Origin of the sequence: Rhodococcus sp. Leaf233, from assembly GCF_001426165.1 — a bacterium.
Classification (GTDB): domain Bacteria; phylum Actinomycetota; class Actinomycetes; order Mycobacteriales; family Mycobacteriaceae; genus Rhodococcoides; species Rhodococcoides fascians.
The window spans coordinates 1-230,686 of sequence record NZ_LMRO01000011.1; the positions used below are offsets into that span (position 1 = coordinate 1).

The following is a 230,686-nucleotide window of genomic DNA, read 5'->3' on the forward strand; positions in this document are numbered from 1 at the left end:
CGCCGTCGACGAAGGCCAGAGCGTCGAGGTCGGGGACCTCGTCGCTGTCCTGGAAGCGATGAAAATGGAAAACCCCGTCACCGCCCACAAAGCAGGCACCATCACCGGCCTGAGCGTCACCGCAGGCGACGCCATCACCCAAGGCACCGTCCTCGCAGAAATCAAGTAGGGGAGTACCTTTCGATGACTGCCCTCGCTGAATCGTTCGACGGCGACACCTCTCCGGCGCATTCCACCGAGTTCGAGATCGTGTCCACGGTATTGCGGATGGCCTCGGCCGCCCGGGTGCGGTTGGCGGAGGCGCTCGATGCCCAGGGACTGAGCTGGGCACGGTACGAGGTACTCGAATTGGTTTGTCGGAGAGGGCCGTTGTCGTACAGCGCGCTCTCACGTGAATTGGTGCGACACCGAACCAGCATCACTGCGACAACTGCCAGTCTCGTCGACGCGGGCCTGTTGGTGCGCAGTGTCAATCCGCGAAATCGACAGCAGTACTTGGTCGACGCCACCGACTCGGGGTATCGCGCGGTGACACGTGCCGAACGTGCGCTCGAACGGGCTCGGTCGCGGATGGCGGTCGATGCAGATTCCGAACAGACACTCGAAGTGCTGCGCGGCATCGAGAAGCAGTGGAACAGGCGGCGCTGACCGACACGTCCTGGTTGTGATCCGCCGGCGGTGATGCAGGTACCCCTGGGGTGGTACCCCCAGGGGTACTTGCATACCCCCTTGGGTATGTGCAATGGTGGGCACGTTCGATCGCTTGGGGTTTCGTCCGCCTCGACCGATACCCCCACCCGTATAGGAGAACCATGTCGCTGCGCGATGGCGAAATTCTTCGCCCACCTGACGACCTGCCCGCGAGAGGGCCGGGACTACTCGGCCGTGCGGGTGCGTCGATGGTGACCCACCGTCGTTGGGTGTTCGGCGTATGGCTCATCGCGCTGATCGGCCTCGGTTCGTTCGCGCCCTCGGTCTTCACCTCTCTGGCGGGAGCCGGGTGGCAGGCGAACGGATCCGAATCCGTACAGGTTCGAGAACTGGCCCAGCAGCATTTCGGTGGCAATTCGTCCGCAGCGGTGCAGGTGGTCGTTCACTCCGACGCAGCATCCATCACGGACCCCGCTGTTCGGGCAGTGATCGACGACGTGACCGAGGTGTTCTCCGGTGACTCCCGATTCGGAGACGTCGTTGCGCCGCAACCGAATATGACGATCAGCCCGGACGGCCGCACCGGCATCGTCATCGCCGGCGCGAACGGCACGACCGACGAGATGGTCAAAGCCGTCGACGATGTGAAGGAACGGTTGACTGCGCTCTCGACCGACGGAATCGAGGTGTATCCCACCGGTTCGTCGGCCCTGTGGTCGGACTTCAACAAGGCGAACCACGACGCCATGATCCAAGCCGAACTGTTCTCGTGGCCGGTCACGTTGGCGATCATGGTGCTTGCCTTCGGTTCCCTCGTCGCGGCCGGTTTGCCGCTGCTGCTCACCGTCGCGGGGCTCGTTGCCTCCGCTGGTGGTCTGGTTCTGCTCAACGGTGTCACACCGATCTCGGTGTGGGCCATGAACTTTGCAATGATGTTCGCCCTCGCTCTGGGAATCGACTACGCCCTGTTCATCGTCGCTCGATTCCGCGACGCGCTGCGGAACACCGACCCTCGGGCTGCCGTCGCCGCCACCATGGACACCGCAGGTAAGGCCGTCGTGCTGTCCGGGCTGACGGTGCTGGTGAGTCTGTCCGCAGTGCTGCTGGTCCCCGCGCCGGCGGTGCGCACGATGGCCGTCGGGATCATGCTGGCTGTCGCCTTCGTGTTGCTGGCAACGATGACTCTGCTGCCTGCGGCATTGGGTGCGCTCGGACCCAAGGTCAACGCCGCTTCGTTGCCGTACGCCAAGCGTCAAGTGCATCGATCCCCGAGGTTCGCGGCATGGGGGGAGTTGCTGCACAAGCACCCGTGGCCGTTCGCGGTCGTGTCGGTGGGGATTCTGATTGCGCTCGCCCTCCCGGTGCTCGGGCTGAAGGTGGCAATGCCGTCGATAGCAGTGGTGCCCGAGGATGCCCCCGTGCGGCAGGGTTACGAGCTCGTTCAAGACCGGTTCGGACCGGGCGCACCGGGTTCGCTGCAGATCGTGGTTCCCGAAGTGGATGCTGCCGAGACCGCAACCGTCGCTGCGCGGGTCGACGGGATCTCGATGGTGACGCCGCCGCAGCGTGCGGCTGACGATTCGGGATATGGACTGCTGCGGGCAATTCCGTCGGTGGATCCGTCCGACGAAGTGATGGGCTCCATTCTCGCCGAGCTGCGATCGACATTGCCCGATTCGGCACTCGTCGGCGGAGCACCGGCAGAGAACCTGGACCTGCAGCAGGCTTTGAACGACTATCTGCCGATAGTCGTCGGGATCATCCTGGTTCTCGGATTCGTGCTGCTGCTGGTGGCGCTTCAGGCTCCGCTCATCGCGTTGCTCGGTACCGCGGTGAGCCTGCTGTCCACCGCGGCGGCGTTCGGCGTCGCCAAGCTGATCTTCCAGGACGGACACGGATCCTCGCTGCTGGGCTTCACGCCGCAGGGATTTCTCGACGGTTGGGGCCCGGTGTTCTTCTTCGCGATGATCTTCGCCATCGCCATGGACTACACGGTGTTCCTCCTGGCTACCGCCAAGGAACATTACGAGCGCTCCGGTGATTCCAAGGTTGCCCAGGTCGACGGGTTGGCCCACTCGGGACGAGTCATCTTTGCCGCAGCAGCGGTGATGGTGGCAGTGTTCTTCACATTCGCACTGTCGGATCCGTTGCCCCCGAAAGAGATGGGCATCATCCTGGGTGTTGCGGTACTGCTCGACGCGTTCCTGGTTCGACTCGTCCTGCTTCCGGTTCTGCTACGGCTGACCGGATACGGCGCGTGGTGGTCGCCGGCATGGCTACGTGCCGTCCTGCCCTCCATCCGCTTTTCACACTGAATCGACAGCTCTCACTGACACCACAATTTTCGAGGAGACATCATGAACATCGCTCTGTCCACCACACTGACCGACACCGATTTCGCCGACGCGATCGAGAGCACGAGAAAGGCGTTGTCGGAGCAGGGATTCGGAGTTCTCACCGAAATCGACATGCAGGCCACGTTGAAGGCCAAGCTCGACGAGGACATGGAGCGCTACGTGATCCTGGGCGCGTGCAACCCGGGACTGGCTCACCGCGCAGTGGGGGTGATGAGGCAGATCGGTCTGCTGTTGCCGTGCAATGTGGTCGTGCGTGAGAACCCGGCGGCGGCGCGGTCCGTCGTCGTCGAGGCCATGAACCCGGCCATCATGGTCGAGGTCACCGGTGAGCCGCGGTTGGGTGCGGTCGCCGCCGAGGCCACGGCGAAACTGCAGGCGGCAATCGCGGCCCTCGGCGGTACCGGTACCACGCCGCAATGATGCCCCCGGGGGTACCCTCGAGTTCACTGCTACCACCATCGAAGGAATCGACATGATCGGCGACGAAGACAGCATTGCACTGGTACTCAACCGGCTCAAGCGTGCGCACGGCCAACTTGCGGGTGTCATCGGGATGATCGAGAACGGTCGTGATTGCAAGGACGTCGTCACCCAGCTCGCTGCCGTGTCGCGGGCGCTCGACCGTGCCGGGTTCAAGATCGTGGCAACCGGCCTTCGGGAGTGCATGACGGGGGATGCTGCTGACGGTAGGGAACCGATGACCGAGGCCGAGCTCGAAAAGTTGTTCCTGGCTCTGGCCTGAGCCGCCGGCCGAACTCCGGACGAACGGCATGTGTCGGGTTGCGGTCGATACCGAGTTGCAGTCGACAAGCAGCGGATTCGACTGCATACTTGACTTGGTCCAGAAAACCGGAGGATACTGACGCTGTGATGCCGATCTCACCCTATGCGGAGCAATTACGCACCGCCGATTTGCGCGTGACCCGTCCGCGGGTCACCGTGCTCGAGGTCGTCGAAACCAATCCGCATGCGGACACCGACACGATTCTCGGACTCGTCCGATCGGTGCTCCCCGAGGTATCACGCCAGACGGTGTACGACGTTCTCAATGCCCTGACCGCTGCGCGCCTGGTGCGTCGCATCGAGCCCGCGGGATCTCCCGCACGATACGAATCTCGGGTCGGGGACAACCATCACCACGCTGTGTGCCGCAACTGCGGCGTGATCGCAGACGTGGATTGCGCGGTGGGCGAGACGCCGTGTCTCACCGCATCGGACTCCGTCGGTTTCACGATCGACGAGGCAGAGGTCATCTACTGGGGCTTCTGCGCACAGTGTTCGGCTGCTCGCGAGCAGCCGGCAGTTCCCGTTCAGTTCCCTCCCCGGTCTCGAACACAGCAGAGTTCGTGACCACCGATCACAGCCCGATCGTCACACCTTGGAAGGAAGCACGTGTCTGAAGATCACGTAACACGCGAAAAAGAGATGAACGAGGATCAGCCGCAGGAGAGCGGTGGCAAGTGTCCGGTCATGCACGACGCGATGCCCACGCCTGTCGAAGGCGGCGGCAACCGCGAGTGGTGGCCTAAGGCGCTCAATCTCAAGATCCTCAAGAAGAACCCGGCCGTGGGCGATCCGATGGGTGCGGATTACGACTACGCCGCCGAGTTCAATTCTCTCGATCTCGCCGAGGTCAAGCGTGACATCGAAGCCGTGATGACGAACTCGCAGCCGTGGTGGCCCGCGGACTTCGGGCACTACGGTCCGTTCTTCATCCGCATGGCGTGGCACGCGGCCGGAACTTACCGCAAGCAGGACGGTCGCGGCGGTGCCGGAGCCGGCATGCAGCGATTCGCTCCCCTCAACAGCTGGCCCGACAACGCAAGCCTGGACAAGGCCCGCCGTCTGATCTGGCCGGTCAAGCAGAAGTACGGCCGCAAACTGTCCTGGGCCGACCTCATCGTGCTCACCGGCAACGTCGCCATCGAGTCCATGGGCCTGCCGACCTACGGCTACGCCGGCGGACGCGTCGACGCCTGGGAGCCGGACGAGGACGTCTACTGGGGCCCCGAGCAGACCTGGTTGGGCGACGAGCGCTACCACGGTGACCGCACGAGCCTCGAGAACCCGCTGGCCGCAGTGCAGATGGGCTTGATCTACGTCAATCCCGAAGGCCCCAACGGCAATCCGGATCCCGTGCAGTCCGCACTGGACATCCGCGAGACCTTCGGCCGCATGGCCATGAACGACATCGAGACCGCGGCACTCGCGGTCGGTGGACACACCTTCGGCAAGACCCACGGCGCAGCCGACCCCGATGCCCACATCGGACCGGAGCCCGAGGGCGCGCCCATCGAGCAGATGGGCCTGGGCTGGAAGAACAGCTTCGGCACCGGCTCGGGCGCCGACGCGATCACCAGCGGACTCGAGGTCATCTGGACCCCGACGCCGACCCAGTGGGACAACTCGTTCCTCGAAACCCTCTACGGCTTCGAGTGGGAGCTCTACAAGAGCCCGGGCGGCGCACACCAGTGGCGTCCGAAGAACGGAGAAGGCGCGGATCTCGTTCCCGACCCGGCGGATCCGTCCAAGCGTCGGCACCCGTCGATGCTGACCTCCGACATCGCGATGCGCGTCGATCCGATCTACGAGCAGATCACCCGTCGTTGGCTCGATCATCCCGAGGAGCTCGCAGAAGAGTTCCAGAAGGCGTGGTTCAAGCTCACCCACCGCGACATGGGACCGGTCTCGCGTTACCTCGGCCCCGAGGTTCCGGCGGAGCCCCTGCTCTGGCAGGACCCGATCCCGGCCGTCGATCACGAGCTGATCGGTGACGCGCAGATCGCCGAGCTCAAGCAGACCATCCTCGGTTCCGAACTCAGCCAGGATCAGCTGATCTCGGCTGCGTGGGCGGCGGCATCGTCGTTCCGCGTCAGCGACAAGCGCGGCGGTGCCAACGGTGGCCGTCTGCGCCTGCAGCCGCAGGCCGGCTGGGAGGTCAACGAGCCCGACGAGATCGCACAGGTCATCCGCGTTCTCGAAGGCATTCAGCAGTCGTTCTCCGGAACGGTGTCGTTCGCGGACCTCGTCGTCCTCGGCGGTGTCGCAGCCGTCGAGCAGGCCGCCAAGAACGCAGGCGTCGACATCACCGTCCCGTTCACCCCGGGCCGGATGGATGCGACGCAGGAGAAGACGGACGTCGACTCGTTCTCCGATCTCGAGCCCAAGGTGGACGGCTTCCGCAACTTCCTGGGCAAGGGCCAGAAGCTGCCCGCCGAGTTCAACCTGGTCGATCGGGCCAACCTGCTCTCGCTCAGTGCACCGGAGATGACCGTGCTGGTCGGCGGTCTGCGTGTACTCGGCGCGAACTACAAGGGGTCGACGCACGGCGTCCTCACCGACAAGGTCGGCACGCTCACCAACGACTTCTTCGTCAACCTCCTCGACATGGGCACCGAATGGGTTCCCACCGCGGAGGACGGCATCTACGAGGCCAAGGACGCCGCTACCGGCGAGAAGAAGTGGACCGGAACACGTAACGATCTGGTCTTCGGCTCGAACTCCGAATTGCGCGCTCTCGCAGAGGTTTACGCTTGCGATGACGCCAAGGAGAAGTTCGTGCGAGACTTCGTCGCGGCCTGGGACAAGGTCATGATGCTCGATCGCTTCGAGCTCGCCTAGTACTCACCGGCGCTGATGCGCCACCCGAACTCGAAGTTGTGGATGGAATACGAGCTGGATCCATCCACAGCTTCGAGTTCGTCGTTACCGGGCTGTTATCTTTCGATGCCGATTCGTGACTTTGCACCTGGATTTGTCGCAATGTCCGATTGTCATGCTGGTTGCATGACACAACAGGACGTATCCGCAGGCTCTGCGGACAACAACAGAGACGAAACACGTCAGAGTGCATCCGGTTTCGGGTCGTTCCTTGAGATGTTCCAGGACGCGTCGACCGACAAGTCGGACACCGAGCGCGGAATCCGATAGGACTCAGCGAGCACCGATGGTGTTGGTGACGGAGCCGATTCGTTCGATATCGAGTTCGACGCGGTCGCCCGGAGCGATCCACCGGTCGAGTTCGAGCCCACAACCGCGAGGCAGAGTGCCCGACGTCAGGAGCTCGCCGGGGTAAATGCTCTCGCCGCGACTCGCAAACGCCAGAGATTCACCCATGGAATAGCGCATCCCGGCAGTGCTGGTGGTCGACCAGAGTTCGCCGTTGACCCGGACGGTCGCGGCCAGCGAATCTATTTGCGCCGCAACCTCATCGGGGGTGACGATGTCTGCGCCCATCGAACTGGCGAAGGTCTTGGTCTTGACCACCGGTCCGAACGGAGTCCGGCGCTGCTCCTCCCACTGCGTGTCCCGCGCGCTGATGTCGTCGAAGACGACGTAACCGCCTATCGAAGCCTCGGCCTCCCGCTCGGATGCATCTCGGATCGGTCGGGTGACGACGGCACCGAATTCGAGCTCGAAATCGAGAACTCGGCTGTACGACGGCCACTCGACATCGGCCCCGTCGGCGACGACGGTCAGGTGGTTACCGGTGTAGTAGATCGGATGGTCGTCGAACCCCGGACCGGGACGCAGGGCCGGGAATGTTCGACGCGTCAGCATCTCGAATCCACGGATGAACGGGACGGCACGCGGTAGATTTCGCCGAACGAGGTTGTGTGCGGCCAGGTCCCAGTGCTCGTCCCAGCCCAGGAAGCAGCGCAGTGACGCGGGAACGACCGGAAGGGTCGGTGCCGGTCGGTCCATCGTCGCGACGCCCTCGTCGGCCGCCCGCCGCGCCACCGTCGTTGCGGCTTCACGTGCGGGTTCACCTGCATCGAGGAACCGAAGCATGGACCCGGTGAGCGGGTGCAGGATCTCGGGGGCACCCAGAGTCGAGACCGCAGCCTCGAGATCGATCCACGTGGTCGTGTCGGGCACGTGGACGGCAAGGCGGTCGGCGGAATCGGTGGAGGTCAAGCGTCGCAATCGCACGGGCGCGTCCGATCTGTGCGGAGCGATGCTCCACAACGGTTGAGGAACCCGGAGTGTAAACGGTGCCACGGTCGGCGTGTCAAGACCCGACGGTTAGCGTGGGGTGATGAGATCACCGGTGCCCGAGTATCTTCAGTCCGTCCTGACGGAGTGCCGACACCTCGACGATGGGGAAATGTCGAGCGGCAACCCGGAATTGGCGGCGGCCGATCCCGACACGTTCGCGGTTGCGCTCGCCACCGTCGGTGGGTCGCACTACGGGGCGGGCGATACCGACACCGAATTCTCCATCCAGTCGATCGCCAAAGCGGTGGCCTATGCGCTGGCCATCGAGGACAACGGGCTCGCAGCGGTGCTCGAGGCCGTCGACGTCGAACCGTCGGGTGATTCGTTCAACGAGATCTCGTTGGAGGCGCGGACCGGTCGACCTCGCAACCCTCTGATCAATGCCGGTGCGCTGGCGGTACATTCGATGATCGCGGGCAGTGACGGCGAAGAACGAGCGGGGCGGCTCATCGAGCTACTCGGAGCCATGGCCGGCCGTGAACTCCACATCGATCGGTCGGTGTACGAGGCCGAACTGGAATCCGACGATCGAAATACCGCGATCGCGCACCTGCTGAAGTCGGTCGGCCACCTCGGTGCGGAACCCGCGGTCGTCGTCGACGGGTATGCGCGCCAGTGCGCGGTGACGGTGACGTGCAACGATCTGGCCGTGATCGCCTCGGTGATGGCGAACGGCGGAACCGATCCGGCCACCGGCCGACAGGTCGTCGACCCCGCGGTCAACCGTCACGTTCTCGCTGTCATGGCAACCTGTGGGATGTACGACGGCAGCGGCAGTTGGATTGCGACAGTGGGCATTCCGGCCAAGAGTGGAGTCGCGGGAGCCATCATGGGCGTGCTCCCCGGTCAGGTGGGTGTTGCCGTGATCTCGCCCCGGTTGAACGAGCACGGAAACAGCGTCCGCGGGGTTGCGGTGTTCGAGAGGCTGTCACGCGACCTCGGTCTGCACATGATGCACGTCCCTCCCAGCGGCGAATCCGCCATTCGCACGCTGAGCGAATCCGACGGCGTCACCACCGTCGAACTGCAGGGCGAGCTGAGGTTCGCCGGTGCGGAATCCGTTGTCGCCCGTCTTGCGGCCGGCGTCCCGGACTGCGAGGAGATAGTCGTCGATTTCACCGAAGTGCGCGCCGTCGACGGCGCTGCACAGCGCCTCCTTCGAGAGGCTGTGAGCGGACTGGAAGACGACGGCTACCGCGTCGTCGTCGAGGATCCCGACGGGCTGATGAACGCCTCCCGCGACAGCTGACACACCTCGAACCAGACGGTCGGTGTCACAGTCTCCCGGCGAGAATCATGTGCCAGTAGGACTGCGGTAGGCCGTATCGGTCGAACGCCCACGCGGACCGTCTGGGTTTCAGGGGATCGAGAAACGAGGGTAGCGACGAGGCCAGTGCACCGGTGCGGTCGAACTCGGCAGCAATCAGAGTGTGTGCTTCGACAGCGATGGGTGCGACGGTGTACCCGTCGTAACTCGACATCGCTCCGCCGCTCCTGGATGCGACGAGATTGTCGACGAGAACCGAAATCTGTTTGCGTAGAGCGCCACCCGACGAGTCGGTGTCGATCGCTGCACCGTCGCCTGCAGCCCACACCTCGGGGTGGCGTCGGTGCCGCATCGTGCGGGAGTCGATGTCGACGACACCGTGCGGCTGCTCTCCTGCCAGACCGGACTCCTGTACCCACAATGGTCCGCGGTACGGCGGGACCAGGTGCAGCATGTCGTAGTCGATACGCTCGTCGACCCCGGCGTGATCGGTGACGGTGATGCGCTTGCTCTCCGGCTCGAGCGCCGTGACCGCCGTATCCATCACGACGCGCACACCCAGGTCTCGGAGGTGGCCGGCGAGCCGGGGGTCCAGGTCAGGGACACCGATCAGACTCTCACGATCGACGACCAACGTGATGTCGACGGTCGGTAGTCGTCCTGTGCGCTTCCAGTGGGCGGCCGCGAGAAACAGCGGCTTGACGGTGGTCCCGGTACACCCGACGGGCGGGCGCGGCACGGTGAACACGGCATGACTGTGTGCAGGCAGGTCACGGACCAGCCGCCATGTGCGCTCGGCCCGGTCGAGGTAGTTGCTGGCGACATCGGGAAAACGAAGTGCCGCATGCACACCCGGCAGAGCGGCTTCGTCGGCGATCAGGCCTTGCCCCAGCACGAGATCGCGGTAGCCGTACTCCATTCCCGACGCGCAGCGAACCGATCGTTCTGCCGGATCCACCGACACGACCGAATCTTCGAGCCACACACAGCCCTCGGGGGTCACCGAGCGTTGGGTCCGTTCGGCCTCGGTCAGCGGTGCCTGACCGGCACCGACGTACGACAACAGGGGCTTGTACGTGTGCACCTGCTTGGGCTCGATCACGGCGACGTCGGATACGCCCTTCTTCAGCAGTCGTGCGGCCGCGCTGATACCGGCATTGCCTCCACCGATGATCAGCACGTCGTACATGGTGCGGCTCACCGTGAATCGGCCGCCTGCGCTGTGACTTCGGTGCGGGCATCGGTTTCGGTGCGGGCTTCGGCGAGCGTGCGGTAGACGAACACGCGGTCCGAGACGCCGCTCGGGTCTGCGCCGTCGGGAAGCACGACGGAGAGTTTCTGCTGCCAGCGACCCTGGCGAATAGCGGTGGCGTCGAGCACGGAGCGAACTCCCGCCGCGACGAACGTGACGCGAGACAGATCGAGAATCAGAGCCCGGCCGCGCTCGGCGGCTTCCCCCAACGTCTCGGCCAGCACCGGAACGTCCACGTCGGTGATGGTGCCGGCAATGCGCACCTCGATGTCGTCGCCTGCGCTCTCGTCGACCGACACCGTCATCTCGGCCTCCGGGAGCGAGGAACGGGTACTCGAGGCACGGTCGTCGGCGGTGGAGAGCGATGGAACCACACCGGCGAGCGGAGTTCGAATGGACGGAACGACGATCATGGACAACTCCTCTGGAGCCGAACTCCTGAACCCGTGCAGGGGGAGTGCGGCAGTCGACTGCCGAGACTGCGGGCTGCTCCTCAACCACACACGTCCTAGCACTACCCCGAAGTGCGTGTCGGTAAGCCTGTTCCGAACAACCGGTTTGCGGGGCTTGGACGCGGGAATACGAATCCGACAATCCACGCTGGGAGGAATGTCCATGACGACAGCCGAATTCGATTCCGTCCGTTCGCTGGCACGAGTGCACGCCGATCCCGGAGTGTACGAGCCTCAGGAGGATTCACTTCTGCTGTGCGACGTCGCCGTAGATTCGGGGCTCGTGCCCGGAGCCCGTGTACTCGACATGTGTACCGGTAGCGGCGCAGTGGCCATCACCGCAGCACTGCTCGGTGCCCGCGAGGTGGTGGCCTTCGACATCTCTCCGCGTGCGGTTGCCTGTGCGCAGCGCAATGCCCGGTCGGTCGGAGTCGATGTGGATGTGCGGCTGGGGTCGTTCTCGGAGGCGACCGAGCTGGAGCCGTTCGACATTCTGCTGTGCAACCCTCCGTACGTTCCGTCGGAGACCGCGCCCACCGGCATGGGTTTGCACCGCGCCTGGGATGCGGGTGAGGACGGGCGAGTGGTGCTCGACCCTCTGTGCACGCGAGGCGCGGAACTGCTGGCACCCGGCGGTGTGCTGCTGGTGGTCCACTCGGAATTCTCGGGTCCGCAGCGAACACGGGAGATGCTGAATACTCACGGTTTCGGTGCATCGGAGGCGGCGTGCCGCACAATCGACTTCGGGCCCGTCATGACGGCTCGTGCCGAGTGGCTCGAGGCCAAGGGCGTGCTCGAATCAGGCCGCAGAACGGAAGAATTGGTGGTGTTGCGTGGCGACAAGCGATGAGTCGACGGGTGGTGACGCTGCACCTGCGCGCACTCGGGTGAGACTGGTCCGGGGCGGACCGATGCTGATCGACGGGCCGGTCGAGATCGAACTCGACGACGGCTCCGTCGTCACATCGGATCGTTTCGTCGTCGCGCTGTGCACATGCAAGCGAAGCAAGACGTACCCACTGTGCGACACGAGCCATCGCGCGAAGCGACGAGCGAGTCAGTCCAGCGACGACTGACCGGCGGACCACCGCTGCATCACGTGGTCCGCGAGCGCGTTCTCGACGAAATCCAGTGCGCGCATGCCGAAGACGATGTCGGCTTCGATGTGCGGTTCCTGTCCGATCAGGTTCTCCACCACGTCGTGGCGCAGGACCTGCTCGTGGACGGCGTCGGCCTCGACGTGCTCCGCGTAGAACGCGATGCATGCAGCCGGCGCTGACAGCCTGCGAAGGCCCTGCACGAACCGCTGTGAACCCGGCGAGGACGTGATCTCCGTGGCGGCGAAATGGCCCACGGTGGCACCTCGGCGGCTACGGTGCAATCCGAACAACGACATGAGGTTGACCCACGCGAGTGTCTGGGCGGGGACGCGATCCACGTACCCGAGGTAGGACGCATCGAGGTCTGCTGCCGTCATGGATTCGGCCCACAGATGCTGGTGGACACGCTCACCCCTACCACCGCCGTACTCGTCGAATTCGACGGCGACATACGAGGCCTTGACCTGGCCGACCAGCCTCGGGATCGCCCACGCATGAGGATCCGCTTCCTTGAGGTGGTAGATGGACCGATGTACGAAGTACTCGCGCATCTGCTCCCACGATCCTTCGTCCCGCAGGAACCACGACGGGCCGGTACCGGACGACGCCTCGACCGACAGTCGCTTCATTTCGGCGACGACGTCGTCGCCGGGTTCGACATTCGAGCGTACGTAGTTCAGAAACGCGGATTCGAGTGCTGCTCTGAACTGCAGCAGTGCCGGATCCCACTCCAGTTCGTCGTCCACGCCCTCGAACCCGCGGTAGTGCAGTTCGTAGCTGATGAGCAACGCCAGTTGCATGTCACGCGACGTCGGATCGGCATCCGACGCGCTGGGCAGTGCGGCACCGCCGCCGGTGGAGAGATACCGGATCACGGCGTCCGAGAGTGGACCACACGGCACCGGCAACCGAGGCGACACGAGGGTGGGGGCGATGGAAGGGGTCACAACACTCATTGTTCACGCCTACCCGCTGCCGGTCACGGTCAATCGTGTGGGTCCGATGCGTTTGCACGCATACGAAGCAGGTAATCCGCTTCGTGCGATTCCGAGTTTCGGGGTCGAGTAACAGAGAGGAGCCTCCATGCGCGCAGTGACATGGCAGGGCAAGAGGAACGTCAGCGTCGATTCGGTGCCCGATCCCCGCATCGAAGCGCCGACGGACGCAATTGTGAAGATCACGACCACCAATATCTGCGGATCGGACCTACACCTGTACGAGACGCTCGGTGCCTTCATGGACCAGGGCGATATTCTGGGTCACGAGCCCATGGGCATCGTGGAGGAAGTCGGTTCGGAGACAGGCGATCTCGCCGTCGGAGACCGTGTGGTCATCCCGTTCCAGATTTCGTGTGGACATTGCTACATGTGCAATTCGAGTCTGTACACCCAGTGCGAGACCACCCAGGTTCGTGAGCAGGGCATGGGTGCCGCGTTGTTCGGCTTCTCCAAGCTGTACGGCCAAGTGCCCGGTGGGCAAGCGGAGTACCTCCGTGTTCCGCAGGCGCAGTTCACGCACATCAAGGTCCCCGAGGCCGGACCCGATTCGCGATTCGTCTACCTCTCCGACGTATTGCCTACCGCGTGGCAATCGGTGGAGTACGCGTCGATACCTGCAGGCGGGTCGGTGACGGTGCTCGGACTCGGTCCCATCGGAGACATGGCCGCCCGCATCGCCCAGCACAAGGGTGCTCGGGTCATTGCTGTCGACCTCGTACCCGAGCGCCTGGCGCGAGCTGCGGCACGGGGAATCGAAACGGTGAATCTGGCCGAACACAGCGGGGGCGTCGGCGACGTCATTCGTGACATGACCGACGGCCGAGGAACGGACGCGGTGATCGATGCCGTCGGAATGGAGGCGCACGGCTCACCGGTCGGCAAGCTGGCCCAGCAGATCGTCGGAATGCTGCCCGACGCCGTGGCCGCGCCGATGATGCAGAAGGCCGGCGTGGACCGGCTGGGTGCGCTGTACTCGGCAATCGACATCGTTCGACGCGGCGGAACCATCTCGATCATCGGTGTGTACGGAGGTATGGCCGATCCGCTACCGTTGATGACCTTGTTCGACAAGCAGATTCAGCTGCGGATGGGCCAGGCGAACGTCAAGCGATGGGTCGACGACATCATGCCGCTCCTCGGCGACGACGATCCGTTGGGCGTCGATTCGTTCGCCACTCACGAGCTTTCGCTCGAAGAAGCGCCGCATGCGTACGACATCTTCCAGAAGAAGCAGGACGGTGCGATCAAGGTTCTGTTGAAGCCCTGAACCTTTCGAATACAGCGATGCGGCCCGGAACTTCACGGGCCGCATCGGTATTCGCAGAAGGAACGGTCGATCGTCGTCAGTCGACGGAGATGACGTCCTTGGCGATTGCTGCCAGGCGAGTCTGTCCTGCAGACACGACTCCGTGGCGGTTCTTGTGTGCCTCTTCGTACGCCACGACAGTGCGTACATCGGCGGGTGTGGTCAGTTCCTTGATGGCGGCCACCGCGTCCGAGACGTTGAGGTCGTCGTAGTCGGCTACGGGAAGCTCGTCGGCACCGAGAGTTCCACCGGCGGACCGAGCGGTGTGAATGGCGTCGGCGACAGTGTCGACACCTTCGCTACGGGTGACATCCTCGGCGGCTTCGAGTGCTGCATCGCGGCTGGCGGTCAACGTTCTGACGGCGACGTCGCCTGCGTGTGCACCGCGGCCCAGCAGAGCGCTCAGTCGGTCCGGGGTGGCGCGAGCGGCGTCCAGTGCGCGGTCGAGACCGCGGGCCGACCAGTTGGCCGGTGCGTTGACGATCTTGACTGCGGTGCCGGCAGCTGCCTGGAGAGGCGTCCGGCGCAGTGCGGCGGGTCCACCCAGGGCGTCTTCGGCGAGGACGGTCTCGAGCCATTCGACCGTGGCGGCGTGCGCGGTTGCCAAGCGGCCGGCCAGTGCCACGACGGACGGTTCCTCGGCTGCTGTCGCCAAAGCCTTGATGTACTTCGCTCGACCCAGCAGTTGCTGCTCGAGGGCGAGATCGCCCAGCAGTGCCTCGTCGAACGGCTGCGCCTGCTCGGCGACTGCCTTCACCGCTGCGAACGTGCGCCCGATGAACGGTGCCACTACCTCGGGCAGGCCACCGAGGTTGCGCAGTGCTTCCTCGATAGCGGCGGCGCGGTCACGTCCGTTGGCGGCGTTCTGCGTCAGTTCCCGACGAACCGCTTCGGTGCGCGCCTGCACGACGCGGGTTTCCGCGACCTGAATTTCGGTGTGTGTCAGCTGCAGTGCAATCCGCAACTGAGCGATCAAAGTCGATGTGCTCATGGTGCTCCCCTTTCGGTGGGTGGGTACATGGATCCGGCCGATGCCTGTGGGTCACAGCGTGATGCTCGGCCCTGTTCGGGTGTTACCCGCCGGTAAGTTCTGTCAAACGGCTGTACCGCAGGTGTGAACAGCGACACGTCCGAACCGCTACTCGTGTCGGCGGGATTCGACGGTTTCGATCGGCAGCGGAATGGACATCCGACACCGATGACTACCGAGCTGTACACAGCAACCGTCTCTGCAACTGCGACCGGCGTGACCTCCGACGACGGAGTGCTGTCGTTGAGTGTGCGAGAACCGGCCGAACTCGGTGGCCCGGGCGAGGCCACCAACCCCGAGCAGTTGATGGCCGCAGCGCTGTCGAGTTGCTTGGTGGAGTCACTGCGAATCGCACTGGGGACCGTCGGCGGCAGTGTCGACGAACTCGCGGTCAAGGGCACCGTCGTGCTGACCGATTCCGACGCATCCGGTTACGACGCGAAATTCGCACTGTCGGTGTCGCTACCGGGCACCGACAACCCGGAGGCCGTACTCGCGCAGGCCACGTCGATCTGCCCGTTCCTCAAAGTGATCGACGCCGTGGACGTCACCCTTGAATAACCGCTCGATCGATCGGCGGACCTGCTCCGAACGCGCGCGATGACATCCATTCGCGTTCGGGCGGTTCGCGGAGTGCAGGCGATCAAAGCCGGCTTCGCGCGTGAGGACACCACGCTGATCGCGGGCGGACTGACGTTCTACGCGGTGATCGCCGTCGTCCCTCTGCTGCTTCTGACGATCCGGGCGACCGTGTTGTTGGTGTCGGCGCAGTGGGTACAGGGCGGATTCGACGCCATGTCTGCGTTACTGCCCGATGCGTTGGGTGCCCGCGCGGCGCTCGACGGCCTGGCCGATGCCGGAATACACCTGGGACCACTGGGGGTCGTGATCTCGATCTTTCCCGCGACGTTCTACGGAGAGGGTCTGCGGAGGGCGATCGTGCGCTTCGCCCCGACCCGTGAAACGTTCACCGGGTGGCGAGGCAGAGCTGCGATGGTGCCCTTTTTCGTTGCCGCCCCGGTGTTGCTCCTCGGGGTGCTGACCGTCGCACGCGTCCTGCAGGCGACCACGGGCGGCGGGGGTGCCGGTGCGCTGGCACTACGAATATTTCTGGGGTTCAACTGCCTATGGCTGATCCTGGCCGTTCCGCTTGCCTGGACCTACCGGGTCATCGCGCCGCGGGCGGTGGGGTGGCGGGCACTCGTGGCCGGCTCCTTGGTCACGTCGTCGATCGTCACCGGGTTCGTGCACGGCTTCATCTTGTTCCTGGCCATTCCGGTCGACCTCGGTGCACCGTTCGGTGGTCTCACCGACATCGGCGGCGGTGTGGCAATCATGCTGTGGATGTTCGTCTTTCACGTGCTGGCGCTCGCCGGCTGGCTGATCACCGCCGAGTTCGATCGGCCCGTCGGTACAGCCCGAACATCAGCTGGGTGAACCCGAGAACGGCCAGCCCACACGTCACCGATATTCCGATCGTCGCGGACGTCTGAGCGCTACCGGGGCCCGCGCCCGCAACGGTCGCGGTGACGACGGCGGCAACGACCCGAGACGGCCGCTCCCACACCGTCAGGAAGCCGACGTCGGAGATCCCGGCTCCGACGGCACGCGCGCGGGCCGTCTCGTGCAGCAATGTCGTCACACCGACGGCAACGACGATGGGCATCGGAGCGCCCAGCGCGAGGCTGCCCGCCAGGAACAGCAGATCGCTGCACCGATCCGACACCGTGTCCAGCAGATAGCCCCACTGCGATGGGGAACGGCCGATCATGGCCACGCCGCCGTCGATACCGTCGAGCAGCCCGGAGAACACGATGAGCACCGCCGCCAGGAGGGGCAGCGAGGTGCCCGGCCGGGACAACGCCACCGAGCCTGCAGCCGCAACCACCGCGGCGACGGTGACGACGTGGGCAGAGACGGACGCGCGCACGAGCGGGGCGCTCACGAAGTACACCAGACGAAGCCACGTCGACACGAGCACCGACGACGATGGATCGATGTTGCTGTGCAGACCCGACCATGTCGACAGATATTCCTGGCGGGTCGCCGGAAGTTCGGACGAAGTGCGCCGGCTCGGTGTGCTGCGCTGGTTGACCATCGACGATCCTTGCTCGGCAAATCGAAAGACCGACTCTACGAAAGATTCGTCGGTGTATACCCGCCTATTCGAAACCCACACCCGAGCGGCTCCAACAGTTACTGCTCGTCGGAGTTGCTCTGTCTCCTGCGGGCTTTGAGCCGCGATATTTTGATCCCGACGGCCGCGAACAGAATCAGCCATCCCGCGATCAACACTCCGCCTCCGACGAATGCCGCTCGCTGCAGAGGATGGGTGTCTGCGTACACGTAACCGACTGTGCCCCACAGCAAAGCGACGAAAAAGATAATCGCCATCATCCACATCATCGAATACAGCGTTCTGTTCATCATTCGCCCGATCTCGCCGTTGCTTTCGTCTGCCGCCGACTTACATTCTCCCACTGGCCGTACCCGATTCGGTCGAGTCGACACCGGAACCACCCCACATTCACCACGCAAGTTTCGGTTGAACCTCGCCCGCGGAGAGCCCGAACTCCGCACCTGTCCGATGCATGTGCCCGAACAGGGCCTCCGCGAGGTCCTCGGAAGCCGTTCCCATCGTCGACGACCACCGTCGAGCGCGACAGCTCGACCGAGAGGTGCGCAGCTCGACCGTGCCCGAGTTGCCCACGTCGACCGTCAGACGATCCGCTCCTGTCTCCACGAGACGACGTAGTGCGTCGGCACCGAACAGGACGAGGCCGCGCACCTCGAGCACCGCGTGAGAACGTGCAGTGTCTCCCGGAAGACCTACCTGGATGCGGCAGTCGGCGTCGCCCCACTGCCGCCGTAATTCGTCGGCACCGGGTCCGTGAATCCACACTCGACAATCAGGATGCCTCAGGACCGAGCCGACGGTCTCGAGGAGGGACGCAGCGCTGTGCCCGGTGGTATCGACAACCGCGACGATCTCCGGCAGCGCGTAGGTCAGACCCTGGGTACGCGCCGCAGGGTCGGTGATGCGGGAGGCCAGCATCAGCGCTTCGGCGTTCTTCCGCTCTCGGTCTCCGCCCGTGCGTTCGGCCCAGTCGGGCCCGTCGTGCCAGGCGACTGCTCGCGGCCGATGGGCCAGGACGGCACCTGCGGCGTAGGCCCGATGCGCGAATTCCCAGTCTTCTCCGCCGTACCCGACGAACGTCGGGTCGAACCCGCCGAGTTCCTCGAACAACGTTCGGCTGCAGGACATCACGGCACTGATGACGTATCGGTACGAACGACGGTCCGCGTCCAGAAGATCTCGCGAGCCGGCGTAACCGTCACGAAGCCATGGAGGCTCGGTGAATTCCGTCGGGCCCGCAGATCGCCCCTCGAACCAGGTCCCGACGTCCGCGGGCGACCACCCGCCGAAATCGGCATGTCGACGCCTACCCACCGTCACCGCATCGGGAAGGGCCACGATCAGGCGTACCGATTCCTCGATGTAGTCGGGTTCGGGCACGGTGTCGGCGTCGAGGAAGCAGAGGATGTCTCCGCGCGCTGCGGACGCACCGAGGTTACGTACGGCGGCGGCCCGGAATCCGAGATCCGGTTGGCGCACGACGGTGATGTCGAGAGCCGAGCCGAATTCCTCCACGGTCGGTTCCTCGGGAGATCCGTCGTCGGCGACGATCACCTGGATGCGGGACGCGGGCCAGGTCTGCGCGGTCAACGCTGTCAGAACCAGGTCGAGCTGGTGCTGCTGCCGGAAGTAGGGAATCACGACCGACACTCGGGGCGTGTCGGATGCGGTCGGTGCCAGATCCCACCGATTGTGCGGAACCACCGAGCGGCCATCGGGCAGCGCGATGGACGGTAGAGCCATGCTTTCTCGGAACAGGGAGCTGTACAGGTCGGCCGCCTGCGCCGGCGATGGATACGGTGCCGAGTCGGCGGACTGCCATGTTTTCTCGGGTCGGAGTAACGCTTCTGCCATGGCCTCGGCCAGGCCCTCCACTGTGTCCTCGTGAATCCACAGCGCATCGGGCGAATTGACGGCCATCTCGTCGACGTATCGACCACGAGGGACCAGAGGGCGACGGCCCGCCGCGATCCAGGTGTTGATCGAACCGGATGCCGATACATGCCGGTGGAAAGCAACCGGGACAGCAATGGACCGCAACCGGCCGCCCAGTTCGGCATCGGGCACGAAGCCGGTCGTCGAAAACGGCCTGCCCAGATGCCGGGCAGTGCCGCGTAGTTCGTCGAGCACGTCCTCGTGTCCGGCCGACGCGGCCCCGACGATCTCGAACCCGACGTCGGTGTCCAGTGCAGACATGGCACCGAGTACTTCGCTGTGTCCCTTCCCCGGATAGACGAACCCGAGAATCCCGACGACTCGCCGGGGGACGACGTCGTCGGATCGTAGTGCCGGGCGGTCTATCGGTAGGGGAATGACCCGGATGTCGGGTCGGCTGTCGAGTATGTCCTCGAGAAGCAGTCGCTCGTGCACACTCGACACCACGACCGTTGCAGCGCAGTCGATCACTCGGCGGTAGCAGTCGGTGCGTGCCGCAAACGCGGAGCCGTCCGAGATCTGGGGTACGTCGTGCAGCGTAACGGTGATGCGGGCTCGATGCTGCTGTGCCAGTGCGACAATGGCATCGGCTGCCTCGTGCGCGGTACGTCCGAACAGCCGGTCGGTGAAGTGAATGTGGACGGGAGTGTCGGGCGGTAGTCGGTCGGGAGCGGTCACCACGGGACTCGCTGTGGCCGTAGCCATGTCGCGGGCACACCGGACGACTCCGTGGTCCGGTGGGCCGACCACGAGATGATGCACGGGTGCGATCACGGCGTCGTCTGCAGGATTCGCAGGAGCTCGGAGTGGCGGGCCAGTGCGGCGTCGACGAACTGGGGATGTGCCGCATACCAATCGAGGTGAGCGCGGTGCACGACGTCGCTGGACACGTCGGAACCGTCGACCGTCCAGTCTGGGCGAGCATCACCGGGGAGGCCGAGGGCGCGCAGTACCCGACGTTCGACGGGCGCTCGCACACCGCCGAGCAGTTCTCTCCCTGGATCACCCACAGTGCAGGCGGTGTCGAGGTGGTCCAGGATCCGCTGCGCGAGTGCAGTCAACACCACGTTGGTCGGATGGTTGATCGTATGAGTGGCACGGCTTCCCGCACTCTGGAACAGGTCGGACGCAGAGATATCGGTGTCGCGGCTCTCGCGTCGTCGTAGCTCGTCCAGGCTCGCCTGCGCGGCATCACGAAAGCCGGCGTCGGATACCGGGAGGTCCCAGTTCTCGCCGGACCGCACGCCACGCTCGAAGGCCACAATCGTCCGCAGATCGTGGTACGGAACGAGATCCGGAACGGCCGCTGGGTCGCTCGGATGTCGAACGATGATCTGAAAAGGATGCAGCGCAGCGCATCTCAGCACGGGCCAACGAAGTACCACGGCGTGCGGCGGGAGTGATCGTGTCAGATCGGGGACCCCGAGCGGCAAATGCCGATAGCCCTCCCGCACAGGTTGAGTCAGCAGTACCGAGGTCTGCCGGACCAATCGATCGACGTGCGGCAGATCGGCGGATTCGAGTTCGTGTACCGGCGGGATTCGTACCGTCCGAAACGGCATCGCCGCATCCGAGCTCAGCAGAATGCGCATCGCCTCGGCCTGGCAGTTACCCCAGATGAGCAACAGGGGGCGATCGTCGACGGGTGTACGTGGCGCGGCCTCGAGCCCCGATATTCCGTAGAAATCGCCGTAGTGGCGAGTACGCCCGTCCATGTCTGCCCCGACGTCGTGTGAGTGCGTGTGTTCGACCATTCTTCTGGTCAACGTAGCCCCGCCGAACCTGCGACGCCAACCGCGATTGAACTCGGTACGAAGTGGGTACAGACCCCATGCGCGTGTCGGGAACAGGCACGATTCGTCTGACCTGTACCCGAAGGAATTCATGATTCGTATTGCGTCCGTACCCTCCTCTCACGTGTACGTACAGCACGTGCAGCCGGTGCCCGACGGCTCCGGTAACTCGGTGGTGCTGTTGCCCGATCCGACGCCGGTTCGCGTCGATGTGCCGGGCCAGTGGTGGCCGCCTCGTCTCCTCGACGCCGGGTGGTTGGCCGAGCAACCCGATTCGAGCTTCGACGTTCTGCACGTGCACTTCGGCTTCGAGTCCTTCTCACCGGAAGACTTGACCCGCACGGTCGAGTACTTGAGGGCCCATCGCAAGCCCCTGGTGCTCACGGTCCACGACGCGCACAATCCCCACTTCGCGGACAACACCGGTCATCTGGAGCAGTTGGACGTGTTGATACGTGGTGCCGATGCCGTGATCACCCTCACCGAGGGAGCAGCTGCGTGGATAGCCGATCGGTGGAACGTGCATGCGACGGTGATCGAGCACCCACACGTGGTGCCTCTCGAGAGAATGAACGTCCCACGCCCGGTGTCGGACTCGTTCGTCATCGGAGTCCACGCCAAGAACCTGCGAGCGAACATCGACCCGCTTGCGGTGATGGACGCCGTCGTCGAGGCGGCTCGATCGCTACCGGCTGCGACGGTGCGGTTGGACATCGACGAGGACGTGTTCGACACGGCCGGCCACTGGTACGACCCGACCGTCGGCGCGAAGTTGCTGGACTACAACAGTTTCCCCGACGCCGATGTGCGGGTGCACGCCCGATTCGACGACGAGCAACTGTGGGACTACCTGTCTTCGATCGACGTCTCGGTGTTGCCGTATCGGTTCGGAACACATTCGGGTTGGCTCGAAGCATGTCGGGATCTGGGAACGGCCGTCGTCGCGTCCGATTGCGGCTTCTATGCCGACCAAGCGCCGATTCACAGTTTCGTCATGAACACCGACTCGTTCGATCCCGCCACGGTGGTGGCAGCCGTGCAGGCGGCCCACGCCGATCGGACCACAGCGCTCGACGCCGCAACCCGGGCCGAGCAGAGACAACGAATCGCAGCGACCCACGCTGGGATCTACGCAGCAGTGACAAAGGAGATGCGTTGAACGAGAAGCCACTTCGCATCGCGGTGCTGGCGTCATCGAGTTTTCCGGTGGCACAGCCTTTCGCGGGCGGTCTGGAGGCACACGTCTACAATCTGGTGCGGGCGCTGACCGAGCGTGGGCACCACGTCAGTCTGTTCGCCGCAGACGGATCGAGCGTCGATCTGGATGCCACGATGTTGCCGGTCCGAACGCTGGATCTGACACCGATTGCCCTCGCCGATCTCGCGGTCACCCCCACTGCGGTTCGCGAGCACCACGCATACCTCGCCGTGATGATGGAACTGGCCGGTGCGCTGTCGAACTCGTTCGACATCGTGCACAACCACAGCCTGCACTACCTGCCGTTGGCGATGTCCGCCACACTGCCGGTGCCGATGGTGACCACTCTGCACACGCCGCCGTTCGCGTGGCTGGAGTCGGCTGTTGCCCTGGCTCCGTTCGGTGCCAACACTTTTGCTGCTGTCAGTGCGTTCGCAGCCGAACAATGGGCCGACGTCGCGTCCGGGACGATCGTCATCCGGAACGGGATCTCGCTGCAGGACTGGCCGTTCGGTGCGGGCGGCGACTACGTGGTGTGGTCCGGACGGTTGGTTCCCGAGAAGGGATTGCACCTGGCCATCGCCGCCGCGAAGCTCGCCGGCCGGTCGCTACGCATCGCCGGACCCATCAGCAACCTCGAATACTTCCACGGTGTCGTCGAACCCCTGCTCGACGATCGAGTCCGATACGTCGGGCACCTCGATCAGCCGGCCCTCGCCGCGCTGGTGGCCGGTGCCGAGGTCGCGCTGGTGTCGCCGGTGTGGTCCGAGCCGTACGGTCTGGTGGTCGCCGAAGCCCTGGCCTGCGGTACCCCGGTGGCAGCATTCGCCCGCGGAGGGATACCCGAGATCATCGACGCCTCGTCCGGAGTGTTGGTACCCGCCGACGACGTGGCCGGGCTCGCCGCTGCCATTCCCGCCGCGGCAGCGTTGAACAGGCACGACGCGCGGGCGCGCGCCGAGCAGGTGTGTTCGGTGGACCGGATGGTCGACGAGTACGAGGAGCTGTACCGATCGACCCTCGAGTCCGCATCGGCACCGGAGTCCGCCCACGGTCTCGCGATTGCATGATCGGCTACTACGCACACCACCACGGGGTAGGCCACGTCACTCGGTCCGACGCGATTGCGCGCCGCCTGGGTGAGCCGATCACGGTGCTGTCCTCGCGGGCGCGGCCTCCGGAACATGCTGCAGCGGAATGGATCGCACTCCCGCTGGATGTGAACGACACCGTGGGCGAGGCAGCCGCCGACGACATCTCGGCGGGGGGAGTGGTGCACTGGGCACCCCACGACGTCGACGGACTGACCGCACGGATGGCGATCATTGCCGACTGGGTTGCGCGTGAGCGACCGCGGGCAGTGGTCGTCGATGTGTCCGTGGAAGTGGCGATGTTTCTGCGGCTGATGGGTGTCCGGGTGATCGTCATGGCGATTCCGGGACACCGGGCCGATCCCGTCCACGCGATGGCCTACCGCGCGGCGACGCACATTCTCGCACCGTGGTCACGCAGTGTGTACGACCCGGCATGGTTGCATCCGTACGCCGCAAAGACGACGTACTCGGGCTCGATCAGCCGGTTCGCCGGACGAGCCCGAACGGAGGGCTCGAACACTGCGGCCACCGAAGGCCCGGTTGTCGTACTGGGCGCGGCGGGTGGCACCTCGTTGACCCGTGAACTGGTGGACTCGTGGTCCGCCGCGGACGACCGGTTCGACTTCCGCACACTCGGAGTGGCGGGCGGCGACTGGGTGGACGACGTGTGGCCGGTGCTGTGCTCAGCGGCCCTCGTGGTGACCAACGCCGGGCAGAACGCCGTGGCCGACGTCGCCGCGTCGGGCACACCGGCCATCGTGGTTCCGCAAGCCCGGCCGTTCGACGAGCAGGCTGCCACCGCGCACGCACTGGCGGCCGGATCCATCGCCGCGGTGCTCGACGAGTGGCCCTCGGTCGATCGGTGGCGACGCGCTGCCGACTGCGCCCTGGGCATCGGCGGACGGACATGGTCGCTGCTCGGGACCGACGGTGCACCCGATCGGGCGGCTCGCGCGATCGAGCAGGCTGCGTCCGGGACGGCTCGACGATGAAAGTGGTTGTCGTGACCGTGGTCTCGGGTCGTCACGATCATCTCGCCGCGCAGATTCGCGGGTTGGCCGAGTCCACCGACCGGCCCGTCGAGCAGATCGTGGTCGCCATGGGCGATGACGACATTGCAGGCGTGGTCGCCCGATCCGGCTCTGCAGCAAAGGTTCTCGACATGGATGCACAGACCCCGCTGCCGGTGGCGCGAGCGCGTAACCTCGGGGCAGCCGCTGCCCTCGGTCGGGGTGCCGAGCTGGTGGTGTTCCTCGACGTGGATTGCATACCCGCCCCGGAGATGCTCGACAGGTATCGCCGCGCCGCACTGCGCCCCGACAGTCGGCGAACTCTGTTGTGCGGGCCGGTGACCTACCTCAAACCCGACAGCATCGGGATCGAAGGTGACGCACTGATCGCGCTCACCGCACCACATGCGGCGCGACCGAATCCGCCCGCGGGCGCGGTGGAACCCGGACACGATTTCGACCTGTTCTGGTCGTTGTCCTTCGCCGTGCACGCCGACACGTGGAGCGAGATCGGCGGCTTCTGCGAGGACTACACCGGGTACGGGGGCGAGGACACGGATTTCGCGGCCACGGCCCGCGCGTCGGGCATCGGGTTGCGGTGGGTGGGCGGCGCTCACGCGTACCACCAGTTCCATCCCGTGTCCGATCCTCCGGTGGAACATCTCGACGACATCGTCGTCAACGCTCGGATCTTCTTCCGTCGGTGGGGCCGGTGGCCGATGGTCGGATGGCTCGAAGCGTTCGCGTCCCTCGGCCTGCTAGAGTACGGCGGCACCGAGATTCGCCGTCTCACCCCCGCTGTTCACGACACCGACGACGGTGTGAATTAGGCTGGCCGGACTTTCACGAAACGAGGTCCAGACGTGCCCGAACCATCCAGGCCCCTGCGTTCGCTCGGATTTCTGACCATCGGGCTCTTCGACGAGAACGCACCCGGGGTCGGCCACGAATCGACGCTGCGCATCATCGAACTCGGGGAGCGGCTGGGATTCGACAGTGCGTGGCTTCGTCATCGTCACCTTCAGTTCGGTATCTCGTCTCCCATCGCGGTCATGGCCGCCGCGTCGCAACGTACCGACCGCATCATGCTCGGTACTGCGGTGACGCCGTTGGGTTGGGAGAACCCGTTGCGTCTCGCCGAGGACCTGGCCACGGTGGATGTGCTGTCGGGTGGGCGCGTCAACGCGGGAATCAGTGTGGGACAACCGATGCACTTCGATCGCGTCGCACACTCGTTGTATCCCGACACCGCCGAGGACGAGGACTTCGGCTACGACCGAGTCTCGCGGCTGCTTCGGTTCGTAGCCGGTGAACCTGCGTCCACGTGGTCGGGGACCGAGGGAATCGAAGCGTATTCCGAACGGGTACAACCGCATTCGCGTGGTCTACGGGACCGAATGTGGTACGGCGGGGCCAGTCTCCGTTCTGCGCAGTGGGCAGGGGAGAACGCGATGAATCTTCTGGTGAGCAGTGTGGTGCGCGCCGAGGAGTCGACGGATTTCGATGCGATCCAGCGCGCGCACATCGCGCGGTTCCGCGAGGCTCACCCGGCCGGGGCCGACGCGCGGGTCTCCCAGGGGCTGGTGGTCATCCCCACCGACAGTGCTTCCGCCGCGCAGAAGCGCAAGTACGAGGACTACGTTCACGCGCGTACTGCACGGACCGGAGCACCGCAGGGGCCGGCTCGGATGATGTTCGCACCGGACCTCGTGGGTACCTCGGACGAGATCGCGGAGCAGTTGTACGCCAATCGATCTTTTCGCGAGGTCGACGAGGTGGCGTTCGCGCTGCCGTTCAGCTTCGACCACGAGGACTACGTGCAGATCCTGACCGACACGGCGCAGAAGCTCGGCCCGGCGCTGGGGTGGACCCCAGCACAGAACTGACCCGGACTTCCGCCGAGGGCGATCGGCCCGATCGGCCGATCGCCCTCGGCGGAACAGAGGTACCGGTGTACTACTGGCCCGTGATGGGCGAGTTGTAGGCACACGGGATCGACTTCGAGGGGAAGCCCTTCGGATCCAGTGCGTTCTTGACGATGCCGATCGCGCGCGGTGAGACGGAGATCGACAGGTGGTCCGACAGGTCGATGCCGCAGCCGTCCTGCAGGGTGACGTTGTTGACGGTGGCACCGGGGCCTGCGGTGAGGAACGTCGTCTTGTACGGGGTGACGACCTCGTCGTACTTGGTGCCGATCACGGTGTACTTGACGCCGGGGTCGGTGTCACCGCCGACGGCCAGTCCCTTGACGAGTGGCGAGTCGATCACCTGGTCCGAAGCTGCCGGCCCGGCGATGGCACCGACGACTCCCAGGACGTTGAGTCCCAGGTTGTTGATGGTGCGCCCCAGAGTTCCGATGCCGACGAGGGTGGTGCCGTGATTCGATCCGGCGACGCTGACGACCGTGTTCACTTTGTTCTTGGTCGGGTCGGTCGGATTGGCACCGCCCTCGAAACGGAGGTACTGACGGGTGACGAGCCCACCCTGGGAGTGGCCGACGATGTCGACCTGCGCAGAGCCCGTGGCCGTCCGCACAGCGTCGACGTAGGTGGCGATCTCCTTCGCGTTGGACGCGACCGATGCGGTACCGCGAAGCGACGGGAGATTGCCGACGACACTGGAGTCCCCGTCTCCGTAGTTCAGCGCGAAGATGCAGTAGCCCTCCTTCTTCAGGGCAGGCGACATGCGCGCGAAGTTGTTGTACGCGTTCTCCCAGGTGCCGTGCAGGAGGACGACCGGGCGGGGGTGCGCGGCGGTGGGCTTGCAGTTCCAATCGTTGGCACCTTGGGGTGCGACGTTGGGGTTGACGATGCTGTAGAGGAATCCGGCCAGGAAGTTCTTCTGATCGGGCCCGTATCCGGTGGTCTCGGTCCGTGGGTCGTACGTCGCGGTGGCGGGGGCAGCCGAATCGATGCTCGGTGCCGTGATGCCCTGATCCGAGGCCTTCGGGTATGCGCCGGTCGGCCCCGGCGGAACAACGGTGTTGCCCTGCACGGTTGCGGGCGGTGCCGGTACCGGGACGGGTGCCGGCTGAGCCTGTGCTGCGAAACCGGAACCGAGGGCAACGGAGCATGCCATTGCAGCAATCATCGCAGCGCGGACTGTGGTGGCCTTCCTCGTTGCACGGAAGGTGGACCGAGAAGTGGTCATGGAGCCTGACTTTCGACGAGGGTCAAGTGGACAAGTCGGAACTGTAGGCCCGGATTTCGGCCCGGAACGTGCGCCGCATCACGTTTGGAAACCGCCCGCACGTGACCGTTCATTCGTGATGGGGCGTCACAAATGACGACGAACCGGACGCTAATGCGGATTTGTTGCCGGGTTCACGGTCCAAAACAATCCCCAGGTTTTATTTGTGCACTATGGTTCGAGTGTCTTCACCCCGGCCGACGGTTCGGCCGGGGAAGGACGGTTCGATACCGAGGCAGGGGCGTTGTGGGCAGACATCGGCCGCCTGAAGGACATGACCTGACGCGGGTTTCGAGTACGAGGGGTGGGGTTCGGTGACTGCAACAGACAGTGTGGACACGGCGCAGGAGGAGTACGCAGGTGGTCGACGTGCATCGGACCGCTTGCGGACGCCCCGGGAGACTGCCGCGCGAATGCTGAACCGGTATTTCGTCGATCCGGAGGACGTACCGCCGCCGCGCGACTGTGCACGGGGCGAGCTCGACGACATGGCGACCACCTGCAGCGAACTGGCTGCAGGGGTCCTCGACTCCGGTCGACTACCGATCGCGGGGGCCATGGACACCTTCCGGGACGCCGCAACGCGGTGGGCCCGCGACGGAGTGCCGCTCGGCCGAATTCAGCACGCGATCAACGAGGGCTGTGCGCTGGGTCTACGGGCCGCCGAGTCAGCGGTGAACCGGGAGGCAGGCGCGGCGGGCGATGACCGGACGATCCTGATCATGGAGCTTCTGAACGTGGTCACCGAGGCGGTGTCCGACGCTTATCTCACCGAGTTCCGCACGTTGGCGCAGAACGGTCCACGGCACGACGTCGAACTGCTCGACGCTCTGTTGACCGGCGACGGCACTGCCCGCAGAATCGCCGATCGGATGGGTGCGCTGCTCGCCGAGGAGTATCACGTCGTGGCCCTGCACTTTCCGGCGCACGCCGACGAAGGGGGTAGGCGCGGCGATGCGGCGATGATGGCCGCACGGAAGCTGCGGAGAATTCACGCGGCCCTGGCAGCGCACAACGGAGACATCGCCCCCATCGCATCCATCAGTGCGACGGGCGGAACGGTACTGCTGCCCGACGTTCCGGGTGCCGACGTCGACGAACTGGTCGAGCGGCTTGCCGACGCCGGCCAGGTCGCAGTGACGGCGACGACCGGGTCGGCAGCGATCGATGACATCTCGGTGACGGCGCCGCACCTGTACGAGCTCTTGAGTCTGGTCCGCAGGCTGCACTACACGCCGGGCACCTACCGCATCTCGGACCTGGTGTTCGAGTACCAGGTGAGCCGGCCCGGACTCGGTCGAAAGCACCTCGTGACCTTGATCGATCCGCTACGTGACTCGGTCGACCTTCTTCCGACGCTGCAAGCCTTCGTGGACTCCGATTCCAACAGGAAGAAGACAGCCACGTGGCTGACGGTGCATCCCAACACCGTCGACTACCGCCTCAAGCGGGTGGATCAACTCACCGGTCTCGATCCGATGAAACCGTCGGGGTTGCGGCGACTGCACGCAGCACTGATCGCCGATCGCCTCGAGGCACGCCGAACCCCGGTGGACGAGCGATCACTGTGACCGTCTCGGACGGCGCGGTGCTGGCAGCGTCCGCGGCGCTCGAGTCGGTGGATTCGGTGGCGGCGCTGTTTCAGCCGGTCGTCGAACTGTCGACGGGACATGTCGTCGGCTACGAAGCCCTCGCTCGGTGGCCGTCGCCGAGCAGCGCACTTCCCGAGGATGTCTTTGCTCTGGCCCGTGAACGGGGACTCGTCGGCCGAGTGGATGTGGCCTGCCGCGCGGCAGCTCTGCGCGCGGCGAGGGAACGTGCCTACTCCCGCAGGGTGCGGTTCTTCCTCAACATCGAACCGGGTTGCTTCCGTGACGAGCAGGACGTCGACATGCACCTCGACGCCATCGGCGACGATCTCGACGTGGTCCTCGAGATCACCGAGCGTGATCTGGATCGGAACGTTCCGTTGCTGATGGCCCTCGTCCGCGGCGCGCGCGCACGCGGGATGGGGGTGGCCATGGACGACGTCGGAGCGACACCGGCAACCCTGGATCTACTGGCGCTGGTGGCACCGGACATCGTCAAGCTCGACGCGTCGATCGTGCGAGCTCCGCTGCGATCCCGACCGGCAATGCGACAGATTCGCGCCTACGTTCGGTCGAGCAACGCGATCGTGCTGGCGGAAGGCATCGAGACGCGTCGGCATCTGCGACGTGCGAAAGCGCTCGGTGCCAGCTTGGGGCAGGGATGGATGTTCGGGCGGCCGTTGCCGCTGCCGAATCCGACAGGAGGCCTGTGACAGAGAAGAACCCCGCACCCGAGCCGTGAAGGCTGGGTGCGGGGTTCTGCTGCATCGATGGATCAGTTCGTGAACTTGTCCTTGATGTTGCCGGCTGCGTCCGAGACGTCGTCGCCGACCTGCTTGGTCTTGCCCGACGCCTGGTCCTTTGCGCCTTCGGCAGCAAGGTCGTCGTTGTCGGTCTTGTGGCCGATCTTTTCCTTGGCTTCGCCCACGAGCTCTTCTGCCTTGTGCTTTGCCTTGTCGATGAAATCAGCCATGTGAACTCCTCGAGATCGATTGTGCTGCTCGTTCATGGGAGCTATACCCGAGATCGCGGTCGGTAATCATCGGACTGCCGGCCGTGTTGCCGGCACGGGATGCGGGTACGTGCCGTTCATGACTGCACAGACGAACGACCCACATTCGCATGAGACGCCGGCACCGGAGCACCGCCGCCCCGACGGAGTGGACGACGATACCGTGGCAGCCACGGGCAAACTGTCCGAGGCACTCGAATACGTCGAGCGCGCTCGCGGCCACCTGTACTCGTTCCATCAGCTGATGGGACACGCGGATCTGCTGCTCGGGGAGGCCTCCGACGCGTTGTCGGACGCCGGGCACGACGCGTTGGCACAGCGACTCGAGACCGACATGATCGGCCGCAACATCGCTCAGGGGCGGTGGACGTTCCAGCTCGTCGAGGAGTTCGACGACGGGTATTGGACGGTACTTCGTGATCACGAGCGGGCGGTCCGGAACGAGCTGCTCGACGGACGTCGGCACGTCTTCGAGGCCGAGATGAAAGAACAGCGACGAACGCACGGTCGCAGCGGCCACGAGGCGCGTCCGACGGAGTGATCTGGCTCTGTCACAACGAAAAGCACCGGCCTCGCCGTGATCGGCGAGACCGGTGCTTCGGGTAGAAATGTTTGTCAGCCGGCTTGCTTCGCAGCGTCGACTTCGCTGGTCGCGCTTGCGGTGGAGAGCTGACCACCGGAGTTCTCCAGGTGCGCGCGGACGAACCAGTGGAACAGTTCGAGCTGGGCGCTCTGGCCGATGAGCATGTCCTCGGTGATCGGATCGATCTCGCCGACCTCTTCGATGTTCTTACGGGTGGTCTCGATGACCCCGGTGTACACCAGATCGAGAGCGCCGAGGTGCTCGATCGCCGTCGCCCGGCCGATCGAGTAATCGTCCCAGGAACGTTCCTTGACGATGGTGCCCGGCGTTCCCTTCGCAGAGGAGCCGAGGGTCGCGATGCGCTCGGCGACCTCGTCGGCGAAGCCGCGCACGGCCTCGACCTGAGGATCGAGCATTTCGTGGACAGAGATGAAGTTCGGTCCGACCACATTCCAGTGAATGTGCTTGAGCGTGAGATGGAGGTCGTTGTAGGCGTTCAGGCGATCCTGCAGGATCGCTGCGACGCGCGCGCCCACGTCCGACGAGAGTCCGGGAACGGTGTACGAGTTCTTGTCAGCCATGACGACGGTTTGCCCCATCACGGCGAAGTACAAACATGCCCCGCCGGATCGATTCCGGCGGGGCATGTGTCGTGCGGAACTACTTGTCGAGTCGAGGCGAATCGGTACCCGACGTACCCGTCGACGAGGTGCCGGCGGTGGAGGTTCCGTCCGTCGGATCGACGATCGGACTGTCGGCTGCGGCCCTGTCGACCGCGTCGGCGCTGTCTTCCTCCGGGGGATTCTTCAGGCTCAGGATGATCGAGCCTGCCAGGACCACGACGATGACCACCAGGCTGACGAAGGACGGGATCTCGGGGATCGACGTGCTGATCACCTTGTGCCCGGCCTGCAGGATCAGCTTGACGCCGATGAAGGCGAGGATGATCGCCAGTCCCTTGGACAGGTAGTGGAACTTCTCGAGCAACCCTGCGAGCAGGAAGTACAGGGCACGCAGGCCGAGGATCGCGAACGCGTTCGAGGAATACACGATGAACGGGTCGTCGGTCACTGCCAGAACGGCAGGAACACTGTCGACCGCGAAGACCAGGTCGGCGGCCTCGATCGCCACCACGACGGCGAGCAGTGGCGTGGCCACCCGCTTGCCTGCTTCCTTGACGAAGAACTTGGTACCGGAGTACTCGTCCTGAACGGGGACGATCTTCTTGAGCAAGCGCACTGCAATGGAGGTGCCGGGGTCGTACGAGTCGTCCTCGTCCTTCATCAGCTTGTACGCGCTGTAGAGCAGGATGGCGGCGAAGACGAACAGAACCGCGGCGAACTTGCTGACGATGGCCACACCGGCGGCCAGGAAGATGGCACGGAAGACCAGGGCGCCGATGACACCGAAGAACAACACGCGGTGCTGGTACTCACGGGGGACCTTGAAGTAGCCGAAGATCAGCGCGAAGACGAAGAGGTTGTCGACCGACAGACTCTTCTCCAGCAACCATGCCGTCGTGTACTCGACTCCGGCCGTTGTTCCCAGCGTGAAGAACACCACGATGCCGAAGATGATGGCGACGCCTACCCACAGCGCGCTCCACCACGCGGCCTCCTTGAAGCCGATGATGTGCGCGCCGCGGTGCGCCAGCAGGTCGATGGCCAGCAGGATCAGGACGACGGCACCGAATGCGGCCCACGCCCACCATGGGACGACGTTCATGAACGTCCACCCTTACCGGTGAACTTCGTGCCCAATTGCTTCAACTTCGCCTGATTCTCGGGCTTGGTTGCATATCGGCGCGCTCGGTCGATCATCTGTTTGCCCTGAGGGCTGCGAGCGAACGCGGTCAACTTCTGTGTCAACGACGACATCTGTCCTGCTCCTTACGTTCTCGTTCGATCGGTATGTGGGGCGGTTCGACCGCAACTACTCCAGTCTGACTGTTTGCTTTACTGCAGGCAGGGTTGTTTTGCGGACATGTTTCAGCAGACTTTCTTGCCGACTTCCGGCAATCTCGGCCTCAGGTGCGATTCAGGAGTGCAGGCCGGATCGCGGCCAGTCGAGCAACATCGCGCCGATTACTGCCGTGTGCAGCGCAAATGCCTCGACGGGATTGCCCACATCTTGCCCGGTCAAATCTCTTATTCGCGACAATCTGTACGTGACCGCGCGCACTGACAGATGCATCCGGCGTGCGGTGGACGCCGAGTTCGCGCCGGTCTCGAAGTACACCTGCAATGTTTCCAGCAGTGGGCCTGCTCCGCCCCGAGCGCTCGTCAACGGGGTCAGCAACGTCTCGACCAGATCGGCGATCGCGGCGCGATCACTGATCAGAACGCGATAGACGAGCAGATCACGGGCGTCGACGACGGGTGTGTCGAGCCCCAGCGACGACGCGAGGTCGAGCGCGTCCAGAGCGTCTCGGTACGACGCCGCCACGCCGACTGCGCCGCTGCGTGGGCGACCGACTCCGAGCTGTATCCGTCCGTATTCGCCGCGACGGCGCAGGTCGACCGTATCGCTCGGGCCGGCTGCAGACGCACCGAGGACTCGTCCCACACGGGTGAGCACGTGGTCGACGGCCTCGCGATCGGGTGCCGGAAACACCACGATCAGCCGACCCTGCTTGGTGGCGACGAGGAGATCGGCGTCCCCTTTGCTGCCCTGCACGCTGCGTTCGACCAGCCCGATGGCCGACGTCGCGTCGGTGAACGGAGTCGTGGACGTGACCACGGCGACTGCGTGCGGACTCGACAGATCCAGCCCGAACGTCTGCGCACGTCCCAGGACACCGGCGACATCGGCCGTTCCGGAGAGCAGATCGTCCACGAACTCGCGGCGTGCCAATACCTCCACGCGAACCAGGGTCCGCCGGGCGAGCTGAAAGCCTTCGGCGAGTTCGGCCGCGGCGTCGTCGACGGCTCGAAGCATGACCTCGCCCGCGGTGACGACCCCGGCCGGGTCTGCTGCGGCGGCCTGCACGGCGGGCAACTCGCGCCACAATCGCCACGCCGCCGACAGGTAGAGGTCGAGCAACGCGCGCAGAGCCACACCCGCTCGGGCTGCTTCGTCGCCGTGTACGCGGCACTCCCGAAGTTGCTTGCGGGTGAGCGGAACACCTGCGTCCACCGCATCGGTCACGACGTCGAGAAAGTTCCCCAGGAACGCGACGTTCAGGCCGCCTGCGTCCGAGGCCGCTTGCGCGGCCACCGCGTCGAGCGGTGTCGCGTCCGGCTGTGTGGCCATGTGTTCGAGGGTCTCCCATCCGAGTCGAGGTCAATGGTAGGCGGCGCTCACACCGACACCGGCTCGACGACGAGCTCGTGGACCGCGCGGCGTGTTCGGTGTGCGACCGGGTGGCTCGGGGAGCAGAATCACCGAAATCGCCTCGCGTCGGCTGCTGTACCGCCCGCGGCACGGTTCGGTCCGCACCGTTCGTCTTCACGTTGGGAGTCTCGACCATGACATCGTCGAACGGACCCGCATCGGGTCTGCGCTCGCAGTTGTTCCGCAAGAAACCGATCGCAGAGCCGGACCAGCAGCCCGGTGGTCTGGAACGCACCATCGGGACGTTCCAACTGACGATGTTCGGAGTGGGAGCGACCATCGGCACCGGCATCTTCTTCGTGCTCTCGCTCGCCGTTCCCGAAGCCGGTCCAGCCGTGGTCCTGTCGTTCCTGGCCGCAGGAATTGCCGCCGGGCTCGCCGCTATCTGTTACGCCGAAATGGCCTCGGCGGTGCCGGTCTCGGGATCGACGTACTCATACGCATACGTGACGATGGGGGAGGTGGTCGCGATGGGTGTTGCGGCCTGCCTGCTGCTGGAGTACGGGGTGTCGAGTGCCGCGGTCGCGGTCGGCTGGAGCGGATACCTCAACGAACTTCTCGGTAACCTCTTCGGCTTCACCATCCCGCACGCGTTGTCCGCGGCACCGGGTGACGCCGATCCGGGAATCCTGAACTTGCCCGCCGTCGTGCTGATCGTTCTGTGCGCCGTCTTGCTCATTCGCGGTGCGAGCGAGTCCGCAGCGGTGAACGCAGTCATGGTCGTCATCAAGCTGGGCGTGCTCGCGCTGTTCGCCGTCGTCGGATTCACCGCCTTCGATTCCGGCAACTTCTCGGACTTCATGCCGCTCGGAGCGGCAGGTGTCACCGCGGCGGCCGGCACCATCTTCTTCTCGTTCATCGGTCTCGACGCCGTCTCGACAGCCGGGGACGAGGTGAAGAATCCACAGAAAACCATGCCGCGAGCCATCATTGCCGCACTCGTCGTGGTGATCGTCTTCTACCTCGTCGTTGCGGTCGCGGCGTTGGGCACACAGCCGTGGACAGCATTCGCCGGGCAGGAAGAAGCCGGGTTGGCCGAGATTCTCCGAAATGTGACCGGACGGGCATGGCCGGCCACGATTCTGGCGGCGGGCGCGGTGATCTCGATCTTCTCGGTGACTCTGGTGACGATGTACGGGCAGACGCGCATTCTGTTCGCCATGGGCCGAGACGGGATGCTGCCCAAGGCGTTCGCGAAGGTCAGTCCCCGGACTCACACCCCCGTCAACAACACGATCGTCGTCGCGGTGATCATCTCGATCCTCGCCGCGTTCGTTCCGCTGGACAAGTTGGCCGATCTGGTGTCGATCGGAACGCTCGTCGCGTTCATCGTCGTGGCGATCGGCGTGATCGTCCTGCGCCGGACGATGCCCGACCTCGAGCGTCCGTTCAAGGTGCCGGGCTACCCGGTGACACCGATCCTGTCCATCGCCGCGTGCATCTACATCCTGTCCGGCTTGCGGTGGACCACGTGGTTCTGGTTCGGGCTCTGGCTCGCCGTGGTTCTCGCGTTCTACTTCCTGTGGGGTCGGCATCATTCGGCGCTTCGATCGGTCGGAAAGGTCGCGGAATGAGCGTGCTGATCGCCTTCGCGCCCGGCAAGGGGAGTGTCGGTGCCCTCGATCTCGGTGCGCAACTGGCCCGATCCCTGACCACGAACATCGACGTGGCAACCGTGGTTCCCAAGCCGTGGTCTACGCCGTCGATGGCCCGGGTCGACGCCGAGTTCGCCGACTGGGCCGCGTCGACGGCCACCGAGTCGGAGGCGAAAGCCCGTCACTACTTGGAGGAACGCGCACCCGATGTCGCGGCGTCGTTCCACCGGATGTCGCACCGCTCGGTGTCCACTGCATTGACCGAGGCCGCGGAGACCACCGGGGCGTCGATCCTGGTTCTGGGTTCCTCGGGTGACGGTGCTCTCGGGCAAGTCGTCGTCGGTTCCACCGCGGACAAGTTGCTGCATTCCTCGCCGGTCACCGTCGCGTTGGCCCCGCGCGGCTACCGCATTCGAGATCGGGCCGTCCTGACGCGGATCACGTGTGCGTTCTCGGGCGACAGTGAGGCCACCCGCGTCGTCGGGCCCACAGCGGAGTTGGCCCGCGACACCGGTGTGCCACTTCGCTTGGCCTCGTTCGTCGTTCGCGGGGCAACGATGTATCCGCCCGAGATCGGGCTGCGAGCCGAGGACGACGTAGCGGCCGAGCTCGCCCGAGGACTGAGCGAGGCGCTGACCGCGGCGGTGGACGACGCTGTCGCGGTGGGGTTACCGGCCGACCGCGTCGACACCGAGTTGGCCACCGCGGGCAGTTGGCGAGAAGCACTCGACGAACTGCACTGGCAGGACGGCGAAGTGCTGACCATCGGGTCGTCCGGGCCGTTGGGTCCGATCGCCCGAGTGTTTCTCGGTTCACGGGCAACGAAGATCATCCGCCACTCGCCCGTACCGATTCTGGTGTTGCCGCGCCGGTAAGTGCCCGCTACCGGTTCAGCGCCAGCACCGACAGCAACTCGTACGCGACATGGGCCGCCGCGATGCCGGTGATCTCGGCGTGGTCGTATGCGGGCGCGACTTCCACGATGTCGGCACCGACCACGTTCAGCCCGACTAGACCGCGCAGCGTGTTGAGCAACTCGCGCGAGGTCATCCCGCCGGCCTCGGGTGTGCCGGTGCCCGGAGCGTGCGCGGGATCGAGAACGTCGATGTCGACCGAGACGTAGACCGGGCCACCGTCGAGGCGACGACGCATCCGCTCGACGATGCTGGCCACGCCGTCGACCTCGTAGTCGTCGGAACGAATCACCTGGAAGCCGAGCACCCGGTCGTCCTCGAGGTCCTGCTCACTGTAGAGAGGGCCGCGGATACCGATGTGCTGGGAGCGTTCGAGGTCGATGAGCCCTTCCTCGCTCGCCCGCCGAAACGGCGTCCCGTGTGTGTACGGCGCACCGAAATACGTATCCCAGGTATCGAGGTGGGCGTCGAAGTGCAACACCGCAATCGGCCCGTGATCACGCGCGAGCGAACGCAGGATCGGGAGCGCGATGGTGTGGTCGCCGCCGAGAGTCAGCACCGAAGAGCCGTCGGCACGCAGGTCCGTCACGGCATCGTGCACGGTCTGCAGCGCTTCGGTGATGTCGAACGGATTGACCCCGATGTCGCCGAAGTCGGCTACCTGTTGGCGTGCGAACGGCGAGACCTGCAGGGCAGGGTTGTACGGCCGCAACAGTTTCGACGCCGCACGGATGTGGCCGGGTCCGAAGCGCGCACCCGGCCGGTAGCTCACCCCCGAATCGAACGGCACGCCGAGAATCGTCACGTCTGCCCGCGACACCTCGTCGAGCCGGGGGAGTCGCGCGAATGTCGTCGGTTCGGCGTAACGGGGGACCTTGGTGGCGTCGAGCGGGCCGACCGGGGTGTGTTCCGGGTTGTTCGCATTCATCGAGATGTCCCTCCGCAGTCGAGCGCCCGGCCGTCGAAAGGTCGACCATGTCGCTCGGCAAGCGTTACTCTGATGCTCGGTCTTGTCAACACAAGTTTCCTGAAAGGCGAAAAGGGTGTCTTCAGCCGCGCAGGTCGACGTCGATGCGCCACGAATCGGTGCGCGCCTGAAGGAGGCGCGCCTGAAGAAGCGGCTGACGCTCGACGCGCTCGCCTACACCTGCGGGGTCACCAAGGGGTATCTGTCCAAGCTCGAGCGCGATCAGGTGAACGCATCGGTCGCATCCCTGGTTAGAGTCTGCGCCGCGCTCGACGTACCGGTCGGCTCGCTGTTCGACGACGCACCCGTCGGCGAAGTGGTACGCGCACAGTCGTTGCCGCGCATCATGTTCGGTGGAGAACAGATGACCGAGTATCTGCTGACGCCGGTAGGGGAGCGTCGCGTGCAGGTGTTGTTGGGGCATATCGAACACGGCGGCGGAAGTGGGTCCGAGGCGTACACGCTGCCGCTCGACGTGAGCTTCGTGTACGTGATCGACGGCGAGCTACGGGTGATCTTCGAAGCCGATCCCGGCGCGGACTTCGGCGGGGACGACATCTCTCTCGGGGCGGGGGACGCCTTCACGTTCTCGCCGCGCCGTCGGCACAGTTTCCGCAGCGACAGCAGCGGTGGGGCGCGAGTGTTGTGGGTACTGGCACCGGCACTGCCCGAAGAATTACCGATCGGAAAGCCGGGGTTGCATCGGTGACGAACACCGTCTCGCTCTATCAGGGGCCGGAGGACTCCGGCGATGTCGAGGCCAACCTGACGGCACTCGATGCTGCGGCTGCGGCAGCCGCGGCGGCAGGTGCATCGATCCTGGTCACTCCGGAGATGTCGGTCAGCGGTTACGACATCGGTGAACTCGTCGTCGATCGTGCCGAACCGTTCGACGGGCCGATCTTCGGGAGGGTCGCACAGATCGCCCGTGCTCACGGCGTCGCGATCGTGTACGGATATCCCGAACGCAGCGGCGAGTCGGTGTACAACGCCGTTCAGGTCGTCGATGCGACCGGTAAATCGCTGGCGCGGTACCGCAAGACGCACCTGTTCGGTGAGCTCGATCGTGCCCACTTCACCCCAGGCCAGAAGTTGGTGGTGCAGTTCGACTTCGGAGATCTGCGCTGCGGTCTGCTCACCTGCTACGACGTCGAATTTCCGGAGACCGTCCGCGCGCACGCCGACGCGGGTACGCAATGGTTGATCGTCCCGACCGGTCTGATGTCGCCGTTCGAGATCATCGCAACCCACGTGGTTCCCACGCGGGCCTACGAGAGTCAGGTGTTCGTCACCTACGTCAACCGCTGCGGCACCGAGTCGACTCTGACCTATTGCGGCCTGACGTGCGCCGTTTCTCCCGATGGCACCGACATCGCCAGAGCCGGTGTGCACGAGCAACTGTTGACGGTGCACTTGGACCCCGCCGACCTCGACAGGTCCCGAGCGATCAACACCCACCTTTCCGACCGACGTCCGGATCTGTATCGGACGGCTCCTCGTCCCGCAGGGACCGCAGGCCCGGTACGAGCCGAGCAGGAGAACGACAGATGACCACACCCGTCACCCCGGACAGCGCGATCGAGCCCGAGGACGAACAACCGCTCACCATGTTCGGGCCGGACTTTCCGTTCGCTTACGACGATTACCTCGCCCACCCGGCCGGCCTGGGTAGCGTTCCCGACGCTGCACTCGGTACCCGAGTCGCGGTGGTCGGCGGCGGACTCGCAGGAATGGTCGTGGCTCGCGAGTTGCTTCGGCTCGGCCTGGAACCGGTTGTCTACGAATCGGATCGGATCGGCGGCCGCATGCGATCGGTGCCGTTCGAGGGACATCCGGGTGTGGTGGCCGAGATGGGCGCGATGCGGTTTCCGCCGTCCTCGACCGCGTTGTTCCACTACCTCGACTCCGTCGGGCTCGAGACGACGCCGTTCCCGAACCCGTTGGCCGAGGCGACCCCCAGTACGGTGATCGATCTCAAGGGCACCAGCCACTACGCCCGCAAGCTCGAGGATCTCCCGCCGATCTTCGCCGAGGTCGCCGACGCATGGAACAGAACGCTCGAGGAGCACGCCGAACTGATTCCGTTGCAGCGCGCCATCCGCCGGCGGGACGCGGCCGAGATCAAACGCATCTGGAACGAACTGATCGTGAAATTCGACGATCAGACCTTCTACGGATTTCTCGCTGCGTCCGAGCATTTCTCGTCGTTTCGCATGCGAGAGTTGTTCGGCCAGGTCGGTTTCGGAACAGGAGGTTGGGACACCGACTATCCCAACTCCATTCTCGAGATCCTTCGTGTCGTCATCACCGCAGCCGACGATCACCACCGCGGCATAGTCGGCGGGTCACAGCAGCTGCCGATGCGGTTGTGGACCGACACACCCGCGGACCTGGCGCACTGGCCGGCGGGTACGTCGGTCTCCTCGGTGAACGGCGGCACCACGATGCCGCGCGTCACCGAGATCAGGCGCACCGGGGGCGGCACGACGATCCACGACGACCGAGGAAACATTCGGACGTACGCGGCCGCGGTCGTGACCGCGCAGAGTTGGATGTTGCTCAGCAACATCAGGTGCGACGACGATCTGTTCCCGATCGACCACTGGACCGCCATCGAACGTACCCACTACATGGGGTCGACGAAGGTCTTCGCACTCGTCGATCGGCCGTTCTGGAAAGACAAGGACCCGGTGACCGGGCGTGATCTGGTCAGCATGACGCTGACCGACCGGATGAGCCGCGGCACATACCTTCTCGATCAGGGCGAAGGAAAGCCGGGGCTGATCTGCCTGTCCTACACCTGGTCCGACGACTCGCTCAAACTGCTGGCTCTCGATCCCACCGAACGCATGAACATCATGTTGCGATCGCTCGAGGAGATCTACCCGGGCGTCGACTTCCGCAGCCACATCATCTCGACTCCGGTGACGCTGTCCTGGGAGACCGAGCGCGACTTCATGGGTGCGTTCAAGGCCAACCTGCCGGGGCACTACCGCTATCAGGAAAGACTGTTCACCCACTTCGTGCAGGACGAACTCGAACCCCGACACCGCGGCATCTTCCTTGCCGGCGACGACATCTCGTGGACCGCCGGTTGGGCGGAGGGCGCGATTCACACAGCACTGAACGCGGTGTGGGGCGTCGTACATCATCTGGGTGGCACCTCGGCACCGGACAACCCGGGCCCGGGGGACGTCTTCGACTCCATCGCGCCGCTTCGACTGGGCGACTAACGCTTCGCTGCAGCCGATCGAGGTGGGCGCTCGTCGAACACGAACAGTGCCAGCGCGACGATCAGCATGACGGCCACCGCCCAGATCGCGCGCAGAGCGAACAGCTCCACCGACACTGCGCCGAGTACAGCGCCGCCGAGAAATCCGGCGATGACCGTGCCGAACCGCCGAGCCCGAATCCCCGCCTCCCGATCATGCTCGACCACACGATGAAACGCCGCCATGGCCATGGTGCGGAGGTTGCCGGTCGTCATCGTCGTGTTGAACGGCGAATCCACCAACACCCGAAAGGTCGTCACCTGCACGCCCGCGACATGCGCGAGGATGACCGACACCACCGCATCGGGAACCGTTGCCGGCAGAAACCCGACGATCACCAGAACCAGGATCTCGTAGCAGAGCACAGCCCGCACCGGCCTGCGCACGATCCTCTCGATCGCAGGCAACGCGATGAACTCCGCCGTCATGACACCCAGAACGAACGCCGTCAACGGCGGCAGGAACACCAGCGCCTCCACCCAACGCCCGCCCGCCACGTCCACGCCGAGCAGTACCACGTTGCCGGTCTGGGCGCCGGCGAACACACCGCCGCGAGTGACGTAGGTGTACGCATCCAGAAATCCGCCGACTGCCGCCAGCAGCACTCCGAGCCGAACCGACTTCGCGGTGGCGACGGATATCTGGGGTTCAGGACGAGGGGTGGTCATCGCGAAATCCTGACACAGAGGGGCGCTCTCATGCCGCGAGTAGGGAGAGCAACAATTCCGCTCGCACCCGCGCCGACGTGAGATCCACCCCCAGCAATTCCTCGCATCGTGTGATGCGGTTGCGCAAGGTGTGACGATGCACCGACAGGTGGGCAGCTGCGGTTTCCCAGTGCCCGTTGGCCTCCAGGAACGCCCGAAGCGAACCCACCAGATCCGCGGTGTGAGTGCGGTCGTACTCGGCCAGGACGGCGATGGTGACGGCAGCCATGGCACGCAACGATTCCCGAACCGGTTCCGACGCCAGCAGCATCGACCCGGTGAAGTGGACGACCCGATCACCGGGACCGGCCGCCGCGCACGCGAGCCGCGCTTGTCTCAGCGCGGTGGGGGCCTCGGTGATGTGCATGTCGGTGCCGACCCCCGCACACACCGAACGGGGAAGAGAATTCATCAGCTGCGCAACGAAATTCGCGTCGCCGCCGGGTAGCAGCATCTCGGCGCCGTCGTCGGTGGACCTGACGAACGTCGGCCGTGCGTGGGCGCGGAACTGAGCATCGACGGCATCGGCGATGGAACCCGTCCGCCCCGTCGCGCCGCGGAGAACCACCACGGTGATGCGTGAGTCGTCGTCGGCCGCATCGGCGAGATAGCTCGGTACCTGCGTGTCACCGGGGGACAGGAGATGCCCGTCGAGGAGAAGTCCGAGCGCACGCGAGTTGAGGGCCGTCTGCTCCGCGCGCAGGCGCGCGGGCTTTTCCAGTTCGAGGGTTATCAGCGACACCGCATGCCCGAGCAATATCTGCTCGACTCCCGTCACGGGCCCCTTCGTGCGAATCGCGAGAAAGCTCGGCGCACTGGCGGTGATCGGTACCGAGTGCAGGCTCACGGTGCGGCCCGGCTCGCTCACCGACACCGTCGCGGGCGACGACGACGGACGGATACTGGCGGCAATCTCGCGGGCCTGCGCGATCAGATCCGCCGCGTCGACCGGATGGAACGACTCGGTGCGATGTCCGATGAGCGCGACGGAGGTGGACGTGGCGACTGCCAATTCGCGCACGATCGCGTCGACGCCGCCGTGCAGTGCGGCGCGGGTGATGCGGCTCTGTACCGACGCCGCCCGCAGGACTTCCTCGTACTCCTGCTCGGCGATGCGTGTGGTGACCGCCCGAATGACCGCGGCGAAAGGAGTGTCGTAGGGAACCTCGACGACGGGTAGCCCGACCTCGTCTGCCGCGTCGAGAAGTTCTCGTGGAATCACGCTGTGCGAGAGACCGGTTCCGAATCCGAGGCAGGCAACCCCTGCCGTTCGGAGGGTGCGGACGTACTGCGCGAGTGCGGGGCCGCCGGAGTCGAAGCCGAGACCTGTCGTGAGGATCAGCTCGCCGCCGGACAACCACGGACTCGGATCGGTGAGCTCGGTCGCCTGCGCGAAGGTGATGGCGGCACCGCTGCGTTCGGGCCCGCCGCGATGACTCAGCCGGAGGTCGCGTTGTCTCAACAACCAGGAAATCTGCACACTCACCTGTCGCACTGTAATCGTGCCTGACGAAATGGCGTGTGCTTCTGCACCTGAATGTACGTATCGGCAGTCTCCGGTCGACCCTCACGGTCGCATACTTGCTGCACAGAGACCAACCCGAAAGGTGCGACCATGGCTTCGATCGAATACCGACTTCCGCAGGAGCGCAGGATCGTCACCGCGTTCCCCGGCCCGAAATCGTCGGCTCTGGCCGAGCGCCGCAAGGCCGTCGTCGGTGCAGGCGTTGCATCGACGTTGCCGGTGTACGTGGCCGACGCGGACGGCGGCGTCGTGGTCGACGTCGACGGCAATTCGTTGATCGACCTCGGTGCCGGTATCGCCGTGACGACCGTGGGTGCGTCGAATCCGGCTGTCGTTGCCGCCGTGCAGGATCAGGTCGCTCACTTCACGCACACCTGTTTCATGATCGCGCCCTACGAGGGATACATCGCGGTCGCCGAGAAGTTGGCCGAACTCACCCCGGGAGATCACGACAAGCGCACCGTCCTGTTCAACAGTGGTGCCGAGGCCGTCGAGAACGCAGTCAAGATCGCCCGGCACGCCACCGGCCGCTCGGCCGTGGTCGTGTTCGACCACGCGTATCACGGCCGCACGAACCTGACGATGGCTCTGACCTCGAAGTCGATGCCGTACAAGAGTGGATTCGGGCCGTTCGCTCCCGAGGTCTATCGAGTTCCGATGTCGTACCCGTTCCGTGAAGGACTCGGTGCCGACGGATCGGCCGTCACCGGTGCACAAGCCGCCGCCCGTGCGATCTCCATGATCGAAAAGCAGGTCGGCGCAGACAATCTCGCGGCCATCCTGATCGAACCGATCCAGGGTGAGGGCGGCTTCGTGGTGCCGGCGGACGGCTTCCTGCCTGCGCTGACCGAGTGGGCGCGCAAGCACGACGTCGTGTTCATCGCCGACGAGGTGCAGTCCGGATTCACCCGCACCGGTGCCTGGTTCGCCAGCGAGCACGAGGGCATCGTGCCGGACCTGATCACCATGGCCAAGGGCATCGCGGGCGGTATGCCACTGGCCGCGGTGACGGGCCGGGCAGATCTGATCGACGCCGTGCATCCCGGTGGGCTCGGCGGCACCTACGGAGGCAATCCCGTCGCATGCGCCGCTGCGCTGGCGTCGATCGAGCAGATGGAGACCCTCGACCTCAACGCCCGCGCTCGCGACATCGAACGCATCGTCGTCGATCGGCTCACGGCGTTGATGCCGGAGGTGGGGATCATGGGTGAGGTTCGAGGCCGTGGGGCCATGCTTGCCGTCGAGCTCGTCGTACCGGGTGGACGTGAGCCGAACCCCGAGGCCACCAAAGCCGTTGCCGCTGCGGCACTCGCGGCAGGCGTGATCGTGTTGACGTGCGGAACCTACGGCAACGTCATCCGCCTGCTTCCGCCGCTGGTGATCTCCGACGAGTTGCTCGACGACGCACTCACGGTCCTCGAGAACGCACTGCGCGACGCTTCGAAGGGACTCTGACATGGCCGTCGAGCAGCTGTTGTCCTCGCTGCCCACCGACCTGTGGCTCGGGGGAAAGCAGACCCCCGCGCAGTCGGGCGCGCGATTCGCCGTCCTGAATCCCGCCACCGGTGAGGAACTGACCACCGTCGCCGACGCAGGCGCAGCCGACGGCATCGCGGCCCTCGATCTCGCTGCCGCGGCGCAACGTGAGTGGGCGGCAACGCCTGCACGGGAGCGAGCCGAGATTCTGCGGCGCGCCTTCGTCCTGTTGCAGGAACGTGCAGCCGATTTCGCTCTGCTGATGACCCTGGAAATGGGAAAGTCGTTGGCGGAGAGTCGCGGTGAAGTCAACTACGGCGGTGAATTCCTGCGCTGGTTCAGCGAGGAAGCGGTCCGAATCGGCGGCCGGTACACCCCTGCACCCGCCGGTAACGGCCGCATCCTGGTCACCAAGATGCCGGTCGGCCCGGTACTCGCGATCACTCCGTGGAATTTCCCGCTGGCCATGGGAACTCGCAAGATCGGTCCCGCGCTCGCAGCGGGTTGCACCGTCATCGTCAAGCCGGCTGAGGACACCCCACTGACGATGCTCCTGCTCGGCCAGGTGTTCGCCGACGCCGGATTGCCCAGCGGTGTGCTGTCGGTGCTCCCGGCCTCGGACGCTGCATCCGTCACCGGTCCGCTGATGGACGACCCCAGACTGAGAAAGGTCACCTTCACCGGATCGACCGGAGTGGGAAAGCTGCTGGTGCGCAATGCAGCCGACCGACTGCTCCGGACATCGATGGAGCTCGGTGGCAATGCGCCGTTCATCGTCTTCGAGGACGCGAACATCGATGCCGCCGTCGACGGAGCGATGCTGGCGAAGATGCGCAACGGCGGCGAGGCGTGCACTGCAGCAAACCGTCTGTACGTGGCCGAGCCCGTTCGCGAGGAATTCACCGAGAAGCTGACCGCGAGAATCGCAGCACTGACGGTCGGCCCCGGTGATCGCGACGGTACCGACATCGGACCACTCATCAACGACAAGCAGCGACGGACGGTGTCGGCACTCGTCGACGATGCCGTTGCCAAGGGCGCCCGCATCCGCACCGGCGGATCGGCACCCGACGGTCCCGGGTTCTTCTTCACACCCACTGTGCTCGACCGCATCCCGGCCGACGCAAACCTGTTGCGCGACGAGATCTTCGGGCCGGTTGCCGCCATCGTCGGATTCGAGACCGAGGACGAGGCCGTCGCCGCGGCCAACGACACCCGGTACGGATTGGTGGCCTATTTCTACACCGAGAGCCTCGATCGGGCTCTGCGGGTCTCGGCTGCTCTCGACACCGGCATGGTGGGGGTCAACCGGGGTGCCATCTCCGACGCCGCGGCCCCCTTCGGCGGTGTGAAGGAGTCGGGCTTCGGACGAGAGGGCGGCTCGGAAGGGATCGAGGAATACCTCGAGACCAAGTACATTGCGCTGCAGTAGACGGGCGCTGCAGTAGATCGCAGCGGTGCGCTCCACTCCTGAGCCTAGCGCGGTGCATGCGCTGCCGGGTGGAGCGCACCGGGCGTGCGGTCCCTATTCTCGGGCGGCCGCAATTCGCTTCTCGGCCAGCCGGTCCGCGGCTGCTCCGAGCAGGATCCCTTCACTGCGTGCCATGGCGAATATGCCGGCGACGGTAGTACGGATCTGTCCGATCGTTGCCATCACCTCGGCCGAATTTCGTCCGCGCAGTTCACCTTCCACCTGAATCAAGCCGCCGGCGTTGGCCACGTAGTCCGGTACCCAGACGATGCCCCGGGCGGCCAGCAGCGATTCGACGTCGGGCGTGAGCAGTTGATTGTTCGCGGCACCGCACACGATGGACGCCGACAGCCGGTCCACCGAGGACGCGTCGAGCGTTGCTCCCAAGGCGCACGGGGCGTACACATCGATGTCGGCCCCGATGATGTCGGTTCCGATCGTGACGCCGGGGAAGTCCTGGGCGATCCGTTCGAGGGCGGGTTCGTAGGAGTCGCTCACGAGCACGTCGGCACCCGCTCCGCGCAGGAGCGCCACCAGGTTGTAACCCACCTTGCCTGCGCCTTCGACACCTACTCGTCTGCCGGTCAGATCGTCGGAGCCCCAGGTCGATTCGGCTGCTGCCAGCAGGGAGAGATAGACCCCCAGGGCCGTCTGTGGACCGCTGTCGCCGGTGCCGCCCGCAGTGGTGTTCTTACCGACGACGTAGGCCGTTTCTTCGGCGACGATATCGAGGTCGTCGCTGTTGGTGCCGACGTCGCCTGCCGTGACGTACGTGCCGCCGAGCGATTCGACGAACCGGCCGTAGGCCTCGAGCAATGTCGGGGTCTTGATGACGGTCGGGTCGCCGATGATGACTGCCTTCCCGCCGCCCAAATCCACCCCTGCGACAGCCGCCTTGTAGGTCATCCCGCGGGAGAGTCTCAATACGTCGGTAACGGCGTCCTGCTCGGTTGCGTATGGGTAGAAGCGAGTTCCGCCGAGTGCCGGTCCCAGCACGGTCGAGTGAATCGCGACGATCGCGCGCAGACCGGTGTCTCGATCGTGGCAGAACACCACGCGCTCGTGCGCGGAGTCGGATGGCATGTCGGGCCGGTCGAAGACACCGGGTGCGGCCGGTGCCGAAGCCGAATTCGCGGTCTGGGCAACAGAAGAGCGATGTCGAGTGGGTGTGACGGCAGAGTGGTCGGCAACGACGGACACAGTCGGTCTCTTTCGGTCAGGGGATGGGAGCAGATGCAGCGGCTACCCGGATGTCTTGTCCGTCACAGGGTGTCGTGCACGACGCAGACCGGTCAACCGGCATCTCTCGGACCGTGCAGATTGCGTGATGCGGTCGGTATGGGCCCGACGGGGATGGTCGGGGTGCTCAGCGGCGGCCGTCGTCGGCGAGCTGTTCGAGCAACGGCTTGGTTCGGTACTGAATCAGCTCGGACATGGCAATCGACATGTTGGTCCGCTCGACGCCAGGAATGTCGAGGATCAGGCCTGCTATGCGGTACAGGTCGTCGGCGTCGACCGCCGCAATGCGGATGTGCATGTCCGCGGCGCCGGACAGACCGAACACCTCGAGTACTTCGGGGATCGTGCGGAGGTGTTCGGTGACCGCTGCCAACGTGTGCTGATTGACCTGAGCGGTCACGAAGGCCTGCAACGGACGTCCCAGCGACTTCGGCGGAATACGGTGATCGATGGGGGTGAGAGACCCCTTGTCGTCCCACCGCCCGAGGCGTGCCTGGACGGTGTTGCGGGACAGGCCCAACGTGGTGGCGAGTTCGACGCCGGTGGCTCGAGGCTTGGCGCAGAGGGCGAGGAGGAGTCGGGCGTCGGTCTTGTCGAGATCGGTCATTGCGCACTTCCTGTAGCTCGGTCGTTACCCGATATTGTGCACACTGCGTAATTCTGAAGTCATCACTTGTGCACGCTGGGCGTCGGTGGTGTGCTTGTGAAGGACATCACATCACGACGGAGAGTGCCACGGACATGAACACCACCTCGCTGATACAGCTGATCAAGGAATCCGGAACGGTGGTCCGCAACGAGGCGTATTCACCTCTGGTCGCGGACATCGACACGGCTGCGATGAAGGAGATCTATCGCGATCTCGTGGTCGTCCGGCGCATCGACGCCGAGGCCACCGCGCTGCAGCGGCAAGGCGAGTTGGGGCTGTGGGCTCCGTTGCTCGGACAGGAAGCGGCGCAGGTCGGCTCGGCCCGCGCACTAGACTCCGAGGACTTCGTGTTCGCCAGCTACCGCGAGCACGGGGTGGCTTACTGCCGCGGAGTCGATTCCACTCGGATGCTCCGTTTCTGGCGGGGATCGACCCTGTCGGGATGGGACCCGTACGAATATCGAATGACGACGCCGGCGATCATCGTCGGTTCGCAGGGTCTGCACGCGACCGGATACGCGATCGGCATGCAGCTCGAGGGTGCCGACGGCGCGGCCATCACCTACTTCGGAGACGGAGCGACCAGCCAGGGCGATATCTCGGAGGCTCTCGGGTTCGCGGCCAGTTTCCATGCACCGGTGGTGTTCTTCTGCCAGAACAACCAGTGGGCGATCTCCGAACCGGTCACCGTGCAGACCAAGTCCACGATCGCGGCACGCGGTGAGGGATTCGGCATCCCATCGGTACGGGTCGACGGAAACGACGTCCTCGCGGTGCTGGCCGTGACCAGAGCAGCGCTCGCCCGCGCCCGTGAGGGCAGCGGCCCGACGCTCATCGAAGCCGTCACCTACCGCATGGGGCCGCACACCACGTCCGACGATCCGACGAGGTATCGATCCGGGGCCATGGACGACGAGTGGCGTGCCAAGGATCCGATCGACCGAATCGAGAAGCTGCTCAGACGAATCGGCGTGTTCGACGACGAGTTCGTGGCATCGGTCCAGCGGACGGCGGACGACGTCGCCGCCGATCTGCGACGTGGATGCCTCGAGACCGTCGAACCCGCGGCGATGACGGTGTTCGACAACGTCTACGCCGACCCACACTCTCTGCTCGACGACGAGCGTGCCCAATTCGCCTCCTACCAAGCTGGATTCGAAGGAGTCACGTCATGACCACCCTGGAACGGCCCACCAGCCTGCCGCTCGGCAAAGCCATCAATGCCGGCCTGCGTCGCGCTATGGAGAACGACCCCAAGGTGTTGCTGATGGGCGAGGACATCGGCAAGCTCGGTGGCGTCTTCCGCATCACCGACGGCCTGCAGAAGGACTTCGGGCCCGGACGAGTACTGGACATGCCGCTGGCCGAATCGGGCATCATTGGTACCGCTGTGGGCCTGGCGATGCGCGGATTCCGTCCCGTGTGCGAGATCCAGTTCGACGGCTTCATCTACCCGGCGTTCGATCAGATCGTGTCGCAGGTGGCCAAGCTGCACTATCGCACGAGCGGAAATGTCAAGATCCCCATGACCATCCGGGTGCCCTACGGCGGCGGAATCGGTGCAGTGGAACATCATTCGGAATCGCCGGAGGGCTACTTCGCCCAGACCGCCGGACTGCGCGTGGTGACCTGCAGCAACGCCGCCGACGGCTACTCGATGATCCAGCAGGCCATTGCCAGCGACGATCCCGTGCTGTTCTTCGAACCCAAACGTCGATACTGGGAGAAGAGTCCGATCGACCTCGGCTTAGACGATCTCGACACCGCCTTCCCGCTGCACCGGGCGCGGGTGGTCACCGAGGGCACCGACATCACACTGGTGGCCTACGGACCGTTGGTGTCCACTGCCCGTAGGGCGGCCGAAGTTGCTGCACACGAGGGTATCTCGATCGAGGTCATCGATCTGCGGTCGCTGTCGCCGATCGACTTCGAGACCGTCGAAGCGTCGGTGCGCAAGACCGGACGGCTCGTCGTCACACACGAGGCACCGGTCTTCATGGGCCTCGGCTCGGAGATAGCCGCTCGCATCTCCGAGCGGTGTTTCTACAACCTCGAAGCTCCGGTGCTACGGGTCGGTGGATTCGGAACGCCGTACCCGGCGTCGAAGCTCGAGAAGTTCTATCTTCCCGACGTCGACCGGATCCTCGACGCAGTGGACCGCTGCCGTTCCCACTGAGCTGCCGTTTCGCCCCGATCACATCCTCCGCCGATACCGACCGAACAGGATTCGACGATGTCCACCATCAAGAGTTTTCCGCTGCCCGACCTGGGGGAGGGCCTCACCGAGGCCGACCTGTTGACCTGGCTCGTCGCGGTCGGTGACACCATCGAACTCAACCAGAACATCGCCGAAGTCGAGACGGCCAAGGCGGCGGTCGAGTTGCCTTCCCCGTTCGCCGGTGTGGTTGCTGCTCTGCATGTTTCCGAGGGCGACACGGTGGAGGTGGGAGTGCCGATCATCGACATCAGAGTCGGCGGTGAGGACGAACCGGTCGCTACCGATCCAGAGCAGTCCGTTTCCCCGATTCAGAACACGTCGTCCGGGGAGGACGAGGACGAGCGCGTCCCGGTGCTCGTGGGTTACGGCGTCGCGAAGGAAGGCTCGAGCCGACGCGGTGGCCGCGTCGACCCACCCGCGGCGTCCGCGCCGAACGAGCAGAATGGAAAGCCGCTTGCGGCCCCACCGGTACGAAAGATGGCCAAGGACAACGGCATCGATCTGAACGAGCTGCCCGCGAGTGGACGCCACGGCGACGTCACCCGTCAGGACGTGGAGTCGTACCTGCAGAGTGACACCGATGTGCAGCAGTCGGGATCCGGGCGGACCGGTCGAGAGGAGCGCACTCCGATCAAGGGTGTACGCAAGCACACCGCCGAGGCCATGGTGCGAAGTGCGTTCACTGCACCTCACGTCACCGAATTCGTGACCGTCGACGTGACCGAGACGCTCGAACTCCTCGAGTCGCTGCGGTCCTCCACACACTTCCGGGACGTGCGTCTGACACCGTTGGCTCTGGTGTCCAAAGCCGTTCTCGTCGCGCTGAAATCGAATCCGTCGCTGAACTCGAGCTGGGACGAGGTTGCGCTGGAGATCGTGACCAAGTACTACGTCAACCTCGGCATCGCGGCGGCGACACCCCGCGGATTGATGGTGCCCAACATCAAGAACGCACACGAGCTCTCTCTGGTGGACATCGCGCGTGCCCTGGCCGACCTGACGCGTATCGCGAAGGAGGGCAAGAGCAGTCCGGCCGATCTGGCCGACGGCACCATCACCATCACCAACGTGGGGGTGTTCGGAGTCGACGCAGGCACGCCGATCCTCAACCCGGGCGAGGCGGCCATCCTGTGCTTCGGGTCCATCCGTCGCACGCCATGGGAACACAACGGCGATATCGCGTTACGGTCGGTGACGACACTGTCGCTCTCGTTCGATCATCGACTGGTCGACGGCCAACAAGGGTCGGAATTCCTCGCCCTCGTCGGTCGTCTGCTGACTCACCCGATCGATCTGATCGCGCTCGGCTGACCGCGGCGGCGCGGTGTGAATGCCGCCGGGGTTCAGTGCACCGGTTGCGCCGACACGGCCTCGTCCCGATCGCTGCTTGCCTGTGCTCGAATGAAGAACGACGCAGCCACCGCGACCAGTGACACCGCCCCACCGCACAGGAATGCGGTGTGGATGCCTGCCTCGGAACCACCCACCTGCGTTGCCCCGTCGGAGATTCGGGCCGCTGCGGTGTTCGACATGACGGTGACGAACAACGCGGTTCCTGCGGCTCCGGCCAGCTGCTGCACGGTGTTGAAGATTGCGCTGCCGTGCGAGTACAGGCGGGTGGGAAGGGATCCGAGCGAGGAGGTCATCAGCGGAGTCATGATGAGCGCGAGCCCCGCCGAGAGCAGCATGTGGATACCGACGACCAGCGGTAGTGCCGACTGTGCATCCAGCACCGTCATCGACCACAACGCGGCGCTCACCACCATGGCTCCGGGAATGACCAACGGGCGCGGCCCGATTCGGTCGAAGATGCGGCCGACGAAGGGTGCGAGCAGACCCATCAGCAATCCGCCGGGCAGGAGCATCAGGCCGGTTGCGAGGGTGTCGAGTCCGTGCACGTTCTGCAGATACATCGGCAGGAGGATCAGGGCGCCGAACAGGGCCATCATCGAGATCGCGATCATGCCGAGTCCGATGCTGAAGGTGGGGGTGCGGAACGGACGCATGTCCAGCAGCGCGCCGCCGCGTTCCTGGCGGGCGATCTGCCGCAGCACGAAGACGACGAGTGCGATCACTCCCACCACCAACGGCAACCAGACCGGTACGACCGACTCCTCGGCAGAATGACCGAGGCTGCTCAGGCCGTAGACGATGCCGCCGAACGCCAAGGCGGACAACACGACCGACGTGGGATCGAACGAGGGCCGTCCCGTCTCGGTCACGTTCTTCACCAGTGTGGTTCCGATGCCGAACGCGACGAGCGCGATGGGAAGCACCAGCCAGAACATCCAACGCCAATTCAGCGAGTCGAGAATGACTCCGGAGATGGTGGGGCCGACGGCAGGTGCGACGGCGATGACGATGGAGATCACACCCATCATCGCGCCGCGCTTGTGGGCCGGGACGACGGTGAGCACTGTGGTCATGAGCAGCGGCAGCATGATCGCCGTCCCGCTGGCCTGCGTGATGCGGCCGAGCAGAAGCAGCTCGAAACCGGGTGCCGAGGCCGCGAGCAGGGTGCCGACGGTGAACAGGGTCATCGCTGTCACGAACACCTGACGCAGCGTGAAGCGTTGGAACAGGTAGCCGGTGACGGGAATGACCACCGCCATGGTCAGTAGGAATCCGGTGGTGAGCCACTGGGCCGTCGTTGCCGTGATCTCGAGGTCGACCATCAGGGTCGGGAGCGCCACGCTCATGATCGTCTCGTTGAGGATCATGACGAAGGCCGCGATGACCAATATGCCAATCAGTAGCTTGCTGCCCGGCGCGAGTTGCTCGTCGGGGGTGCGGTCGGTCTCGGGTGAACTCATGTGTCGACAAACTTTCGCGTATGGGATCGAAGCGTGCAATCGTATGTAGATAGGTTCAATCATTATGACAGTGACTGTCAACTTGACGATTGCTGGTAAGTTGACAGCGAATGACGACCGCAGTCGACGGATGGACGAGGATGAGCGAACGAGTGCCGGACCTGCGAGAGCGACGTCGCCGAGAGACTCGGCTCGAGATCACTCGCGCCGCACTCGAGCTGTTCGAGAAGCAGGGCTGCGCCGCGACCACGGTGGACGAGATCGCGCGCCGAGCGGGGGTGTCGTCCAGTACGTTCTTTCGCAGCTTCGCCTCGAAGGAGGAGTCCGTTCTCGGCATCGACCCTGATTTCGAGGTCGACTTCGACCAGTGGCTCGCCGCTACCGCGCCCGAGCACATCACGCTGCCTGGAATCGAAGCGTTGTACGAGCAGTCCGTCGAGCGACTGTCGACAGCGCCCGAGGAGGAACGCGACCGACTCCTACGCACTCGGCGACTGATCGGTATCGACGCGCATCTGCGGGCCGCAGCCTTCGCGGCCGACGCGATGACACTGTGCCGCGTCACCGATGCGGTGACCGAGCGCCTCGGCGACCACGAATCACGTTCGTATGCACGACTGTTGGTCGAAGGTGCCGGTATGGCCCTGCGCATCGCCTTCGACGACTGGGCGGTACGGGTCGACGGCGGGCAGGATGCAGACCTGCTGGACATCTATCGGACGACAGTGCGCGATCTGCGACGCGTCGTCGCCGGCTGACATCTCACGTCGTGAGTAGAACTTCGTAGCCCAGGTCGAGTTTCCGCGCACGTGGCGCGCAGCGCCTCTAGCCGAGGCGGCGGGGCGACAGATCCGCTTCGAGAAGGCCGCGCTCGGCCACGTCGGCCGGAACCGGTTCTCCGCGAACGACAGCCGCGCCCACCCGGGCCAGCGCCGCGCACGTCTGAATTCCGTAGCCGCCCTGCCCGGCGCACCAGAAGAAGCCCTCGAGCTCGGGGTCGAACCCGACCACCGGGGTGCGATCGGGAACGAAGCTGCGCAGTCCGGCCCAGGACGAACGAACGTGTCGCGCGGTCAGGGTGGTCACCTCGGCGATGTCGTCGAACGCCCGCGCGATCTCCAGCTCGTCCGGACGGGCATCGCTCGGTTCGACCGCCGTCTCGTCGGCCGGCGAACACAACAGTTGTGCGCCTTCGGGTTTGATGTAGAACTTCTCGTCGATGTCGCTCAGTGTCGCCAGATTCTCTGTGTCGAGATCGTCGGGTGCGGAAACCATGAAGACCGACCTGCGCTTGGGAACCAAGCCGATGTGGCGGGCCCCCGCCATCGCACCGACGACATCCGCCCAGGCCCCTGCCGCGTCCACGACCAGTGGAGCCCGATGAGTCGTCCCGTCCGAGGTGTGTACGTGCCACAGACCGTTCACGCGCTCGAGCTCGGTCACCGAGGCCTTGGTGTGGATCCGTCCGCCCCGCTGTCGCAGACCTCCGACGAAGCCCTGATGCAGAGCATGGACGTCGACCTCCATCGAATGCGGTTCGTACAGAGCACAATCGATCAGCTCGGGCCGTAGCGGTGGGAAGAATGTGCATGCGTCGGTGGGGGAGATCAGCTGCGCGTCGGGAGTGAGGCGACTGACGTCGGTGTACATCGCTTCGAGGGCATTGCCGCGTCCCGTGGCCGCGAATTGCAACAGTGGACGCGGAGTGAGCAAATCCGACCGGAAGCAGTCGGGTGGGTTCACCAGAAAGTCTCGGCTGGCGGTCGTCAAGGCGCGAATCGTGCTGTTGCCGTATGTCTCCAGAAACAGAGCCGCGGATCGACCGGTGGTGTGGAACGCCAGCGTGGACTCACGCTCGAGCAGCGTGACACGGCGGTCGCCGGCGAGTTCGTATGCGAGTGAGACACCGCCGATGCCGCCGCCGATGACAACGACGTCCGAGAGGGCGGGCTGTTCGGTGGCGCTCATGGATGTCTCCTGTTCGGCTTCGGCGTGAACCACTGCGCTCCGGGGCCGACTGCTTCGTCGAAGATCAGCCACGTCCGCGTCGAGAGTATCCCGTCCAGCCCTTGCAACTTGTCGAGTACCAGGTGTCGCAATGCCGAGTTGTCCGGAGCGCGCACGAGGACCAAGGCGTCGAAGTCGCCGCCCATCAGGCTGACGTGTTCGACGAAGGGGAACGTGCTGAGGTCGTCGGCGACAGCCCGCCAGGAATCTTGCCGAATCGACAGTGCGACATATGCGGATGCGCCGAATCCGGCCTTCTCGTACGCGATACGGGCGGTGAAACCCTCGATCACACCTTCGTCGACGAGGCGGTCGACGCGAACGTAGGCATGTGCGCGGGAAATGTGGGTGGCCTCGGCGAGGGCCCTCATCGACATGCGCCCGTCTCGGCTCAGTTCGGTGACGATCCGTCGGTCGACGTCGTCGACTTCGTACTCGGTCTCGCTCGGTGCCATACGTCCACTCCAGACCGATCGCGATGGAAGCTCGTGGACGAATAGTCACACAGCTAGCGTCAGTATGCCATCGGTCTGCAATCTGGTTCCTGATTTGATACTCGGTCCATTTCGACACAGTCTGTGTAGAACGCACCGACGACGAACCAGCGCAGGAGGGGACCCCATGGCCATGACCGACACGCTCGAGCATGTCACGACCTCGGTCGCACGACGCGTTCGCGAGGGACACGAGGCGGACTTCGTCGAATGGACCGACCGGGGCATCGACCTGGTGCGAACCTTCCCGGGCTTTCTTGGCGGAGGCTGGCTGCGCAGCTCGGCCGAATCCAGTGACTATCACGTGGTGTATCGATTCGAGACGCACGACCATCTCGAGGCGTGGTTGCGTTCGGAGGCGAGGCGCGATTGGCTCGGCCGTGGCCGAGCGATAGCGGACGACGTTGTGACACATCGGCTTTCCGGCGTGGAGGGATGGTTCGAGCCACAGTCGAACTTGACCGACGCCGTGCGCGTCGTGGGCGGTCCGCCGCCGCGGTGGAAGCAGGCCGTGTCCATCGGTGTTGCGTTCTATGCCGTCAGCCTGTTGGTGAACCTCGTGATCACTCCACATCTGACCCACCTGAACGTGGCCCTGCGGACTGCGGTCGTAGTGATGATGTGCACTCCGCTGATGGTGTACGTGGTGATGCCGTTCGTCACCGCACGACTGCGAAAGTGGCTCGTACCGCGCGGTTGACGGCCACGGCCCTGCTCGTTGCGAGCCGAGCGGTACCCTCTGCGTCATGCGAATCGGACAGACCGCCCCGGATTTCGAGCTGCCCGATCATTCCGGTGAACGTCGTGCGCTCACCGAGCTCACGGCGTCGGGGTCGGTGGTCCTGTTCTTCTATCCGGCTGCGAACAGTCCGATCTGCACGGCCGAGGCGTGCCATTTTCGGGATCTGGGAGCGGAGTTCGGCAGGTTCGGTGCGCAGCGAGTGGGGATCAGCACCGATACCCGAGACAAGAACCAACATTTCGCGCTGCAGAGGGCGTTCGACTTCCCGTTGCTCTCGGATTCCGACGGTGCGGTGGCCGAACAGTTCGGAGTGCGGCGCGGCGGGTGGTTCGCCCGCAGGCGTCGACTTCGGGATTTCGAGCGCGGCCACTCGAACGTGGCTCGTCGCAGTTATCTACGGCAGTTGTTGTCCGTGAAGCGGACGACGTTCGTGATCGATCGGCACCGAACGGTGCGGATGGTGGTGCAGAGCGAGCGCGGTCACGTACACGCGACCAAGGCGCTGGAGTACCTGCGGTATCTGTCGTGAGCGTCAGTCGTTGGCACCGCTGAAGAGGGCCGTGTAGACGGCGGGCTTGGTCGCTTCGGCCGAGGCATCGGTCGATGCGTCGTCGGGGTGGCTGAAGAGCGCCTCGTTCTTGTCTTTGTGTTCCATTCCCCGAGCATGCACCTCATCGGTCGCAATAGCCACTTGCCGCGCGGAACGACCGCGCTCGGCCGGTCGCGTTCGGTGGAATACTGCCCGGGTGTCCGATGAAACGTTGTTCGAAGCTCTGCGGCGTGAGCCCGATGCCGAGGCACCCAATCTGCATGCGGTCGACGCGGCAGATCGTCTGCTGCTCGATACCGTCGACGAACTGGGGGTCGACCGCACGGCACCGATTGCTGTGATCGGTGATCGCTACGGCGCTCTGACTCTGGGTGCGGCGGCCCTGGGGTTCACCGACGTGCGAGTGCACCAGGACGCTGTTACCGGCGTACGCGCTCTGGAGCTGAACGCGGCGCGTGTGTCGATGGTCGGCACGTACACCCACCACGGGCTGGGTGCGGAACTGCTCGACGGCGTCGGCACCGTGTTGATGCAGTTGCCGCGAGGTCTGGCCGAGCTCACCGAGATCGCCGAGCACATCGCGGCGCATGCGCTCCGGAACGTCGTCGTCCTGGCCGGCGGCCGGGACAAACACATGACGCCTGCGATGAACGACATCCTCGGGCGGTCGTTCGAGACCGTCACGGCGGGTCGGGGACGGCAGAAGGCGCGGGTACTGACCGCGACCGGGGCAGTGGCGTCGGAGATGACGTATCCGGTCGACAAACGAATCGACGACCTCGGCCTGACGGTCGTGGCTCACGGCGCGGTCTTCGCCGGGGCCGGCCTCGATATCGGGACGAGATTTCTACTGGGGTTCGTGCCGAAGATGGCACCTCGCGCAACCAACGCCGTCGATCTGGGGTGCGGCAGTGGAATTCTCGCGACCGAATTGGCTCGAACCAGGCCCGGTCTCGAGGTGATCGCGACGGACCGATCCGCCGCGGCCATCGCGTCGGCCGCTGCCACCGCCGAAGCGAACGGGACCACGATCTCGATGGTGGCCGACGACGCGATGTCGACGTTCGAGTCCCGGTCGGTCGACCTGATCGTCTGCAACCCGCCGTTCCACGAGGGCGCTGCGGTACACACAGGCGGGGCAGGCAAGTTGTTCGAGGCCGCCGGACGCGTGCTGCGGCCGGGCGGACAGCTGTGGACGGTGTTCAACACGCACCTGAACTATCGTCGGGCTCTCGCCGACGCCGTCGGGCCCACCGATCCGATGGGACGCAACACCAAGTTCACCGTCACTCGCTCGGTGCGCCCGAGCGAGTGACGGTGAAGACCAGATGCGAGAGCGTCAGGTGACGGGGCCGCCGTCTTCCGGGGTGCCGTCGATCTGGCCCCTGTCGCGCCCACGATCCTCGACGAGAGTCCCTTCGACGATCTCGGCCTGACGCTGGCCTTCCGCGTAATCGATGTCGGGATCCTCGTCGGACTCCTCGATGACGTGGTCGACCAGTTCTTCGGTCAGTTCGTCGTCCGGGGTCTCGGTGATCGGGCGGTCGAGATCCTCCTCGACGGCGATGTCGGGTTCTTCTTCGCTGAGCTTGAGGTCGAGGCTCTCGCCCTCGGCTGCTTCACGGGCGGTGGTGCCGAAACTGTTGGCTTCGCTCCAGTGGTCCGGGGGATCGACCACGGTGTCGCCGTCGTCGTTGCGCACCTCGTCGGAGTCGAGGCTTTCGCTTTGGTCCAAGGTCTGGTCGGGTCCGTCTTCGATTGCCATTTCCTCATAGTGCCCGTTTCGATTCGGTGTCACACACGCGGTCGTGGCTGCCTGTCGAGGGGCGACCCGGTAGAGTCCGTTTTGTCCGACGTAGAGGTTCTCGTCACGGGAACTTTTGTCCGGATGTCGAACGTTCTACTGATGACCGACGGGGAGATCCCCGGTGGGGATCAGAACTTACGAAGGGAAGAGACACGGTGCGCACCTCCAGCAACCCGGTGTTCCGCAACCTGCCCAAGCAGCAGGGCGGCGGATACGCCACATTCGGATCTGCGACGGCTGGAGCCTCGCAGGCCGCAACGTTCGGCCAACATCCCGGAACGCAGGCCGACCCGTACACCACGCAGCCCGCTCAGCGGGCCATGACGATCGACGACGTGGTCACCAAGACCGGCATCACCCTCGGTGTGCTCAGCGTCACGGCGATCATCTCGTACTTCCTGGTCTCGGGTAATCCGGGCTTGGCCATCCCCTTCGTGATCGGCGGCGGCCTCATCGGCTTCGGCTTGGTCATGTTCGCGACTTTCGGGCGCAAGATGGACAACAAGTTCATCGTCTTGGCCTACGCGGCAGCCGAAGGCGTTTTCCTCGGTGCGCTGTCGCTGATGTTCACCGACGTCTCGTTCGGCGGAGTCGGCGGATCGGCACTGATCGGCCAGGCCATCCTCGGCACGTTCGGCGTGTTCTTCGGCATGCTGATCGTCTACAAGACCGGCGCTATTCGCGTCACGCCGCGTCTGACTCGCATGATCGTCGGTGCCCTCATCGGTGTCGTCGTGCTCATGCTCGGCAACCTCGTCGCCAGCTTCTTCATGGACGGTGGATTCGGGCTGCGTGACGGCGGACCCATCGCCATCATCTTCAGCCTCGTCTGCATCGGCATTGCGGCGTTCAGCTTCCTGCTGGACTTCGACCAGGCCGATCAGCTGATCCGCGCACAGGCTCCGGAGAAGGCAGCCTGGGGCGTCGCCCTCGGTTTGACCATCACGTTGGTCTGGCTGTACGTCGAAATCCTGCGTCTGCTGAGCTACTTCCAGAACGACTAGTACTCACGCGAAAAGCCCCGCCCTCCGATTCGGAGGGCGGGGCTTTTTCGTTGTGCGTCTCGGATCAGCTGAGACGTTCGAGCACCATGGCCATGCCCATGCCGCCGCCGACGCACATGGTCTCGACGCCGAACGTCTTGTCGTGTGTCGTCAGGTTGTTCAGCAGAGTCGTGGTGATGCGGGCACCGGTCATGCCGAACGGGTGGCCGATCGCGATGGCACCGCCGGAGACGTTGAGCTTGTCCTCTTCGATGCCGAGGTCGCGTGCCGAGCCGAGGACCTGCACGGCGAAGGCCTCGTTGATCTCGAACAGGTCGATGTCGGAGATGGACATGCCCGCGATCTTCAGCGCCTTACGGGTGGCCTCGATCGGCCCCAGGCCCATGATCTCGGGAGACGTGCCGGTGACGCCGGTGGACACGATGCGAGCCAACGGGGTCAGGCCCAGCTCCTTGGCCTTGGTGTCGCTCATGATGACGAGCGCTGCTGCGCCGTCGTTGAGCGGGCATGCGTTACCGGCGGTGATGGTGCCGTTCGGACGGAAGACCGGCTTGAGCTGGCTGATCTTCTCGTACGTGGTGCCAGCGCGAGGGCCGTCGTCGGTGCTGACGACGGTGCCGTCGGGCAGGGTCACCGGGGTGATCTCCCGCTCGAAGAAGCCGGCGTTGATGGCCTCTTCGGCGCGGTTCTGGCTGCGGACGCCCCAGCGGTCCTGATCCTCACGGCTGATGCCGGTGAGCAGGGCGACGTTCTCGGCCGTCTGGCCCATCGCGATGTACGCGTCGGGCAGCTCACCGTTCTCGCGGGGATCGGTCCAGCTGTCCGCGCCCTCTTCCTGCGCCTTCTTGGTGCGGGCCTCGGCGTCGGCGAAGATCGGGTTGTGGCTCTCCGGCAGCGAATCCGAGCTGCCGTGGATGAAGCTGGACACGCTCTCGACACCAGCGGAGATGAACACGTCACCCTCGCCTGCCTTGATCGCGTGCAGCGCCATCCGGGTGGTCTGCAGCGAGGACGAACAGTAGCGCGTGATCGTCGTTCCGGGCAGTGAGTCGTAGCCGAGCTGAACCGCGACGATGCGGGCGAGGTTGTTGCCCTGCATCCCGCCGGGCAGGCCGCAGCCCAGGAGCAGGTCGTCGATGTCCTTCGGGTCGAGCGAGGGCACCTTGGCCAGCGCAGCGGCGACCATCTGAGCGGTGAGGTCGTCGGGACGAATGTCCTTGAGCGACCCCTTCATTGCCCTGCCGATGGGTGAGCGCGCGGTGGCGACGATGACTGCCTCTGGCATGAGATCTCCTTCGATATCGATACTGCTTATCTGCTCTGTTACCGCCGAGTAGGCGATGTCTCCTGATCGAACTTACAACCCCGCCGAACGGCCATCGCCACGACGTAGGAGATCCTCCGCCGCGCTGTCGATCTCGGCGTCGAGCTCGGCAGTTCTACGCCGGAGAAAGCGGTCCACTGCGGCGGTGGCGCGGGGGATGGCTCTGCGTGATTCGGCGGCGGCGGACACCGTCGGCAGTTCGGGCAGTGGACCGCCGTGCCAGACGCCGAGGGCCGAGGCGAGCACCGGCAGAATCTGTTGCGCGGCCAGCTCGTACCCCGCAGCGGACGGGTGGAAGCGGTCCGCCGAGAACATCGTGTCGGGGGCGGCCAGAAACTCGGGTGCCAGCAGATCCGCCAGGGCTACCGGATGCCCGCCGGCACCGAGAGTCCTGGCCGTCTGGGCATGGGCCAGCCGCCGACCCCAATTGCGGACGACGGTACGCAGAGGTTGCGGAATGGCCGTCACGACACCGAGATCGGGGCACGTTCCCACCGCGACGACGCAGCCCTTGGCCGTCAGTCGTTCGACTGCATCGCCCAGCCTGGCCGCTGATGCCGGAATGGAGAATTTCTTGGTGACGTCGTTCGCGCCGATGAAGATCACCGCGGCATCGGGCGGCGGGCCCGCGACGAACATGGCGTCGACCTGACCTTCGAGTCCTTTGGACGTGGCACCGGCAATTGCTTTGGTGCTCAAGCGGATTCGTTGACCAGTTTCCTCGGCCAACCCGCGGGCGAGCAGGACACCCGGGACCTCGTCGGCCACAGTGCAACCCACGCCTGCTGCGGTGGAGTCGCCGAAGATCATCAGATGAATATCTGCTGAACTTCCCATGCGCCACCGCTCGGGTGCCGCGCAGCCGGCGGTGTAAACCCCGTCGGCCTCGGGTGGCTTGGCAATGTTGCGTCCGATGACGCCGCGGGCCGCAGCGGCCTGCCCCATCAGATGTCGGTACGCGGCCCAGGACGCAGTCCCTGCTCCAGAGCCTGCAAGTACCGTCGCGGCGCTCGCTTTCGCGGCGGTACGCCATCCGCTCGCCGTCACAGATCGATCCCTCTCGTCGTGCCCCCGCACCATCGTATGCGGGTGTCGACAGCCGTGGCCGAGAGTCCGATACCTGCATCTGGGAAGATGGAGCAATGCGCATCGCACAGCACATCACCGAACTCATCGGCAACACCCCGTTGGTGAAGTTGTCCTCCGTCATCGGCGACGGCGCCGGCACGGTCGCAGCCAAGATCGAGTACCTCAACCCGGGTGGTTCGTCGAAGGACCGCATCGCCGTCAAGATGATCGACGCTGCCGAGGCCTCGGGCGAGTTGAAGCCCGGCGGCACCATCGTCGAGCCCACGTCCGGTAACACCGGCGTCGGCCTCGCGCTCGTTGCTCAGCAGCGTGGCTACAAGTGTGTGTTCGTGTGCCCCGACAAGGTCGGTGAGGACAAGCGCAACGTGCTGCGTGCCTACGGTGCCGAGGTCGTCGTCTGCCCCACGGCCGTCGCGCCCGAAGACCCCAACAGCTACTACAGCGTCTCCGACCGACTCGTCCGCGAGATCGAGGGAGCGTGGAAGCCGAACCAGTACGCCAACCCGGCCGGCCCGGCCAGCCACTACGAGACCACCGGGCCCGAGATCTGGGCCGACACCGACGGCAAGATCACGCACTTCGTCGCAGGCGTCGGCACCGGCGGCACCATCTCCGGCACCGGCAAGTACCTCAAGGAGGTCTCCGGCGGCAAGGTCAAGGTCATCGGCGTCGACCCCGAGGGATCGGTGTACTCCGGTGGCACGGGACGTCCGTACCTGGTCGAGGGTGTCGGTGAGGACTTCTGGCCGACCGCCTACGACCCGTCCATCCCGGACGAGATCATCGCCGTGTCCGACAACGACTCGTTCGACATGACTCGTCGCCTCGCCCGCGAGGAAGGCCTGCTGGTCGGCGGCTCGTGCGGCATGGCTGCTGTCGCGGCCATTCAGGTTGCCGAACGCGAAGGCCCCGACGCGTTGGTCGTCGTATTGCTGCCCGACGGTGGCCGCGGCTACCTGGCGAAGATCTTCAACGACTCGTGGATGTCCTCGTACGGATTCCTGCGTTCGCGGTTGGACGGCACCACCGAGGAGACCTCGGTCGGCGCAGTGCTGCGTGGCAAGTCCGGTGCCCTGCCCGATCTGGTGCACACCCACCCGTCCGAGACCGTGCGCGACGCCATCGAGATCCTGCGCGAGTACGGCGTCTCGCAGATGCCCGTCGTCGGAGCCGAGCCGCCCGTCATGGCAGGCGAGGTTGCCGGCAGTGTCACCGAGCGCGATCTGCTCAGTGCGGTGTTCGAGGGGCGCGCAGCGTTGGCCGACCCCGTTGCCAAGCACATGAGCGCGCCGTTCCCGCTGATCGGTGCAGGCGAAACCGTCTCCGACGCCACCAAAGCGCTCGGCGAGTCCGATGCGCTGATGGTCGTCGAAGAGGGCAAGCCCGTCGGCGTCATCACCCGCCACGATCTGCTCGGATTCCTCAGTAAGGGTGCCTAGGCATGTGAGTGGAACTTCGTAGCAGGCTACGAGGTTCCGCTCACAAGCGGCGCAGCCGCCTTATCGGAAAGCGCTGGAGCCCGTCAGCGCCTGCCCGATCACGAGTTGATGGACCTCGGATGTGCCCTCGTAGGTGAGGACGGATTCGAGGTTGTTGGCATGCCGGAGTACGGGGTATTCCAACGTGATTCCGTTGGCGGCCAAAATGGTTCGGCATTCGCGTGCGATCTTGATGGCCTCGCGCACGTTGTTGAGCTTGCCGAGCGACACTCGCTCGCCCGGTAGCTCTCCCTTGTCCTTCAGCCGGCCCAGATGCAGCGCGAGCAGTTGACCCTTGCCGAGTTCGAGCGCCATGTTCGCGAGCTTGGCCTGGGTGAGCTGGTATCCGGCCAGCGGCTTGTCGAACACCGCGCGGGTCTTGGAGTACTCGACGGCCGACTCGATGCAGTCCCGAGCCGCCCCCATCGCGCCGAACACGATGCCGAAACGGGCCTCGTTGAGGCAGCTCAACGGTCCGCTCAGGCCGCGGGCCTCGGGCAGCATCGCGTCGGCAGGAAGCCGGACGTCGTCGAACACCAACTCGCCCGTGATCGACGCGCGCAGAGACAGCTTCTTCTTCACCGTGTTCGCGGTGAATCCGGGGGTGTCCGTGGGGACGACGAAACCCCTGACCTTGTCGTCGGTTTGAGCCCACACGACGGCGACGTCGGCGACCGGACCGTTGGTGATCCACATCTTGCTGCCGTTGAGAATCCAGTCGTCACCGTCGCGCTTGGCGCGGGTGAGCATGCCGCCGGGGTTGGACCCGAAGTCGGCCTCGGTGAGACCGAAGCAGCCGATGAGCGAACCCTCGGCCATCCCCGGAAGCCACTGCTGCTTCTGTTCCTCGGACCCGTACTTCCAGATCGCGAACATCGCCAGCGAGCCCTGCACCGAGACCAGTGAGCGGATGCCGGAATCGATGGCTTCGAGTTCGAGGCAGGCCAGCCCGTACGCCGTCGCCGATGTTCCGGCGCAGCCGTAGCCCTCGAGGTGCATGCCGAGCAGGCCGAGCGAGCCCAGCTCCCTGGCGAGTTCACGCGCGGGAACGGTGCCCTCGTCGAACCAGTCGGCGATGTGTGGTCGGATGCGTTCGTTGCCGAACTTGCGGACGGTGTCCCGGATCTGACGTTCTTCGTCGTCGAGGAGGGAATCGATCGCGAACAGTTCGTCGACGCTCTGGGAGTTGGCCACGGTGCCTCTTTCCGCTGGGGGTTGTCTTCGCAGGTTACCCACGCCCCTGCCGGGCGACGCAGGCCGATTAGTGTGGAGGCCATGAGTGAGCAGCGCAGCAAGGCAGACAACACCTCCTGGCAGGGCTTTTCCACGAAGGCGGTCCACGCGGGTTACGAGCCCGATCCACTGACCGGCGCGGTCAACGTGCCGATCTACGCCAGCTCCACCTTCGCGCAAGACGGGGTCGGCGGAATGCGTAGCGGATTCGAGTACGCGCGCACCGGCAACCCGACGCGTCGGCCGCTCGAGGCCAACCTCGCAGCCATCGAATCCGGTACCTACGGTCGCGCTTTCTCGTCGGGCATGGCCGCTACCGACTGCATGCTGCGGTCGGCGCTGCGTCCCGGTGACCACCTCGTCATTCCCAACGACGCCTACGGCGGCACGTACCGATTGATCGACAAGGTCTTCACCCAGTGGGGCATCGAGTACTCCGTGGCCGCGGTCTCGAACGTCGACGAGGTCCGCGCCGCGATGCGTCCGAACACCAAGCTGGTGTGGGTCGAGACGCCCACCAACCCGTTGCTCAACGTCGGTGACATCGAGGCGCTCGCGGGCGTCGCGCACGAGGGCGGGGCCAAGCTGGTCGTCGACAACACGTTCGCGTCTCCCTACCTGCAGCAGCCGTTGTCCCTCGGTGCCGACGTGGTGCTGCACTCGACGACCAAGTACATCGGTGGTCACTCCGACGTCGTCGGCGGCGCTCTGGTGACCGACAGCGAAGAACTCGATACCGCGTTCGCATTCCTGCAGAACGGTGCCGGGGGCGTTCCCGGACCGTTCGACGCATTCCTGACCTTGCGCGGCATCAAGACCCTCGCGTTGCGGATGGAACGGCACAGCGACAACGCGGAGAAGATCGTCGAATTCCTCGACGGGCATCCGGCCATCTCGCAGGTCATCTACCCCGGCCTCGAGTCGCACCCGTCTCACGCGGTGGCCGCGAAGCAGATGCGACGGTTCGGCGGCATGGTCTCCGTGCGGCTGGCCGGCGGCAAGCAGGCCGCTCTCGATTTCTGCGCGAAAACCGAGATCTTTACTCTCGCAGAGTCTTTGGGCGGCGTCGAGTCGCTCATCGAGCACCCCGGCGCGATGACGCACGCGTCGACTGCTGGTTCGCTGCTCGAGGTCCCGGACGACCTGGTGCGTCTGTCCGTCGGTATCGAGGACGGTGCCGATCTGGTGGGCGACGTCGAGCAAGCGCTGGCATGATCGTCGCACTGATCGACTCGGGGTTGGGAATGCTCCCGACGGCTGCTCGCCTGCGTGAGTCGCGTCCCGAGCTCGATCTGGTGCTGATGATGGATCCCGACAACGCTCCGTGGGGTCCAAAACCGGATGCGTGGGTGGTCGAGCGGGTGGTCGGTACCGCTCGGCATGCCGTCGAACTCGGAGCCGAGGTCGTGGTGCTGCCGTGCAACACGGCCAGCGTGACGGCGTTGAGCCAGGTGCGGGCTGCGCTCGGTGATTCGATCCCCGTGGTGGGGACGGTCCCGGCGATCAAACCCGCAGCGGCGGTCAGTGATCGGATCGCGATCTGGGCGACGGCGGCCACGACGGCAAGTGCGTACCAGGCCCGGTTGATCGACGAATTCGCCTCTCGTCGGACGGTGACCAGCGTGGCCTGCCACGGCCTGGCCGATTCGATCGATCGCGGAGACTCGACCGGAATACGTGCGGCCATCGACGCTGCGGTGGCGGCCACACCCGACGACGTCGAGTCCATCGTGTTGGGGTGCACCCACTACCCGTTGGTGCTGGACGAGATCGTCGCGCGTTTACCGAACGGTGTGACGATGTTCGACAGCGCGGCGGCCGTGGCCAATCAGACGGTGCGACGCGCGGACGAGGTCGGTTCGGCGCGGACCGGCACCGGATCGGTCTCGGTGTGGCTGAGCGGGATCGAAGGCGCACTGCCGGAGAGTGCACATCGTTACCGCGAGGCAGCGGTACTGCTCGACGGTGCGCGGGCCCGGTAGTTCCGCGCCGCCAGGGAATGCCCGGTGCGTTCGTGCGTTGTCCTTCACTGAGGTAACGGTCGTTGCGGTGGAGGAGATGAGCACATGGTCGGTGTCGACACGCGGGACGTTCAGGGCAGAGCAGCGGCGCGGATTCCGCATCGATACGCCTTCTGGGTGGTCGGCGTCGCCTTCATCGTCCTCATGGCGTCCTCCGCTGCACCGTCGCCGCTGTACCCGGTGTACCAGCAGTCGTGGGGGTTCAGCGCGATCACCCTCACGGTCGTTTTCGCCGTCTATGCGCTGGCGCTGCTGCTGACTCTCCTCACGGTAGGAAGTCTGTCGGACCACATCGGACGCAAACCGATCCTGGTCGCGTCACTGCTGCTGTTGATTGTCAGTCTGGTGTTGTTCATCGTCGCCGACAGTGTCCCGGTATTGATCGCTGCTCGCGTCGTTCAGGGGATCGCCGCAGGCGCGGCGACGGGTGCCATGAGTGCGGCCATCATCGATCTGCAGCCCACCGTGTCGACCGGCCCGCTGCTCAACAGCGTCGCCCCCTCCTTCGGTCTGGCGGCAGGCGCAATCGGGGCCGGGTTGTTGGTGCAGTTGGCGCCGGCACCCGAAATTCTCGTGTTCGCCCTGTTGATCGCCGCCGCGGCAGTACTGGCCGTGGCCCTGCTGTTCGTGCCGGAGACGTCGGCGATGCGCGGCTTCGATTCCCGACGTCACCTGGCGTCGACCCTGCTGCCGCGAGCCTCGCTGCCGAAGTCGGTGCGGGCACCGTTCGTGGTCATTGCTCCTGCCCTGTTCGCGACCTGGTCGCTCGGCGGGTTCCACCTCTCGCTGGGCCCGTCGATCATCGGCACCGTCTTCGGTATCGACAACCACATCGTGGGCGGCCTGGAGATCTTCTCGCTGTTCGCCTCGGGCTCGGTAGCAGCTGTCGTCGTGCGCAACGGGCTTCCTCGCACGGTGATGATGATCGGCGCGTCGGTGCTCGCAAGCGGCGTCGCGCTGACCTTGGTGTCGGTCGAAATCGGCTCGGTCGCGCTGTATTTCGTCGGCGCTGTCGTCGCAGGATCGGGCTGGGGAGCAACGTTTCTCGGTGCGATGCGCACGCTCGGTTCGTTGGTCCCCGCTGCGGAGCGAGGTGGCGTGTTCGCCACGACATTCGTCATCAGCTACCTCGCCTTCAGCCTGCCTGCGGTGATCGCCGGTCTCGCCGTGCACCGGCTCGGATTGAGCACCACGGTCGAGGTGTACGGGGCGTTCGTCATTGCTCTTGCGTTGATCTCGGTCGTCGGGTTCTCGGTTGTGCAGCGACGAAATCGATAGCGCAGCAATCACTCCTCGATCTCCCCTCCCGAGGACGGGCACCATGTACTGCCCAATCGGATAGTCCGGCAGCGGTGTTGGAACGGTTCTGCCCTGCAGGTGTTCCGATCTCCTCTCGGTGCGGCCATGGTGGTCATCAGTGAGACGCCGATCACACACCCCAGGCGTTTCCTGACCACACTCACCGAGGAGACACCGATGGCAATCGAGCTCAATCAGATCTGGGAATTCCCCATCAAGGAGTTTCACCCGCTGCCCCGCGCCAAGCTGGGGGTCGGCGCTCACGACATGATCGGCGTCGAGGCGAAGGAACTCGGATTCAAGCGTGCCCTGCTCGTCACCACCGGACTGCGCGGATCCGGGATCATCGAGGAACTGATCGGCAAGATCGAATACCAGGGCGTCGAGGTGGTTCTCTACGACAAGGTCGAGTCGAACCCCAAGGACTACAACGTCATGGACGGTGCCGCGCTCTACCAGAAGGAGAAGTGCGACAGCGTCATCTCCGTCGGTGGCGGATCCAGCCACGACGCGGCCAAGGGCATCCGCGTCGTCGTTGCCCACGACGGCCGCAACATCAACGAGTTCGAGGGATTCTCCAAGTCCACGAACAAGCAGAACCCACCGCATATCGCCGTATCGACCACCGCCGGAACGGGTTCGGAGACGTCCTGGGCGTACGTCATCACCGACACCTCGGACATGGAGAAGCCGCACAAGTGGCTCGCCTTCGACGAGGCGTCGACACCGACTCTGGCACTGGACGATCCGCTGCTCTACTACACCTGCCCCCAGCAGTGGACCGCGTTCTGTGGCTTCGACGTTCTGGCGCACGGTGCCGAGCCGTACGTGTCGCGTCTCGATTTCGCGCCGTCGCTGGGCAACGCGATCTACTCGATCGGCCTGGTGTCCAAGCACCTTCGCGAGGCCGTCTACGACCCGGGCAATCTGAAGGCTCGTGAGGGCATGATGAACGCCCAGTACATCGCCACGCAGGCGTTCAACTCCGGCGGACTCGGTGTCATCCACTCGATTTCCCACGCGATCAGTGCGTTCTACGACAGTGCTCACGGCCTCAACAACGCCATCGCTCTGCCGCGCGTGTGGGAGTACAACCTGCCCTCACGCTACGAGCGCTACGCGGAGATCGCCGTGGCCATGGGCGTCGACACGAAGAACATGACCACCGTCCAGGCGGCCGACGCGGCAGTCGAAGCCGCCATCAGGCTCGCGAAGGATGTCGGCATTCCCGACAACTTCGGGTCGATCCGTTCTGCGACGTACGACAAGAACCGGATGAACACCGGCAAGTACGCCGGTAAGGGCGACGTGATCAAGGGTGACGAGAAGTCGGTACTCAAGATCTCCGAGCACATCCAGGAAGACTGGTGCACCCCGGGAAACCCCCGCGAGGTCACCGTCGAGTCGATGATTCCGGTCGTCTCGCACGCGATCAACGAGTCGTACTGATGCTGCGCAGTGGTGCGGTTATGTGCCCCGGGCGGCGCATAACCGCACCACTGCGGCTCCGCCGCACTACGAAGGGAAACACATGACCTCGCTGTCGACAGTGCGTAGCGACGACACCGACACCGTTCGATTCACCGACGCTGCCGATCTGCGGAGGGCGCTCGCCGAGCAGGACTACATCGCCGACGACGACCTCGCCACCGTGGTGCATCTGGCGACAGCGCTCGATCGCCCGCTGCTGCTCGAAGGGCCGGCGGGTGTGGGAAAGACAGAGCTCGCCAAATCGCTTGCTGCGGCGAGCGGCCGCAAGCTGGTGCGCCTGCAGTGCTACGAGGGCCTCGACGACAACCGGGCCCTGTACGAGTGGGATTACGCCAAACAGCTTCTGCACGTGCAGATGCTGCGTGAACACATCGGTGCGCTGACGCAGCACGTCACCGACATCGACGACGCCTCGAAAATGCTTGCCGCCAAAGACTTCGGCCTGTATTCCGAGCCGTTCCTGTCGGTGCGTCCGCTGCTGGAATCGATCCTGTCCGAGGAGCCGGTGGTTCTTCTCGTCGACGAGGTCGACCGCACCGAGGAATCCATGGAGGCGCTGCTGCTCGAGGTGCTCGCCGAGAAGCAGGTGACCATCCCCGAGGTGGGCACCTTCACCGCACGAAGTGATCCGTGGGTCATTCTGACCTCCAACGACACTCGCGAGCTGTCCTCCGCCCTCAAACGCCGCTGCCTCCACTTTCATCTCGACTACCCCTCTGCCGAACGGGAACGGGAGATCGTCACCGCCCGCGCTCCGGAGGTACCCGATCGGGTCGCAGCCGACATCGTGGCGCTGGCAACCGAACTGCGGACGCTGCCGCTGCGCAAGAGCCCATCGATCTCGGAGGTCATCGACGCGGCTCGTATCGCGTCGGTCCTCGGCCACACGGAGGGCACCCGCAAGTATCTGCTCGCCGCGCTGGTCAAATACTCCTCGGACATGAAGATCGCGATGGCAGGCCCGGCGACGGAGACAGCCTCTGCAGCACCATCTCTCGGAGCCGTCGTCAACACGACCGCGACGGCGTTCCGGGGTCATGGTGGACGAGACAAGGGCGGCATCGGGATTCGACGATGACTGCGGTCGAGCCGTTCGCTCCGTCGGTGGTACTCGACGTGCTGTCGGCAGTGTTCGGCCGGACGCTGCGGCGGTTCGGAGTGGCGGCGTCGCCGGCCGAGGTCATCGAAGTCCGACGCGTGCTCGGGCTCCTGGGGGCACGTGACCTGACGGTTCTGCGCGCGGCGTTACGCGCCACGTGCGCGAAGTACGATCACGAACAGCAGGGATTCGATCTCGCGTTCGACTCGCTGTTCGCAGTCGGCTCGACCGCTGTTGTCCACGAACACACTTCGCCGGTCGGCGCGCAGGTGGCGGGCGGCCTCCCGACCGATCTCGACGTGGGAGCCGACCAGGAGGCCGCGAAGTACGCCGAATACAACGAGCGCGCTGTCGAGATCGGAGATCTGCTGGACGCCCCCGAGGCCGACAAGGGCTTCAACCCGCACAAGGACGACGACGACATCAGTCTGTCGTCGGAGGATCACGATCTGTCCATCGATACCGATGGCGACATGGGTCGACGGGGCGTGACCTACACCGTCGATCTGGAGCGTTCCGGTTCGACCGCGGCAGGGGAGTTGGCGTCGAGCACGAGCGGAGCGGTTGCCGGACAACTGAACTGGGAGGATCCCGCCAGTATCCTGGCATGGTTCGACGCCTACGATCCCAGTAGCGTGTACGGCGATGGCGGAGATTCCGGGCCGCTGAGCGCGGCGATGTTGGACAGGATCACCGATGCCGTCGAAGCCTTCGTCGCAGCTCTGGGTGAGTTGACCGGGACGATGTCGTCACCGGTGCCGGTCGACGGCGCAGGGCGGGGGATCGACAGCCATGCCGAGATCGAGCGCGCAAGTCACGAAGTGTTGCGGCACATGCGCGGGACTCCTCGGCCTCGGCCTCGCGAACACTCTCGGGGCCCGCTGGACATGCGTCGCACGGTTCGGTCGAGCCTGCGCACGGACGGCATTCCGTTTCGGTTGGTCACCAGGACACCGGTTCCGGACAAGGTTCGATTGTTGGTGCTGGCGGACGTCTCGTTGTCCGTTCGCCCGATCACCGCATTCACGCTCAGACTTGCCCAGGCGATGCACTCGCGTGCGCACCGCTGCACTGTGATGGGCTTCGTCGATTCTCCGGTGGACGTGACGACCACCTTGCTCGGAAGTACGGGCGACGGTGCTCTGGCTGCAGTACTCGCAGATGCGCGATTGGACCTCGAAGCGAGCAGCGATTACGGCAGAACCTTCGCGGACCTGCTGGACTCGCACGGAGACGTGTTGAACAAGCGCACTGCCGTGATCATCGTGGGGGACGGTCGGTGCAACGGACGGCCGCCCGGACTCGATGCGTTGGAGAAGATTCGGTCCAAGGTGCACCGCATCGCCTGGATCACTCCCGAAGCTCGTCGTTACTGGGCGCAGGCCGCGTGCTCGATGGAGGAGTACGAGCCATTCTGCGATCGAGTGGTGGTGGCACGAGACGGGGAACAGTTGGCGGCGCAGGCCGCCGATCTGGGGCATGCGCTGTCATGACCCGACCCGTCACACCGCTTACCTGCCCGATCGGGTAGGTAGGAACCTGGCCCGGTGCTGGTGGGAACGGACCGTCTGCGCTCGTAAGGTTGTAACCTGAATCACAGGTCCGGTTCGTGTTCGGATCGAAGGACAGCGAGGGTGTGAACGGTGGACCAGGCAGCTACTGCGAACGTAGGCAAGGCGCTGCACGATCTCGATACTCGGCGCAGCCGAGCCGAGACGCCACGTGTCCTCAAGTTCCATGCGCCCGAGATCGTGTTCGGTCCGGATTCGCTCGGCGAGGTAGCGCATGCGACGCGTCGTCTCGGAGGGGTACGGCCGATGCTCGTCACGGACGCCGGGTTGATCGAGAGTGGCTGGGCCGGCCAGCTCGTCGACCTCCTTCTCGCGCAGGGGCTGGAGCCCCAGGTCTGGAGCGCACTGACGCCCAATCCCAAGGACGTCGAGATCGAGGCCGGCCACGGTTACTACGCGGACTTCGGCTGCGACGTGTTGGTGGCGATCGGGGGAGGGTCGGTGATGGATGCGGCGAAAGGGATTGCCGTCCTCGCCGGCAACGGCGGTCGAATCCTCGACTACGAGGGGGTGGATCGGGCCACCCGGCCGATCCCGCCTCTGGTGATGGTGCCCACGACATCCGGCACCGGAGCCGACGTCTCGCAGTTCTGCATCGTCACCGATACCGCGCGCTCGACGAAGATCACCATTCTCGGCCGAGCCCTGGTACCGGACATCACGGTGATCGATCCGATGTTGCTCACCACGATGCCCGAATGGCTCAACGCCGCAACCGGTTTGGATGCTCTGACGCACGGGATAGAGGCGTTCGTGTCGTTGGGCCACAACCAGCTCACCGACCATCATGCGCTCCGAGCCATCACCATGGTGATGTCACAGTTGGCTCGCACCATCGATGAGCCGACCGACATGGTTGCACGAGGGTCGATGGCGCAGGCGAGTCTGGAGGCCGGCCTGGCATTCACGAACGCGATACTCGGTGCAACGCACGCGATGAGCCACCAGGTGGGCGGGCTGCTCGATCTCCCGCACGGGGTGATCAACGGTGTGCTGCTGCCACACGTCATTCGTTTCAACGCTGCCGAGGATCCGTTGCCGTACGTGGCCATCGCGACGAGTCTCGGGCTGCCCGAGGGCAGGGCCAGGCCGGAGGAGGCCGCCATGGCCGTGGCCGATCGAGTGGACCGCCTCGCTCGTCAGGTCGGTGTTCCCGCCGGCCTGGCCGAGATCGGCGTCAGCGAGTCCGATCTCGATGTGTTGGCCACCAACGCATTACGCGATGCGTGCATGTCCACCAACCCGCGCTCGGCCACGCACCGCGAGATGGTCGATCTGTTCAGGACCGCACTGTGACAACCGGACCCGACCTCTCGTTGCTGACGGGACTGCGTTCGGGCAAGAACACGTTCTACCCCCAGTATCGCGGCGCGGCAGAACGTTTGGAACGCGTTGTCTATGCGCTGGAACTGATTTCGCGAGCGCTGGTGCGCACGGTCGACGGTCCGGAAACGCTGGTGTGCGCTGTGGCCGAGGCGGCACGAGCCCATCTGAGTGCGCGTTGGGTCGTGTTCGCTCTCGCCGACGGGGCGTTCCCCGACGCCGGTCCTCGCCGATTGGTACTCGGACCCGACGCCACACCGTTTCTGGTCGACAACGTCGAAGGGCCGCCGTTGCCGGAAGACGTCGTCGACTGCCTCGAATCGATCCGACAGTCGACGTGCGGCGACGGGCTGACCCCGGTGATCGCCGCCCATCACGCTTTCGTGCCGATCGCATACGACGGGGGTGTCGTGGGCGCTTTTGCCGCATGGACCGGTGAGCAACGTGTGCTGGACGCCACCGACGCCGCGGTGCTCAGCATCCTGGCCAGCCAAACCGCGGTGGCCCTGCAGAATTCGGCTCTGTTCCAGAGCCGAAGACAACTCCTCGAGCGCACCGAGAATGCCTACGCCGAGGCGAATCGAACAGCGGCCGACCTCGCCGCCCGCAATGCCGAACTCCTGCTGACACAAAGACAATTGGGTGCCGCACATCGGCATCAGGTGCTCGACGACGAACGCCATCGCATCGCGCGCGAACTGCACGACAGCGTGACCCAGGCCGTGTTGTCGGCCGGTATGCAGATCGAGGTATGTCGCAGCGACATCTCGGCCGACGAGCGCAGTGACAGGCTGGATCTGGCCAAGGATCTGACGCGTCGGGCAGTGGATCAGCTGCGGTCGGCGATCTATGCGCTCAATCACCCTCAGGACGCCGACCGAACGTCGCTTCCCGAAATGCTCGAACAGCTTTCGGTGGTCCACATGCCCGACGAGTTGCAGGTCTCGCTGCGGGTGGAGGGAACTCCCGTCGAGTTGAGCAGCGAATGCGAGCATGCTTTGCTCCGCATCGCCGGAGAGGCGTTGTTCAACACTGCAGTGCACGGTCATGCATCCCGGGCCATTCTTCGCTTGAGTTATTCGCTCGATCAGGTACAGCTGTCGATTGCTGATGACGGTGACGGCGATCCGGCGCACTTGCGCATGATGCTGCACATGGCCGAGTCCACCGACGTCGACGGCCGCCACCGCGGGTTGGCGAACATGGCGGCGCGCGCCCGCGAACACGGCGGGGTCTTCGAGATCCGCCGTGCCCGCACCGGGGGCGTGCGAGTGGCAGTGCGTATACCGCTCGACCCGAATTCCACGAAGGGCACAGCATGAGCGTCACAGCGATACGAGACGGCTCGCCTCAGGCGGCGCCGCCCAGGGTTCGGATCGTCCTGGTCGACGACCACGCGATCCTGCGCGACGGGCTGCGTTCGGTACTCGAGCGTGAATCGGATCTGACGATCGTGGGGGAGGCGTCGACCCGAGAGGAGGGGTTGGCCGTCGTCGCTCGGGTCACACCCGACATCGTGCTGATGGACCTCAAGCTCTCTGCCAGCTCCGATTACGAGGGTCTCGCCCTGTGTGCGCAGTTGTCCAAGGCACACAACGGAATCGGTCTGCTCGTCCTGACGACGTTCCTCGACGATCGTCTGGTGGTGGAGGCCGTGCATGCCGGTGCCCGGGGATATGTGGTCAAGGACGTCGACACCACCGAGTTGGTTCGCGCGATCCGCGCGGTGTCGCGCGGTGAGAGTGCGTTCGATTCCCGGAGCGCGTCGGCCGTCGTTCGTTCTCTCAACGGCACACCGAGCAGCATCGAGCGGCTGACCGAGCGGGAGCTCGAAGTGCTCCGGCTACTGGCAACGGGTCTGTCCAACAACATGATCGGAACACGTCTGTTCATCTCGGCGACGACGGTGAAGTTTCACGTCAGCAACATCATGCGCAAACTCGCGGTGTCCCGCCGTGCCGAGGCCGTCTATGCCGCGAGTAAACAGGGATTGATCTGAGCGATGAGCCTTCGGGCACAGAGTGCAAAGTAGACGGCGCTCGGCGTCCTGTCGGGAGCGTCCTCGCGGTGCAGGCTACGGATAACACATACCAGTGATATCCACGCCGAGGAGCACCCATGACGACTGTTCAGGAAGATACGCGCTCACACGACGCCCCGGCCGACCGCCCGACGGAACTCACCGTTCTCGGAGCGTGTGCGCAGGACTGTCCGGATTCGTGCTCGATGGTGGTGACCGTCGAGGACGGGGTGGCGACGAGCGTCAGCGGGAGCAAGACCAACCCGTACACCAACGGCGGCCTCTGCGTGAAGGTGGACAACTATCTCGACAAGGTCTACAGCCCGGACCGAGTGCTGTACCCGCTCAAGCGGTCCGGGCCCAAGGGCTCGGGAGAGTTCGAGCGGATCTCGTGGGACGAGGCCGTGGCCACCATCGCAGAGAAATTCACCTCCATCGCCGAGGAATTCGGCCCCGAGGCGATCATGCCGTGCAATTACCTCGGCACCCAGGGCATTACGCAGGGTCTCAACGTCGGGGATGCATTCTTCAACCGACTCGGGGCGACGGTTGCCGAGCGCACCTACTGCGATGCCGGCTCGTGCACGGCCTACGCGATGACGGTGGGCGACACGGCAGGCGTCGACCCCGAGAGTTTCGTCCACTCCAAGTTCATTCTGATCTGGGCGGCGAACACCATGAGCACCAACCTGCACCTGTGGCCGTACATAGCCGAGGCGAAGAAACGCGGGGCCAAGGTGGTGGTGATCGATCCGATCAAGACCAGAACCGCCAAGGCCGCGAGCTGGTACATCCCCATTCGTCCGGGCACCGACGGCGCTCTCGCCCTGGCGATGATGCACGTGATCATCGACGAGGGATTGACCGACGCGGACTACATCGAACGCTTCACCATCGGTTTCGACGAATTGGCCGAGCGGGTGCAGCAGTACACCCCGCAATGGGCGTCCGAAGAGACGGGCATTCCCGTCGAAGACATCTACACGCTGGCAAGGGAATACGCACAGAGTCAGCCCTCCGTCATTCGGATCGGCGTCGCCATCGAGCGCAGTGCAGGTGGCGGGCAGAGCGTCCGAGCCATCTCCTGTCTACCGTCGTTGGTGGGGGCCTGGCGTAAGCCCGGCGGCGGCATCCTGCAGCTGCCGCTGTGGGCGTTTCCGGTGAACTGGCCCGAGTTTCTGCAGACGGATCTGCAGACTCCGGGTACACGCGTGATCAATCTGTATCAGCTGGGTGAGGCGCTGACCGGCGGGTTGAATCTGGACACGCCCCTCAAAGGACTGATGGTGTACAACTCGAATCCGGTGGTGGTGTGTCCCGATCAGAAGCGCATGATCGACGGGCTCAGCCGGGAGGATCTGTTCACCGTCGTCAGTGACCACTTCATTACCGACACAGCGGATTACGCCGATATCATTCTGCCCGCCACGACACAGCTGGAACAGGACGACATCAACTTCTCCTGGGGACACCTGTTCGTCACGTACAACAACCGGTCGATCGAGCCCCTCGGTGAGGCCGTCCCCAATACCGAGCTGTTTCGCCGATTGGCCGCCGCGATGGGCTTCACCGAACCGGTGTTCTCACGAACCGATGAGGAACTCCTCGCCCTCTCCTACGACTGGAATGCCCCGGCAATGGAGGGCATCACGATCGATTCATTGAAGAAGCTCGGGTGGCAGCGACTCAACCTTCCCGGCCCCGACGAGTACGCACCGCACGCAGAGGGCAATTTCCGGACGCCGTCCGGCAAAACGGAGTTTCTGTCCTCGGCGGCGGCGGGCGGCAACTTCGTGCTGCCGCTCTTCCGGCAGGGATCGAACGACCACCAGCCGGGACAACCGGTGGATCCGCTTCCGCACTACATCCCGCCGCGCGAGTCGTCGAGGACCAATCCCTTACTGGCAGAGAAGTATCCACTCAATCTGCTCACGCCCAAGTCACACGCGTACCTGAATTCGAGCTTCGGGAATCTCGACATGCACCGCAAAGTGCAGAAGGAGCCGACGCTGCTGGTCAACCCTGTCGACGGCGAACGGCGGGGAATCGCTTCGGGTGACGTGGTGCGAGTCTTCAACGATCGCGGCGAATTCACCGTCGTTGCCAAACTCGACAAGTCGGTCATGCAGGGTGTCACCGTCTGTGCGATGGGTGCATGGCGCAAGAACATGCTGTCGCTGTCGACCCCGGCGTCGCTCAATCCGACGGTGTTCGCCGACCTCGGGAACGCTCCGACCTTCTCCGACACCCTCGTCGAGGTCGCCGCGCTCGACGCCTGACAACTCTTTCTCCTACTACGAACAAGAGGATTTCGATATGGCCTACGTCGTGACCGAAGCGTGCATCGACCTGCTCGACAAGGCATGCACCGAGGAGTGCCCCGTCGACTGCATCTACGAGGGCGCTCGGATGATGTACATCAATCCCGACGAGTGCGTCGACTGCGGCAAGTGCATGCCCGCCTGTCCCAACGACGCCATCTTCTGGGAGCACAAGATCCCGGAGGAACAGAAGCAATTCGTCGACATCGCCGTCGAATTCTGTGAGGACGCAGGTGCTTCCGGTGGTGCGGAAGATCTCGGCCCGGTTGGGCACGACCATCCCTCGATCGACGAAGTGGCGAAGAAGTGAGTGCCGCAACGGTTTCCGAGAGTGATCTGATCATCGTCGGTGCCGGGCCTGCCGGACTGTACGGTGCGTACTACGCGGGTTTCAGGGGCATGACGGTCACCGTGATCGACGCTCTGCCCCATCCGGGCGGGCAATTGGCGGCCCTGTACCCCGAGAAGAAGATATTCGACGTCGCCGGGTTTCCGGCGATCAAGGCGCAACATCTGGTCGACGCATTGGTCGAACAGGCGGATCAGGCGAAGCCGACGTACCTGATGGGACACGTGGCGACCGAACTCGAGGAATCCGAGAACTTCGTGCGGGTCACGACGGACAAGGGCGAGACCGTCGTCGGCAAGGCCGTTCTCGTGGCCGCAGGTATCGGTAAGTTCACGCCGAGGCCATTGCCGGCCGGAGCCGAGTTCCACGACCGTGGCCTGCGGTATTTCGTGCCCAAACTCGATGATCTCGCCGGCGAACGGGTGATGATCGTCGGCGGCGGAGACTCGGCAGTCGACTGGGCGTTGAGCCTGGAGCCGATCGCGAAATCGGTGGTACTGGTGCACCGGCGCAACGACTTTCGGGCCCACGCTCACAGCCTCGGTTTGCTGGAGCGGTCCGGTGTCGATGTCCTCACGCCGTTCGAGGTGGAGGAAATCCTGGGCGTGGACTCCGTCGAATCGGTGACGATCGTCGACGGCACCGGAGTCGACCGTCGACAGCTCGAGGTATCGAGTGTTGTTGCCGCACTGGGGTTCAAGGCCGCACTCGGCCCCATCGCCACGTGGGGACTGGACAAGTACCAGCGCGATATCGCCGTCGGACGGACGATGCGCACCAGCCGAAGGCGAGTCTTCGCGGCGGGCGACGTCGCCGGACACGAAGACAAGGTCAAGTTGATCGCAGTCGGGTTCGCCGAGGCCGCGACAGCGGTGAATCACATCGCCCCGCTGGTCGACGGTTCGGCAGCGATCGTGCCCGGCCACTCGAGTGACTCGCTCCACTGACGAGAGACCCGTAGGAGCTCAGTTTCACCGACGAGGACCGTGAGCAGTGCCGACCTCGGGCTGCTCACGGTCGCTCGGCCACATCGGGCGAGTGACCGCTCGCGGGTCGTCGGACTGCGCGCACGCGGCCGCGCGGTACTGACGCGGGCTCATCCCGTACTGCTCGCGAAAGGCGCGGCTGAACACCGCGGAGTCCGCGAAACCCCATCGCCGACTGATCTGGCCGAGCGAGCGGTTCACCGCGACGCTGGCGATGATCTCGCGTCGGCAGCGCTCGAGCCGTTTGACCCGAATGCTGCGCGCCACCGTAGTGCCACTGGCCGCGAACAGACGGTGCAGTTGGCGGGTGGAGACGAGCATGGCCGACGCGACCGTGCTGGGCGACAGATCTGGGTCTGCGAGGTGTTCCTCGATATAGCGTTGCGCCGTCCGAACCAGGGCGGTGCCGGGGGAATCCAGCGCCGGGCTGGTGGTGGTGTTCCTTGCGATGACGCTGACCAGATCGCCGACCTCGTCTGCGATGGCCTGTGCGCCTGCGGTACCCAGTGTCGACCGGGTCGACCCCAGGTCGTGCAGAAATCGGCCGAGGAGGCCGCTGAAGCCGGCCGAGCCGTCGAATGCCATGGCCGTCAGGTCGCTGGATTCACGCTCGTCGAGTCGAAGCATGTGACGGGGCCAGGTGAAGACTTCGAGCTCCCATTGATCGTCGTCGGGGTGACCGTCGATGATCCAGTCGAAGGGACGAGACGTGTCGTAGATGGCGAAGTCGCCGCGGGAGAGCACGCATTCGCGTCCGTCCTGCACCACGATCGCGCGGCCTCGACGGATCATCCCGATCTGAACGTATTCGATTCGGTCCTTCTCGATGAGCGAGTCGGTTCGCGCGATGCGTTGAGTCGTCGATCGGACAGTCGACACCTGCAGGTGCGCCAGAGACATCGATCGGACGGCTCCCGTGAATCGACTGTCCGCCACGTCGGCCACGTCCAGGGCGACGAAGTGCTCGTTCAACATGTCGGACCAGTCGCCGCGGCTGGTCGTTCGAGTCGGAATGGAGAATCCGGATCGAGACAGCATGGGGACCCCTTGTCGTAGACGCTCACGGCGATGCAGGAGCTTTCTTCGAGATTAACCCGCAATGTTTCCGGTTGATTCACTGTTCGTAACTTTGCCGGAAAGTCGTGAGGCAGGGTCGTGCGCTGGTCGCTGCACGTCAACTACCGGGCGCGCGCGGTCAAGTGTGAGGCACTGCCGTCCGCGATTCTGGTGTTCGACCGAGTGAAAGGACTACTCCGTGGGTGATCCCGTTCGAGCAGTGCGCAGCCATCCGACCGACCTCGATTCGGGGACGGTGGACGCTCGGGGGCGGGCACTTCGGGATCTCCGTATCTCGGTCACCGACCGGTGCAACTTCCGCTGTGTCTACTGCATGCCTCGAGCCGAGTTCGGTCCCGATCACCGATTCCTCGACACCGGCAGGCTGCTGTCCTTCGACGAGATCGACAGAGTGGCGCGGGCCGCGGCGACGATCGGCATCCGAAAGATCCGTCTGACGGGCGGTGAACCGTTGCTGCGGGCCGGAATCGCCACGCTGATCGAACGATTGAGCGCCATCGACGGCGTCGATCTTGCGATGACCACGAACGGGTCGTTGCTCGCAGCCCAGGCCGCATCGTTGTACGCGGCCGGTCTGAAGCGGGTCACCGTCAGCCTGGATTCGATCGACTCGACGACGTTCGCGCGGATGAGCGACACGCGCGTACCCGTCCGGGCCGTGCTCGACGGTATCGACGCGGCAGTGTGCGGCGGGATGTCACCCGTCAAGGTGAATGTGGTGGTGCGACGGGACGTGAACGGTGATTCGATTCTCGACCTGGCCGAACGGTTCCGAGGGACCGGTATCGTCGTGCGGTTCATCGAGTACATGGATGTAGGGGCGACGAACCGGTGGGAAATGGCGCAGGTGACGGACGTCGACTCCATTGTCGACATCATCGGGGCAGCCCATCCGCTCGAGCGGATCGAGTCGATGTACGAAGGCGAGGTCGCGACGCGCTATCGGTATCGCGACGGGAGCGGAGAAATCGGGGTGATCGGTTCGGTGTCGAAACCGTTCTGCGGCAGCTGTACTCGGGCCAGGCTGTCGGCGGACGGGCAGGTGTACACGTGCCTGTTCGCTTCAGCGGGAACCGATCTGCGCGCGCTGCTGCGTTCGGGGGCATCGCAGGATGCTCTCGTGGCGCGGTTGTCGGCGCTCTGGAACAGCCGTGACGATCGATACTCCGAACTGCGAGCGGGATCGGGGGACACCCCGGCCGGCGAGCGGATCGAGATGTCCTACATCGGCGGATGAGGCGGACCGTAAACTCGGTTACCCGTTCGGTCGACGAACACCGTTGTGCCATAGCAGATCTCGGATTGGCAGCCCGAGTGCGGGCGGTACCCATCGGATCTGCGGTCGGCGCAGTTCTCGCCGAGGATGTCGTTGCCGAGCGCGTTCTGCCGGCGTTCGACAATTCTGCAGTCGACGGGTTCGCTGTGCGCCGTACCGATGTGATCGGTTCCCGACGACTGCCGGCCACACTGACCGTCTCGGCGCGTAGCGTTGCCGGACGGTCGAGTACCGAGCTGAGCGTGGCACCGGGTGAGTGCGTACAAATCATGACCGGTGCAGTACTTCCGCGAGGGGCCGATCTGGTGGTGCCTGTCGAACAGACCAGCGGATTCGTGACGTCGTTCGGTTCCGATACGGTGACCATCTGTTCGAGTGCTTCCAAGAGCAACATCCGCCGTCGTGGTTCGGATTTCGATGCCGGTGACGTGGCCATCAGGGCCGGTACGGTGCTGACTCCCGCTCAGGTCGGACTGCTTGCGGCACTCGGACGAACGCTTGTCAGGATCGGTTCGGCATTGACCGTGGCTGTGTTGTCCACCGGATCCGAAATCCGCTGTGCTGAAGAAACTCCGACGCTCGGCGAGTGTTTCGACGCCAACTCTCCGATGATCGCAGCCGATCTGCTGCGGTGTGGTGCCGATGTGCACCTCGAATCGGCGGTATCCGACGATGTGGAGGCGTGCAGAGCGGCCCTTGCTCGCTGCGCTGCGGTAGCCGACGTCATCATCACGACCGGTGGAATCAGCGCAGGAACCGAGGAGGTGGTCCGGCTTGCGCTGGCGGATCACGACGTCACCTTCGCCTCGGTTGCGGTCAGGCCGGGGAAACCGCAGGGCTGCGGACGATTCGATGGAATACCGATCATCTGCCTGCCCGGAAATCCGGTGAGTGCGCTGATCTCGTACGAACTGTTCGTCCGGCCGGTCGTGGCATCCGCTCTGCAGGATCCGGCGGCGGAGCGAACGGTGAGAACTGTGCGGGTCCGCGGCGACGTGACCTCGGCGTCAAGCACACCTCGGGTTCTGTTGGGATTCATCGACGGCGCGGATGCCAAGGTCACGCAGTCACATTCGATGAGAGCATTGGCAGCCGCGAACGGAATGGTCGTCGTTCCCCCATGCGACTCACTCCCACAGGCAACAGGGCAATATCCCGCGTGGACCTTCGATTCACGTACGGCATCGAGACCGGGCCGGTACGTATGACCGCCACTGCCGCTTCCCCGGCTGCCACCGACCCGCGGCACGCTGCCAAATCGACCACGTGATCCCGTTCGACCACGCCAATCCACTCGGCGGCTGGACCACCGTCAACAACTTCCAATGCCTCTGCGAATACCACCACAGCGTCAAAACCGCCGGCTACACATCCCCACCCAACCCAGACGATCCGGCATCATCGCCTAGCCCGACCCACCCGACTCCAGAACCGAGCGACGAGGAAGCCGACACAGCACCACCGTTCTAGTAGTCCCGCGGATCCCATGCCTGCAGTATCGAGACTGTTCAGACGAGTTGTGGTGCCGTCGTCTTGTCGATCACGAGCCAACCGCCGTGGTAAGTGGAGGTATCGAAGGGCTTTCCCGTCGATAATCCCAGCGCGGCCAGCGCCGTCTCGTCGAACGTGCGGATGTGTCCGTGGCAGACAGTGGTCTCGGTCTCGAACGGTACCGCGATGACGACGCGGCAGCGCGCCACCCGGAGTGCCTCCGCGACGATGGCAGAGCCCGTTTCGGCATCGACGTGTTCGAGCAGGTGCAGAGCGGTCACGGTATCGACACTGTTGTCGTCGAACGGGATTCGGGCTGCATCGAACACTGCCGTGTCGAGTCTCGCGCCGAGGTGCGGAGCGACAGTCGCGAGCAAATCCATGGTTCCCGCTGACTGGTCGGTCGCGGTGACCGAACAACCCTGCATTGCCAGCCGCAACGGGAAGAAGCCGAAGCACGAACCCAGATCGAGTACCGAACCGCGGACCGCCGCGGCGGCACGCTCGTGCACAGGAGCGAACTCTGCGCGACCGGAGAGGAGGTCATCCAACGAGTTTCGGTAGTACGTCGTCCATGCCTCGACCGGATCGGCGATAGTGGTGCGCACGATGCCGACCAGTACGTGCTCGAACTCGCTCTGGGACAGCCCGATGTGGCGCGCCTGTTCGGTGATGAGCGGAACGAGGCCTTCGCCGATCTCGCGCGCAGCGAGGCAGTGGTTCACCTGGACCGTCGATCCTGCACGCACGGCGTCGAATCGAAGCCCGGGAGTGTGCCGGACGACGACGTTCTCATGAGCCCACACCCCGTCGGGTCCGGGTGCCAATGCATCGATCTCGGTCATGTAAGTCTTCTTCTGTCGTTTCTGCTGTGACCCTCTGTTGAGGTGAGCTTTCCACAGCGAACCGCGGCAGAACTCGGATCGACTGCTGGTCGGTCCGCTCGGACGCCGCTCACCCCGCAGGCCGGACGGGCCGGTACCTACCCGACTGGACGGTTGATCGCGACGGCCGACCAGTTCCTGCGCCATGACCCGTCGGAAACCTCGACGGCCGTTAGCGTGGTGATCCTGAACACAGTCGATCGGATTGTGGCCGAACAGATTTCGTAGGAGGAATCAGATGTCGAAGAAGAGTGAGAACGCTGTGGTCGGTACGTCGGTCGTCGAGTCCGATCTGGTGGAGGAGTCGTTGGTGGAGGAAGTGTCGATCGACGGTATGTGCGGCGTGTACTGATCATGACCACTGCTGTGCAGGACGCGCTCGATCTGGATGTGCGGTGGGTATTGCATCCGCAGGTGGCGTTGCGTCCCGAATCGTTCGGGGCGCTGCTCTACCACTTCGGGACCCGCAAGCTGTCGTTTCTGAAGAACCGCACGATCGTGGCGATCATCGAGTCCCTTCCCGACCACCGGGATATGCGGTCGGCGATCGCGGCCGCAGGGATCAGCGATTCGGCATCGGCTCCCTACGTGAGAGCGCTCGAGACGTTGGCGGACTCGAACATGATCACTCGCCCGTAGAACCTGACCCATTCGTAGAAGAGGACGGCCCCTATGACTTCCACCCTCGAAAGACCAGCTCCGGTAGGGAAATTGGTCGATCAGTTCGAGCTCGGTCTCGATGCTCCGATTTGTTTGACGTGGGAGTTGACCTACGCCTGCAATCTGTCGTGTGTGCATTGTCTGTCGTCGTCGGGTCGTCGTGATCCGCGCGAACTGAGTACCGAGCAGTGCAAGTCGATTATCGACGAGCTGCAGAAGATGCAGGTGTTCTACGTCAACATCGGTGGCGGTGAGCCGACGGTCCGCAGCGATTTCTGGGAACTGGTCGACTATGCGACGGCGCATCAGGTGGGGGTGAAGTTCTCCACCAACGGGGTCAAGATCGACAAGAAGGTCGCAGCACGTCTCGCGGCCTCGGACTACGTCGATGTGCAGATCTCCATCGATGGCGCGACGGCGGAGGTCAACGACGCGGTGCGTGGTCCGGGGTCGTTCGATATGGCGTGCCGGGCGTTGGAGAATCTGAAGGAGGCCGGGTTCCGGGACGCGAAGATCTCGGTCGTCGTCACCCGGCACAACGTGAGTCAGCTCGACGACTTCAAGGCTTTGGCCGACAAATATGCTGCGACACTGCGCATCACACGACTGCGGCCGTCGGGTCGCGGCGCGGATGTCTGGGACGATCTGCATCCGACGGCCGGTCAGCAGCGCGAGCTCTACAACTGGCTCGTCGCCAACGGTGAAGGCGTGTTGACGGGCGATTCGTTCTTCCACCTCTCGGCGTTCGGTGACGCCCTGCCGGGGCTGAACCTGTGTGGTGCGGGGCGGGTGGTGTGCCTGATCGACCCGATCGGTGATGTGTATGCGTGCCCGTTCGCCATTCACGAGAACTTCCTCGCCGGCAATATCGTCCGAGACGCCAAGGACGGTATGGGCGGATTCCAATCGGTCTGGCAGACCTCGGAATTGTTCCAGGAGTTGCGCTCACCGCAGACCTCGGGCGCGTGCACCAAGTGTGCTCATTTCGACGCGTGCCGCGGCGGCTGCATGGCGGCGAAGTTCTTCACGGGTCTGCCGATGGACGGTCCGGATCCAGAATGCGTGATCGGTAACGGTGAGATGGCGTTGGCGGCTGCGGGGGAGATCCCGAAGTCGAGTGTCGATCATTCGCGCACCGGCCAGAGAAAGACTCCCCGTAAGTCGGTGCCGTTGACGTTGATGATGCGTCCACCGACGAAGATCTGCGACGAAAATCCGCTCGCAGGAATGGAATAGGGAGCGTAGTGATGGCGAAGAGTGCGTGGTTCGAGACCGTTGCCGAGGCGCAGCGGCGGGCGAAGAAGCGTCTACCGAAGTCGGTGTATGCCGCGTTGGTGGCCGGCTCCGAACGCGGCATCACCATCGATGACAACATGTCGGCGTTCGGTGAGCTCGGGTTCGCTCCGCATGTGGCGGGGTTGTCGGACAAGCGGGATCTGTCGACGACGGTGATGGGACAACCGCTCTCGTTCCCGGTGATGATTTCTCCGACAGGTGTGCAGGCGGTGCATCCGGACGGTGAGGTTGCGGTGGCGAGAGCTGCTGCAGCACGCGGTATTCCGATCGGGTTGTCCTCGTTCGCGAGCAAGTCCGTCGAGGAGGTCGCGGCGGCGAATCCGCAGACCTTCTTCCAGATGTACTGGGTCGGCTCACGCGAGATCTTGTTGCAGCGGATGGAGCGGGCCCGCGCAGCCGGGGCTGTCGGGTTGATCATGACGCTGGATTGGTCGTTCTCCAACGGCCGTGACTGGGGTAGCCCGTCGATTCCGGAGAAGATGGACCTCAAGGCGATGGTCCAGTTCGCGCCGGAGGGCGTCATGCGTCCGAAGTGGTTGTGGGAGTTCGCGAAGACCGGCAAGATCCCGGATCTGACGACACCGAACCTGACCCCACCGACCGGTGGTCCCGCGCCGACGTTCTTCGGTGCGTATGGGGAGTGGATGGGGACTCCGTTGCCGACGTGGGAGGACGTGGCGTGGCTGCGTGAGCAGTGGGGTGGGCCGTTCATGCTCAAGGGTGTGATGCGGGTCGATGATGCGAAGCGGGCCGTCGATGCCGGCTGTACAGCGATTTCGGTGTCCAATCACGGTGGCAACAACCTCGATGGCACCCCGGCTCCGATTCGGGCGTTGCCGGCGATCGCGGAGGCGGTCGGTGATCAGGTCGAGATCACCCTCGATGGCGGTATCAGGCGGGGTAGTGATGTGGTGAAGGCGTTGGCGTTGGGCGCTCGGGCGGTGCTGATCGGGCGGGCGTACCTGTGGGGTCTGTCGGCGAACGGTCAAGCGGGAGTGGAGAACGTGCTCGACATCCTGCGTGGCGGAGTCGATTCGGCGGTCCTCGGGCTCGGGCACACTTCGGTGCATGATCTGTCACCGTCGGATGTGGTGATGCCCGCCGGGTTCGATCGGAAGCTGGGTGTGTGACCGACTGGTTCGAGACTGTCGCCGAAGCGCAACGGCGAGCGCGTAAGCGACTTCCGGCATCGGTGTATTCGGCACTGATGGCGGGGTCCGAACGTGGTCTGACGGCGGGCGACAACACCGCTGCCTTCGCCGAGCTCGGGTTCGCCCCGCACGTGGCCGACCTGTCGGACAAACGTGATTTGTCGACGACGCTGATGGGGCAACCGCTGTCGTTTCCGGTGATGATCTCCCCGACGGGTGTGCAGGCTGTGCACCCCGACGGTGAGGTGGCTGTGGCGAGGGCGGCAGCATCGCGGGGTGTGTCGATGGGGTTGTCGTTGTTCGCGAGCAAGCCGATCGAGGACGTCGTGGCGGCGAACCCGCAGACGTTCTTCCAGGTGCATTGGGTGGGTTCGCGGGAGTTGTTGGCGCACATGCTCGATCGTGCCCGCGCTGCGGGTGCGGTCGGGTTGATCGTGACGATGGATTGGTCGTTCTCGGAGGGCCGCGATTGGGGGAGTCCGGTGATACCGGAACGCCTCGACGTGCGGGCGATGCTGCGGCTGGCACCCGAAGCGTTGGCCCGTCCACGGTGGCTCGCCCGGTGGGCGCGGACGGGGACGCTCCCGGATTTGACGGCACCGAATCTCGCCGCGCCCGGTGGGGCCGCGCCGACGTTCTTCGCCGCGTACCGGGAGTGGATGTCCACCCCGCTGCCGTCATGGGAGGACATCGCGTGGCTACGTCAGCAGTGGGACGGTCCGTTCATGCTCAAAGGAATCTCGCGGGTCGATGACGCATTGCGGGCGGTCGATGCCGGTGTCACGGCGATCTCGGTGTCCAATCACGGGGGCAACAATCTCGACGGGGCTCCGGCGTCGATCCGGATGCTGCCGGCTATCGCCCGGGCGGTGGGCAATCAGGTGGAGGTCACCCTCGACGGCGGGATTCGGCGGGGAAGTGACGTCGCGAAAGCGTTGGCCCTGGGTGCTCGGGCGGTGCTGATCGGGCGGGCGTATCTGTGGGGTCTGGCCGCGAACGGTCAGGCCGGCGTGGAGAACGTGCTCGACATCCTGCGCGGTGGCTTGGATTCGGCGGTGCTCGGCCTCGGACACTCGTCGATACACACCCTCGGACCGTCCGACGTCGTTGCACCGCATGACTTCACCCGAGCGAATCAGCTCCCCGGTTTGGAATATCCGACGCCGATCGGAGTCCGGGATACGGAACCGAGGAGCTGATTCGATCGACATCCCAGCGCAGCTGACGCTCAGGCCCTGCTGAATCCGTCGAGCATGCCGGTGTACAGCTTGGGCGGCGGAGTCGCGAACTCTCCACGCTTGCCGGTCCCGAGTCCTAGGGTGACGAGGGATTGAACGAACAACGTTCCCGCTGCGACCCCGTCGACGACGGGCACTCCGATTTCGGACGAGATGTGTCGGCAGAGATCGGCCATACCCGCGCAGCCGAGGACCACGGCATCGCTACCGTCCGTCTCTACCGCGATGCGGCAGGCCTCGGTGACGATCTTGCGGGCGTCGGGGTCGGTTTCGAGATCGAGGACGGGCAGGTCGCACGCATGGATGCCGAGGCACTGCCGTCCGAAGCCGTAATGGTCGGCCAAATCCTGTGCCCGTCCGATCGTGCGCGCGAGCGTGGTGACGACGCTGAAACCGCGGCCGAGAAAACTCGCGGCATGCATGGCCGCTTCCGCGATCCCGATGACGGGCCCCGATGCGAGTTCGCGGGCGGCGTCGATGCCGGGGTCGCCGAAACAGGCGATGACGTAGCCGTCCACCCCGGCGGCCTCGCCGCGGGCGATCTCGGCGAGAATGCCTGGGACGCTAAGGGCTTCGTCGACGTGGCTTTCGATCGACACCGGTCCCATGGATGGGCTGACCGCATCGACGACTGTGCCCGGGCCGACTACGGCCCGGGCACAGTCACCGATCGTTGCGGTCATCGAACTCGTGGTGTTCGGATTGATGACCTTGATGAGCACGTGCGAGATCCTATGCTTTCACTGGAGTGTCGAAGTTGGTGACGGCCAGCTTGGTCCGCGTTGCGAGGTAGAAGTACATCGCGAATCCGATGCCGCACCCGATGAACCAGCTGTACTTGGACGCCGTCGACATTCCGGCGATCTGCATGCCGTCGATCGCTCCGTTGAACAGCACGGTGAACATGGCCACCAGCGCGCCGACGATGGTGGAGTACACCGCAGCCGGGTTGTATCCCTTGGAGTACCAGTACAGACCCGTCGTCGACATCGAGAACAGCTCGTCGACGACGACCTTCTGCTTGCGGACGAGGTAGTAGTCGGCGATCAGAATGCCGAACAGTGGTCCGATGAATGCGCCCAGAGTTTCGAGGGTCAGGTGGATGACGTCGGGGTTGTTGTACAGGTTCCACGGGGTGATCAGCACCGAGCCGATGGCGGCGATCATTCCGCCTGCGCGCCAGCTGATGCGCTGCGGGCTGACGTTGGAGAAGTCGAACGCGGGGGAGATGAAGTTCGCGACGATGTTGATACCGATGGTGGCGATCGTGAACGTCAGTGCACCGAGAACGATGGCGAACGTGCTGTCGATTCGAGCGACGGTCTCGACCGGGTCGGTGATCAGCTCACCGAATACCGGAAGCGTCAACGACGCTGTGACGACCACCAGGATCGAGAAGACCAGGAAGTTGACCGGGAGGCCGAGGAAGTTGCCCTTCTTCACCGCGGCGTAGGACTTGCCGTAGCGGGAGAAGTCGCCGAAGTTGAGCATGGGGCCGGAGAAGTACGAGACCACGAGGGCGATGGCTCCGAGCATCACCGGAATCGAGCTCAGGCCCGTGTGCTCGACCTCGCCGAGGTTGAGATCGATTGCGCCCCAGCCTGCTTTCCAGATCAGGTAGCCACACAGCATGAACATCACGACGTAGACGGCGGGCCCGCAGAAGTCGATGAATTTGCGGATCGATTCCATGCCGCGCCAGAAGACTGCTGCCTGGACGACCCAGAGGAACAGGAAGCTGGCCCAACCGAGCAGGGACAGACCGGCGAAGCCGTAGTCGGCGGTGACGGCGTACGGGGCCAGTGACGGGAACAGCTTGATCAACACGATGTCGAGGGCTGCCGATGCCAGGAACGTCTGGATGCCGTACCAGGCCACGGCGATCAGTCCGCGGATGATGGCGGGGATGTTGGCACCGAGGACGCCGAACACGCTGCGACAGATGACCGGGTAGGGCACCCCGGAGACCTGGCTCGGCTTGGCGACGAGGTTGCAGAAGAAGTACACGATGGTGATGCCGACGAGCAGCGAGATCAGCACCTGCCAGCTCGCCAACCCGAGTGCGAAGAGGCTGCCGGCCGTGACGTAGCCACCCACCGAGTGCACGTCGGACATCCAGAAAGCGAACAGGTTGTAGGAGGTCCAGCTCTGCTTCTTCAGCGGAGCGAGGTCTTCATTGGTCAGCCGTGGGTCGTAGCTGTCCTTGATCAGGCCTCCACCGACGGGGTGGCCCGCGGCTTCCACGAGATCTCCCGTTTGGGCGGGACCGTGCGCTGTATCTGTCATCGATGCTCCTGACGGCCGGGCAATGAATGGAACGAGTGAATGGGGAAAAGCTAGCGGCGAAGTATTGCGCCCTCGTGACGTGAGCGATATATCTTCAGCCCGTCGTTTCCGTGGGTGGATCGGCAAACAATCCGTGATCGTTCGACAATGTCGAAATGACCGAATTGAGACGCGTGTGATGGTGCTGGGCAGCGCGCAACAGTGCGTCGGAGTCGCGATCGAGGAAGGCGGCGATCATGTCGGCGTGGTCGTCGTGCAGTGACGCCCGATCGGATCCGGCGACATGCACCATCGGTTGCACGGGTTCTGTGATATTCCAGGCGGATTCGAGCATGTGCAGGAGTCGGTGCATCCGCGACGGCCGGGTCAGCGACAGGTGGAATTCGCGAGAGAGGCGGTGGTATTCGCGTGAGTCGTCCTCGGTCAACGAGGCCTCGAGCTGCCGGTTGATCTCGATCAGGTGCGCGCGATCGGCATCGGTGGCCTGTTCTACCGCGATGGGGAGTGCGGCAGTTTCGAGAACCTCACGCACGATGTACATTTCGCGCAGTTCAGCCGCTGTCAGCTGCGCCACTCGGTAGCCGAGATTGGGTCGATGGTCGACCAATCCCTCGCCGATCAGAGTCTTCAGGGATTCGCGTACCGGAATGCGGCTCACGCCGAACAATTCCGCGACCTCGTCTATCGGAATGGGTGTATTCGGAGGAGCGTCACCGGCAAGGATGACGCGTCGGAGCTCGTCCAGAATTGTCGGCTGCGGGCCACCCGGTGCCGATATGGACAATTGCGAGAGCAATATCGACCGACGGCGGGGTGGCACGAATCGAAGATTATCGGCCGTGTGTTTCGTCCGCGTGACGGCTCGGTTCCGTCCGATAGCATCTGCACCCATGGCCACTGACACGCTCGGTACCCAGTACTGGCCGGACATCGTCGGACCGAAGCTCCTCGTGGTTCCGGTCGGTTCGCTCGAGCAACATGGGCCGCACCTACCTCTCGATACCGATACCCGCATCGCCGACGCCGTCGCGCGAACGGTTCCGAACGCTCTCGTGGCACCCGCGGTGGCGTACGGCTCCAGCGGCGAGCACGAGGGTTTCGGCGGCACCGTGTCCATCGGGTCCGCCGCGCTCGAGGCGCTGTTGGTGGAGTACGGACGCTCCGCGTGTCGGTGGGCAGAGAGGGTCGTCTTCGTCAACGGCCACGGCGGCAACGGTCCTACCCTGCGCTCGGCGGTGACGCTGTTGCGCTACGAGGGGCGCGACGTCGTATGGTTCCCGTGCTCGGTGCCGGGAGCGGACGCGCATGCCGGACGCACCGAAACATCGCTGCTGCTGCATCTTTCGGCCGATGTGGTCGACATGACGAAAGCGGCACCGGGAAACACCACCGAGATCGCGGCTCTACTGCCCGAGCTGCGCGCCGGTGGCCTGGCCCCCGTCACGGCCAACGGTGTGCTCGGCGATCCCCTCGGGGCCACCGCCGAGGAGGGACGGCTCATTTTCGAGCAACTGCGGGAACGCGTGCTGGGTGCGGTGCAGAGATGGAGTCCGTCCCCGCACGGCGTCATCGTGTGAGCGATCGCGGTACAGAACCGGCGGAAAGCCTGTTCGAGGCCTCGAACAGAAACGGGGAGCAGGTATGTTCCGACCGATTTACCGGGTGGCCGACACACCGACCGTTTGTCCGCTTACGATGCCCTGATGGGTGAAGGTCGGTTGCCTGACGGCTTCGGGGTGCGAGTGGATCCACGCGTACGCACATTCTCCGAGGGACGCGTTCTGATCGGTGGTTCACCGATGCGGATGCTCACGTTGGCACCGACGGCCGCGGCAATGATCGGTGACGGTTTCATCGAGGTGACCGACTCGCAGTCCGCCCTCGTGGCGCGCAAACTGCTCGACTCGGGGGTGGGCAACCCGCGGCCCATGTCCATCCCGTCGCCCAGTGATGTCACCGTCGTGGTGCCGCTGAAGAACAACGAGGCCGGGCTCGCGCGGCTGATCACGGCGATGCACGGCATGCACGTGATCATCGTCGACGACGGATCCGACGTCCCGGTGGCGGTTCCTGCCGTGTCGTGGAGCGTGGGTAGCGTGACGGTGCTGCGGCACGAGACCTCACGCGGGCCGGCGGCCGCACGTAATACTGGACTGCGTTGCGCTACAACGGATTTCGTTGCTTTTCTGGACTCGGACGTGGTGCCGCGCAAGGGCTGGCTCGAGGTGATGCTCGGGCACTTCTCGGATCCGGCGGTGGGCCTGGTGGCACCCCGGATCGTCGCGCTGGAGCCCGAGGGCAGCGCACTGGCCCGCTACGAGCACGCCCGCTCCTCGCTCGACCTCGGACGGAAGGAAGCGGCGGTGCGCGCAGGGAGCGCGGTGTCGTACGTACCCAGTGCCGCCATGTTGCTTCGCCGGTCTGCTGCGGTGGAATGCCACGGGTTCGACGAGTCGATGCACGTGGCCGAGGACGTCGATCTGTGCTGGCGTCTGCAGGAGGCGGGCTGGCGACTGCGCTACGAGCCCGTGGCCCACGTGGCGCACGAGCACCGCGTCGCTTTCGTCGAATGGTTCGCCCGCAAACTGTTCTACGGCACCGGTGCCACGCCGTTGTCCGCGCGTCATCCGGGCATGGTGCCACCGATCGCGATGTCGCCGTGGACGTTGGTGACGTGTCTGCTCGCGGCCAGCCTGACGCGTATCGGATTGCTCGGCGCTCTCGCCAGTTTCGGGGTCACGGTCGTTCGGCTGCGCAAGATGTTCGTCGGTCTCGATCAGCCCACCCGCATCGCGGCCGTTCTCGCTGCCGAGGGTTTCGTGGCGGGGTTGTGGCAACTTGCCTCGGCGCTGTGTCGACATTATTGGCCGATCACGTTGCTCGCGGTGTTGTTGTCGAGCCGTATCCGGAAGATCGCGCTCGGTATGGCTGTGGCAGAAGCGTGTTCGGATTGGTACAAGCATCGTGAACTGGGCGGGCTCGATCCGGTTCGATACATCTTCTTCAAACGCGCCGACGACATCGCGTACGGAACCGGGCTGTGGAGCGGCGCGCTGTCGGCTCGTTCCATCGAGGCGTTGAAGCCCCGCCTGGACGGCTGACCCGTGCGCCTGGAAGGCCGGGCCGACGACGAGGGAAGTCCACTCGACGCCGACGTCATCGTCGTCGGAGGCGGGTCGTGCGGTTGCGTCGTCGCCGCGCGACTGAGCGAGAATCCCGACCGCTCAGTTTTGCTGCTCGAAGCCGGGCCGGCATCTGCGGGGGTCGACGACATTCCGCGCAGCCTGGGCGACTCGACGACGCTCCCCATCGGTCCGGACAGCCGGTGGGTGGGCCGCTACACCGCCGAACTCACCTGCGACGTCACGCGCACGGTGACCCGAGGTCGAGTGCTCGGCGGATCGGGCGCCGTCAACGGTGGCTACTTCGTTCGGGCGATCCCCGCCGACTTCGATGCGTGGCCACAATCGAACTGGTCGTTCGATCAGGTGCTGCCGTTCTTTCGCCGTTCCGAGAGCGATCACGACCTCGATCCCGCCGGCGGACCTAGCATCGCGCGTCGCTGGCACGGAACGGACGGGCCGATGCCGATCACCCGACCGCCCGCGCGGGCCTGGCATCGGCTGACCGCCGCGTTCGTGGACTCGGCGACGAGCGCCGGGATCGGCTACCACGAGGACCTGAATGCTCCCGATGCGGGGGCGGGCGGTGTCGGTGCTGTTCCCTCGAACGTTCTGGGCGGGACACGGGTGAGCGCGGCCAAGGCATACCTCCTGCCGAATGCCGACCGGACCAACCTTCGTATCCAGGGTGATACGACAGTGGTGTCGTTGAAGTTCAACGGCAGCAAAGTGATCGGAGTGGAGATCACCGTCGGCGGAGTTCGCAGAATCGTCCGAGCCGATACCGTGATCGTGTCGGCGGGGTCCGTGCACACGCCCGCGCTGCTGATGCGATCGGGCATCGGTGATCCCGAAAATCTTGTCCCGCTGGGTATCTCGATGGTGGTCGACAGTCCGGGCGTGGGTCGCGGATTCTCCGACCACCCCGAGGTCGCCGTTCCCCTCGTTCCGAAACATTCCGCCGAACATTCCCCGGACGATCGGTTGTCGTCTCCGCTCGAGGCGGTGCTGCACGCGGGCGACGTGGAAATCCGGCCGTACACGAGGCGGTTCGACGAATTGATACCCGGTCTGGACGTGGGGCCGCACTCGTTCGGCGTGGGTCTGATGCGGTCGACCGCGCGAGGACGCATCGCGTTGCGCACGGCGGACGCGTTCACTCCTCCCACGGTGAACTACCACTACCTCGAATCGGAACGGGACCGTCGGGCGATGCGAGACGGGGTCGAACTCGCCGTCGACCTGCTCCGATCCCCGGCCATGGCGTCGGTCGTGGGAGTTCCCACCATCGCCGATCCGCTCGCGCCACTCGGTACGTCGCTGCACCTGTCCGGAAGCGCTCGAATGGGGCCAGAATCGGATCCGGGGTCGGTTCTGGACGACCATTGTCGGGTGCGTGGGGTCGACGGCGTGTACGTCATCGACACCTCGGCGTTCCCGGTAGTGCCCAGCAGAGGGCCCCACGCAACGGCCGTCATGTTCGCCGAGCGGGCCGCGGCGCTGATCGATCGGCACGATCGCGGCGCGTAAGGCGTAGCGTTCGTGGTCTGGGGACCGTTCAGGTTCCCCAACAGATGGGTTTCTGCCATGTCGGACAAATCGCCCCGCAACACGATGACCAAGAAATCCGGCAAATCACTCAAGGACAAGCGCGCCGACAAGCGAGCGAAGTCGAGTGGAGACACCAGCAACGACATCATCACCTCCGCCGTCAAGAAGAAGTAGCCGGTCGTCGTCGACGGGACCGGCCCCGGTCGCACCCGTCGACAGCGGCTGTATCCTTGCCTGTGAGCTGGGTTACAACGATGTGGACAGGTCACGGAGGAAGCGTCGAATGGCAAGCCGATCGGACAGTGGCGGCAACCCCTGGGTCGCAGTGCGCCCCGGTGAGGATGTCACTGTGCTGGCGCGCCAAATGTCCAGTGCCCATCAATCTTTCGTCGACGACATCCGTACACACGGCTCGGCGGTGCGGTCCGTCGTACTCGACTCGTGGATGCGAAGTAGAACCAAGGGTGTCGACCCGGACGGCGGTAGTCAGGCACCGGCCCTGAGTGGGCCGGACCTCGACCGCTACCGCAACGGGCATCCGATGGCACTCATCCGCCCGGTGATTCGCAAACTGCTCGTCGAGGACGCCTCCGACACCGGTCTGCTCGTCGCAATCTCGGACGCGGAGGGCCGCCTGTTGTGGGTCGAGGGCGATTCCTCGGCCAAGGACCGCGCGCTGACGATGGATTTCGCCGAAGGTGTCGACTGGAGCGAGGAGAGCAAGGGGACCAACGCGCCGGGAACGGCACTCGCCGTCGATCACAGCGTGCAGATCTTCGCGTCCGAGCACTTCTCGCGATCGGTCCACGAATGGAGTTGCTCGGCAGCACCGGTGCATCACCCCACCAGCGGCCACATCCTCGGAGCCATCGACATCACCGGCGGGCCGCGGGTGGCCGTACCCGAGGTGCTCTCGCTGGTGCGGGCCACCGTCGCAGCCGCCGAGTCCGAATTACGCCTGCACCTGTTGAACTCACCGAAATCGTTGGGCGATACCGCTCCTCGTCTCGAGGTCCTCGGATCCGGCCGGCCCGGAGTGGTACGCGGCTCGGGTCGAACGCCTCTCTCACAGCGGCACGCCGAGATTCTCCTGTTGCTCGGCGATCATCCGGAGGGGCTCAGTTCGGACCATCTCGCCGTCCTGCTCGACGAGCAGGAACTCGATTCGGTGACCATCCGCGCAGAGATGTCGCGGCTGCGTAAGTCTTTCGGTACCGCAGGCCTCGCATCCCGGCCGTACCGATTGGTCGGCGAGTTGTCCTCCGATGTCGGCGACATCCGACGTGCCCTGGACCGCGGCGACGTCGAGGCGGCTCTGCGGATCTACACCGGACCGGTGTTGCCCGGCTCGTCCGCACCCGGCATCGAGGAGATTCGCGAAGAATTGCGGTCTCGTATGCAGGCTGCACTGTTGCGGCTGGGGGATCCGGTGTTGCTCGCCCAGTGGACCTCCTCCATTCACGGTCGATCCGACGTGATCGCATGGGAGGCCTATCGCGCCACGCTGAGCCGCGATTCCGCACTCTACGGCCAGGTCAGCGCACGTATCGACCTGCTCGACCGCGATCTCGGAGTCTGACGCACCCGTCGCGGCGGTGCCGTCGGAGTGACGGCAACGTAGTTGCAACGTTGCACCCCCTAGTGTCCTGAATCACACACCGCATCAGCAGTGCAGCACGTGTCGATCAGGAGGATTTTCAATGTCCGTCTATGCCCGTCCAGGTACCGCCGATTCCGTCATGTCGTTCCAGTCGCGCTACGACAACTGGATCGGCGGCGAATGGGTGCCACCGGTCAAGGGCCAGTACTTCGAGAACCCGACTCCGGTCACCGGTGAGAACTTCTGCGAGGTCGCCCGTTCCACGTCCGAGGACATCGAACTCGCCCTCGATGCCGCGCACGCCGCCGCTCCCGCCTGGGGCAAGACGTCCGCGGCCGAACGCGCCGTGATCCTCAACAAGATCGCCGACCGCATCGCCGAGAACCTCGAGTCGATCGCTCTGGCCGAGTCCTGGGACAACGGCAAGCCGATCCGCGAGACCCTCAACGCCGACATCCCCCTCGCCGTGGATCACTTCCGGTACTTCGCCGGCTGCATCCGTGCGCAGGAAGGCTCACTGTCCGAGATCGACAGCGACACCGTCGCTTACCACTTCCACGAGCCGCTGGGCGTCGTCGGACAGATCATTCCGTGGAACTTCCCCATTCTCATGGCCGTCTGGAAGCTCGCGCCCGCGCTCGCTGCCGGTAACGCCGTCGTGCTCAAGCCCGCCGAGCAGACTCCCGCCTCGATCCTGCACCTGATCTCGATCATCGGCGACCTCCTGCCCCCGGGCGTGATCAACATCGTCAACGGATTCGGTGTGGAGGCAGGCAAGCCGCTGGCGTCGAGCCCGCGCATCGCCAAGATCGCCTTTACCGGCGAGACCACCACCGGCCGCCTGATCATGCAGTACGCGTCGCAGAACCTGATCCCGGTCACGCTCGAACTCGGTGGCAAGAGCCCCAACGTCTTCTTCTCCGACGTGCTCCAGGCCAACGACGACTACCAGGACAAGGCCCTCGAAGGCTTCACGATGTTCGCCCTCAACCAGGGTGAGGTGTGCACCTGCCCGTCGCGTTCGTTGATCCAGGCTGACATCTTCGACGAGTTCCTCGCACTGGCCGCGATCCGCACGAAGGCTGTGCGGCAGGGCGATCCGCTCGACACCGAGACCATGATCGGTGCCCAGGCGTCCAACGATCAGCTAGAGAAGATCCTCTCGTACATCGAGATCGGTAAGGGCGAGGGCGCACAGGTCGTCACCGGCGGTGAACGCGCACAGCTCGGCGGCGACCTCAACGGTGGTTACTACGTGCAGCCGACGATCTTCACGGGCAAGAACGACATGCGCATCTTCCAGGAAGAGATCTTCGGACCGGTCGTGTCGGTGACGTCGTTCAAGGACTACGACGACGCCATCGACATCGCCAACGACACCCTCTACGGACTGGGCGCAGGCGTCTGGTCCCGCGACGGCGGCGTTGCCTACCGGGCGGGCCGCGACATCAAGGCCGGCCGAGTGTGGACCAACACGTACCACCAGTACCCCGCGCACGCCGCGTTCGGCGGCTACAAGCAGTCGGGTATCGGTCGCGAGAACCACAAGATGATGCTCGATCACTACCAGCAGACCAAGAACCTGCTCGTGAGCTACGCCCAGAAGGCGCAGGGCTTCTTCTGATGGAGAACGCTCGGCCGCCCGCGCGGCTGAAGACAACCGCCGAGGCGATGGAGCTTCTCCGTCGCCTCGGCGGTATCCACGGCGAACTGATGATGCATCAGTCCGGCGGATGCTGTGACGGCTCGTCGCCGATGTGTTATCCCGCAGGCGAATTCATCGTCGGCGATCGCGACGTTCTGCTCGGGTACATCGACCTCAGACTCAGGGTGGGCGAGATAGCCCAGGACCTCCCCGAGGGTGTCGACGGCGTGCCGGTGTGGATCTCGGGTTCGCAGTTCCAGGCGTGGAAACACACCCAACTCGTACTCGACGTGGTGCCGGGCCGCGGCGGCGGATTCTCGCTCGAATCGCCCGAAGGCGTGCGGTTCCTGAGCCGTGGGCGCGCCTACACCGCGGAAGAGAACGAACTTCTCGCCGCGCACCCACCGCTCGTCGGCGTCGACTGGGAAGAGGGCCGACGACCGCCGGTACCCGACGACCCACTCGTGGTCGCCGAGGCCGTGGACGCTTGTCCCGTGCCGGGAATGCTCCAGGGCTGAGTGCGGCTGCGCCGCGGTGGCGCGGCTCCGCTTCCGGGTCGCTCCGCATGCTCCGCTCCCGTGTACCCCAGGCGGCACATAACCGCACCACTGCGCGCAGCGCATACAGTGCGAACGATGAAGAGCTCATCGAAAACCGGCGCGGCCGACGGCGGCGACAGCCTGCGCACCGTGATGATCGCGTTCGTTGCCAACCTCGGTGTAGCCATTGCCAAGACGTTCGCGGCGGTGTTCACCGGGTCTGCGTCGATGGTCGCCGAGGCCGCTCACTCCTGGGCCGATACCGGTAACGAGATCTTCCTGCTCGTCGCCAATCGCCGCGGGGCGCGCGGGCCCGACGATCGGCGGCCGCTCGGGTACGGCCGGGAGACGTACTTCTGGTCGACGCTCGCGGCCATCGGTTTGTTCGTCGCCGGTGCGGCGGTATCGGTATGGCATGGCATCACCTCGTTGCTTGCGGGCGAGTCGAGCAGTGAGAACTACCTCGTCGCCTACGTCGTGCTCGCCATCGCCTTTCTGCTCGAGGGCGTGTCCTTCCTGCAGTCGGTACGGCAAATACGCGGCGAGGCAGCGCAATACGACAAGGACTTTCTCGATTACGCGTTGGAGACCTCGGATCCGACGCTGCGAGCAGTGTTCGCCGAGGACAGCGCGGCTCTGATCGGCATCGTGATCGCCGGTGCGGGAATCGGTTTGCACCAGCTCACCGGTTCGGCGGCGTTCGACGCCATCGGCTCGATTCTGGTGGGCGTTCTACTCGGGATCGTGGCGTTCGTGCTGATCGATCGAAACCGCCGATTCCTTACCGGGGAGCCAGGATCGAGAGCATTATGGAACGCGGTAGTGCAGCGAATCGAGCTACTCCCCGAGGTGGCGTCGGTCCGGTTCGTTCGCATCGAGTTCGTCGGTCCCAAACAGATCTACGTGGTGGCGAGTGTCGATCTCGTCGGTGACTTCGCAGAGTCACGCATCGCGCACACGCTCCGGCGGCTGGAGCGTGAGCTGGAAACCAACAGAGCTGTGGTGGACGCAGTACTGACAGTCGCAGAACCGGACGAGGGAGATATCGGTGACGTGAATGCGGTTGCACAGCAGCCGTAATTCGCCCGTCATTCACCGATGACACCCCGCTTACATCACGGACCTATCGTGAACCGGTTCGCGCGCCCCACACACCCGAATGGGCGTCCCCTCGCGAGGGACCTGGTACGAGAGGCTTGCAATGTCCGTGAAAGATCCCCAGTCGCCTCACCCGAAGTCCGGCTCCTACGAGGGCACACAGTCGCACGTCGAGGGCGGTGACTACCTGGCCAAGAGAACCCTGAAGAAGGGGACCGCCGGGTGGGTACTTCTCGCGGGCCTCGGTGTCAGCTACGTCATCTCCGGTGACTACTCGGGCTGGAACCTCGGTCTCGCCGAAGGCGGCTTCGGTGGTCTGCTCATCGCGGCGATCATCATCGCGGGCATGTACCTGGCCATGGTCCTCGGAATGGCCGAGATGTCCTCGGCACTGCCCGCTGCGGGCGGCGGCTACACCTTCGCCCGCCGTGCTCTCGGACCGTGGGGCGGGTTCGCCACCGGCACAGCCATTCTCATCGAGTACGCCATCGCTCCCGCCGCCATCGCCACGTTCATCGGCGCGTACGTGGAATCGCTCGGACTGTTCGGGATCACCGACGGGTGGTGGGTGTACCTGGTGGTCTATGCCGTGTTCATCGGAATTCACCTCTCCGGCGCAGGCGAAGCCCTCAAGATCATGTTCGTCATCACCGCGATCGCCTTGGTCGGACTCATCGTGTTCGCCATCGCTGCCCTCGGACAATTCGATGCGAGCAACCTGACCGACATCGCGCCGACCGACGCAGCCGGAGCCTCGGGATTCCTGCCGTTCGGCTACCTCGGCATCTGGGCGGCTGTGCCGTTCGCCATCTGGTTCTTCCTCGCCATCGAGGGCGTGCCGCTGGCCGCCGAGGAGGCCAAGGATCCGACCAAGAACGTCCCGCGCGGCATCATCGCCGCCATGGGCGTACTGCTCGTCACCGGTGCCGTCGTGCTGTTCCTGGTGACCGGAGCCGGCGGGGCCGACGCCGTCAAGGAATCGGGAAACCCGTTGGTGGAGGCGCTCGGTGACGGAACTGCGAGCAAGATCGTCAACTACATCGGCCTGGCCGGACTGGTCGCGTCCTTCTTCTCGATCATGTACGCGTACTCGCGTCAGCTCTTCGCGCTGTCCCGTGCCGGCTACCTGCCGAAGACGCTGTCCATCACCAACTCTCGTAAGGCCCCTACGCTCGCGCTGATCGTGCCCGGCGTCATCGGATTCCTGCTCTCGCTGACCGGTCAGGGCGGAATGTTGCTGAACATGGCCGTGTTCGGTGCGGCACTGAGCTACGTTCTGATGATGGTCAGCCACATCGTGCTTCGCCGCAACGAGCCGAACATGGAACGGCCGTACCGAACCCCCGGGGGCGTTGTGACCACCGGATTCGCGTTGATCATCGCGGCACTCGCCGTCGTCGCCACCTTCGTCGTCGATTCCACTGCGGCACTGTGGTGTCTGGCAGTGTTCGTCGCGTTCATGGCCTACTTCGGCATCTACAGCAGACATCATCTGGTCGCCAACTCGCCCGACGAGGAGTTCGCCGCACTGGCCGAGGCCGAGGCCGAACTGGAATGACGATCTACACCCAGCAGGTATCCGGGACCACCTACACGTTCGACGGTCTGGTCGACCTGATGGCCAAAGCGACACCGCTGCGATCGGGTGACGAATTGGCCGGCTGCGCGGCCGAATCCGATGCCGAACGGGCTGCCGCGCAGTGGGCGTTGTCCGAGGTCTCCCTCGATGTCTTCCTGCACGATCTGCTCGTTCCGTACGAAACCGACGAGGTCACCAGGCTCATCATCGATTCGCACGACCGCATCGCGTTCGGGGCCATCTCACACCTGACCGTGGGAGGTCTTCGGGATTGGCTGCTGCAGGTGACAGCGGGGCCCGATGCGGCCCAGACACTGCGATCGGTCGCGGCCGGATTGACACCCGAGATGGTCGCGGCGGTCAGCAAGATCATGCGGAACCAGGATCTGATCGCGGTGTCTCGGGCCGCGCAGGTGACGTCGGCGTTCCGGACGACGATCGGCCTACCCGGGACTCTCACCACGCGTCTGCAACCCAACCACCCGACCGACGACCCGCGTGGCATCGCCGCGGCCACACTCGACGGGCTGCTCCTCGGGTCGGGTGACGCGGTCATCGGAATCAATCCCGCGACCGACTCACCTCAGGCCACCGCCGATCTGCTGCATCTGCTCGACGAGATTCGGCAGCGTTTCGAGATCCCGACACAGTCGTGCGTCCTCTCTCATGTGACGACGACGATGGAACTGATCGACAAAAAAGTTCCGGTCGATCTGGTGTTCCAGTCCATCGCGGGGACCGAGGGTGCCAATTCGAGCTTCGGAGTGAACATTTCGTTGCTGCGTGAGGCCAACGAGGCAGGCAGATCGTTGCACCGCGGAACCGTCGGGAACAACGTCATGTATCTCGAGACGGGTCAGGGTTCGGCGCTGTCGGCGGGAGCGCACATCGGCACCGGCGACCGGCCCGTCGATCAGCAGACACTCGAGACGCGTGCGTACGCGGTGGCCCGTGATCTCGAGCCGCTGCTGATCAACACCGTAGTCGGATTCATCGGGCCCGAGTACCTGTACGACGGCAAGCAGATCATCAGGGCAGGCCTCGAAGATCACTTCTGCGGCAAGCTCCTCGGACTGCCGATGGGAGTGGACGTCTGCTACACCAATCACGCCGAGGCCGATCAGGACGACATGGACACGTTGCTGACGTTGCTCGGTGCGGCCGGGGTCGCATTCGTCATCGCTGTACCGGGAGCCGATGACGTCATGCTCGGCTACCAGTCCCTGAGCTTCCACGATGTGCTCTACGTGCGACAGGTCCTCGGTCTGCGGCCCGCACCGGAATTCGAGTCGTGGCTCTCGCGGCTGGGGATGGCGGACGCCGACGGCCGGGTCCTCGACGTCGATGCCGCGGGATCGCCGCTGCGGGCCTTGATGAGTGCGCGATGAGCACGCCTGCGGAACGACCGGATTTGGGAGTGGAGCCTGCGGAACGACCCGAGGCAGAGTTCTGGGGTGAGTTGCGGGCGAGTACCCAAGCTCGGATCGGTCTGGGGCGTATCGGCGATTCGTTGCCGACGACGCGGGTGCTCGAGTTTCGCTCGGCGCACGCCGCGGCCCGGGATGCGGTGCACATGCCACTCGAGGTCGACGAGTTCGTGCGTCGGGTGGAGCAGGTGGGGCTCGGTACACCGTCGGTGGTGACGTCGTTGGCGACGAGCCGGGCCGAGTATCTGCGTCGTCCGGACCTGGGTCGTCAGCCGAAGGATTTGTCGGCGATTGCACATTCGGAGGACGAGATAGGCATCGTGCTGAGCGACGGATTGTCTCCCCGGGCCCTGGCGGATCACGGCGTCGCCATGGTGGAAGCGCTGAAAACCGAACTCGCCGAGCGGTATTCGATTGCGGCACCGGTCATTGCGACCGAGGCCCGAGTGGCGCTCGGTGATCACATCGCGGCGTCGATGGGCGTGCGGACGGTACTGGTTCTCATCGGGGAGCGACCCGGCCTGTCCGTCGCGGACAGTCTCGGCATCTACTTGACGCATCTCCCCAAGCCCGGCCGCACCGACGCCGATCGCAACTGCATCTCCAACATCCACCCGCCCGAGGGGCAGGGGTACGCGCAGTCGGCCCGCATCGTGGCAGGTCTGCTGGCCGGAGCCAGGAAGCTCGGACGGTCCGGCGTCGCGCTCAAGGACACGTCGCGCGCCGAGGTGCTCGAGGCTGCGGACGTCATCACACTGGAGTAGGACCCCCATTCGGGGGTGGCCGGCCGTGACCGGCGTCACTACCGTGAGGCTCATGGACAGTTACGCCCGCGGCGATTCGGACACAGCGATACTCGACGACACGATCGGCCGAAACCTGCATCGCACCGTCGAGCGGCACGCCGAACGCGATGCCCTCGTCGATGTCGCGTCGGGCAGGCGGTGGACCTACTCGGAGTTCGCGGCGGACGTCGAGTTGTTGGCGGCGGGGCTTCTCGTGGCCGGAGTACAAGTAGGCGATCGAGTAGGGATCTGGGCACCGAACTGCCCCGAATGGACGCTGGCGCAATATGCGACGGCGGAGATCGGGGCAATTCTGGTCAACATCAATCCGGCGTACCGCTCGCACGAGCTGCAGTTCGTGCTGAGACAGGCGGGTGTCTCGGTGCTGTTGTCGGCCACCGAGTTCAAAGGGTCCGACTACACGGCCATGATCGACGACGTGCGACCGGAAGTGACAACTCTGCGCGAGGTCCTCTTCATCGGAAGCATTCAGTGGGAAGCGATGACCGATCGAGGGCACCGAGCGTTGGCGAAGACTCCGCGGATGGTCGCCGACGTGTCGAGCACACTCCGCCCGGACGACGCGATCAACATCCAATACACATCGGGTACAACGGGTTTCCCGAAAGGTGCGACGCTCAGTCACCGCAACATACTGAACAACGGCTTCTTCGTCGGCGAGCTCTGCCATTACACCGAGAACGACAGGGTCTGCATTCCGGTGCCGTTCTACCATTGCTTCGGCATGGTGATGGGCAATCTCGCGTGCACGTCGCACGGAGCAACGATGGTCATCCCCGGTCCGGCGTTCGACCCGGTGGCGACCTTGACGGCCGTGGCCGATGAGAAGTGCACCTCGCTCTACGGCGTACCGACCATGTTCATCGCCGAGTTGGCACTGGAGAACATCGGCGAATTCGATCTGAGCAGCCTCCGTACCGGAATCATGGCCGGATCACCCTGTCCCACCGAGGTGATGAAGCAGGTCATCGAACGCATGGGAATGGCAGAGGTGTCCATCTGCTACGGCATGACCGAGACGTCGCCGGTATCGCTGCAGACTCGCAGCGACGACTCGATCGAGCAGCGAGTGTCCACTGTCGGTCGTGTGGGTCCGCATCTCGAAGTGAAGATCGTCGACCCCGTTCTCGGTGAGACACTGCCGCGAGGCGAGGCGGGTGAACTGTGCACCCGTGGCTACTCGGTGATGATCGGTTACTGGGAGCAGCCCGACAAGACCGCGGAGGCCATCGATAGCGACGGGTGGATGCACACCGGCGACATCGGAGTCATGGACGGTGACGGCTACGTCGCGATCACCGGGCGCATCAAGGACATGGTGATTCGCGGCGGCGAGAACATCTATCCCCGCGAGGTCGAGGAATTTCTCTACACCCACCCCGACATCCTCGACGCTCAGGTCATCGGTGTTCCCGACGAGAAGTACGGCGAGGAGTTGATGGCGTGGATACAGCTCAGAGACGGTGCCGCACCACTGGATTCGGACGCGGTGCGGCAGTTCTGCAACGGTCGCCTCGCGCATTACAAGATTCCGCGCTACGTGCACGTCGTCGACGAGTTCCCGATGACCGTCACCGGCAAGGTGCGCAAGGTCGAGATGCGTGAACGCTCGCTCGGATTGATCTGAACCCAGCCGTTGGGCTGACATACTGACGTCCATGACCAGTGCGCTGTGGACGCCCACCGATACCGATGTCGAGCACGCTCGGGTCACCGAGTTCACCCGGTTCGTCGAGGAGCGCCACGAGGTGTCGCTGCCCGACTACGCAGCGTTGTGGCGGTGGTCGATCGACGACATCGAATCGTTCTGGACAGCGGTGTGGGACTACTTCGACATTCGCTCCACCACCGAACCGGAGTCGGTGCTCGAGGGCCACGGTATGCCGGGGGCGCAGTGGTTCCCGGGTGCCGAGCTGAATTACGTCGATCAGGTCGTCCGGCACGCTCGAGGAGATCGAGCCGCCATCGTTCATGCCTCCGAGGACGGTTCGACGCGGACCGTCACGTGGTCCGAGATGATCGCCCAGGCCGGTGCGTTGGCGGGCACCCTGTCCGACGCGGGCGTCCGGCGAGGCGACCGCGTCGTCGGGTACCTGCCGAACGTGCCCGAGGCGATCATCGCCTTCCTGGCGACAGCAAGTCTCGGCGCGGTATGGGCTGCGTGTGGGCAGGATTACTCGGCGGCGGCAGCGCTCGACAGACTGGGGCAGCTCGATCCCGCGGCGTTGATCACCGCGTCCGGGTACGTCTACGGAGGGGCCTTCCGCGACAAAGGTGCGGACGTCGACACCCTCGCACAAGGACTGCCGACGGTTCGCACCGTGGTGACCATCGGCGACGCTGCCGGGACTGTGGGAACCGCGGCGACGTCGCTGAGCTGGGCGGACGCGACCGCGACACCGCGCGAGCTCGCTCCGGTCGCAGTGCCGTTCGATCACCCGTTGTGGGTCGTGTTCTCGTCGGGGACGACGGGACGACCCAAGGGGATCGTGCACGGCCATGGTGGCGTGCTGCTCGAGCATCTCAAATCCGTTGCACTGCACTCGGATCTAGGACCCGACGATGTGTTCTTCTGGTACACGAGCCCGAGCTGGATGATGTGGAATTTCCAGGTGGCCGGTCTGCTCGTCGGTGCCACGATCGTGTCCACCGACGGAAATCCAGCGTTCCCGAGAACGGATGCGCTGTGGGGCATTGCGGCCGCGCAGGGTGTGACGTACCTCGGTACCAGCCCCGGGTACGTCCTCGCGTGCATCAAGGCGGACGCACACCCCGGTGCCGATCACGATCTCTCGAGCCTGCGCGCCATCGGGATCACCGGGTCTGCGATGCCCGCGACGTCGTCGATCTGGTTGTCGGAGAACGTCGGAGCCCACGTACCGGTGTTCTCGATCTCCGGTGGTACCGATGTGGTGTCGGCGTTCGCCGGGGGAGTGCGGACCGTGCCGGTCTGGGCGGGCGAGTTGTCGGTTCCGTTCCTGGGCGTTGCGCTCGACGCCTACGACGAGGCAGGCAACTCGGTGCACGGCGCAGTGGGCGAACTGGTCGTCACCGAACCGATGCCGTCCATGCCGGTGCGGTTCTGGAACGATCCCGACGGAACCCGTTATCGGGACGCGTATTTCGATACCTATCCGGGCATCTGGCGGCACGGCGACTGGATCACCGTGACCGAACGCGGCAGCGTCGTCGTGCACGGTCGTTCCGATGCGACGCTGAACCGCAACGGGATTCGAATGGGAAGCGCAGACATCTATCAGGCCGTCGAATCTCTCGACGAGGTCACCGAGGCCCTGGTGCTCGGCATGGAACAGCCCGACGGGGGATACTGGATGCCGCTGTTCGTGGTGGTCCCGGATGGGCTCACCGCGGAGCTACGCGAGCGCATCGTTGCCGTCATCAGGACTCAGGCGTCCCCGCGGCACGTTCCCGACGACATCGTCGCAGCGCCCGCGATCCCGCACACGCGGACCGGTAAGAAGCTCGAAGTGCCGCTCAAGAAAATGTTCCAAGGTGCTGCCGCGACAACTGCTCTCGACACCAGTGCCGTCGACGATCCGGAGGCGGTGCGCTGGTTCGCAGATCGCGCGGCGGAGTATCAGCGAGTCCAGCGTGCGAGGTAGGCCTTCTCCTCGGGCGCTATCCGGCGCAGAGTCTCCGCCCCGACGTCGACCATCGCCATGCGAGTGGTCGCCACCACCGCAGGCGGCGAATCCGGGGCCGCGCCCGCTGCCCGTACCTCGTAGCCGATGGTGAAATCGACCGCACGTACCTTCTCGAACCAGAGTGTGACGTCGAGCGGACCGTCCGAGTGCCGAAGCGGCTTCTTGTACGCGATGGTGACGTTCGCGATCAACGCACTCTTGATCAGGCTTTCGTTGGCCTCGCCCTCGCTGAGCAGCCATTCGATGCGCGCCTCTTCGAGCAGGGTGACCATCCGCGCGTGATTGATGTGCGCGAATGCGTCCATGTCCGACCACCGCACCGTGACGGTCGCGTGATATCCGACGGGGTCGGTCCGATCTGTCTGCATCGCCACAGGCTCTGTCTTCATTGCTAGAGGATGGCATGCCGCCTGCGTCGGGGGCGACGCTCTAGAGTCCCAGGAGTGATTATCGCCAATGTCGCACTGGATGATTCCGGCGTGCTCTTCGACATCGAACTCGTCGGCTCGACCATCGGGTCCATCACCCCGGCCGGTAGCGATCGCACCCGCGGCGTCGAGGTCGTCGACGGGGCGGGGGGAGTGGCCCTGCCGGGTTTCGTGGACAGTCATGTTCATCTGACGCAATGGGCAGCGGCGCGGCGGCGTATCGACGTCGGGCCGGCCTCGTCGGCGGCCGATGCCGTGGCACTGGTGTTTCCCTATGCGCGCACAGCAGGCGATTCCGTAGTGCGCGCCAACGGGTTTCGGGACGCGCAGTGGCCCGACGAACCACACAAGGACCTGCTCGAGAACGCGCTGCCCGGTGTGCGTGTGGCGTTGACGAGCATGGACCTGCACACGCTGTGGCTGAGTCCGGCGCTGCTGCGCGATCTCGGTATCGACCATCCCACCGGAGTGCTTCGTGACGTCGACGGTCTCGAGGCCGTCATGGCGCTGGAGGCCTTGGAGGACCCGGCCGAGCTGGACCGAGCTGTGCTCGACGCCACCGCGGCACTGGCGGTCCGCGGAGTGACCGGCGTCGTCGATTTCGAGTTCGCCGACAACCGGACGGTCTGGGATCGACGCCTGTCGGCCGGATCTCCCGCAGTGCGCGTCGACACCACGGTGTGGCCGCAGTGGCTCGACGAAGCGCTCGATCGTGGGGAGCGCACCGGCGACGTCTCGGCCGTCTCGGACATGATCAGGCGCGGACCGCTGAAGGTCATGCTCGACGGCTCGCTGAACACCAGAACGGCCTGCTGTCACGATCGCTACCCGGGCGTCGACGGTGACAACGCCTACGGACTGTTGCTCGAGACCCGCGACGGACTGTTCGAGCTCGTCTCTCGCGCAGCTCGCGGCGGAATCACCTCTGCTGTCCATGCGATCGGTGACCGGGCGAACGGTGTTGCGCTCGATGCGTTCGAGCGGGCCGGTTGCGGAGGTCGTATCGAACACGCGCAGCAGCTCGTCCCCGAAGACATCGCACGCTTCGCGGCGCTGGGCGTTGCGGCGTCGGTGCAGCCGCAGCACGCCATGGCCGATCGCGACATCGCCGAGGATCTGTGGGCAGGTCGACGCTCGGTGGCCTACGGCTACGGGTCGCTCCATCGAAGCGGTGCCACGCTGCTCTTCGGCTCCGACGCTCCGGTGAGTCCACCGGAGCCACTGGCAGGCGTTGCGGCGGCGGTATTCCGAACCGACGACGACCGGCCGCCGTGGCATGCCGAGGAATCGGTTCCTCTCGGCGCGGCACTGCGAGCGGCGAGCGGCGACCGCGCTGCGCTCCGCGTCGGGGACGTCGCGGACATCGTCGTTCTCGAAGAGCACCCGGTGCATCGCTCGGCGCACGATCTGGCCGACACGGAGGTGCGGGCCACGATCTGCGCGGGTCTGCTCACCCACGTCGGCCCGGCTTAGCATCGTCGATCGGGCGGCACGTCCTGGCCGAGTTCGTCGGTGACGTGAACCTGTCGGTCCGGCCGAGTAGCGTGACGTCGATGACGTCTTTCACCGATCCACGCGTGCGAGAGTTTCTGTCGGCAGGTACCCGCACCGGAAAGGTCGGCTACCTCGCTTCGGACGGACGGCCCCTGGTCGCCCCGATCTGGTTCGTCGTCGAGGACGATTCCATCGTGTTCAACACCGGAGCCGATACCGCCAAGGGGCGAGCGATTCGCAGGGACCCTCGGATCGTGTTGACCGTCGATCTCGAAGAGCCGCCGTACGGGTTCGTGCAGGTGCAGGGCGTTGCCTCGATCGACGAGGATCCCCGAGAACTGGTGCGTACGGCCACCGAGATCGGAGCGCGGTACATGGGCCGCGACAGAGGGGAGGAGTTCGGCAGACGCAACGGAGTTCCGGGCGAATTGATCGTTCGTTTGGTACCTACCAAGGTGATTGCCGCTTTCGACATGACGGCGTGACAACCGACGAACTCCGCGCGTGCGGGCCTGTAGATTGGCCGGGTGCCGAATCCAGCCACCGGTTCTGCACGTACGGGGGCGGGTGCTCTCGACGCGTGCTGGGCATGTAACGGTCCGGCCCATCTCGACGGATAAGTACTGAAAGGTAACTTCCGAGTTGTTCATGGTGAGAAAATAGAGATCGACGTAGTCAGCTTGCTCGATGTGTTCGGTGCCCATCGTTGTCCGCCGCTTCGGCGGCCGGTGGGGGCGCGTGTGATTGTGGGAAAGAGAGGAATCGATTGGACCCGCTAGGTGTGGAAGGTGCTGGAGACGACGACACGGGAGTCGACAGTCGGCAGCATCCCTCGTTCCCACTGTCACCGGCCCAATTGGGGATGTGGTTCGCGCAGCACGTGGACCCCTCGGTACCCGCCAACATCGCGCAGTACGTCGAACTGCGCGGTGATCTCGACGTCGAACTGTTGCGGCGCGCATCGTCACGCGCAGCCCTCGAACTGCAGTCCGGTTTCGTCCGTATCACCGAGATCGACGCGGAGCCACGACAGATCGTCGACCCCACCCTGGACGACTCGCTCGGACTGGTGGATCTGCGCGGCGAGAACGACCCTCGCGCGGCCGCCCTCGAGTGGATGCACGCCGATTACAGCGCTCCGATCGACATTCTTCGCGATCGACTGATCGCCGCCACCGTCCTGCGTATCGAGGACGATGTCTGGTTCTGGTACGAGCGCGTGCACCACGTCGTTCTCGACGGCTTCGGTGCCGTGACCTTCATGAACCGCGCTGCGGAGTTGTACACGTCCGAGGTCGAGGGCACCGAACCGACGAAGAACCTGGCCTCGGATCTGACCAAGGTCTACGACATCGAGATGTCCTACCGCGATTCGAGCCGCTTCCAGGCCGATCGCGAGTACTGGGCGTCGCGGATCGACGGAATCGACGGAGTCACCACCCTCGCCGGGCACACCGCTCCGCCGGCCCCGAAGAGTCAGATCGACAGCACCGCTCTGTCTGCCGACACGATGAGCAGTCTCGATGCCCTGCGCGCCGAGACCGACACGACGATGGCGACCATCGTCATCGCCGCGTTCGCGGCGTATCTGGCCCAGATGACCGGCCGCGAGGACGTCGTGCTGTCACTGCCGGTGACTGCGCGAACCACCGCGGTTCTGCGCCGCTCCGGCGGCATGGTGTCCAACGTAGTGCCGCTGCGGTTCGACGTCTCGGGCGACACCACCGTCGAAACGATGCTGGCGCGCGTCAACGCCGAGGTCTCCGGTGCACTGCGCCACCAGCGGTACCGGCACGAGGACATTCGCCGCGACGCCGGCGGCGCAAGCGGTCAAGCTGCGTTCTTCGGTCCCTGGGTCAACATCATGCTGTTCTTCGGCGAGGTGCGCCTGGGATCGATGGTCGGCGGAATCAACATCCTCTCCACCGGCCTCATCGAGGACTTCGGACTGAACCTCTACACGAGCGTCGCCGGGGCCACGACCCACATCGACTTCGAGTCCAACCCCAACCTGTACGGCCCCGATCAGTCCGGCCGCAATCACGAGCGGTTCGTCGACTTCCTCGGCCGTTTCGTGGCGGCAGCCCCGACGGACCTCGTCTGGGACCTGGCTCTGACCGACGGATCCGAGCGCGCACTGGTCGTCTCCGAGTGGAACCACACCGAACACGAGACCACGCCCAGCACTCTGTTCACCGCCTTCGAGGCTGCTGCGGCAGCTCGTCCCGACGCCACGGCTCTGGTGTACGAGGGCGACGTCCTGACTTACGGAGAACTGTCGGCGCGGGTGAACGGCCTCGCTCGCCATCTGATCGACATGGGCGTCGGCCCGGAGACTCTTGTCGGCTTGTCCATTCGACGCTCGTTCGATCTTGTGGTCGGCATGTACGCCATCGTGGCGGCAGGCGGAGCATGGGTACCGATCGACCCGGATCATCCTGCCGAACGCACGGCCTACATCCTCGATTCCGCGCAGCCTCGGTGCGTACTGATCTCGTCGCGTGACGACGTGTCGCTGCCCGAGGGCACCGAGACGGTCGCCGTCGATCTGGTCGACCTGTCCGCCCGGTCGTCCGCTCCGGTCGGAGACGCGGAACGGATTGCGCCGCTTCGTGTTTCGAACACCGCGTACGTCATCTACACCTCCGGCTCCACCGGCCGCCCGAAGGGCGTCGCCGTGGAGCACGCCGCCATCCACAATCAGATGGAGTGGATGCTGGCGGAGTATCCGATGGATACCACCGACGTCTATCTGCAGAAGACGGCGACGACGTTCGACGTCTCGCTGTGGGGTTTCTTCCTGCCGCTGCGAGTGGGCGCGACGATGGTGCTCGCCACCCCCGACGGGCATCGCGACTCGGTCTACGTGGCGAACAGGATCGCCGAACACTGCGTCACGGTCACCGACTTCGTGCCCTCGATGCTGACCGTGTTCGTCGCCAACGCGCCGGCCAACACCTGTGCTTCGCTGCGTCACGTTTTCGTGATCGGCGAGGCGCTTCCGGTCGAGACGGCAGCAGCATTCCGATCCGTCTGCGCCGCAGGACTGCACAACCTCTACGGTCCCACCGAGGCGGCGGTCTCGGTGACGTACCACGAGAGCAGCCCACAGGACACGCGAACCGTCCCGATCGGTGTGCCCGAGTGGAACACCCGCGCCTTCGTACTGGACAGCCGGCTGCGACCCACTCCGGTGGGAGAAGCGGGCGAGCTCTACCTCGCGGGCGTCCAGCTGGCGCGGGGCTACGTGGGGCGCCCCGACCTGAGCTCGGATCGGTTCGTGGCCAACCCCTTCGGCGACGCCGGAGAGCGGATGTATCGCACCGGCGACCTCGTTCGGTGGCGCAGCGACGGAGTGCTGGACTACATCGGACGCACCGACTTCCAGGTGAAGTTCCGTGGCCAGCGCATCGAGCTGGGCGAGATCGAAACCGTGCTGCTCGCACACGAATCCATCTCGCAGGCAGTGACATTGGTCGTGCAGACGGTTACCGGCGACCAACTCGTCGCCTACGTCGTCGCCGGGCCGGGGAAGTCCATCGACTCCGCCGAGGCCATCGAATTCGCCGGGCATGCGCTGCCGTCCTACATGGTTCCCGCAGCAGTGGTCGTGCTCGATGCGCTGCCGCTCAACACCAGCGGAAAGCTCGATCGAAAAGCGTTGCCGGAGCCGGTGTTCACCAGCGCCAAGAAGTACCGAGCACCGCAGAGCCGCGCGGAATACGTCGTCGCCGGAATCTACGAGGACCTGCTCGGCGCGTCCAAGGTCGGTCTGGACGAGGACTTCTTCGAGCTCGGCGGCAACTCGCTGATCGCCACACAGTTGGTGACACGAGTCGGCGGCGCACTCGGAGTACGCCTGGGAGTGCGCGAGCTGTTCGAGGCCCCCACCGTCGGCGCACTGGCTGCCCGGGCCGAGTCGGCTGCCGGCCGCGGATCCGACACCCCGATCCTCGAATCCCGGGAACGCCCCGAGCGCATCCCACTCTCGCCTGCACAGCAACGCATGTGGTTCCTCAATCGGTTCGATCCGGCCACTGCGGTGTACAACCTGCCGTTCTCGGTCCATCTGAGCGGTCCACTCGACGTGAGTGCCCTGTCGGCCGCATTCGCGGACGTCGTGGAACGACACGAGACGCTGCGCACGGTGTACCCGGAAGTGGACGGATCGCCCGAGCAGGTCGTGCTCAACGCGGCCAGGACACCGGCCACGATCACCCCGATCCGCATCGAACGGCACGAGCTCGGTGGCCGACTGCACGAGTTGGTGGCCAAGGGCTTCGACGTCACGATCGACACGCCGTTCCGAATCGCGCTGTTCGAGATGTCGCCCACCGAGTACGAACTGGCGATGGTCCTGCACCACATCGCTGCCGACGGAGCCTCCTTCGGACCGTTGGCGCGCGACGTCCTGCTGGCCTACTCGAGCCGGATACAGGGCCGCGCTCCCGAGTGGACGCCGCTCGAGGTCCAGTACGCCGACTACGCGCTCTGGCAGCGTGCGGTACTCGGTCCCGAAACCGATCCGCATTCGCTCGCTGCACGCGAAATCGCCTATTGGAGTGCCACACTCGAGGATCTACCCGATCAGCTGGCGCTGCCGTCGAGTAGGCCCCGCCCCGCCGTGTCGTCCAACGCAGGCAGCAAGCTGCGCATCGAGATTCCGGCCCGGTTGCACAGTGCTCTGGCCGATCTCGCCCGCGCGAACAACTCGTCGCTGTTCATGGTGATGCAGTCGGCGTACGCGCTGTTGCTGGCTCGACTGAGCGGCACCACCGACATCGCCATCGGCGCGCCGGTGGCCGGTCGCGGTGAGCCTGCACTCGACGACCTCGTCGGAATGTTCGTCAACACGTTGGTACTTCGTACCGATGTCGATCCGGCACTGTCGTTCGAGCAGCTGCTCGCTCGCGTCCGCGACACGGACCTGTCGGCGTTCGCGCATGCCGACGTTCCGTTCGAGCGCCTGGTCGAGGTTCTCAATCCGGTCCGCTCGACATCACGGCACCCATTGTTCCAGGTGGCGCTCTCCCTGGAATCGGCCAAGTCTCGTGAACTCACCGTCGGCGGGCTCCGCGCCGTGGCCGCCGAATTCGACGTCCCGATAGCGAAATTCGACCTCCAGCTCTGGCTCACCGAGCACCAGGTCGACGGAACTGCCGCGGGTATCGATGCGGTGTTCGAGTACGCGACCGATCTGTTCGACGCAGATCTGGTCGACAGCTTCGCGCGGCGCTTCCTCGGAATTCTGGACGCAGTCACCACCGACGCGTCGGTTCCGGTCGGCGACGTCGACATCGTGGACGCCGCCGAATACGAGTCCGTCGTGTCCACCTGGAACGTGTCCGGGCCGGACGTCTCTCGCGACGTGACGTTGATCGACCTGCTCGACGCTGCGGCCTCGGCACAGCCGGACGGAGTGGCCGTGCGCTTCGGCGACACGTCGCTGACGTACGCCGAGTTCGATGCTCGGACCAATCGCCTTGCCCGCGTACTGATCTCACACGGCGTCGGCCCCGAGAGCCTCGTCGCGGTCGCCTTACCGAGGTCGGCGGAACTCGTCGTCGCGCTGGTTGCGGTCGTGAAGGCCGGTGGCGGTTACCTCCCCGTCGATCCGAGCTACCCGCTGGACCGCGTCGAGTACATGCTCGACGATGCGCGTCCGACATCGATTCTCTTCTCGGGAACGGACCCGATCGAGCTGCCCGCGGACGTCGAATCTCGCATCGGCGCAACATTCGTCGACATCGACACGGTCGATCTGTCGTCGATCTCGGGCGCACCGGTGACCGACACCGATCGCATTCGCCCGCTTCGCCCCACCAACGTCGCGTACGTCATCTACACCTCGGGGTCGACCGGTCGCCCCAAGGGTGTTCTGGTGCCGCACCGCAACGTGGTTCGGCTGCTCGCGAACACCGATGCGGTCTACGGCTTCGGAGCCGACGACGTGTGGACGATGTTCCATTCCTACGCGTTCGACTTCTCGGTGTGGGAACTGTGGGGTCCGTTGCTGTACGGCGGCACTCTGGTGGTCGTCGACTACTTCACCTCGCGCTCACCCGAAGCGTTCCATCAGCTGCTCGTGGACGAACGGGTGACGGTGCTCAACCAGACTCCGTCGGCGTTCTACCAACTGTCCGAGGCCGATCGCACGGCGGCCTCGACCGGCGGCGAGCTGTCTCTGCGCTACGTGATCTTCGGCGGCGAGGCCCTCGAACAGCGTCGATTGAGCGGCTGGTTCGAGCGGCACGGCGATCGTGCACCGCAGCTGATCAACATGTACGGCATCACCGAGACCACGGTGCACGTGTCGTATCAAGCGTTGGGCTCCGCGTCCGTCGCAACGACCGCATCGGTGGTCGGCAAGCCGATCGCTGGGCTGCGCGTCTACGTTCTCGATACCCGGCTCCATCCGGTCCCGGTCGGGGTGCCCGGCGAGATGTACGTTGCCGGTGGACAATTGGCGCGCGGATACCTGGGACGCGCACCGCTCACCGCGGTGCGGTTCGTGGCCGATCCGTTCGCCTCCGGCTCCGATGCCGGGTCGTTGCTGTATCGCACCGGCGATCTGGCGCAGTGGAACGCGTCGGGCGAGCTCGAATATCTGGGCCGCTCCGACGATCAGGTCAAGGTGCGCGGCTTCCGAATCGAGTTGGGCGAGGTCGAGGCCGCGGTCACCGCGCACCCCGCCGTCACCCAGGCTGCCGTCGTCGTCCGTGAGGATTCACCCGGGGCGGCCCGGTTGGTCGCCTACGTGGTCTCGGCGGTGGCGAACGGTCGGCCTACCCTCGACCTCGAGGACCTGCGAACCGGTATCGCCGAACTGTTGCCGGAGTACATGGTTCCGTCGGCGTTCGTTGCGCTGGAGACGATTCCGCTGACGGTCAACGGAAAGCTGGACCGGCGCGCACTGCCTGCGCCGGTGTTCGAGGTGCGAGATTTCCGCGCACCGACGACACCGATCGAAGAGATCGTCGCCGACGTCTTCGCCGACGTCCTTGGCGTCGAGCGGGTAGGACTGGACGACGACTTCTTCGAGCTCGGCGGTAACTCGCTGATCGCCACCCAGGTGGTCTCGCGGCTCGGAGTGGCACTCGACGCCACCGTGCCGGTGCGCATGCTGTTCGAGGCGTCGACGGTTGCACTGCTCGCGGTGCGCGTCGAACAGGCGGCGGGGGAGGGCGGCCGGACTGCACTGGTCGCGACCGTCCGGCCGGAGCGCATCCCGTTGTCGCTTGCGCAGCAACGCATGTGGTTCCTCAACCGGTTCGACGTCGACTCCGCCGCATACAACATTCCGTTCGCGCTGAAGCTGACCGGCGACCTGGATGTCGCGGCACTGCAGGTCGCCATCATGGATGTGATCGACCGGCACGAGTCGCTGCGCACCGTCTATCCCGACACCGCGCACGGACCGCAGCAGTCCATTCTCGACGCCGCTCAGACGGTGCCGAACCTGATGCCGATTCCGACCTCGGCCGCCGACATTCAGCGACAGGTCTTTGCGCTCGCGTCGACGACGTTCGACGTGACCGTCAACGTTCCGATCCAGGCCCGACTGTTCGAGATCGGCCCACGCGAACACGTGATCGCCATGGTGGTGCACCACATCTCGGCCGACGGGTGGTCGATGGGACCGCTGGCCCGAGACATCATGATCGCCTACGCCTCGCGCACCGCGTGGGAGAACCCGGCCTGGATGCCGTTGGAAGTGCAGTATGCCGACTACAGCCTGTGGCAGCGTTCGGTTCTGGGCTCCGAGGACGATCCGCAGTCGTTGATCTCCGGTCAGGTGAACTACTGGGCCGACATCCTCGCCGGCCTACCCGACCAGCTCGATCTGCCGACCGACCGGCCGCGCCCCAGTCGCCAGTCCTACCAGGGCTCCTCCATCGGATTCGACGTGCCTGCCGATGTGCACCAGGGCCTGTCCGCTCTGGCACATACCCACAACGCATCGCTGTTCATGGTCGTCCACGCCGCACTGGCCGTGCTGCTGGCCCGACTGTCGGGCACCGAGGACATCGCCATCGGTACTCCGGTCGCCGGCCGCGGTGACGCAGCGCTCGACGACGTGGTCGGCATGTTCGTCAACACGCTCGTTCTGCGCACCGACATCGACTCCGGACGCACGTTCTCCGAACAGATCGGCCGCGCGCGCGAAGTCGCGCTCGGAGCCTTCGGCCACGCCGATCTACCGTTCGAGCGTCTGGTCGAGGTCCTCAACCCGTCGCGGTCGCAGGCTCGACACCCGCTGTTCCAGGTCATGCTCTCGTTCGAGAACCTCACCCGAACACACGTCGACCTGCCGGGCCTGTCGGTGGACAGTGTCGCCCTCGATGCCGAAATCGCCAAGTTCGACCTGCAGCTCACCGTGACCGAGTCGATCGGACTGGACGGCCGCGGACAGGGCATGGCCGCCGAACTGACCTACGCGACAGACCTTTTCGATGCCGAGACCGTTCGCGGGTTCGCCGACCGGTTCGTACGGATGCTCACGGCCGTGGTGGCCGATTCGTCGGTGGCCGTCGGCGACATCGATCTGCTCGACGACGGCGAGCACGACCGCGTGGTGGCGGAATGGAACGACACCGAACACGAGGTCCCCGCCGACATCACTCTGGTGGACCTGTTCGACCGACAGGTCGCCCTGACCCCGGACGCAACTGCGCTGGTCTTCGAGGGTGAGCGGCTGACGTACGCCGAGTTCGATGCACGCGCCAACCGTCTTGCGCGCCATCTGGTCTCGCTGGGCGTCGGGCCCGACACGTTGGTCGGCCTCGCGATCGCCCGCAGCCTCGACCTGTTCGTCGGCATGTACGCGATCGTCAAGGCCGGGGCGGGATACGTGCCGATCGACCCGACCCAACCGGCGGATCGCAACGACTACATCGTGGCCACCGCGGCACCGATCCGGGTGTTGTCCACCGTGCGCGATCACGTCGAATTCCCCGACGTCGACACAATCGACATCGACACGCTCGATACTTCTAACCTGTCGTCGGAACCGTTGCGCGACAACGACCGACGCGCCCCACTGCGTTCGCGGAATCTCGCGTATGTCATCTTCACATCGGGTTCGACGGGCCGTCCCAAGGGTGTCGGGGTGTCGCACGACGCGATCGTCAACCGACTGCTGTGGATGCAGGGCGAATACGCCCTGACTCCGCGCGACGTGGTGCTGCAGAAGACGCCGTCCACGTTCGACGTGTCGGTGTGGGAGTTCTTCTGGGCGCTCCAGGTCGGTGCCTCGGTGGTGATCGCCGTTCCCGACGGTCACCGAGATCCCATCTACTTGCTCGATGTCATTGCACGCGAACGTGTCTCGGTGGTGCACTTCGTGCCGTCGATGATGTCGGTGTTCGTGCCCGAAGTCGAGCGGCGTCGCAGCGCGGGAGCCTCGCTCCGACTGATGTTCGCCTCCGGCGAGGCGCTACCGCCCACCACCGCTCGCGCACTGCGGCGTGCGGTCGCGTCGGTGGAACTGCACAACCTGTACGGACCGACCGAGGCTGCCGTGGACGTGACCTACCACGCGGTCACGGATTCGGACTCCGACGTCATGCCGATCGGTGCTCCGGTGTGGAACACCGCTGTCTACGTACTGGATTCGCGACTGCATCCCACCCCGGTCGGTGTTGCAGGTGAGCTCTATCTCGCCGGCACCCAGCTCGCGCGCGGCTATGTGGGACGCCCCGACCTGACCGCGGACAGGTTCGTCGCTCACCCGTTCGCCGATGGCGGCGCGCGGCTGTACCGCACCGGCGACGTCGTGCGCTGGAATCGCGACGGCGAGCTCGAATACGTCGGACGTTCCGACTTCCAGGTCAAGTTGCGCGGCCTGCGCATCGAACTGGGTGAGATCGAAACGGCGCTGCTCGCCCAGCGGTCGGTCTCTCAAGCCGTAGTCGTGGTCCGCCGCGACCAACTCGTCGGATACGTGGTTCCTTCGGGGGTGTCGGTCGACACCGGAGCCGTTCTGTCGGCGCTACGCGGCCGTCTGGCGGAGTACATGGTGCCGTCGACACTGATCGTGCTGCCCGAGTTCCCGCTCGGTGCCAGCGGAAAGCTCGACCGAAAGGCGTTGCCCGACCCCGCATTCGAGGTCACCGAGTACCGCGAACCGACCAACGACATCGAACGCACCGTCGCCGAGGTGTACGCCCAGGTGCTGGGCGTCGAGCGCGTGGGTCTCGACGACGACTTCTTCGAGCTGGGCGGAAACTCGCTCATCGCAACGCAACTCGTGTCCCGACTCGGCGTCGCGCTGGACACCCGGATCGCCGTTCGCGAGCTGTTCGACGCGTCCTCGGTGGCCGACCTCGCAGCCAGACTGGGCACCCTGGTCGCCACCGGCAGCAGGCCGCCGCTGGTACCGCAGCAGCGTCCGCAGCACATTCCGCTGTCGCTGGCGCAACAGCGGATGTGGTTCCTCAACAAGTTCGACGTCGAATCGGCGGCCAACAACATCCCGATCGCCGTCCGGTTGTCCGGTCTGCTCGACCGCCGGGCCATGCAGATCGCGGTCGCGGACGTCGTCGCCAGGCACGAGTCTCTACGGACGGTGTTCCCGGAGACCGACGGCACGGCTCATCAGGTGATCGTCGACGCGCAGACGGCCACACCGGAATTGACGCCGATCGAAATTTCCGCGCATCAGGTGGCCGATGCCATGCGCGAGCTGGCGACGACAGGATTCGACCTGTCGAAGGACCTCCCGTTCCGTACCCGGTTGTTCGAGGTGAGCCCCACCGAGCACCTGCTGGTGTTCGTGGTGCACCACATCGCCGCCGATGGTTTCTCGCTCGGCCCACTCACTCGCGACGTCATGAATGCCTATGCGGCGCGGTCGATGAACCAGGAGCCGTACTGGACTCCGCTTCCGGTCGACTACGCCGACTACAGCCTGTGGCAGCGCGAGGTGCTCGGCTCCGAGGACGACCCCACGTCCGTGGTCTCGCAGCAGATCGACTACTGGACGACGACGTTGGCCGGTCTGCCCGATCAGCTCGATGTGCCCTCTGACCGTCCCCGGCCGGCAGTGGCGTCGAACAGCGGTGCGCTGGTGCGTTTCTCGATCGACGGAGAACTGCATCGCGCTCTGATCGAGGCGTCCCGACGTGAGAACGCGTCGCTGTTCATGCTGGTGCACACCAGCCTCGCGGTACTGCTCTCGCGGCTGTCCGGCGAGACCGACATCGCGATCGGCACACCGGTCGCGGGCCGCGGTGAGGCGGCGCTCGACGACCTGATCGGCATGTTCGTCAACACCCTCGTGCTCCGAACGGAGATCGACACCGCGCGCAGGTTCGACCAGGTACTCGCCGATGCTCGCGAGACCGACCTGTCGGCGCTGGCACACGTGGACGTTCCGTTCGAGCGTCTGGTGGAGATCCTCAACCCGGTACGTTCCACGGCACGTCATCCCCTCGTGCAGGTGGTGCTCGCGTTCCAGAACCTGGGGCAGAAGGATCTCGAACTACCGGGACTGTCGGTATCGGGCGTCGACTTCGAGACCCTGGTTGCACTGTTCGACCTGCAGTTCACGTTCGTCGAATCGTTCGGACCCAGTGGCGCGGCGCAGGGGATGACGTTCGATGTCACCTACGCCACCGACCTGTTCGACGAGTCCACGGTGGTCACCCTGGGTGAGCGTCTGATCAAGGTCCTCGAATCCGTCGCCGACAATCTCTCGACCGTCGTGGGCGACATCGAACTGCTCGACGACGTCGAGTACAAGCGCGTGCTCGACGACTGGAACGACACCGACCACGACGTCGACCGGTCGCAGACGCTGGCCTCCCTCGGGCGGTCGGTCGAATCCGACGGAACCGCACTGGTATTCGGTGACGAGTCGGTGTCCTACGGCGAGTTCGACGCACGGGTGGCTCGTCTTGCGCGGTACCTCGTCGATCGTGGTGTCGGGCCCGAGACCACCGTGGCGATCGCTGCCCGTCGTTCGGTGGAGCTCCTCGTCGGAATTCACGCGATCGTCGCGGCGGGCGGTGCCTACGTACCGATCGACCCGGATCAGCCTGCCGAGCGAATCGCGCACATTCTGCGCACCGCGGCACCGGTGTGCGTACTGAGCACGTCACGAGACTCGGTGGATGCCGACGGGCTCGACGTGATCGACATCGACGTTCTCGACCTGTCCGGGGTCTCCGATGCACCGATCACCGACGCGGACCGAATCGGTGCACTGGCCCCGACGAACACCGCATACGTCATCTTCACGTCCGGGTCGACCGGGCAGCCGAAGGGCGTGGCCGTCACACACGAGGCAATCGTCAACCGTCTGCTGTGGATGCAGTCGGAATACGAGCTCGTCGCCGACGATGTCGTGTTGCAGAAGACCCCCGTCACGTTCGACGTGTCGGTGTGGGAACTGTTCTGGCCGTTGCAGATCGGGGCGACGCTGGTCATCGCGAAGCCGGACGGGCACAGAGACCCGCAGTACCTGCTCGAGACCATCGAGGCGCAGTCGGTCACGACCGCACACTTCGTGCCGTCGTTGCTCGAGGTCTTCGTCTCCGTCGTCGCAGCCGAGTCGTCGTCCGCAGCCGCGTCGCTGCGGACTCTGTTCGCCTCCGGTGAGGCGCTGCCCGCCGAGGTCGGCGAACGCGTCCGACGCGTCCTGCCGGGCGTGGCGCTGCACAACCTCTACGGACCCACCGAAGCGGCTGTCGACGTCACCTATCACGAGGTGTCGGAGGCGGACGTCGACCTGGTTCCGATCGGTGTTCCGGTGTGGAACACCAGAACGTACGTCCTCGACTCCCGACTGTCCCCGGTTGCTCCCGGAGTCGCAGGTGAGCTCTATCTCGCCGGAGTCCAACTGGCCCGCGGCTACCTCGGTCGAGTGGATCTGACGGCAGATCGATTCCTGCCGGATCCGTTCGGCGAACCGGGTTCTCGCATGTATCGCACCGGCGATCTGGTGCGCTGGCGGGAGTCCTCGTCTCACACCGGGCGTCTGGAGTACTTGGGTCGCACAGACTTCCAGGTCAAGTTGCGTGGTTTGCGCATCGAACTCGGGGAGATCGAGACCGTGCTGCGCCGGCACCCGTCGGTGGAGTCGGCCGTGGTGCTGGTTCGGCAGACGGCCGTCGCCGGAGATCAACTGGTCGCCTATGTGGTCCCCGCCTCCGGTGCGACCGTCGACGTGGCCGACCTGACGGCGTTCGCCGCCCGCTCGCTCGCCGGGTACATGGTTCCGGCTGCGACCGTCGTGCTCGACGCACTTCCGCTGACCGCCAACGGCAAGCTCGACCGGCGCGCGCTCCCGGCACCGGATATCGAGCAGCGTGCCTTCCGCGCTCCGACGACCACGTCGGAAATCGTGGTGTCGCAGGTGTTCCGCGACGTGCTCGGCGTCGACGTCGTCGGAGCCGACGACGAGTTCTTCGCTCTCGGCGGTAACTCGCTCGTGGCGACCAGGGTGGCGTCGCGCATCGGTGCCGCGACGGACACCACGGTCAGTGTTCGGACCATCTTCGAGGCGTCGACGGTGGCGGCTCTGGCGGCGAAGCTGGACGAACTCTCGGGATCGGGACGAAAGATTCCTCTCGTGCGTACCGAGTTGCCGGACTTCGTTCCGCTGTCGCTCGCCCAGCGCCGGATGTGGTTCCTCAACCGTTTCGACGTCGATTCGGCAACGGAAAATCTGCCCGTCGCGATCGAACTGATCGGTGACCTCGACGTCGTCGCGCTGCGCTCTGCCGTGGCCGACGTGATCGAACGGCACGAATCGCTGCGCACCGTCTACCCCGAGGCGGACGGGGTGGCGTCTCAGGTGATCGTCCCCGCAGCGCAGGTGGCTCCGGAGCTGGCACCGACGAAGGTCACCGCCGACGACGTCACCGCCGCCCTGGCCGAGTTCTTCGTGCAGGGTTTCGACGTCACGGCCGCACCTCCACTCCGTGCCATCCTGCTCGAGCTCGACTCGAACCGGTATGTGCTGGCCTTGGCCACACATCACATTGCCGCAGACGGTTTCTCGATCGGACCGATGACTCGCGACCTCATGATCGCGTACGCGGCCCGGAGTGCAGGAAGCGAACCGGGTTGGGCACCGCTCGCGGTTCGCTACGCCGACTACACCCTGTGGCAGCAGACCGTGCTCGGTTCCGAGAGCGATCCCGATTCACCGGTGTCCGGCCAGATCCGACATTGGACGCGAACGCTGTCGGGACTGCCGGACGAGAGCACGTTCCCCGGCGACCGAGTGCGTCCCGATCGGTCGTCCTACCGCGGCGGCAACATTCGGCTGACGCTCGATGCGCAGACGCATGCGCGCCTCGGCGCGGTAGCCCGCGCCAATCAGAGCTCACTGTTCATGGTGTTGCACTCTGCTCTCGCGGTGTTGCTCTCCCGGTTGTCGGGCGAAACCGACATCGCCATCGGTACTCCGGTCGCCGGTCGCGGTGAGGCGGCACTCGACGACGTCATCGGTATGTTCGTCAACACCCTCGTGCTGCGCACCGAGATCGATCCCGGCGCTGCCTTCACCGAACTGCTCGCCCGTACGCGCAACACCGATCTGTCGGCGTTCGCGCACGCGGAGGTGCCGTTCGAGCGACTCGTCGAGGTACTCGACCCACCGAGGTCGGCCGCGCGGCATCCGCTGATCCAGGTGATGCTCACCGTGCAGAACATGGAGCAGACCGAACTCGAGCTCCCGGGCCTGACCGTGCGCGGAGTCGATCTCGACGTCGAGACGGCGAAGTTCGACATCCAGTTCACGTTCACCGAGAACCAGGCGGACGGAACCTCGGCCATCGACGTGACGTTCGCCCGTGATCTCTACGACGAGGACACAGCGCGCGCCTTCGGTGAGCGCCTGATCCGCGTGCTGGAGTCGGTCGGTACCGATGCCGAGCAGCCCGTCGGGGACATCCCGGTGATGGATACGGCCGAGCGCGATCACGTTCTCGCCCTTGCCCAGGACGCACCGGCGGTCGCGGATTCTGCCGACTCCATCGTCTCCCTGTTCGCGGCCAGGGTCGCGGAGAACCCGGACGCTGCCGCCGTCGTCTTCGACGGTCGGTCGCGCACGTACGGAGACATCGACACCGAGTCGACGGCACTGGCGAGAGTTCTTGTCGCACAGGGTGTCGGCCGCGAATCCGCGGTCGCAGTCGTACTGCCTCGCACGGCCGATCTCGTGGTGGCGCTGCTCGCGGTGCTCAAGGCCGGAGGCGCATATGTACCGATCGATCCGTCGTACCCGGCCGATCGCATCGAGTTCGTGCTCGCCGACTCGCGTCCCGCCGCGGTACTGACCTGGACCGGTGTCGAGGTCGCGCTACCGCCGGAACTGCCCAGGGTCGACATGGACACCCCAGCGGACGATTCCCGGTTCGCAACGGACGTCCTTCCCGCGGTGACGGCCGCAGAAGCTGCGTACGTCATCTACACCTCGGGTTCGACCGGTACCCCCAAGGGCGTCGTCGTCCCGCACCGCAACGTCGTCCGCCTGCTGGCGAACACCCAGCGGCACTTCGATTTCGGTCCCGCCGACATCTGGACTCTGTTCCACTCGTACGCGTTCGACTTCTCCGTGTGGGAACTGTGGGGCCCGCTCACCACGGGTGGCACCGTCGTCGTGGTCGACTACTTCACGTCGAGGTCGCCGGAAGCGCTGCGCGAGTTGTTGATTCGCGAACGCGTGACCGTGCTCAACCAGACCCCGTCTGCTTTCTACCAGTTCGACCAGGCCGACCGCACGGCATCGGGTGCTGCCGAGTACGCGCTGCGCTACGTCGTCTTCGGCGGAGAAGCGTTGGAGCTGCGTCGATTGAGCGGTTGGTTCGATCGGCACGGCGATCGTTCCCCACAGTTGGTCAACATGTACGGCATCACCGAAACCACCGTCCACGTCTCGCATCGGGCGCTCGATGCGCAGGCTGCCGCGGAGGCATCGGGGTCACTGGTGGGTCGGGCGATCTCCGGGTTGTCCGTGTATGTGTTGGATGCGCGACTCGGCCTCGTGCCGGCGGGTGTCCCGGGAGAGATGTACGTCTCGGGCGGTCAGGTGGCGCGGGGATACCTGGGTCGGCCGGACCTGACGGCGACACGATTCGTGGCAGATCCCTTCGCAGGCGACGGATCCGTGCTTTATCGCACCGGCGACGTCGCCCGGTGGTCGCCCACCGGTGAGCTCGAATTCGTCGGTCGCGCAGACGATCAGGTCAAGATCCGCGGCTTCCGCATCGAACTGGGCGAAGTCGAATCGTCGGTTCTGTCGGCTCCGGCCGTCGGACAGGCCGCGGTGATCGTGCGCGAGGACGCTCCCGGTGCCGCGCGCCTTGTTGCTTACCTGGTGCCCGCAACCGGTTCCACGATCGACGTCGACGCCGTCCGTGCGTCGGTGGCCGAGCAGCTCCCCGAGTACATGGTCCCGTCGGCGTTCGTGGTGCTCGACGCAATTCCGTTGACCACCAACGGAAAGCTGGACCGGCGAGCGTTGCCCGAACCGGCCGCACGAACCCGTGAGTTCAGGCAACCGACGACTCCGATCGAGTCCATGGTCGCCGAGGTGTTCGCCGACGTCCTCGGTCTCGACCGGGTCGGTCTCGACGACGACTTCTTCGAACTCGGCGGCAACTCTTTGGTGGCCACCCAGGTGGTGTCCCGACTCGGTGCCTCCGCCGACACGACGGTCCCAGTTCGGGCATTGTTCGAGGCCCCGACGGTCGCGGCACTCGCGGCGAGGGTCGAGCAGGGCTCGGGCGCGCGGCCGGCGCTGGTGCCAGGGCCTCGTCCCGATCGAGTTCCACTGTCGCTCGCGCAGCAGCGGATGTGGTTCCTCAACCGGTTCGACTCGGACTCGACGGCGTACAACATCCCGTTCGCTCTGCGCCTGAGCGGCGATCTGAACGTCGGCGCGTTGCAGAGCGCGGTCTCGGACGTCATCGAGCGGCACGAGACACTGCGATCGGTGTACCCGGATTCGCCCGAGGGACCGCATCAGGTGGTCGTGCCGATGTCCCAGGTGCCGACGACTCTCGACGTGATCGACACCGACGCGGAATCGGTGACCGCTCGGGTGCTGGAGCTGCTGGCGTCGACGTTCGACGTGACCGCAGAGGTTCCGTTGAAGACCTCGCTGTTCCGAGTCTCCGACACCGAGTTCGTGCTGGCGATGGTGGTCCATCACATCAGCGCCGACGGTCTGTCGATGATGCCGTTGTCGACCGACGTCATGACGGCCTATGCCGCCCGTACCCGGAAGTCCGATCCCGCATGGGCTCCGCTGCCGGTGCAGTACGCCGACTACGCGCTCTGGCAACGCGACGTTCTCGGCTCCGAGGACGACGCCGAATCGATTGCAGCGCAACAGATTCGATACTGGTCTGCCGCGCTGTCGGAGTTGCCCGAGCAGATCGAGCTACCTCTCGATCGCCCGCGTCCGGCGAGCCAGACGTTCCGCGGCAATCGCATCGATTTCCGAATCGACGTCGACGCGCACGCGCGTCTCGCAGAACTGGCCCGCGCGCACAACGCGACCGTCTTCATGGCCGTGCATGCGGCCTTCGCAGTGCTGCTTTCGCGGATCTCGGGGTCCTCGGACATCGTCGTGGGTACACCCATCGCAGGTCGCGGCGAGGCCGAGATCGAGAACCTCGTCGGCATGTTCGTCAACACCCTGGTGTTGCGACTCGATGTTCCGGGCGAGGCGACCTTCGGTGATCTCCTCGACGCCGCGCGTGAAACCGATCTGCAGGCGTTCGCCCACTCGGACATCCCGTTCGAGCGGCTCGTCGACGTGGTCAACCCCACGCGCTCGACGGCTCGGCACCCGCTGTTCCAGGTCGGCTTCTCGTTCCAGAACTTCGCTCGCCGCGAGTTCGAGCTCGACGGGTTGGAAATCTCGGCGCTCGACACCGAGACCGGCAACTCCCAGTTCGATCTGCATCTGATCGTGTCCGATGCCCAGCAGGGCGACGGCGCGGCAGGTGGCTTCGATGCCCTGCTGACCTACGCGACGGATCTGTTCGACGAGAGCACCGCCCGTTCACTCGTGGCCCGCTTCGAGGCCGTGCTGGCCGCCGTCGTGGCGTCGCCGTCGACACCCATCGGCGATCTCGACGTGCTGCTGGACGGCGAGCGATCTGCGATCGTCGAGGACTGGAACGACACGGTTCACGATTTCGGTGTCGTGGAACACACGACCCTGCCCGATCTGTTCGGTGCAGCCGCCGAACGCGACCGCGCTGCAGTCGCACTCGTCCACGACGACGGCGTGGTGACGTACGGAGAGTTCGCAGAGCGGGTCTCGCAGCTCGCGCGGCACCTGATCGGCATGGGTGTCGGGCCGGAAGTGCCTGTCGGCCTTGCCATTCGACGCTCGGTCGATCTCCTCGTCGGCATGTACGCCATCTCGACGGCAGGCGGGGCGTACGTTCCGATCGATCCGGACCAGCCGGCCGAGCGCAACGCGTTGGTTCTCGAGACAGCCGCTCCTGCGTGCATTCTGATCTCCGGCGATGTGGGTGCCGAGATCACCGATGCTGCCCCGATCGTGGATCTGGCCCGGTTCGACGCCGATGCCTACTCGGGTGCTCCGGTTGGCGCGTCCGAACGCACCGGGGTGCTCACCGCAGCCAACACCGCGTACGTCATCTTCACGTCCGGATCGACCGGTCGTCCGAAGGGCGTTGCGGTCTCGCACGGTGCCGTCGTCAACCAGCTGAACTGGCTGCGTGCGGAGTACGCACTCGACGAGACCGACGCAGCGCTGCTCAAGACCGCAGCGACGTTCGACCTGTCGGTGTGGGAGTTCTGGTCGCAGCTGACCTCCGGCGGACGGCTCGTCGTGGCCGAGGCCGACGGTCATCGTGACCCCGACTACCTGCTGGATCTGATTCGCACGCAGTCGGTGACGACACTGCACCTGGTGCCGTCGATGCTGTCGATGCTCGGCACCGTCGCCGCGGGCGAGGTATCGCCGAGCCTGCGGCGGGTGCTGGCGATCGGTGAGGCACTGCCCGCTGCCGTCGCACAGGAGTTCCGCAAGCGGAACGGATCGACCGACCTGCACAACCTGTACGGGCCGACCGAGGCAGCGGTGTCGGTGACCGCGCACGCGGTGACGGACGCCGATACGACCGCGGTGCCGATCGGTGTTCCCGAGGCGAACACGACGGTGTTCGTGTTGGACTCGCGGTTGCATCCGGTGCCTGTGGGTGTCAGCGGCGAGCTCTACCTGGCCGGCGCGCAGCTGGCGCGCGGCTACTTCGGGCGCGCGGACCTGACGTCGGAGCGATTCGTCGCCAATCCGTTCGACGCGAACGGTTCTCGGATGTACCGCACCGGCGACCTGGTGCGCTGGCGGGTGCCCGTCGTCGCCGGAACGCCGGCCCCGGCGCACCTCGAGTACATCGATCGGGCCGACTTCCAGGTGAAGATTCGCGGATTCCGCATCGAGCTCGGTGAGATCGAAGCGGCCCTGCGGTCGCAGCCGGCAGTGGCAGATTCGGCCGTCGTGGTGCACAGCGGCGAGTCCATGGGTGACCAGTTGGTGGCCTACGTCGTCGGCCGGGCCGGGGAGGTCGTCGATGTCGCGCACGTCGAATCCGAACTCTCGCATCTCGTTCCGTCGTACATGGTGCCTGCGGCATTCGTGGTGCTCGAAGCGCTACCGCTCAATGCCAACGGAAAGCTGGACCGAAAGGCGCTGCCCGCGCCGCACTTCGAGGCCACCGAGTTCCGCGCACCGGTCACCCCGATCGAGGAGATCGTCGCGACGACCGTTGCCGAACTGCTCGGGCTGGACCGCGCGGGGCTGGACGACGACTTCTTCGCCCTCGGCGGAAACTCGTTGATCGCAACTCAACTGGTCTCGCGCCTCGGCCAGGCTCTCGACGCGCAGATTCCCGTGCGATCGGTGTTCGCGGCGTCCACGGTGGCGGGCCTCGCTGCACACATCGCGCCGCTCGTCGGCGGCGGTGCCCGCCGGGAACTGACGGTGCGCGAGCGTCCCGATCGACTACCCCTGTCGATCGCCCAGGAACGGATGTGGACGATCAACCGCATCGACCCGGGCTCGTCCGCGTACAACATCCCCGTTGCGGTGCGGTTGACCGGTGCCCTCGACATTGCCTCGCTCCGCGGCGCGTTCGACGATGTGCTCGGTCGCCACGAGATTCTGCGGACGGCCTACCCCGATTCGGTCGACGGCCCGGTGCAGCAGATCGGTGGCGTCGCCGACGTCGGGGTGGATCTCGAACCCGAACAGGTGGCACCGGACGCCGTGGTGTCCCGCCTGACGGACGTCCTCGGTGCGGGATTCGACGTGACGAAGACCGTCCCGGTCCGGGCTGCGCTGCTGCAGGTCGGCGACGACGAACACGTCCTCGCCGTGGTGGCTCACCACATCGCCGCCGACGGGTTCTCGATGGGGCCGTTGATCCGCGATGTCATGGTCGCCTACACCGCTCGGGTGGCGGGGGAGATGCCGTCATGGGCACCGCTGCCGGTGCAGTACGCCGATTTCGCGCTGTGGCAGCGTGATGTACTCGGCCGCGAGGACGACCCGGACAGTCCGCTGGCGAAGCAGCTGGCCTACTGGACCGCCGAGCTGGCGGGAGCGCCGGAACAACTGGCACTGCCGCTCGATCGCCCACGGCCACCTCGACCGACCATGGAAGGCGCGTCGTACGGCTTCACGTTCGGTTCCGACGTGGCGTCGGCCATAGAGAAGATCGCCCGCGAGCATGCGGCGACGACGTTCATGGTGGTGCACAGCGCGTTCGCGGTTCTGCTGGGCCGGTTGAGCAACTCGTCGGACATCAGCATCGGCACCCCGACCGCAGGACGCGGCGAGGAGCAACTGGACGACCTGGTGGGCATGTTCGTCAACACGTTGGTGCTGCGCACGCAGATCGATCCGAACGGCACGTTCCTGGACCTGGTACGTCAGGCGAAGGACAAGGACCTCGCGGCGTTCGGCCACGCGGACGTTCCGTTCGAGCGGCTGGTCGATGCGCTCGGCCGCGCTCGGTCGAGTGCCTACACACCGCTGTTCCAGGCGATGTTGACGTTCCAGAACCATGCGACGGGCACGTTCGAGTTGCCGGGCCTGCAGGTGCAGGCGCTGCCGGCAGGCGACGATCAGGCGAAGTTCGACCTTCAGCTGACCGCTGTCGAGAACTTCGACGAGACCGGAGCGCTGCAGGACATCGAGGCGACGTTCACCTACGCGACGTCGATCTTCGACGAATCGACGATAGCGACGTTCGCCGAGCGGCTGTCGAAGATTCTGCGGACGGTCGTCTCCGATCCCGAGGTGGTGCTGCGATCCATCGACATCCTCACGGACGAGGAGAAGGCCGAGTTCGCGCCGCGCGCCAAGCCGAAGACGGTCGACGACCTACCGCAGTTGATTGCCGACGCAGCGGCGACCGCGCCCGATGCGGTGGCGCTCGAGCACGAATCGACGAGTGTCGATTTTGCGGCCCTGAACGCCAAATTGACGCAGATGTCGGCGACGATGGGCGCGGCGATGAAGCCGCAGGCTCTGGTGACGGTCACGCTGTCCGCACTGATTCCGGGCATCTTGCCCGCCCTCGGTGCAGAGGGGTTGTCGACCGCTCTGGCATCGTTGATCCAACGGGCGGAGTCGGTGATCGCGTCGTCGTGACGAAAGCCGAGCTCGCCGGTTGTGCACGTGGATCGATCAGGAGGAATAGTTAGATGGCGGTTGGACGTCGACGCGAGGCAGCATTGACGGTCGAGGACCTTCCGCGCTTGGTTCGGAGCGTCGCTGCGGTCGAACCGGACCGCGTGGCGCTCGCGCACCTCGGCACGGAGTTGACCTACGCCCGGTTGGACGAGGAGATCACCACCCTCGACACGGCAATGGGTGGGGTTCTCGGCCCGGACGCGCTGGTCCCGGTCGTGCTGTCCAACACCGTTCCCGGCCTCATCGAGGCCACCGACGGTGGTCTCGACGCCGTGGTCTCGTCGGTGGTCTCCGATGCCGCGACGGTTCTCGGTGACGACGACTCGGCGTCGAGCCCGGCCGAACCCGAGGCAACCACCCTCTACACCCTGTTCGCCGATCAGGCCGAGCGGACACCGGACGGACCCGCGCTCGTGTTCGGCGGCGAGAGTCGGTCCTATTCCGAGTTCGCAGAGTCGGTCGAACGCCTCGCCCGGGTTCTGATCGAGCGGGGTGTCGGCCCGGATTCGACGGTGGGGCTGTCGATCCGCCGCTCGTTCGATCTGCTGGTGGGTATGTACGCCATCTCGGCAGCCGGTGGTGCCTACGTTCCGTTGGACCCCGAGCACCCGGTGGATCGACTCGCCTACGTCCTCGATACCGCGCGACCGGTTCTGGTGCTCACGACATCGGAGGACCTGCCGCAGTTGCCGGACGGCACGCAGACTCTGCTCGTCGATGCCGTCGACGTCACCGGCGTGACTGCAGGGCGCATCACCGATGCGGACCGGCTCGGCACCCTCGGCGAAGACGACCTCGCGTACGTCATCTTCACGTCCGGTTCGACCGGGCGTCCGAAGGGCGTGGCGGTGGGCCACCGCGCGATCGTCGCCAATATTTCCTGGCGGCAGCGGGAATACACGATGACCCCGGCCGACGTCGTCTTGCAGAAGACACCGTTCACGTTCGACGTGTCGGTCTGGGAGTTCTTCTGGCCGTTGCAGATCGGCGCGACACTGGTGATCGCCGAGCCCGACGGGCACCGCGACCCCGCCTATCTCGCCCGCGTCATCGCTGAACACGGCGTGACGGTGACCCACTTCGTACCGTCGATGCTGTCGGTCTACGTTGCCGAACCCACCGCCGCACAGGCCGATTCGCTTCGCATGGTGTTCGCCTCCGGTGAGGCGCTGCCGGCGCGAACCGTCAACGTGTTCCACGCGATCTCCGGTGCCGAGTTGCACAACCTGTACGGTCCCACCGAAGCAGCCGTCGACGTCACGTACTACCGAACCCAGCAGGTGGAGGACGGCTCGGTACCGATCGGTGCTGCCGTCGACGACACCGACCTCTACGTGCTCGACGAGGGTCTGCGGCGCTCACCCCGGGGAGTCGAGGGAGAGCTCTATCTCGCGGGCGTGCAGCTCGCTCGCGGATACCTCGGACGCACGGACCTGACGTCCGATCGATTCGTCGCCGACCCGTTCGGTGAGCCGGGGGACCGGATGTACCGCACCGGCGACCTGGTGCGCCGACGCGCCGACGGCCTGATCGAGTACATCGGCCGTACCGACTTCCAGGTCAAACTGCGTGGCCTCCGTATCGAACTCGGCGAGATCGAGCAAGCGCTGCTCGCCGAGCCGCAGGTGACCCAGGCCGCGGTGCTCGTTCACGCCGACCACTCGCAGGCGCAGTTGGGTGAGCAGCTCGTCGGCTATGTCGTGAGCACCGAACCCGATATCGATCACGACGGCCTGGCCGATGCGGTGCGCCGGCGCATGCCCGAGTACATGGTGCCGTCGGTGTTCGTCGTGCTGGACGAATTCCCGCTGAACGCCAGCGGCAAGCTGGACCGAAAAGCCCTGCCTGCGCCCGATTTCGCCTCGCTCGTACGCGAATACCGTGCCCCGGGCACCGACACCGAAACTGCCCTGGTGGCAATTTTCGAGACGGTCCTCGGGATGGACCGTATCGGCGTGGACGACGACTTCTTCGTTCTCGGCGGAAACTCGCTCAACGCCACCCGCGTGATCGCGCGAGTCAACGCGGAACTGGGCACAGCAGTGGATGTGCGGTCGTTCTTCGACGCACCGACCGTCGCCGAACTCGCCGCGGCCGTCGATGCCGCAGGCTCGACGCACGCACGACCTCCGTTGGTGGCGCAGCAGCGGCCCGAACGTGTGCCGCTGTCGCTGGCCCAGCAACGGATGTGGTTCCTCAACCGATTCGAGCCGGACTCGGCTGTCAACAACATCCCGGTCGCCATCGCGTTGAGCGGCGAACTCGATTTCACCGCCCTGCAGGCGGCCTTGATCGACGTGTTGGACCGGCACGAGTCGCTGCGGACGGTCTACCCCGATCACGACGGCATCGGCTTCCAACAAGTACTCGAATCCGATGCGGTGGCAGTGGAATTGGAGCGCGCGACGGCAACCGATGCCGACGTTCCCGCCGTGCTGCTCCAGTTCGCGCTCAGGCCCTTCGATCTGGCGGTACAGCTGCCCTTCCGGGCGGTGCTTCTCGAGACGGCCGAGACCGAGCACGTGCTCGCGTTCGTGGTGCACCACATCGCGGCCGACGGATTCTCGATGGGCCCGCTGACCCGAGACGTGGTGGCCGCATACGTAGCGCGCACCAACGAGCAGCAACCACAGTGGACTCCGCTCGAGGTGCAGTACGCCGACTTCACGCTGTGGCAGAGGGCCGTCCTCGGCAGCGAGGACGATCCCGAATCTCTGATCTCGGCGCAGGAGAACTACTGGCGGCACCGACTCGGCGGCGCACCCGACCAGTTGGAGCTACCCACCGACCGTCCCCGCCCGGCGGTCGCCACGACCAACGGCGGCACGCACACGTTCGAGATCGACGCCGAACTGGTCCGCGCGCTGGAGAAGCTCGGAAGAGACCACAACGCAACGACATTCATGGTCGTGCACGCCGCGCTGGCCGTGCTGTTGGCCAAGCTCGCGGCCGCCGACGACATCAGTATCGGTACGCCGGTCGCCGGCCGTGGAGACGCGGCCCTCGACGACGTGGTCGGCATGTTCGTCAACACACTGGTGCTGCGCACCGAAGTCGATTCACGGACGTCGTTCGACGATCTGCTGCGCGAGATCCGGGAGGTGGATCTCGCTGCGTTCTCGCACGCCGACGTGCCCTTCGAGCGTCTGGTGGACGTGTTGGCCCCGGCGCGCTCGCAGGCACGCCACCCGCTGTTCCAGGTCATGTTGACGTTCCAGAACCTTGATCGAACCTCGGTCGAGCTCCCCGGCCTGACCATCGCAGCGGTCGACTACGAGGCAGACCTGGCGAAGTTCGATCTGCAAGTGACGCTGTGGGATTCGGCACCGGCCGGCGCCGAGCCCGCGGGCCTGACCGTCGCCCTGACCTATGCTGCGGACCTCTTCGACAAATCGACGATGGCTCGATTCGGAGAGCGGTTCGTTCGGGTTCTTCGTGCGATCACCGCAGCGCCCGCCGCAGCCGTCGGAGAGATCGACCTGCTCGACTCGGTCGAGCGGGAGTCGGTGCTGACGTTCGGTTCGGGACCGGCGCACGAGATCACCAGCGGAACAACGTTGGTGGGGCAGTTCGATGGTCGCGTCGAGCAGACCCCCGACGCGCAGGCCCTGGTGTTCGAGGACGTTCGGCTGACGTACGCCGAGCTCGATGCGCGCGCGAACCGCCTGGCGCGGTACCTGTTGTCGGTGGGTGTCGGGACCGATTCGACGGTCGGCCTCGCAGTCGGCCGCAGTATCGAGTTGTTCGTCGGTATGTACGCGATCGTCAAGGCCGGTGCTGCGTACGTACCCATCGATCCGGCTCAGCCGTCGGAGCGCAACGAGTACATCGTGAGCACCGCCTCGCCGGTACGGGTGCTCTCGAGCACCCGAGATCACGTCGAGTTCCCCGGCGTGGAGACGGTGGACATCGATACCGTGGACGTGTCGGAATTCTCGTCGGCGCCGGTGACCGATGCGGAGCGGACGGCACCGCTGCGGGCAGAGAACCTCGCATACGTCATCTTCACCTCGGGGTCGACGGGTCGGCCGAAGGGCGTCGGCGTATCGCACGCGGCGATCGTCAACCGGTTGTCGTGGATGCAGCACGAGTACCCCCTCGGTCCGCAGGACGTGGTGTTGCAGAAGACACCGGCTACGTTCGACGTGTCGGTGTGGGAGTTCTTCTGGGCCTTCCAGGTCGGCGCATCGGTGGTCGTCGCGGTTCCCGAGGGTCATCGGGATCCGTCGTACCTGCTCGATGTCATTGCACGCGAACATGTCTCGGTAGTGCACTTCGTGCCGTCGATGATGTCGGTGTTCACACCGGAGGCGCTGCGTAGGCCCGACGCGGGAGCGTCGCTGCGTACGGTGTTCGCCTCGGGGGAGGCGCTTGCGCCTGCTACTGCACATTCGCTGCGCCGCGCACTCCCACAGGTGTCGGTGCACAACCTGTACGGCCCGACCGAAGCTGCTGTCGACGTGACCTATCACGCGGTCTCCGACGCGGACACAGCAGTGGTGCCGATCGGTTCACCGGTGTGGAACACCGATGTGCGCGTTCTCGATTCGTCGTTGCGGCCGGTTCCGGTCGGGGTGTCGGGAGAGCTCTATCTCTCGGGTGTCCAGCTCGCCAGGGGATACGTGAGCCGACCCGATCTGACCGCGGATCGCTTCGTTGCCGATCCGTTCGCGGTCGACGGTGCGCGGATGTATCGAACCGGCGACGTGGTGCGGTGGCTGCCCGCCGGTGAGTTGGAGTACGTGGGCCGGTCCGACTTCCAGGTGAAGTTGCGTGGTCTTCGTATCGAACTCGGCGAAATCGAATCGGCTCTGTTGGATCTTCCCGAGATCGCTCAGGCCGTGGTGCTCGTGCGACGAGAACAACTGGTTGCCTACGTCGTCCCCACCGAAGGCCCGGTCGATGTGGACCGGGTACGCACCGCGCTACGTGGACGTCTGGCCGAGTACATGGTGCCGACCACCGTCGTGGAATTGGCCGAATTCCCGCTCGGCGGAAGTGGCAAGCTCGATCGAAAAGCGCTGCCCGATCCCGAATTCGAGGCAACGCCCTACCGAGCACCGTCCGATCCGGTCGAAGAGGTCGTCGCGAACGTGTTCGGCGCGGTCCTCGGACTCGACCGAGTCGGTGTGGACGACGACTTCTTCGCGCTCGGCGGCAATTCGCTCGTCGCCACTCAGGTCGCCGCACGACTCGGTGCCGAGCTGGGCACGACGGTGCCCGTCCGAACGATGTTCGAGGCAGGCACGGTGGCAGCCTTGGCTGCTGCGTTGGAAAGCCACGTCGGCCACGGAGTCTCCGCGCCTCTGGTGCCGCAGGAACGCCCCGAACGAATTCCGCTCTCTCTCGCCCAGCAGCGGATGTGGTTCCTCAACCGATTCGAGCCCGAATCGGCGGTCAACAACATCCCCGTGGCGATCCGGCTGACCGGAGCACTCGACACTGCGGCCCTGAACGCAGCGGTCGTCGACGTTCTCGACCGGCACGAGGCACTCCGCACCGTCTACCCGAGTGTGGACGGGTCGGGGCATCAGGTGATCCTGCCTGCCGAATCGGTGGCACCGGACCTGACCCCCACCACACCGTCCGCCGACGGTGCGGTGGCCGACCTGATCGCTTTCGCCTCCGAAGGATTCGACGTCACCCGGTCGATTCCCCTGCGCGCGAAACTGTTCCAGGTCACCGACGACGAGTACGTGCTGGTCGTCGTGGTTCATCACATCAGCGCAGACGGGTGGTCCATGGGACCGCTGACCCGCGACGTGATGACGGCTTACCTCGCTCGTGTGGCCGGCGACGCTCCGCAGTGGACGCCGCTGGCGGTGCAGTACGCCGACTTCGCGCTGTGGCAGCGCGCCGTGCTCGGCGACGACGCGGATCCGAGCAGCCTGATGGCAGCACAGGCGGACTACTGGCGTTCGGCCCTGGCGGACCTGCCCAGTGAGCTGACCCTGCCGTACGACCGGCCGCGTCCCGCGGTGCAGTCGTACTCGGGCGGGCGGTTCCAGTTCGACATCGATGCGGATCTGCGTGCCTCGCTCGACGATCTGGCCCGGTCGACCGGAACCACCCTGTTCATGGTGCTCCACGGTGCTCTCGCGTTGTTCCTGGCTCGCATGTCCACCTCGGACGACGTTGCGGTGGGTACCGCCGTCGCAGGCCGCGGCGAGGCCGTCCTGGACGACGTGATCGGCATGTTCGTCAACACCCTGGTGCTCCGCACCTCGGTCGATCGAAGCAAGGGATTCACCGACCTCCTCGGCCACGTCCGGGACGTCGACCTCGATGCATTCGCACACGCGGACATCCCCTTCGAGCGGCTCGTCGATTTGCTCGAACCCGAGCGCACGACGGCCAGGCACCCGCTGTTCCAGGTCGCGATCGCGTTCGAGAACCTGCCGCCGAGCGAATTCCACCTTCCCGATCTGACGGTCTCGGCGGTCGACGTCGAGGTCGACACCGCCAAGTTCGACCTGTCGCTGACGCTGCACGAGAAGGCCGACGGCACCGGTCTGTCCGCCGGTTTCCTCTACGCGCGAGACCTGTTCGACGAGACCACGATCGAGGTGTTCTCGCGACGTTTCCGCTGGCTGCTCGAAGCGATCGTGGCGACACCGAACACCCCGGTGGGCGATCTGTCCATCCTCTACGACGACGAATACGACCGGCTCACCCACGTCCACGGTGACGACGTGTTGGCCGGCGGCACTCTGGCCGAGATCTTCGCTGCCGGAGCCGCACTCGACCCGTCGGCGACCGCGATTCGCTACGAGGGCCGCTCGATCTCGTACGCCGAACTCGATGCGACGTCCTCGCAGCTCGCCCGGGTGCTCATCGAGCGCGGGGCCGGCCCCGAATCCGTTGTGGCTCTGGGATTCCAACGCTCCTACTTCATGGTGCTCGCGGCCTGGGCAGTGGCGAAATCGGGGGCCGCGCACCTCCCCGTCGACCCGACGTATCCGCAGGATCGCGTCGCCCACATGGTCTCGGACTCCGAGGCCCTACTGGGCCTGACCACCCGGGCACACTCGGATCGGCTCGCCGGTGGACAGCAGGACCTGACCTGGCTGAGCGTCGACGACGACGAGTTCGTGGCCGAGGTCCGCACCCGCTCTGCCGAGCCGGTCACCGACGCCGACCGCCTGCGACCCGTCACGTTCCAGAACCCCGCCTACGTCATCTACACCTCGGGCTCGACGGGCAAGCCGAAGGGCGTCGTCGTCACGCACGCCGGACTCGGCGGCGTCCTCGACGCAGCAACCGATCTCTATCACCTGAAACCGGCCTCGCGGTTCCTCCACGTCTGCTCGCCGAACTTCGATCCGTCGGTTCTGGAGTGGATGGCGGCGTTCTCCGTCGGCGCGACGTTGGTAGTGGTACCCGCATCGATTCTCGGCGGCACCGAACTGGCCGAATTGTTGAAGGCGGAGAGGGTCACTCACACGATCATCACGCCCGCGGTGCTCGGCACGATGGATCCCCACGGGATCGATTCGCTCGAGGTGCTCTCGGTGGGCGGCGACGTGACCACTCCCGAACTGCTCGCCCGCTGGGCAGGGGACCGGAAGTACTTCAACGGGTACGGACCGACCGAGACCACGATCATCTCCAGCTTCGCCGAGTTGACGCCCGGCGAGCCGATCACCATCGGTCGACCGATTCACGGCATGTCCGTGCTCATCCTCGATTCCAGGCTCGAACCGGTTCCGACCGGTGTCGCGGGTGACCTGTATCTGTCGGGCGGTGCGCTCGCTCGCGGCTATCTCGGTAGGCCGAGTCTGTCCTCCGAGCGCTTCGTGGCCAATCCGTACGGCATCGACGGCGCACGGATGTACCGCACCGGCGACGTCGTGCGATGGACGGACGACCTGCAGCTGCAGTTCGTCGGCCGCACCGACTTCCAGGTCAAGGTGCGCGGGTTCCGTATCGAGCTCGGCGAGATCGACTCCGCGCTCACCGCTGTTCCCGAGGTCGACTTCGCCGTCACACTCGGACACGAACTGCCCTCGGGTGTCACCACCCTCGTGTCCTACGTGCTGCCGACGCGTGGTTCGGTCGTCGACGTCGACGAGCTGACCGCCTTCGTCGGAAAATCATTGCCCGCCTACATGATCCCGTCGTCGATCATCGTTCTCGACACCGTTCCACTGACCCCGGTGGGCAAGTTGGATCGCGCCGCGCTTCCCGCACCCGTGTTCGAGGCCCGGGAATTCCGCGCACCCACCACCGCGGTCGAAGAGATCGTCGCCGGAGTGTTCGCCGACGTCCTGCACCTCGAGCGAGTGGGACTGGACGACGACTTCTTCGCCCTGGGCGGTAACTCGTTGATCGCCACCCAGGTGGTCTCGCGGCTCGGCGCGGCCCTGGACACGGTGGTCCCGGTGCGGGCGCTGTTCGAGAGCTCGACCGTGGCCGCACTGGTGGCGCACGTGGAGAGCGCTGTCGGTTCGGGGGGACGAGCTGCACTCGTGGCGGGTCCGCGTCCCGAGCACCCGCCGCTCTCGCCTGCGCAGCAGCGGTACTGGTTCCTCAACCAGTTCGACACGACGTCGTCGGTGGACAACATTCCGTTCGCCGTGCGGTTGTCGGGTGAGCTCGACGTCGCTGCGCTGCAGTCGGCGGTGCGCGATGTCGTCGAGCGCCACGAGTCTCTTCGTACCCGGTACCCGGACTCGGCACAGGGCCCGTTCCAGCAGGTGTTGTCGGCGTCCGAGGTACCGATGGACCTCGCCGTCCGAGACGTGGCCGGTGCGAACGTCGTCACCGCCGTGACCGAATTCTTCACGCGTGGCTTCGACGTCACCGTCGAGGTACCGGTCGACGCGCGCGTGTTCCGCGTCGACGAGAACGAGCACGTCCTGGCCTTCGTCGTCCACCACGTGTCGGCCGACGGCGCGTCGATGGGCCCGCTGGCCGTCGACGTCATGACCGCATACACCGCGAGATCTGCAGGGACGGCTCCGGACTGGGAGCCACTCGAGGTGCAGTACGTCGACTTCGCGCTGTGGCAGCGAACCGTACTCGGCACCGAATCGGATCCCGATTCGGTTGCAGCGCGGCAGGTGTCGTTCTGGAAGGATACGCTCGCCGAGCTGCCGGATCAGCTGGTGCTGCCCACCGATCGCCCGCGCCCGCCTGCACAGAGTTTCCGCGGCGATGCCGTGCGGTTCACCGTCGACGCCGGCACGCACGCTGCTCTCGCCGAACTCGGACGTACCGAGCAGGCAACGTTGTTCATGGTGGTGCACTCGGCATTCGCCGTGTTGCTCGCACGCCTGTCCGGTTCCGAGGACATCGCGGTCGGAACGCCCATCGCCGGCCGCGGTGAGCGGGCTCTGGACTCGATGATCGGTATGTTCGTCAACACCCTGGTCTTCCGGTCGTCGGTCGAATCGTCGATGACCTTCCGCCAGTTGCTCGCTCAGGCCCGAGAGCGGGACCTGGCCGCGTTCGCGCACTCCGACGTTCCGTTCGAGCGTCTCGTGGAGGTGCTGAACCCGGTGCGGTCGACGGCACGCAACCCGTTGTTCCAGGTAGGCCTGTCCTTCCAGAACCTTGCCGAGTCGACGTTCGAGCTGCCGGGTCTGACGGTGAGTGCCGTCGAGGCGGATGCGGTGACCGCGAAAACCGATCTGCAACTGTCGATCTCGGATCGCTACGCCCCGGACGGCTCGCCCGCGGAACTGTCGGCCGAATTCAGTTATGCCACCGATCTTTTCGATCGCGCGACGGTCGAAGGTTTTGCCGACCGGTTCGTTCGCCTCCTCGCTGCCGTGGCCGCGGACCCGTCGGCCGTCGTCGGCGATCTCGAGCTGCTCTCGCCCGAGGAACGCACCCGGATCGTCCGCACGTGGAACGACACCGATCACGATGTCGATGCGTCGCAGTCGCTGGTATCGCTGTTCGATCGACAGGTGCAGGCGCAGCCCGACGCGGTCGCGGTGGTCCATGCCGGTCAGTCACTGTCGTACGGCGAGTTCGATCGTCGAATCAACCGGTTGGCCCGCGTCCTGATCGGTGCCGGTGTCGGCCCGCAGGTGACGGTTGCTCTGGCTATCAGGCGCTCGGTGGATCTGCTCGTCGCGATGTATGCCGTCGCCAAGGCGGGCGGGGCGTACGTGCCCATCGATCCGGATCAGCCGGCGGACCGCAATGCCTACATCCTGGAGGTAGCTGCTCCCGCTCTGGTCCTGAGTACTGCGCGGGACGGTGTCGATGTCGACTCGGTTCCGGTGCTGTTGGTCGACACCGATCCGCGAGTGCTCGACGCAGAGGTCTCGGACGCGCCCGTCACCGACAGTGAGCGCACCTCGCCGCTGCGGCCTGCGAACACCGCGTACGTCATCTTCACGTCCGGATCCACCGGCCGCCCCAAGGGTGTCGCGGTGAGTCATGCCGCCATCGTCAACCAATTGCTGTGGCAGAGCGCCCATTACGGACTGGGCAGCACCGACCGAGTACTGCTCAAGACCGCGGCCACCTTCGACCTGTCCGTGTGGGAGTTCTGGGTCGCCACCGTCTCCGGTGGTGCGATCGTCGTGGCCGATGCCGAGGGTCACCGCGATCCCGCCTACCTCGTCGAGCTGATGAACCGGGAATCGGTGACGACACTGCACACCGTGCCGTCCGTGCTCGACGCGCTGGTCACGGCGTCGGCGGGCACCCTGCCCGAACAACTGACGCGGATCCTGGCGATCGGCGAAGCGCTGCCGGTCGCCACGGCCGAGCGCGCGCTGCGCAGTTCTGCTGCGCGACTGGACAACCTGTACGGACCGACCGAGGCCGCGGTCTCGGTGACTTCGCATCGGGTGACGACCGTCGACGGCACCACGGTTCCGATCGGTGGCCCGGAGTGGAACACCCGTGTCTACGTGCTGGATTCGCGTCTGGCTCCCGTTCCGGTCGGCGTCGCAGGTGAGCTCTACCTCGCGGGGGCGCAGCTGGCCGACGGGTACTTCGCGCGGCCGGATCTGAGCGCCGAGCGATTCGTCGCGGACCCGTTCACCCCCGGCGGCCGCCTGTACCGCACCGGTGACCTCGTATCCTGGCGCGCCGACGGCGAATTGGAGTACGTCGGGCGCACCGACTTCCAGGTGAAGATTCGCGGTTTCCGTATCGAGCTCGGCGACATCGATGCCGCTCTCGGATCGCTCGACGAGATTCGCGACGTCGCCGTGATCGCTCTCGCGGACACGGGATCAGGCGCGCGGCTCGTGGCCTACCTCGTGCCCGCCGATGGGGTGACGCTGGATCAGGACGGCATCCGTCGTGCACTCGCCGAACGTCTGCCGTCGTACATGATCCCGGCGGCCTTCGTCGTGCTCGAGGCTCTTCCTCGAGGCGTCAACGGAAAGCTGGATCGACAGGCGCTCCCCGAACCGCAGTTCGAGACAGCCGAATTCCGCGCGCCGACCAATCCGGTGGAAGAGGCCGTCGCGGCGGTCTTCGCCGAGGTACTCGCTGTGGAGCGCGTGGGTCTGGACGACGACTTCTTTGCGCTCGGCGGTAACTCGCTCATCGCCACTCAGGTGGTCTCCCGGCTGGGGGCGGCGCTCGATACTCAGGTACCTGTCCGCTCGATCTTCGAGTCTCCGACGGTGCAGTCGCTCGCACGTGCGATCGAGTCCGAGGTGGGTACCGGTGCGCGCCGGGCACTGACGGCTCGAACACGACCGGACTCGGTGCCGCTGTCGATGGCCCAGCAGCGCATGTGGTTCCTGAGCCAATTCGATCCGACCTCCGCCGTGAACAACATCCCGGTCGCAATTCGGTTGTCCGGCAGCATCGATGTCGATGCACTCACCAACGCCGTGCACGACGTGCTGGCACGGCACGAAATTCTGCGCACCGTGTACCCGGAGGTCGACGGACGAGGCCATCAGGTGGTACTCGGTACCGCGGAGGCTGGCGTGACGGTTGTCGTCGACGACGTCGACGAGAGTTCGATCGAGCAGGCCCTGCGCGACTTCGTGTCCGCGGGATTCGACGTGACCCGAGCTGTTCCGGTCCGAATCCGGATCCTGCGGGTCAGCGAGACCGAGCACGTACTGGCCTTCGTCGCCCACCACATCGCCGCGGACGGGTTCTCGATGGGACCCCTGACGCGCGACGTCATGGTGGCCTACACCGCCCGTGCCGCGGGGGAGAACCCGCAGTGGGCACCACTCCCGGTGCAGTACGCGGACTACGCGTTGTGGCAACGCGAGGTACTCGGTTCCGAGGACGACCCGGATTCGCCGTTGGCGAAGCAGCTCGCCTACTGGACGACGGCTCTGGCCGGTGCCCCGGCACAGCTCGACCTCGCGACCGACCGGCCGCGTCCGGCGGTGGCGTCGTATCGCGGTGCGGCATACAACTTCTCGATCGACGAGGCTCTGCAGTCGAACATCGCTCGCGCTGCCCGCGCCGACAACGCCACGAACTTCATGGTGGTCCACACCGCGCTCGCGGTGCTCCTCGGCGCGATGGCGGGTACCGACGACGTGACGATCGGAACCCCGGTCGCCGGCCGCGGTGACGCCGATCTGGACGAGCTCGTCGGCATGTTCGTCAACACGCTCGCCCTGCGTACCGCGGTGCACCCCGCGGCAACGTTGCGCGAGCAACTCGCCGCAGTTCGCGAGGCCGACCTGGGAGCCTTCGGGCACGCCGACGTGCCGTTCGAGCGGCTCGTCGACGAGCTGGCCCCGGACCGATCACAGGCTCGCCACCCGATCTTCCAGGTCATGCTGACGTTCCAGAACCTGAACCGCCAGACGTTGGCCCTGCCGGGGTTGAGTGTCGAGGGCATCGATCTGGGTAGCGCGTTCGCGAAATTCGACCTGCAGGTGACGCTCTGGGAGAACACGGACGACCGCGGTGCTCCCGCCGGAATCGACGTGCAGTTCGACTACGCCACAGATCTATTCGAAGAATCCAGCATGGCCTCCCTCGGGCGACGGCTCGTCCGGGTACTGCACGCGCTGACCGACGCACCGGACGGAGTCGTCGGCGACATCGACATCCTCGAGGAAGGCGAACGTACCCGCGTCCTCGAGGACTGGAACGCCACCGCGCACGAGGTGGCTCCCGGTGCAACTCTGGTGTCGCTGTTCGAGTCCCGAGTTGCCGAGTCCCCGGACAACACCGCCACGAGCTTCCTCGACGATCGGGTGACGTACCGCGAATTCTCCGAGCGGGTCAACGCGCTCGCGCGTCTGCTCATCGCCGAGGGAGTCGGCCCGGAAACCGTGGTGGCGACGGCCATGCGCCGCTCCATCGACATGCTGGCGGGTATCTACGCCGTGCTCGCCGCCGGTGGTGCCTACGTTCCGGTCGACCCGGATCTACCGGCCGAACGAATCGGCTACATCCTGGACACGGCGGCACCCGTGGTGCTGCTCACGACCGAGCGCGACGGTACAGATCTCGTGACCGACGCCGCCAGAATCCTGGTCGACACCGTCGACACGACAGGTCTGTCCACGGCACCGGTGACCGATGCCGAGCGAACCGCACCGCTGCGACCGGCGGACACCGCGTACGTCATCTTCACCTCCGGCTCCACCGGTCGCCCCAAAGGCGTTGCGGTCAGCCACGAGGCCATCGTCAACCGTCTGCTGTGGATGCAGGCCGAATACCGTCTCGCCGAGCAGGACAAGGTGTTGCAGAAGACGCCGGTCACGTTCGACGTGTCGGTGTGGGAGCTGTTCTGGCCGTTGCAGATCGGTGCCGAACTAGTCATCGCGGTGCCCGACGGCCACCGAGATCCGGCATATCTGGTGAGCACCGTCGCCGAACGCGGCGTCACGGTCGCGCACTTCGTGCCGTCGTTGCTGGCCGTGTTCGCCGCTGCGGACGGTGTGTCGAACTGCACCGGCCTGCGTGCGGTGTTCGCCTCCGGTGAGGCACTGCCTGCATCGGTTGCCTCGGCCCTGCGCACTGCACTGCCCTCCACCGAGCTGCACAACCTCTACGGGCCGACCGAGGCCGCTGTCGACGTCACGTATCACCATGTCCTGCCGTCGGACACCGTGTCGGTTCCCATCGGTGCACCGGTGTGGAACACGAGGGTGGCCGTGCTCGATGCGCGACTGCACCCCGTGCCCGTCGGGGTGCCCGGGGAGCTGTATCTTGCGGGGCGTCAACTGGCCCGCGGATACCTCGGCCGCCCGGACCTGACCGCCGACCGGTTCGTCGCCGACCCGCACGGCAGTGCCGGCTCGCGGATGTACCGCACCGGAGACCTGGTGCGGTGGAGGCGCGACGGTGAACTCGAGTACCTCGGCCGCACCGACTTCCAGGTCAAACTCCGAGGCCTGCGGATCGAGCTCGGCGAGATCGAAGCTGCGCTGACTGCAGATCCGTCGGTCGACCAAGCCGTCGTTCTCGTGCGCCGGACGCCGTCGGCAGGTGAACTACTGGTCGGCTACGTCGTTCCTGTCGCCGGGGAGACGATCGACACCACAGCGGTCACCGCCTCGGTTGCGACCCTGGTTCCGGAATACATGGTTCCGGCCGGGCTCATCGTGCTCGATGCCCTGCCACTCGGGCCGAACGGCAAGCTGGACCGCAGAGCACTACCCGAACCGGAATTCGGCAGCGATGCCGAATTCCGCACCGCGACAACCGACACCGAACGCATCATTGCCGAGGTCTTCGCAGACGTCCTCGGCCTCGACGCCGTCGGGGTCGACGATTCGTTCTTCGCGCTCGGCGGCGACAGCATCGTCTCGATTCAGCTCGTCTCTCGCGCCAAGGCCAGGGGAATTCAGTTCGGGCCGCGAGATGTGTTCGAGCGCAAGACCGTTGCCGGTCTCGCCGAGGTCGCCGTGATCGTCGGTGAGGGCAGCGACGCGGTCGTGCTCGAGGAACTCGACGGCGGCGGTGTCGGTTGGATGCCGCTGCCCCCGTTCGGTGTAGCGATGATCGAGCGCGGCGGCGGGTGGTCACGCTTCCATCAGGCCGTCACACTGGAGCTGCCGATCGGTATCGACCGAGCCGGGATTCTCGCCACGGTGACTGCAGTGGTCGACCGACACGACGTGCTGCGGTCCACCCTGGTGCACGACGACCGCGGCTGGGGCCTCGAGGTTGTGGGCACCGGAGCCGTCGATGTGGATGCACTGCTCACCCGGGCCAATACCGATTCGGCTGCAACAGTATTCGACGATGCGGTGGGAACGCTCGACCCCACGGCCGGTCGCATGCTCGCCCTCGTCTGGGTCGACCGAGGACCCGAGGTGCCGGGCACGCTGACCGTCGCGGCGCACCACCTCGTGATCGACGGAGTGTCGTGGCGAATCCTGGTCCCCGACTTCGTCTCCGCCTGGGCTCAGGTGTCCGGGGGAGTGACCCCGAGCCTCCCCGAGGTCGGGACCTCGATGCGGCGTTGGACCCATGCACTGGTCGACGCGGCAGCGAGCGAGGCGCGGCTGGCCGAATTGCCGCTGTGGCGTTCGATCGCCGACACCGAGGACCCCGTGCTGGGCAACCGCCCCTTCGATCCCGCGGTCGATGTCGTGGCGACGCTCGAACGGGTGAACATCGAACTGACACCCGACGTCACGCGCACGTTGCTGACCACCGTTCCGGAGATCTTCCGCGGCGGAGTGGGCGACGGGTTGCTGGCCGGGCTCGCCTTGGCCGTCACGAGACTGCGGTCCGAGCGCGGCATCACTGCACCGGCAACACTCGTGCAGCTCGAAGGCCACGGCCGCGAGGAAGCGGTGGTTCCCGGAGCTGATCTGGGACGGACCGTCGGCTGGCTGACCAGCCTGTTCCCCGCTCGCCTCGACCTGACCGGGATCGACGTCGATGCTGCGTTCGCGGGAGGGTCGCAGCTCGGCGATGCAGTGAAGGCAGTCAAGGAGCAGATGCTGGCGCTGCCCGATCGAGGCATGGGCTGGGGACTGCTCCGCTACCTGAACTCGGAGACCGCTGCGGAACTGGCCGAACTCGGCACCGGACAGATCAGCTTCAACTACCTGGGCCGGGTCGACGCCGGCGAGGTCCCGGACGAGATGAAGTCGCTCGGCTGGTTGCCGGCCGCCGACGGTGAGCTCTCCGCGCCCGGTGACGCCGACATGGCCGCGAACAAGACCGTCGACATCAACGCCATCGTGCTCGACACCGACGAGGGCGGGGTCCTGAGCGCCAGTTTCGCGTTCCCGACCGGAGCCGTGTCCGCGGACACGGTCGAGCGTCTCGCCGGGCTGTGGTCCGAGGCGTTGTCGGCGCTGGCCTCGTACGCCGAGGTACCCGGCTCGGGTGGCCTGACCCCGTCGGACGTGCCTCTGGTGGCGCTGTCGCAGGCCGACATCGCGTCGTTCGAGGCGCGTTACCCACAGCTGACCGACATCTGGTCGCTGTCACCGTTGCAGCAAGGACTGCTGTTCCACGCGTTGTTCGCCGATGCGTCGATCGACGTCTACACCATGCAGGTCGTACTCGACCTGGCCGGCGAGGTGGACGCCGAACGGTTGCATCACGCTGCCCAGACGTTGCTGGACCGGTACGACAATCTGCGTACCTCGTTCACCGCGACCGCGGACGGCGAGACGGTGCAGATCGTCCATCAGGACGTCGTGTTGCCCTGGTCGACGATGGACCTCTCGCACCTCGACGAGCCGGAACGCGGCACTGCCGTCGCCGACGCTCTGGCGGCCGAGCAACGACGACACTTCGACGTCTCCACCGCACCGCTGCTGCGTTTCGTCCTGGTGCGGATCACCCCGACCACCTACAAGCTCGCGATGACCAATCATCACGTGTTGCTCGACGGCTGGTCTCTGCCGCTGGTGATGAAGGAACTGTTGTACCTGTACGCCGCTCGGGGTTCCACCGCGTCGATGCCGAGGGTTCGCTCGTACCGCTCGTACTTGGCCTGGCTGAACCAACAGGACCCGGCCGCATCTCTCGGTGCGTGGACCACCGCGCTTGCCGGAGTCGAGGAGCCGACGTTCGTCGCACCGCCGAGTGTCGGACGAGAGATCTCCGCACGCTCGGCCGAGGCGGAGCACTTCGTCGATCCCGAGACCACCGCGTCGCTCGTCGCGCTCGGTGGCAGACTGGGCGTCACCGTCAACACGCTGGTGCAAGCGGCGTACGGCCTGCTGATCGCACACATCACCGGCCGTACCGATGTCGTGTTCGGGGCCACGGTCTCCGGTCGTCCCGCTGCTCTCGCGGGCGTCGAGTCCATGATCGGGCTGTTCATCAACACCATCCCGGTGCGGGTGCGATTCGATCCCGCCGACACGGTGGAGAACTACCTGGTCCGGATTCAGGGTGAACAAGCAGACCTGCTCGACCACCATCACATGGGACTCGTCGACATCCAACGGGCGATCGGCATGGGAAATCTGTTCGACACCCTCACCATCTTCGAGTCCTACCCGGTGGACGAAGCCGAGCTGACGCAGCAGGCGGCAGCGATCGACGGTATGACCGTCGAGTCGGTGAGCTCGAACGACAACACCCACTACCCACTGACGTTGTTGGTCGTGGCCGAGGATCGAATCTCGTTCACGCTCAAGTACATCAGCGATCTGTTCGACGCTGCGTACGTCGACTCCATCCTGTCCCGGCTGGTCGGTGTTCTCGAGACCTTCGTCTCCGACACCACTGCGGCGGTCGGCGATATCGATCTGCTCGGCTCGGCAGAACGAACCCGCGTGATCGAGACCTGGAACGACACCGCGCACGAGGTCGACGCAGGCATCATGTTGACCGCGCCGTTCCGGGCTCGGGTTGCGGAGAACCCGGACGCCACGGCCGTGCTCTACGAGGGCACCGCAGTGACCTACGCCGAGTTCTCGGAGCGGGTCAACCGTCTTGCCCGACACCTGATTTCGCTCGGCGTCGGCCCGCAGTCGCTCGTCGCTCTCGGCATGAGGCGAGGCATCGATCTGATGGTCGGCATGTACGCCGTCCTGGAAGCCGGCGGCGCATACGTACCCATCGATCCGGACCACCCGACCGAGCGCATCGAGTACATCCTCGACACCGCGGTGCCCGTCGCCGTTCTCTCGACCAGCCACGATCGGACGGGACTGCCGGAACGGTTCCCGATTCTCGAACTGGACACCCTCGATCTCTCGTACTACCCGGCAGTCGCCGTGGCAGACGCCGACCGACTGGCACCGGTACGCCCGGAGAACACCGCCTACGTCATCTTCACGTCCGGCTCGACCGGGCGGCCCAAGGGCGTCGCGGTGCCGCACCGCGCGATCGTCAACGAGATGGCGTGGATGATCGACCAGTACTCGCTCGACGAGAACGACGTCTACCTGCAGAAGACGGCGACGACGTTCGACGTGTCGCTGTGGGGCTTCTTCCTCCCACTGCAGGTCGGTGCGAGCGTCGTCCTCGCCACCCCCGACGGCCACCGCGACCCGGCGTACGTCGCGGAGCGCATCGCCCGGCACGGCGTCACCGTCACGGACTTCGTGCCGTCGATGCTCACGGTGTTCGCCGCGTACGCCACCGAGGAGCAGTGCCGGTCCCTGCGACACGTCTATGTGGTGGGTGAGGCACTGCCCCCGGAGACGGTGACGGATTTCCGTGCGATCACCTCTGCCGGGATCCACAACCTGTACGGCCCCACCGAAGCCGCAGTGACGGTGACCTATTGGGAGACGTCCACCGAGGAGGGCGCGACCGTCCCCATCGGAGCGCCGGAATGGAACACCCAGGCCTACGTTCTGGACAGCAGGCTGCATCCGGTTGCCGCAGGGACCGCGGGTGAGCTGTATCTGGCCGGAACGCAGCTCGCCGACGGATACCTCGGGCGCGTCGACCTGACGATGGACCGCTTCGTCGCGAACCCGTTCTCGGCTGCCGGCGAGCGCATGTATCGCACCGGAGACCTCGTCCGATGGCGATCGGGGCCGGGCGCTGCAGGCGTCCTGGAGTACATCGGCCGCACCGATTTCCAGGTCAAGTTCCGTGGCCAGCGGATCGAGCTCGGTGAGATCGAGACCGCACTGTTGGCCCATCCCGACGTCAACCAGGCCACGGCCGTGGTGGCGACCACCGGTGCCGGCGACCAGCTCGTCGGATACGTGGTGCCTGCGCCGGGTAGAACGCTGGACCCGGCCGAGGTACGCACCTTCGTCGGCGGCGCTCTGCCGAAGTACATGGTGCCGGCAACGGTGATGGTGCTCGCGGAATTCCCGCTGAACACCAGCGGCAAGCTGGATCGAAAAGCACTGCCGGAGCCGGTGTTCGAGGTTCGCGAGTTCCGCGCTCCCGCAACGCCGGTCGAGGAGATCGTGGCGGAGATCTACGCGGAGCTGCTCGGCGTGCAGCGGGTCGGATCGGACGACGACTTCTTCGATCTCGGTGGTAACTCGCTGATCGCCACAAGAGTGGCGGCACGGGTGTCGGCTGCGCTCGGGAAGAAGGTCGGTGTCCGAGACCTGTTCGAGGCCTCGACGGTCTCGGCACTCGCAGCGCGCGCCGAATCACGCATCGACGACGCGAACGATATGCCGCTGCGTCGCCGACCGGCCGGACAGACCGTTCCGTTGTCGCTCGCGCAACAGCGCATGTGGGTACTGAACCGACTCGACCCCGAGTCCGGGGCATACAACATGCCGCTGGCGCTCCGTCTGCGCGGCGAGCTGGATGTCGCGGCACTGCAGAGCGCCGTGTCCAGCACCGTGGAACGCCACGAGGCGCTGCGCACGCGCTACCCGGAAGATGCGAACGGTTCGCCGTACCAGGAGTTCGTCGACGCCGGATCGGTCGTACCCGATCTGACTCCCATCGACGCGACCGACGACTCCGACACCGCCGAACGGATTCGCGCACTCGTCTACGAGGGCTTCGACGTCACCGTCGCACCCCCGGTCCGGGGAGCACTGTTCCGCTTCGGCCCGGACGAGTACGTCTTCGTCATCGTGATGCACCACATCAGCGGAGACGGCGCATCGATGGCACCACTGGCCCGTGACGTCATGACTGCGTACCTCGCTGCCGCGTCGGGGACCGACTACACGCCCGAACCGCTGACGGTGCAGTACGCGGACTTTGCGGTATGGCAGCGGCAGGTGTTGGGCTCGGACAGCGACCCCACGTCGATTCTGTCGCAGCAGTTGGCCTTCTGGGCGGACGAGCTCAGCGGGATCACCCCGGTCGTGTCGTTGCCGTGGGATCGGCCGCGAGCGGCTACCGCGAACCTGCGTGGAGCCAGTGTGAGTGTCGAGCTGGACGAGTCGGTACACACCGGGCTCGCCGCGATCGCGCGCGAGAACAACGCGACTCTGTTCATGGTGTTGCACGCGGTCCTCGGGGTGCTGTTGTCGCGGATGAGCGGCTCCCGCAGCTTCGCCGTCGGCACGCCCATCGCCGGGCGCGGGCACGAGGCGCTCGACGGACTGGTGGGCATGTTCGTCAACACGTTGGCGCTGCGCACGGACGTGGACCCGGATGCGACGTTCGCAGAGCTGCTGACCGCTCTACGCGAGACCGACCTGCGGGCCTTCGCGAATTCGGACGTCCCGTTCGAGCGGGTCGTCGACACCATCGCACCGGACCGGAACGCCGGGTACACCCCGCTGTTCCAGACGGTCCTGTCGGTGGAGCCCCACGGCGAGGCGCGCTTCGAGCTGCCGAACCTGGTGGTCGAACCCGTCAGCGGCTTCGAGCCGACGGCGAAATTCGACCTGCAGGTCACGGTGGAGACCCAGCACGCCGACGGGAACAGCGGCACCGGAACCCTGAACGTCGAATGGGTGTATGCCGCCGATCTGTTCGACGAGTCCACGGTCGCGTCGCTGGCGGAGCGATTCGCACGCATCGCCGGTGCTGTGGCGGCAACACCAGCGGTCGTCGTCGGCGACATCGACGTGCTCGACGCCGCCGAGCGGGCGGCACTGACCGAGACCCCGCAGACCGCTGACTCCACTGCGGCACCGGTTCGGTCGGACCTGACCCTGCCGCAGGTACTCACCTCGACGGTGGACGCAGATCCCGACGCGCCCGCGTTGTCGTCGGACGGTGTCGAGACCACCTACCGTCAGCTCGACGAACAGTCCTCACGGATGGCTCGGGTACTGATCGAACGTGGCGTCCGAACCGGAGTCGTCGTCGCCGTCTTCGTCACCGACGCTGTTGCGGCAGCCGTGACGCAGTGGGCGGTGGCCAAGGCAGGCGGAGCTGTGGCTCCGATCGCCCCGTCGAACTCTTCGGACGCTCTGGAGCGGGCAGGCGCGTCCGTCCTCGTCCTGGACGGTGACGACGCGCCGAGCTGGGCCGGGTCCGTCACGACCATCCACCTCGGGCATCCGGACGTCGTCGACGCCATTGCCGCGAGTTCTGGGCGGCCGGTGACGTATTCGGACAGAACGGCGGTTCTGGGACCCGACAGCCCAGCGTTGGTCGTGGTCGAAAACGGCACTGCGATCGACCACGGAACACTCGCAGCACTGGCGACGAGCGCAGTGGCGGAGTGGGCCGTGGCCTTCGATTCGCGGCTGGCCGTCCCCACCCGGTTCGATTCCGGTGCAGCAGTTCTGGCCGGTGTGGTCGCCGTGACGGCAGGTGCAGCCCTGGTGACCGATCGGGCGGAGTCCGCCGAGGACGCCGCCGATATCGTGTCCGCAGAATGGGTCACCCATGCGTTCCTTGCCTCAGCAGACATCGCCGCGGTCGATCGACTGCAACCCGAGGACATCGAGGACCTCGTTGCGATCGTGTCGGTCGACGGTGACGGTGCCGAGATGAGCGGTGTCGACATTCCGGTGCATCGTCTGCCCGGGTCGATAGGAACCGCCGCCCGATAAGGTGAGGCGAACTGCAACGCTCGCCGCGTCGTGGACGATGAACGGTCGGATCGGCCGACGCGTCGTCCACGACCGAGCGCGGGGCAACACTGGTGAGGAGTCATAGTTCAGATGAGTTCGGATGGATCGACCGGCACACCGTCCGAGTCGGGCGGCCGAGTGGGTGGACGGTCGAGCCGCCCCAGGCCTACCCGTGCACGACCCACCCGACAGCGACCGGCCCGTACGGTCGCGCTGCCGACTCTGCTCGCTGCGGCGGTGGAAAAGAACCCGGACGGTATAGCGGTGGAGTGCGGCACCCGGTCGCTCACCTATCGGGAGATCGACTCCCGGTCGTCCAGGCTGGCCCGGCTGCTCATCGAACGCGGGGTCGGCCCCGAGGATTTCGTGGCACTGGCACTGACCCGTTCGATCGAATCTGTCACGGCCGTGTGGGCCGTGGCGAAGACCGGTGCTGCATTCGTGCCCATCGACCCCAACTACCCGGCCGCCCGCATCACGCACATGGTGAACGACTCCGGCGTGCGAATGGGTGTCACTGCAACACAATTCGAAGAGGCGATGCCGACGTCGGTGTCGTGGATCAGTCTCGACTCGTCCGACACCGAAGGCGCACTCCAGGGGTTGTCCGACGATCCCGTCGTGGCGGACGACCGACGGGCACCGATTCGCCCGTCCACGCTCGCGTACGTCATCTACACCTCCGGCTCGACCGGTCTGCCGAAGGGCGTCGCCGTCTCCCACGCCGGGCTGGCACCGCTGACCTCCACTCAGGTCGAGATCTACGGGCTGGACTCCGATTCGCGCACACTGCATTTCGCGTCCCCCAGCTTCGATGCGTCCGTGCTGGAGCTACTGATGGCTGTGGGCGCAGGTTCGACGATGGTCATCGTCCCGCCCGGTGTCTACGGCGGTTCCGATCTGGGTGACATGCTCCGCCACCACCGCGTCAGCCATGCGTTCATCACCCCGGCGGCGCTGGCCTCACTCGATCCGGCAGAGGTGCCCGACATGCGAGTGCTCGCGATCGGCGGCGAGGCCTTCACCTCGGAACTGATGTCGAAGTGGTCACCGGGCAGACGTTTTCACAACGTCTACGGCCCCACCGAAGCGTCGATGGTGTGCAACATCTCGCCGCCCTTGAACGCGGGCGAAGCCGTGCTGCTCGGGCCGTCCACCAAGGACATGGGCTACCACGTGCTCGACGACCGGTTGCGGCAGGTGCCCGCCGGGGTGCCGGGGGAGCTGTATCTGACCGGTGCCGGCCTTGCGCGGGGATACCATCGACGATTCGCGCTGACCGCGGCGCGTTTCGTCGCCAATCCGTATGCAGCCGAGGGTAACTCGGAGCAAAGCCGACTGTACCGCACGGGTGACCTGGTGCGCTGGCGGGAAGTGGCGTCCGGACGGGCCATCGAATACCTGGGCCGCAACGACTTTCAGGTCCAGATCCGAGGCTTCAGAATCGAACTCGGTGAAATCGACGCCGTTCTCACCGCGCAGGACGGGGTCGATTTCGCGGTGACCCTCGGTCACCGCAGTCCCACCGGCGCAACCGTTCTCGCAGCGTACGTACTGCCGGTGGCAGGGACGGACGTCGACCTGGACCGGGTGCTGGACGAGGCCGGGCGGAGTCTGCCTGCGCACATGGTGCCCTCGGTGATCACACGGATCGATTCGATCCCGCTGACTCCCACCGGCAAGCTGGACCGAGACGCACTGCCGGAACCGGTGTTCGAGGCCGCGGAGTTCCGGCCCCCGTCGACCACTACCGAACATGTGGTGGCCGATATCTTCGTCGAGCTGCTCGGGGTCGAACGGGTCGGCCTGGACGACGACTTCTTCGCGCTCGGGGGTAACTCCCTGATCGCCACACAGCTTGCGGCTCGATTGGGTTCGGCTCTGGGCGTCCATGTTCCGGCGCGCTCGGTGTTCGAGTCCTCCACCGTCGAGGCCTTGGCGCAGGCCGCCGATTCGGCGGACGGTCCGGTTCGAGCTGCGCTGGACACGTCGAGGCAGCGGCCCAAGCGCATCCCGCTCTCGTCCGCACAGCAGCGAATGTGGTTTCTCAACCGCCTCGACACCGACTCCGCCCTCAACAACGTGCCGGTCGCTCTGTTGCTGCGCGGAGAACTCGATGTCGACGCGCTGCAGGCTGCCGTGGGGGACGTGGTCGGTCGACACGAATCGTTGCGCACCGTGTACCCGGAGATCGACGGTGTCGGGTATCAACAGGTGCGGGACGAGGCCGAGACGCACGTCGGGATGGACGTGGTCCGCATCGCTCGTGACGACGCGCTCGCTGCGGTCACACAGTTCTTCACCCGGGGATTCGACGTCACCGTCGAGATCCCGTTTCGTGTCCGGCTGTTCCACATCACGGACCCCGCCGGTGCAGCACCGGAGTACGTGCTGGCCTTCGTTGCACACCACATCTCGGCGGACGGGCTCTCGATGGCCCCGCTGTCCCGCGACGTCATGACTGCGTACCTCGCGCGGCACGGCGGATCGGCACCGCAGTGGGCACCGCTGCCGGTCCAGTACGTCGACTACACACTCTGGCAACTCGACATGCTCGGCTCCGAATCGGACCCGAAGTCGTTGGCCCGCAAGCAGATCGACTATTGGCGTCGCACGCTCGACGGCCTCCCCGAGCAGTTGGATCTGCCCTCCGACCGGCCGCGCCCGCGGGTCGCATCGGGACAGGGGGCGGTGACGGCGTTCGAGATCGACGCTGCACTGCACACCCGCGTACTCGAGTGTGCACGCGAGCACGACGCCACCGCGTTCATGGTGGTGCACGCAGCGTTGGCGGTGCTGCTGGCCACGTTGTCCGGGACGTCCGACATCGCCGTGGGAGCACCGGTGGGTGGTCGCGGCGACGCACGGTTGGACGACCTGGTGGGCATGTTCGTCAACACGGTGGTCCTGCGAACGCAGATCGCTCGAGACGCCTCGTTCGGTGCGGTACTCGATGCCGTACGTACCTCCGACCTGGAGGCATTCGACAATGTGGACGTACCCTTCGAGCGTCTTGTCGAGGTACTCGATCCGGTGCGATCGCAAGGGCGGCACCCGCTGGTCCAGGTAGCGCTGTTCTTCCAGAACTTCTCCCAGGGATCGTTCGAGCTCCCCGATCTGGGCGTCGAGGCATTCGGGTCCGGGGCGGCGTCGGCAAAGTTCGATCTCCAGGTGACGCTCACCGAACTCGGAGACGGCGCAGGTCTGGCCGGCGAGCTGATGTACGCGACGGATCTGTTCGACGAGTCGACGGTGGCGTCGTTCGGGCGACGGTTGGTGGCTGTACTCGAGGCGGTGACCGCTCGTCCGGATGGCGTGGTCGGTGATATCGACGTTCTCGATTCGGCCGAGCGTGAACGAATCATGGTGCGCGGCAACGGCGACGAGGTGGCCATCGAATCCGCTGAGGTGTTGTTGGACGGCTTCGATCGGGTGGTGGCCGACACGCCCGACGCGGTCGCGGTGGTGTTCGGCGAACGGTCGCTGACGTATCGGGAGTTCTCGGCTCGGGTGGACGCGACTGCGCAGCTGTTGCAGGAGCACGGTGCCGGGCCAGGTGTTCTGGTGGGGCTCGCGATGCGGCGGTCCGTCGAGTTGGTCGTCGGCATGTATGCGGTGCTGCGATCGGGCGCGGCGTACGTTCCGGTGGACCCGGATCAGCCGACCGAACGTAACGACTACATTCTCGACACGGCCGCCCCGGTGGTCGTGTTGTCCACGGCCAGAGATGGTTTCGTCACGGCGACCGCTGTTCCGGTCGTCGACATCACCGATCCACCGGAGCCGTCCGGGTCGGTGGTGTTTCCGCGCGCCGCCGGGGACGACCTGGCGTACGTGTTGTTCACGTCCGGGTCGACCGGTCGTCCGAAGGGCGTGGCGATCGAACACCGGGCCATCGTCAACCAGATGGCCTGGATGGCGCAGGAATACGGCCTCGATGCGTCGGATGTGTACTTGCAGAAAACGGCGACGACGTTCGATGTCTCGCTGTGGGGCTTCTTCCTGCCGCTGCGAACCGGCGGTCGGTTGATCGTTGCTGCCCCGGGCGCGCAGCGTGACGTCGAGGCGGTCGCCGCTGATATCGCGCGGCACGGGGTGACCGTGACGGACTTCGTGCCGTCGATGCTGACGGTGTTCGTCGAAGCGGTGTCGGCGCAGTCGATCGCGTCGCTGCGTCATGTTTTCGTCATCGGTGAGGCGCTGCCCGCGGGTACCGTCGATGCCTGTCGGGCAGTGTCGGATGCGCGGGTGCACAACCTGTACGGGCCTACCGAGGCGGCGGTCAGCGTCACTTATCGCGATGTCTCCGAGGACGGGGCGGGGTCCGGATCGGTGTCCATCGGTGTGCCCGAGTGGAACACCTCGGTGCACGTGCTGGATTCGCGTCTGCATCCGGTACCGGCGGGCGTTCCGGGGGAGTTGTACTTGGCGGGTGTGCAGTTGGCGCGGGGTTACGTTGCGCGGCCGGACCTGTCGGCGGAGCGGTTCGTGGCGAACCCGTTCGACGGCGTGGGGACGCGGATGTACCGGACCGGTGATCTGGTGCGGTGGTCGATGGATGCCGATCGGCTCGAGTACATCGGTCGCACCGATTTTCAGGTCAAGTTCCGTGGGCAGCGAATCGAGTTGGGAGAGATCGAGACTGCGCTGACGGCGCGGTCGTCGGTGAGTCAGGCTGTCGTCGTGGTGTCGCACTCGGCGGTCGGTGAGTCGTTGGTGGCGTACCTGGTTCCTACACCCGGTACCGACATCGATGTCGAGCTCGTTCGGGCGGAGGCAATTTCTACGCTGCCGTCCTACATGGTTCCGTCGGCCTTCGTGGTGCTCGACGCTCTACCGCTCAACGCTGCGGGAAAGCTGGATCGTCGTGCGCTGCCGAGTCCGGAGTTCGAGACCCGCGAGTTCAGGGCGCCGCAGACACCGGTGGAGGAAGCTGTTGCCGGTGTGTTCGCGGACGTTCTGGGAGTCGAACGCGTGGGACTCGACGACGACTTCTTCTCGCTCGGCGGCAACTCTCTGCTGGCCGTCAAGTTGGTCTCCGCGCTGAAGGGGGCCCTCGGTGGTCGGCCTGTTCCTCTGAATTGGTTGTTCGTGGACGCGTCCGTTGCCTCCCTTGCGGCACGGATCACTGCTGCCACGGCATCGGGAGTCGACGGAGCGGAAGCAAGCGGGCTCGAGGTCCTGATACCTCTACGGGTAGGCGGTTCTTCGGCCCCGCTGTTCTGTATCCACCCCATCGTGGGTCTGTCCTGGGCCTTCGGTGCCCTGGCGTCACACATCGGCGACGACCGTCCGATCTACGGATTGCAGTCGCCCGCGCTGTCCGGTGCAGAACCTGTGCCGCAGTCGATAGAACAGTGGGCTGCGGTATTCGTGGACAAGATTCGCGCCGTGCAACCGTCGGGCCCGTATCACCTGCTGGGGTGGTCCATGGGCGGACTGATCGCGCATGCGATGGCCGTGCAACTGCAACGTGAGGGCTACGAGGTCTCGACGTTGGCCATGATGGACTCGTTCGTTGCGGGTGGGTCGGACCACCTCGTCGACAGGCCGGTATCGGCGGACGAGATTCTCGGCGGGCTGGGTGTCGGTGCGGACGACCACCTCGAGATCGCTGAACTCACGGTCGACTCCGTGGCCGAACTGTTGAAGTCGATGCCGGCACCTTTCGACTCGATTTCCCGCGAACGGGTCGCCGGGATACTCGACGGGATCGCACAATCGGCAGAGCTCATCGAAACCTATGTGCCACAGACCTTCACAGGACGAGCGCTGCTGTTCGCATCGGTCACCGACGATCCCACGGGCAACGTGGCGGCGGCGACATGGCGCGGTGCGCTGAGCGAGGGCATGACGGTCGTCCCGGTCCATTCGACCCACTGGCAGATGGCGTCGTCGCCGGCATCGACCGAGATCGGGCCCGTGCTGGACGCGGAATTGCACCGGTAATCCGTTCGGCAACGACGAAGGCCTCACGACACCGTGTCGTGAGGCCTTCGTCGTGGCGTGTGGAGAATGTTCAGCAGGGTGCGGGCGTGGTGGTTGCGTAATCGGGATCGAGTGCGGTCTTCACCATGTACAGGGGAGCAGGATCGGCGACGAGACCGACGTGGGACGTCGTCGCCGTGGGGCACACGTCCTGAACCCAGACGTTGTGCACCATCGCAGGGTCGCCGGACTTGAGGAAGGTGTTCGCGGGCGGTGTCGAGACGGTGTCGTTGCGCGTGGCGATGACGGTGTACTCGACCCCTGGTTCGACGTCTCCGCCTTCGTTCAAGCTCGTCAGCGTCGTCGAACCGACGAGTTGCTGGGCACCCGCCATGTTGTATGTCAGGGGGGTGAGTGCGTCGCCGGGCAGGCCGAGAGAGGTGAGCAGTTCGGAGAGCTGCTGCAAACCACCGAAGGTCGTGCCGTGGTTGGTGGCACCCAGTGTGACCAGTGTGTGCACCTTGTTGCGGGCGGGGTCCTGCGCATCGGTGCCGCCATCGAACTTCATGTACTGCCGAGTGGCGGTGCCGCCCTGCGAATGGCCGACCATGTCGACTTGCTCGGCACCGGTCGCCGCGAGTACTTCGTCGACGAAACGGCCGATCTGACGGCCCGACTCAGCGATGTCGCCGGAGCCCCAGATGGTCGTGCCCGGGTCGAGCAGCAGCGATACTCCGCCGTAGTTGGGTGCGAAGACGCAGTAGCCCTCGCTCTTCAGCTGCGGTGCCAGGATCTTCCACGTGGACGCATCCATCTTGGTTCCGTGGACGAGCACGACCGGACGGGGATGGGCCGCGCTGGGAACACAGCCGAAGTCGTTGGCACCCTCGAGCGTAGGAGTGGCAGAAACCGAGGTGCCGGTGGGCGAGGGCGCAGCGACCGCTGTGCCCGTCCCGGTGAAGGACAGGGCACCGGCCACCGCGACAGCAATCGCCGTGGGCAATACTCTCGTGAACTTCTTCGGCATGGCCTCTATCTCGTCCGGGGCGTGGGAATCCGCCGCTGTCACCTGCATCTGCGTCACCGACCGTAACAGCCGGACACACAGGCGTAACAGGCGTGCAGGTCAAGGGTGCCGGTCGGGCAGGCCGGTCGGCGAGCCCGTGTGGTGGACATCACCAACCGATGGCTCCGTATCTGATTCCTGCGCGAAGCTCGCCGACCCGGATGACGAACGCGCGCAGCCAATGGCCGCGTGACATCCTGGTCAGCGACGTCGGCAGCAGGGGATTGCGCAGCAGCAGCGCCATCCACCAGGACGCGACTCGGCGCACTTTCAGTGCCGGGCACCCCTGAGGCCGGTAGATTCCGCGAAGCTTGGCGAAGCCGAACCCGAGGCGAAACGACTGGCGCAGGAGAGGGCGTAGCTCGTCACGCAGTCGATACGCCACCACTGCCTCGGTACTGAACCCCAAGGTGTAACCCGCCAGTTGCGCGCGCCAACTGAACTCGACATCCTGGCTCGCTCGGTAGCGGTTGTCCATGCCGCCGAGATCGCTGTACACCGATGCCCAGCAGGCCATACTCGCGCCGATCGCGAACGGCAGGAAGTCGGTGCGGCCCTGGTTCTCCGGCGCTGTCGTGGGAGTCCACGACAGCGCCCGGACGCTGTTCAGCGTGTCGGTTTCGACCGCAGTACCGACAACATCGAACGACGACGCCTCCTGTACGAGCGTGGTGAGCCACGACGAGTGCACGACATCGTCCGAGTCGCAGAACGCCAACAGATCGCCGGACGCCTCCCGGGCGCCGCAGTTGCGTGCGTAACCCGCTCCGGTCTCGCGGGAAGCATCGACCGACCTGAGCCGCAGCCGCTCTCGCAAAGGATGAGTGAGTACGTATTCGCCGAGGTCCCCGTCTCGCGTGTTGTCCGCAACGAGCACCTCGAACGGAAACCCGACATCCTGATCGGCCAGAGCCTGCAACTGTGCGTCCAAGTGCGGATCGAGGCCGCCGACAGGAATGATCACCGATACCGACGGATGCTCAGGTCGTGCCCGGTCGACCACAACGAATCCCCCAACGTAGAAATGTCGGCCCGGACTACGCGATCAGCCCGACGCAGATGCCTTCTTGTACCCCCGGATCGCAGGGTAGAGGAAGATCACGACCATTCCCAGAGACCACGCGAGAGTTTGGAGAATCGGAGTCATGACGGGCCCTCCGAGTGCCAGCGCACGCATCGCGGAGACCGCAACCGACATCGGCTGCGCTGCAACCACCGGCTGCAGCCAGAGCGGATACGCGAGGACGGGGACGAATCCCGCATTGAAGAACATCAACAACGTGCAGAAGATCGACACCACTTCGACCAGTGGTGCGTCGCCGGCCACCGTGGCGAGGAACGTGACCATGACTGCGAACCCGATACCGAACACGACAGGAATCAGGAGCAACAGGATGCCGGCCTGAATTCCCTGGGTGAACCTGAACCCCAGCGCTACACCGGCACAGATGATGACCACGGTGGTCACGAGCACCCGAACTGCTTCGGCGATCATCCTGCCCAGTAGGCCGGCCGCACGGTGAGTGGGCGTTGTCCAGAACCGGGCCAACAGACCCGACTTTCGTTCGCCCTTGAGTCCGACAGCGCTGACGATGGACCCGAACATGGCTCCGACCAGAGCGATCATCGGCACCTGGCCGTAGATCGCCGGCGATCCGGTGGCCGCGGAAATCGAGTTTCCGAGCACGACACGGAACATGACCAGCATCAACGCGGGGTACAGCAACGCCTGAATCATCGTCGACGGATCGCGCATCCATCGCATCAGAAGTCGTTTGGCCTGGATCAGGCTGTGTGTCCCGAGCGCACGAACGGACCCTTCTCGCAGGGCCATGTTGGGTTCGGGAAAGGTCAGGTTGGATACGCGTGCAGCGTTCACCGACGCTTCTGTCATCGTCATCTCGGACTCGTCATTCTGGTCTCGAGCTCGCCCAGATGGCGAGCGGGACGAAGAACAGGAGCAGGCCGGCCACCCAGGCGAGGGATGGCCACAACACCTGGAAGCTGACTCCGCCCTCGGCCATGTCGCGCATAGCGAACGAGAACTGAGAAATCGGTTGATTGCGAACGAACGGTCGGATGAGTTCCGGGAAGCCGCTCTCGGGAACGAATCCGCACGAGGCCATGCCGAGGATGAGCTGGGGCAGGGTCAACACCTGGCTGGTCGCTTCGGGGCTCTTCGACAGCGTTCCGATTGCGTCGGCACCGATCGACAACGTGGTGCTAATCAGCATGGCGAGCGCGCAGAACAACAGGGCCTGACCGAATCCTGCGGAGAACCGAAAGCCGATGACGTAGCCGAAGCCGAGTGCGGATACGAGCGATACCAGTGAGCGGACGACACCGCTCGAGATTCGCGACACCAGCGGGACACCGCGTACGACGGGCATCGTCTTCAGGCGGGAGTTGAGTCCACTCATTGCCTCCGTCGATGCCCTCTGCGCGGCGGAGATGGCGGTGAACGCCATTGCCTGCAGCACGATGATCGGCATCAGAAACTGTGCGTAGTCGATGCCCTGCAGGCCCATCACGAACTTGAGCGGAAGGTAGAAGCCGATGGTGAAAATCAGCGGAGCGATGACCGCGATCAGCAGCTCACCCTGGGTGAGCATCGTCCACAGTGCACGCCCGGTCAGTGCCTGCCACTGCACGAAGCCGGATGGCCGCGTTCGTGACCGGCGTTTGGGCTGCTGCGTCGTCGACCCGGTGGTTGTCCGAGGAGCGGTGACCGCACGCGTATTCGAGACGCCTCGCGTCGTGGCCGTCACGGGGTGGGGCTCGCTTGCGAATGGCCGGTGAGGGTGAGGAAGACGTCGTCGAGCGAGGGGCGGCGCAACGCGATGTCGGCCAGCACGATGCCACGGGCGTCGATACGGCGGAGGATCTCGGACAAGGTTGCGGCACCGTCGGGGGCAGGCACGGACAGGCGGTCGGATGCGGCAGTGATCTCGGCGTGCACCGCCGGAGGCACCATCTCACCCAGCGCCTCGGCCGCTGCTCGTAGCTGACCCGGATCGAGAGGCACCACTTCGCAGTAGCTACCGCCGGTCATGGCCTTGAGCTGATCCGACGTACCTTCGGCGACAACTGTGCCCTTGTCGATGACGATGATGTTGTCGCTCAGTACGTCTGCCTCTTCGAGATATTGCGTCGTCAGCAACACGGTGATGCCCTGCGCCTTCAGTGCCTCGACCAACGACCACACACCCTGTCGGCTCCGAGGGTCGAGTCCGGTGGTCGGCTCGTCCAGGAACACGACTTCGGGACGCACGACCAGGCCACATGCGATGTCGATACGACGGCGCATGCCGCCGGAGTAGCCGCGGACCGGACGCTTGCCGGTATCGGACAGGTCGAATTCGTCGAGCAGGGCCTTGGCGCGAGCCTTGGCAGCCTTCTTGTCCAGACCCATGAGGCGGCCGAACAATTCGATGTTCTCGCGCCCCGAAAGAGTGTCGTCGAGGGCGGCGTACTGACCCGTCATCATGATCGATCGCCGCACCGCGGGAGCGTCGGCAGCAACATCGTGGCCGGCGACGAAGGCTCGGCCGCTGTCGGGCGCGATCAGCGTCGACAGCACTTTGACAGTCGTGGTCTTGCCCGCGCCGTTGGGGCCGAGGATGCCGAGTACGGTTCCCCGCTCGGCCGAGAAGCTGATGCCGCGCAGCGCATGCACATCGCCGAAGGACTTGTGTACGTCCTCCACGTGTACGGCTGCGTGCTGAGCTGACGACATCGGATCTCCGAGCTGTGGGGTGAATGGGGCCGGGGCAGTGCCGGGGCCCGTGGAGGGGAGGGCCACTACTTGATACGGGAACTGCCGGGAAATGTTACCTGTGGATTGCAGTCGCAGATGTTCTGCCGTCAGCCCCAATCGATATCGATACTGTCCTCGACGTCCAGCTTTCGGCACAGGGATCGCAGTCCGCTGTAGTCCTGAACCAGCGCTCGACGGCTCTTGTCGGCCTCGACGTCGGCGATCATGGCCTCGGCTCCGCGGACACCTTCGAGTTCGAGAATGCGGGCCCACGTCGAGAAGTCGCTGCTCGAGAACGCATCCATGCCGTCGACGAGGCCGTCGAGAAACTTCTGTCGATCGTTGGATCCGAGCCTGTCGAAGACGATCGCCGCCATGTCGTCGGCAATCGATGCGTGGCAGTACTCGTCGCGATTGTGGAGTTTGACCGTCGCCCGATTGATCGGCTGAATGACGTCGTCGTCCTCGATCAGATCGAGATAGGACGTGATGGAGATCTCGGCCACCGTCATGAAGGCAAGCGAGCTGATCGCGGCAGACCACGGGTCGTCGGTGGTTGCCTGAGCGGTCCGCTGACGGCGGACGGTGGAACTGAACGGCAGCGATCGTTCGGACAACGCCCAACCGCGACCGCGACGGGTCGCCGCACTGGCGTTGAGGTGCATCAGCGTGTGGTACTGCTCGTCCACCATGGCCTGAGTCACCGCGACCGCAAGGGTGTCGCCCATCCCGGTCTCGAACACATCCTGGGCGAGCAGCGAAAATCCCGGGTGAACGACGTGCTGCTCGACATCCATCACGTTCTTGTTGAACGCGATCCAGCCCCAGGCCCGTAGCCGATCCTGCTGTTCCGGTTCGGCACCGAGGAATGTGTCGTGTTCTCCGAACGGGATCAAGGCGTCGGGAAAATCTCGCTTGGTCGTGTCGAACAAATCGTCCAACTGGGGTTCGGGCTTCTTGACGGTGGCACGCTGCGACCAGTTCTTCGCCAACCGCGCTACGACCGCGCTCTCGACGACATCGTGGGGGTCGTGCTCCGGCAAGGTCGGCTGTTCCAACATCGTGTGCCCCGCCTCCGCGTCCGGACCGGCGATCACGAATTGTCGCCGGAACCTCGAACGATACCGAACAACTCGGCACAGACGGATCGATAGCGATCGGCGGAGCTACCGAGGGCGCTGCCTGCTCGGTTCATCAGTTCGGCGAACTCGGGCTCCGAGCCGGATTCGACGGTCTCGCCGAGCAGTTGCGTCGCGCGGTGCAGCGCCGCCCGCGCGTCGGCGGCGTGTGGGTTACCTGCCTGAACGTCCCAGTACACCTCGGGCTCCCCACCGGTGATGCGTGCGAGGAGGGCGAGCATCGTCGTGTGTGGGGGAGGAGCGACGGCGTCGATGTCGGCGAACGGCAGATCGAGCTCGGCCAGGGCGAGCCCGAACGCGAGAACACTGGCGTGGGTGAGCGCTTGGGTCGCCGCAGCGAGTCGGTCGTGACGCTCGGCGTCGAGGAGAACGGTCCGGCCACCCCAGTGCTGCAGTCTGTCGACGAACGCGTCGGCCGAGGTGCCGGGTCGGTGCACGACGACGGCAACGGGGCGTCCGTTCATGCCCAGGGACGGTGCGAACATCGGGTTGATGCCCAGCGTCGGGCCGAGGTGTCCGACGCGGCCGGCGTACTGCGAGTAGCCGGACTTGACCGACAACGTCTCCACCAGCAGTGCGTCGGGGCGTACCGCGCTCAGATCGGCCGACAGTGCCACGGACTCGGGCACAGCGAGCACGATCGTCGACGCAGTCGACAATGCAGCTGTGACGCGGTGGTCGGGTGCGGTGATGTCGCCGACGAGCGTCGCGGCGTCGACCGATGTCGAAGCGGCTCGAGCGTCGACGACGGTGACCTGCACGCCGTCGCTGCGCAGGAGATCGACCAGTAGCCGGCCGACGGCTCCGGAGCCCCCGACCACCACTACCGAGTTCTGCTGCTCCGACCGCGTCACCGTGTCCATCGGTCGAGTATGTCAACGAGAGGCTGCAGATACCCAGATCGTGATGTCGGCGTGCACCACCTCGACGCCCGCGGTGTCACGGATGGCAACCGGCACGACGATCTCGCATCCGTCGGTGACGGTCGCGAAGTCGGGAATGGTCTCGAGTTCTGCCACCGCGCGCAGTGACGTGGTCGCCTTCGTCAGGTACTGGACGGTCATCGACTTGGGGATCCAGCGGTGCGACGTCGGAACGGTGGCCTCGGCGAGCATCCCCATCGCAACCTCGGCGAGGTTGCACGCGGCGATCGCGTGGAACGTGCCGAGGTGGTTGCGGATCCCCAGCCATTTCGGGGCCGTGGCCTCGCAGCGCCCGGGTTCCAGCGCAACCACCCGCGGCAGCACGGACGCGAAGTAGGGCACACGTAGACACATGCCGATGGAGAACACGGTGGATCCGATAGTGTTGTTCGGGAGCTTCGACCAGGCTCGATATGTGGCCCCGGTGGTGGTTGCGACTGTGTTCATGGGTTTACCTTACTGCTGAGTAAGGTCGTGCGGAGCGTATGGATCGACCCCGAGTTGATCTGTCGCGCACACTGCGGCATACTGGTCGGGTTGCCTGGACACGGGACGCGCTTGCGTGCGGCCTGAACCAGGTGAGTCGATCGAGAGATCGGCTGAGCAGAACATGAGACCAGCGCTCCACGTGAGCGCGTCCGGACCACCAGCTCGATCGGTGTGGGTTTCCTCCCTCGGATGGTTGAAGCGAAAGTTTCAGCGCAGAAGAATGAGCGGAATCGCGACACGCCCGACCGCGTGGACCGGAGAACCATGACAGATGAAGAGCGGCAACGGATACAGGTCACGCCTGGTCGTCAACGTTTTTCACTGTCGTGTGTGCACGAAGGCAGTTCGAGTCGGAGGGATTCCCCCGGCTCGGGGACTGTGCAGACGAGGTGGAGCAGGCCGAACGGCCCGTTCTACGACCAAGCGGCAAGAAAAGGACACTAAGCGTGGCGGGACAAAAGATCCGCATCAGGCTCAAGGCCTACGACCATGAGGCGATCGACGCGTCAGCGCGCAAGATCGTCGAAACGGTCACCCGTACGGGTGCCCGCGTCGTCGGACCGGTGCCGTTGCCGACAGAAAAGAACGTGTACTGCGTCATCCGTTCGCCGCACAAGTACAAGGACTCGCGCGAACACTTCGAGATGCGTACTCACAAGCGGCTCATTGACATCCTCGACCCGACACCGAAGACGGTGGACGCGCTCATGCGCATCGACCTCCCGGCCAGTGTCGACGTCAACATCCAGTGAGCGCGGAGACAACGATGACTGATAACAAGAACCGGCCTGCGACAGGAATTCTGGGCACCAAGCTCGGAATGACCCAGGTCTTCGACGAGAACAACCGCGTCGTTCCGGTGACCGTGATCAAGGCAGGCCCCAACGTGGTCACCCAGATCCGCACCCAGGAACGTGACGGCTACAGCGCCGTCCAGGTCGCATTCGGTGCGATCGACCCGCGCAAGGTGAACAAGCCCACCACCGGCCAGTTCGAGAAGGCAGGTGTCACGCCGCGTCGCCACATCGTGGAGATTCGCGTTGCCGACGCCTCGCAGTTCGAGGTCGGCCAGGAGCTCACGGCTGCAGTGTTCGAGGACGGCGCATACGTCGACGTCACCGGCACCAGCAAGGGCAAGGGCTTCGCCGGAACCATGAAGCGTCACGGCTTCAAGGGACAGGGCGCGAGCCACGGTGCACAGGCTGTGCACCGTCGTCCCGGATCCATCGGTGGCTGTGCAACGCCGGGTCGCGTGTTCAAGGGAATGCGCATGTCCGGACGTATGGGTGGCGACCGCGTCACGACGCAGAACCTCTCGGTCCACAAGGTGGACAGCGAGAACGGTCTGCTGCTGATCAAGGGAGCGATCCCGGGCCGTCGCGGCAACGTCGTGATCGTCAAGTCTGCATTGAAGGGTGGTGCACGGGCATGACCAGCCTCGAGAAGAACACCGAGACCAAGCTGACGCTCGATGTCAAGGAAGCCGGCGGCAAGACCAACGGCACCGTCGATCTCCCCGCGGAGATCTTCGACGCACCGGCGAACATCGCGCTGCTGCACCAGGTCGTCATCGCACAGCTGGCAGCTGCTCGTCAGGGAACCCACTCCACGAAGACTCGTGGCGAGGTTCGCGGCGGCGGCAAGAAGCCGTACCGGCAGAAGGGCACAGGCCGCGCCCGTCAGGGCTCGACCCGCGCTCCTCAGTTCGTCGGCGGTGGCACGGTTCACGGACCGCAGCCGCGCGACTACAGCCAGCGGACCCCCAAGAAGATGAAGGCCGCCGCACTGCGCGGAGCCCTCTCCGATCGGGCCCGCAGCGAGCGCCTGCACGTCATCACCGAATTGGTTGCCGGACAGGTTCCGTCCACCAAGGGTGCGAAGACGTTCCTCGCCGAGATCTCGGACCGCAAGAAGGTCCTGCTCGTCGTCGGCCGCGAGGACATCGCAGCCTGGAAGAGCGTTCAGAACCTGGACGGCGTGCACCCCATCGCACCCGACCAGCTCAACACGTACGACGTGCTCAACGCCGATGATGTCGTTTTCAGCGTGGAAGCGCTGAACACCTTCATCGCTGGGCCTGCAAAGAACGAGGAGGCAAGCAAGTGACCACGATCGCCGATCCCCGCGACATCTTGCTGGCACCGGTCATCTCCGAGAAGTCCTACGGACTGATCGAAGAAGGCACGTACACGTTCCTGGTGCACCCGGACTCGAACAAGACGCAGATCAAGATTGCCGTCGAGAAGATCTTCGACGTCACCGTGACCAGCGTCAACACGATGAACCGTCAGGGCAAGCGTAAGCGGACCCGGTTCGGTTACGGCAAGCGCAAGGACACCAAGCGCGCGCTCGTAACGCTCTCCGCCGACAGCAAGCCCATCGAGATCTTCGGAGGTCCGGTCGCGTAAGCGACTGGGACTCTTCGGATATAGAGGACGAGAAGACTCATGGCAATCCGTAAATACAAGCCGACAACCCCGGGCCGTCGTGGCTCCAGCGTGTCCGACTTCGCTGAGATCACGCGTTCGACCCCCGAGAAGTCGCTGATCCGCCCGCTGCACGGTCGCGGTGGACGTAACGCACACGGTCGTATCACCACCCGGCACAAGGGTGGCGGTCACAAGCGTGCGTACCGTCTCATCGATTTCCGTCGCAACGACAAGGACGGCGTGCCGGCCAAGGTCGCTCACATCGAGTACGACCCCAACCGCACCGCGAACATCGCACTGCTGCACTTCGCAGACGGCGAGAAGCGCTACATCGTCGCACCCAAGGGCATCGCCCAGGGCTCGCCGATCGAGCAGGGTGCCAATGCCGACATCAAGCCCGGCAACAACCTGCCCCTGCGCAACATCCCGACGGGTACGACCATTCACGCGGTCGAGCTCCGTCCGGGTGGTGGCGCGAAGATGGCCCGCTCCGCCGGAGCGAGCATCCAGCTCCTCGGTAAGGAAGGCCCTTACGCCACGCTGCGTATGCCGTCCGGTGAAATCCGTCGCGTCGACGTGCGCTGCCGCGCAACCGTCGGCGAGGTCGGCAACGCCGAGCAGTCGAACATCAACTGGGGCAAGGCCGGCCGCATGCGCTGGAAGGGCAAGCGCCCGACCGTTCGTGGTGTCGTGATGAACCCGGTCGACCACCCGCACGGTGGCGGCGAGGGCAAGACCTCCGGTGGACGCCACCCGGTCAGCCCCTGGGGACAGCCTGAAGGCCGTACCCGCAAGAACAAGGCGAGCGACAAGCTCATCGTCCGTCGTCGTCGTACCGGCAAGAACAAGCGCTAGGAGGGAGTTCAGAATGCCACGCAGCCTGAAGAAAGGCCCGTTCGTAGACGATCACCTCCTCGCGAAGGTTGACGTCCAGAACGACAAGGGAACCAAGCAGGTCATCAAGACCTGGTCCCGTCGATCGACAATCCTCCCCGACTTCATCGGTCACACTTTCGCCGTCCACGACGGTCGCAAGCACGTACCGGTGTTCGTGTCCGACTCGATGGTCGGCCACAAGCTCGGAGAGTTCGCACCGACCCGCACGTTCAAGGGTCACATCAAGGACGACCGGAAGGCGAAGAGGCGATGACCAACTTCACCCCCACCGCCAATCCGACTGCCAAGGCCGTAGCGAAGCACGTTCGCGTCACGCCGATGAAGGCACGTCGCGTCGTGGATCTGGTTCGTGGGCGCTCCGTCGAGGACGCGCTCAACATCCTCAAGTTCGCGCCGCAGGCAGCGAGCGAGCCGGTCGCCAAGGTGATCGCGTCCGCAGCCGCCAACGCCGAGAACAACCTGGATCTCGATCCCAGCACGCTGATCGTCGCTACTGCATTCGTCGACGAGGGCACGACCCTCAAGCGATTCCAGCCGCGTGCTCAGGGCCGGGCATTCCGGATCCGCAAGCGCACCAGCCACATCACGGTGATCGTCGAAAGCCTGCCCAAGACCGGCGGAACGTCTCGTAACCGTCGTAAGGGCCAGGCGTCCAAGGAAGGGGCTCAGTAGTGGGTCAGAAAATCAACCCGCACGGCTTCCGCTTGGGTATCACCACTGACTGGAAGTCGCGTTGGTACGCAGACAAGCAGTACTCGGAGTACGTCAAGGAAGACGTCGAGATCCGCAAGCTCCTCGCCACCGGCATGGAGCGCGCGGGTATCGCCAAGGTCGAGATCGAGCGCACTCGTGACCGTGTTCGCGTGGACATCCACACGGCACGTCCGGGCATCGTCATCGGTCGCCGTGGTGCCGAGGCCGACCGCATCCGCGGAGCGCTCGAGAAGCTGACCGGCAAGCAGGTTCAGCTCAACATCCTCGAGGTCAAGAACGCCGAGTCCGAAGCTCAGCTCGTGGCCCAGGGTGTTGCCGAGCAGCTCAGCAATCGCGTCGCATTCCGTCGCGCGATGCGTAAGGCCATCCAGTCGGCCATGCGTCAGCCGAATGTCAAGGGCATTCGTGTTCAGTGCTCCGGCCGTCTCGGTGGCGCTGAAATGTCTCGCTCGGAGTTCTACCGCGAGGGACGCGTTCCCCTGCACACGCTCCGTGCCGACATCGACTACGGGCTGTACGAGGCCAAGACCACCTTCGGCCGCATCGGCGTCAAGGTCTGGATCTACAAGGGCGACATCGTCGGCGGACGGCGTGAACTCGCTGCCGCTGCGGCTCCGGCCGCCGGTGCAGACCGTCCCCGTCGTGAGCGTCCCACTCGTCCGCGTCGCAGCGGTGCCTCGGGCACCACGGCGACCAGCACCGAGGCCGGCCGCGCGGCATCCGCAACCGAGGCTCCGGCCTCGACCGAGCCCACTCAGGAGGGCTGACGCATGTTGATCCCCCGCCGGGTCAAGCACCGCAAGCAGCACCACCCGAAGCGTTCGGGTGCCGCCAAGGGCGGAACTCAGGTGACATTCGGTGACTACGGCATTCAGGCTCTCGAGCCCGCCTACATCACCAACCGTCAGATCGAGTCCGCTCGTATCGCGATCACTCGCCACATCAAGCGTGGCGGCAAGGTCTGGATCAACATCTTCCCGGACCGCCCGCTCACCAAGAAGCCTGCCGAGACCCGCATGGGTTCCGGTAAGGGTTCGCCCGAGTGGTGGATCGCGAACGTCAAGCCGGGTCGCGTGCTCTTCGAGCTGTCGTACCCCGACGAGACCATTGCGCGTGAGGCACTGACTCGCGCCATCCACAAGCTGCCCATCAAGGCACGCATCATCACCAGGGAGGAGCAGTTCTGATGGCTACCGGAACCCCAGCCGCAGAGCTCCGCGAGCTCACCGGTGAAGAGCTGGTCACCAAGCTGCGTGAGTCGAAGGAAGAGCTGTTCAACCTTCGTTTCCAGATGGCTACCGGCCAGTTGGACAACAACCGTCGACTGCGCACCGTCCGTCACGAGATCGCGCGCATCTACACCGTCCTGCGCGAGCGTGAGCTCGGCTTGGCATCTGGTCCTTCCGAGGACACTGCAGGTGACGCGGCATGAGCGAGGAAAAGACTGTGACTGAAGAGCGCAACAACCGCAAGACTCGGATCGGCTACGTCGTATCCGACAAGATGGAGAAGACGATCGTCGTCGAGCTCGAGGACAGGGTCAAGCACCCCCTCTACAGCAAGATCATTCGTCGCACCACCAAGGTCAAGGCACATGACGAGAAGGGCGACGCCGGCGTAGGCGATCGCGTTCAGCTCATGGAGACCCGTCCGCTGTCCGCCACGAAGCACTGGCGACTGGTCGAGGTTCTCGAAAAGGCCAAGTAGTACCTGCACAAAAATGCCCGCTCCCTTCCCGGGGGCGGGCATTTGTGCTTCCCGAAGCATGCGGCTTACCTGCCCAGCAAGCCGCCCAGTGCTCCGCCGACGCCTGCTTGCTCACCGCCACCGGTACCGCCGACCAGTCCACCCGGCGGCTGTTCCGACGGCTGCACCACCACGAACCCCTGGCCGGCGAATTCCAGCGTGAACCTCTCTCCGGTCGAGCGGCCGATCAACGTTCCGAGCCCGAACGAGTCGTTCTTCTTCACTCTCGTCTGCAGAGACGACGACCACGCAACTGCTGCCTGCGGGTCGGCGAACGTCGGCTGGTCGACGTTCAGGACGACCGGCACTCCGTCGGTGGTGATGGCGATACGGCCCCGACCGGTGAACACACAGTTGAAGAACCCCGCGTTTCCACCCGCAGCGGCACCCTGGACACGCTTGATGTCGTAACTCAGCGAGGAGTCGAACGCGAGAACGTTGGCCCCGTTGATGGTGAGCCCGTCCGTACCGTCGAGATCGATCAGATGGACGTCCTGTGCGGCGTTGGCGAGGAACAGGTCGCCCTGGCCCGTGACCTTCATCAGAGGGACGCCTTCGCCGGACAGGGCTTGTTTGAGGGCTCGACCTATACCCCCGGAGCCCTTGGCCTCGAACTGCAGAGTGCCCTGGTACGCGACCATCGAGCCGGCCCGAGCCATGATCTCGCCGTTCATGCCGACCCGGCACATCTTGCTGCCCTGTTTCTGAATCCCCGATCCGGGAACTTCGGCGTGGGCGGGCGCGAACAGTTCACTTCTCATGGTCAGGACTCCTTGTGGGACAGGTGAATTCACGATCGCTTCGCTTCGGTGCGAGGGTGGTGCCGTCGGTGCCTCGGGTGTGGGCGGATCGTCGTCCTCGACGCTGATACCGAACGCGGTGGCCAGGCCCGCCAACCCATCGGCGTACCCCTGGCCCACCGCCCGGATTTTCCATTGCTGGTTGCGGCGATAGAACTCCAGGATGACGAGAGCACTCTCGTCGCCGAGTGCGTCGGCGGTGAATCCGACGATCGCACCGCCCGACGTGTCGGAGACGGTCACCGATGTCGGGCCGGCGGCAGCGAACGTTGCCGGACCGGTACCGTCCAGCGATGCCGCGATGGCAACGGTCTCGATATCGGCTGGAATCGCGGAGGGATCGATCAGGACGAGATGGCCGGACGGTCCGCGCTGGTACTCGAGGCCTGCGCCCTCGGGTTGGTTGTAGAACACCAGATCCGCGTCCGAACGCACCCGTCCGTCCGGCCCCAACAGCAGCGCAGACACGTCGACCGACGTCGAGGCGGTAAGTGTCACCGTCAGCCGGCCGGTCGGAGCGGGGCAGTTCTCCCCGCGAGCGAGGTTTTTCATCGGATCCAGTGTGCCAGTGTCGACGCGTGCTGTCAGGAACGCGCGAGTTCGATGACTTCTTCCTCGGTCGGCGGGCTCTTCGGGTGGTAGGACAGGCACAGGGGAGTGGCGGTTCGCCGGAACTCTGCGCCCTCGACGGCAGCGTAGAACTGCCCCGCGGGCAAACGGCCGACATCGGGTACCGAGCCGCCTTTGACGCGGGCCATCTCCTTGGCCGCCTCGACCTGGGACGGGCTGTTGAGCAGTCCGTAGAACTGCGTCGACGCGTTTCCGGCGATGCGGTTGTGCAACCCCTTCGGTGCCTGCGTGGCAAACACGAGACCGAGACCGTACTTACGCGCCTGCGACGCCAGCGCAAGTGTGCTGTGTGTCGCTGCGGTCGTGCGATCGGAGGGGGCGAAGTTCTGCGCCTCGTCCATCACGAACAGTCCGCCGAGCGGCCGGTCACCCGCCGGGTTCTTCTTGATCCAGGAGAACAGGCCCATCTGCAGTTGATTGACGAAGCTCTGCTTCTGCTCGTCGGTGGTCAGGCCCGCCAGATTGATCACCGATACTCGGGCCTTCTTTCCGTCGGCCGGAGTCAGCAGCACTGCCGGGTCGACCGGGGTGCCCGCCCCTGCGAACATGGGGTCGTTGGCCACGGCAGCCTTCAGATTTTCGGCCAGTCCCTGCGCGATCCGTACGGCATCGCGCAGGTCGCTGGTGTCCTCGGGCAATTCTTCGAGCAGGTCGATGAAGTCCGCCAGCGTGCCGCCCTGTGGGCGTCGACCGAAGAGATCGAGCGCCGACTTCAGCACTGCGCGGCCGTGTTTCGCCTTCTGGGAAGTACCCAGGACGCCGGCGGCGGGCTCGAGCGACGCCAATGCGGATTCGACGGAGGAATCGAACTCGTCGGCATCACCGAGAACGCTGACGAAATCGGGCAGTGGCTGAAAGCTCAGCGGTCGGCCCGCCGACTTGCGGGGCGTCCACACCACGACGTCGGTGTCGCGTAGATACGCCGCCGCCTTGGCCTCGTCGCCCGGCGGCCACGTCCGTTCGTCCTCGGGCCACGCGGTGCCGAGGCGAGCCAGGTCGTTGTTGACGTCCAACACGATCGCCGAAACACCTTGCAGCGCACATTCTTCCACCAGTCGGCGAATCAGTACCGTCTTCCCCGATCCGGAACCCGCGAAGATCGCTGTGTGCTTACGGAGCGCCTCGAGTTGGATCACGACGTCCGCACCGGTACTCACTTCCGACCCGGCGACGATCGACGGCCGGCGGCTCGCAATCGGCTCGGCCGCGACGGTGTTCTCGGGTTCGATCAATGCGGTGTCGTCGTCGACGACGCTGACTGCAGGCAACACGGAGGAGAACAGTTCGACCTCGTGTGCGGGCTTGCGCGCGAGCAACCACGACGTGAGAGCGGGGGAGTTCTCGGCCAGCAGGACCGACAGAGCCGCCAAGGCCCTGCGGTCCTCGTCGCCGAACGGAACGACAATGCCGCCGGCACGTCGCAGAGCGGCGACGGTCTGCTCGGTCTTCGCGCCATTGGGCCACGGGTCGTTTCTGATGAGGATCAGTCGCCGTTTCGGCATGTCTGCCCTGAGGCCGGCCGTGGTCACTGCACGCTCCACACGGGCCAACGCGGCCCTGGCGTTGCCGGAGGAGACCGCGCGGAAGCACCAGTGCTCCTCGTCGTCCGTATCGGTGTCGACGGTATGTCGCAGCCTGGCATGCAGGGCAGGCTTGCCGCTCGGAGGTGGGTCCTGGGCAAGGCTGTCGTCCGAGGACTGATGCTCGTGGATCCACGCGGTCAGGCCCGCAGACAGGAGTGCGGGGACGATCGAGTCCTCACTGTCGGGCTTCAGCGGAATGGAGACGTCGACCTGTTTGCGCAGTTCTGCGTAGCGATCGTCGAGTATGTCGAGTTCGTCGACCCGTGCTTTGGGGAGGTCCTGCGCATCCGCGGGCCCGGACTTGTCCGTGAAACTCTCCAACTCCGACGCGACGCCGGTGTCGAGGCAGTGCCTGATGTGACGGTCGACCGCGATCAGCAGCTGCCGCGGAGTGAAGTCCGGGGCCTGCTCGAATGCGTCGGGTGCCACCGGCCACGTCGGATGCGGCGGGGTGAAGCCGGCCTCGAGAAAGCACGCCGCCAGACGTCGGCCCAGTAACAGGCGTCCGATGTCGGACGACGGAATCGGCTTGAGAGGCTGCGTCACTCGGAAGCGGTCGCGCATCGGTGCCACGCCGCGGGCAGCGATCAACTCCCACGCGCTCGACAGTGCCGAGAGAACCGACGCGGTGCGCGGAAGCGTTTCGCGCAGCGACATCAGACCGTGCGCCAGTTGCTCGACGACCTTGTCTTCCTGTGCGTCGGCGAACTCCTGATCCGATCCCGTTCGGGATTGCGCGACCAACGTGTCGATCTGGTCTATCGCAAGAATTGTCGGACCGGTGATGGCCAGCAGTCGTGAGATGTTCTCGGCAATGCCTTGGTGACCGAGCTCGGCCCGGCGGATACCCCAGGGCGAGAATTCTTCGGCATTGACGTCGTCGATCGACTGCAGGTACGCGTCACCGAGATCCTGGACGGCCGAATCGGGGGCGATGGACAGCACCAAGGCGCGCAGCGTGTGCTGCGAGGTACGCCGATGTCGAGGGTGGACCTTGTATACGGCGGTGACGAAGTCGTTCAGTGTCTCGGCGTCGATCATGTTCTCGCCCATGATCTTTGCGCGTTGTTCGTCGGGAATGTCACCGATCGTGCACAAGCGACGCAGCAGAAGTGCGAGTTGGCTGTCGGATCCTTGGCCGGAGGGCCGCATCAGGTCGTCGAGCATCCCCATGAGAGTCGATCGCCAGAAGCCCGCGGCGTCGAGCAGCCTGATCAGGAAGAAGTACCCGCCCTTCTGCTGCACCTCCTCGCGCACCTGCCCCAGCAGATGCGTCTTGCCGGATCCGGCCGGCCCGCGTACGACGACTCCGAGCGGACTGGCGTCATCCGACGTCTCTGCGTCGTCATAGGCGTTCATCACCTCGAGGAACACCCGCTCGTGCATACCGGGAACGTGCACGTTGGACTGCGAACGCCACACGTCGTCGGGGGTCGGGGCCCAGCTCAGCCGTACCGATTCCAGAGCCCGGATCTGCTCGTTGTCCGTCATCGTGGAGTTCACGCCCATCATGATTCGATCGAGAGAAGGTGGTTCTGCTGATTACCGACGACGACGGCCGCAGCGCGTTCCTCGTCGGTCAGCGTCTTCTGGTTTTCCTCGGGTATCAACGAGACGTCTGCCGCGCGACGCAGCCGTGCGAGTGCATCGTCGAGATCGCCACGAGGTATGTCTCGCAACTCGTTTCGCAAGCGAGACAGCCGAACGGTGCTACCGGGTTCACGTGCGAGCGACGCGTACGCGGCGCGAATCGAGGCCTCGATGTCGACGGCCTTCTCGGAGCTGTCGAGGGGTGCGGTCTCGTCCCCGCGGGGCGAGAACACATCGGCCGGACGGCTGTCGGTGCGATCCAGCCAGCGACGTAGCCCTGCCAACACGGTGAACATGGCCTTGCCTGCGCCTGTCGACCGAGCCGGTGGTTCACCGCCGATGAGCTCACCGCAGGTGCGCCACCCTTTGTCGGTCAGCTCCAGAGTCATCGGGCGCACCGAAGAATCGACCTCGATCAATCCCGAGTTCTTCAGTTTGTCGCGGGAAGCCTTCGGTAGTTCGGGGCCGAGTGCCTTGAGGGCGCTGTTCTTCACCGGACTCGCTTCGGCCATCAGAACGAGCAGTACTGCTGCTTCGGTGCCGTTCAGGTCTTCGGTACTCATCGAGGATCCCCCTTCGATCGTCTTCTCGATACTGCCTCGCGGATGGTAGCCACAGCGCGGTGCGGGTCGTCCATCACCTGAGCGTTGGTGAACCGCAACACCATGTACCCGTGTGTCTGCAGCTGGTTGTCGCGCACGCGGTCCTCGGCAAAGCGCTGGGCGGCACGGTGCTCGTCGCCGTCGATTTCCACGATGACTCTCTCGGTGCGCCACAGTACGTCGACTGTGAACGGACGGCTGAGTTCGCCGAGCCGAATCGAGCGATTGTGCTCTCGACCGGTGGCCCATTCGTGCTGGTCCAGCGCTCTGTACAGGCGCTTCTCCGGATCGCTCGCCGGGTGTGGGTGCCCGGCGATCGGCGGATAGCTCAACGGCCGGAAGCGATCGAGGACAGTGCTGACGCCGGCAGGCACTTCGGGTGCGCGCACCGATACGGACGGGAATCTGTCCATCCTCGACGAGCCACCGCCGGTGAGCCACACGCCCGCCCGTGCGTGAGCACACAGCCATTCCGCTGCGGTCGACACGAAGTCGGCGTCCACGGCGTCGGGTACGACCAGCACGAGAGCGACAACGTCGCGGCCGTGAGCTGCCGCGAGAGCTCGCGCCGAACCTGCCGCGCGGGTCTCGACGGTGAACACCGCCCGGCGTATCGGCCGTCCCGAGGAGGCCGACTCGGCCAGAGCCGCTATGTAGGGGCCGAAGTGTGCCGAGTCGGCAGCCAGGCGAACGGCGGACGTGCGAGCGGCACGCCGCTCCAACGTGGAGGTCCCTGCGTTGTGCTCGAACTCGGGGAGCCACAGCGCGGTCGAGTGGACCGCTGCGGTCTCCAGCGACGTGACCACCATCTCGACCAGGTCTGCCGAACGACGAGATGCCGGCTCGTCGACAGTGAAGAAGACGATCGCGGGTGCGTCGGCGGGGAGCGGGTTCGCGGATTCGGCGAGCTCGCGTTCGGACGCCCCGCGAAGTCGAGTCACTCGATCTGCGGGAAGACTCGACCACCAGCCTGCGGTCTCACCGTTCCCGATCACAGCTGTTCCCCGCCCACCCCTGTTGCCCCATCTCCGAACCGTACCGACAAGGTCCGACACGTAGGGGGCAAGCACGTCTCCGTGACGGCGATTTGGCTCTGGCATCGGCGTTCCCCTACACTTGACCGGTTGCCTGTGGCAGCGGTGTGTCTTCGTGCGCCCGCTCTCGGCAGCCGACCGCGCGTGTCGGGACGGAAATCCGGCACGTACGTACATCCAGGTCAAGGAGAAGTTAGTGATTCAGCAGGAGTCGCGAGTACGCGTCGCTGATAACACGGGCGCGAAGGAAATCCTTTGCATCCGCGTTCTCGGTGGTTCGTCACGTCGCTACGCCGGAATCGGCGACATCATCGTAGCTACGGTGAAAGACGCCATTCCCGGTGGAAACATCAAGAAGGGTGAGGTCGTCAAGGCCGTCATCGTCCGCACCGTCAAGGAGCGTCGCCGTCCGGATGGCTCGTACATCCGTTTCGACGAGAACGCTGCGGTGCTGATCAAGCCGGACCACGACCCCCGTGGAACCCGCATCTTCGGCCCGGTCGGCCGCGAGCTGCGTGAGAAGAAGTTCATGAAGATCGTCTCGCTCGCCCCGGAGGTGCTGTAAATGAAGGTGCACAAGGGCGACACCGTTCTCGTGATCGCAGGCAAGGACAAGGGTGCCAAGGGCAAGGTCATTCAGGCCTACCCCGCTGACTCCAAGGTCCTGGTCGAAGGCGTGAACCGCATCAAGAAGCACACCGCGGTCTCTGCCAACCAGCGCGGCGCATCCTCGGGTGGCATCGTCACTCAGGAAGCCCCGATCCACGTTTCGAACGTCGCAGTTGTCGACTCGGACGGAAACCCCACTCGCGTGGGCTACCGGACCGACGAAGAATCCGGCAAGCGCGTTCGTGTTTCCCGCAAGAACGGGAAGGACATCTGAGATGACTACCACCGAAAACATCGCGGGCGAACAGCCCCGCCTCAAGGCGCGCTACCGCGCTGAGATCAAAGACGCCCTGAACACCGAGTTTGCATACGAAAACGTCATGCAGATCCCCGGCATCGTCAAGGTCGTCGTCAACATGGGTGTCGGCGACGCCGCCCGTGACGCCAAGCTGATCAACGGCGCAGTTGCAGACCTCGCTGCCATCACCGGCCAGAAGCCGGAGATCCGCAAGGCTCGCAAGTCCATCGCACAGTTCAAGCTGCGCGAAGGAATGCCCATCGGCGCACGCGTCACCCTCCGTGGCGACCGCATGTGGGAGTTCCTCGACCGTCTGGTTTCCATTGCCCTTCCCCGAATCAGGGACTTCCGCGGCCTCTCGGGCACGCAGTTCGACGGCAACGGAAACTACACGTTCGGCCTCAACGAGCAGTCGATGTTCCACGAGATCGACGTGGACAAGATCGACCGTCCGCGCGGCATGGACATCACCGTAGTAACCACCGCAACCAACAACGAAGAAGGCCGCGCGCTGCTCAAGCACCTCGGCTTCCCGTTCAAGGAGAACTGAGTCCATGGCGAAGAAGGCATTGGTCAACAAGGCCAACAAGAAGCCGAAGTTCGCGGTGCGTGCATACACTCGCTGCAACCGCTGCGGCCGTCCCCATTCCGTGTTCCGCAAGTTCGGCCTCTGCCGTATCTGCGTGCGCGAGATGGCACACGCCGGAGAGCTTCCCGGAGTTCGCAAGAGCTCCTGGTGATCTGAGGCCTCCGGGCTTCACCACACCACGCTGATGGGCGTGGGTTCCGAAAGGAACCCACGCCCATTTTGCGTTGCTCAGGTCCTGAGTTTCACACCGACCACACGTCGTGTCGTAGATCCAGAGAGCGGACCAGATCCACCGCCGCATGATGATCCTGGCTGTCGACGATCAGCAGCAGGCCACGCTCGGACATCGCCGACGCGAGGGCATCGGTGGAGACGGTTCTACATCCAGGCGGCATGTCCGGGTCTCCGAGTTCCCGGTAGGTGTCGGCAATCGCCACTACGTCCTCGACTGGATCGAATCCCCAGACGGTCACGAAATGTCCTACGTTCCAGTCGAAGTCGGTCAACTCTGCAGTATGTACATTCGCCAACGATGCGAAGCGGAAAGGCCCGTCGGCAAGACGGTCGAGCAGCAGACGCAATCTCTCGACGGAGGGCCCCACGATGGGAACCACGGCGACGCGGTGGTCGGTCGCGGTCTCGATGCCCTCCGTGAGACCTGCTGCCGTGGTCCCGGCTGCGTCGATCGATGCGGCTCTCGGCAGTAGATCCCACCCGTCGGTGATTCGGGGGGTTCCGGGAGGACGGGCCGAGTCGATTGCACCCGGCCAGATCGCGGACCTCGACGCGACCGCGAGGGCCGTCACGCCCGGTGCGTCGTCGCCCATGACGGCCGTCAGCGCAACCGATGCCGAGAACGGTCCGCAGAGTTGATCCGGTTGTGGCAGAGCATGATCGAGGGCCGAGACGATTGTGGTTGCCCCGACAAACCGTCGCAACACGTCAGTAGATCCAGCGCAGCGATTCGAGCAGTTCGTCCTCGGTATGGCTCTCCGCCCACGTGGCATCGGCGTCCCGGCAGGCGACGAACGCGCCCAGAAGTTCCATGCCCAACACGTCTCGGACCAGTGCGGACGACAGGAGGTCTCCGCGCTGTTGCGCGTGGGTCGTCGCGAGTGGGGAGATCCCCGCGGCATCCCGACGAGCATCGTCCCAACCTCCTACGTCCTCCTGGACCGGAGACGGCAACTGCGCCGAATCCGCCACTCCCGCCAGACCGGCCGCGATCGTGACGGCCAGCGCCAGATACGGATTGGCGGACGCGTCGCACGCCTTCAATTCGACGTTGGTGTGTTCCGGGCCGAGAAGGGGCGTGGCCGGTACGAGTCGCACTGCAGCCTCGCGGTTCTCGACGCCCCAGAATCCGAAGGCACCTGCCCAGTACCCCGGTCGACGACGCAGCAGTGACCCTGAACTCGGTGCCGTGATGGCAGTGAGTCCCGGGAGTTCTCGAACGAGGCCCGCGATGTACGCCTGCCCGGTGTCGGACAGTCCGTACTCTCCGTCGCCGGTCAGAGCGTTGTGACCGTCGCGAACCAGTGATGTGTGTAGGTGCCATCCGTTACCCGCACTGCTCGACGAGGGCAGGGGAGCGAAGCTTGCCCTCAGGCCCTGGGCTTTGGCCGCTGAGTGGATGGTCTGCCGCGCGAGTACCTGCGCGTCGGCCGCAGCAAGTGGATCGAGTGGACTCAATGCGATCTCCAGCTGGGAGCCGCCGTACTCGGCATGAATCTGCCCGATGTCGAGGCCATTCGCAGACAGCGCCTCAAGCAGCAGTACTACGAATTGATCGACATCGCGGAGTGCGTTCGCCGAGTAGGCAGGTCCGCGATGAGCGGACAGTCCGTCCGACTCGCGAGTCAGGGCGAACTCGATCTCGAATCCGGCCCGTACCTCGAAACCGGCATCGGACGCCTTCTGCACCTGCCGCTCGAGAACTGAGCGCTGATCGTAGGGCCACGGTGTGCCGTCCGCCGAGACCTGTCGTCCGTGCGCCCAGGCCAGCCCCGGCTGTCCGGACAGGGCGACCACGCTCGACGCGCTCTCGATCACCGGAATCAACCGCACATCGCCGGACGGCGTCGACAGTCCTTCGTGGGCGAATGTGATCCCGTCATGCGAATCGAATACCGCGAACACCGCGGTGACTCCCACTCCACGCCGTGCGACTGCAGTCAATTCTGCGGTGGGCACGGTGCGGGATCGGACGATGCCGTTGTTGTCGACCCAGCCGATGGTCAAGCCGACGATGTTGCGGTCGCGCAGAGTGTGGGTGAGGTGGTCGATGTCGACTGCCTTCGAGTCCGTCATGGTCCGACGTTAGCGAAGAAGTACTCGTCGGGGTGTCCGACTGGACCCGAGCTGTCGCGCAATGGTAAGGCGATTTGGTCTTCGGGTGCGCGATGCCTACACTAGAGCGGTTGCCCGGGCTTCGTCGTGCCTGCACGCGAGTCCTTGCAATACAGAACGCAACCTCGAGTTCTCCGTACGTCAGCATTGAACATGCGGAAGCTCGTAACACCTGGCAGTGCAGCGATGCATTGCTTGGAGCGCAACCCCTGACCGGCAACAGTCGGTCAGGACATGTTCACTTCGCTGTAGGCCCACGATGTGACGAGCCAGGCCCGATGGGTTCTCCGGAACCGGAAGGCACCAGCCCGCGCGTGCTGCATGGGAACCGCTGCGAGAAAGGTGCACAGGTCACACCATGACGATGACCGATCCAATTGCAGACTTCTTGACCCGTCTGCGCAACGCCAACTCGGCGTACCACGACGAGGTGAAGCTTCCCCACTCGAAGCTCAAGGCGAACATCGCCGAGATCCTCAAGCGCGAGGGCTACATCTCCGATTACCGCACGGAAGACGCCGAGGTGGGCAAGACCCTCATCGTCGATCTGAAGTACGGCCCGAGCCGTGAGCGCAGCCTCGCCGGCGTGCGACGCGTCTCCAAGCCCGGTCTCCGGGTGTACGCAAAATCCACCAATCTGCCCAAGGTTCTCGGCGGCCTGGGCGTGGCGATCATCTCCACGTCCACCGGTCTGCTCACGGAGCGTCAGGCTGCCAAGCAGGGTGTGGGCGGAGAAGTCCTCGCCTACGTCTGGTAGGGGAGGCCACACCATGTCACGTATTGGAAAATTGCCGGTCGCAGTCCCCGCTGGCGTCGATATCACCATCGACGGCCAGGACGTTGCGGTCAAGGGCCCCAAGGGTGCCCTGAGCCTGACAGTCGCCGAGCCCATCAAGATCGCCCGCGCCGACGACGGCACCATCGCCGTCACTCGGCCCGACGACGAGCGTAAGAGCCGCTCGCTGCATGGTCTCTCGCGCACTCTCGTCGCGAACCTCATCACCGGTGTCACCAACGGTTACACCACCAAGATGGAGATTCACGGCGTCGGTTACCGCGTCGTACTCAAGGGCAAGGACCTCGAGTTCGCACTCGGTTACAGCCATCCCGTGCTGATCGAAGCACCCGAGGGCATCACGTTCACGGTCGAGTCGCCCACGCGATTCACCGTTGTCGGCATCGACAAGCAGAAGGTCGGTCAGATCTCTGCCAACATTCGTCGTCTGCGGCGTCCGGACCCGTACAAGGGTAAGGGCATCCGCTACGAGGGTGAAGTGATCCGCCGCAAGGTCGGAAAGACGGGTAAGTGATATGAGCCAGCAAACAGCAGACAAGGCGAACGTCGTCAAGCGCACACCGCGCGGCACCGACGTCTCGACGAAGCGTCGCCTGTCGAAGGCACGTCGTCACTTCCGCCTTCGCAAGAAGATCTCCGGAACGCCCGAGCGTCCGCGCTTGGTCGTCAACCGGTCCTCGCGTCACATCCACGTGCAGTTGATCGACGACCTGGCGGGCCACACGCTGGCCAGCGCGTCGAGCATCGAAGCCGATGTGCGCGCACTCGAGGGCGACAAGAAGGCCGTCAGCGCGAAGGTCGGCGAGCTCATCGCCAGCCGTGCGAAGGCAGCCGGCGTCGAGGCAGTCGTGTTCGACCGCGGCGGCAACAACTACAGCGGCCGCATCGCGGCACTCGCAGACGCTGCCCGCGAAGGCGGGTTGACGTTCTGATGATGACAATGACTGACAACGGAAGGACAGCCTGATGCCGGGACGTCAACGGCGTGACGGCGGAAGCGGCCCCGCCGGACAGAACAGTGGCCCCAACGCAGGTGGCGATAACAACCAGCGCGGCGACAACCGCGGTGGTGGCGGTCGCGATCGTCGTGACAACGGCCGTGGCGGCAACGCTGCGGACAAGTCGAACTTCATCGAGAAGGTCGTCACGATCAACCGCGTCTCCAAGGTGGTCAAGGGTGGTCGACGCTTCAGCTTCACCGCCCTCGTCATCGTCGGTGACGGCAACGGACTGGTCGGTGTCGGCTACGGCAAGGCCAAGGAAGTTCCCGCGGCCATCCAGAAGGGTGTCGAGGAGGCTCGCAAGAGCTTCTTCCGCGTCCCGATGATCGCCGGCACCATCACTCACCCCATCCAGGGCGAAGCCGCTGCCGGCGTCGTCATGTTGCGTCCGGCCAGCGCCGGTACCGGCGTCATCGCCGGTGGTGCTGTTCGCGCAGTGTTGGAGTGCGCCGGTGTCCACGACGTGCTGTCGAAGTCGCTCGGTAGCGACAACGCCATCAACGTCGTGCACGCGACCGTCGCAGCCCTCAAGGGTCTGCAGCGTCCCGAGGAAGTTGCGGCTCGCCGCGGCCTGACCCTCGAAGAGGTTGCACCCGCCGGAATGCTGCGCGCACGCGCACAGGCAGGAGCGGTGAAGTAATGGCTCAGCTGAAGGTCACTCAGATCAAGAGCACCATCGGCCAGAAGGCGAACCAGCGTGACAGCCTGCGTACTCTCGGGCTCAAGGGCATCCGCCAGACGGTCGTCCGCGAGGACAACCCGCAGAACCGCGGACTGGTCAACACGGTGCGCCACCTCGTAACTGTTGAGGAGGTCTAACCATGACCATCAAACTGCACCACCTGCGCCCCGCAGCCGGATCCAAGTCGACGAAGATTCGCGTCGGCCGTGGTGAAGGTGGCAAGCGCGGCAAGACCGCAGGTCGCGGTACCAAGGGAACCGGCGCACGCAAGAACGTGCCGGCACGCTTCGAGGGTGGCCAGATGCCCCTCCACATGCGGCTCCCGAAGCTCAAGGGCTTCACCAACCGCAACCGTGTCGTGTTCCAGGTCGTGAACCTGCGCGACATCGAGCGCCTGTTCCCCGAGGGTGGTCAGATCGGTATCCCCGAGCTGATCGCCAAGGGAGCTGTTCGCAAGAACGAGCTCGTCAAGGTTCTCGGAGACGGAAACCTCACCGTGAAGGTCGATATCTCGGCCAACAAGTTCACGGGCTCCGCCAAGGAAAAGATCGCCGCTGCCGGCGGTTCTGCAACCGAGGTATGAGCATTGCTTCGATGTGCTGAGTAGCAGCGCGTCGAGCAGCAGTTCGTGACGATGGCCGCAGCCACAGCTCTCGTAGCTGAGCTGCGGCCATCGTTGCCTACACGGAATGTCGTGTGTGTCGACCGATCGGCCAGGGTCCAACACTGACCGTCGGTCCGGTCGATGCGCACTGTTAGAGTTCTAGAGTTCAGAGAAGTTCGTATCGATGCGGTCGATGTATGTCGTCCGCAGTCCATGCTCGTGAGGCTCACGGGAGCATCAGTCGCTCCCGACGAAGCACTCGCGGCGTCAACGCAGTCGTGCCAGGAGGATCTTTGCTTTCCGCCTTCGTGTCGGCCCTCAGGACTCCTGACCTGAGACGGAAGATCCTCTTCACGCTCGGTCTGGTGGCCCTGTATCGCTTCGGTGCAACACTGCCGTCGCCGGGTGTCGACTACGCCAATGTCCGAGCATGCATCGACCAGGTCTCCGGTGGAGATTCGGCGGGCATCTATTCGTTGATCAACTTGTTCTCCGGTGGAGCGCTCCTCCAGCTCTCGGTGTTCGCGATCGGCATCATGCCGTACATCACCGCTAGCATCATCGTGCAGCTGCTCACCGTCGTCATCCCCAAGTTCGAGGAACTCCGCAAGGAGGGACAGTCGGGCCAGGCCAAGATGACGCAGTACACGCGTTACCTGTCGATCGCACTGGCCATCCTGCAGGCGACCGGCCTGGTGGCCCTCGCTTCGCGCGGCCAGTTGCTCCAGGGATGTCAGCAGGACATCATCGCCGACCAGTCCATCTTCGGGCTCGTCATCATCGTGCTGGTCATGACTGCAGGCGCAGCCGTCGTGATGTGGTTCGGCGAGGTCATCACCGAGCGCGGTGTCGGCAACGGAATGTCGCTGCTGATCTTCGCCGGAATTGCCTCGCGCATCCCGTCCGAGGGCAACTCGATTCTGGAGAGCCGCGGCGGGTTGGTCTTCGGGTTCGTCTGCTTCGCAGCGTTCCTCATCATCACCGGTGTGGTCTTCGTCGAGCAGGGTCAGCGCCGAATCCCGGTCCAGTACGCCAAGCGCATGGTCGGCCGGAAGATGTACGGCGGCTCGTCGACGTATCTGCCGCTCAAGGTCAACCAGGCCGGCGTCATCCCGGTGATCTTCGCGTCCTCGCTCCTCTACCTACCCAATCTCATCGCCCAGCTCACGTCCGCCAGCACCGCAACCGATCCGAGCTGGTGGCAGCGGATCATCAACGAGTATCTGGTGAACCCGGCGAACCCGGTGTACATCGCTATCTTCTTCGGGCTGATCGTATTCTTCACGTACTTCTACGTGGCGATCACGTTCAACCCCGAAGAGCGGGCCGACGAGATGAAGAAGTTCGGTGGATTCATCCCGGGCATCCGACCGGGTAAGCCGACAGCCGATTACCTCAACTACGTTCTCAGTCGCATCACGCTGCCCGGTGCGGTGTACCTGGGCACCATTGCGGTGCTTCCCAACCTGTTCCTCGACATCGGCAGTTCGGGCGGAGCTCAAAACCTTCCGTTCGGTGGTACCGCCGTGTTGATCATGGTCAGCGTGGGCCTCGACACCGTGAAGCAGATCGAAAGCCAGCTGATGCAGCGTAACTACGAAGGGTTCCTCAAGTGAGACTTGTTCTGCTCGGTCCCCCCGGTGCCGGCAAAGGCACTCAGGCCGTCCTCCTCTCCGAGAAGCTGGGCGTGCCACACATTTCGACAGGCGATCTCTTTCGCGCAAATATCGGCGAGAAGACCCCGCTCGGATTGGAAGCGAAGAAGTACCTCGACGCGGGCGACCTCGTGCCGAGCGAACTCACCGTGGACATGGTGCGCAGTCGACTCGCCGAGCCCGACGCCGTCAACGGATTCCTGCTCGACGGTTTCCCGCGTTCGGTCGGCCAGGCCGAAGCTCTGGTCGACATCCTCTCCGACCTGAACGCACATCTCGATGCAGTGCTGTCCTTCGTCGTCGACGAGGACGTCGTCGTGGACCGCATGCTGGCGCGCGGCCGTGAGGACGACAAAGAGGACGTCATCCGTAATCGTCTCAAGGTGTACCGCGACGAGACGGCACCGCTGTTGGACTACTACTCCGACAAGCTGGTCACCGTCGATGCGATCGGTGAGGTGGACGAAGTCAACGCCCGCGCGCTGAAGTCCATCGAGGACCACGGCAAGTAATGGCGTTCGGCCGTAAACGAAAAGTCGTCCCGTTCAAGAGCGCTGGTGAGCTCGACGCGATGGCGGCAGCCGGTGCCGTGGTAGGTGCCGCTCTAGTCGCCGTACGAGATGCAGCCAAGCCCGGAGTCTCGACGCTCGAACTCGATCGAGTTGCCGAGGCGGTCATCCGTGATGCCGGCGCGGTGCCCTCGTTTCTTGGGTACCACGGATTCACCGGCAGCATCTGCTCCTCGGTGAACGACCGCGTAGTGCACGGCATTCCGTCGGCGGACGAGTTGTTGGTCGCCGGGGACCTCGTGTCCATCGACTGCGGTGCAGTGCTGGACGGCTGGCACGGAGATTCGGCGTGGACGTTCGGCGTCGGCGACATCATCGAGGCCGATGCGTTGCTGAGCGAGGCGACGAGGCTCTCCATGGAGGCCGGGATCGCAGCGATGATCCCCGGCAATCGTCTGACCGACATCTCCCACGCCATCGAGTCCGGTACGCACGCGGCCGAGGATGCTCACGGTCGCAAATACGGAATCGTCGACGGTTACGGCGGCCACGGAATCGGCCGCGAAATGCACATGGACCCGTTCCTCGCGAACGAGGGCGCGCCGGGCAAAGGGCCGGAGCTCGTGGTGGGTTCCACGCTGGCCATCGAACCGATGTTGACGCTCGGTACCTACGAGACCGACATTCTCGACGACGGGTGGACCGTGGTGACCACCGATGGTTCTCGTGCGGCGCACTGGGAACACACGGTCGCGGTGACCGAGGACGGCCCGCGAATCCTGACGGTTCGGCCTCGCTAGAACTACCAGGTCAACGCTCACCAGGTGAGTGACGAGTACCGGCGGCCCCCTCGGATGAGTCCGAGGTGGGCGGCCGTCAGGCGTAGCCAGAGGCGAGTCGGCATCCGAGTCACTGCGGTCGGCAGCAATGGGTTTCGTACCGCGAGCGCGAGGAGCGCTACGGAAATTGTGCGGATTCGGAACGGCGGGCATCCGGCAGCCCGATACATTCCGCGGACGTGGGCCGATCCGTATCCTAGTGCCCCGGCCTGCTTCCAATTGTCCCGGTAGCCGGTGCGCAAACGATATTCGACCAGCGGCTCGGCTATGAAGTGCAGGCGGGCACCCGATTGCTGTGCGCGCCAGGAGAATTCCATGTCCTCGCTGGCATGAACGAATTCGAGCATCCCGCCGAGATCTCGGTAGGTCGACGCGCGGCACGCCATACTCGCCCCGATGACGAACGGGCGAAAGGGCGACTTGCCCTGATTCGAAGGTGGGGCGAACGGAACTGCGGCGCGCGTCGCTTCGGAGTTCAGCGCCTCGGTGCTCAGGCCGGTTCCCACGAGGTCGTAGCTGTCCAGTTCGGCGGTGATGCGCCGCAGCCATGTCGGGTGTACGACGTCGTCGGCATCGCAGAAGGTCAGCAGCGGGCCCTCGGCTGCTTCCGCACCGCGATTGCGCGCATGCGACGCGCCCGGGGTGCCGGACGAATCGACGTACTTCAGATTCAAGCGGGCCCGTAGTGCGTGGTCCTCCACGAACTCGCGCACTCCATCGGTCGAGCCGTTGTCGCTGACGACGACCTCGAACGGGCCGTCGTAGTCCTGGTGGGCGAGCGCGCGTATTTGCTCGTCGAGCACATCTCTGGCGTTGTGTACGGGAATGATCACGGAGACGGCTGGGCCGGACGGGTTGGAACTCAAGAGGGCACCTTGCGGGCTCGGTGGCTGAACGATGGCGGGCGGACGAAAGGTTAGCTCAGTTAATCTAACGTCGCCATCCGACGTGTTTCGTGCCCGCTTCGCGCGCATTTGGCCAGATGTGTCTTTGCCGGTAACATAGATCGACGGTGCGCCCTGCGTACCGGATGTTCGCATGCCTCGAGGGCTGTGCGGCCCTCCGGCGATACTCCGACTCGGTTCCGAGGAGTCGGTCAGTGGGCATCACGGTAACGGAAACAGATGCAATCAACCAGGTGTGAGAGCCAGGATCGCGGAGGATATGGCCAAGAAAGACGGTGCTATCGAGGTAGAGGGCCGAGTTGTCGAACCGCTGCCCAATGCGATGTTTCGCATTGAGCTCGAAAACGGCCACAAGGTACTCGCCCACATCAGCGGAAAGATGCGTCAGCACTACATCCGCATCCTTCCCGAGGATCGCGTCGTGGTAGAGCTTTCGCCCTACGACCTCACGCGTGGACGCATCGTTTACCGCTACAAGTAAGAGCTTCCTCGGCCATGTCCGGTCGGGGAGAACCATGCTCGGTCCGCTGCTCGCAGCGCGTCCGAGCTACACACAGGAGATCAACGACGTGAAGGTTCAGCCGAGCGTCAAGAAGATCTGCGAGAAGTGCAAGGTGATTCGTCGTAACGGGCGCGTCATGGTGATCTGCGACAACCTGCGTCACAAGCAGCGTCAGGGATAACCACCGAGCATCACGCACGTCGGCTTGGCAACAGCTAGAAGATGACCTCCCAGCACCAACCGCAACACACGCGTTGCGGCAGACCCCCGGCACGGAGGCCGGGGCCCCACTGAGTTTGTTGAAAGACGCTTCCCACCCCAGCGGTGAGAAGGACACAGGGGACGGACTGGGAGCAGACCTCCGGACAAGAAAAGGAAATGCCACATGGCACGTCTCGCAGGTGTGGATCTGCCGCGCGAAAAGCGCATGGAGATCGCACTGACTTACATCTACGGCGTCGGCCGTACCCGCTCCAAGGAAATTCTCGCAGCAACGGGCGTCAGCCCCGACCTGCGCAGCAAGGATCTCGGCGACGACGATCTGCGCAAGCTCAGCGATTACATCAACGAGTCCCTCAAGGTCGAGGGCGATCTGCGCCGCGAGGTGCAGGCCGACATCCGACGCAAGATCGAAATCGGCTGCTACCAGGGTCTTCGCCACCGTCGTGGTCTGCCCGTCCGTGGACAGCGCACCAAGACCAATGCGCGTACCCGTAAGGGACCCAAGCGCACCATTGCCGGCAAGAAGAAGGCGAAGTAATGCCCCCCAAAGCACGCGGTACCGGTCCGAAGAAGGCGCAGAAGACGCGTCGCAGGGACAAGAAGAACGTCCCGCACGGATCTGCGCACATCAAGAGCACGTTCAACAACACGATCGTGTCGATCACCGACCCCGCCGGAAACGTCATCTCGTGGGCGTCCTCGGGACACGTGGGCTTCAAGGGCTCGCGCAAGTCGACTCCGTTCGCCGCACAGCTCGCAGCCGAGAACGCTGCGCGCAAGGCTCAGGAGCACGGCGTCAAGAAGGTCGACGTGTTCGTCAAGGGTCCCGGCTCCGGCCGTGAGACCGCGATCCGCTCACTTCAGGCCGCAGGCCTCGAGGTCGGCACCATCTCCGATGTCACCCCTCAGCCGCACAACGGCTGCCGTCCGCCCAAGCGGCGTCGGGTCTAGCGGGAAGGAAAGGTTTAGAAAATGGCACGTTATACCGGTCCTATCACCCGCAAGTCGCGTCGTCTGCGCGTCGACCTCGTCGGAGGCGACCAGGCGTTCGAGCGTCGTCCCTACCCGCCCGGCCAGCACGGCCGCGCGCGGATCAAGGAGAGCGAGTACCTGCTCCAGCTGCAGGAGAAGCAGAAGGCTCGCTTCACCTACGGCGTCATGGAGAAGCAGTTCCGTCTGTACTACAAGGAAGCCAACAGGGCCGCCGGCAAGACCGGTGAGAACCTGCTGACCATCCTCGAGACTCGCCTCGACAACGTCGTCTACCGTGCGGGTCTCGCACGTACGCGTCGTCAGGCACGCCAGCTGGTCACCCATGGCCACTTCCTCGTGAACAACAAGCGAGTGGACATCCCCAGCTACCGCGTCTCGCAGTACGACATCATCGATGTCCGCGAGAAGTCCGCGCAGACCCTGCCGATCCAGATCGCCCGTGAGAGCTACGGCGATCGTCCGGTGGCTCCGTGGCTGCAGGTCGTCCCCAACCGTCTTCGCATCCTGGTTCACCGGGTGCCGGAGCGCGCACAGATCGATGTGCCGCTCCAGGAGCAGCTCATCGTCGAGTACTACTCGAAGTAAGGCGCAGCACGCATGTGAGTCTCCCCGCGAGGCTCACATGCGTCTTCGCCTCCACACGTGGGCGTCAAATAGCGGACGCCCGTACAGGAGGAACACAGAATGCTCATTTCACAGCGCCCGACGCTGACCGAAGAGGTCATCGCCGACAACCGCTCGAAATTCGTCATCGAGCCGCTCGAGCCCGGCTTCGGTTACACACTCGGCAACTCGCTCCGCCGCACCCTGCTGTCGTCGATCCCCGGCGCTGCTGTCACCAGCATCCGTATCGACGGCGTCCTCCACGAATTCACCACCGTTCCCGGAGTCAAGGAAGATGTCACCGACATCATCCTGAACCTCAAGGGACTCGTGGTGAGCTCCGAAGAAGACGAACCGGTCACCATGTACGTCCGCAAGCAGGGCCCCGGCGCTGTCACCGCAGGCGACATCGTGCCTCCGGCCGGCGTCACGGTGAACAATCCGGATCTGCATATCGCGACCCTGAACGACAAGGGCAAGTTGGAGATCGAGCTCGTCGTCGAGCGCGGTCGCGGCTACGTCCCCGCCGTTCAGAACAAGGCATCGGGTGCCGAGATCGGCCGTATTCCGGTCGACTCGATCTACTCGCCCGTGCTCAAGGTCACCTACAAGGTGGAGGCCACCCGCGTCGAACAGCGCACCGACTTCGATCGGCTCGTTCTCGACGTGGAGACCAAGAATTCCATCACCGCGCGGGACGCGCTCGCTTCGGCGGGCAAGACCCTGGTTGAGCTCTTCGGCCTCGCCCGTGAGCTGAACGTCGAAGCAGAAGGCATCGAGATCGGACCCTCGCCCGCCGAGGCCGATCACATCGCATCCTTCGGACTCCCCATCGAGGATCTGGACCTGACGGTTCGTTCCTACAACTGCCTCAAGCGCGAAGGTGTTCACACCGTCGGTGAGCTGGTTGGTCGTACCGAGTCCGATCTGCTCGACATCCGTAACTTCGGGCAGAAGTCCATCGACGAGGTGAAGGTCAAGCTGCACTCGCTCGGCCTTTCCCTCAAGGACAGCCCCGCGTCGTTCGATCCGAGCACCGTGCCTGGCTACGACGCCACCACGGGCACGTGGAGTGACACCGACGCAGGCTCCTTCGGCGATACCGAAGGCGCCGAGCAGGACTACGCCGAGACAGAACAGCTGTAATCAGCTCGCTGGAGCTCTTACTAGGAGATTCATCATGCCCAAGCCCACCAAGGGCCGCCGTCTCGGCGGGTCGGCGTCACACCAGAAGGCCATCCTGGCCAACCTGGCGACGTCACTCTTCGAGCACGGCCGCATCACCACCACCGAGTCGAAGGCCAAGCGCCTTCGTCCCCACGCCGAGAAGCTCGTCACCCATGCCAAGAAGGGTGATCTGGCCCATCGTCGTGAGGTTCTCAAGACGATCAACAACAAAGATGTCGTGCACAAGCTCTTCGCCGAGATCGGGCCTTTCTTCGCCGATCGCGACGGTGGCTACACGCGCATCATCAAGACCGTCCCCCGTAAGGGTGACAACTCGCCGATGGCCATCATCGAGCTCGTCAACGAGCAGACGGTGTCCAACGAAGCCGACCGCGCACGCCGCGTGAAGGCATCGAAGGCTGCTCCCGCCGCAACCGAGGCTCCGGCCGAGGACACGGCAGACGACAACGTCGTCGAGGCTGTCGAAGCCGACGCGACCGACGCCGAGGTGGCCAACGCCGACGCAGTCATCGAAGGCATCGAGGACAACGACGCTCACGCGTCGGACGCCCCCGAGGCCGAGGATGCGAAGAAGGACTAGTCCTTGTGAGCTCCGAGCACGACCGAAGCGGGCCCGCCATTTCCTCAGGAGATGGCGGGCCCGCTTTGTCGGTCCCCACCAGATATCGGCTCGACATCTCGTACGACGGCACGAACTTCTCCGGCTGGGCTCGGCAACCCGGTATCCGAACCGTGTGTGGCGTGCTCGAGGAGGCTTTCTCCACTGTGCTCCGTCAACCGGTCGAGCTGACGGTTGCCGGTCGAACCGACGCCGGAGTGCACGCGACCGGTCAGGTTGCACATTTCGACGCGGTGGGTGTGCCGGACGAGCACGACCGGTTGATTCGAAGAATGGCGCGCTTCCTTCCCGCCGACGTCCGGGTTCGTGCGATAACGGAGGTCTCGCCCGACTTCGACGCTCGGTTCTCGGCATATCGCCGTCACTACGAGTACCGATTCGGCACAGCGCTCTACGGCGTCGATCCTCTGGATGTCGCCGGAGTCGTGTCCTGGCCGCGGCCGATCGATCTGGACGCGGTACGCGAGGCGTCGCAGGCACTGATCGGACTGCACGATTTCGCTGCGTTCTGCAAGAGGCGAGACGGTGCCACGACAGTGCGAGAACTGCAGCGCTTCGACTGGGAACGCGAGGGGGATCGACTGACCGCGTACGTCAGAGCCGATGCGTTCTGCTGGTCGATGGTGCGCAGTCTGGTCGGGGCGATGCAGGCCGTCGGTGAAGGACGACGAACCCCCGACTGGGCACGTTCTCTGCTCGGTCGTCGAGAACGCGCGAGCGAGGTGGCAGTGGCCCCGGCTCACGGACTTGCCCTGGTGCGGGTCGACTATCCACCCGCCGACATGTTGGCCGCGCGCAATGCTGCCACCCGGGAGACTCGACCGGCAATCGTCGGCGACGAATGCTGTGGAGGAGAAGGATGAGCGACGATTGCGCCGGGTCCGGTGCCGACACGATCCAGCCGATACGTCTAGCGGTGGTCACCGGCAGCGTTCGGGAGGGGCGGGTGGGCCCCACCGTCGCAGCCTGGGTACGCAGCGTGGCGTCGGCGCGCGACTCTCTCACGGTTGTGGATGTCGATCTCGCGGACTTCGATCTCCCGAACAGCTTGACGTCGAGCGAGGGCTCCGAACGTTTCACCCGCATCGTGGGCGAGGCCGACGCGTTCGTCCTCGTCACTCCCGAGTACAACCACGCTGTGCCCGGCTCGCTGAAGACCGCGCTCGACACGGTGAAGTACGAATGGCGTTCCAAGCCAGTGGGATTCGTTTCCTATGGCGGTCTGGCGGGTGGTGTGCGAGCGACCGAGCAACTGCGCCTCATCGCCGCAGAGCTACACATGGTGTCGGTACGGGATTCGGTATCACTCCATCGCGTGCGTCGGCGTTTCGACGAGGCCGGTGGTGTCGACGATCCCGCTGCTGTCGACTCCTTGGGGCGATTGCTCGACCAACTCGAGTGGTGGGCCGGCGCAGTGTCGAGCGCGCGGGCGCGCGTCCGGTACCCCGGCTGACACTGTCAGACTCGGACGGCGGGTCGAAGACTTCTCGGTCGACCGATGAACGCCGTTTCCTGCGGAATGGTGACCAGCGTCAGTTCGATGTCGATGGGACCCGAACGCACCCGAATACGGTCACCGGACGCACGCGGCTGAACGATCGACAGTGTCGCGGCGAATCTCTGTCGGGTCGGCCCGGGTGCCGCCGGATCATGCGGCGGTTCGTGCTCGGTCAGCGAGATCACAGTGACGCCGGGGACAGATTGGTGATCGAGCGAGATGGAGCCGTCTGCGAAGTCGACCACGACGACGTCGTACGAGGGCCGCACCCGTGTGTGGTCGCTGTCGACCAGAAACCGCTCGGGCTCCCCGATGGCGTCGCGGAGGGCTCCCCAGGCGTGCGGTCTGTCCGTTCTGACGACAACTCGCGCTCCGATCGCCACGGCTCGGAACAGAAGCTGTTGGGCGAGGTAGAGCTCGCCCACGATGCTGACCCGCGGCAGGTTCGCCCCGAAGATTCGCACTGCCACACCGTTTCCGTTCGTATCCGATCCCAGTAGTTGGCCGCAACCACTCACCGGGAACGCCCAGGCCTGCAGTGCGGAGGTCGAGAGGGTTCCGACCGGCATCACTGCCGAGTGTGTTGCCACAGCCAGTGGCAATTGAGCGAAAATGCCGTCTCGTTGACGTCCGGCCATCGAGGTCAGTGAAGCAACATCGGGCCTCGAGATTGCCTCTCGCGCAGCGAATCTGCACGACGCACGAACGCGGACGCGGCTCGGCTCGTCGGTGGGGCGCAGGTGAACGGACATGGTCGTACCCAGCGACGGTGTCGCCCACAAGGCCGAAAGATCCTCGACAGTGATTGTGCTGCAATCGATTCCGTAACCCGTACTCGCGACGCCGGGCAATGGAGCGTAGGACCACACCTGAGTCAGGTCGTCGGTGTCGACACCGCGGCTCAGGTGCAATGCCGCGGCTCGGAGTTCTGTGGCCGTCGACAGCCGTGTGGACAGTCCATGAGATTCCAAGGCGCGTGCAATGCGGAGGGCTGCAACGACCGCGGTTCGGGCCGCCCCCGTCCGGCCCGTGCCCCTCGCTGCCATCGCCCGGGCGTTGGCCCGTACGTCCAGAGTGACGGACACCCACACCGTCCGCTGCGCGACGGCGGGCAACGGGCCGATGAGGCCCTCGTACACGTCGGTGGCCACCGAACCGTCGGCGGTTCGAAACCCGAGCGCGACGATGTCGATTGCGGCAACCTCGACGTCGTGCTGCCGAAAGCACGACGTCAACGCCTCGATGGGCAGCGTGTGTCGTGTGTCGGCTCGCGTTCGCGCCAGCACCGTCGTGTCGTGTTCCGGTGCAATGATCTCCACGGTGCACGTGACGGTATCGCGCTGCCAGTGCACACCGACGGGCCGGCCGTCGGGGTCGACATGTTCTGTTGTCACCCCGACGGCAGGGACTCGGCCGGATCCGAAGCGTAGAGCGACGACCAGCCAGCCGGCGATCGACGTTCGCCGAAAGGCGACGAACGGTACGAGCGACACCGTCGCTGCGGCGGTGAGCGTCCACTCGACGGGCATGTCGGTCGCGAGTAGTGCGAGAGTTGTTGTCACAGTAGTTATTTCGGCCGCGAGCAACCCTCGAACAGTTGGCACGGCGAACGACACGACCGACGTGCGCCGTCGTCTCCTCGAACGCGTCATCACATACCCTCCCCCCGAAGGTTGCAGCCCGATCGATCGTCGCCGACGCGGTCGCCGATGGGTGCGGACGAACTGTACTGTGTCGCGTGACCCGATGGGGGATCGGGTCGGCACAATCCTGGGGAGGAATCGTGGCATCTACTCCGACGACGAAATGGCAGGTCGGCGGATACCGCTTTCTCGTCCGACGAATGGAACATGCCCTCATCAGGCGCGACGCGCGGATGTTGCACGACCCGATGAAGTCGCAGTCGCGCGCGCTCATGGTGGGTGTCGTCGTCGCATGCGTGGGTCTGGCGGGCTGCGCTGCCCTGGCGCTGTTTCGGCCTCAGGACAAGATCGGCGACGCGTCGATCGTGGTCGGTAAGGAGTCGGCCGCCATGTTCGTCAGCGTCGACGGCGTGTTCCATCCGGTGCTGAACCTGGCTTCGGCGCGGTTGATCGTGGGAAGGCCCGACAACCCTGTGACGGTGAAGGAGTCGGAACTGGCGTCGCGACCTCGCGGTGCGCTGGTCGGAATTCCCGGTGCCCCGTCGGCGTTGCCGCACGACCCGGACGGCGAGGCCGAGTCGTGGACCGTGTGCGACACCGTCGATCCGATCGCCGGCGTCACGTCCACGACAGTGATCGTGGGGGAGCCCCGCTACGGCGAGAACGCGGCTGCGCTCGGCCCATCCGAGGCATTCCTGTGGACTTCGGGCGGTGCGGCGTATCTCGTCCACGACGGCACCAAGTCGCCGGTCGATCTGGCGGACAGAGCTGTCGTTCGTGCGCTGGGCCTCGAGGATGCGACGCCGACGCCGGTCAGTGCCGGTCTGCTCAACGCGGTACCGCAGTCGCCTGCGGTGACGGCTCCGTTCATAGCGCGAGCGGGTGAGATCCCCGCCTACCCGTTCGACAACCGGCCTATCGGCTCCGTGGTCAAGGTTGCCGGCCGCGACGTTCGGTACTACGTCGTGCTCGAGGACGGCATCCAAGCCATCAGCGAAACCGCAGCCCTACTCGTCAAGTTCGCCGACTCGCAGGGCAGCCCCGACATCGCGGCCGTCAATCCCGACGTCCTGGCCGACGCTCCCAAGACGATGTCCGGGCTCGACGTATCGACCTTCCCGCCGACGACTCCCGACATCGTCGACTCGGGCCGGAGGCCCGTCGGGTGTCTGACCTGGTCACCACTCGATGTCGCCGACGGTGGTCCGACTGCGCAGCTGGTCGAATCCGCAGGACGGTCGTTGCCACTCGATACCACCGCTTCACCGGTGGAACTGGCTCAGGCGGACGGCGGCGGTGATTCGGTCGACCAGGTCCATCTGTCGCCGGGTAGCGGCGGATTCGTTCGAAGCACCGGTATCTCGACGGCCAGTACCCGTCAGGACAGCGTCTTCTTCGTCGCCGACACGGGAGTTCGCTACGGAGTCGAGGGTGCGGATGCAGCGTCGGCATTGGGCTTCGGACTTCCGGCTCCTGCACCGTGGCAGATTCTGCAGTTGCTGGGCAGCGGGCCGACTCTGGGGCGTGGTCAGGCGCTGACCATGCACGACGGGGTCGCGGCGGACCCGCAGGCAGCTGCGCTTCCGTCCAAGTAGTCCCGGTGAGTGGGCGAGCCGATCACAGTCGTCGGCGCAGGGGAATGGAGACTGCCGTTCCGAGGCCCAGAATCACCGCGACCACTACCGACCCGGCCACCGCCGCATCGCGGGGCCGATGATCGACGGCGAGCGGTGGGAGCGGCGCACCGATCGCGACCGCATCTGCGGGGACGGTTCGCTGCGTCGGTGTCACGACGTCGGTTACTGCAGCGAGTGGATCGACGACACCGTGGCCGACCGACGGATTCCATCCGTCGGCCGGCGCATGAGCTGTTCGCTCGATGCGGTCGATCACTTGGAGAGCGGACAGATCGGGCCTGTACGCCCGCACCAGTGCCGCTGTCGCAGCGACGAGCGGTGCGGCGAAACTGGTTCCGGTCATCGGTACTACGCCGTCGGTGCCCCGAATGCCGTTGGCCAGGCCGTTGCCCGCCGGCGACAGCGACGTCATGTTGGAGCCCGGAGCAGCCACGTCCACCCATGGTCCGGCCAGGCTGAACGACGACGGCGAACCGTCCAACTCGACCGAACCGACGGTCAACACGTCGTCGAACCAGGCAGGTGTCGCGATGGTCGCAAACCCTTCCCACGGGTCCGCCTCGGGCCGGACCGGGTCGGGCATGGGGTTCTGTGCCCTGCACGCGTCGCTTCCGAAGTTGCCCGCCGCGGCCACGACGACGACGTTTCTCTCGCGAACGGCGTACTCCACTGCTGCGCCGAGTGGGCCGTCGGCGACGCCTGCGCCGGCCGGTACGCACGCCACTTCGGAGATGTTGATGACCGATGCGCCTGCGTCGGCCGCCGTCCGGATTGCCATGGCCATCGTCCGTACGTTTCCGTACCCGGCAGCGTTCTCGGGTTCGGTCGACTTCTCCTGGTCGGTCCTGTTGTCCACGACTTGAAACACGTTGCTGGACTGACGGATCGACAGGATGCGGGCGTCCGGAGCGCCGCCGGCGAAACCGCTGCCCGAGGCTGTCTGCGCGGCGATGAGACCGGCCACCATCGTGCCGTGCGCGTCACAGTCGAACAATCCGTCGGCGGTGCCGACGTAGTCGCCCCCAGGAATCAGACCCGGCAGACGTGGGTGAGGCGTGACGCCCGTATCGATGACGGCAATCAGTTGACCGGCTCCACGAGTGATCGGCCACACGGACGCGAAGTCGAGTGCCTGTTGCGCCGTCGGAATTTCCTGGGCGTCGATCGTTTCGGAGGGGACGGCGCACGCGTTCTTCTGCTCGGTCGGTTCCAAAGGGGCGGGAGGGCTGGGCGGTGGCAGTTGCACCGGATCGATGAGCGGGCGTTCGGCGTGCGCGAAGGACGGTCCCATCAGGGCTTCGTAGGTGAGGGTCAGGACGGTGAGCGCGGCAACGGTGTTCGCTCGACGCCGGCGCGCGGTCACAGTCCGCGGACGACGCTGTACAGACCGCACACCCATACTGCGATCGGAATGACGAGGGCGATCGCGGCGTATTCCGCCAGTTCGGCCGATCGCCGCATCACCGGCGAATAGTTGCGGGTCGGAACCAGGGCTCCGAACACGGATGCGACGACGGCGGCGGCCAACGCCGCGCCGAACAACTCGAGTGCACGGTCCGGAAATGTGATCACTGCCCCGACCGAGAGCGAGAACAGGACGACCGCACCACCACCGACGAGTGGGACGGCATGTGTCACAACGGCATACGTGCGTCCGCGCAGAAGTAGCACCAGCGCGCACAGTGCGGCGAGGGCGATGCCGGGCCACCCGGAACCGGTCGCGGTGTCGCTCGCCGCCGCAGCGAGTACTCCCATCACCACCACGATCGTGAACGCCGTGAGCAATCCCGTCAGGTAGCTCCGTGCGCGCGTGGCTGCCACCTGCAGATCTGCGAACGACATCGAATCGAGCTCTGCCTCCTGGGCGGTGTCCAGTGGGGCACCGGCGGTGGGGACCGGAGGCAACGGAAGCCGCGCCTGCATCATCGACAGTCGGGCCGACACGGCGATTCCGGTCAGACCTACCAGTGCTGCGACGGTACCGATGGCCGCCGGCGTCATCACGGTGAACAACGCGCAGGCCGCCGCGGCGAACGCCGACACTGCCAGCACGATCGACCCGGTGAACACGGCGAGCCCGGCACCGCCGATTCGCAGAGACAACAGCGCCATCGAGCCGGCCATGGCCGAACCCAACATCACGTGAGCTGCCCCGAACTGGCCGGGCACGAACAGAGTTCCACCGGTGAACATCAGCGCCGAAGCGCATCCCCCGAAAAGCACCGCGACGGCCACCTGCTCGTACAGCCGGACGAGGATCATCCCCGCAACGGCGAACAGGACCGCGGCCGTGACCGCGGCGACTGCCTCGACCGGGCTGCTCGTGTTCTCGGCACCGGATCGAACCGGGTCACTCAGAACGATTCCGCAGGCGAGCAGCACCATTGAGCCCGTGATGATCGAACCGACCGTGCGTGCAGTACGCGCGGTCCACTGAGCGACGTCGTCGGTGCCGGAACGGGCCACGGCATCCATGAGATCGTCGAACAACGGAGTCGGTGCCGGACGCTCGGCGATACCCCACACCAGCAGGTCGCCGTCACGTACGCCCAGTTCCGACAGCGTGGACGTCGACGGTAGCGGCGGACGTCCGATACGGGACAGCGTCCAGGCCCCCGACAACCCGTCGGATCCGGAGTCCGCGGTCCGGCTCCCGACCGGACCCGGTCCTTCCGCAGGTTCCGCTCGTGACGCGATCATGTCGACGATCCCCGGAATCAACAGCGACACCGGAACGTCGACGGGCAGTGCCATATCCACTTGGGTCGACCTCGCCGACACCGTCACCCGGCACACGTCCTGGGCGAAGACGGCACGCAGCCCCTGCGCACGTCGGGCCGGGTCCGATGCGATGGTCGGTTCGGCTGCGTCGGACGGTGTGTTCGTCGTTGCGGGACGGCTGTCGGCGCGTGTCATGGATATCCCCCCGGATGCGTGCAGTGCACTGTCGATGCCCGCCCCCCGGGCATCGTGCGTCCACACCCTACGACATCACGCCGACACTCGACCGCTCGTCGCCTCCGACGAGACCTGGTCTCAGCAGTCAGGCAGGAACCAGCTCGCTCACCTGGGCCAGCAGCTCGAACGACCTGAGCCAGGATCGACGATCGGAGACGCCCGAGGCGACGATCAACTCGTCTGCTCCCGTGCGTTCGGCGAATCGGTCGAGGTACTCCCTGACCATGTCGGGTGTCCCGACGGCCGAGTACTTCGTCATCTTCGAGATCTGTTGCCCCGCAGGTGCTTCCAGCACCATGTCGGCTTCTTCGTCGGTGAAGGTGCGACCCCGTCCGAGCAGCAGGCTCACGCGGCTTCTCTTGGTGCGGAGGAACTGGGCCTGAGCCTCGGCGACGGTGTCCGCGGCGATCACGTTGACGCCCACGATGAGGTGAGGTTCGGACAGCTGCGCCGACGGACGGAAGTCGCGGCGATAGATCTCCACGGCCTGTTCGAGTGCGTCGGGCGCGAAATGCGATGCGAATGCGTACGGCAGGCCGAGGGCTGCCGCGAGCTGTGCGCCGAAGAGAGACGATCCGAGGATGTACAGCGGCACCTCGGTGCCGGCACCCGGCGTGGCACTGACCCCGGGGACGAGGGACTGCTGGGACAGGTACCCCTGCAGCTCCTGGACGTCCTGAGGGAATCGGTCCGAGGACGCCGGGTCGCGGCGCATGGCGCGCATGGTCACCTGGTCGCTGCCGGGGGCGCGGCCCAGTCCGAGATCGATCCTGTCCGGGAACAACGTGGCCAACGTGCCGAACTGCTCGGCGATGGTGAGCGGCGCGTGGTTGGGAAGCATGATCCCGCCGGAGCCGAGTCGAATTCGCTTCGTGTGTGCGGCCACGTGCCCGATCAACACCGATGTCGCCGACGATGCGATCGTCTTCATGTTGTGATGTTCGGCGTACCAGATGCGCTGGTAACCCCAGTTCTCGGCATGCTGGGCGAGCGTCACGCTGGCGTCGAAACTGTCTCGGATTGTTTCGCCCTCGCCCACGTGTGCGAGATCGAGGATGGACAGGGGTACGGACACGGAAGCCGACCTTTCGTTCGTCGAACATGTGCGGCCTTGGAGCCGCATTCTTCGTTCAACCGAATGCGGTGCCGTTCTATTTCTGTATCCCGATGCTTCGATGCAACGGTGGACCCTCCGGTTGTGCATGCGTTAGCCTGTCGTCCACGCGGCCTCGGGGGGAGGTCGCCGCGAATGCAGTTGTGGGGGCGCGGCCGTGGGGGCTGATCGATGAGTACCGTGCGCTTCGTTCGCAGCGCGCGCCGGGAAGTACCTCGGTCACCGGGCGGCGAGGTCGTACTTCAACCGCCGCCTCCCGTGCCGCGCGCGGTACCCGGCAATCTCCTGATGAAGCTGATGCCGCTGGTGATGGTCGCCGCCATGGTCGGAATGGTTGCGCTCATGTTCACTTCCGGTGCGGCAGCGAACCCGATGATGTTGATGTTCCCAGCCATGATGCTGATGTCGATGGTGGGCATGTTGGCCGGCGGGGGTAAGTCCGGGGGAGCACGTACCGCCGAGGCGAACGAGGACCGTAAGGACTATCTGCGGTATCTCGACCAGCTTCGACGAGACGTCGCCGACACCGAGCGAGATCAGCGCAGGGCACTCGAGTGGAGCCACCCGGATCCGGGCACTCTGTGGTCGACGGCCGGAACGCACCGTATGTGGGAACGTCGGCCTCAGGACGCCGACTTCGCGCACGTGCGGGTCGGGCTCGGTGATCAGCGTTTGGCGACCCGACTCGTGCCTCCCGAGACCGGACCTGTGGAAGAGCTGGAACCGGTGTCCGCGGTGTCGCTGCGCCGATTCGTGCGAGCGCACTCGGTGGTGGCCGAGTTGCCGATTGCCGTGTCGCTGAGGGGATTCGCCGCTCTGTCGGTAGCCGGGGATCGCGATGCCGCTCGCGCGATGGTGCGCTCGATGGTCGCCTATCTCTGTACCTTCCACGGACCGGACCACCTCGCGGTGGCCGTCGTCTGCGGCCCCGACACCGTGGAGCAGTGGGAATGGACCAAGTGGCTGCCGCACACACAACACGACGTGTTGCGAGACGGTGCAGGTTCTGCGCGAATGATCTTCGGCAGTGTCCTCGAGCTCGAGAGCGCGCTGGGGGACGTCCTGTCGATGCGGAATCGCTTCGCACGTGGGGCGGTGAACAGTGGGGTCACGCAGTTGGTGATCGTGGTGGACGGCGGACTGGTCGCCAACCGTTCGACCGACCTCACCGACACCGGCCTCGATTCCGTCACCATCGTCGACCTGTCCGGGTTGTGCACGCGACTGGCGGCAAGTCGCGGGCTCCAGCTGGTGGTCGAGAACGGCTCGATCGGTGCGGTCAGCGGCACGGCAGTCGAGGTCTTCGCCGTGGCGGACGCGATGAGCACCACCGAGGCACACGCCGTTGCTCGACGCCTTTCTCCGTATCGCGCGCCGTCGTCGCCCTCCGCTGTCGATACCGTCACCGACGACGGGGCCGCAGTGTCGGGATGGAACAGCCTCGTCGGAATAGCCGACGTCGGTGCGCTCGATACGGATCGAGCGTGGACAGTGCGTCGCGGTCGAGACCGGTTGCGGGTACCCATCGGCGTCGCACCCGACGGCAGCGCGGTCGAGATCGATTTGAAGGAGTCTGCCGAGAACGGCATGGGTCCACACGGATTGTGCATCGGCGCAACGGGTTCGGGTAAGTCGGAGTTTCTGCGTACGCTCGTTCTCGGGTTGGTGTCCACCCACGCCCCGCAGCAGTTGAACCTGGTACTGGTCGACTTCAAGGGCGGGGCGACCTTCGCGGGGCTCGAGGCCGCGCCGCACGTTGCGGCCGTGATCACCAACCTGTCCGAGGACCTGGCTCTGGTCGACCGGATGCGTGATGCCCTCGCCGGCGAGATGAACCGTCGGCAGGAGTTGCTGCGCTCGGCCGGAAACTTCGCCAATGTGTCCGACTACGAGAAGGCGCGCGCAGCGGGAGCTGCTCTGGCGCCGTTGCCCGCTCTGTTCGTGGTGGTCGACGAGTTCTCGGAATTGCTCAGTCAACAACCGGAATTCGCGGAATTGTTCGTGGCGATCGGGCGGCTCGGACGTTCGTTGCACATGCATCTGTTGTTGGCCAGTCAGCGTCTGGAAGAAGGCAAGCTGCGCGGACTCGACAGTCATCTGTCCTATCGAATCGGTCTGAAAACGTTCTCGGCCAACGAGTCACGTTCTGTTCTCGGTGTTCCCGACGCGTACCACCTGCCGGCTCAGCCCGGTGCCGGCTATCTCAAGTGCGATTCGGCCGAGATCGTCCGCTTCGCTGCGGCCTACGTGTCCGGACCGTACGTTCCGCCACGTTCGAGTGCGGGGGCACCCGCCGCGCAGGGCGTCGATATCCGTCCGAGGCCGTTCACCGCATATCCGGTCGTGGTCGATCCCATCGAGAACGACGTCCGTGTCGAGCCGGTGGCCGAACCGGATCCGGTCGAGAACGACGACACCGGCGCGACCGTTCTCGACGTCGTCATCGGCCGAATCGCAGGCCGCGGTATGCCGGCCCACGAGGTATGGCTACCGCCGTTGGACAAGGCACCGACACTGACCCGCTTACTGCCTCGGTCGGTACTGAGCGGCGGCGTCGATGCGCTGAGCACACTTCGTGCTCCGATCGGCATCATCGACAGGCCGTTCGATCAGCGGCGGGATCTGCTCACCGTCGACCTGTCCGGTGCAGCCGGGCACGTCGCGATCGTGGGGGCTCCGCAGTCGGGGAAATCGACGGCCCTTCGGTCGCTGATCATGGCTCTGGCGATGACGCACACACCCGCTCAGGTTCAGTTCTACTGCTTGGACTTCGGGGGTGGAACGCTGGCCGGGTTGGCCGAACTACCGCACGTCGGATCGGTGGCCAACAGATTGGACGTCGACCGAGTGCGCCGGACCGTGGCCGAGGTCGCGGCTGTCGTTCGTCAGCGGGAGAAGACTTTTCGAGATCGCGGCATCGATTCCATGGTCGAGTTCCGGCGGCTGCGGGCGATGCAACCGGTCGATGCGAACGACCGGTTCGGCGACGTCTTCCTGGTGATCGACGGATGGCAATCCATCAGATCCGACTTCGAGAGTCTCGAACAACAGATCGCGACGCTGACGACCCAGGGACTGGCATTCGGTCTGCACCTCGTTCTGACGGCCTCTCGCTGGGCAGAAGTGAGGCCCGCAACGAAGGATCTGATCGGGACCCGGCTCGAGCTGCGACTCGGAGATCCGTCGGACTCGGACATCGGCCGAACGAAAGCCGCCAGTGTGCCGCAGGGCCGACCGGGCCGGGGTATGACCAAGGACGGTCTCCACCTGCAGATCGCACTGCCTCGGGTCGACGACCGTCGATCGGTGGCCGACCTGTCCCGAGCTGTGGCAGAGTCCGTCACCGCGATCGCCGCAGCGTCCACGGGGCCGCCTGCCCCGCCGGTCCGCATGTTGCCGGAGATGCTCGAACGGTCGGAGGTGCTCGATCGACTCGGTGGCACCTGGCCTCGCGACCGCGGCACCGTTGCAGAACTGAGAGTTCCGATCGGCATCGACGAGGCCGAGCTGGCTCCGGTGACGGTCGACTTCGCCGAGAACCCACACTTCGTCGTCTTCGGCGACAGCGAATGCGGGAAGACGTCCCTGCTGCGGGGGATCTGTCGATCTTTGGTCGATGCGAACCCACCCGATCGGGTGAAACTGATCGTGGCGGACTACCGTCGAACTCTCTTGGGCACAGTCGATTCCGAGCATCTGGCCGGCTATGCGGCCGCGCAGGCGACGTTGACGGCGATGATCGTCGATCTCGCCGGCAGAATGAGCAGGCGCATGCCGGGATCGGACGTGACCCAGCAGCAGCTCCGAGAGCGGTCGTGGTGGGACGGGCCCGAGGTGTTCGTCGTCGTCGACGATTACGACCTGGTGGCCACCGCGTCCGGAAACCCGTTGTTTCCCTTGGTCGAGCATCTGCCACACGCCCGGGACATCGGACTGCACCTCATCGTGGCGCGTCGCTCGGGCGGGGCGGGGCGGGCACTGTTCGACCCGGTGATCGGGCGGCTACGCGACCTGGTGACTCCGGGATTGGTCATGAGCGGGAGCCGAGACGAGGGGAGCTTGATCGGCACCGTGCGTCCGAGCCCGATGCCGCCCGGACGTGGAGTGTTCGTCGATCGGTCCGGCCCCGCGCTCGTGCAGCTCGGACACTCGAGTTGACGAGGCCACAGTGGCGTTACGCGGCTGTGCACCTGAGTCATTCGGAGATTTCTGTCGTCGCGTCCGGTGCGACGCTGCAGGGTCCACGCGAACACGTCGGATCCGCATACGCGGTATCGGAGGGTGGTCGGCTCGTCTTCGGGCGGGCGGGCGCGGACACCGAGGTCCCTCCGCTGCTGTGTCTCGACGATCGATCGATCCTCGTGGGCGGCGCAGTGTGGGATCGCGACGAAGTCCTGCACGGGATCGTGTGGTCGGCGCTGCAGGGAGCCGGGATACACGACCGACTCGATCTGCTCGAGATCGCGTATCCCTCGACGTGGGGCGACGAGCGTCGAGAGCTCCTCCGAGGCGTGTTCGCCACGTCGGCGAGCGAGGTCGTCGTCGTGGAGACGGCGATCGCCGCGGTCGCGTCGGCGGGAGAACGCGCACCGGCTGCTGCGGTGGTGATCGAAGTGGGGACCCTCGACACGACGGTCGTCCTGGTGGACGAGGCAAGAACTCACGGCGGCGACATCGGTGCAGTACTTGCTGTCGGAGAACGAGACGACAGCTGGCGACGACGAGCCGACGACTACCTTCGATCGTCGGTGTCGCAATGTCCCGAGGACATTTTCATCGTGACGGAGTCGGGTTCGAGCTCGAGCCCCGCTGCGGAAGATCCGGCACGATGGCTGACCGGACTCGACGTCGCCAGGTCTCTGTATCGACGTGCGGGAGCGGAGGTGGAGACTGCCCCGCCAGGGCGAGCCGCGGCAGGGCGCTCGGCGGCATGGCTCGACGAAGTGACCGTCGCGGTGCCACCTCCGCGAAGAAGCGGATTGCCGGTTCGAGCGTTCGGTGCGGTGGCCGCATCGGTCATCGTTGCCGGTGGTGTCGTTGCACTGACGTTCGTCCTTCGGTCTCCGGAAGAGGTGGCCGTCGCGACCTCGCCGCCGTTCGCGGTGCCTGCCACCCAGGCGGTGTCGACGACCGAAACGACCCCCGCAACCGAAGCCGCCCCCACGACCGAAACGACCTCGGCGACAGCAGTATCGGCGACGAGCGAGTCACCGTCGGTGATCCCGTCGGCGACGTTCGTCTCGGGCCGGGCGTCGCTGCGACTACCGGCGACCTGGACCAGGATGGAGGACCCGGCCCGGATGGTGTTGATTCCGCCGACAGCACCCGAGCGTCGCATCGTCGTCACAGTGCAGGAACTGGTGCCCGGCTCGACGCTCGAACAGGTTGCGTCCGAGCTCGGTGCGGCAGTCGACGCGCGTGGACCCGACTCCCCGATCGGATCGCTGGAGCCTGCCCGTGATTTCGGAGGTCGGGTGGGGATCTCGTACGTCGAGCGGCCGGCCGATGCGTCCACTGTGTTGTGGCGTGTGCTCGTCGAATCGGATGTGCAGGTGAGCATCGGCTGTCAGTTCGAGGGACCGGACTCGTCCGCGATCGACACCGAATGTGATCTGGCCACCCAGACTCTGGAGATCGTGCCGATGCGTTGAGGCCGCCGCGCAGATTTTCACCGTATGCCGGAACCGAACCGAGGGGTGGCTGCGTCCAAGGAGATGTAGGGGAGTGAGCGGGCCGCACGCGGTCCCTCGGTCGAGCGTCATGTGCGCCGCGGGCGTATGTGGATACGAAAATCGAAGCAGAGGAGTCGAAGTGGGATATCCAGGGGGACCGGAATCTATGGGTTCGTCGAACGGCGTCACCGTCACACCGCAGGAGCTCGTTGCTGCCGGGGCGACGATCGAGGGCCTGAGCGTGTCGATCGATGCGTCCAACTCGGCCGTGCGTTCCATCGTCGAGCAGACCGCCGAGGCATGGGTGGGCAAGGCCGGCAAGTCGTTTCAGGATGTCATGTCGCAGTGGGACACCAGTGCCCAGAAGATGCGCAGCGCGCTCGAGCAGATCTCGGCGGACATCAAGACCAACGGCCACGGCTACTCCGATGCGGACGACGACAACGTGGCGGCTGTGAACCAGGTGGCGGGATCGCTTGGTTCGGGACTGACCACGTTCAACTGACGGCACAACCGGCCACCGAACGGCCGACCACACGACCGAGCTCTATCTAGGAGACTGATTCGACATGAAGTACGACTTCGCTCAGATCGCGGCGTTGACCGAGGCGATGAACAAGCAGGCGAACGTGACCAAAGACCTTCTCGCCGACGTCGACGGCACTGCGAAGAGACTTTACGAATCGTGGGAGGGCGACGCGATGACGTCCTACTACGAACTCCAGCGTCAGTGGAACTCCGCATCCGACGAGCTCAATCTCATTCTGTCGAGCCTCGTCGCGGCCGCCCGCACCGGCGGCGAGGCCATGCACGGGGTGGAGATGGCGAACAAGGCGCGCATGGCGCGCTGACCGTCGACCACGAGCGTCGTATGCCCCGATCGGCACTTGTCGGTCGGGGCATACGACTGTCGAGGGGCGCGGCACCTGGCGTGGGTTGCGGTGGCGGTGTGTACTGGACGGATGACGGATTTCGGGACGGCGATCGATGCCGAGCGTTCTCGCGCCGAACACCGCCTGCACTCCCTTCGCGACGAGCTCGCGTCGGTCATCGAAGGCAGCCGGTGGACCACCGACGACGACGAACACGACCCGGAGGGTTCCACCATCGCCTTCGAGCGTGCCAAGATCGCGGCCCTGATCTCCGACACCGAGTCCGAGATGCGCGAGCTCGACGCCGCGTCCACGCGGTGGGATCTCGGGACGTACGGCACGTGCGAGCGGTGCGGAGAGTCGATACCGGCGATCAGGCTCGAGGCATTGCCTGCGGCCCGCCGCTGTGTGCGGTGCGTTCGCCTGTCCTGAGCCGGTCTTCCGCGTCGGAGGCGTTTTGACCTGGGTGCCGGCTCCCGGTATCGTTCCCCGTTGGCGTGTATGGGCTCGCCGCATTTCTTCGATGCGCAGAGCTCTTGTCCTCGGGTCTCAACTGGCCGCCGAGGGCATCCACACGTCTTGGCCAGCAGCGACATCATGAAGACAGGAATTTTCTGTGTCTACTTACGCCCCGAAGGCCGGGGACACCACCCGGACGTGGCATGTGATCGACGCCACGGACGTCGTGCTCGGACGCCTCGCCGTCCAGGCCGCGACACTGCTCCGCGGTAAGCACAAGCCCACCTACGCACCCAACGTCGACGGTGGCGACTTCGTCGTCATCATCAACGCCGAGAAAGTTGCCATCAGTGGCAACAAGCTCGATGGCAAGTTCCACCACCACCACTCCGGCCATCCGGGCGGTCTGAAGTCGCGCTCGACGCGTCAGGTGCTCGAGAACAACCCCGACCGTCTCGTGGAGAAGGCCGTTGTCGGCATGATCCCGAAGAACAAGCTCGGAAATGCCATCGCGAGCAAGCTGAAGGTCTACGCGGGACCGAACCACCCGCATGCCGCTCAGCAGCCCGTTCCGTTCGAGATCAAGCAGGTGTCCCAGTGACGGCGCCGGAGGGAAATGACGTGACGTCGCAGGAGAACATCGAAGAGATCGCCGCCGACGAGTTCGTGGCAGTGGAAGATCCCGAGGTGGCCACGGAAATCGAAGCTGCTGCAGCTCCGGCCCCCATCGTGTTCGATCGCCCGATCCAGACCGTCGGACGCCGCAAGGAAGCCGTCGCTCGTGTTCGGTTGTCCTCGGGCACCGGTGGATTCAAGCTCAACGGCCGCACCCTCGAGGATTACTTCCCGAACAAGGTGCACCAGCAGCTGATCAAGGCTCCTCTGGTGCTGGTCGACCGCGCGGAGTCCTTCGACATCGTGGCACTGCTGCACGGTGGCGGACCGTCGGGACAGGCAGGCGCGCTGCGTCTGGCCATCTCGCGTGCGCTGATCGAGCTCACCCCGGACGATCGCCCGGCTCTCAAGGCCGCCGGCTACCTCACGCGTGACGCGCGTGCGGTCGAGCGCAAGAAGTACGGCCTGAAGAAGGCCCGTAAGGCGTCGCAGTACTCCAAGCGCTGACGCGTCTTACCCGTTCCATCCTCGAGGGCAGGCTCCAGCAAGATCGGATGCCTGCCCTCGAGGCATTTTCCGACGATGTTCTCTCTGTTCGAAGGGGTCTTCATTCATGGCGCGATTGTTCGGCACCGACGGAGTGAGGGGACTCGCAGGCGGGGTCCTGACGGCAGAGCTCGCCATGACCATCGCCCGGGCTGCCGCCGCCGTGCTGGCACCGGATGTCGACGGTGGTCGACGGACAGCGGTCGTCGGCCGTGACCCCAGAATCAGCGGTTCGATGCTCGGTGCCGCAGTGTCGGCCGGGCTCACTGCCTCGGGTGTCGACGTGATCGACGTGGGCGTGCTGCCGACCCCCGCGGTCGCCTACCTCACCGGCGAATACGGCGCGGCGCTGGGCGTGATGATCTCCGCCTCGCACAATGCGATGCCCGACAACGGAATCAAGATCTTCGCCGCAGGCGGGCACAAGCTCGACGACGACATGGAAGATCGCATCGAGGCGTTGCTCGGGGTGGACGGCCGCACTGAGAAGCCGGTCGATGTGACCGGCGCTGCCATCGGTCGCATCGACGTCGCTCCCGACGCTGCCGAGCTCTATGCCGAGCACCTCGTCGCACCGCTCTCGCACCGACTCGACGGTGTCACCGTCGTGGTGGACTGCTCGCACGGTGCAGCCTCGACGGTCGGACCGGAGATCTACCGCCGGGCCGGTGCGACGGTCGTGGCGATCAACGCCGAGCCCGACGGGCTGAACATCAACGACGGGTGTGGTTCGACGCACCTGGAAGGGCTGCAGAAGGCTGTCGTCGAGCACGGGGCCGACCTCGGGATCGCGCACGACGGCGACGCCGACCGCTGCCTCGCCGTCGATGCCTCCGGTGCGGTGGTGGACGGGGACGCGATCATGGCTGTGCTGGCCATCGCGATGAGTGAGAACGGCACGCTGACCGACAACACGTTGGTCGCCACCGTCATGAGCAACCTCGGGCTCCACATCGCGATGCGCGAAGCGGGAATCACGTTGCGCACCACCGCAGTCGGTGATCGATACGTCCTCGAGGAGTTGCGCCGCGGAGGGTACGCGCTCGGCGGTGAGCAGAGCGGGCACGTCGTACTGCCCGCGATCGGGACGACCGGCGACGGGATCGCGACCGCGCTGCGTGTGATGGAGCGGATGGCCCGGACCGGACGCACCCTGGCGGATCTGGCGTCGCCGATGCGCACGCTGCCCCAGGTGTTGATCAACGTACGTGTCTCGGACAAAGCTGCGGTGGCGTCGGCACCGTCGGTGTCGGACGCCGTGGCCGTCGCCGAGCTCGAGCTCGGCCAATCGGGGCGAGTTCTGTTGCGTCCCAGCGGGACCGAACAGCTCGTGCGAGTGATGGTGGAAGCGTCGGAACTCGACGTCGCGACCCGGCTCGCCGAGGAGTTGGCGGGCCGGGTCGCGGCGGTCTGATCGTCAGGCAGTGTCCGATCGTCAGGCGGTGAGTTCTCGCAAGGCGGTGAGCTGCGCGACGCGTCCTGCGGTGTCCTCGGCCAACGGTGCGACGTTGAGTGTCGTCACGCCGGCTTCGGCGAAGGCTGCCACGCGCTCCTTGACGTAGCTCTCCGGTCCGATGAGATTCACTGAACGCGCGAGCTCGTCCGGAACCGCCGCTGCTGCTTCCTCTTTCTTGCCGGCGAGGTACAGGTCCTGAATCTTCTCGGCCTCGGCTTCGTAGCCGTAGCGCTGAGCAAGGGAGTTGTAGAAGTTCTTTCCCTTGGCTCCCATGCCGCCGATGTAGAGCGCCAGGTGCGGCTTGACCCAGGGGAGGTACTTGTCCGCGTCCTCGCCGATGGCCAGGGTGGGACTGGCGAACACCTCGAGTTCGCCGAGTGACGGATCGCGTTTGGCCTTGCCTGCGGCCAGCGATTCGCCCCACACGTCGGCTGCCTTCTCCGGGAAGTAGAAGATGGGCTGCCAGCCCTCTGCGATCTCCGCGGTGAGCTCGACGTTCTTCGGTCCGAGAGCGGCGATGACGACCGGAATGCGTTCGCGCACAGGGTGATTGATCAGCTTCAGTGGCTTGCCCAAGCCGGTTCCCTTGTCCGCCGGCAACGGGATCTGGTAGTGCTTGCCCTGATACTGCACTTTCTCTCGACGCCACACCTGGCGGCAGATCTCGATGACCTCACGGGTTCTGGCGATGGGTGCGTCGTACTTGACGCCGTGGAAACCCTCGACGACCTGTGGCCCGGATGCGCCGAGTCCGAGAACGAAGCGCCCGTCGGAAACGTAGTCGAGGCCGGCGGCCGTCATGGCCGTCAGCGACGGCGTTCTCGTGTAAATCTGGAAGATGCCCGACGCGATCTTGATCGTGCTCGTCTTGGCCGCAAGGAACCCGAGTTGACTGACGGCGTCGAAAGAATAGGCCTCGGGCACGAAGATGATGTCGAGGCCCGCCTTCTCGAGTTCGGCTACCTCGGCAACGGTCTCGGTGAAACCACCGCTGTAGTTCAGCATCGTTCCGATGTGCATGGGACTCCTCGTTCTCGAGTAGCTGGTGGAGCTGCTCGGTTGTCTGTTACCGACGTTTCGTATCGGGACGTTACCGCTCGCCGGGGAACCGATGGGAGTCGGCGCACGTCATAGTGGGAAAGGGGCACTTCGAGCGGGAACGGGCGGGCGATGAGCGACGGATTCTGGGTGGACGCGGTCCGCGTGCGCGAGGTGGCGGACTCGATGACGGCGTCGGCGGAGGCCCTGGGTGCGGCAGCCGATTCGATCGCATCACCGGGATTCGGTACCGCCGCCGCAGGACGGAACTACGGAGACCTGGGCGCGGCCTATCTCGACGCCCACTCCGGGCTCGGGCGGGCCGTCGGGGTGTGGCGATCGTCGGTCGACGACATCGCGGATGCCCTCGTCGCCGCGATGAACGCGTACGACATACAGGACGACGCCGGTGCGCACGCGATCGACTCGTTGCGGTGACTGTTTCTTCCACCTCACCCGCCGAGGCAGCATCGGTCGACGAGATTCTCGACGCCAATGCCGTCGGGCTGCTGTACTTCGAGCATTTCCTGCCGTTGGCCGAGCGCGTTCCCGGCAGCGAAGTCCCGCGCTACGACGAGGTGTGTGCACGGTACGACGAGCAGCGCGGCCTGAACCTGGAGGCTCTGACGTCCGACGCAGATGCGGTCGGGGCTATGGCTGCGGCGCTGGGTGAACAATTGGACGAGCAGACGCAGCTCCTGATCGTTCTTCGACTGCGGTGGCACGGTGACGCCGGTGAGACGGCCCAGCGATATGTGGCCAACGAGCAGGAGAGAGCAGGAGTGCTTCTCGACTCGGTCGAGGATGCGCTGCAAACGATGTACGCGGCTGTGGACGTACTGCGTGAGGCTGTGACCGACAAGGCCGAGCTCGTCGGAAGCCTCGATACCGACGCCGTGGAAGGACACGATCCCGACCGAATCGATGCGCTTCTGCTGGCCTCGGGCATCGAGTGCGTCCCGGTCGACCGGGCAACCGTGTTCGCCCGCCTGGCACCGGCGTTTCCGGAATGGGCCGAGCGATTCGCGCGAGCAGACGTATCGGACGAGTTCGCGGCCGAGGTCGCCGACCGGTCTCGAGAATGGATCGAGGGCGAGTTCGTGCCACATGTGCAACGCACGTGTGCCGCAATGTCGTCTGCCTGCACGGCCACGGACACGGCCGTTCGAGAGTGCCTGGCCCTGGTGGTGAAGGTCATCGAGGAAGTCGTCCACCCCGTGTTCGACGAGCTCGACGAGCGCAGTTGGGTGCCACTGGCTGTTGCTGAGAAATCGAGCGAGCGGTCGTCGCCCGAGAACTCCCCAGCGGCGGTCACGGCCGGAGCCGGGGGAGAGGCAGCCGTCACCCGACCCGCATCGACAGCCCAACCTCCGTCCGAGGTGCCGGCCTCGGCTCCGCCGGCGCAACCGGCACCTGCTCCGGATGCACGTGCCACCGGTCCCACGGCGTGGGGCGAAACCGAGAACGACAATGGTCGTGAAGACAGTCGGGTCGCTGCAGTCGTCGGACTCGTCGACGGCATTGTGGACGGCATTGTGGACGACATCGTGGACCGGGTTGTCGAGGCGCTCGGTGACACGACCGGCGACGGGAGTGTCAGCGACGAGACCGATGTCGACCCCAGTGCAGAACCCGACCCCACCGCAGAACCCGACCCCGCCTCAGAACCCGACCCCACCGCAGAACCCAATCCGACTGCAACGCTCGATGATCCACCCGGTTCGATCCCGTCGCCGGAATTCGGTGATGCATCGAAGGTCGTCGGCGAGCGCGGCCATCTCGAGGCCGAACTCGACGGCCATCGTGCCCGTATCGCGCTCGAACACGATGGGGCCGTATCGCTTCGACTCGAGACACCGGGCCTCGGGGTGCGCACGTTCGAGTTGCGCGTTGGTCCCTTCGGGTTGCCGGAGATCGTCGAAGTTCCCGGGACCGTCGATCCCAGCGGTGTCGGGGTGACGAACCGGTCTTCGGCGACCGTGGAACCGTCGGAGCCCGCCGAGGGGGATCGGACCGCTACCGATGCAGAACCCGAGACCGAACCGGCACCTCCTTCTGTCGAGTCCGGCACTCCCGAGCCGAACACAGTGACCTCACCGCTGGCGGATGTCGCACCGGCCGACGAGCCGCAGGTGGGTAGTGCACCGACGGACTTGCAGCCCGCATCGACCGCGGATACCCCGGCGGTATGCGTTCCTGAAACTTCGGACGAGGAGCGCTCCGTCCGGCAGGGCTCGAACGAGGCTCATGAGGTACCTGCAGCTCCCGTGGCCCCTCCGGTCACCGAACCTCAGCCCAGCTCGGCGGGGTCCGGCGCGGGCTTGAGCGAGGCGGGTGCACTGTGAATTCGGACCCCGCGTGGCGTCGTGAACTGCACCGTATTCGCGACGCGCATCGGTCGGCGATGGCGGATGCCGCCGAACGGCTACGGAATCCAAGAGAACCGGCGAGAACCGATGTGGGACAGGGGGTTTCGGACCCGTTGAGCGGAAGCGACACTCGGTCGGCAGCGGGCTCGGTCCTGCGCCCGGCGCACCTGGATCGGCGGCACGGCGCACCACACGTCGAACCGGACCCCGACGAGCAACCCCGATCGTGGCTGGTGTGACGACGCCGAGCCCGGTGGGTCAGCCGCGACCCAGCAATGCCTTGATCGACGCGGTCGCCTTCGGCTTGGGCTGCTCGGTCAGCGGCGCGTGAGGATCGACAGCACGGGTGCCGGCGATGTCGCCGTTCGTTCCGGCCAATTCCTCGTAGTCGGAGTCGCCGGTCAGGTGGTAGAGCAGAAATGCGGTCAGTACAGCGCGGGTGCGTTGCTGGGTCTTGCGGTCGGAGCTGTTGACTCCCAGTGCGCGGAGCATTCGCCGGCCTTCGACGAATCCGTCTGCCGTCGAGCCGTCGATCCGTCGGAGGACGGATGGTCCGTGCCAGGCCTGGGCGAGAGCCAGTGAATTGTCGTTGAGTGAATCTGCGTTCGAGCTGTCGCCGACGACCAGTCCGGGCACGTCGAGGCCTGCGGCGGCGTCCTCGGACGACGGTGCCGTCGGTGCCGGAAACAGGGCGGCGACCGCTTTGACATCCGGTCGTCGGGAGGCAGCGAGTACGGCGGTCCCGGCGCCCATCGCGTGACCGACTGTGGCCAGATTCTCGGGATGCACGCTGATGTTGCCCGAGCCCAGGCGAACGCCGGTCATGATGTCGAGCACAGTGCCCAGGTCGGTGGCGAGTCCGCGGTGCGAGGGCACGAGGCCACGCTCGGTGTCGGGTGCTGCCACGACGAACCCCCACGACGCCAGGTGCTTCAGGGTGTCGGTGTAACTGCCGGGGCGCAGCATCCAACCGTGCGCGAACGCCACACCGGGCAGGCCGAAGCCTTCGGCCGGGGTGTAGACGACGCCAGGTTGCCCGGCCAGGGCCAGGTTCCCTCTGAGTACCTTGTGCGGGCCACGCTTGGAGAGAGCAGATGCCAGCTTCTTCGGTTTCGCCACGAGAGATGACGCTACCGAATGTGCTCGGGTATGGGGACGCCGGACACGGCGACCTGAGCGAATGGGTCGTGCGCGTCGTGCCGAGTACCCTGATGCACCATGTGCGGAATCGTTGGATATGTCGGCCACCGCCCAGCTTTGGGTGTGGTGGTCGAGGCGCTTCGGCGTATGGAATATCGGGGCTACGACTCCGCAGGAATCGCGATACTGGACGGCGCGGGCTCTACCGCGGTGGAGCGCAAGGCCGGGCGGCTGGCAAACCTCGAGGCCGAATTGGACGACATCGGCACCGATACGTTCGTCGGGACCACCGGCATGGGACACACGCGGTGGGCGACGCACGGGCGTCCGACCGACCGCAATGCTCACCCACATCGCGACGCGTCCGGAACGGTGGCGGTGGTGCACAACGGCATCATCGAGAACTTCGGTCCGCTGCGTGCCGAACTCGAAACGGCGGGTGTGGAGTTCCTGTCCGACACCGATACCGAGGTCGCTGTCCACCTCGTCGCTCGGGCATACGAGGACGGGCCTACTGCGGGCGATTTCGTGGCCAGTGCGAAGGCAGTGCTGCGTCGCCTCGAGGGTGCGTTCACGCTGGTCTTCACTCATTCCGATCACGCGGACACGATCGTCGCCGCGCGTAGGTCGACCCCTCTGGTGCTCGGAGTCGGCGACGGCGAGATGTTCCTCGGGTCCGATGTCGCTGCGTTCATCGAGCACACGCGCGACGCCGTCGAACTCGGGCAGGACCAGGTCGTCGTCATCACGGCCGATGGCTACGACATCAGCGATTTCGACGGCAACGAGGCGCAGGGGCGTCCGTTCCGGATCGATTGGGACCTCGCGGCCGCCGAGAAGGGCGGCCACGACTACTTCATGCTGAAGGAAATCCAGGAGCAGCCCGCCGCCGTGGCCGACACGTTGCTCGGCCACTTCGACAATGGCCGGATCGTGCTCGACGAGCAGCGTCTCTCCGATCAGGAACTGCGTGACGTCGACAAGGTGTTCGTCGTCGCTTGTGGCAGTGCCTACCATTCGGGTCTGCTCGCCAAGTACGCCATCGAGCACTGGACCCGGCTGCCGGTGGAAGTGGAACTGGCCAGCGAGTTCCGCTATCGCGACCCGGTACTGGATCGGTCGACCCTGGTCGTGGCCATCTCGCAGTCCGGCGAGACCGCCGACACCCTCGAAGCCGTGCGGCATGCCAAGGACCAGAAGGCGCGCGTTCTTGCGGTGTGCAACACCAACGGCTCGCAGATTCCCCGCGAGGCCGACGCAGTTCTGTACACGCGTGCAGGTCCGGAGATCGGCGTCGCGTCGACCAAGGCGTTTCTCGCCCAGGTGACCGCGAACTACCTCGTCGGCTTGGCTCTCGCTCAGGCGCGCGGCACCAAGTACCCGGACGAGGTGGCGCGCGAGTTCGCCGAACTCGAAGCGATGCCGGAGTTGGTGCAGCGGGTGCTCGAGACGGTCGAGCCGGTGCGTGCGCTCGCGCGCGAGCTGTCGACGTCGTCGACGATCCTGTTCCTCGGTCGACACGTCGGTTACCCCGTCGCTCTCGAAGGCGCGCTCAAGCTCAAGGAGCTCGCCTACATGCATGCGGAGGGCTTCGCCGCCGGTGAGCTCAAGCACGGTCCGATCGCGCTGATCGAGGACGGCGTTCCGGTCATCATCGTCATGCCGTCGCCCAAGGGCCGTGCGGTGCTGCACTCGAAGATGCTCAGCAACATCCGCGAGATCCAGGCCCGCGGCGCTCGGACGGTCGTCATCGCGGAGGAGGGCGACGAAGCGGTCCGGCCTTTCGCGGACAGCCTCATCGAGATCCCGGCGGCGTCGACACTGCTGCAGCCTTTGCTCTCGACGATTCCGCTGCAGGTCTTCGCAGCCGAGGTCGCTCAGGCGCGCGGCTACGACGTGGACAAGCCGCGAAATCTGGCCAAGTCCGTCACGGTCGAGTAGTAGGACCGGCGGGGCTCGACACACACGACGGCACGAGCGGGAGGACCTCGGCATGCGCGGCTACTACACACCCGAGCAGATCAGGAACGCCGAGGCTCCGCTGCTGCGATCGTTGCCCGACGGCACGTTGATGCGCCGCGCTGCGTACGGCTTGGCCTCGGTGGTGGCGCGCGAGCTCTTCTCGCGAACCGGCGGCGTCGCGGGGCGACGAGTACTGATACTGGTCGGATCGGGAGACAACGGCGGAGACGGCCTGTGGTCAGGTGCGTTCCTGCGCAGGCGCGGCGTCGCGGTGGCCGCGCTGCTGCTCGATCCGGACCGTGTGCACACCGAAGGTCTTGCGGCCCTGCGAGCCTCGGGGGGACGGGTCGTCACGGAGCCGGACGATCCGGACCTCGTCATCGACGCCATCGTCGGGATATCCGGGAAGGGTCCGCTGCGTCCCCACGCTGCCGGGATGGTCGATCGGATCACCGCGCCCGTTGTCTCCGTGGACATTCCCAGTGGCGTCGATGCAGAAACCGGTGAGGTGTCGGGACCGGCGGTGACCGCCGATGTCACCGTCACGTTCGGCGCTCGCAAACCGGTGCACGTGTTGGCCGTACCTCGTTGTGGCCGAATCGACGTGGTCGACATCGGGCTGACCCTGCCGTCACCCGAGATCGAGTCCTTCGAGCCGGCCGACGTAGGCCGAATCTGGCCGATTCCCACCGCGTCGGACGACAAGTACTCGCAGGGAGTCGTCGGCGTGTTGGCCGGCAGCGCCACGTATCCCGGGGCCGCGTTGCTGTGTGTCGGCGCAGCCGTCGCCGCCACGTCCGGGATGGTTCGGTACGTGGGAAGTGCCGGCGCAGAAGTGGTCTCGCATCACCCGGAGGTCGTCGTCGCACCGGATCTGGATGCAGCGGGGAGGGTGCAGTCGTGGGTCGTCGGCCCCGGCTTCGGCACGGACGAATCCTCGGCGGACATCGTGCGTCGAGTTCTCGAATCGAATCTGCCGGTGGTCGTCGACGCCGATGCATTGACGATCCTCGCGGACAACGAGCAGTGGGTCGTCGATCGCACTGCACCGACGCTGTTGACCCCGCACGCCGGGGAGTTCGCCCGCCTGACCGGATCGGAACCCGGTCCCGACCGCGTAGCGGCCGTACGAGGCCTCGCCGCTCGGTGGGGCGTCACCGTGCTGCTCAAGGGCCGCGCGACGGTCGTCGCCGACTCGGACGGCACCGCGTTCGTCAGTGACGCGGGCGGATCCGCCGCGTCCACCGCCGGATCCGGGGACGTGCTGTCCGGCGTCCTCGGTGCCCTGCTCGCAACCGGAATGGCACCGTCGACGGCGGCCGCGTGCGGGGCCAAAGTGCACGCACTGGCCGCAGCCCATGCCGCGCACGGAGCCGATGGCGAATTCGCCGCCCCGATCTCGGCGACACCGTTGTCGAACAGCCTGCGAGAAGCCATCCGGACGGTCCGCTCGGTCGCTGTCTGAGCTGCACTGGGCTCGCCGGCCGACCTGCCGGTGTGTCATGAGTTGTGCCACCTGATCCGTGGTGTGTGCGGCAGGGATGGCACTATCGAATGTTGTGACTATCGGTAACGGCGACGTGGAGACCGATCCGCGGACGGATTCGGGTGCTCTGGCAACCGTCGATCTCGATGCCGTGGCCCACAATGTCCGGGTTCTGCAGGAAGTCGCAGGCGACGCCGCCGTGATGGCCGTCCTGAAATCCGACGCCTACAACCATGGGGCAGGCCCCGTGGCACACGCTGCCGTCGCGGCCGGCGTGCACGAATTCGGGGTCACGACGATCGGCGAGGCCCTGCAACTGCGCGCAGCCGGAGTCACCGTGCCGGTGCTGGCGTGGCTGCACCGGGCCGATTCGGACTTCGGTGCTGCGATCGCCGAGAACATCGCAGTCGGGGTCTCCACGGCCGGCCAGCTGAACTCGGTGATCGCCGCAGCCAGGCGGACCGGTCTCACCGCCGACCTCTCGCTCAAGATCGATACCGGCCTCAATCGCAACGGCGTTGCGCGGGCGGACCTCGACGTCGTCCTGGATGCCACCGCGTCCGCCGTCGCCGAGGGGTCCGTGCGATTGACGGGGATGTTCTCGCATCTCGCCTGTGCCGACGAACCGAATCACCCGGCCAACGACGCCCAGGCAGAGCGGCTCCGCGACGCGGTTGCCCGCGCCGGCCGGCGCGGTATCTCGCCGGCCGTCGTGCATCTGTCCAACTCGGCGGCAACGCTGACCAGGCCGGACCTCGGTTTCGACATGGTGCGTCCGGGTATTGCGCTGTACGGCCTGTCGCCGGTGCCCGATATGGGAGATTTCGGCTTGCGTCCAGTCATGACATTGTCCGCGCAGGTGGCCCACATCAAGAAGGTGAACCGAGGTGAATCGGTGTCGTACGGATACACCTGGACAGCTCCGACCGACACGGTGGTCGCACTGGTGGCGCTGGGTTACGCCGACGGGGTCGTGCGCCGACTCAGCGGTCGTTTCGAGGTGACCATCGACGGTCGTCGTTACCCGTCGGTGGGGCGCGTGTGCATGGACCAATTCGTCGTCGATCTCGGCGGCGACAGCTCGGGTGTCGCCATCGGCGACGAGGCGATACTGTTCGGGCCGGGGGACAGCGGAGAGCCGCACGCTCAGGATTGGGCGGATGCGCTCGACACCATCGGCTACGAGGTCGTCACCGGCGTTCGTGGACGTGTTCGACGTCGTTTCGTCGGCACGCGCTCAGGGGAGGCGACGAAGTAGGCCATGCTGGGATTGCTGGAGAGTCTTGCGATAGTGGTGCGGGAGACGGCGTTTCGATCCAACAAGGATCCGCTGGCGACCGAGAATCTCGACCTGATGGACGCCGATCGAGGCAGTATCGTCACGGCGGACGACGGTGTTCCGCTGGCGGTCCGTGAGGTGGGGCCGGCGGATGCACAACTGACCGTCGTGTTCGTGCACGGATACTGCCTGCGCATGTCGTCGTGGCATTTCCAACGACGTGCGCTCGAACAGCAGTGGGGTTCGAGCGTGCGCATGGTGTTCTACGACCAGCGCGGTCACGGCCGCTCCGGGGTGCCCAGTGCAAGCAGTTGCACCATCGGTCAGCTCGGCCTCGACCTCGACGCGGTCATCCGTTCGGTCGTGCCCAAGGGACGCATCGTTCTGGTCGGGCACTCGATGGGCGGCATGTCGATTCTCTCCATGGCGCGACAGCGGTCGTCCGTCGTCCGGCAGCGAGTGATCGGTGCCGTGCTGATCTCCACTACGGCTGCCGGCCTCGCACAGACGGGAGTCGGCCGCAGCCTGCAGAATCCGGCAGTCGATGCTTTTCGACTGGCTGTACGCACGTCACCCGGCCTGGTGCAATTCGGGCGAGGAGCGGTGCGCGCCATCATTTCACCGGTGCTGCGCGCGGCCTCGTACGGAACGCGGGTGTCTCCTCGGCTGGTGGCATTCTCGCAGTCGATGATCGACGACACCTCCGTTGTCACCATCGTGAATTTTCTCGAGACCCTCGAACTGCACGACGAGTCGGCGGCTCTGGCGGAATTCGAGAACATTCCGGTGTCGGTGGTGTGCGGCGACGAGGACTGGATCATTCCCTTCGCAAGTTCGGAGGCACTCACCGACGCTCTGCCGAAATCGGAGATGGTGCGGGTGCGTCAAGGTGGGCACCTGGTGCAGTTGGAGTTCCCCGAACAGGTCAACGGTGCGATCCTTCGCCTGGTGGCGCGAGCATCGGAGCCCAAGAAGAAGCGGTGGGGCGTTGTCTGATTCCGAGAGTCCACCGAACTCCCGGCTCGACCTGCCCGTCGAGGCCGAACTGGCGACGGCGACGGACACGGCCGAGTTCGGTGTTCGGCTCGCGGACATTCTGGTCGCCGGCGATCTCGTCGTACTCGACGGTCCGCTCGGTGCAGGGAAGACCGCGATGACCAAGGGGATCGCGGCGGGTCTCGGGGTGCACGGTCGCGTCACCTCACCGACGTTCGTCATCGCCCGCGAGCATCGACCAGGCGTGCGCCCCAACGGTTTACCGCCTGTCGCCCTCGTGCACGTCGACGCCTACCGTCTGGGTATGACGGGACAGTCCGCGTTCGACGAGCTGGACGCGTTGGACCTCGATACCGATCTCGAGCACGCCGTCGTAGTCGTCGAGTGGGGCGAGGGCGTGGTGGAAACCCTGACGGATCAGCATGTCTCCGTGCGCTTGTCACGCGATCCGGAATCGGACGTCCGAAGGGTGAGTGCTCGCCGGGTAAATGGCGATGCGCTCGGCCGCCTACCCGAGTGAGCACCGAAGCCCGGCGCGCCCGTAACGGCACTCGACGAAGCGTGCGATGCGGGTATCCCGGGTTCGTGGTTCCGCGGCTACGGGAGTGCTGGGTGCGACCACCGGGCGGGTAGCCTTGATCCTCGTGCTCGTACTTGCCGTGGACACCTCGACCCCTGCCGTCACCGCAGGTGTGGTGCGGTTGTCCGACTCCGCTGCCGACGGGGCCGATGTCACCACCGTCGCCACCCGCATCAAGGTCGACGCGCGATCGCACGCCGAGGTTCTGACTCCCCACATCCTCGAGTGCCTGGCCGAGGCCGGCATCGTGGCTACCGATCTGGCGGCCGTCGTCGTGGGAGTGGGCCCCGGTCCGTACACCGGCCTGCGGGTGGGGATGGCGACCGCGGCCGCATTCGGTGATGCGCTCGGACTGCCGGTCCACGGTGTCTGCAGTCTCGACGCGATCGCGGCTGACGTCGACGAATCCGGATCGCTGTTGGTGGTCACGGACGCACGTCGTCGTGAAATCTATTGGGCACGTTACGAAGCCGGGGTTCGGGTAGCGGGCCCCGACGTGATCGCTCCGGCCGAACTGGAGCACGGAGGCGTCGACGCTGTCGCCGGTTCCGCGCCGCATGCCGCACTGTTCGGGTTGCCGGTGCGTGACGTGCAGGCCCCGTCGCCGGCAGGGTTGGTTCGGGTCGCTGCCACCGACATCGGCAGCGGGGTGCCACCGGGACCGCTCGTTCCGCTCTATCTGCGGCGCCCGGACGCGAAGACACTCGCCGAACGGGCTGCGGAGAAGGCCGCTCGATGACGGTGACGATCGAACCGATGACGGTGCACGACTGCGCACGATGCGCGTATCTCGAGACGGTGCTCTTCGAGGGTGACGACCCGTGGTCGGCAGACGCGTTCGTCGCGGAACTGGCTGCGCCGCACAATCATTACGTCACGGCGAAGGAGGCCGGCGAGATCGTCGGTTATGCGGGAATCTCTCTGCTGGGGCAACCGAGCCGCGGCGCATTCGTCGCCGGTGAGGCCGAGGTGCACACCATCGGTGTCGATCCCGCGCACCATCGCCGGGGGATCGGCGGACGACTGTTGAGCGAATTGTTGCGCGTCGCCGACGATCACGGTGGGCCGGTGTTTCTCGAGGTGCGCACCGACAACGACCCGGCCATCGAGTTGTACCGACGTGAAGGGTTCGAGATCGTGGGTACCAGGGCGAAGTACTACCAGCCCAGCGGAGCCGATGCGTTCACCATGCGTCGGCCGGAGAAGACGGAGGCTGCCCGATGATCGTCATGGGTATCGAAAGCTCCTGCGACGAAACAGGAGTCGGCATCGTTCGCTGGCGCGACTCGGGTGTGTGCGAGTTGCTGGCCGACGAGGTGGCATCCAGTGTCGACGAGCACGCCCGGTACGGCGGGGTGGTGCCCGAGGTGGCGTCGAGGGCCCACCTCGAGGCCATGGTTCCGACGATGCGCCGCGCTCTCGCCGCCGCCGACATCGATCGTCCCGACGCGGTCGCAGTGACCATCGGACCAGGACTGGCCGGCGCCTTGCTGGTCGGAGTTGCCGCTGCCAAGGCCTACGCAGCGGCGTGGGACGTCCCCTTCTACGCCGTCAATCATCTGGGCGGCCACGTCGCGGTTGACACCCTCGAGCACGGTCCGATGCCGTCGTGCGTGGCACTTCTGGTCTCCGGTGGCCATACTCATCTGTTGCACGTCGACGATCTGTCCAGGCCCATCGCGGAACTGGGTACCACTGTCGACGACGCGGCCGGTGAGGCGTTCGACAAGGTGGCCCGCCTGCTCGGTCTGGGCTACCCGGGCGGTCCGGCGCTCGACGATGCGGCGCGCGAGGGCGATCCGACTGCAATTGCTTTTCCCCGCGGAATGACCGGCCCACGGGACGCTCGCTACGACTTCTCGTTTTCGGGGGTCAAGACGGCCGTCGCCCGCTTCGTCGAGGCCCGTCAGCGGGCCGGAGATCCGATTCCGGTCGCCGACATCGCGGCGTCGTTCCAGGAGTCCGTTGCGGATGTGTTGACGATGAAGGCGGTTCGCGCCGCGACCGACGTGAACGTCGATACCGTCGTTCTCGGTGGAGGTGCAACGGCCAACTCGCGGATCCGCTCGTTGATCGAATCACGGTGCGCCGACAACGGTTTGACGCTGAGAATTCCGAAGCCGCGGCTGTGTACCGACAACGGTGTCATGATTGCCGCCCTCGGTGCTCACCTGGTTGCCGGGGGCGCGGCACCGTCGGCTCTGACAGCGGTGACGGACCCCGGCCTGTCGGTCGCGACCAGTCAGGTTCCCGGCTGAGCGTCCTGAGGGGGCTCGGAGGTTCGCGGCGCTGCCGTGTCCGGTGACGTCCGGGGTTCGACGCTCTGACCGGACACAGCAGGTGGTGGTGACCAGACCGTCGGCGGAGCGGTCAATTCCGGAGTGGGATCCGAGCCACGGACGACCGTCGTGGGAACGGTGATCGATCCGGTCGGTACTTCCGAGCTCTCCGGAACCGACCCTGCCGAGGGTCGAGGTGTCGGTCCTGGACTGAGCTCGATCGGGCCGGACGGCGCGGTGGGTTCGGAGGTCTCACCCGGGGCCGGGGTCGGCTCGACGGGCGAGCTGGTGGTCGGCGCGGGCGTCGTCGTGGGCTCGGGCGAGACCGGCGTCGACGGCTCGACGGTGACGCTGGTGCCCGCGTCGGGCGACGACGACTCCGGTGCCGGATCCATGGGCCAGTCGATCCGCGGGAGGTCGGGAGCAGGTCGCAGCGTCGGCGTGGTGGTCGGTGCGGAGGACGCGGGGAGTCGGGACGTCGGACGCGAGGAATCGGCTGTGGTCGCTGCGGGGCCGATCGGGTCAGCCGAGTAACGGGTCGAAGTCGGCGTATCGCTCGGCGAGTAGCCCTCGGCTGCGGGTCGTCCTACGTCCCCGGCTGCGACGGGTTCGGTGGCGCTACCGGCAGGGGACACGCTGGGGTCGTCTGCCGGGGTCATCGTCTGCAGCCCGTAGGCGAGGACCAGCCCGCCTGCGACGACGGCCGCCGCGATCGCACCCGAGTAGCGACCCATCCGGCCCGCAGTCCGGCGTGCGGCCGAGACCAGGGGGTAATCGTTGTCGGTCACCGATGCGGCGACGACGGCCGCGCCCACGGCGAGCACGGCGTCCGGCTCGGGGAGACGAATGATGCGTGCATGGAACGTGTCGGTCAGAGACGTGGCCAGCAGCGGGATGTGGGCGCCGCCGCCGATCAGCACGATGGCCTCGGGTTCGTGGGTGCTTTCGTCGAACACGCTGCGCACGAACTGCGCTGCCTCGTCGAAAAGTGGCGATGCAGCGGTCTCGAATGCAGCGCGGCTCACGGTGAGCGGTGCACCGCTGTAGCGCTCGATGCGTGCTTCGTTCTCGTGTGAGAGCAGTTCTTTGATCGCCCGGTACCGCGCCGATCCGATTCCGCGGTCGTCGCGAATGTCGTCTCGCAGATTGTCGAGCGTCATGTTCTGAACGAGGTCCTTGACCAGTGCGTCGAGAACGACGCCGCCGATGGCCTCGGATCGGCCGTAGGACAGAACGACACCGTCGGTACGGCGGGCCACGGTCACCGACAGTCCACTGGCTCCCAGGTCCACCAGGGCGATGGTGTCGTACCCGTCGACCAGACCGGTGGTGGCCAGATGTGCCGACGCGGCGGCGGCTTCCGGAACGAGCCGAACGTCTCGCGTGGTGTGTGCGAGTGCAGCGCGGATGCGCGCCGCATGTTCTTCGGTTCGGAAGGTGACTGCGATGGAATCGGGCTGCCGGTCGCCGGGAACGAGGGACGCCATCAGCTCGACCGCGGACGTCACGAGATCACCGACATCGATCTTCGCCTGGCGATCCGCGGAGACGGTGCGGTATTCGACTGCGTGGCTGCCGTCGGATTCGACGGTGACCAGGGCTGCGCACACGCCCTCGGATCCGGTGGATACACCGACTCCTACCCGCATGGTGTACCTCCGCCCCGTTGTCCGTGTGCGGGAACCGTTCGGTTCCCGCCGATGTCGTGCAGTGCCTCTTATCTGTCGAGTCGTGGCACGGCTGTCGATCGTTATCGTTCGGACAGCTCCGTTATCGTAACGTTACCGATCCCGTTGCGCGACCGTAATAATCTGCTCGGTCGGTTACTTCGTAGGCTCGGGTGCGGCCTCACCTGCATCTTCGGCAGTGTCGTGGCGTCGAGAAAAAAGTGTGGAAATCCCCGTGTCGCGTGCCGAGGCGACCGGTGCGGGTCGGGTGGAAGTGCGATCCGGCCGAGTCGGTCGCCCGAACGCACGCCTGGCGAACCCAGCCCTTGAGTGCTGGCACTCTCGTGTATAGAGTGCTAGTTGGCACCGAGCGAAGTCCCGGCACCCGCGACGACGGGACCGAGTTTCGTGCCGAGTTTGTCAGGACCGCACGAGAAGTACTTACACACAGCTGTCCGGGGATCCGACCCCGGACGCGTACCCCATAACTTTGGAGGGCTCAACGTGGCGAGCGTGAAAATCAAGCCGCTCGAGGACAAGATCCTCGTCCAGGCCAACGAGGCCGAGACGACGACCGCCTCCGGTCTGGTCATCCCCGACACAGCCAAGGAGAAGCCCCAGGAGGGCACCGTCGTCGCCGTTGGCGAAGGCCGTGTCACCGAGAAGGGCAACCGAATCCCGGTCGACGTCAAAGAAGGTGACACCGTCATCTACAGCAAGTACGGCGGCACCGAGATCAAGTACGCCGGCGAGGAGTACCTGATTCTGTCGGCACGCGACGTGCTGGCAGTCATCGCCAAGTAGGCCACAACGCATCCCGCCCCGGAATCCGATTTCAGTGTCGGTCCCGGGGCGGAGTGCGTTCGATCGAGTTTCTTTACTCGAAGGAGTAACACCGAAACATGGCAAAGCAAATCCAATTCAACGAGGAAGCGCGCCGCTCTCTCGAGCGCGGCGTCGACAAGCTCGCCGACGCAGTCAAGGTCACTCTCGGACCGCGTGGTCGCCACGTCGTCCTCTCCAAGGCCTTCGGTGGCCCCACGGTCACCAACGACGGTGTGTCGATCGCTCGTGAAATCGACCTGGAAGATCCGTTCGAGAACCTCGGTGCCCAGTTGGTCAAGAGCGTCGCCACCAAGACGAACGACGTCGCAGGCGACGGCACCACCACGGCGACTGTTCTCGCACAGGCTCTCGTCCGCGGCGGACTGAAGAACATCGCCGCCGGAGCCAACCCCATCGCGCTGGGCACCGGCATCTCCAAGGCAGCCGACAAGGTTGCCGAGGCACTGCTCGCCGCCGCCACCCCGGTCGAGGGCAAGCAGGCCATCGCTCAGGTTGCCACCGTGTCCTCGCGGGATCCCGAGATCGGCGAACTCGTCGGTGAGGCGCTCACTCGCGTCGGTGCAGACGGCGTCGTCACCGTCGAGGAGTCCTCGACGCTGCTCACCGAGCTGTCGGTCACCGAGGGCGTCCAGTTCGACAAGGGCTACCTCTCGCCGTACTTCGTCACCGACGTCGACACGCAGGAAGCTGTGCTCGAGGACGCCTACGTCCTGCTGTACCGCGAGAAGATCACCTCGCTTCCCGACTTCCTTCCGCTGTTGGAGAAGGTTGCCGAGAGCGGCAAGCCGTTGCTGATCATCGCCGAGGACACCGAGGGTGAGGTTCTGTCGACTCTGGTCGTGAACTCCATCCGCAAGACGATCAAGGCCGTTGCCGTCAAGGCTCCGTTCTTCGGCGACCGTCGCAAGGCGTTCCTCGACGACCTCGCAGTCGTCACCGCAGGCCAGGTCATCACTGCAGATGTCGGCCTGAGCCTGAAGGAAGCCGGCCTCGAGCTGCTCGGCCGGGCGCGTCGCGTCGTCGTCACCAAGGACGAGACGACCATCGTCGACGGTGCCGGCTCGCAGGACGACATCGATGCCCGCGTCGGCCAGCTTCGTCGCGAGATCGAGAACACCGACTCCGAGTGGGATCGTGAAAAGCTCGAAGAGCGGCTCGCGAAGCTCTCCGGCGGCATCGCCGTCATCAAGGTCGGTGCCGCAACCGAGACCGAGCTCAAGGAACGCAAGTTCCGCGTCGACGATGCAGTTGCAGCGGCCAAGGCTGCGGTGGAAGAAGGCATCGTTCCCGGCGGTGGCTCTGCTCTGACTCAGGCCGCGTTGTCGCTGGCCGACGATCTGGGCCTGACCGGTGACGAAGCCACCGGCGTCGCAGTGGTGCGCACTGCTCTGAACGCACCGCTGTTCTGGATCGCCACCAACGCCGGCATCGACGGTTCCGTCGTCGTCAGCAAGGTGGCCGAGTTGCCGAAGGGCCACGGTTTCAACGCCGCGACCCTGACGTACGGCGACCTGCTGGCCGACGGCGTGGTGGATCCGGTGAAGGTGACCCGATCTGCCGTGGTCAACGCCGCATCCGTCGCGCGCATGATCCTGACGACGGAAAGCTCCATCGTCGAGAAGCCCGAAGAGGAATCCGAGGCCGCAGCCGGCCACGGACACGCTCACTGATTTTCGGGTAGTACGACGAAGCCCCCAACCCGAACGGGTTGGGGGCTTCGTCGTGTGTGCAGCTGTGAATGTCGTGTGCTCAGACCGCGATGCGACGGCGGTTGTGCCGGGCGTGCAATTCGCGCTCCGTCTCGGACATCCCTCCCCAGATGCCGTACGGCTCGCTGACGTTGAGTGCGTGGGTGCGGCATTGAGCGAGTACCGGACAGCTGCGGCACATCTCTTTGGCGCGCATCTCTCGCTGTGCTCGCGCCCGACCCCGCTCGCCGTCGGGGTGGAAGAACATGGACGAATCGACGCCACGGCACAGGCCGTGCATCTGCCAATCCCAAATATCGGCGTTCGGCCCAGGGAGGTGATTCGGCTGCGGCATGGAAACTCCTAGGGTGGTGTGGCTTCGACGGATTCGTGATCCGAACAGCGACAACGTTATGTGGGTCGACGAAATCGAGTCAATAGAGCTCGATCGTGGGCAAATGCATAGCAGGAGGGCGAAGAATTAACACGCTCGATATTTACTTCGAGCCGCTCGCATGTGTGCGCTTCCGGTTGAGAAATCGGCCGAGTCGGGAGACGATGCTCATGGCACGACGCGGCGCAGGATCGACGGTGACGTGTCGGCGCGAGCCGGTGTCGCTCCGAATTCCACCGCGCGTTTCTCGAAGACCCGCAGCTCGAAGGTGTTGTCGCAGAGCGTCGAGCAGTGGCGGGCCGGGTTCGGCCTCGACGCACGAGCGGCCGAGCGGATCGAGCGAGGAGTCGGTCGTTGTTGCCGAACGATTCCGATCGGCGGTGTCGAATGTGCCCGACGCATTCTTGTCCGGCTCTGATAAACGACCCGCCGTTTAACCCATTCGCCACACAGCGTTCAGACAACTGTTTCCGAAACAACACCTATTCACATTGTTAATTCTGTGAAAACTGCAGCGGCGTCCCGAAAGGTCGTCGTGAATGCGACAGCTATCCGGCGCGACATTCGCATTCGTGCGTTGCGGTGTCCGGCGTTCTCGGTCGGCCGACTCGCGTGCCTGCGGTCCGGCTGTGGCCATACCCTGACGTCGTGCACAGTGTTTCGAAGTCCTCGCCCGTCACCGGAGAGTCCGACTGCATCGGGCTCGAGCTGAAAAAGGCGGCGTTCGGAGCAGACCCCGGTCGAACCGACCTTCCGGCGGCCACCGATGCGCGGCAGAGTTGGTGCCGCGGCGTCGCACTGGCCGGCCAGGGTCGGTACAACGCCGCCCGGGTCGAGCTCCGGCGGTTCCGGCCGACGTCGCAGGCGCTCGAGTCCCTGTACGAGTCGACCAGGGCGTCATGGCTACGCCAGGTCGGTCGGCACCGGCTCGCCCGCGGGTTCGACGGGAGGGCGGTGTTCCTGATCGGGCTCACCGGCGAGGCGCGAACGACGGACGCGGTGGAGGCGCGCAGTGATGCGCTGGTCGGATTGGCGGCGGATGCACTGGGGACCGGCCGATTCGGGTTCGCGG

The 230,686-nt window shown here is 65.3% G+C and carries 187 protein-coding genes, 1 tRNA gene and 2 pseudogenes (1 of these 190 cut by a window edge); 132 read left to right on the forward strand and 58 right to left on the reverse strand.

Going from position 1 to position 230,686, the window contains the following annotated elements; genetic code table 11:
• The 8 genes from ASH04_RS26245 to ASH04_RS26605 all read left to right on the forward strand — a co-directional run.
• On the forward strand, positions 1-169 hold a 169-nt coding region (locus ASH04_RS26245; protein ID WP_156394597.1), incomplete at its 5' end, for an acetyl-CoA carboxylase biotin carboxyl carrier protein subunit.
• 14 nt (positions 170-183) lie between these two features.
• Positions 184-648, forward strand: coding sequence for a MarR family winged helix-turn-helix transcriptional regulator (locus ASH04_RS18165; protein WP_051365075.1), 465 nt, complete (start codon positions 184-186; stop codon positions 646-648).
• 164 nt (positions 649-812) lie between these two features.
• Positions 813-2,966, forward strand: a complete 2,154-nt coding sequence (locus tag ASH04_RS18170) for an MMPL family transporter (protein WP_057474190.1) — start codon at positions 813-815, stop codon at positions 2,964-2,966.
• 42 nt (positions 2,967-3,008) lie between these two features.
• Complete coding sequence (locus ASH04_RS18175; protein ID WP_032391145.1) at positions 3,009-3,428, forward strand: DUF302 domain-containing protein; 420 nt, start codon at positions 3,009-3,011, stop codon at positions 3,426-3,428.
• A 52-nt stretch (positions 3,429-3,480) separates the two neighbouring features.
• Positions 3,481-3,750 (forward strand): metal-sensitive transcriptional regulator, encoded by a 270-nt coding sequence (locus ASH04_RS18180; RefSeq protein ID WP_032366273.1) that lies wholly within the window; start codon positions 3,481-3,483, stop codon positions 3,748-3,750.
• 128 nt (positions 3,751-3,878) lie between these two features.
• The gene (locus ASH04_RS18185) at positions 3,879-4,358 is read left to right on the forward strand and encodes a Fur family transcriptional regulator (RefSeq protein WP_032366272.1); all 480 of its coding nucleotides are present in this window, start codon (positions 3,879-3,881) and stop codon (positions 4,356-4,358) included.
• Between the two features lie 75 nt (positions 4,359-4,433).
• Positions 4,434-6,629 (forward strand): catalase/peroxidase HPI, encoded by a 2,196-nt coding sequence (gene katG, locus ASH04_RS18190; RefSeq protein ID WP_072692110.1) that lies wholly within the window; start codon positions 4,434-4,436, stop codon positions 6,627-6,629.
• Between the two features lie 165 nt (positions 6,630-6,794).
• Positions 6,795-6,938 carry a hypothetical protein gene (locus tag ASH04_RS26605; RefSeq protein ID WP_155288482.1) on the forward strand — a complete coding sequence of 48 codons (144 nt, stop codon included), beginning with the start codon at positions 6,795-6,797 and terminating at the stop codon, positions 6,936-6,938.
• Positions 6,939-6,941: 3 nt separating this feature from the next.
• Here the strand turns inward: ASH04_RS26605 and ASH04_RS18195 are convergent, their stop codons facing one another.
• Positions 6,942-7,940 (reverse strand): fumarylacetoacetate hydrolase family protein, encoded by a 999-nt coding sequence (locus ASH04_RS18195; protein ID WP_052053236.1) that lies wholly within the window; start codon positions 7,938-7,940, stop codon positions 6,942-6,944.
• Positions 7,941-8,046: 106 nt separating this feature from the next.
• Between ASH04_RS18195 and glsA the strand changes: the two genes are divergently transcribed.
• On the forward strand, positions 8,047-9,255 hold the full coding sequence (gene glsA / locus ASH04_RS18200) for a glutaminase A (protein ID WP_032391143.1): 1,209 nt from the start codon (positions 8,047-8,049) through the stop codon (positions 9,253-9,255).
• 25 nt (positions 9,256-9,280) lie between these two features.
• On the opposite strand, the gene ASH04_RS18205 is transcribed toward glsA, so the two are convergent.
• Complete coding sequence (locus tag ASH04_RS18205) at positions 9,281-10,462, reverse strand: NAD(P)/FAD-dependent oxidoreductase (RefSeq protein ID WP_057474290.1); 1,182 nt, start codon at positions 10,460-10,462, stop codon at positions 9,281-9,283.
• 8 nt (positions 10,463-10,470) lie between these two features.
• The gene (locus tag ASH04_RS18210; RefSeq protein WP_032390143.1) at positions 10,471-10,938 is read right to left on the reverse strand and encodes a hypothetical protein; all 468 of its coding nucleotides are present in this window, start codon (positions 10,936-10,938) and stop codon (positions 10,471-10,473) included.
• Positions 10,939-11,140: 202 nt separating this feature from the next.
• Between ASH04_RS18210 and ASH04_RS18215 the strand changes: the two genes are divergently transcribed.
• Both ASH04_RS18215 and ASH04_RS18220 read left to right on the forward strand, forming a co-directional pair.
• Positions 11,141-11,827: a HemK2/MTQ2 family protein methyltransferase gene (locus ASH04_RS18215; RefSeq protein ID WP_094622023.1), complete on the forward strand. Its 687-nt coding sequence runs from the start codon at positions 11,141-11,143 to the stop codon at positions 11,825-11,827.
• A gap of 61 nt (positions 11,828-11,888) precedes the next feature.
• The gene (locus ASH04_RS18220) at positions 11,889-12,053 is read left to right on the forward strand and encodes a CDGSH iron-sulfur domain-containing protein (RefSeq protein ID WP_063216898.1); all 165 of its coding nucleotides are present in this window, start codon (positions 11,889-11,891) and stop codon (positions 12,051-12,053) included.
• Here ASH04_RS18220 and ASH04_RS18225 read toward each other — a convergent pair.
• Complete coding sequence (locus ASH04_RS18225; protein ID WP_052053235.1) at positions 12,035-13,033, reverse strand: iron-containing redox enzyme family protein; 999 nt, start codon at positions 13,031-13,033, stop codon at positions 12,035-12,037. The genes ASH04_RS18220 and ASH04_RS18225 overlap by 19 nt on opposite strands.
• A 127-nt stretch (positions 13,034-13,160) precedes the next feature.
• Here ASH04_RS18225 and ASH04_RS18230 point away from each other — a divergent pair, with 127 nt between their 5' ends.
• Positions 13,161-14,342 carry a zinc-dependent alcohol dehydrogenase gene (locus ASH04_RS18230; RefSeq protein ID WP_032366266.1) on the forward strand — a complete coding sequence of 394 codons (1,182 nt, stop codon included), beginning with the start codon at positions 13,161-13,163 and terminating at the stop codon, positions 14,340-14,342.
• Between the two features lie 76 nt (positions 14,343-14,418).
• On the opposite strand, the gene ASH04_RS18235 is transcribed toward ASH04_RS18230, so the two are convergent.
• A complete protein-coding gene (locus ASH04_RS18235; RefSeq protein WP_032371105.1) occupies positions 14,419-15,372 on the reverse strand; it encodes a hypothetical protein in 954 nt (317 codons plus the stop codon).
• Positions 15,373-15,579: 207 nt separating this feature from the next.
• On the opposite strand from ASH04_RS18235, the gene ASH04_RS18240 reads away from it, so the two are divergent.
• Complete coding sequence (locus ASH04_RS18240; RefSeq protein ID WP_027496209.1) at positions 15,580-15,972, forward strand: OsmC family protein; 393 nt, start codon at positions 15,580-15,582, stop codon at positions 15,970-15,972.
• Between the two features lie 39 nt (positions 15,973-16,011).
• The gene (locus tag ASH04_RS18245; RefSeq protein WP_048319871.1) at positions 16,012-16,848 is read left to right on the forward strand and encodes a YihY/virulence factor BrkB family protein; all 837 of its coding nucleotides are present in this window, start codon (positions 16,012-16,014) and stop codon (positions 16,846-16,848) included.
• On the opposite strand, the gene ASH04_RS18250 is transcribed toward ASH04_RS18245, so the two are convergent.
• The 4 genes from ASH04_RS18250 to ASH04_RS18265 form a co-directional block, all read right to left on the reverse strand.
• Positions 16,796-17,509 (reverse strand): CDP-alcohol phosphatidyltransferase family protein, encoded by a 714-nt coding sequence (locus ASH04_RS18250; protein WP_057474193.1) that lies wholly within the window; start codon positions 17,507-17,509, stop codon positions 16,796-16,798. The two genes, ASH04_RS18245 and ASH04_RS18250, sit on opposite strands and share 53 nt — an antisense overlap.
• Before the next feature lie 98 nt (positions 17,510-17,607).
• Positions 17,608-17,841 carry a hypothetical protein gene (locus ASH04_RS18255; RefSeq protein ID WP_094622014.1) on the reverse strand — a complete coding sequence of 78 codons (234 nt, stop codon included), beginning with the start codon at positions 17,839-17,841 and terminating at the stop codon, positions 17,608-17,610.
• A 97-nt stretch (positions 17,842-17,938) separates the two neighbouring features.
• A complete protein-coding gene (locus tag ASH04_RS27280; RefSeq protein WP_235580041.1) occupies positions 17,939-20,188 on the reverse strand; it encodes a glycosyltransferase in 2,250 nt (749 codons plus the stop codon).
• Positions 20,189-20,253: 65 nt separating this feature from the next.
• A complete protein-coding gene (locus tag ASH04_RS18265; protein WP_057474292.1) occupies positions 20,254-21,198 on the reverse strand; it encodes a WcbI family polysaccharide biosynthesis putative acetyltransferase in 945 nt (314 codons plus the stop codon).
• A 202-nt stretch (positions 21,199-21,400) separates the two neighbouring features.
• Between ASH04_RS18265 and ASH04_RS18270 the strand changes: the two genes are divergently transcribed.
• The 5 genes from ASH04_RS18270 to ASH04_RS18290 are packed head-to-tail and all read left to right on the forward strand — an operon-like array spanning position 21,401 to position 26,464.
• A complete protein-coding gene (locus ASH04_RS18270; RefSeq protein ID WP_235580042.1) occupies positions 21,401-22,435 on the forward strand; it encodes a glycosyltransferase family 1 protein in 1,035 nt (344 codons plus the stop codon).
• On the forward strand, positions 22,432-23,544 hold the full coding sequence (locus ASH04_RS18275; RefSeq protein ID WP_032371103.1) for a glycosyltransferase: 1,113 nt from the start codon (positions 22,432-22,434) through the stop codon (positions 23,542-23,544). The genes ASH04_RS18270 and ASH04_RS18275 overlap by 4 nt, the downstream gene beginning before the upstream one ends.
• Positions 23,541-24,560, forward strand: a complete 1,020-nt coding sequence (locus ASH04_RS18280) for a glycosyltransferase (RefSeq protein WP_027496216.1) — start codon at positions 23,541-23,543, stop codon at positions 24,558-24,560. The genes ASH04_RS18275 and ASH04_RS18280 overlap by 4 nt, the downstream gene beginning before the upstream one ends.
• A gap of 11 nt (positions 24,561-24,571) precedes the next feature.
• Positions 24,572-25,408: a glycosyltransferase family 2 protein gene (locus tag ASH04_RS18285; protein WP_442971203.1), complete on the forward strand. Its 837-nt coding sequence runs from the start codon at positions 24,572-24,574 to the stop codon at positions 25,406-25,408.
• A gap of 33 nt (positions 25,409-25,441) precedes the next feature.
• The gene (locus tag ASH04_RS18290) at positions 25,442-26,464 is read left to right on the forward strand and encodes an LLM class flavin-dependent oxidoreductase (RefSeq protein WP_057474196.1); all 1,023 of its coding nucleotides are present in this window, start codon (positions 25,442-25,444) and stop codon (positions 26,462-26,464) included.
• A 70-nt stretch (positions 26,465-26,534) separates the two neighbouring features.
• Here ASH04_RS18290 and ASH04_RS18295 read toward each other — a convergent pair whose 3' ends face one another.
• Positions 26,535-27,728, reverse strand: a complete 1,194-nt coding sequence (locus ASH04_RS18295; protein ID WP_057474197.1) for an esterase/lipase family protein — start codon at positions 27,726-27,728, stop codon at positions 26,535-26,537.
• Positions 27,729-28,081: 353 nt separating this feature from the next.
• On the opposite strand from ASH04_RS18295, the gene ASH04_RS18300 reads away from it, so the two are divergent.
• Together ASH04_RS18300 and ASH04_RS18305 are read left to right on the forward strand one after the other, a co-directional pair.
• Entirely contained in the window at positions 28,082-29,338 is a 1,257-nt protein-coding gene (locus ASH04_RS18300) for a PucR family transcriptional regulator (protein ID WP_032371101.1), read from the forward strand.
• Entirely contained in the window at positions 29,335-30,069 is a 735-nt protein-coding gene (locus ASH04_RS18305; protein ID WP_228139180.1) for an EAL domain-containing protein, read from the forward strand. The genes ASH04_RS18300 and ASH04_RS18305 overlap by 4 nt, the downstream gene beginning before the upstream one ends.
• A 62-nt stretch (positions 30,070-30,131) precedes the next feature.
• On the opposite strand, the gene ASH04_RS18310 is transcribed toward ASH04_RS18305, so the two are convergent.
• Entirely contained in the window at positions 30,132-30,329 is a 198-nt protein-coding gene (locus ASH04_RS18310; RefSeq protein ID WP_027496220.1) for a CsbD family protein, read from the reverse strand.
• A gap of 118 nt (positions 30,330-30,447) precedes the next feature.
• Between ASH04_RS18310 and ASH04_RS18315 the strand changes: the two genes are divergently transcribed.
• The gene (locus ASH04_RS18315; RefSeq protein WP_027496221.1) at positions 30,448-30,909 is read left to right on the forward strand and encodes a hypothetical protein; all 462 of its coding nucleotides are present in this window, start codon (positions 30,448-30,450) and stop codon (positions 30,907-30,909) included.
• 74 nt (positions 30,910-30,983) lie between these two features.
• On the opposite strand, the gene ASH04_RS18320 is transcribed toward ASH04_RS18315, so the two are convergent.
• From ASH04_RS18320 to ASH04_RS18330, 4 genes are all read right to left on the reverse strand, one after another.
• Positions 30,984-31,532, reverse strand: coding sequence for a Dps family protein (locus ASH04_RS18320; RefSeq protein ID WP_027496222.1), 549 nt, complete (start codon positions 31,530-31,532; stop codon positions 30,984-30,986).
• Positions 31,533-31,611: 79 nt separating this feature from the next.
• Positions 31,612-32,676 carry a TerC family protein gene (locus ASH04_RS18325; protein WP_032371100.1) on the reverse strand — a complete coding sequence of 355 codons (1,065 nt, stop codon included), beginning with the start codon at positions 32,674-32,676 and terminating at the stop codon, positions 31,612-31,614.
• Positions 32,673-32,828: a hypothetical protein gene (locus ASH04_RS26990; RefSeq protein WP_167326732.1), complete on the reverse strand. Its 156-nt coding sequence runs from the start codon at positions 32,826-32,828 to the stop codon at positions 32,673-32,675. Before ASH04_RS26990 ends, ASH04_RS18325 begins: the two co-directional genes overlap by 4 nt.
• A 160-nt stretch (positions 32,829-32,988) precedes the next feature.
• A complete protein-coding gene (locus tag ASH04_RS18330; protein ID WP_057474199.1) occupies positions 32,989-34,203 on the reverse strand; it encodes a PucR family transcriptional regulator in 1,215 nt (404 codons plus the stop codon).
• A 215-nt stretch (positions 34,204-34,418) separates the two neighbouring features.
• Between ASH04_RS18330 and ASH04_RS18335 the strand changes: the two genes are divergently transcribed.
• A complete protein-coding gene (locus tag ASH04_RS18335; RefSeq protein WP_032383632.1) occupies positions 34,419-35,858 on the forward strand; it encodes an amino acid permease in 1,440 nt (479 codons plus the stop codon).
• Positions 35,855-36,754 carry a universal stress protein gene (locus ASH04_RS18340; RefSeq protein ID WP_027496226.1) on the forward strand — a complete coding sequence of 300 codons (900 nt, stop codon included), beginning with the start codon at positions 35,855-35,857 and terminating at the stop codon, positions 36,752-36,754. The genes ASH04_RS18335 and ASH04_RS18340 overlap by 4 nt, the downstream gene beginning before the upstream one ends.
• A gap of 7 nt (positions 36,755-36,761) precedes the next feature.
• Here the strand turns inward: ASH04_RS18340 and speB are convergent, their stop codons facing one another.
• Positions 36,762-37,721 (reverse strand): agmatinase, encoded by a 960-nt coding sequence (gene speB, locus ASH04_RS18345; RefSeq protein ID WP_027496227.1) that lies wholly within the window; start codon positions 37,719-37,721, stop codon positions 36,762-36,764.
• A 115-nt stretch (positions 37,722-37,836) separates the two neighbouring features.
• On the opposite strand from speB, the gene ASH04_RS18350 reads away from it, so the two are divergent.
• Genes ASH04_RS18350 through ASH04_RS18360 form a run of 3 tightly spaced genes read left to right on the forward strand, consistent with a single transcriptional unit; the run spans position 37,837 to position 40,993 of the window.
• A complete protein-coding gene (locus tag ASH04_RS18350) occupies positions 37,837-38,469 on the forward strand; it encodes a helix-turn-helix domain-containing protein (RefSeq protein ID WP_032366257.1) in 633 nt (210 codons plus the stop codon).
• A complete protein-coding gene (locus ASH04_RS18355) occupies positions 38,466-39,311 on the forward strand; it encodes a carbon-nitrogen hydrolase family protein (protein ID WP_032366256.1) in 846 nt (281 codons plus the stop codon). The genes ASH04_RS18350 and ASH04_RS18355 overlap by 4 nt, the downstream gene beginning before the upstream one ends.
• Positions 39,308-40,993: a flavin monoamine oxidase family protein gene (locus tag ASH04_RS18360; RefSeq protein WP_032371097.1), complete on the forward strand. Its 1,686-nt coding sequence runs from the start codon at positions 39,308-39,310 to the stop codon at positions 40,991-40,993. Before ASH04_RS18355 ends, ASH04_RS18360 begins: the two co-directional genes overlap by 4 nt.
• On the opposite strand, the gene ASH04_RS18365 is transcribed toward ASH04_RS18360, so the two are convergent.
• A complete protein-coding gene (locus ASH04_RS18365; RefSeq protein WP_057474200.1) occupies positions 40,990-41,700 on the reverse strand; it encodes a YoaK family protein in 711 nt (236 codons plus the stop codon). The genes ASH04_RS18360 and ASH04_RS18365 overlap by 4 nt on opposite strands.
• Positions 41,701-41,728: 28 nt before the next feature.
• On the reverse strand, positions 41,729-43,225 hold the full coding sequence (locus tag ASH04_RS18370; RefSeq protein WP_057474293.1) for a PucR family transcriptional regulator: 1,497 nt from the start codon (positions 43,223-43,225) through the stop codon (positions 41,729-41,731).
• Between the two features lie 129 nt (positions 43,226-43,354).
• On the opposite strand from ASH04_RS18370, the gene gabT reads away from it, so the two are divergent.
• Positions 43,355-44,719, forward strand: a complete 1,365-nt coding sequence (gabT, locus tag ASH04_RS18375) for a 4-aminobutyrate--2-oxoglutarate transaminase (RefSeq protein ID WP_032371094.1) — start codon at positions 43,355-43,357, stop codon at positions 44,717-44,719.
• A gap of 1 nt (position 44,720) precedes the next feature.
• Positions 44,721-46,172: an NAD-dependent succinate-semialdehyde dehydrogenase gene (locus tag ASH04_RS18380; protein WP_057474202.1), complete on the forward strand. Its 1,452-nt coding sequence runs from the start codon at positions 44,721-44,723 to the stop codon at positions 46,170-46,172.
• 93 nt (positions 46,173-46,265) lie between these two features.
• Here the strand turns inward: ASH04_RS18380 and ASH04_RS18385 are convergent, their stop codons facing one another.
• Entirely contained in the window at positions 46,266-47,294 is a 1,029-nt protein-coding gene (locus ASH04_RS18385; RefSeq protein WP_057474294.1) for a Glu/Leu/Phe/Val family dehydrogenase, read from the reverse strand.
• Between the two features lie 283 nt (positions 47,295-47,577).
• Positions 47,578-48,057, reverse strand: coding sequence for an Lrp/AsnC family transcriptional regulator (locus ASH04_RS18390; RefSeq protein WP_027496234.1), 480 nt, complete (start codon positions 48,055-48,057; stop codon positions 47,578-47,580).
• 134 nt (positions 48,058-48,191) lie between these two features.
• Between ASH04_RS18390 and pdhA the strand changes: the two genes are divergently transcribed.
• The 3 genes from pdhA to ASH04_RS18405 are packed head-to-tail and all read left to right on the forward strand — an operon-like array spanning position 48,192 to position 51,628.
• Positions 48,192-49,274, forward strand: a complete 1,083-nt coding sequence (gene pdhA, locus ASH04_RS18395) for a pyruvate dehydrogenase (acetyl-transferring) E1 component subunit alpha (RefSeq protein ID WP_057474203.1) — start codon at positions 48,192-48,194, stop codon at positions 49,272-49,274.
• Positions 49,271-50,275, forward strand: a complete 1,005-nt coding sequence (locus tag ASH04_RS18400; protein ID WP_057474205.1) for an alpha-ketoacid dehydrogenase subunit beta — start codon at positions 49,271-49,273, stop codon at positions 50,273-50,275. Before pdhA ends, ASH04_RS18400 begins: the two co-directional genes overlap by 4 nt.
• A 57-nt stretch (positions 50,276-50,332) precedes the next feature.
• A complete protein-coding gene (locus tag ASH04_RS18405; RefSeq protein ID WP_057474206.1) occupies positions 50,333-51,628 on the forward strand; it encodes a dihydrolipoamide acetyltransferase family protein in 1,296 nt (431 codons plus the stop codon).
• Between the two features lie 32 nt (positions 51,629-51,660).
• Here ASH04_RS18405 and ASH04_RS18410 read toward each other — a convergent pair whose 3' ends face one another.
• Positions 51,661-53,130 (reverse strand): MDR family MFS transporter, encoded by a 1,470-nt coding sequence (locus ASH04_RS18410; protein WP_057474207.1) that lies wholly within the window; start codon positions 53,128-53,130, stop codon positions 51,661-51,663.
• 110 nt (positions 53,131-53,240) lie between these two features.
• Between ASH04_RS18410 and ASH04_RS18415 the strand changes: the two genes are divergently transcribed.
• A complete protein-coding gene (locus tag ASH04_RS18415; protein WP_235580043.1) occupies positions 53,241-53,888 on the forward strand; it encodes a TetR/AcrR family transcriptional regulator in 648 nt (215 codons plus the stop codon).
• A 67-nt stretch (positions 53,889-53,955) separates the two neighbouring features.
• On the opposite strand, the gene ASH04_RS18420 is transcribed toward ASH04_RS18415, so the two are convergent.
• Together ASH04_RS18420 and ASH04_RS18425 are read right to left on the reverse strand one after the other, a co-directional pair.
• Positions 53,956-55,098 (reverse strand): NAD(P)/FAD-dependent oxidoreductase, encoded by a 1,143-nt coding sequence (locus ASH04_RS18420; protein ID WP_057474296.1) that lies wholly within the window; start codon positions 55,096-55,098, stop codon positions 53,956-53,958.
• Complete coding sequence (locus ASH04_RS18425; protein WP_057474209.1) at positions 55,095-55,592, reverse strand: Lrp/AsnC family transcriptional regulator; 498 nt, start codon at positions 55,590-55,592, stop codon at positions 55,095-55,097. Before ASH04_RS18425 ends, ASH04_RS18420 begins: the two co-directional genes overlap by 4 nt.
• Positions 55,593-55,764: 172 nt before the next feature.
• On the opposite strand from ASH04_RS18425, the gene ASH04_RS18430 reads away from it, so the two are divergent.
• Together ASH04_RS18430 and ASH04_RS18435 are read left to right on the forward strand one after the other, a co-directional pair.
• A complete protein-coding gene (locus ASH04_RS18430; protein WP_057474297.1) occupies positions 55,765-56,331 on the forward strand; it encodes an antibiotic biosynthesis monooxygenase in 567 nt (188 codons plus the stop codon).
• A 46-nt stretch (positions 56,332-56,377) separates the two neighbouring features.
• The gene (locus ASH04_RS18435; protein WP_057474210.1) at positions 56,378-56,902 is read left to right on the forward strand and encodes a peroxiredoxin; all 525 of its coding nucleotides are present in this window, start codon (positions 56,378-56,380) and stop codon (positions 56,900-56,902) included.
• Positions 56,903-56,905: 3 nt separating this feature from the next.
• Here the strand turns inward: ASH04_RS18435 and ASH04_RS27450 are convergent, their stop codons facing one another.
• Positions 56,906-57,028 carry a hypothetical protein gene (locus tag ASH04_RS27450; RefSeq protein WP_255032376.1) on the reverse strand — a complete coding sequence of 41 codons (123 nt, stop codon included), beginning with the start codon at positions 57,026-57,028 and terminating at the stop codon, positions 56,906-56,908.
• A gap of 91 nt (positions 57,029-57,119) precedes the next feature.
• Here ASH04_RS27450 and ASH04_RS18440 point away from each other — a divergent pair, with 91 nt between their 5' ends.
• Positions 57,120-58,238 carry a class I SAM-dependent methyltransferase gene (locus ASH04_RS18440; protein ID WP_057474211.1) on the forward strand — a complete coding sequence of 373 codons (1,119 nt, stop codon included), beginning with the start codon at positions 57,120-57,122 and terminating at the stop codon, positions 58,236-58,238.
• Positions 58,239-58,262: 24 nt separating this feature from the next.
• On the opposite strand, the gene ASH04_RS18445 is transcribed toward ASH04_RS18440, so the two are convergent.
• Positions 58,263-58,688, reverse strand: a complete 426-nt coding sequence (locus ASH04_RS18445) for a hypothetical protein (RefSeq protein ID WP_027496244.1) — start codon at positions 58,686-58,688, stop codon at positions 58,263-58,265.
• Between the two features lie 197 nt (positions 58,689-58,885).
• Between ASH04_RS18445 and ASH04_RS18450 the strand changes: the two genes are divergently transcribed.
• Entirely contained in the window at positions 58,886-59,734 is an 849-nt protein-coding gene (locus tag ASH04_RS18450) for a Bax inhibitor-1/YccA family protein (protein WP_057474212.1), read from the forward strand.
• 64 nt (positions 59,735-59,798) lie between these two features.
• Here ASH04_RS18450 and ASH04_RS18455 read toward each other — a convergent pair whose 3' ends face one another.
• Positions 59,799-61,019, reverse strand: a complete 1,221-nt coding sequence (locus ASH04_RS18455) for an acetyl-CoA C-acetyltransferase (protein ID WP_032399669.1) — start codon at positions 61,017-61,019, stop codon at positions 59,799-59,801.
• 72 nt (positions 61,020-61,091) lie between these two features.
• Positions 61,092-62,105 carry an SGNH/GDSL hydrolase family protein gene (locus ASH04_RS18460; RefSeq protein WP_032365669.1) on the reverse strand — a complete coding sequence of 338 codons (1,014 nt, stop codon included), beginning with the start codon at positions 62,103-62,105 and terminating at the stop codon, positions 61,092-61,094.
• A gap of 95 nt (positions 62,106-62,200) precedes the next feature.
• On the opposite strand from ASH04_RS18460, the gene ASH04_RS18465 reads away from it, so the two are divergent.
• Positions 62,201-63,586, forward strand: coding sequence for a cystathionine beta-synthase (locus tag ASH04_RS18465; RefSeq protein WP_032375640.1), 1,386 nt, complete (start codon positions 62,201-62,203; stop codon positions 63,584-63,586).
• A gap of 60 nt (positions 63,587-63,646) precedes the next feature.
• On the opposite strand, the gene ASH04_RS18470 is transcribed toward ASH04_RS18465, so the two are convergent.
• Positions 63,647-64,819, reverse strand: coding sequence for an acyl-CoA dehydrogenase family protein (locus ASH04_RS18470; RefSeq protein ID WP_057474213.1), 1,173 nt, complete (start codon positions 64,817-64,819; stop codon positions 63,647-63,649).
• Positions 64,820-64,900: 81 nt separating this feature from the next.
• Between ASH04_RS18470 and ASH04_RS18475 the strand changes: the two genes are divergently transcribed.
• From ASH04_RS18475 to ASH04_RS18530, 12 genes are all read left to right on the forward strand, one after another.
• Positions 64,901-66,073 carry a cystathionine gamma-synthase gene (locus tag ASH04_RS18475; protein ID WP_032365667.1) on the forward strand — a complete coding sequence of 391 codons (1,173 nt, stop codon included), beginning with the start codon at positions 64,901-64,903 and terminating at the stop codon, positions 66,071-66,073.
• On the forward strand, positions 66,070-66,840 hold the full coding sequence (locus ASH04_RS18480; protein ID WP_032365666.1) for a glutamate racemase: 771 nt from the start codon (positions 66,070-66,072) through the stop codon (positions 66,838-66,840). The genes ASH04_RS18475 and ASH04_RS18480 overlap by 4 nt, the downstream gene beginning before the upstream one ends.
• Before the next feature lie 84 nt (positions 66,841-66,924).
• Complete coding sequence (locus tag ASH04_RS18485) at positions 66,925-68,157, forward strand: MFS transporter (protein WP_032365665.1); 1,233 nt, start codon at positions 66,925-66,927, stop codon at positions 68,155-68,157.
• Positions 68,158-68,355: 198 nt separating this feature from the next.
• Entirely contained in the window at positions 68,356-69,627 is a 1,272-nt protein-coding gene (gene mdo / locus ASH04_RS18490) for an NDMA-dependent methanol dehydrogenase (protein ID WP_027496261.1), read from the forward strand.
• A gap of 82 nt (positions 69,628-69,709) precedes the next feature.
• The gene (locus ASH04_RS18495; protein WP_057474214.1) at positions 69,710-70,747 is read left to right on the forward strand and encodes a MadB family AAA-type ATPase; all 1,038 of its coding nucleotides are present in this window, start codon (positions 69,710-69,712) and stop codon (positions 70,745-70,747) included.
• Entirely contained in the window at positions 70,744-72,261 is a 1,518-nt protein-coding gene (gene madC / locus ASH04_RS18500; protein WP_057474215.1) for a MadC family VWA domain-containing protein, read from the forward strand. The genes ASH04_RS18495 and madC overlap by 4 nt, the downstream gene beginning before the upstream one ends.
• 186 nt (positions 72,262-72,447) lie before the next feature.
• Positions 72,448-73,635 carry an iron-containing alcohol dehydrogenase gene (locus tag ASH04_RS18505; protein ID WP_027496264.1) on the forward strand — a complete coding sequence of 396 codons (1,188 nt, stop codon included), beginning with the start codon at positions 72,448-72,450 and terminating at the stop codon, positions 73,633-73,635.
• Positions 73,632-74,984 (forward strand): MadS family sensor histidine kinase, encoded by a 1,353-nt coding sequence (locus ASH04_RS18510; protein WP_057474216.1) that lies wholly within the window; start codon positions 73,632-73,634, stop codon positions 74,982-74,984. Before ASH04_RS18505 ends, ASH04_RS18510 begins: the two co-directional genes overlap by 4 nt.
• Positions 74,981-75,661 carry a MadR family response regulator transcription factor gene (locus ASH04_RS18515; RefSeq protein WP_057474217.1) on the forward strand — a complete coding sequence of 227 codons (681 nt, stop codon included), beginning with the start codon at positions 74,981-74,983 and terminating at the stop codon, positions 75,659-75,661. Before ASH04_RS18510 ends, ASH04_RS18515 begins: the two co-directional genes overlap by 4 nt.
• Positions 75,662-75,780: 119 nt before the next feature.
• On the forward strand, positions 75,781-77,961 hold the full coding sequence (locus ASH04_RS18520; protein WP_082519325.1) for a molybdopterin-containing oxidoreductase family protein: 2,181 nt from the start codon (positions 75,781-75,783) through the stop codon (positions 77,959-77,961).
• 37 nt (positions 77,962-77,998) lie between these two features.
• Positions 77,999-78,313: a ferredoxin gene (gene fdxA / locus ASH04_RS18525; RefSeq protein WP_032373914.1), complete on the forward strand. Its 315-nt coding sequence runs from the start codon at positions 77,999-78,001 to the stop codon at positions 78,311-78,313.
• On the forward strand, positions 78,310-79,299 hold the full coding sequence (locus ASH04_RS18530; protein ID WP_072692113.1) for an NAD(P)/FAD-dependent oxidoreductase: 990 nt from the start codon (positions 78,310-78,312) through the stop codon (positions 79,297-79,299). Before fdxA ends, ASH04_RS18530 begins: the two co-directional genes overlap by 4 nt.
• 24 nt (positions 79,300-79,323) lie before the next feature.
• Here ASH04_RS18530 and ASH04_RS18535 read toward each other — a convergent pair whose 3' ends face one another.
• Positions 79,324-80,376: a helix-turn-helix domain-containing protein gene (locus ASH04_RS18535; protein WP_080732023.1), complete on the reverse strand. Its 1,053-nt coding sequence runs from the start codon at positions 80,374-80,376 to the stop codon at positions 79,324-79,326.
• 217 nt (positions 80,377-80,593) lie between these two features.
• On the opposite strand from ASH04_RS18535, the gene moaA reads away from it, so the two are divergent.
• From moaA to ASH04_RS27580, 3 genes are read left to right on the forward strand one after another with little or no spacing between them, the layout of a single operon-like run.
• Positions 80,594-81,652, forward strand: coding sequence for a GTP 3',8-cyclase MoaA (gene moaA / locus ASH04_RS18540; RefSeq protein WP_057474218.1), 1,059 nt, complete (start codon positions 80,594-80,596; stop codon positions 81,650-81,652).
• A complete protein-coding gene (locus tag ASH04_RS18545) occupies positions 81,649-82,899 on the forward strand; it encodes a molybdopterin molybdotransferase MoeA (protein WP_082519326.1) in 1,251 nt (416 codons plus the stop codon). The genes moaA and ASH04_RS18545 overlap by 4 nt, the downstream gene beginning before the upstream one ends.
• Positions 82,862-83,161 carry an HNH endonuclease signature motif containing protein gene (locus ASH04_RS27580; RefSeq protein ID WP_442971205.1) on the forward strand — a complete coding sequence of 100 codons (300 nt, stop codon included), beginning with the start codon at positions 82,862-82,864 and terminating at the stop codon, positions 83,159-83,161. Before ASH04_RS18545 ends, ASH04_RS27580 begins: the two co-directional genes overlap by 38 nt.
• A 38-nt stretch (positions 83,162-83,199) precedes the next feature.
• Here ASH04_RS27580 and mftM read toward each other — a convergent pair whose 3' ends face one another.
• A complete protein-coding gene (mftM, locus tag ASH04_RS18555) occupies positions 83,200-84,027 on the reverse strand; it encodes a mycofactocin oligosaccharide methyltransferase MftM (RefSeq protein ID WP_057474221.1) in 828 nt (275 codons plus the stop codon).
• A gap of 277 nt (positions 84,028-84,304) precedes the next feature.
• On the opposite strand from mftM, the gene mftA reads away from it, so the two are divergent.
• From mftA to mftD (ASH04_RS18580), 5 genes are read left to right on the forward strand one after another with little or no spacing between them, the layout of a single operon-like run.
• A complete protein-coding gene (mftA, locus tag ASH04_RS26250; RefSeq protein WP_069973092.1) occupies positions 84,305-84,418 on the forward strand; it encodes a mycofactocin precursor MftA in 114 nt (37 codons plus the stop codon).
• Between the two features lie 2 nt (positions 84,419-84,420).
• The gene (mftB, locus tag ASH04_RS18565; protein ID WP_032368354.1) at positions 84,421-84,705 is read left to right on the forward strand and encodes a mycofactocin biosynthesis chaperone MftB; all 285 of its coding nucleotides are present in this window, start codon (positions 84,421-84,423) and stop codon (positions 84,703-84,705) included.
• Between the two features lie 33 nt (positions 84,706-84,738).
• Complete coding sequence (gene mftC, locus ASH04_RS18570) at positions 84,739-85,962, forward strand: mycofactocin radical SAM maturase (protein WP_027496274.1); 1,224 nt, start codon at positions 84,739-84,741, stop codon at positions 85,960-85,962.
• Between the two features lie 11 nt (positions 85,963-85,973).
• The gene (gene mftD / locus ASH04_RS18575) at positions 85,974-87,152 is read left to right on the forward strand and encodes a pre-mycofactocin synthase MftD (protein ID WP_057474299.1); all 1,179 of its coding nucleotides are present in this window, start codon (positions 85,974-85,976) and stop codon (positions 87,150-87,152) included.
• Positions 87,149-88,372 carry a pre-mycofactocin synthase MftD gene (gene mftD, locus ASH04_RS18580; RefSeq protein WP_057474222.1) on the forward strand — a complete coding sequence of 408 codons (1,224 nt, stop codon included), beginning with the start codon at positions 87,149-87,151 and terminating at the stop codon, positions 88,370-88,372. The genes mftD (ASH04_RS18575) and mftD (ASH04_RS18580) overlap by 4 nt, the downstream gene beginning before the upstream one ends.
• Before the next feature lie 29 nt (positions 88,373-88,401).
• On the opposite strand, the gene ASH04_RS18585 is transcribed toward mftD (ASH04_RS18580), so the two are convergent.
• The 3 genes from ASH04_RS18585 to ASH04_RS18595 all read right to left on the reverse strand — a co-directional run bounded on the left by ASH04_RS18585 (position 88,402) and on the right by ASH04_RS18595 (position 91,517).
• Positions 88,402-89,133 (reverse strand): aspartate/glutamate racemase family protein, encoded by a 732-nt coding sequence (locus ASH04_RS18585; protein WP_032408036.1) that lies wholly within the window; start codon positions 89,131-89,133, stop codon positions 88,402-88,404.
• A gap of 10 nt (positions 89,134-89,143) precedes the next feature.
• A complete protein-coding gene (locus ASH04_RS18590; protein WP_057474223.1) occupies positions 89,144-90,697 on the reverse strand; it encodes an NCS1 family nucleobase:cation symporter-1 in 1,554 nt (517 codons plus the stop codon).
• A gap of 94 nt (positions 90,698-90,791) precedes the next feature.
• Positions 90,792-91,517 carry a GntR family transcriptional regulator gene (locus tag ASH04_RS18595; protein WP_032393442.1) on the reverse strand — a complete coding sequence of 242 codons (726 nt, stop codon included), beginning with the start codon at positions 91,515-91,517 and terminating at the stop codon, positions 90,792-90,794.
• A 70-nt stretch (positions 91,518-91,587) separates the two neighbouring features.
• On the opposite strand from ASH04_RS18595, the gene mftE reads away from it, so the two are divergent.
• From mftE to ASH04_RS18660, 13 genes are all read left to right on the forward strand, one after another.
• Positions 91,588-92,274: a mycofactocin biosynthesis peptidyl-dipeptidase MftE gene (gene mftE, locus ASH04_RS18600; RefSeq protein ID WP_048319836.1), complete on the forward strand. Its 687-nt coding sequence runs from the start codon at positions 91,588-91,590 to the stop codon at positions 92,272-92,274.
• Positions 92,275-92,400: 126 nt separating this feature from the next.
• A complete protein-coding gene (gene mftF, locus ASH04_RS18605; protein WP_027496281.1) occupies positions 92,401-93,798 on the forward strand; it encodes a mycofactocin biosynthesis glycosyltransferase MftF in 1,398 nt (465 codons plus the stop codon).
• 3 nt (positions 93,799-93,801) lie between these two features.
• Positions 93,802-95,349, forward strand: a complete 1,548-nt coding sequence (mftG, locus tag ASH04_RS18610; RefSeq protein ID WP_235580044.1) for a mycofactocin dehydrogenase MftG — start codon at positions 93,802-93,804, stop codon at positions 95,347-95,349.
• A gap of 57 nt (positions 95,350-95,406) precedes the next feature.
• The gene (locus ASH04_RS26995) at positions 95,407-95,544 is read left to right on the forward strand and encodes a hypothetical protein (RefSeq protein WP_167326762.1); all 138 of its coding nucleotides are present in this window, start codon (positions 95,407-95,409) and stop codon (positions 95,542-95,544) included.
• Positions 95,545-95,653: 109 nt separating this feature from the next.
• Positions 95,654-96,949: a transcriptional regulator gene (locus tag ASH04_RS18620; RefSeq protein WP_027496283.1), complete on the forward strand. Its 1,296-nt coding sequence runs from the start codon at positions 95,654-95,656 to the stop codon at positions 96,947-96,949.
• Positions 96,950-97,070: 121 nt separating this feature from the next.
• A complete protein-coding gene (gene exaC, locus ASH04_RS18625; RefSeq protein WP_027496284.1) occupies positions 97,071-98,594 on the forward strand; it encodes an acetaldehyde dehydrogenase ExaC in 1,524 nt (507 codons plus the stop codon).
• The gene (locus ASH04_RS18630) at positions 98,594-99,133 is read left to right on the forward strand and encodes a DUF779 domain-containing protein (RefSeq protein WP_057474224.1); all 540 of its coding nucleotides are present in this window, start codon (positions 98,594-98,596) and stop codon (positions 99,131-99,133) included. Before exaC ends, ASH04_RS18630 begins: the two co-directional genes overlap by 1 nt.
• A 117-nt stretch (positions 99,134-99,250) precedes the next feature.
• A complete protein-coding gene (locus ASH04_RS18635) occupies positions 99,251-100,234 on the forward strand; it encodes a cation diffusion facilitator family transporter (protein ID WP_057474225.1) in 984 nt (327 codons plus the stop codon).
• Between the two features lie 121 nt (positions 100,235-100,355).
• Positions 100,356-101,810, forward strand: coding sequence for an ethanolamine permease (gene eat, locus ASH04_RS18640; protein WP_057474226.1), 1,455 nt, complete (start codon positions 100,356-100,358; stop codon positions 101,808-101,810).
• Positions 101,807-103,219, forward strand: a complete 1,413-nt coding sequence (locus ASH04_RS18645; RefSeq protein ID WP_057474227.1) for an ethanolamine ammonia-lyase subunit EutB — start codon at positions 101,807-101,809, stop codon at positions 103,217-103,219. The genes eat and ASH04_RS18645 overlap by 4 nt, the downstream gene beginning before the upstream one ends.
• Positions 103,216-104,022 carry an ethanolamine ammonia-lyase subunit EutC gene (eutC, locus tag ASH04_RS18650; RefSeq protein WP_057474228.1) on the forward strand — a complete coding sequence of 269 codons (807 nt, stop codon included), beginning with the start codon at positions 103,216-103,218 and terminating at the stop codon, positions 104,020-104,022. The genes ASH04_RS18645 and eutC overlap by 4 nt, the downstream gene beginning before the upstream one ends.
• Before the next feature lie 52 nt (positions 104,023-104,074).
• Positions 104,075-105,691 carry an AMP-binding protein gene (locus tag ASH04_RS18655; protein WP_179274178.1) on the forward strand — a complete coding sequence of 539 codons (1,617 nt, stop codon included), beginning with the start codon at positions 104,075-104,077 and terminating at the stop codon, positions 105,689-105,691.
• A gap of 31 nt (positions 105,692-105,722) precedes the next feature.
• Positions 105,723-107,687, forward strand: coding sequence for an acetoacetate--CoA ligase (locus ASH04_RS18660; RefSeq protein WP_032393358.1), 1,965 nt, complete (start codon positions 105,723-105,725; stop codon positions 107,685-107,687).
• On the opposite strand, the gene ASH04_RS18665 is transcribed toward ASH04_RS18660, so the two are convergent.
• The gene (locus ASH04_RS18665) at positions 107,663-108,097 is read right to left on the reverse strand and encodes an acyl-CoA thioesterase (protein ID WP_027496292.1); all 435 of its coding nucleotides are present in this window, start codon (positions 108,095-108,097) and stop codon (positions 107,663-107,665) included. The two genes, ASH04_RS18660 and ASH04_RS18665, sit on opposite strands and share 25 nt — an antisense overlap.
• Positions 108,098-108,172: 75 nt before the next feature.
• Between ASH04_RS18665 and ASH04_RS18670 the strand changes: the two genes are divergently transcribed.
• The 3 genes and pseudogenes from ASH04_RS18670 to ASH04_RS27585 form a co-directional block, all read left to right on the forward strand.
• Positions 108,173-109,630: an amidohydrolase gene (locus tag ASH04_RS18670; protein ID WP_057474229.1), complete on the forward strand. Its 1,458-nt coding sequence runs from the start codon at positions 108,173-108,175 to the stop codon at positions 109,628-109,630.
• 80 nt (positions 109,631-109,710) lie between these two features.
• The gene (locus ASH04_RS18675; protein ID WP_027496298.1) at positions 109,711-110,136 is read left to right on the forward strand and encodes a PPOX class F420-dependent oxidoreductase; all 426 of its coding nucleotides are present in this window, start codon (positions 109,711-109,713) and stop codon (positions 110,134-110,136) included.
• Positions 110,137-110,432: 296 nt separating this feature from the next.
• Positions 110,433-120,239, forward strand: a pseudogene (locus tag ASH04_RS27585) (amino acid adenylation domain-containing protein); the annotation flags it as partial.
• 97 nt (positions 120,240-120,336) lie between these two features.
• Here the strand turns inward: ASH04_RS27585 and ASH04_RS26665 are convergent.
• Positions 120,337-120,443, reverse strand: a tRNA-OTHER gene (locus tag ASH04_RS26665).
• Between ASH04_RS26665 and ASH04_RS26670 the strand changes: the two are divergent.
• The 3 genes and pseudogenes from ASH04_RS26670 to ASH04_RS18690 all read left to right on the forward strand — a co-directional run.
• Positions 120,396-131,300, forward strand: a pseudogene (locus tag ASH04_RS26670) (amino acid adenylation domain-containing protein); the annotation flags it as partial. The gene ASH04_RS26665 and the pseudogene ASH04_RS26670 overlap by 48 nt on opposite strands.
• A gap of 53 nt (positions 131,301-131,353) precedes the next feature.
• A complete protein-coding gene (locus ASH04_RS18685) occupies positions 131,354-153,109 on the forward strand; it encodes a non-ribosomal peptide synthetase (protein WP_057474231.1) in 21,756 nt (7,251 codons plus the stop codon).
• A 111-nt stretch (positions 153,110-153,220) separates the two neighbouring features.
• Positions 153,221-159,079: an amino acid adenylation domain-containing protein gene (locus tag ASH04_RS18690; RefSeq protein WP_082519328.1), complete on the forward strand. Its 5,859-nt coding sequence runs from the start codon at positions 153,221-153,223 to the stop codon at positions 159,077-159,079.
• A gap of 70 nt (positions 159,080-159,149) precedes the next feature.
• Here ASH04_RS18690 and ASH04_RS18695 read toward each other — a convergent pair whose 3' ends face one another.
• The 8 genes from ASH04_RS18695 to ASH04_RS18730 form a co-directional block, all read right to left on the reverse strand.
• On the reverse strand, positions 159,150-160,085 hold the full coding sequence (locus ASH04_RS18695) for an esterase/lipase family protein (RefSeq protein WP_032365693.1): 936 nt from the start codon (positions 160,083-160,085) through the stop codon (positions 159,150-159,152).
• Positions 160,086-160,233: 148 nt separating this feature from the next.
• On the reverse strand, positions 160,234-161,088 hold the full coding sequence (locus ASH04_RS18700) for a glycosyltransferase (protein ID WP_161631803.1): 855 nt from the start codon (positions 161,086-161,088) through the stop codon (positions 160,234-160,236).
• A gap of 81 nt (positions 161,089-161,169) precedes the next feature.
• Positions 161,170-162,024, reverse strand: a complete 855-nt coding sequence (locus ASH04_RS18705; RefSeq protein ID WP_032373896.1) for an ABC transporter permease — start codon at positions 162,022-162,024, stop codon at positions 161,170-161,172.
• Between the two features lie 10 nt (positions 162,025-162,034).
• Positions 162,035-162,892 (reverse strand): ABC transporter permease, encoded by an 858-nt coding sequence (locus ASH04_RS18710; protein WP_032365639.1) that lies wholly within the window; start codon positions 162,890-162,892, stop codon positions 162,035-162,037.
• A complete protein-coding gene (locus ASH04_RS18715; RefSeq protein ID WP_057474232.1) occupies positions 162,889-163,860 on the reverse strand; it encodes a daunorubicin/doxorubicin resistance ABC transporter ATP-binding protein DrrA in 972 nt (323 codons plus the stop codon). The genes ASH04_RS18710 and ASH04_RS18715 overlap by 4 nt, the downstream gene beginning before the upstream one ends.
• A 128-nt stretch (positions 163,861-163,988) precedes the next feature.
• Positions 163,989-164,942, reverse strand: coding sequence for an AurF N-oxygenase family protein (locus ASH04_RS18720; protein ID WP_032383644.1), 954 nt, complete (start codon positions 164,940-164,942; stop codon positions 163,989-163,991).
• Between the two features lie 32 nt (positions 164,943-164,974).
• Positions 164,975-165,883, reverse strand: a complete 909-nt coding sequence (locus ASH04_RS18725; protein WP_057474233.1) for a prephenate dehydrogenase dimerization domain-containing protein — start codon at positions 165,881-165,883, stop codon at positions 164,975-164,977.
• Positions 165,884-165,895: 12 nt separating this feature from the next.
• The gene (locus tag ASH04_RS18730; RefSeq protein WP_048319820.1) at positions 165,896-166,390 is read right to left on the reverse strand and encodes a hotdog fold domain-containing protein; all 495 of its coding nucleotides are present in this window, start codon (positions 166,388-166,390) and stop codon (positions 165,896-165,898) included.
• 488 nt (positions 166,391-166,878) lie between these two features.
• On the opposite strand from ASH04_RS18730, the gene rpsJ reads away from it, so the two are divergent.
• From rpsJ to rpsQ, 11 genes are read left to right on the forward strand one after another with little or no spacing between them, the layout of a single operon-like run.
• Positions 166,879-167,184 carry a 30S ribosomal protein S10 gene (rpsJ, locus tag ASH04_RS18735; protein WP_003938093.1) on the forward strand — a complete coding sequence of 102 codons (306 nt, stop codon included), beginning with the start codon at positions 166,879-166,881 and terminating at the stop codon, positions 167,182-167,184.
• A 14-nt stretch (positions 167,185-167,198) separates the two neighbouring features.
• Positions 167,199-167,864 carry a 50S ribosomal protein L3 gene (rplC, locus tag ASH04_RS18740; RefSeq protein WP_027496309.1) on the forward strand — a complete coding sequence of 222 codons (666 nt, stop codon included), beginning with the start codon at positions 167,199-167,201 and terminating at the stop codon, positions 167,862-167,864.
• Positions 167,861-168,538, forward strand: coding sequence for a 50S ribosomal protein L4 (gene rplD / locus ASH04_RS18745; RefSeq protein ID WP_008718317.1), 678 nt, complete (start codon positions 167,861-167,863; stop codon positions 168,536-168,538). The genes rplC and rplD overlap by 4 nt, the downstream gene beginning before the upstream one ends.
• Positions 168,535-168,840, forward strand: a complete 306-nt coding sequence (gene rplW / locus ASH04_RS18750; RefSeq protein ID WP_027496310.1) for a 50S ribosomal protein L23 — start codon at positions 168,535-168,537, stop codon at positions 168,838-168,840. Before rplD ends, rplW begins: the two co-directional genes overlap by 4 nt.
• Before the next feature lie 39 nt (positions 168,841-168,879).
• A complete protein-coding gene (rplB, locus tag ASH04_RS18755; RefSeq protein WP_008718311.1) occupies positions 168,880-169,716 on the forward strand; it encodes a 50S ribosomal protein L2 in 837 nt (278 codons plus the stop codon).
• A 13-nt stretch (positions 169,717-169,729) separates the two neighbouring features.
• Positions 169,730-170,011, forward strand: a complete 282-nt coding sequence (gene rpsS, locus ASH04_RS18760; protein WP_008718309.1) for a 30S ribosomal protein S19 — start codon at positions 169,730-169,732, stop codon at positions 170,009-170,011.
• Complete coding sequence (gene rplV, locus ASH04_RS18765) at positions 170,008-170,430, forward strand: 50S ribosomal protein L22 (RefSeq protein WP_027496311.1); 423 nt, start codon at positions 170,008-170,010, stop codon at positions 170,428-170,430. The genes rpsS and rplV overlap by 4 nt, the downstream gene beginning before the upstream one ends.
• Entirely contained in the window at positions 170,430-171,239 is an 810-nt protein-coding gene (rpsC, locus tag ASH04_RS18770) for a 30S ribosomal protein S3 (RefSeq protein WP_027496312.1), read from the forward strand. The genes rplV and rpsC overlap by 1 nt, the downstream gene beginning before the upstream one ends.
• A gap of 3 nt (positions 171,240-171,242) precedes the next feature.
• A complete protein-coding gene (gene rplP / locus ASH04_RS18775) occupies positions 171,243-171,659 on the forward strand; it encodes a 50S ribosomal protein L16 (protein ID WP_027496313.1) in 417 nt (138 codons plus the stop codon).
• A complete protein-coding gene (gene rpmC / locus ASH04_RS18780) occupies positions 171,659-171,904 on the forward strand; it encodes a 50S ribosomal protein L29 (RefSeq protein ID WP_027496314.1) in 246 nt (81 codons plus the stop codon). The genes rplP and rpmC overlap by 1 nt, the downstream gene beginning before the upstream one ends.
• Entirely contained in the window at positions 171,901-172,179 is a 279-nt protein-coding gene (rpsQ, locus tag ASH04_RS18785; protein ID WP_027496315.1) for a 30S ribosomal protein S17, read from the forward strand. The genes rpmC and rpsQ overlap by 4 nt, the downstream gene beginning before the upstream one ends.
• A gap of 65 nt (positions 172,180-172,244) precedes the next feature.
• On the opposite strand, the gene ASH04_RS18790 is transcribed toward rpsQ, so the two are convergent.
• Genes ASH04_RS18790 through ASH04_RS18805 form a run of 4 tightly spaced genes read right to left on the reverse strand, consistent with a single transcriptional unit; the run spans position 172,245 to position 178,418 of the window.
• Positions 172,245-173,570, reverse strand: a complete 1,326-nt coding sequence (locus ASH04_RS18790; RefSeq protein ID WP_082519329.1) for an AIM24 family protein — start codon at positions 173,568-173,570, stop codon at positions 172,245-172,247.
• 32 nt (positions 173,571-173,602) lie between these two features.
• Entirely contained in the window at positions 173,603-176,722 is a 3,120-nt protein-coding gene (locus ASH04_RS18795; RefSeq protein ID WP_057474303.1) for a helicase HerA domain-containing protein, read from the reverse strand.
• A 17-nt stretch (positions 176,723-176,739) separates the two neighbouring features.
• The gene (locus tag ASH04_RS18800) at positions 176,740-177,384 is read right to left on the reverse strand and encodes a hypothetical protein (RefSeq protein WP_048319815.1); all 645 of its coding nucleotides are present in this window, start codon (positions 177,382-177,384) and stop codon (positions 176,740-176,742) included.
• Complete coding sequence (locus ASH04_RS18805) at positions 177,381-178,418, reverse strand: endonuclease domain-containing protein (protein WP_057474234.1); 1,038 nt, start codon at positions 178,416-178,418, stop codon at positions 177,381-177,383. Before ASH04_RS18805 ends, ASH04_RS18800 begins: the two co-directional genes overlap by 4 nt.
• A 235-nt stretch (positions 178,419-178,653) precedes the next feature.
• Here ASH04_RS18805 and rplN point away from each other — a divergent pair, with 235 nt between their 5' ends.
• The 4 genes from rplN to ASH04_RS18825 are packed head-to-tail and all read left to right on the forward strand — an operon-like array spanning position 178,654 to position 180,104.
• On the forward strand, positions 178,654-179,022 hold the full coding sequence (gene rplN, locus ASH04_RS18810) for a 50S ribosomal protein L14 (protein ID WP_027496320.1): 369 nt from the start codon (positions 178,654-178,656) through the stop codon (positions 179,020-179,022).
• Positions 179,023-179,340, forward strand: coding sequence for a 50S ribosomal protein L24 (gene rplX / locus ASH04_RS18815; protein WP_008718278.1), 318 nt, complete (start codon positions 179,023-179,025; stop codon positions 179,338-179,340).
• 1 nt (position 179,341) lies between these two features.
• Complete coding sequence (gene rplE / locus ASH04_RS18820) at positions 179,342-179,914, forward strand: 50S ribosomal protein L5 (protein WP_008718275.1); 573 nt, start codon at positions 179,342-179,344, stop codon at positions 179,912-179,914.
• A 4-nt stretch (positions 179,915-179,918) separates the two neighbouring features.
• Entirely contained in the window at positions 179,919-180,104 is a 186-nt protein-coding gene (locus ASH04_RS18825) for a type Z 30S ribosomal protein S14 (protein WP_008718273.1), read from the forward strand.
• A gap of 91 nt (positions 180,105-180,195) precedes the next feature.
• Here ASH04_RS18825 and ASH04_RS18830 read toward each other — a convergent pair whose 3' ends face one another.
• Both ASH04_RS18830 and ASH04_RS18835 read right to left on the reverse strand, forming a co-directional pair.
• Complete coding sequence (locus ASH04_RS18830; protein WP_057474235.1) at positions 180,196-180,894, reverse strand: DUF6885 family protein; 699 nt, start codon at positions 180,892-180,894, stop codon at positions 180,196-180,198.
• A gap of 1 nt (position 180,895) precedes the next feature.
• Positions 180,896-182,263, reverse strand: a complete 1,368-nt coding sequence (locus tag ASH04_RS18835) for a glutamine synthetase family protein (protein ID WP_057474236.1) — start codon at positions 182,261-182,263, stop codon at positions 180,896-180,898.
• Positions 182,264-182,660: 397 nt separating this feature from the next.
• Between ASH04_RS18835 and rpsH the strand changes: the two genes are divergently transcribed.
• From rpsH to map, 9 genes are all read left to right on the forward strand, one after another.
• Entirely contained in the window at positions 182,661-183,059 is a 399-nt protein-coding gene (rpsH, locus tag ASH04_RS18840) for a 30S ribosomal protein S8 (protein WP_008718266.1), read from the forward strand.
• A 13-nt stretch (positions 183,060-183,072) separates the two neighbouring features.
• The gene (rplF, locus tag ASH04_RS18845; RefSeq protein ID WP_027496323.1) at positions 183,073-183,612 is read left to right on the forward strand and encodes a 50S ribosomal protein L6; all 540 of its coding nucleotides are present in this window, start codon (positions 183,073-183,075) and stop codon (positions 183,610-183,612) included.
• Position 183,613: 1 nt separating this feature from the next.
• A complete protein-coding gene (gene rplR / locus ASH04_RS18850; protein ID WP_032365631.1) occupies positions 183,614-184,030 on the forward strand; it encodes a 50S ribosomal protein L18 in 417 nt (138 codons plus the stop codon).
• A gap of 34 nt (positions 184,031-184,064) precedes the next feature.
• Complete coding sequence (gene rpsE, locus ASH04_RS18855) at positions 184,065-184,739, forward strand: 30S ribosomal protein S5 (RefSeq protein ID WP_032365630.1); 675 nt, start codon at positions 184,065-184,067, stop codon at positions 184,737-184,739.
• Positions 184,739-184,918: a 50S ribosomal protein L30 gene (rpmD, locus tag ASH04_RS18860; protein ID WP_008718256.1), complete on the forward strand. Its 180-nt coding sequence runs from the start codon at positions 184,739-184,741 to the stop codon at positions 184,916-184,918. Before rpsE ends, rpmD begins: the two co-directional genes overlap by 1 nt.
• A gap of 2 nt (positions 184,919-184,920) precedes the next feature.
• Complete coding sequence (gene rplO, locus ASH04_RS18865; protein ID WP_027496326.1) at positions 184,921-185,364, forward strand: 50S ribosomal protein L15; 444 nt, start codon at positions 184,921-184,923, stop codon at positions 185,362-185,364.
• A gap of 314 nt (positions 185,365-185,678) precedes the next feature.
• Positions 185,679-187,001 carry a preprotein translocase subunit SecY gene (gene secY / locus ASH04_RS18870; protein ID WP_027496327.1) on the forward strand — a complete coding sequence of 441 codons (1,323 nt, stop codon included), beginning with the start codon at positions 185,679-185,681 and terminating at the stop codon, positions 186,999-187,001.
• Positions 186,998-187,552 (forward strand): adenylate kinase, encoded by a 555-nt coding sequence (locus ASH04_RS18875; RefSeq protein WP_027496328.1) that lies wholly within the window; start codon positions 186,998-187,000, stop codon positions 187,550-187,552. The genes secY and ASH04_RS18875 overlap by 4 nt, the downstream gene beginning before the upstream one ends.
• Complete coding sequence (gene map / locus ASH04_RS18880) at positions 187,552-188,349, forward strand: type I methionyl aminopeptidase (protein WP_057474237.1); 798 nt, start codon at positions 187,552-187,554, stop codon at positions 188,347-188,349. The genes ASH04_RS18875 and map overlap by 1 nt, the downstream gene beginning before the upstream one ends.
• A gap of 17 nt (positions 188,350-188,366) precedes the next feature.
• Here map and ASH04_RS18885 read toward each other — a convergent pair whose 3' ends face one another.
• A complete protein-coding gene (locus ASH04_RS18885) occupies positions 188,367-189,254 on the reverse strand; it encodes a glycosyltransferase (protein WP_057474238.1) in 888 nt (295 codons plus the stop codon).
• A 298-nt stretch (positions 189,255-189,552) separates the two neighbouring features.
• On the opposite strand from ASH04_RS18885, the gene infA reads away from it, so the two are divergent.
• The 9 genes from infA to ASH04_RS18930 all read left to right on the forward strand — a co-directional run bounded on the left by infA (position 189,553) and on the right by ASH04_RS18930 (position 194,873).
• Positions 189,553-189,774, forward strand: a complete 222-nt coding sequence (infA, locus tag ASH04_RS18890; RefSeq protein ID WP_005140011.1) for a translation initiation factor IF-1 — start codon at positions 189,553-189,555, stop codon at positions 189,772-189,774.
• Between the two features lie 88 nt (positions 189,775-189,862).
• Positions 189,863-189,976: a 50S ribosomal protein L36 gene (gene rpmJ, locus ASH04_RS18895; RefSeq protein WP_025347279.1), complete on the forward strand. Its 114-nt coding sequence runs from the start codon at positions 189,863-189,865 to the stop codon at positions 189,974-189,976.
• Between the two features lie 204 nt (positions 189,977-190,180).
• Entirely contained in the window at positions 190,181-190,555 is a 375-nt protein-coding gene (rpsM, locus tag ASH04_RS18900; protein ID WP_027496330.1) for a 30S ribosomal protein S13, read from the forward strand.
• Entirely contained in the window at positions 190,555-190,968 is a 414-nt protein-coding gene (gene rpsK / locus ASH04_RS18905; protein ID WP_027496331.1) for a 30S ribosomal protein S11, read from the forward strand. The genes rpsM and rpsK overlap by 1 nt, the downstream gene beginning before the upstream one ends.
• Before the next feature lie 21 nt (positions 190,969-190,989).
• Positions 190,990-191,595 carry a 30S ribosomal protein S4 gene (gene rpsD / locus ASH04_RS18910; RefSeq protein WP_008718223.1) on the forward strand — a complete coding sequence of 202 codons (606 nt, stop codon included), beginning with the start codon at positions 190,990-190,992 and terminating at the stop codon, positions 191,593-191,595.
• A gap of 99 nt (positions 191,596-191,694) precedes the next feature.
• Complete coding sequence (locus ASH04_RS18915; protein WP_027496332.1) at positions 191,695-192,759, forward strand: DNA-directed RNA polymerase subunit alpha; 1,065 nt, start codon at positions 191,695-191,697, stop codon at positions 192,757-192,759.
• Between the two features lie 34 nt (positions 192,760-192,793).
• Positions 192,794-193,381, forward strand: a complete 588-nt coding sequence (rplQ, locus tag ASH04_RS18920) for a 50S ribosomal protein L17 (RefSeq protein WP_027496333.1) — start codon at positions 192,794-192,796, stop codon at positions 193,379-193,381.
• 5 nt (positions 193,382-193,386) lie between these two features.
• Positions 193,387-194,283 (forward strand): tRNA pseudouridine(38-40) synthase TruA, encoded by an 897-nt coding sequence (truA, locus tag ASH04_RS18925; protein WP_057474239.1) that lies wholly within the window; start codon positions 193,387-193,389, stop codon positions 194,281-194,283.
• The gene (locus ASH04_RS18930; protein ID WP_052053792.1) at positions 194,280-194,873 is read left to right on the forward strand and encodes an NADPH-dependent FMN reductase; all 594 of its coding nucleotides are present in this window, start codon (positions 194,280-194,282) and stop codon (positions 194,871-194,873) included. The genes truA and ASH04_RS18930 overlap by 4 nt, the downstream gene beginning before the upstream one ends.
• A gap of 5 nt (positions 194,874-194,878) precedes the next feature.
• Here ASH04_RS18930 and eccE read toward each other — a convergent pair whose 3' ends face one another.
• Complete coding sequence (eccE, locus tag ASH04_RS18935) at positions 194,879-196,708, reverse strand: type VII secretion protein EccE (protein WP_082519332.1); 1,830 nt, start codon at positions 196,706-196,708, stop codon at positions 194,879-194,881.
• Between eccE and eccB the strand changes: the two genes are divergently transcribed.
• On the forward strand, positions 196,702-198,156 hold the full coding sequence (eccB, locus tag ASH04_RS18940; protein WP_057474304.1) for a type VII secretion protein EccB: 1,455 nt from the start codon (positions 196,702-196,704) through the stop codon (positions 198,154-198,156). The two genes, eccE and eccB, sit on opposite strands and share 7 nt — an antisense overlap.
• Before the next feature lie 22 nt (positions 198,157-198,178).
• Here eccB and mycP read toward each other — a convergent pair whose 3' ends face one another.
• From mycP to ASH04_RS18955, 3 genes are all read right to left on the reverse strand, one after another.
• Entirely contained in the window at positions 198,179-199,597 is a 1,419-nt protein-coding gene (gene mycP, locus ASH04_RS18945; protein WP_052061448.1) for a type VII secretion-associated serine protease mycosin, read from the reverse strand.
• Positions 199,558-201,114 carry a type VII secretion integral membrane protein EccD gene (gene eccD / locus ASH04_RS18950; RefSeq protein WP_057474240.1) on the reverse strand — a complete coding sequence of 519 codons (1,557 nt, stop codon included), beginning with the start codon at positions 201,112-201,114 and terminating at the stop codon, positions 199,558-199,560. Before eccD ends, mycP begins: the two co-directional genes overlap by 40 nt.
• A 127-nt stretch (positions 201,115-201,241) precedes the next feature.
• Positions 201,242-202,231 carry an LLM class flavin-dependent oxidoreductase gene (locus tag ASH04_RS18955; protein WP_027496339.1) on the reverse strand — a complete coding sequence of 330 codons (990 nt, stop codon included), beginning with the start codon at positions 202,229-202,231 and terminating at the stop codon, positions 201,242-201,244.
• Positions 202,232-202,441: 210 nt separating this feature from the next.
• On the opposite strand from ASH04_RS18955, the gene eccCa reads away from it, so the two are divergent.
• The 8 genes from eccCa to glmM all read left to right on the forward strand — a co-directional run bounded on the left by eccCa (position 202,442) and on the right by glmM (position 211,848).
• The gene (gene eccCa / locus ASH04_RS18960) at positions 202,442-206,428 is read left to right on the forward strand and encodes a type VII secretion protein EccCa (protein ID WP_057474241.1); all 3,987 of its coding nucleotides are present in this window, start codon (positions 202,442-202,444) and stop codon (positions 206,426-206,428) included.
• A complete protein-coding gene (locus tag ASH04_RS18965; protein ID WP_155291361.1) occupies positions 206,425-207,921 on the forward strand; it encodes a type VII secretion-associated protein in 1,497 nt (498 codons plus the stop codon). The genes eccCa and ASH04_RS18965 overlap by 4 nt, the downstream gene beginning before the upstream one ends.
• Positions 207,922-208,108: 187 nt before the next feature.
• Positions 208,109-208,447 (forward strand): WXG100 family type VII secretion target, encoded by a 339-nt coding sequence (locus tag ASH04_RS18970; RefSeq protein ID WP_032365623.1) that lies wholly within the window; start codon positions 208,109-208,111, stop codon positions 208,445-208,447.
• 64 nt (positions 208,448-208,511) lie between these two features.
• Entirely contained in the window at positions 208,512-208,793 is a 282-nt protein-coding gene (locus ASH04_RS18975) for a WXG100 family type VII secretion target (RefSeq protein ID WP_032365622.1), read from the forward strand.
• 111 nt (positions 208,794-208,904) lie between these two features.
• A complete protein-coding gene (locus tag ASH04_RS18980; protein ID WP_027496343.1) occupies positions 208,905-209,246 on the forward strand; it encodes a TraR/DksA family transcriptional regulator in 342 nt (113 codons plus the stop codon).
• Positions 209,247-209,430: 184 nt separating this feature from the next.
• A complete protein-coding gene (rplM, locus tag ASH04_RS18985) occupies positions 209,431-209,874 on the forward strand; it encodes a 50S ribosomal protein L13 (protein ID WP_027496344.1) in 444 nt (147 codons plus the stop codon).
• Positions 209,871-210,395: a 30S ribosomal protein S9 gene (rpsI, locus tag ASH04_RS18990; RefSeq protein ID WP_027496345.1), complete on the forward strand. Its 525-nt coding sequence runs from the start codon at positions 209,871-209,873 to the stop codon at positions 210,393-210,395. Before rplM ends, rpsI begins: the two co-directional genes overlap by 4 nt.
• Positions 210,396-210,501: 106 nt before the next feature.
• The gene (gene glmM, locus ASH04_RS18995) at positions 210,502-211,848 is read left to right on the forward strand and encodes a phosphoglucosamine mutase (RefSeq protein ID WP_057474242.1); all 1,347 of its coding nucleotides are present in this window, start codon (positions 210,502-210,504) and stop codon (positions 211,846-211,848) included.
• A gap of 21 nt (positions 211,849-211,869) precedes the next feature.
• On the opposite strand, the gene ASH04_RS19000 is transcribed toward glmM, so the two are convergent.
• Positions 211,870-212,910 carry an LLM class F420-dependent oxidoreductase gene (locus ASH04_RS19000; RefSeq protein WP_027496347.1) on the reverse strand — a complete coding sequence of 347 codons (1,041 nt, stop codon included), beginning with the start codon at positions 212,908-212,910 and terminating at the stop codon, positions 211,870-211,872.
• 150 nt (positions 212,911-213,060) lie between these two features.
• Between ASH04_RS19000 and ASH04_RS19005 the strand changes: the two genes are divergently transcribed.
• Both ASH04_RS19005 and ASH04_RS19010 read left to right on the forward strand, forming a co-directional pair.
• The gene (locus ASH04_RS19005; protein WP_032387011.1) at positions 213,061-213,366 is read left to right on the forward strand and encodes a type VII secretion target; all 306 of its coding nucleotides are present in this window, start codon (positions 213,061-213,063) and stop codon (positions 213,364-213,366) included.
• The gene (locus ASH04_RS19010) at positions 213,363-215,273 is read left to right on the forward strand and encodes a hypothetical protein (RefSeq protein WP_057474243.1); all 1,911 of its coding nucleotides are present in this window, start codon (positions 213,363-213,365) and stop codon (positions 215,271-215,273) included. The genes ASH04_RS19005 and ASH04_RS19010 overlap by 4 nt, the downstream gene beginning before the upstream one ends.
• Before the next feature lie 282 nt (positions 215,274-215,555).
• Here ASH04_RS19010 and ASH04_RS19020 read toward each other — a convergent pair whose 3' ends face one another.
• Positions 215,556-216,416, reverse strand: a complete 861-nt coding sequence (locus ASH04_RS19020) for a dienelactone hydrolase family protein (RefSeq protein ID WP_027496351.1) — start codon at positions 216,414-216,416, stop codon at positions 215,556-215,558.
• 99 nt (positions 216,417-216,515) lie between these two features.
• On the opposite strand from ASH04_RS19020, the gene glmS reads away from it, so the two are divergent.
• The 8 genes from glmS (at position 216,516) to tsaD (ending at position 224,998) form a co-directional block, all read left to right on the forward strand.
• The gene (gene glmS / locus ASH04_RS19025) at positions 216,516-218,378 is read left to right on the forward strand and encodes a glutamine--fructose-6-phosphate transaminase (isomerizing) (protein WP_057474245.1); all 1,863 of its coding nucleotides are present in this window, start codon (positions 216,516-216,518) and stop codon (positions 218,376-218,378) included.
• Between the two features lie 52 nt (positions 218,379-218,430).
• The gene (locus ASH04_RS19030; protein ID WP_057474246.1) at positions 218,431-219,864 is read left to right on the forward strand and encodes a bifunctional ADP-dependent NAD(P)H-hydrate dehydratase/NAD(P)H-hydrate epimerase; all 1,434 of its coding nucleotides are present in this window, start codon (positions 218,431-218,433) and stop codon (positions 219,862-219,864) included.
• Positions 219,865-219,940: 76 nt separating this feature from the next.
• On the forward strand, positions 219,941-221,143 hold the full coding sequence (alr, locus tag ASH04_RS19035; RefSeq protein WP_082519333.1) for an alanine racemase: 1,203 nt from the start codon (positions 219,941-219,943) through the stop codon (positions 221,141-221,143).
• A gap of 3 nt (positions 221,144-221,146) precedes the next feature.
• Positions 221,147-222,160, forward strand: a complete 1,014-nt coding sequence (locus ASH04_RS19040) for an alpha/beta fold hydrolase (protein ID WP_027496355.1) — start codon at positions 221,147-221,149, stop codon at positions 222,158-222,160.
• Complete coding sequence (tsaE, locus tag ASH04_RS19045; protein ID WP_057474248.1) at positions 222,153-222,680, forward strand: tRNA (adenosine(37)-N6)-threonylcarbamoyltransferase complex ATPase subunit type 1 TsaE; 528 nt, start codon at positions 222,153-222,155, stop codon at positions 222,678-222,680. The genes ASH04_RS19040 and tsaE overlap by 8 nt, the downstream gene beginning before the upstream one ends.
• A 124-nt stretch (positions 222,681-222,804) precedes the next feature.
• A complete protein-coding gene (tsaB, locus tag ASH04_RS19050) occupies positions 222,805-223,479 on the forward strand; it encodes a tRNA (adenosine(37)-N6)-threonylcarbamoyltransferase complex dimerization subunit type 1 TsaB (protein WP_057474305.1) in 675 nt (224 codons plus the stop codon).
• Positions 223,476-223,964 carry a ribosomal protein S18-alanine N-acetyltransferase gene (rimI, locus tag ASH04_RS19055; protein WP_027496358.1) on the forward strand — a complete coding sequence of 163 codons (489 nt, stop codon included), beginning with the start codon at positions 223,476-223,478 and terminating at the stop codon, positions 223,962-223,964. Before tsaB ends, rimI begins: the two co-directional genes overlap by 4 nt.
• Positions 223,961-224,998 carry a tRNA (adenosine(37)-N6)-threonylcarbamoyltransferase complex transferase subunit TsaD gene (tsaD, locus tag ASH04_RS19060; RefSeq protein WP_057474249.1) on the forward strand — a complete coding sequence of 346 codons (1,038 nt, stop codon included), beginning with the start codon at positions 223,961-223,963 and terminating at the stop codon, positions 224,996-224,998. The genes rimI and tsaD overlap by 4 nt, the downstream gene beginning before the upstream one ends.
• Here the strand turns inward: tsaD and ASH04_RS19065 are convergent.
• A complete protein-coding gene (locus ASH04_RS19065; RefSeq protein ID WP_057474250.1) occupies positions 224,983-226,668 on the reverse strand; it encodes an Hsp70 family protein in 1,686 nt (561 codons plus the stop codon). The genes tsaD and ASH04_RS19065 overlap by 16 nt on opposite strands.
• A 522-nt stretch (positions 226,669-227,190) precedes the next feature.
• Here ASH04_RS19065 and groES point away from each other — a divergent pair.
• Both groES and groL read left to right on the forward strand, forming a co-directional pair.
• Entirely contained in the window at positions 227,191-227,490 is a 300-nt protein-coding gene (groES, locus tag ASH04_RS19070) for a co-chaperone GroES (RefSeq protein WP_008718149.1), read from the forward strand.
• Between the two features lie 98 nt (positions 227,491-227,588).
• Positions 227,589-229,202 (forward strand): chaperonin GroEL, encoded by a 1,614-nt coding sequence (gene groL, locus ASH04_RS19075; RefSeq protein ID WP_032408017.1) that lies wholly within the window; start codon positions 227,589-227,591, stop codon positions 229,200-229,202.
• Positions 229,203-229,281: 79 nt separating this feature from the next.
• On the opposite strand, the gene ASH04_RS19080 is transcribed toward groL, so the two are convergent.
• Positions 229,282-229,575, reverse strand: a complete 294-nt coding sequence (locus tag ASH04_RS19080) for a WhiB family transcriptional regulator (RefSeq protein ID WP_027496361.1) — start codon at positions 229,573-229,575, stop codon at positions 229,282-229,284.
• Positions 229,576-230,262: 687 nt separating this feature from the next.
• Here ASH04_RS19080 and ASH04_RS19090 point away from each other — a divergent pair.
• A protein-coding gene (locus tag ASH04_RS19090; protein WP_156394603.1) for a hypothetical protein crosses the window boundary here: on the forward strand, positions 230,263-230,686 show its 5' portion. The gene runs 419 nt beyond the window's last position; only the first 424 of its 843 coding nucleotides appear in the window; the start codon lies at positions 230,263-230,265; the stop codon falls past the right edge of the window.

What these genes read in the sequence shown, in the direction of transcription:
- ASH04_RS18165 (WP_051365075.1), top strand. Translation starts at nt 184, where the DNA reads ATGACTGCCCTCGCTGAATCGTTCGACGGCGACACCTCTCCGGCGCAT.
- ASH04_RS18170 (WP_057474190.1), top strand. Translation starts at nt 813, where the DNA reads ATGTCGCTGCGCGATGGCGAAATTCTTCGCCCACCTGACGACCTGCCC.
- ASH04_RS18175 (WP_032391145.1), top strand. Translation starts at nt 3,009, where the DNA reads ATGAACATCGCTCTGTCCACCACACTGACCGACACCGATTTCGCCGAC.
- ASH04_RS18180 (WP_032366273.1), top strand. Translation starts at nt 3,481, where the DNA reads ATGATCGGCGACGAAGACAGCATTGCACTGGTACTCAACCGGCTCAAG.
- ASH04_RS18185 (WP_032366272.1), top strand. Translation starts at nt 3,879, where the DNA reads ATGCCGATCTCACCCTATGCGGAGCAATTACGCACCGCCGATTTGCGC.
- katG (WP_072692110.1), top strand. Translation starts at nt 4,434, where the DNA reads ATGAACGAGGATCAGCCGCAGGAGAGCGGTGGCAAGTGTCCGGTCATG.
- ASH04_RS26605 (WP_155288482.1), top strand. Translation starts at nt 6,795, where the DNA reads ATGACACAACAGGACGTATCCGCAGGCTCTGCGGACAACAACAGAGAC.
- glsA (WP_032391143.1), top strand. Translation starts at nt 8,047, where the DNA reads ATGAGATCACCGGTGCCCGAGTATCTTCAGTCCGTCCTGACGGAGTGC.
- ASH04_RS18205 (WP_057474290.1), bottom strand. Translation starts at nt 10,462, where the DNA reads ATGTACGACGTGCTGATCATCGGTGGAGGCAATGCCGGTATCAGCGCG.
- ASH04_RS18210 (WP_032390143.1), bottom strand. Translation starts at nt 10,938, where the DNA reads ATGATCGTCGTTCCGTCCATTCGAACTCCGCTCGCCGGTGTGGTTCCA.
- ASH04_RS18215 (WP_094622023.1), top strand. Translation starts at nt 11,141, where the DNA reads ATGACGACAGCCGAATTCGATTCCGTCCGTTCGCTGGCACGAGTGCAC.
- ASH04_RS18220 (WP_063216898.1), top strand. Translation starts at nt 11,889, where the DNA reads ATGCTGATCGACGGGCCGGTCGAGATCGAACTCGACGACGGCTCCGTC.
- ASH04_RS18225 (WP_052053235.1), bottom strand. Translation starts at nt 13,033, where the DNA reads ATGAGTGTTGTGACCCCTTCCATCGCCCCCACCCTCGTGTCGCCTCGG.
- ASH04_RS18230 (WP_032366266.1), top strand. Translation starts at nt 13,161, where the DNA reads ATGCGCGCAGTGACATGGCAGGGCAAGAGGAACGTCAGCGTCGATTCG.
- ASH04_RS18235 (WP_032371105.1), bottom strand. Translation starts at nt 15,372, where the DNA reads ATGAGCACATCGACTTTGATCGCTCAGTTGCGGATTGCACTGCAGCTG.
- ASH04_RS18240 (WP_027496209.1), top strand. Translation starts at nt 15,580, where the DNA reads ATGACTACCGAGCTGTACACAGCAACCGTCTCTGCAACTGCGACCGGC.
- ASH04_RS18245 (WP_048319871.1), top strand. Translation starts at nt 16,012, where the DNA reads ATGACATCCATTCGCGTTCGGGCGGTTCGCGGAGTGCAGGCGATCAAA.
- ASH04_RS18250 (WP_057474193.1), bottom strand. Translation starts at nt 17,509, where the DNA reads ATGGTCAACCAGCGCAGCACACCGAGCCGGCGCACTTCGTCCGAACTT.
- ASH04_RS18255 (WP_094622014.1), bottom strand. Translation starts at nt 17,841, where the DNA reads ATGATGAACAGAACGCTGTATTCGATGATGTGGATGATGGCGATTATC.
- ASH04_RS27280 (WP_235580041.1), bottom strand. Translation starts at nt 20,188, where the DNA reads ATGGCTACGGCCACAGCGAGTCCCGTGGTGACCGCTCCCGACCGACTA.
- ASH04_RS18265 (WP_057474292.1), bottom strand. Translation starts at nt 21,198, where the DNA reads ATGGACGGGCGTACTCGCCACTACGGCGATTTCTACGGAATATCGGGG.
- ASH04_RS18280 (WP_027496216.1), top strand. Translation starts at nt 23,541, where the DNA reads ATGATCGGCTACTACGCACACCACCACGGGGTAGGCCACGTCACTCGG.
- ASH04_RS18295 (WP_057474197.1), bottom strand. Translation starts at nt 27,728, where the DNA reads ATGACCACTTCTCGGTCCACCTTCCGTGCAACGAGGAAGGCCACCACA.
- ASH04_RS18310 (WP_027496220.1), bottom strand. Translation starts at nt 30,329, where the DNA reads ATGGCTGATTTCATCGACAAGGCAAAGCACAAGGCAGAAGAGCTCGTG.
- ASH04_RS18315 (WP_027496221.1), top strand. Translation starts at nt 30,448, where the DNA reads ATGACTGCACAGACGAACGACCCACATTCGCATGAGACGCCGGCACCG.
- ASH04_RS18320 (WP_027496222.1), bottom strand. Translation starts at nt 31,532, where the DNA reads ATGGCTGACAAGAACTCGTACACCGTTCCCGGACTCTCGTCGGACGTG.
- ASH04_RS18325 (WP_032371100.1), bottom strand. Translation starts at nt 32,676, where the DNA reads ATGAACGTCGTCCCATGGTGGGCGTGGGCCGCATTCGGTGCCGTCGTC.
- ASH04_RS26990 (WP_167326732.1), bottom strand. Translation starts at nt 32,828, where the DNA reads ATGTCGTCGTTGACACAGAAGTTGACCGCGTTCGCTCGCAGCCCTCAG.
- ASH04_RS18330 (WP_057474199.1), bottom strand. Translation starts at nt 34,203, where the DNA reads ATGGCCACACAGCCGGACGCGACACCGCTCGACGCGGTGGCCGCGCAA.
- ASH04_RS18335 (WP_032383632.1), top strand. Translation starts at nt 34,419, where the DNA reads ATGACATCGTCGAACGGACCCGCATCGGGTCTGCGCTCGCAGTTGTTC.
- ASH04_RS18340 (WP_027496226.1), top strand. Translation starts at nt 35,855, where the DNA reads ATGAGCGTGCTGATCGCCTTCGCGCCCGGCAAGGGGAGTGTCGGTGCC.
- speB (WP_027496227.1), bottom strand. Translation starts at nt 37,721, where the DNA reads ATGAATGCGAACAACCCGGAACACACCCCGGTCGGCCCGCTCGACGCC.
- ASH04_RS18360 (WP_032371097.1), top strand. Translation starts at nt 39,308, where the DNA reads ATGACCACACCCGTCACCCCGGACAGCGCGATCGAGCCCGAGGACGAA.
- ASH04_RS18365 (WP_057474200.1), bottom strand. Translation starts at nt 41,700, where the DNA reads ATGACCACCCCTCGTCCTGAACCCCAGATATCCGTCGCCACCGCGAAG.
- gabT (WP_032371094.1), top strand. Translation starts at nt 43,355, where the DNA reads ATGGCTTCGATCGAATACCGACTTCCGCAGGAGCGCAGGATCGTCACC.
- ASH04_RS18380 (WP_057474202.1), top strand. Translation starts at nt 44,721, where the DNA reads ATGGCCGTCGAGCAGCTGTTGTCCTCGCTGCCCACCGACCTGTGGCTC.
- ASH04_RS18385 (WP_057474294.1), bottom strand. Translation starts at nt 47,294, where the DNA reads ATGCCATCCGACTCCGCGCACGAGCGCGTGGTGTTCTGCCACGATCGA.
- ASH04_RS18390 (WP_027496234.1), bottom strand. Translation starts at nt 48,057, where the DNA reads ATGACCGATCTCGACAAGACCGACGCCCGACTCCTCCTCGCCCTCTGC.
- pdhA (WP_057474203.1), top strand. Translation starts at nt 48,192, where the DNA reads ATGAACACCACCTCGCTGATACAGCTGATCAAGGAATCCGGAACGGTG.
- ASH04_RS18400 (WP_057474205.1), top strand. Translation starts at nt 49,271, where the DNA reads ATGACCACCCTGGAACGGCCCACCAGCCTGCCGCTCGGCAAAGCCATC.
- ASH04_RS18405 (WP_057474206.1), top strand. Translation starts at nt 50,333, where the DNA reads ATGTCCACCATCAAGAGTTTTCCGCTGCCCGACCTGGGGGAGGGCCTC.
- ASH04_RS18410 (WP_057474207.1), bottom strand. Translation starts at nt 53,130, where the DNA reads ATGAGTTCACCCGAGACCGACCGCACCCCCGACGAGCAACTCGCGCCG.
- ASH04_RS18415 (WP_235580043.1), top strand. Translation starts at nt 53,241, where the DNA reads ATGACGACCGCAGTCGACGGATGGACGAGGATGAGCGAACGAGTGCCG.
- ASH04_RS18420 (WP_057474296.1), bottom strand. Translation starts at nt 55,098, where the DNA reads ATGAGCGCCACCGAACAGCCCGCCCTCTCGGACGTCGTTGTCATCGGC.
- ASH04_RS18425 (WP_057474209.1), bottom strand. Translation starts at nt 55,592, where the DNA reads ATGGCACCGAGCGAGACCGAGTACGAAGTCGACGACGTCGACCGACGG.
- ASH04_RS18430 (WP_057474297.1), top strand. Translation starts at nt 55,765, where the DNA reads ATGACCGACACGCTCGAGCATGTCACGACCTCGGTCGCACGACGCGTT.
- ASH04_RS18435 (WP_057474210.1), top strand. Translation starts at nt 56,378, where the DNA reads ATGCGAATCGGACAGACCGCCCCGGATTTCGAGCTGCCCGATCATTCC.
- ASH04_RS27450 (WP_255032376.1), bottom strand. Translation starts at nt 57,028, where the DNA reads ATGGAACACAAAGACAAGAACGAGGCGCTCTTCAGCCACCCCGACGAC.
- ASH04_RS18445 (WP_027496244.1), bottom strand. Translation starts at nt 58,688, where the DNA reads ATGGCAATCGAAGACGGACCCGACCAGACCTTGGACCAAAGCGAAAGC.
- ASH04_RS18455 (WP_032399669.1), bottom strand. Translation starts at nt 61,019, where the DNA reads ATGCCAGAGGCAGTCATCGTCGCCACCGCGCGCTCACCCATCGGCAGG.
- ASH04_RS18465 (WP_032375640.1), top strand. Translation starts at nt 62,201, where the DNA reads ATGCGCATCGCACAGCACATCACCGAACTCATCGGCAACACCCCGTTG.
- ASH04_RS18475 (WP_032365667.1), top strand. Translation starts at nt 64,901, where the DNA reads ATGAGTGAGCAGCGCAGCAAGGCAGACAACACCTCCTGGCAGGGCTTT.
- ASH04_RS18480 (WP_032365666.1), top strand. Translation starts at nt 66,070, where the DNA reads ATGATCGTCGCACTGATCGACTCGGGGTTGGGAATGCTCCCGACGGCT.
- ASH04_RS18485 (WP_032365665.1), top strand. Translation starts at nt 66,925, where the DNA reads ATGGTCGGTGTCGACACGCGGGACGTTCAGGGCAGAGCAGCGGCGCGG.
- mdo (WP_027496261.1), top strand. Translation starts at nt 68,356, where the DNA reads ATGGCAATCGAGCTCAATCAGATCTGGGAATTCCCCATCAAGGAGTTT.
- ASH04_RS18495 (WP_057474214.1), top strand. Translation starts at nt 69,710, where the DNA reads ATGACCTCGCTGTCGACAGTGCGTAGCGACGACACCGACACCGTTCGA.
- madC (WP_057474215.1), top strand. Translation starts at nt 70,744, where the DNA reads ATGACTGCGGTCGAGCCGTTCGCTCCGTCGGTGGTACTCGACGTGCTG.
- ASH04_RS18515 (WP_057474217.1), top strand. Translation starts at nt 74,981, where the DNA reads ATGAGCGTCACAGCGATACGAGACGGCTCGCCTCAGGCGGCGCCGCCC.
- ASH04_RS18520 (WP_082519325.1), top strand. Translation starts at nt 75,781, where the DNA reads ATGACGACTGTTCAGGAAGATACGCGCTCACACGACGCCCCGGCCGAC.
- fdxA (WP_032373914.1), top strand. Translation starts at nt 77,999, where the DNA reads ATGGCCTACGTCGTGACCGAAGCGTGCATCGACCTGCTCGACAAGGCA.
- ASH04_RS18535 (WP_080732023.1), bottom strand. Translation starts at nt 80,376, where the DNA reads ATGCTGTCTCGATCCGGATTCTCCATTCCGACTCGAACGACCAGCCGC.
- ASH04_RS18545 (WP_082519326.1), top strand. Translation starts at nt 81,649, where the DNA reads ATGAGGCGGACCGTAAACTCGGTTACCCGTTCGGTCGACGAACACCGT.
- mftM (WP_057474221.1), bottom strand. Translation starts at nt 84,027, where the DNA reads ATGACCGAGATCGATGCATTGGCACCCGGACCCGACGGGGTGTGGGCT.
- mftA (WP_069973092.1), top strand. Translation starts at nt 84,305, where the DNA reads ATGTCGAAGAAGAGTGAGAACGCTGTGGTCGGTACGTCGGTCGTCGAG.
- mftB (WP_032368354.1), top strand. Translation starts at nt 84,421, where the DNA reads ATGACCACTGCTGTGCAGGACGCGCTCGATCTGGATGTGCGGTGGGTA.
- mftC (WP_027496274.1), top strand. Translation starts at nt 84,739, where the DNA reads ATGACTTCCACCCTCGAAAGACCAGCTCCGGTAGGGAAATTGGTCGAT.
- mftD (WP_057474299.1), top strand. Translation starts at nt 85,974, where the DNA reads ATGGCGAAGAGTGCGTGGTTCGAGACCGTTGCCGAGGCGCAGCGGCGG.
- ASH04_RS18590 (WP_057474223.1), bottom strand. Translation starts at nt 90,697, where the DNA reads ATGACAGATACAGCGCACGGTCCCGCCCAAACGGGAGATCTCGTGGAA.
- mftE (WP_048319836.1), top strand. Translation starts at nt 91,588, where the DNA reads ATGGCCACTGACACGCTCGGTACCCAGTACTGGCCGGACATCGTCGGA.
- mftF (WP_027496281.1), top strand. Translation starts at nt 92,401, where the DNA reads ATGGGTGAAGGTCGGTTGCCTGACGGCTTCGGGGTGCGAGTGGATCCA.
- ASH04_RS26995 (WP_167326762.1), top strand. Translation starts at nt 95,407, where the DNA reads ATGTCGGACAAATCGCCCCGCAACACGATGACCAAGAAATCCGGCAAA.
- ASH04_RS18620 (WP_027496283.1), top strand. Translation starts at nt 95,654, where the DNA reads ATGGCAAGCCGATCGGACAGTGGCGGCAACCCCTGGGTCGCAGTGCGC.
- exaC (WP_027496284.1), top strand. Translation starts at nt 97,071, where the DNA reads ATGTCCGTCTATGCCCGTCCAGGTACCGCCGATTCCGTCATGTCGTTC.
- ASH04_RS18630 (WP_057474224.1), top strand. Translation starts at nt 98,594, where the DNA reads ATGGAGAACGCTCGGCCGCCCGCGCGGCTGAAGACAACCGCCGAGGCG.
- ASH04_RS18635 (WP_057474225.1), top strand. Translation starts at nt 99,251, where the DNA reads ATGAAGAGCTCATCGAAAACCGGCGCGGCCGACGGCGGCGACAGCCTG.
- eat (WP_057474226.1), top strand. Translation starts at nt 100,356, where the DNA reads ATGTCCGTGAAAGATCCCCAGTCGCCTCACCCGAAGTCCGGCTCCTAC.
- ASH04_RS18645 (WP_057474227.1), top strand. Translation starts at nt 101,807, where the DNA reads ATGACGATCTACACCCAGCAGGTATCCGGGACCACCTACACGTTCGAC.
- eutC (WP_057474228.1), top strand. Translation starts at nt 103,216, where the DNA reads ATGAGCACGCCTGCGGAACGACCGGATTTGGGAGTGGAGCCTGCGGAA.
- ASH04_RS18655 (WP_179274178.1), top strand. Translation starts at nt 104,075, where the DNA reads ATGGACAGTTACGCCCGCGGCGATTCGGACACAGCGATACTCGACGAC.
- ASH04_RS18660 (WP_032393358.1), top strand. Translation starts at nt 105,723, where the DNA reads ATGACCAGTGCGCTGTGGACGCCCACCGATACCGATGTCGAGCACGCT.
- ASH04_RS18665 (WP_027496292.1), bottom strand. Translation starts at nt 108,097, where the DNA reads ATGCAGACAGATCGGACCGACCCCGTCGGATATCACGCGACCGTCACG.
- ASH04_RS18675 (WP_027496298.1), top strand. Translation starts at nt 109,711, where the DNA reads ATGACGTCTTTCACCGATCCACGCGTGCGAGAGTTTCTGTCGGCAGGT.
- ASH04_RS18685 (WP_057474231.1), top strand. Translation starts at nt 131,354, where the DNA reads ATGGCGGTTGGACGTCGACGCGAGGCAGCATTGACGGTCGAGGACCTT.
- ASH04_RS18690 (WP_082519328.1), top strand. Translation starts at nt 153,221, where the DNA reads ATGAGTTCGGATGGATCGACCGGCACACCGTCCGAGTCGGGCGGCCGA.
- ASH04_RS18695 (WP_032365693.1), bottom strand. Translation starts at nt 160,085, where the DNA reads ATGCCGAAGAAGTTCACGAGAGTATTGCCCACGGCGATTGCTGTCGCG.
- ASH04_RS18705 (WP_032373896.1), bottom strand. Translation starts at nt 162,024, where the DNA reads ATGACGATGACAGAAGCGTCGGTGAACGCTGCACGCGTATCCAACCTG.
- ASH04_RS18715 (WP_057474232.1), bottom strand. Translation starts at nt 163,860, where the DNA reads ATGTCGTCAGCTCAGCACGCAGCCGTACACGTGGAGGACGTACACAAG.
- ASH04_RS18720 (WP_032383644.1), bottom strand. Translation starts at nt 164,942, where the DNA reads ATGTTGGAACAGCCGACCTTGCCGGAGCACGACCCCCACGATGTCGTC.
- ASH04_RS18725 (WP_057474233.1), bottom strand. Translation starts at nt 165,883, where the DNA reads ATGGACACGGTGACGCGGTCGGAGCAGCAGAACTCGGTAGTGGTGGTC.
- ASH04_RS18730 (WP_048319820.1), bottom strand. Translation starts at nt 166,390, where the DNA reads ATGAACACAGTCGCAACCACCACCGGGGCCACATATCGAGCCTGGTCG.
- rplC (WP_027496309.1), top strand. Translation starts at nt 167,199, where the DNA reads ATGACTGATAACAAGAACCGGCCTGCGACAGGAATTCTGGGCACCAAG.
- rplD (WP_008718317.1), top strand. Translation starts at nt 167,861, where the DNA reads ATGACCAGCCTCGAGAAGAACACCGAGACCAAGCTGACGCTCGATGTC.
- rplB (WP_008718311.1), top strand. Translation starts at nt 168,880, where the DNA reads ATGGCAATCCGTAAATACAAGCCGACAACCCCGGGCCGTCGTGGCTCC.
- rpsS (WP_008718309.1), top strand. Translation starts at nt 169,730, where the DNA reads ATGCCACGCAGCCTGAAGAAAGGCCCGTTCGTAGACGATCACCTCCTC.
- rplV (WP_027496311.1), top strand. Translation starts at nt 170,008, where the DNA reads ATGACCAACTTCACCCCCACCGCCAATCCGACTGCCAAGGCCGTAGCG.
- rplP (WP_027496313.1), top strand. Translation starts at nt 171,243, where the DNA reads ATGTTGATCCCCCGCCGGGTCAAGCACCGCAAGCAGCACCACCCGAAG.
- rpmC (WP_027496314.1), top strand. Translation starts at nt 171,659, where the DNA reads ATGGCTACCGGAACCCCAGCCGCAGAGCTCCGCGAGCTCACCGGTGAA.
- rpsQ (WP_027496315.1), top strand. Translation starts at nt 171,901, where the DNA reads ATGAGCGAGGAAAAGACTGTGACTGAAGAGCGCAACAACCGCAAGACT.
- ASH04_RS18790 (WP_082519329.1), bottom strand. Translation starts at nt 173,570, where the DNA reads ATGAAAAACCTCGCTCGCGGGGAGAACTGCCCCGCTCCGACCGGCCGG.
- ASH04_RS18795 (WP_057474303.1), bottom strand. Translation starts at nt 176,722, where the DNA reads ATGACGGACAACGAGCAGATCCGGGCTCTGGAATCGGTACGGCTGAGC.
- ASH04_RS18800 (WP_048319815.1), bottom strand. Translation starts at nt 177,384, where the DNA reads ATGAGTACCGAAGACCTGAACGGCACCGAAGCAGCAGTACTGCTCGTT.
- rplX (WP_008718278.1), top strand. Translation starts at nt 179,023, where the DNA reads ATGAAGGTGCACAAGGGCGACACCGTTCTCGTGATCGCAGGCAAGGAC.
- rplE (WP_008718275.1), top strand. Translation starts at nt 179,342, where the DNA reads ATGACTACCACCGAAAACATCGCGGGCGAACAGCCCCGCCTCAAGGCG.
- ASH04_RS18825 (WP_008718273.1), top strand. Translation starts at nt 179,919, where the DNA reads ATGGCGAAGAAGGCATTGGTCAACAAGGCCAACAAGAAGCCGAAGTTC.
- ASH04_RS18835 (WP_057474236.1), bottom strand. Translation starts at nt 182,263, where the DNA reads ATGACGGACTCGAAGGCAGTCGACATCGACCACCTCACCCACACTCTG.
- rpsH (WP_008718266.1), top strand. Translation starts at nt 182,661, where the DNA reads ATGACGATGACCGATCCAATTGCAGACTTCTTGACCCGTCTGCGCAAC.
- rplF (WP_027496323.1), top strand. Translation starts at nt 183,073, where the DNA reads ATGTCACGTATTGGAAAATTGCCGGTCGCAGTCCCCGCTGGCGTCGAT.
- rplR (WP_032365631.1), top strand. Translation starts at nt 183,614, where the DNA reads ATGAGCCAGCAAACAGCAGACAAGGCGAACGTCGTCAAGCGCACACCG.
- rpsE (WP_032365630.1), top strand. Translation starts at nt 184,065, where the DNA reads ATGCCGGGACGTCAACGGCGTGACGGCGGAAGCGGCCCCGCCGGACAG.
- rpmD (WP_008718256.1), top strand. Translation starts at nt 184,739, where the DNA reads ATGGCTCAGCTGAAGGTCACTCAGATCAAGAGCACCATCGGCCAGAAG.
- rplO (WP_027496326.1), top strand. Translation starts at nt 184,921, where the DNA reads ATGACCATCAAACTGCACCACCTGCGCCCCGCAGCCGGATCCAAGTCG.
- map (WP_057474237.1), top strand. Translation starts at nt 187,552, where the DNA reads ATGGCGTTCGGCCGTAAACGAAAAGTCGTCCCGTTCAAGAGCGCTGGT.
- infA (WP_005140011.1), top strand. Translation starts at nt 189,553, where the DNA reads ATGGCCAAGAAAGACGGTGCTATCGAGGTAGAGGGCCGAGTTGTCGAA.
- rpsM (WP_027496330.1), top strand. Translation starts at nt 190,181, where the DNA reads ATGGCACGTCTCGCAGGTGTGGATCTGCCGCGCGAAAAGCGCATGGAG.
- rpsK (WP_027496331.1), top strand. Translation starts at nt 190,555, where the DNA reads ATGCCCCCCAAAGCACGCGGTACCGGTCCGAAGAAGGCGCAGAAGACG.
- rpsD (WP_008718223.1), top strand. Translation starts at nt 190,990, where the DNA reads ATGGCACGTTATACCGGTCCTATCACCCGCAAGTCGCGTCGTCTGCGC.
- ASH04_RS18915 (WP_027496332.1), top strand. Translation starts at nt 191,695, where the DNA reads ATGCTCATTTCACAGCGCCCGACGCTGACCGAAGAGGTCATCGCCGAC.
- rplQ (WP_027496333.1), top strand. Translation starts at nt 192,794, where the DNA reads ATGCCCAAGCCCACCAAGGGCCGCCGTCTCGGCGGGTCGGCGTCACAC.
- ASH04_RS18930 (WP_052053792.1), top strand. Translation starts at nt 194,280, where the DNA reads ATGAGCGACGATTGCGCCGGGTCCGGTGCCGACACGATCCAGCCGATA.
- eccE (WP_082519332.1), bottom strand. Translation starts at nt 196,708, where the DNA reads ATGCCACGATTCCTCCCCAGGATTGTGCCGACCCGATCCCCCATCGGG.
- mycP (WP_052061448.1), bottom strand. Translation starts at nt 199,597, where the DNA reads ATGGGTGTGCGGTCTGTACAGCGTCGTCCGCGGACTGTGACCGCGCGC.
- eccD (WP_057474240.1), bottom strand. Translation starts at nt 201,114, where the DNA reads ATGACACGCGCCGACAGCCGTCCCGCAACGACGAACACACCGTCCGAC.
- eccCa (WP_057474241.1), top strand. Translation starts at nt 202,442, where the DNA reads ATGAGTACCGTGCGCTTCGTTCGCAGCGCGCGCCGGGAAGTACCTCGG.
- ASH04_RS18970 (WP_032365623.1), top strand. Translation starts at nt 208,109, where the DNA reads ATGGGTTCGTCGAACGGCGTCACCGTCACACCGCAGGAGCTCGTTGCT.
- ASH04_RS18975 (WP_032365622.1), top strand. Translation starts at nt 208,512, where the DNA reads ATGAAGTACGACTTCGCTCAGATCGCGGCGTTGACCGAGGCGATGAAC.
- ASH04_RS18980 (WP_027496343.1), top strand. Translation starts at nt 208,905, where the DNA reads ATGACGGATTTCGGGACGGCGATCGATGCCGAGCGTTCTCGCGCCGAA.
- glmM (WP_057474242.1), top strand. Translation starts at nt 210,502, where the DNA reads ATGGCGCGATTGTTCGGCACCGACGGAGTGAGGGGACTCGCAGGCGGG.
- ASH04_RS19000 (WP_027496347.1), bottom strand. Translation starts at nt 212,910, where the DNA reads ATGCACATCGGAACGATGCTGAACTACAGCGGTGGTTTCACCGAGACC.
- ASH04_RS19005 (WP_032387011.1), top strand. Translation starts at nt 213,061, where the DNA reads ATGAGCGACGGATTCTGGGTGGACGCGGTCCGCGTGCGCGAGGTGGCG.
- glmS (WP_057474245.1), top strand. Translation starts at nt 216,516, where the DNA reads ATGTGCGGAATCGTTGGATATGTCGGCCACCGCCCAGCTTTGGGTGTG.
- ASH04_RS19030 (WP_057474246.1), top strand. Translation starts at nt 218,431, where the DNA reads ATGCGCGGCTACTACACACCCGAGCAGATCAGGAACGCCGAGGCTCCG.
- alr (WP_082519333.1), top strand. Translation starts at nt 219,941, where the DNA reads ATGGCACTATCGAATGTTGTGACTATCGGTAACGGCGACGTGGAGACC.
- ASH04_RS19040 (WP_027496355.1), top strand. Translation starts at nt 221,147, where the DNA reads ATGCTGGGATTGCTGGAGAGTCTTGCGATAGTGGTGCGGGAGACGGCG.
- rimI (WP_027496358.1), top strand. Translation starts at nt 223,476, where the DNA reads ATGACGGTGACGATCGAACCGATGACGGTGCACGACTGCGCACGATGC.
- tsaD (WP_057474249.1), top strand. Translation starts at nt 223,961, where the DNA reads ATGATCGTCATGGGTATCGAAAGCTCCTGCGACGAAACAGGAGTCGGC.
- ASH04_RS19065 (WP_057474250.1), bottom strand. Translation starts at nt 226,668, where the DNA reads ATGCGGGTAGGAGTCGGTGTATCCACCGGATCCGAGGGCGTGTGCGCA.
- groL (WP_032408017.1), top strand. Translation starts at nt 227,589, where the DNA reads ATGGCAAAGCAAATCCAATTCAACGAGGAAGCGCGCCGCTCTCTCGAG.
- ASH04_RS19080 (WP_027496361.1), bottom strand. Translation starts at nt 229,575, where the DNA reads ATGCCGCAGCCGAATCACCTCCCTGGGCCGAACGCCGATATTTGGGAT.